The organism is Pseudomonas aylmerensis, assembly GCF_001702265.1.
Classification (GTDB): Bacteria; Pseudomonadota; Gammaproteobacteria; order Pseudomonadales; family Pseudomonadaceae; genus Aquipseudomonas; species Aquipseudomonas aylmerensis.
Window position 1 is genome coordinate 227866 of sequence record NZ_MAUE01000045.1, and the last position, 227508, is coordinate 455373.

Sequence of the window (227508 nt, forward strand, 5' to 3'; positions counted from 1 at the left end):
TGGCGAAGACGGCGGAACACCAGCTCCAGGTCCCAGGCTTCCAGCACTGTGCGGCGGTTGAGGTAGAGGCTGAATCCGCAGGCCACGTAGATGGGCTCCCAAAACACCAGGATCAAGGCGTAGAAGGCATTGCCCAGATGTGTCAGCCACAGCCCTTCCGAACTAGAGGCCAGTGCCAGGCGTTGCCAGTCCCACTGCATTTCGACGTCCTGGGGGATAAACAGGTAGAACAACGCCATGCAGCCGAACCACAGGCCGATTTCCAGATGCACCCCGACGATGGTCAGCCAGCGTGCGGCACCGGCGTTACGTTGCTGCAGTACACCCAGGCGTTTCTGGCGCGCCTGGCCATCCAGGCCTTCGAGTTGACTGACCGGCATGACGAAGCTGCGACTGAGGCTGAGCCGCCGCCAGGTCAGGCTGGCCAGCAGTTGGCCCTTGAGCAGCCGCGGCCATTGGCGAACGGCCTGCTTGAGGCTGGGCGTTTCACCAAACAGGGCCTTGGACAGGATATACAGCGGCAGGCGATCGAATGCGGGCTTGAACCACCAGAACAGGAATATGGCGGTAGACGGGTAGTTCCACAGCAGCGCGGTGAGCAGGGCGAACACAGGCAGGGTTATCAGCGCCCAACTGCTCATCAGTAGCAGGCGATGTTCGCGGGCCATCAATGCACCCAGGTCCATGGCTTCCCAGGCGGTGCGTGGGCGGATCACCACGCTGGCATCACTCAGGCGCATGATGGCTCCTTCCTGCAAGGCTCAGGTAAGCGATCACCAGCAGCCACAGGGCTGCGCCCACCAGGTACTTGACCCAAAGGGCTATCCCCGTGGTGGACGACCAGTAGGCCTCGATAAAGGCTGCGATCAGCAGGAACACCATGACCCCGCACATCATCTGCACGCTTTTATGGGCGGCGAGCCGCAAGGATTCGCCCCGGGTCAGGTACCCGGGGGCGATCAGTGCCCAGCCCAGTTGCAGCCCGGCAGCGCCGGCAAGGGCGATGGCGGTCAGTTCGAACGCACCATGACCGATGACGAAGGACCAGAAGGTCTGCCCGTAGCCAATTTCGGTCAGGTGTCCGGAGACTGCGCCGATGACCAGGCCGTTGAAAATCAGAAAGAACACGCTGCCCAGGCCGAACAGCAAACCGGCCGCGAACGTCTGGAACGCGATGCCGATGTTATGCATCACGTAGTAGCCGAACATCATCCAGTCTTCACTGGATGCACGTTCGGCGGCGCGACCCAGTCGGCTGGCGTCGGGGTCGTACATGCTTTGCATCTCGGCCACCTGCTGGGGGCTGACGATGCTGTAGATCAGGTCGGGAAACAGGAAGACCAGCAGGGCAATGCCCGCCAGGCTACCGAAGAACAGCAGGCTGGCAGTTAGTACGAAACGCCATTGCTCCCGCACCAGCCGCGGAAAGTCGGCGAGTACGAAACTCAGGATATTGGCCGCCAACTGGCTGCGATGCCGGTACAGCTGCTGATGTCCGCGCAGTGCCAGTTGTTGCAGTGGGTCCACCAGATAGCTGCTATAGCCACGCTCCTGGGCCAATGCCAGGTGCTGGCACAGACGCCGGTATTGATGGGGGAAGTCCGCCACGTCACTGGATTTTGCCTGGCCTTGTTCCAACTGTTTCAGTTGTTCGGCAAAGGCTTGCCACTGGGGCTGGTGACGGCTTTCGAACAGGCTCTGCTTCATGCGGGCCCCAACAGGCCACGGGCCACGCCATTGAGTTGTTCGACGGCGCGGGCCGGGGATACCTGCAAAGGCGTGGCGAGGATCGCGGCCAATTCGTGAACGCGCTCGGCGGAGAGTTCTCCCTGGCGTTCCGCAAAGGCAAGGATGGCCCGTTGCTCGCTCAGGTCCAGGGCAAAGGGCAAGCGCAATGCCGGCGCTTGAGGCACCCGGGGGCGGGCAAGTGGCTGTTCGCGGTAGATCACCAGCGTGCCGGCGGCCAGGTCGCCGAGGCGCTTGAAGTGAGGGTGCTGCAGGCAACTGATTGCGCCGAGAAAATAGCCAAACGGCAGCATGTCGACAAACCGCAGCAGGTTGCGGATCAGTGATGAGGACCAGCCGATCGGGGTGCCGTCGTCCTGGACGACGCGCAGGCCCATCACCTGTTTGCCCGGTGAGCAACCCTGGTTGAGCACCTCGAAGAGCACCATGTACCACCAACTGATCAGGAACAGCAGCAGTGAACCGAGGCCAATGCCGATGTTGCCCAGCAAGGCCAATGGCACCAGCAGGACGCCCATGACCACTCCTCGCAAGCCCAGGTCGAAGGCGAAGGCCAGCGCACGCGGCACCAGGCCGGCAGGGCGCAGGGGCAGGTCGATGCCCTCCGGGGTCTCGATCTGGTAGCGGGTGTCCAGTGGGGTTGATGGCATCGCGATCCTTGGCAGTGCAGAGTGGCTCAGAGACAGGGATGCTAGCAGCGTCGACGATGGAAGCAACCACTCAAGGTTTTGCTGGATGTTTGTACAGTGCAATGCGTGCTGGCCTCGAAGGCGGTTCAGCGCCTAGACTTTGCCGATCTTCAGTACAGGAATAGCCCGTGACCTCCATTTTCTGGTACGACTATGAAACCACCGGCATCAACCCGCGCAATGACCGCCCCCTTCAGGTAGCCGGTATCCGTACGGACCTGGACCTCAACGAAATCGGCGCGCCGGTCAATCTTTATTGCCAACCCAGCGACGATATCCTGCCACATCCCGCCGCGTGCGCGATTACTGGCATTACCCCGGCAATTCTCGCGGAAAAAGGCCTGGCCGAGGCGGACTTCATGACTCGTGTACACGCCGAACTGGCCGCCCCAGGGACCTGCGGTGCCGGTTACAACACCTTGCGGTTTGACGATGAAATGACGCGCTACAGCCTGTATCGCAATTTTTTCGACCCTTATGCGCGCGAGTGGCAGGGCGGTAACAGCCGCTGGGATTTGATCGACGTCGTTCGCACCGCTTACGCCCTGCGCCCCGAAGGTATCGAGTGGCCACAACAGGACGGGCGCGTCACGCTCAAGTTGGAGCGCCTGACGGCTGCCAACGGCATCGATCATGGCCAGGCGCACGACGCGTTGTCCGACGTGCGCGCCACGATTGCGCTGGCGCGGCTGGTGCGTGAAAAACAACCGAAGCTCTACGAATGGCTGTTCCAGTTGCGCAGTAAACAGCGGGTGATGGACCAGGTGCGCCTGTTACAACCCATGGTCCATATCTCCGGGCGCTTTTCCGCCGAGCGTCATTACCTGGGCGTTGTACTGCCGCTGGCCTGGCACCCGCGCAATCGCAATGCGTTGATCGTCTGTGACCTTGGGCTCGACCCCCAAGGGCTGCTGGACCTTGATGCCCAGGCCTTGCGCCAGCGCCTCTACACCCGGCGTGACGAGCTTGCCGAGGGCGAATTGCCGGTGCCGCTCAAGTTGGTGCATATCAATCGTTGCCCGGTGGTCGCCCCCCTGAATGTGCTGAGGGCTGAAGATCGAGAACGCCTGCACTTGGATATGACTGTTTATCAGGAACGGGCGCTGCGGCTAACTGACGCACAGGAACTTTGGCGCGATAAGTTGGCGCTCATTTATGCCGAGGAAGATTTTGCCCCGAGTGCCGACCCTGAACAGCAGCTTTATGACGGTTTTATCGGCGATCGTGATCGACGTTTATGTGAACAAGTCCGGGCAGCCGAGCCTGCGCAATTAGCACGCCAGCAGTGGCCTTTTGATGATCAGCGTTTGCCTGAATTATTATTTCGCTACCGTGCACGTAACTTCCCCGAGACCTTGAATAGCGAGGAGCAACAACGTTGGAAACTTTTTTGTCAGCAGCGTTTGTCCGACCCTGAATGCGGGGCTCCGAATACCCTCGAAGCATTTAAGCAGGCCCGGCAGGAGTTGGCTGTAAGTGCTACACCGTTTCAGTGTGAGGTGCTGGAGCTGTGGCAGCAATATGCCGATGATTTGGCCGCCCGGGTAAATGTGTAGTCCGTTTCATGGAGAACCTGCAGACAATAAAAAACGCCAGCAAGCTGGCGTTTTTAATGTGTCGCGGATCAGGCGCAAGCCTGGCGAAGCTTAGCCCAGCAGGGTAGCCCAGCCTTCAACCACGTCACCGCCCCACTTGGCTTTCCACTCTTTCAGGGTTTTGTGGTTGCCACCTTTGGTTTCAATCACTTCGCCGTTGTGCGGGTTTTTGTATTGTTTGACTTTGCGAGCACGCTTGGTACCGGTAGTTTTCACGGCGCCACGCGGTGCTTTAACTTTCGACTCTGGATCCAGCAGTGCGATGATGTCACGCAGGGATTTGGAGTATTCGCCCATCAGGGTGCGCAATTTGCCTTCGAATTCCAGCTCGGTTTGCAGTTTGTCGTCTTGGGACAGGTTCTTCAAACGGGCTTGCAGCTCTTTGATAGCTTCTTCGGTGGCACGGTATTCGTTGATCAGAGACATGTGGACTACCTTATGTAGAGCGCTGATTGACAGGGACAGTGACCTAATAATAGTCAGGCGGTTTGCCCAAGTAAACATTTAAGCGTGCATTTATGTGAATTGCGTTGAATGTTTTTAACAAACCTACGCAATCGAGTTAATTACTAGGTCGTAGACCTTAAGGTAATGGCCTGACAAACCGTGGAAGAATCCAAGGTGACGCAGTAGATTCATATTAAGGTGGTAAAACCTTAGGCGATTAAGGGGCAAGGGCCAGGCCGGCGATCAGAATAAGCGTTAACGAATACTGCAGTTTTCCTGCGCAATCGCTAGAATGGCGGCCTTTGCGAAGTTCTGGAGTTTTCCCCTAATGCGCACTTTTCGGCTGGTGATTGCTTGCCCGGACCGGGTCGGCATCGTTGCCAAAGTCAGTAACTTTCTGGCTTCCCACAATGGCTGGATTACCGAGGCGAGCCATCACTCGGATAATCTCAGCGGTTGGTTCTTCATGCGTCACGAAATCCGTGCCGACACGCTGCCGTTTGGTCTCGAGGCTTTTCGCGAGGCCTTTGCGCCGATCGCCGAAGAGTTTTCGATGACCTGGCGCATCACCGACACCGAGCAGAAAAAACGCGTGGTGCTGATGGCCAGTCGTGAGTCCCATTGCCTGGCGGACCTGCTGCACCGCTGGCACAGCGACGAGTTGGACTGTGATATTGCCTGCGTTATTTCCAACCATGACGACCTGCGCAGCATGGTCGAATGGCATGGCATCCCGTACTACCACGTGCCGGTCAACCCGCAGGACAAGGAGCCGGCGTTCGCCGAAGTGTCTCGCCTGGTCAAACAGCACGATGCCGATGTCGTGGTCCTGGCGCGCTACATGCAAATCCTGCCGCCGGAACTGTGCCGCGAATACGCTGGCAAGGTGATCAACATTCACCACAGTTTCCTGCCATCGTTCGTCGGTGCCAAGCCGTACCATCAGGCTTCCCTGCGTGGGGTCAAGCTGATCGGCGCAACCTGCCACTACGTCACCGAAGAGCTGGACGCCGGCCCGATCATCGAGCAGGACGTGGTGCGTGTCAGCCACAGCGACAGCATTGAAGACATGGTGCGCTTCGGCCGCGATGTCGAGAAGATGGTGCTGGCCCGAGGGCTGCGCTACCACCTGGAAGACCGCGTGCTGGTGCACGGCAACAAGACCGTCGTGTTCTGATTGACGCGTTGTGATTGAAGAATGAGGGGCCTGGGCGTTAAATCGTCCCAGGCCCTTTTTTTTTGCCTGCCGTTGAGGATTTTGACCATGAGCGATCCACTCGATAAAGCCACCTCCAAGGCGCCTGCTACCTTGGGCGAAGGCTGTCTGAGTCGCTATGACCCGGACGCGCTGGATGCGGAGGACGGTACCGACTTTCCTGGGGCCGCCCAGTTGTGGGAGCAGTTGCAGACCCCGGACGCGCCGCCTGGGCCCGCTGAAAAAGACGCTTGAGCAAAGGCTTGCCAACCATCAGTAGAAATACCGGCCCGCCGGCCAGCAGATAAAAGTAATACGTTACGGCCCGCCAGATCAGGATTGCCGCCGCTGCCGTGGATTTGCCGACCATGGGCGCCAGTAACGCTGCCGAGGTCAATTCCGCAGCCCCCGCCCCGCCAGGCAGCAGGCTGAATTGCCCGGCCGTCAATGAAAGCATCTGGATCAGAAAGCTCCAGGCCCATTGCACATCCCCGCCCAATCCGCGTAACGCCAGATAGAGCACGCTGTAGCGCAGGGTCCAGTGCGCGCTCGTGAGAAAAAATACGCTTATCAACGTAGACCAAGGCAATTTCAGCGTGTCGGTGAATGCCGCCAGGAAGCGCAACAGCCTGCGCGCCCAGCGTCGACGAACCTTTGGGCGCACCCGTAGTTGCTTGAGGACCGCGCCCGTCAGGCGGATGGCCTGGCGGTGAAAGCGCACCAGCAATACGCCACAGAACAGCCCACCCACCATCGACACAGCGCTGAGCTCCAGCAGCCATTCCAGTCGCGGGTTCAGGGTGTGGAAAAGGGCATACAGCGCAATGCCCGTCAGTGCGCATAAAAAGAACAGCAAATCGCTCAACTGGTCCATGGCAAACACCGCGCTGCCATGGGCTGGTCGTATGCCGTTGCGCGCGAGCAACGCCATCAAGGTCAGTGGGCCGCCACTGCCACCGGGGGTGGCGCACATGGCGAACTCGGTCGACATCACGACACCGAGGCTTTTCGCACGGCTGAGTTGGCCGATGTGCTCACCCAGCAGCAGGCGCAGGCGCAGGCTGTTGATCACCCAGCACACTACGATCATGGCGAACATGGCCAGTAACAGTTGCCAGGGGAATTGCACCAGGCGCGCCACGGTTTCACCGCCGCCCAGCCACACCGGAATGATCAGCGCGACGATCAGCGCCAGCAACAGCCAGAGCAAGCGGCTCATGGTTGGGAAGCCAGCCAGGCCACTTTGGTCATAGGCGTGCGACCCGCGTCCAGCAGGCGTTGCAGCGTTTCGAGCCAATAGCGGCGGGAAAAGTCATGGCGCATGTCCACAGGATGCAGGCCCAGGCGAATCACCGGGGCGTTTTGCCAGCGTTGCTCGCGGCGGTCGCTGAGGATTTTGGACACGCCCCGGCGCCAGCTGCTGCGCGCACTCCACACCATGCCGGGAGCCGCCACCGGGGTGAAATCCGGCAGCCGATACAGGTGTTGCGGATCACTGGTGTAGCTCAGGGGTAATTGGCGCAAGGCTTCACGGGTGCCTGGGCTCATCAACCAGGCCGGGGCGACGAAGCCGTGGAGGGGCCAGTGGTTTTCGCGAAATACCTCGATACCTTTATGCAGACGTTCCAGGGCTTGGGCTTCTGACAGCTGGTAAAACTCACCTTCGTGGGTATAGATGCGTCGCATGAACCAGTCTTTTGGCGTGCGTGGCGACGGTTGGTCGTCGCTATGGGAGTAGCCATGCAGTGCCAGTTCATCGCCCCTGGCGACGCGGCTGTCGAGCAGTCGCCGAAACTCGCCTGCGGCGGGCAAGGCATCCTGATGATGAAAGTCCGGCACCACCAGCCAAGTGATAGGCACCGCGCCCAGCGCGTCCACCGCTTCGACGAAGGGGCGGTAGTCGACCCAGTTGTGCGGCGCCACATCGTGCAATACCAGCAAGACCGAACGCTCAGCCATGGCAGAGCATCGGCTTGTGGGTACCGAGTACCGCGCAGTAATGGCCGAGCAGGCTGTCGACCACCGTATCCCACGCGTAATGGTGTTCTACATGCCGCCGGGCCTGCGCACCCAGGCGTTGGCTGTCGACGCTGAATAGTTCGCGCACCGCGTCGGCCATCGCCTTGGGATTGTTCGGCGTGCACAGCAGGCCACAGCGCTCGTCGACAATTTCATTGAAGGCCCCGGCGGCCACGGCGATTACCGGGATACCGCAGGCCATCGCTTCGAGGATGACCAGGCCAAAGGTTTCCTGATCGCCGCCATGCAGCAGCGCATCGGCGCTGGCCATCAAACGCGCGACATGTGCGGCCGGGCGGAAGCCGTCGATCACCGTAACGTTGTCCGGCACGCTCGCGGGCATGCCAGATCCGACCAATAGCAGGTGGTAGCCATCGCCCAGGCGCTTCATGCAGTTGAGCAGCACCGGCAGGTTTTTCTCCTTCGAACCGCGCCCGGCGAAGATCAGCAGGCGCGTGTCTTCACTGATCCCCAGTTCGGCGCGCAAGCCGGGATCGCGGACCTCGGGTGTGAAGGTTTGCAGGTCCACGCCCAACGGCTGAACGAAGACGTTCTTCACGCCAAGCCCGGTGAGTTTGTCGGCCATCACCTGGCTGGGAGCCAGTACCCGGTCAAAATTCCCATAGAGTTTGCTGACATAGGCTTCAACGTTCGGGGTAAACCACGGCCCCATGCGGTTGCTGACCAGCAACGGCAGATCGGAGTGATAAAAGCCGATGACCGGTACATCCAGCTGGCGCCGAGCATCCAGTGCGGCCCACGCGGTGAGATAGGGATCGCCGACTTCGATCAGATCGGGCTGTAAATCGTGCAGGACGTTTCGCCATGGCGCCAGGCGCAGCGGGAATCGATAGCCTTTGCCGAAGGGCAGGGCGGGGGCCGGTACCTGGTACACCCCATCCTGTTCGCTTAAGTGGGCGCCGGGGATCAACAGGCTGTGCCGAATGCCGGGCTTGAGCGTCAAGCGTCGGTGCTTGGCGTCCAGATAAGTCCGCACGCCGCCGCTGGCTGGGGCGTAGAACATGGTTATGTCAGCGATATGCACGATGAACATCCCTCCGATCCATTGCTCTCCTTAACGTGGACCTGAGGTAAGGATAGATGTTCGATCGGGATGAGTGTGTCGTCGCAGACAACGACCACGCAGGAGCGGGCAAGCCCGCTCCTGCAGGGGTTGGAGGATTTCTGTCAGATCCGGAAGCTGCCAACCAGTTGTTTCAGCCTGGCCGCCTGCTGTTCGAGGTCGGCACAGGCGCGCAGGGTCGAGTGCAGGTTTTCCACACCCTCCTGGTTCAGCGTGTTGATCTCGGTAATGTCCATATTGATCGACTCCACCACCGAGGTCTGTTCCTCGGTCGCAGTGGCCACCGACTGGTTCATGCCATCAATCTCGCCGATGCGCTGCGTCACGCTGTTCAAGCGCTCACCGGCCAGGTTGGCGATTTCCACGCTGTCATTACTGTGGCGCTGGCTTTGGCTCATGGTGCTGACCGAGTCGCGGGCCCCGACTTGAAGCTCCTCGATCATTTTTTGCACTTGCTGTGCCGATTCCTGGGTGCGATGCGCCAGGTTGCGCACTTCATCGGCCACCACCGCAAAACCACGGCCAGCCTCGCCTGCGCGGGCGGCTTCGATGGCCGCGTTGAGGGCCAGCAGGTTGGTTTGCTGGGAAATGCTGGTGATGACCTCGAGAATCTGGCCGATATTCACGGTCTTGCTGTTGAGCGCTTCGATGTTGCCGCTGGAGGCGCTGATCATCGCCGACAGCTCAGTCATCGCCTTGATATTGCGCTCCACCACCTGTTGGCCGTCCTCGGCCAGGTGCCTGGCGTCGCTGGCCTGGCTGGAGGCCTGTGCGGCATTGCGCGCGATTTCCTGGGCGGCGGCCCCGAGTTCATTGATGGCGGCGGCCACACTGTTGGTGCGGTTGGCCTGTTCATCGGAGTTGACCATCGAGGAGTTGGACGCGCTGACCACCCGCAATGCCACTTCATTGACCTGTTCGGTGGCCGAGGACACTTCGCGGATCGATGTGTGAATCCGCTCCACGAAGCGGTTGAACGCGTTACCCAGGGTGCCGAACTCGTCGTTGTTCTGGATCTCCAGGCGGCGGGTCAAGTCACCTTCGCCGTCGGCAATGTCCTGCATGGCGCGGGTCATCACGTGCAGCGGTTGCAGGAGTACGCGGATCAGCATGCCCAGCAGGGCGATGATGATCACCACCGCAATGATCGTCGCGATCACCGCCGAAGTGCGGAATTCGCTGAGCATGGCGAAGGATTTGTCTTTATCCACCGAAATACCCAGGTACCAGTTCACCGAGGGCAGGCCCTTGATCGGGATGAAGGTCACGATGTTGTCTTTGCCGTTGGCCTCGACTTCGCTGAAATCGCTGCTGATTTTCGGCGTGTTTTTTGGATACACATCGGCCAGGGTTTTCATCACCAGGTCTTTGTTCGGGTGCACCAGCACCTTGCCGTCGGCACTCACCAGGAACGCATAGCCTGTGCCGCCGAAGTTCAGCGCGCCAATGTTATCCACCAGGGTCTGCAGGCTCAGGTCGCCGCCGACCACGCCGATGCTCTGGCTGCCCCGGTTGCTTGGGGTGGCCACGGAAATGATCAACTTGCCGGTGGCGGCATCGATGTAGGGCTCGGTCAAGGTCGAGCCGTTGCTGCTCTGCGCACCTTTGTACCAAGGCCGCACGCGCGGATCGAAGCCGTCCGGCATCTTGGTGTCGGGGCGGATGGTGAACGCACCCTTGCTGTCGCCGACGTACGTTGCCATGAAGGCGCTTGTCAGTGCTTTCTGCTCCAGCAGGCTGGCGACCACAGATGGTTCGGGGTTGGTGGCGATGTTCTGTGCGGCGTTTTCCACCAGGGCGATGCGCCCGTTCAGCCAGGTCTGGATGTTGCTGGCAGTGACATTTCCCATCTCATGCAGGTAATTGTTGAGATTGTCGCGAATGGCGTTGCGCTGCAGGTAGTCGTTGTAGAGGGTAAACACCGCGAACGCGGCGATGACGATAAGGGAGGCTGCAAGCAGGATTTTGTGGCTGAAACGCAGATTTTTATTCATGGCTTGTAGGGTCCGCTAAGGTCTTAATATCCGAAGCGCGTCCTTATGGGAGGCGCAAAATGGCAGCGTCAAAAAAGGTGTGATACTTCTTGCGGTAGCGCTAAGGGTCCCTGTAGGAACTATCTGACCTATTTTTGGACTTTGTGGGTCTCACACTTGCCTGTATCGACCTGGCGACACTAAAGATTAACCATGGGTGACGAAATGCCTGACTCCTCGCAACTCCTCATTGGCGCAGACCTGTCTGGCCAGCCGATTGCCCAGGCCATGCGCCTGGCCAACCGTCACGGGCTGATCGCCGGCGCTACCGGCACGGGCAAGACCGTCACATTGCAACGCCTGGCTGAGGCTTTCAGTGACGCGGGCGTGGCGGTGTTTGCCGCGGATATCAAAGGCGACCTGTGTGGCCTGGGTGCGGCGGCGAACCCCCAGGGTAAGGTGGCTGAGCGGATCGCCGGGATGCCGTTCCTCCATTACACGGCCAAGGCCTATCCGGTGACGTTGTGGGATATCCACGGGCAGTCCGGTCATCCGTTGCGTACGACCATCAGCGAAATGGGGCCGTTGCTGCTCGGCAGTTTGCTGGAACTCACCGACAGCCAGCAGTCGGCGCTTTACGCGGCCTTTAAAGTGGCCGACCGCGAAGGCTTGTTGTTGCTGGACCTCAAGGACCTCAAGGCACTGCTCAACCACCTGCGTTATCACCCGGAACTGCTCGGCGAAGACGCAGCATTGATGACCACCGGTTCCAGCCAGGCCCTGTTGCGGCGCCTGGCGGTGCTGGAGCAGCAGGGCGCGGAGGCGTTGTTCGGCGAACCGGCGCTGCAGCTTGAAGATATCCTGCAGCCCACGGGCGACGGGCGCGGGCGCATTCATCTGCTGGATGCCAGCCGCCTGGTGCATGAGGCGCCGAAGGTGTACGCGACGTTCCTGTTGTGGCTGCTGGCGGAACTGTTCGAGCAACTGCCCGAACGCGGTGATGCGGACAAACCGCTGCTGGCGCTGTTTTTCGATGAGGCGCATTTACTCTTCGCCGATACGCCCAAGGCCTTGCAGGACCGCCTGGAGCAGGTCGTGCGACTGATTCGTTCCAAAGGCGTTGGCGTGTATTTTGTCACCCAGTCGCCGGGCGACCTGCCGGACAGCGTGCTGGCCCAGCTCGGCCTGCGCATCCAGCATGGCTTACGGGCGTTCACCACCAAAGAGCAGAAATCCCTGCGCGCCGTCGCGGAGGGTTTCCGGCCAAACCCGGCATTCGATGCCTTGGCGGTGTTGACGGAGTTGGGCACGGGTGAGGCCTTGGTGGGCACCTTGCAGGAAAAGGGCACGCCGGAAGTCGTCCAGCGTGTGCTGGTTGCGCCGCCGCAATCGCGGATCGGACCACTGAGCGAGGCCGAGCGCGCCGCGCTGGTCGCCAGTTCACCGCTGCTGGGGCGCTACGACAAGCCGATCGACCGTGAGTCTGCCTACGAAGTGTTGATGGCGCGCAAGGAGCTGGGGCCGACCGAAGAGGCCAAGCCCGCCGCCGAGGAGCCGAGCTTTACCGACAAGGCCGGCGCGTTCCTGGGGACCACGGCAGGCAAGGCGCTGAAATCGGCCATGCAGCAAGCCGCCAATCAGATGGGGCGGCAGCTGGTACGTGGGTTGTTGGGCTCGTTGCTGGGCGGCAGCAAGCGCAAATAACGGCTCAGGCCTTGGGCTTGGCGTGGGCGGCCAGGCGCTCAAGCGCAGCGCGCAGGCCCGGGTCGCTGATGCCGTCGGCCGTTGCCTGAATGGTTTCGGCGGCATTGGCCGACAAATCCATGGTATGCCCCACCGCGCCTTGCTGGACGGTGGGCGGTTGCACCTTGAACTGGATGCGCATCAGGCTGGCGAACTCATCAAACGCCATCAATTGACGCTGCAGGCGTTTTTGCTGATAGCGCAAACGGGTCGCCCAATGGCCGTCAGTGACGATTAAAAGCAAATTGCCTTCACGCCAGGACGCCACATGACAATGTTCACGTGCGGCCGGTTGCAGTTGGCTTTCGAGCAGGCGTTGCAAATGGCCCAAGCGTTGCGCGTGGCCAAAGATGGCTTTCAACGGCTTGGCTTCGCGAAGCAACACGCCGGGAGCGCGGGCTGTAAGAGGGCGAAATGCCATGATTAGACACCTTAAGTAACAGAGCCGCCATCTTAGCAGAAAGCGTCTGCACGCCCCAGGCAATGCATCGCCGGGGCCGTGCCCGGCAAATCAATAGGTAACTTCTGCATCCGATGGGTTGAAGTTCCGCCAAAAGCCCTTATTTTAAACAAGCCCTCTCACAGCCCCATGCCAGCATCGGGGAACAACGCCACTTTCCTCACCCACGAATCCGGGTAGAATGCGCGTTCGCATGCGGCCGTGAGGGCTGCTCGGGCCACTGACGGTGCGCCCTCCATCCCTATGTGTGGAAGAACCTGCCGATATGTTTGCGCCTTTGTTAAAGAAACTTTTTGGAAGCAAGAATGAGCGCGAAGTCAAACGCATGCTCAAGACGGTGCAGCTGGTCAATGCCTTCGAAGAGCAGATGGTTGCCCTTTCGGACGAGCAATTGCGCGCCAAGACCGAAGAGTTCAAGGCCCGCATAGCCAAAGGTGAAACCCTCGACAAGCTGCTTCCCGAAGCCTTTGCGGTCGCCCGTGAAGCCGGTAAGCGTGTCATGGGCATGCGCCACTTCGACGTCCAGTTGATCGGTGGCATGACCTTGCATGAAGGCATGATTGCCGAAATGCGTACCGGTGAAGGCAAGACCCTGGTGGCAACCCTGGGCGTTTACCTCAACGCACTGTCCGGCAAGGGCGTGCACGTTGTGACGGTGAACGACTACCTGGCTCGCCGGGACGCCAACTGGATGCGCCCGCTGTATGAATTCCTCGGCCTGACCGTCGGCGTGGTAACGCCGTTCCAGCCGCCGGAAGAGAAGCGCGCCGCCTACGCTGCCGACATCACCTACGGTACCAACAACGAATTCGGTTTCGACTACCTGCGCGACAACATGGCGTTCAGCATGGAAGAAAAATTCCAACGCGAACTCAACTTTGCCGTGATCGACGAAGTCGACTCCATCCTCATCGACGAAGCCCGTACCCCACTGATCATCTCCGGCCAGGCCGAAGACAGCTCGCGCCTGTACACCGAGATCAACAAGTTGATCCCGCGCCTGGAGCAGCACATCGAGGAAGTGGAAGGCGTGGTGACCAAAGAAGGTCACTTCAGCATCGACGAGAAGACCCGCCAGGTCGAACTCAACGAAGCCGGTCACCAGTTCGTCGAAGAGATGCTGACCCAGATCGGTGAGCTGGCCGAGGGTGAAAGCCTGTACTCGGCACACAACCTGGGCCTGTTGACCCACGTTTATGCCGGCCTGCGCGCCCACAAGCTGTTCCATCGCAACGTCGAGTACATCGTCCAGGACGGCCAGGTTGTGCTGGTCGACGAACACACCGGTCGTACCATGCCGGGTCGTCGCCTGTCCGAGGGCCTGCACCAGGCCATCGAAGCGAAGGAAAACCTCAACATCCAGGCCGAAAGCCAGACGTTGGCGTCCACCACCTTCCAGAACTACTTCCGTCTGTACAACAAACTGTCCGGCATGACCGGTACGGCTGACACCGAAGCGTTCGAGTTCCACCAGATCTACAACCTGGCCGTCATGGTCATTCCGCCGAACAAGCCTCTGGCGCGTAAAGACTTCAACGACCTGGTGTTCCTGACTGCCGAAGAGAAGTACGCGGCAATCATCAACGACATCAAGGACGGCATGGCCCAGGGCCGTCCGATCCTGGTGGGTACCGCCACCATCGAGACTTCCGAGCACGTGTCCAACCTGCTCAACAAGGAAGGCATCGAGCACAAGGTCCTCAACGCCAAGTTCCACGAAAAAGAAGCCGAGATCATCGCCCAGGCCGGTCGCCCAGGCGCACTGACCATCGCCACCAACATGGCCGGTCGCGGTACCGACATTCTGTTGGGCGGCAACTGGGAAGTGGAAGTGGCCTCGCTGGACAACCCGACCCCTGAGCAAATCGCCCAGATCAAGGCTGACTGGCAGAAACGTCACCAGGCCGTGCTGGAATCCGGTGGCTTGCAGGTGATCGCGTCCGAACGTCACGAATCGCGTCGTATCGACAACCAGCTGCGTGGTCGTGCCGGCCGTCAGGGTGACGCCGGTTCCAGCCGCTTCTACCTGTCCCTGGAAGACAGCCTGATGCGTATCTTCGCCTCGGACCGGGTGAAGAACTTCATGAAAGCCCTGGGCATGCAGTCCGGTGAAGCGATCGAGCACCGCATGGTGACCAACGCCATCGAGAAAGCCCAGCGCAAGGTTGAAGGCCGTAACTTCGACATTCGCAAGCAGCTGCTGGAGTTCGATGACGTCAACAACGAACAGCGTAAAGTGATCTATCACATGCGTAACACGTTGCTGGCCGCCGACAACATTGGCGAGACCATTGCCGATTTCCGCCAGGACGTGCTCAACGCCACCGTCAGCGCACACATCCCGCCACAATCGCTGCCTGAGCAGTGGGATGTCGCCGGCCTGGAAGCGGCGTTGAAGAGCGACTTCGGTGTCGACTTGCCGGTCCAGCAGTGGCTCGACGAAGACGATCATCTGTATGAAGAAACCCTGCGCGAAAAACTGATGGCCGAATTGCTGGCCGCGTACAACGAGAAAGAAGAGCAGGCGAGTGCCGAAGCACTGCGCACCTTCGAGAAGCAAATCGTTCTGCGCGTGCTGGACGACCTGTGGAAAGACCACCTGTCGACCATGGATCACCTGCGTCACGGTATCCACCTGCGTGGCTACGCCCAGAAGAACCCGAAGCAGGAGTACAAGCGCGAGTCGTTCACGCTGTTCTCCGAGCTGCTCGATTCGATCAAGCGCGATTCGATTCGCGTGCTGTCCCACGTTCAGGTGCGTCGCGAAGACCCGATCGAGGAAGAAGCTCGCCTGCGTCAGGAAGCCGAGGCACTGGCGGCGCGCATGCAGTTCCAGCACGACGAAGCGCCGGGCCTGGAAGCCCCTGAGGTGTTGGGCGAAGAGGTCGATGTGGCCCTGGCTCAAACCCCGGTGCGCAACGAGCAGAAGCTGGGCCGCAATGAGCTGTGCTGGTGCGGTTCGGGCAAGAAGTTCAAACACTGCCACGGCGAAATCAACTAAGATTTTTGCCTGACGCTGCAACACCTCGCGCCGCGACCGGCTTTTGCCGTCGCGGCGTTTTGCCATTAATTTCACCGTCGATCGCGACGGCACAGACATCACCTATTTTTAAGGAGCGCATTCATGGCTGTTGGTCTTGGTCCTTTGCCCACATTGCACCCGGTTGCCGGTTTTGAGCTTGGTATCGCTTCGGCCGGCATCAAGCGCCCAGGGCGCAAGGATGTAGTGGTGATGCGCTGTGCCGAAGGCTCGACTGTCGCGGGTGTATTCACCCTCAACGCCTTTTGCGCTGCACCGGTGATCCTGGCCAAGCAACGCGTTGCCGGCCCGATCCGTTACCTGCTGACCAACACCGGGAATGCCAACGCCGGTACCGGCGAGCCGGGCCTGGTGGCCGCTGCACGTACCTGCGCCAAGCTGGCCCAGTTGACCGGCGTGGATGCCAGCCAGGTGCTGCCGTACTCCACCGGTGTGATCGGCGAGCCGCTGCCGGTGGAAAAAATCGAAGCAGCCCTGCAAGCCGCGCTGGATGACCTGTCTGTGGATAACTGGGCCGCGGCGGCGACCGGCATCATGACCACCGACACCCTGCCAAAAGGCGCCAGTCGCCAGTTCGTGCACGATGGCGTGACCGTCACCGTGACCGGCATCAGCAAGGGTGCAGGCATGATCCGCCCGAACATGGCCACCATGCTCGGCTACATCGCCACCGACGCCAAAGTCTCCCGCGACGTGCTGCAGCGCCTGATGCTGGACGGCGCCAACAAGTCGTTCAACCGCATCACCATCGATGGCGATACCTCGACCAACGACTGCTGCATGCTGATTGCCACCGGCCAGGCCAACCTGCCGGAAATCACCTCTACCGAAGGCCCGCTGTTCGCTGCCCTGAAGCAGGCCGTGTTCGAAGTGTGCATGGACGTGGCCCAGGCCATCGTGCGCGACGGTGAAGGTGCGACCAAGTTCGTCACAGTTGAAGTCAACGGCGGTGGCAACCACCAGGAATGCCTGGATGTCGGCTACACCGTGGCCCACTCGCCGCTGATCAAGACTGCGCTGTTCGCTTCCGACCCGAACTGGGGCCGGATCCTCGCCGCCGTCGGCCGTGCCGGCGTGCCGGACCTGGACGTGAGCAAGATCGACGTGTTCCTCGGCGACGTGTGCATTGCCAGCCATGGCGCCCGCGCCGAAACCTACACCGAAGCCCAGGGCTCGGCGGTGATGCAGCAGGAAGAAATCACTATCCGTATCGAGTTGGGGCGCGGCGCGTGCAGCGAAACCATCTGGACCACTGACCTGTCCCACGAGTACGTGAAGATCAATGCGGAATACCGCACCTGATAGCAAAGAGGAAAGCGCGGTGAAACGAGTGCATGTAGCAGCAGCGGTGATCCGCGGTGTCGATGGCAGGATCCTGCTCGCGCGCCGTGCCGATACCCAGCATCAGGGCGGCCTCTGGGAGTTTCCCGGGGGCAAGGTGGAGGCCGATGAGTCGGTCGCCACCGCGCTGTCGCGCGAATTGCAGGAAGAGCTGGGTATCCAGGTCACCGCGGCGCGGCCGCTGATCAAGGTGCAGCACGACTACCCGGACAAGCAGGTGTTGCTGGATGTCTGGGATGTCTCGGCGTTTACCGGCGAGCCTCATGGTGCCGAAGGGCAACCGTTGGAGTGGGTGGCCCCGCGGGATTTGCTCAACTATGAGTTTCCCGCAGCGAACGCGCCCATCGTGACTGCTGCGCGCTTGCCGGCCGACTACCTGATCACCCCGGGCGAGCTGGAAACCCCGACGTTGCTGCGCGGCATCCAGAAAGCCATCGCTGGCGGCATCAAGCTGATCCAATTGCGTGCACCCAACGGCTACGACCCTAAATACCGTGATCTGGCGGTGGATGCGGTGGGCCTGTGTGCGGGCAAGGCGCAACTGATGCTCAAGGGGCCATTTGAATGGCTGGGGGATTTCCCAGCAGCCGGTTGGCACATGACTTCGGCGCAGCTGCGCAAGTACGCCAGTAAGGGGCGGCCACTGCCGAAGGATCGCTGGTTGGCAGCCTCGTGCCACAACGCCGAAGAGTTGGCGCTGGCAGAAATGATGGACGTGGATTTTGTCACGCTGTCGCCCGTGCAGCCGACTCAGACGCATCCTGATGCCCAGCCTTTGGGTTGGGAGCAGGCGGCAGAGTTGATCCGTGGGTTCAGCAAGCCGGTGTTTCTGCTGGGCGGGGTAGGGCCTGCGGAGCGGGAACAGGCTTGGGAAGCCGGGGCTCAGGGTGTGGCTGGAATTCGGGCGTTCTGGCCGCAGGTTTGATCCTGTTCTGACGGGCCTCTTCGCGAGCAAGCCCGCTCCCACATTCGATCGGATTCCAACGCTGGAGTGCATTCAAATGTGGGAGCGGGCTTGCCTGCGACAGGGCCAATCAGGCGCTAAATAATCATCAGTGTGGCTTCGCCGCAGCCTGCCACAGAATCTCGGCTACCCCCTGGCGCTTGGCGATTATCCTGGCTGCCACAAACAGCAAATCCGACAGCCGATTGATATACGCCAAACCCACCCCCTCCAGCGGCTCCATCGCATTCAGGTGCTGACACCGCCGCTCCGCGCTGCGCGCCAGGCTACGGCACACGTGGGCCTGAGCGATCAACGCCGAGCCACCGGGCAAGATAAAGTTTTCCAGCGGCCCGACTTCCTCGTTCCAGCGATCGATCGCTGCTTCCAGCCGATCCACCTCTGCTGCATTCAGCGCCTTGTAAACCGGCATGGCCAGTTCACCGCCCAGGTCAAACAGGCGATGTTGGCACGGGCTCAGCACCTCGATCACCTCCTTGAGCGCCGGGTGCTGGCCGCTCTGCTCTTCCAGGCTGGCGAGGAGCAAACCCAACTGGCTGTTGAGCGTATCGACTTCGCCAATCGCCTCCACGCGCGGGTGGTCCTTGGGCACGCGGCGGCCATCGCCGAGGCCGGTCTCGCCCTTGTCGCCAGTGCGGGTGTAGATCTTCGACAGGCGAAAGCCCATGGTCAGTGCTCCAGTTCGGTTAGTTCGTAAGGTGGCAGTTGGCTGCCGGCCAAAGGCAGGCGCAGGGTGAAACAGGTGCCTTGGCCGAGGGTGGAGTGCACTTCCATCTGGCCCTTGTGGTTGTTGGTGATGATGAAATATGACACTGACAGCCCGAGCCCGGTGCCCTGGCCGATTTCCTTGGTGGTGAAGAACGGCTCGAAGGTCCGTTTGCGCACGTTTTCGCTCATGCCGATGCCGTTGTCTTCGACCTGGATCTCCGCCCACGGCGGGTTGAGGCGCGTGCGCAGGATGATGCGCCCCGGCTCGCTGTCGTCTTCGCGCAGGTGAATGGCCTGGGCGGCGTTCTTCAGCAGGTTGAGCAGCACTTGTTCCAGCTCGTTGGCCGTGCCGGGTACCGGACCCAGTTGCGGGTCGAACTGGCGGATGATGGCCTGGCCCTTGAAGTCGAAGCCGATGGTCAGGTCGAAGTCGTTGCCGGCAATTTCCACCGCCTGGTCGATCAGCGCCGGTAGATCGCAAGGCGCCATCTGTCGGTTGCTGCGGCGGCTGAAGCTGAGCATGTGGGTGACGATCTTCGCCGCCCGCGCTCCGGCTTGCTGGATGCCGTCGAGCAGTTGCGGCACTTCGCGACTTTGCAGGTAGCGATTGACCCTCTCCAGCTCGATGCCCACCTGTTCGGCATGCTCGAGGTTCTTGGGGAGATCGGATGACAGCCGGCGGCGAATGTTCTGCACGTTGTGCAGGATTGCCCCCAGCGGATTGTTGATTTCGTGGGCCATGCCGGCAGCCAGGCCACCCACGGAAAGCATCTTCTCCGACTGCACCATCATTTCTTCCAGGGACAGGCGCTGGGTGATGTCGTCGATACGGATCACCACGCCGCGCCCGGCACCGCCGGTCAGCGGGTAAAAGGTCAGGGCGTAGTGCTTGGGCTCGTCGTCCTTGATCCAGGTGACGCGTTCGATGCGCTCCACCGTGTGTTGTTCGACCGTGGCCTTGATCTGCGGCAGGTACGGCTTGAGCGGTTGGAAGGCCAGGTAGATCGGCTGGTTCAAGGCTTCATCCAGGCGCGTGCCGGAGAGCGCGCTGGCTTCCTGGTTCCACTGCGTGACGTAGAGCTGCTCGTCCAGGGCGATCAGCGCCGACGGCATCGAGTCGATGATGCTGTTCAGATAATTCTGAAAGCCGGTGAGCTTTTTCTCGATCTTGCTGCGAACCTGGACTTCCAGTTCGAGCTTGCGGTTGGTGTGGCGCGTCTCTTCGGCCAGGCCCTGTGCCTGATCGTAGGCGGCCTGGGAGTCGTCGCGCGCGCGCTTGAGCTGTTGCTCGCGGGCTTCGATGCGCGACAGCATGGTGTTGAAGGCTTCGGCGAGGCTGCCGATTTCATCGTGGTTGCCGCGCCCGGCGCGCAGGGCGTAGTTCTCTTCGCGGGTGACCTGGCGTGAAAGTTCTTCCAGTTCATGGATTGGCCGGGTGATCAGGCGTTTGATTTGCCGGGCGATGACCAGCCACAGCAGCACACTGAAAATCAGGATGCCCAGGCTGGCCGTCAGCGTGCCGGTGTAGAAGGCCACCGGCAGTTCGCTGCTGGCCACCAGCAGCAGATGCCCTGATGGCTGGCCTGCGCGGGGCAGGGTGATGATCTGGTTACTGCGAAATTCAGTGACCCGCCAGGCCTCGATATGCCGGTAGTTGTCCGGCAGGTGCAGGCGGTCGCCGTGTTGCATCTGCGCCAGGCGGTTGCCCTCGCCGTCGTACAGCGCTGCGGCGCGCAACGGCGAATAGCTGGTCAGCTCATTCAGCAGCGCGTCGGCTTTAGCGGGGGATTCGAGGGCTTCGGCGGCGAGGGCCGGGTTGGACACCAGCCGGCCGATGGCCTGCAGGGCCTGGGGCGCCATGCTTTCCTGCGAGATCCAATAGGCGGCGCTGATAAAGGTCAGGTTGGCCACCAGCAATACGGTGGTCAGCAACACCAGCAAGGCGGCGAGCAGTTTCTGCCCGACCGGTAGGTTTTCTAGACGCTGGCGCAGCGGCATCAGGGTTTTCCCAGGTGATAGACAGGCGGGCAGGGTAGCGCGTGGCTCAGTCGCGGGGCAATCCGCGTGCAAGCAACTGGTCGACCAGGCGTACCTGCAGTTGTTGCACATGGGGCAGGTTCAACTGGTGACGTGTTGCCGCCTGGCAAGCATAGCCCAACAAAAAGCTGATTTCGGTACGGCGCCCGTTGGCCACATCCTGGTACATGGAGGAGTAATTCGCGGCGGTGGCCTGGATCACGCGCTCGACTTCGTGCTGCAGGTCCAGCGCGGCAGCCGGTTGGCCGCAGCATTCGAGCAGTTCGCCGAGTTCGGCGCACAAGGTTGCGACTTCACATTGATGGCTCTGCAGTTCGCCGTTGCGGCACTGGTACAGCACGGTCAGCGGGTTGATCGCGCAATTGAGCGCCAGTTTGCGCCACAGGCGCGTAAGAATGTCGGTGCTCCATTCGTGGGGGATGCCGGCAGCGTGCAGGTCATCCAGCCACAGCGGCGGGGTCGGCTGGCTCACGTCGCCCAGCCAGGTGTAGCCATGGCCGGCGAACACCACGCGCCAGTCGCCATCGCGGAACGCACCCTCGGTGCTGGAGGCAAAGATACAGCGAGCCTGGGGCAGTTGCGCGGCCACCGCGTCCTGGCTGCCGAGGCCGTTCTGCAACAGGATCAGCTCCGCGTCGGGTGCCAGTCGGTGCTGCAGCTGTGCGACGGCGCTCTGGGCGTCGTAGGCCTTGCACGCCACCAGCAGACGATGAATCGGCTCCGGACTGTGGGGCGTTTCTGCGCTGACCGGGTAGGTATGTGCTACGCCGTGTTCCACCAGGGTCAGCCCTTTGCTCGACTGATAGCTCGCCAGGCGTGCTTCATCACGCAGGATCAACCGCACGGGCACGCCGGCGCGCGCCAGTCGGGTGGCCCAGAGTGTGCCCAGGCTGCCGGCGCCGAGAATATGCCAGGTGGTCGACATCAGTTTTTGCTCCGTAGGATCGCTCACAGTGAACGGGACGAAAGAACCGCTATAATGCCCCGGCATTTTAGCTCGGGCGCGCTCCATCTCTACTGAGCCCGCCCCTTATATTGGAGATATGACATGCCTTCGTTCGACGTGGTATCCGAACTGGACAAACACGAAGTCACCAACGCCGTCGAGAACGCCGTCAAGGAACTGGACCGTCGCTATGACTTGAAAGGCAAGGGCAGCTTCGAATTCAAGGAAAAGGAACTGACCGTCAACCTGACCGCTGAAGCCGATTTCCAGCTGGAAGCGATGATCGAGATCCTCAAGCTGGCCCTGGTCAAGCGCAAGATCGACGTGCAGTGCCTTGAAGTCAAGGACGCCTACGCCTCCGGCAAGCTGATGAAGCAGGAAGCCGTGCTCAAGGAAGGCATCGACAAGGAGCTGGCGAAGAAGATCGTTGCGCATATCAAGGATGCCAAGCTCAAAGTCCAGGCCGCCATCCAGGGCGAGCAGGTACGCGTTACCGGCAAGAAGCGTGATGACTTGCAAGAGGCGATTGCTGCCTTGCGTGCGAAAACCTTCGATATGCCGCTGCAGTTCAATAACTTCCGCGACTGATGGCCCCTTGGGGAACCTGCGGGGGTTTTTGACGTCCCACGCCCCAGAACCTGCGCCTACTCTTGAGCCCTCCGGGGCTCAATTGCATTTTGGGCACTCACTACGCCGAACATCCGGTAACCAGGAGAATGTAGATGGATTTGAATGCTGAACTGGATCACTTGATCAAGACCTCGCAGTCTTGGATCCCGATGATTATGGAATACGGCAGCCGCGTGTTGCTGGCCGTGATCACCCTGGCCATCGGCTGGTGGCTGATCAACCGCCTGACCCACCGAGTGGGCCGCTTGCTGGCCATCCGTAACGCCGACCTGGCCTTGCAGCACTTCATCACCAGCCTGGCGAACATTGCGCTGAAGGTGATGCTGATTGTCAGCGTGGCTTCGATGATCGGCGTGGCGACCACCTCGTTCGTCGCCGCGATTGGTGCCGCTACCCTGGCTATCGGCCTGGCATTGCAAGGCAGCCTGGCGAACTTTGCCGGCGGCGTGCTGATCCTGTTGTTCCGCCCGTTCCGCATTGGTGACTGGATCGAAGCCCAAGGCACCTCGGGCACCGTCGACAGCATCCAGATCTTCCACACGGTGCTGCGGACCGGCGACAACAAGACGGTGATCGTCCCGAACGGCATCCTGTCCAACGGCATCATCACCAACACCAACCGTCAGCCAACCCGCAAGGTGGTGTTCGACGTGGGTGTGGACTATGACGCCGACCTGCAGAAAGCCCGCGAAGTGTTGCTGGAGCTGGCAAAAGATCCACGCGTACTGGCGGATCCGGCGGCGGCGGCCGTGGTGTCGACCCTGGGTGACAGCTCGATCACCGTGTCCCTGCGTTGCTGGACCAAGACCGCGGATTATTGGGACGTGGTGTTTATGCTTAATGAAATGGCACGCGACCGTTTGAAGGCGGCGAATATTGATATTCCGTTTCCACAGCGAGTTATTCGCGTGATGCAGGAAACGCCGACGAAGTAAGAGGGCGGGTTTAACTTGGCCGAAAGGTCAGGTTAAACGTGTCAGCGTAATCTCGTTAGTTAGCTTGCTAGTTATTTGGTCGCTGTAATTGAACTGAAATAAAAAAGCCGCTCCCTTGCAAAACAGGGGAGCGGCTTTTTTAGTTTAAGGCCGAAGCCTTAAGTCATCGTTGTAATTAAACCGACAATTACAAGATGTTCAGCGGGTATTGCGCGATCAGACGCAGTTCGTCGATCGAAGGCGAGCCGTAGTACACACCATCGCCGGAGCGATAAGTGGCTTGACGCAGACGCAAGCTCAGGTCTTTGGCTGGACCATTCTGGATCACGTATTTGGCTTCGATGTCGCGTTCCCACTCTTTGCCGTTCGAGGTGGTGGCGGTGTTGGCGCCGCTACCGGTTACGTAACGAGTCATGAAGCTCAGGCCAGGAATGCCGAAGGTTGCCATGTTGATGTCGTAACGCGCCTGGTAGGACTTCTCGCCTTCGGCGTTGAAGTCGGAACGAGCGATGGAGTTGGCCAGGAACACAGTACCGCCGCCATCTACGCCGTAGCCGTAGTCGCCGTCGCCGGTGACTTTCTGGGCTGCCAGGGTGAAGGTGTGTGCACCGATGGTGTACGCACCCTGCAGGCTGAACGCGCGGTTGTCGAGCTTGGTGCGTTCTGCGAACGGCAGGGCGCTGTCCTTGGAAGCACGTTGCAGGCCTTCGCCCTCGCTCTTGGTGTCGTAGATGTTGAAGTCCAAGGCGAACGATTGGTCGTTGCTCAGGGCGTGAGTCCAGTTCAGGTTGCTGTAGTACTTACGGAAGTAATCTTCGGTTTTCGCGTAGTACAGGCTACCGGTGAACTCAGGAGTGAAAGAGTACACGCCGCCGACGAAGTCGGTTTTGGTCAGGCCCAGGCTGTCATGGTAGGTCTGGTTCTGAGCGATGCTGGAAGTGAAGTGACCGCCTTCCAGCTTCAGGCCCTTGATTTCGTTGCTGGTGATCGAGATACCTTGTGGCAGCTCTGGCAGCAAGCGGCTGTCGTCAGACGCGAATACAGGGGCTGTGGTGTACTGGTCACCGATTTTCAGGACAGTATCGGAGATACGGAATTTAACCGCGCCGCCGCCTTTGGAGTAGTCGTCTTGCGAGCGACCATCGGAACCGGTTGGGAACAGACCAGTGCCTGCGCGGCCTTTGCCGCTGTCGAGCTTGACGCCCAACAGGCCAATCACGTCAACACCGACACCGATGGTGCCTTGGGTGAAGCCCGATTGGTACAGGGCATTGAAGCCCAGGCCGGATTCTTCAGCGCGGCTCTGGGAGCCTGGGCCCGACGGGTTGTTGCGGAAGTCACGGCTGAAATACAGCGCGCGAGTATTAATGCTGAAAGTGCTGTCTTCAACAAAACCCTTGGCGTCGTCCTGGGAAGAGGCCATTGCGAACTGCGAGGTGCCTGCTGAAACAGCCAGGGCGATCATGCTCCACTTCATCACGCGCATCGTGATTTGCTCCTTTGGTTTAGGAAGAGTACTGCCGTCCCACCTGTATTTTTATCTGGGCGGCTCTTTCTTTTTTGTGTCGGCGCAAAGTTATATCACGCAGACTCTATTGACGATACTTGCCCATCTATCCTTTCAGCTTCTTTACGAGGCTGTCGTAAATTGCTATCTCCGTGTCGCAAATTCACAGTCCACCTGTAACCGGACTGACAACTTCAATACTGTTTTCAAACCCGTTTCAAAGTTTGAAGTCTTCCTTGATGCGTATTGAAACGCTTGTGTTTTTATCGCGAAACACCTGCTTCCAAACGGGTGCCGTTGCCGACGATGTGGGTGTGAATGCAACAAGCGTGCACAAAGCGGTAACCGAATGTCATTTTTTCGTGAAAAACGTTACGGCCGTGTAAAAACCGCATAAGCACGGGCTTTTTACGTCGTTTTGTTTGGCCTTGACGCTTTGGTGTCACACCTGTGAGACGGCCCCAAAACACCCGGTCCGGGCAAAACGTTACCGGTTCACCCCCATGAGTGGGTAATCGGCGGATCCCTTTGATGCACAAGTGGGTCATTTTGGTGCATCCCGCTCAGGCCCGGATTAGCGTAGCTCAAATATCTGGCTGCCTCGAAAGGGTGCGTATTTTTCTCCACTTGCATCGCGGCTCGCCGCATTCGCCGTGAAGCCTTGAGCATTCGAAGGTATGCTGGGCGTCTGAAATCGACCTGCAAAAACGGAGTGCCCGCGTGTTCGCCTTAGATCAACGCCTGCAACAAGACACACTGGCCATTGGGGACTTCCCGCTCTGCCGCCTGCTGCTGTCCAATGATTCCAACTACCCGTGGTTCATCCTGGTGCCACGCATCAACGGTATCAGTGAAGTGTTTCAACTGGATGTCGCCGACCAGCAGCGTCTATGGCAGGAAACCACGGCGTTGGCGCAGTTGCTCAATGAGGGCTTGAACGCCGACAAGATGAACATCGGCGCCCTCGGCAATGTGGTCAGCCAGTTGCACGTGCATGTGATCGTGCGCAAACGCGATGATGCCGCCTGGCCTGCGCCGGTATGGGGCAAGCATCCGGCGCAGCCTTATACTGCAGAGCAGGTCGCTGCTATCCGCACCCGCCTGCGCGAGCTGTTGCCCGCCGACTTCATCTTTACCCAGGGCTGAACCATGGACCTGCAAGACCGCGTCACCGACCTGGAAAGCCGCCTGGCCTTCCAGGACGACACCATCGAGACCCTCAATGACATCCTCGTCACCCAGCAGCGGGCCGTCGAACGCCTGCAGTTGCAGATGACCGCGCTGCTCAAGCGCCAGGAAGAAATGGGCGGGCAGTTCGAAACCTCGGAAGAAGAAGCGCCGCCGCCTCACTACTAAATAGCCGGCAATAAAAAACCGCGATCCAGTCAACGCTGGATCGCGGTTTTTTTTGCTGCGAAGGCTGGAATCAGCGACGCGGCAGGGCAGCGATCACGTCTTCGGCTTGCAGGCCTTTATCGCGATTCATCACGGAGAACTCCACGCGCTGGCCTTCCACCAGGACGCGATGGCCTTCACCGCGAATAGCCCGGAAGTGGACGAAGATATCGTCGCCCGAATCGCGGGAAATAAAGCCGAAGCCTTTGGACGTGTTGAACCACTTGACGGTACCGGTATCCCGATTGGTCATGTCATAAGTTTGCGACGCGGCCGCCGGGGACGAACGGTAGAAGCTGATGGCCAGGTGAAGAACGATGGCGACCACAGCAATCACCAGGCTGAGCAGGATGGCCGGGTGGCCGCCCACTTCAGGCATAGGTGCCAGGAGGGTGAGGGTTTGTACGACAACGGTCAGAACCAGCAGCGCGCTGACCAGGTTTTGCAGTTGATGACGAGTGCCTTTGTTCCAGTAAGGGATCACCGGTGCCAGCGTCAGGTTAAGAAGGCCGAACAAGGCCAGGTACAGAGCGTCGTGTTGTTCCAGGTAGGGAGGGCTTCCCTGTTGCAAGCTCGGTATAAAGGACAGCAGCAAAGCTGCAACGCCCGTTAGCAGGTGGACGATTTTCAACATTTTGATTAACTCACGTTAAGACGGATCACAAGGAAGAGCTGACTGGCACGGTTCGCTTCTGAACAATGGGAGGCGTTGGGCACGTGCGCGGGTATCAGCCTATGCCGGCTGCCGCGGAAATTAACGGCAGCGACACGCCGCCTATTTAACAGCAAAGGCTGTGCCTACTCAAATCAAGCATTTCCGGGTGTTGCAAGGGGCACGGCATTTCTGCGTCAAACGCTTGTCCTAGACAGGTGCAGGGTTTTCGAGCGGCGTGCGGGGAAGTTTTCCCGATGCGTGCGAAGGCTTGCGCAGCACCGGCTGGCAGGTTACGCAGGGGCGATTTGCCGCACCTCACCTGGGCGTGTCGGGCTGCGCACCACCGGTACTCTTGCTAGAGTGGAGCTGCACCTGATCAATGAATGCATGTCAATTGAAGGGGATAAACATGGCAATCGATATCGGTATCAGTGAAGAAGATCGTAAATCCATCGTCGACGGGCTTTCGCGACTGCTTTCCGATACCTATGTACTGTACCTGAAGACCCACAACTTCCATTGGAACGTCACGGGGCCGATGTTCCGTACGCTGCACTTGATGTTCGAAGAGCAGTACAACGAGCTGGCGCTGGCGGTGGACTCCATTGCCGAGCGTATCCGTGCCCTGGGCTTCCCGGCGCCGGGCGCCTATTCGATCTACGCGCGCCTGTCTTCGATCAAGGAAGAAGAAGGTGTGCCCAGTGCCGAAGAGATGATCAAGCAGCTGGTGGCGGGTCAGGAAGCGGTCACGCGCACCGCGCGCGGTATCTTCCCGTTGCTGGACAAAGTCAGCGATGAACCGACTGCCGATCTGTTGACCCAGCGTATGCAGGTTCACGAAAAAACCGCGTGGATGCTGCGTTCCCTGCTCGAAAACCAATAAACACCGGCCTTGAGTGGCGCCGTACTGGCGCCGCTCGCTTGTTTCCGTGCATTTCCTGGCGTTGTCCTACGTCGATCAACTCCGCGTCTTCTGGCTGCCTGTCTCTGCCTGCTGTTTTATAGGGCCACTGCCCAATGGGAGAACCCGTGGGCTGCTGTTTGGCAATGGAGTGTCAGGTGTATGTCACGTGGAGTGGGTAACGGAGTAATGGAAACCGGTGGTTTTCACAGGATAACGGTCGACCCCTTTGCGAAGGGGTTTGATATGGGGCTGGCCAAGCCATTGTCCCGGTCGGTGCGCCTCAATGGGTTTTCCACTTGCCTGCGACTTGAGCAGGTGTATTGGAACATCCTGGCGGAAATAGCCAGGATCAACGCCTGCTCGGTCAGTGCGTTGCTGTCTTATGTCGATCGGGAAGTGCACTTGCGCCATGGCGGGGTGAAGAACTTCAGCGGGTTGGTCAGGGTGGTGTGTGTCGTTCACGCCTTGAAAGACCGGGTGAGTACGCCGAACCCTGAGTAATCGGCCGGCGCCGGGGCTGGCCTGCCGTCGAGGTGGGCAGGGCCCTGGTCAGAAAGCCGGCTGCGCTGCCTCGATTTACCAGATATAATCCCGCGCTTTGCTGCGCATGCCGGGGCTTTATCCCTGGGGCAGGCGTGGCGCAGTAACGTTCTGATCGCCGAGACATCTCCATGCCCATGTACGACTATCAATGTGCTTCCTGTGGTCATCAGTTGGAAGCCATTCAGAAGATCAGCGCCGCGCCGCTGGTCGATTGCCCGGCCTGCAAGGCGCCAGAGCTCAAGAAGATGTTGTCCATGCCGGGCTTCCGCCTGAGCGGCAGCGGCTGGTACGAGACTGATTTCAAGACCGGCTCGAAGAAGAATCTGGCCGGCGGCGACAAAGCAGACTGAGTTGAACTCCATGCGCAGGCTCCTGCATTATCCGTCCCCTGCTTAAATGTACGGTGACGAGGCAGGCCTCCACCGAATTTCGAATTACGAGAAGTGAAACCACTACCATGATGCGCAGCCACTATTGCGGCCAACTGAACGAGACCCTGGATGGTCAGGAAATCACCCTTTGCGGATGGGTTCACCGTCGCCGCGACCACGGCGGGGTGATCTTCCTCGATATCCGTGATCGTGATGGTCTGGCCCAGGTGGTGTTCGACCCGGACCGCGCCGAGAGCTTCGCCGCCGCCGACCGTGTGCGCAGCGAGTACGTCGTCAAGATCACTGGCAAGGTTCGCCTGCGTCCGGCCGGTGCCGTGAACGCGAACATGGCCTCCGGCGCAATCGAAGTGCTGGGTTACGAGCTGGAAGTGCTGAACGAGTCGGAAACCCCGCCGTTCCCACTCAACGAATACTCCGACGTCGGCGAAGAAACCCGCCTGCGCTACCGCTTCCTGGACCTGCGCCGTCCGGAAATGGCCGAGAAGCTGCGCCTGCGTTCGCGTATGACCACCAGCATCCGCCGCTTCCTCGACGAAAACGGCTTCCTTGACGTCGAAACGCCAATCCTGACCCGGGCTACCCCGGAAGGTGCGCGTGACTACCTGGTGCCGAGCCGTACCCACGCGGGTTCGTTCTTCGCCCTGCCGCAATCGCCACAGCTGTTCAAGCAACTGCTGATGGTCGCCGGCTTCGACCGCTACTACCAGATCGCCAAGTGCTTCCGTGACGAAGACCTGCGCGCCGACCGCCAGCCGGAATTCACCCAGATCGACATCGAGACCAGCTTCCTCGATGAAAAAGAGATCATGGACCTGACCGAGCAAATGATCCGCAACCTGTTCAAGGAAGTGCTGGACCTGGAGTTCGGCGAGTTCCCGCACATGACCTTCGAGGAAGCCATGCGCCGCTACGGTTCCGACAAGCCCGACCTGCGTATCCCGCTGGAGCTGGTGGACGTGGCCGACCAGCTCAAGGAAGTCGACTTCAAGGTGTTCAGCGGCCCGGCCAACGACCCTAAATGCCGTATCGCCGCCCTGCGCGTGCCTGGCGGCGCGAGCATGCCGCGCAAGCAGATCGACGACTACACCAAGTTCGTCGGCATCTACGGCGCCAAGGGCCTGGCTTACATCAAGGTCAACGAGCGCGCCAATGGCGTTGACGGCCTGCAATCGCCGATCGTGAAAAACATTCCACTGGACAACCTCAACGCGATCCTCGATCGCGTCGGCGCGGTCGACGGCGACATCGTGTTCTTCGGTGCCGACAAAGCCAAGATCGTCAGCGAAGCCCTGGGCGCGCTGCGGATCAAGCTGGGCCACGACCTGGACCTGCTGACCTGCAAGTGGGCACCGATGTGGGTTGTCGACTTCCCGATGTTCGAAGAGAACGACGACGGCAGCTTCAGCGCCTTGCACCACCCGTTCACTGCGCCGAAGTGCTCGCCTGAAGAGTTGGAGGCCAACCCGGCAGGCGCGTTGTCGCGCGCTTACGACATGGTGTTGAACGGCACCGAGCTGGGTGGCGGTTCGATCCGTATCCACCGCAAAGAGATGCAGCAAGCGGTGTTCCGCCTGTTGGGCATCAACGAAGCGGAACAGGAAGAGAAATTCGGCTTCCTGCTCGACGCCCTGAAATACGGCGCGCCGCCGCACGGTGGCCTGGCCTTCGGCCTGGACCGCCTGGTGATGCTGATGACCGGCGCCCAGTCGATCCGTGAAGTGATTGCCTTCCCGAAAACCCAGAGTGCTGCGGACGTCATGACACAGGCTCCAGGTGTGGTGGATGCCAAGGCTCTGCGCGAATTGCACATCCGTCTGCGTGAGACGCCGAAGGCTGAGTAAGGCCGCTGCGTGAAAGCGCACTGAGGTTTACGCAGTCTAAAAAGGCGCATCTTCGGATGCGCCTTTGCGTTACAAGGGTTGTATCCCACCTGGGGTGGGGTTGATAAGGTTTCTACAGAATTTCGGAGTTGTGTTATGGCTGGCCATTCCAAGTGGGCGAACATCAAGCACCGCAAAGAGCGTCAGGATGCCAAGAAAGGCAAGATCTTCACCAAGTGGATCCGCGAGCTGACCGTCGCTGCCCGCCAGGGCGGCGGTGACCCAGGTTCCAACCCGCGCCTGCGCCTGGCGCTGGACAAGGCGCTGGGCGCCAACATGAGCCGCGACATCATTGATCGTGCGGTGGCCCGTGGCGCCGGTGCAGCCGATACCGACGACATGGTCGAGCTGACATACGAAGGCTACGGCCCGGGCGGCGTGGCCGTCATGGTCGAGTGCATGACCGACAACCGCAACCGGACTGCTGCTGCCGTGCGCCATGCGTTCAGCAAGTGCGGCGGCAACCTGGGCACTGACGGCTCGGTGGCCTACCTGTTCGAGCGCAAGGGGCAGATCTCCTTCGCGCCAGGTGTGGACGAAGATGCGTTGATCGAGGCTGCCATGGAGGCGGATGCGGACGACGTGGTGAGCAACGAAGACGGCTCCATCGACGTGTTCACCTCCTTCGCTGGCTTCTATGCCGTGCGTAACGCGCTGGAAGCTGCTGGCTTCAAGGGCACCGACGCGGAAATCGTGATGTTGCCGACCACCAGCGCCGAGCTGGACCTGGACGGCGCGCAGAAAGTGTTGAAGCTGCTGGATATGCTCGAAGACCTGGATGACGTGCAGAACGTGTACTCCAACGCCGACATCCCTGAATCTGTAGCCGAACAGCTCTCTTAAGATCCATGGAAATCCAGTAGGCGCTGGCTTGCCTGCGAAAGCATCATCGCGGTGCCACTGACACACCGAGGCGCGCGCATCGCAGGCAAGCCAGCGCCCACAGGGTTCTATGCTGTTACACACGATGTGTGCCTGGCACATACCGCTGTAAATCCAACCCGCAGGCGTTATGACTTTAATCCTAGGTATCGACCCCGGCTCGCGCATCACCGGTTTTGGCGTGGTGCAGCAGACGCCACGTGGCTGCATCTACGTTGCATCGGGGTGCATTCGTACCGGTGCGGGCGAGCTGGCCGAGCGCTTGCAGATCGTCTATCGCGGCGTGCGTGAAGTGATCCAGACCTATGGGCCGGTGACCATGGGCATCGAAAAGGTCTTCATGGCCAAGAATGCCGACTCGGCCCTCAAGCTCGGCCAGGCCCGGGGCGCCGCCATCGTGGCCGGTGCGGAGGAGGGCATGGAAATCGCCGAATACACCGCGACCCAGGTCAAGCAGGCCGTGGTGGGGACCGGTGCAGCCAATAAAGAGCAGGTGCAGATGATGGTCATGCACATGCTCAAGCTCACCGCCAAGCCGCAGATCGACGCCTCGGACGCCCTGGCTATTGCGATTTGCCACGCGCATACCCGTTCCAGCCTGCTGCCCCACGGCCTCGGTACGGCACGCAGTCGTGGCGGGCGCCTGCGTCTCTGATAGCATCAGCGCAACCGTTGTTTCCGGTCAGGCCATGCTCTGACCCCAAGCTTTAAGGATCTGAACCGTGATTGGACGCTTGCGCGGCACCCTGGCTGAAAAACAGCCGCCGCACCTGATTCTGGATGTAAACGGGTTGGGGTATGAGCTGGAAGTGCCCATGACCACCCTGTATCGCCTACCGTCGGTCGGTGAGCCGCTGACGCTGCACACCCATCTGGTGGTGCGCGAAGACGCGCAACTACTCTATGGTTTCATCGGCAAGCGCGACCGCGATTTCTTCCGCGAGCTGATTCGCCTCAATGGCGTGGGGCCGAAACTGGCCCTGGCATTGATGTCGAGCCTGGAAGTGGATGAGCTGGTGCGTGCCGTTTCAGCCCAGGACACCTCGGCGCTGACCAAGGTCCCGGGGGTCGGCAAGAAGACGGCCGAGCGCCTGCTGGTAGAGCTCAAGGACCGCTTTAAAGCCTGGGAAGTGCTGCCGAGCATGTTTGCCCTGGTGCCGAACCAACCGGATATGCCGGCGGGCCAGGTCGCCAGCGCCGAAAGTGATGCGGTCAGCGCGCTGATTTCCCTGGGCTACAAGCCGCAGGAAGCCAGCAAGGCCGTATCGGCCATCAAGGACAAGAACCTGAGCAGTGAAGACATGATCCGCCGCGCCCTGAAGGGAATGATTTAAGTGATTGAAGCTGATCGTCTGATCGCGGCCACTGGCCCCCGTGACCGTGAAGAAATCCAGGACCGCGCCATCCGCCCCCTGAGCCTGGCCGACTATATCGGCCAGCCCACCGTGCGCGAGCAGATGGAGCTGTTCATCCAGGCTGCGCGCGGGCGCAGCGAGTCCCTGGACCACACCTTGATCTTCGGCCCGCCGGGGCTTGGCAAGACCACCCTGGCCAACATCATTGCCCAGGAAATGGGCGTGTCGATCAAGTCCACCTCCGGCCCGGTGCTGGAGCGCCCAGGCGACCTGGCGGCATTGCTGACCAATCTCGAGCCCCACGATGTGCTGTTCATCGACGAGATTCACCGGCTGTCGCCGATCGTCGAGGAAGTGCTGTACCCCGCGATGGAAGACTTCCAGCTCGACATCATGATCGGCGAAGGCCCGGCAGCTCGCTCGATCAAGCTCGACCTGCCGCCGTTCACACTGGTCGGCGCGACCACCCGTGCCGGGATGCTGACCAACCCGCTGCGAGACCGTTTCGGCATTGTTCAACGTCTGGAGTTCTATAGCACCGCAGACCTGGCGACCATTGTCAGTCGTTCGGCGAGCATTCTCGGCCTGCCGCTGGACCCGGAAGGCGCGTTTGAAATCGCCCGCAGGGCCCGCGGCACGCCACGGATCGCCAACCGCCTGCTGCGCCGCGTGCGTGACTTTGCCGAAGTGCGTGCCAAGGGGCATATCACCAAGGCCGTGGCCGACCTGGCCTTGAACCTGCTGGATGTGGACGAGCATGGCTTCGATCATCAGGACCGGCGTCTACTCTTGACCATGATCGAGAAGTTCGACGGTGGCCCGGTGGGGGTCGACAGCCTGGCGGCGGCCATCAGTGAAGAGCGCCACACCATCGAGGATGTGCTGGAGCCGTACCTGATCCAGCAGGGCTACATCATGCGTACGCCGAGGGGCCGGGTAGTGACGCGGCATGCGTATCTGCACTTCGGGTTAAACATTCCGTCACGATTGGGTGAGATGCCTGTGGTAGACGAATTCCTCGATGCAGTGGACGATTAAAAGCTTCACGCAAGTCGATTTATTCGATGTTTGTGCTGTCCTAGTGGCTGGCGTCGTCATTCAGTCACTGGAAATGTTTCGGTGGATGAAAAAACAGTTGCCCAGCCGGATTGGCAACCTGAGGAGTAAGCACTAGAGTATGCGCGCGCAAAACGGGGATCAGTCGTTCGCACATCGCTGTCGCGTTTATTACGAGGACACCGATGCTGGCGGCATCGTGTATTACGTCAATTACCTCAAGTTCATGGAGCGGGCTCGAACCGAGCGGCTACGGGAGCTGGGCTTTGCCCAATCCGAGCTGGCAGGGGAGGACCTGTTGTTCGTCGTGCATTCCAGCGAGGCGCGGTATCACGCGCCGGCGCGGTTGGACGATGAACTGCTGGTCAGCGCTGAAGTAATCGAATTGAACCGTGCCAGCCTGCGTTTCAAGCAACAGGTCAGGCGGGCAACGGATGCAACGCTGCTCTGTGAGGGGCAGTTCCTGGTGGCGTGTGTGCGCACCAACAGTTTGAAACCTCGGGCCATTCCCGAAACTCTACGTGCGGCCTTTGCCGCCGTGAGCGGCGCGGGTAAACAATCAAAGCAGGAGATTTAGCGTGGAACCTACCGTCGTCGACCATTCCTCCATGTGGAGCCTGGTCAGCAATGCCAGTGTTGTGGTTCAACTGGTCATGCTGACCCTGGTAGCCGCATCGGTTACCTCTTGGGTCATGATTTTTCAGCGCAGCAACCTGCTGCGCGCCGGTCGACGTGCCCTGGAGAGCTTCGAAGAGCGCTTCTGGTCGGGTATCGACCTGTCCAAGCTGTACCGCCAGGCCGGCAGCAACCCTGACCCGGATTCGGGCGTGGAGCAGATCTTCCGTGCCGGTTTCAAGGAGTTCTCGCGCCTGCGCCAGCAGCCGGGTGTTGATCCGGAAGCCGTGATGGAAGGCGTGGCACGTGCCATGCGCGTGGCCATCTCCCGTGAAGAAGAGAAGCTGGAGCAGAGCCTGCCGTTCCTCGCCACCGTTGGTTCGGTCAGCCCGTACATCGGCCTGTTCGGTACCGTGTGGGGGATCATGAACTCCTTCCGTGGCCTGGCCCAGGCCCAGCAAGCGACCCTGGCCACCGTGGCCCCAGGTATTGCCGAAGCCCTGATCGCCACCGCGATCGGCCTGTTCGCCGCTATCCCCGCAGTAATCGCCTACAACCGCTTTGCTGCCACCAGCGAAACGTTGATCGGCCGTTACTACACCTTCGCCGATGAATTCCAGGCGATCCTGCACCGTAAAGTGCACACCAGCGAAGAATAAGCAGGTAATTCCCAATGGCTTTAATCGCTCGAGCTCGCAAAAAGCGCAAGCCGGTCGCCGAGATGAACGTAGTGCCCTACATCGACGTGATGCTGGTGCTGCTGGTCATCTTCATGGTGACCGCGCCGATGCTCAACCAGGGCGTGAAGGTTGATCTGCCCAAGGTTTCCAGTGAAGCCTTGCCGCAAGACAACAACACACAGGTCCTGACCATTTCGATCAAGGCTGACAAGACCTATTACTGGAACCTTGGCAGCGAAGTCGACACTCAGAAACAGCAAGACAAGGCCTTGACCCTGCCGGCGATGACCGATGCGGTGACCAAGATCATTCGCTCCGGCAACGAAGGCGGCAAGCACACCCAGGTGTTCATCCGGGGTGACAAGTCGGTTGACTACGGCTCTGTCATGGGCGCCATGGGCGGGCTGCAGAAGGCCGGCGTCGGTAACGTTGGCTTGATTACCGAGGCGCCCTGATGCAGCAACAGCGAGAGCCGTCCGCCTCGGAAAGCTTCTTCTGGCCTAGCGTCTGGGCAATTGCCCTGCACGTCCTGGTGTTTGGCATGCTGTTCGTCAGCTTTGCCATGACCCCGGATCTGCCGCCAGCCAAGCCGATCGTGCAGGCGACCCTGTATCAGCTGAAATCGAAAAGCCAGGCCACCACCCAGACCAATCAGAAGATTGCGGGTGAGGCCCAGAAGTCGGCTGCGCGCCAGACTGAAGTCGAACAGATGGAACAGAAGAAGGTCGAGCAGGAAGCGGTGAAGGCTGCTGCGGAACAAAAGAAAGAAGAGGCGGCTCAAAAGGCCGAGGAATCGAAAAAGGCTGACGAAGCGAAGAAGGCCGACGAGGCGAAAAAGGCTGATGAAGCCAAGAAAGCCGAGAAAGCTGCCGACGCGAAAAAGGCCGAAGAGAAACAATTGGCTGATATAGCCAAGAAGAAAGCCGAAGACGAAGCGAAGAAAGCTGCCGAAGAAGAGGCCAAGAAAAAGGCCGCTGAAGACGCCAAGAAAAAGATAGTCGAAGACGCGAAGAAGAAAGCCGCCGAAGACGCCAAGAAAAAAGCTGAAGCAGACGAGGCGAAGAAGAAAATCGCCGACGACGCGAAGAAGAAAGCTGCCGCCGATGCCACCAAGAAAAAGGCCCAGGAAGCAGCGCGTAAATCCGCCGAAGAGAAAAAGGCCCAGGCCTTGGCAGATTTGCTCTCCGACACGCCGCAGCGTCAGCAAGCCTTGGCCGATGAGCGTGGCGATGAAGTCGCGGGCAGTTTCGACGACCTGATTCGGGCACGCGCAGCAGAAGGCTGGACCCGTCCACCTTCGGCACGCAAAGGCATGACAGTAGTGCTGCAGATCGGCATGTTGCCGGACGGTACGGTGACTTCGGTCAGCGTGGCCAAGTCCAGTGGTGACGGTTCGTTCGACAGTTCGGCGGTTGCCGCGGTCAAGAACATTGGCCGGTTGACCGAGATGCAGGGAATGAAACCAAGCGACTTCGCTCCCTATCGTTCATTCAAGATGACATTCACACCTGAGGATCTAGCCTTGTGAGAAACCTTCTTCGAGGAATGCTTGTCGTTATTTGCTGTATGGCAGGGATAGCGGCGGCGGATGAAAAGAACATCCTGGTCACCAGCGGTAGCGATCGGGCCACCCCGATCGCAGTTGTACCGTTCGGTTGGCAGGGCGGCAGCGTGCTGCCGGACGACATGGCCCAGATCGTCAGCGATGACCTGCGCAATTCCGGTTACTACGCGCCGATTCCTAAAGGCAACATGATCAGCCAGCCTACCCAGGCCAGCGAAGTCATCTTCCGTGACTGGAAAGCCGTCGGCGCCCAGTACCTGATGGTCGGCAACATCGTTCCGGCGGGTGGTCGCCTGCAGATCCAGTACACGTTGTTCAACGTGGCCACTGAGCAGCAGGTCTTGACCGGCAGCGTTTCGGGGACTGCCGAACAGCTGCGCGACATGGCCCACTACATCTCGGACCAGTCGTTTGAAAAACTCACCGGCATCAAGGGGGCGTTCTCGACGCGCCTGTTGTATGTCACGGCTGAGCGTTTCTCCGTAGACAACACTCGTTACACTTTGCAGCGCTCGGACTATGACGGTGCACGCGCCGTGACCCTGCTGCAATCGCGTGAGCCTATCCTGTCGCCGCGTTTCGCGCCGGATGGCAAGCGTATCGCCTACGTGTCTTTCGAGCAGAAGCGTCCGCGTATCTTCGTCCAGCACATTGATACTGGCCGTCGTGAGCAGATCACCAACTTCGAAGGCCTCAACGGTGCACCGGCCTGGTCGCCGGATGGTTCGCGCCTGGCGTTCGTGCTGTCCAAGGACGGCAACCCGGATATCTACGTGATGAACATGGCTTCGCGCCAGATCACTCGCGCAACCAGCGGCCCGGGTATCAATACCGAACCGTTCTGGGGCAAGGATGGTTCAACCATCTACTTCACCTCTGACCGCGGCGGCAAGCCACAGGTGTACAAGGCGAACGTGAATGGTGGTGGTGCAGAGCGTGTTACTTTTATCGGTAACTACAACGCCAATCCGAAGCTTTCGGCTGATGAAAAGACGTTGGTGATGATTCACCGTCAGGATGGTTTCACTAATTTCCGGGTTGCGGCCCAGGATTTGCAGCGTGGAACGGTAAAAATCCTCACGGATACCAACCTTGATGAGTCAGCTACTGTTGCGCCCAACGGCACCATGGTAATCTACGCCACCCGCCAGCAGGGCCGGGGAGTCTTGATGCTCGTGTCCATTAATGGACGCGTAAGGCTCCCGCTTCCTACCGCTCAAGGCGAAGTCAGAGAACCGTCCTGGTCCCCTTACCTGAACTGACGCGGCGCTACAAAAAGAAATACTTAACACACTGGGGTTCATTAGGAGTTTCACGATGGAAATGCTGAAGTTTGGTAAGTTTGCTGCTCTGGCTCTGGCTCTGTCCGTAGCCGTTGGTTGCTCGTCTAAAGGCGGCGACAATGCCGGTGAAGGCGCAGCTGTTGATCCAAACGCTGGTTACGGCGCTAACACTGGTGCAGTTGACGGCTCCCTGAGCGAAGAAGCTGCTCTGCGCGCTATCACCACTTTCTACTTCGAATACGACAGTTCGGACCTGAAGCCAGAAGCCATGCGCGCTCTGGACGTTCACGCGAAGGACCTGAAAGCTAACGGCGCTCGCGTTGTTCTGGAAGGTAACACCGACGAACGTGGTACTCGTGAGTACAACATGGCACTGGGCGAGCGTCGTGCGAAAGCCGTTCAGCGCTACCTGGTACTGCAAGGTGTTGCTCCAGGCCAACTGGAACTGGTTTCCTACGGTAAAGAGCGTCCAGTTGCTACTGGCCACGACGAGCAGTCCTGGGCTCAAAACCGTCGCGTCGAACTGCGTAAGTAATTCGTCATGCGAACGTGCCGTCGTGCTCTAACTGTATTGGCTCTCAGCCTCGCCCCGCTTGCGGTGTGGGCTGCGGTTCCTGTGGAAGATAGCAACTCTGGCTATAACAATAGCGGGAGCAGCTATCCGCCAGCAGGTTATGGCACGAACGGCGCCTATGCGGGGGGAGCGGCTACGTCCGCTCCCTCGGCACAGGGTGAACTGTTCAACCAGCTGCAACGCATGCAGGATCAATTGTCGCAGCAGCAAGGCACGATTGAAGTACTGCAAAATCAAGTGAACCAGCTGAAGCAAGAAGGCCTGGAGCGTTACCAGGATCTTGACCGACGTATAGGAGCCGGCGTTACACCTGCCGCTACTCCTGATAATTCTTCTACCGGTGGCGCGCCAAGCACTGCTGCCGGTGGTGCAGCAGCAGGGGCCGCGGCTGCCGCCCCTGCCGCCAGCAGCGAACCGGGTGATCCGGCCAAGGAAAAGCTGTATTACGATGCCGCTTTCGACCTGATCAAAGCCAAGGATTTCGATAAGGCCAGCCAGGCCTTTACCGCATTCCTGCGCAAGTATCCGAACAGCCAGTACGCGGGCAATGCCCAATACTGGTTGGGTGAGGTCAACCTGGCCAAGGGTGATCTGCAGGGCGCCGGCCAGGCATTTGCCAAGGTCAGCCAACTGTACCCCAAGCACGCCAAGGTGCCTGATTCGCTGTACAAACTCGCCGACGTAGAACGCCGCCTGGGTCATACCGACAAGGTCAAAGGCATTCTGCAGCAGGTTGTCGCCCAGTATCCGGGGACTTCCGCTGCCCAGTTGGCGCAACGGGATCTGCAACGCTTGTAAGCGATGCTGTCCGTTTAGAAGAAACCCGCGCCTGTCGCGGGTTTTTTCGTTAGAATCCACGCCCTTTTATGAAACACGCTTTTTGGGGTCTACGCGTTGGCGGGGTCCCTTGAAGTGCCTGACGGAGGCGGACAGCCTGTTTAGCTGTTACGCCCGTGGCGACTATGCAAGACACATTACGTATCACCGAAGTTTTTTACTCGTTGCAGGGTGAAACGCGCACCGCTGGCCTGCCCACAGTCTTTGTGCGGCTGACCGGTTGCCCGTTGCGTTGCCAATACTGTGACAGCGCCTACGCCTTCAGTGGCGGTACGGTGCGCACCCTCGAAGACATCCTTGAGCAGGTTGCCGGTTACCGGCCGCGCTACGTCTGCGTGACGGGCGGCGAGCCGCTGGCGCAACCCAATGCCATCCCGTTGCTCAAACACCTGTGTGATGCCGGTTACGAGGTGTCCCTGGAAACCAGTGGCGCCTTGGATATCTCTGCGGTGGACCCGCGCGTGAGCCGCGTGGTCGACCTGAAGACCCCAGGCTCCAAGGAAGCGCACCGCAACCGCTATGAGAACATCGACCTGCTGACGGCCAACGACCAGGTCAAGTTCGTCATCTGCTCCCGTGAAGATTACGACTGGGCGAACTCCAAGCTGATCCAGTATGGCCTGGACCGTCGCGCGGGCGAGGTGCTGTTCTCCCCCAGCCACCATGACTTGAATGCGCGTGACCTCGCCGATTGGGTGGTTGCGGACAATCTACCGGTGCGCCTGCAATTGCAGTTGCATAAATACCTTTGGAACGACGAGCCAGGACGCTGATATGACTGAACACACCATGGATCAAAAACGCGCGGTAATCCTGCTTTCCGGCGGCCTCGACTCCGCCACGGTGGTGGCAATGGCGCAGGCTGAAGGTTACACCTGCTACACCATGAGCTTTGACTACGGCCAGCGCCATCGCGCCGAGTTGAACGCCGCTGCGCGTGTCGCGCGGGACATGGGGGTTGCCGAGCACAAGGTGATCGGCCTGAACCTCAATGGCATCGGTGGCTCGGCCTTGACCGACAGCAGCATCGATGTGCCAGAAGCACCGAGCGAAGGCATCCCGGTGACTTATGTACCGGCACGCAATACCGTGTTCCTGTCCCTGGCCCTGGGTTGGGCTGAAGTGCTGAACGCCCGCGACATCTTTATCGGCGTCAACGCCGTGGATTATTCCGGCTACCCGGACTGTCGCCCAGAGTTCGTCGAGTCGTTCGAGCGCATGGCCAACCTGGCGACCAAAGCCGGGGTAGAAGGGCAGGGGTTCCGTATCCTCGCGCCGCTGCAAAACCTCAGCAAGGCCGATATTGTGAAGGCTGGTGTAGGACTTGGCGTCGATTATTCGCTGACTGTTTCCTGCTATCAGGCAGACGATGACGGCCGTGCTTGTGGGAAATGTGACAGCTGCCGACTGCGCGCAGAAGGCTTCCAAGCGGCCGGAATTGCGGACCCAACGCGTTATTTCTGATTTATTTCAAATAAGGTGTTGAATAATCCTTAGAAATCAGTATTATACGCGCCACCACACAGCGGGTCGTTAGCTCAGTTGGTAGAGCAGTTGGCTTTTAACCAATTGGTCGTAGGTTCGAATCCCACACGACCCACCATTTTTGGCGGTTTAGAAAATCCGGAAGGCCCACGCAAGTGAGGATTTCCGGGTTTTTTTTTGCCCGCAAGAAACCCATTCTCTCGCAGCCCACCTTATGAGCAGCCCTCGCCTGGCTATCAGGCGAGGGCCAACGCCTTAGAAGTTGTACTTCAGGCTGGTCATGACATTACGCGGCGCGCCATACATCCCTTCTGAATAAACGCGCGCGTAGTACTCGCGGTCGAACACGTTGTTCAGGTTGACGGTGGCACTGAGGTTTTTCGAGAGGTCGTAACGCGCCATCAGGTTGGCCACGGCGTAGCTGCCCTGCTGGTAATAGTGCAAATCTTCGCCGGTCTTGGTCTGCCAATTGAACCCGCCACCCACCGTCACTTTATCCAGCATGCCTGGCAAGCGATATGAGGTGAACGTCTTGAACATATGCCGAGGCAGGGTGGTGACGATGCGTTTGTCGTCCGCATCGGTGGTGACGCTGTAGGCATAGCCGGCAGATGCCTGCCAGCCTTCGGCCAATTCACCATTGATTTCCAACTCGACCCCTTGGGTCTTGGCGCTTTGCTCGATGCGGTAGGCCTGGGTATCCGATTGCCAGACAGCGAGGTTGTCCTGTTCGAGTTGGAACAGTGCCAGGCTGGCGTTCAACTGTTCGTCGTAGAAGCTGCCCTTGATCCCCACTTCATAGCCTTTGCCCTCCAGGGGCGGCAAGGCCTTGCGGTTGATGTCGCGCACGTAGGACGCCTGCGGATTGAAGATCTTGGTGTAGCTGGCATACAACGCCCAATTTTCATCCAGGTCGTAGACCACGCCGGCATAGGGAATGAACACACCTGTTTCGCGTTCCTTGACCGAGGAGGTGCCTTCGCCATACACGTTGGTGTCGGTGTCACGCTTCCAGTCGGTCAAGCGCCCACCGAGGATCAGGCTCAAGTCGTCAGTGATGTGCAGGCGTGAAGTCAGGTAGGCGGCATATTGCTTCTCGCGGATGCTGCCCTTGCCGAGTACCGGCGTCGCCGGCTTTGGCGAGTCGCCGTTCCAGGTGCGGTAGTCCGGCACCTGGAAGCCATAGTCGCGTAGCCAATCCCCGTAGTTGGGGGTGTGTTCTTCGTAATCCGTTGCGGTAATGCCGGTGATCAGCTCGTGTTCACGGCCGAATGCCGAGAACGGGCCGGTGAGGTAGGCGTCCAGGTTGTCCTGGCGTGGTGTGCCCGACCAACGTACTGGCAGCAGGGTGCCGCCCGAACCAGTGGCCTGGTCGAGGCTGCCGATGGTAAAGGAGAAAAATTCGTCGAACTTGTTCTCGGTGTGGCCGTACTCGATCTTGCCGCTCCAGCCGTTATCGAATTGATGCTCGATGGAGGTGAAGTAATTGGTCTGGTCGTGATCGTTGTAGGACCATTTCGGTGCGGTATTGAGCGAGCGTTGGGCATGGGTTTTCTCGCCGTTGCTGAACAGCGTCTGGTAGCCGCCGCGCAGGGGCGAATCAACTTGGGTCTTCTGGTAGCTGAAGCCTGCGGTCAACAGGGTTGAATCGCTGAGGTCGAACTCGGTGATGCCGTAGATCAATTGCGAGTCTTGCTTGAAGCGGTCGATCCAGGCCTGCTCGGTCTTGTAGTCCACCACCAGCCGGCCGCGAACAGTGCCGGTTTCAGTCAGTGGGCCGGAAACATCAACCCCCGTGCCATAGCGGTCCCAACTGCCGGCTTCTGCAGTGAGGCTGACCTGGGCTTGCGCTGTCGGGCGTTTACGGATCAGGTTGATCGTCGCCGAGGGGTTGCCCATCCCACTGATCAGGCCGGTAGCGCCGCGTACGATCTCTACCCGGTCGTACATCGCGGTGCTTTGGGTGTAATTGTCCATGCGCGTGGAGGTGGGCACGCCGTCAATCTCGAAGTTCTGGATCTGGAAACCCCGGGACCAGTAGCTGTCATTCTCGGTGCCCAGGCCCGCGCGAGTCACCGCGATGCCGGGGCTGGCTTCAAGCACGTCCGTCAGGTTGTTGAGTTTCTGGTCATCCAGGCGCTGGCGGGTCATCACTGTGACCGATTGCGGGGTTTGCTTCTGGGTCAGGTTAAGCCGGGTCGAGCTGCTGGAGGAGTAGGCGGTGTAGGAACCGGTGCCTTCAGTGGTCGAGCCGGGGGCCTTGCCGGAGATGGTCGTGCTGCTCAACTCAAGTCGTGAGGCCTCGCTGGGCGCTGCCTGCAATTGGTAGCGTTGGCCGCCCAACTGCACCGCAGTGAGGCCCGTGTTCAGCAGCAATATCTGCAAGGCCTGCTCGATGGAGTAGTTGCCGCTGAGGGCATGGCTGGTTTTTCCGGCCGTCAGTGCGGCATCGGCAGCCAGGTAAATACCAGCCTGGGCTGAGAGCAGGTTCAATTGGGTCGCCAATGGCCCGGCGGCGATTTCGTAATGTTGCTCCTCGGCCCAGGCGATGGGGCTGACGCTGGCCAGGGCGAGGGCGGCCGAGCAGGCGAAAAGATGCAGCGGAAGATGAGGGCTGAGTGACATCTTGAGGGTCCTTGTAGAGGTGGCTCGCGGCCATGTCACTAGCTAAATCGAATGAGAATTAAAATCAGGAAGTGGCGTCGGAAAAAATTAGCGAGGCTTCACCGTCGTCCAGCCCGCAAAGGTCTGTTCGATACGAACCGGCAACACGCCTTCGAGCATCGCCAGGGCCTGGTCGGTGTCGTGCAGGGGAAATGTGCCCATCACGCGTAACTGGGCGACACGCGGGTCGACGCCCAGGTGCCCACGGCGATAGTTGGCCAATTCGTGAATAAATTCCTCCAGCGGCATGTCTTCTGCCGGCAACACCCCGCGCGTCCAGGCTTGGCGTTCAAGCTGCGCCGGTGTTGTTTCGCTGATGCGCTGCGTATCGAACCACAGGCGTTCGCCAGCCGCGGCCACACGTACCTGGGGCGTGTCGATGCACCGCGCCTGCACCGCCCCTTCATACACATTGAGTTGAGTGCGTGATGCCTGCTCACGCACGCTGAATCGAGTGCCCAGTGGGGTAAGGCTGCCCTGGGCGGTCGTCACTACAAACGGGCGAGCGTCGGCCGCGGTCGCGATCATTACCTCACCCTGATATAAGCGGATGTTGCGTTGCCCTTTATTCATATCAACGTCCAGCGCGCTGGCGCTGTTGAGCCAGATACGCGAGCCATCGGCCAGGCGGCGTTCGAGGATTTGCCCGGTGACGGTGCGATAGCCGGCCTGCCAGGCCAGCAGTTGCTCGGTCAATGCGCCATGGCGCCAGGCCAGTCCTCCCAGCAGCAGCCCGCCGCTGATGATCGACAAGCTGCGCAGCACCTGGCGGCGGGACCGGGGCGAATGTTGCAGTGATTGCAAGGTGCGGCTGGCGGTATCGGCATCACCCTGCAGCGGCGCGAAGCGCTGGCTGACCCGCTCCACGTAGCGCCAGGCCTGCTGATGACTGTCACTGCGCGCCAACCAACGTTGCCAGGCTTCCAGCTGCGCAGCATCGTTGGGCGCGCTACTCAGCCGGGCGAACCAGTCGGCGGCTTCCTGCAGCGTGTGATGATCGGGCTTGGACACGGGCATGATTCAGCTCAGGGCCTCGTCCAGTTCTGCTTCGAGCAGCAGGCACTGGAACATGGCCTTGGCCATGTAATGGGTGACGGTCCGCGCGCTGACACCCAGTCGCTCACCGATGGCCTGGTAACTCAACCCCTGCAGTTGCGCGAGCAGGAATGCCTCGGCTACTTTCGGCGGCAAGCGTTCCAACATGGCCTGGACCTGTTGCAGGGCCTCGAGCACCATCGCACGGTGCTCTTCCGATGGCATGCAATGCTCCGGGCGACTGGACAGCACCTCCAGCCACGCGCGTTCAACCCGTTGGCGCCGCCAGAAGTCCACGCAGACATGCCGCGACATGGCGCTGAGGTAAGCACGTGCATGGCCTTCACTGTCAAACGCCTTGGGCTTGCTCAGCAATCGCACGAATACGTCATGCGCCAACTCGGCGGCATCACTCGAATTACCCAGCTTCTTGTTCAGCCAGGCGCGCACCCAACCATGATGCTCTTGGTAGAGCCAGCCGACATTGGAGAGATCTGGAGAGATGGGCATGACGCAAGCGCACTCCGTCGTCGGGTTCAGTACCCGAGCGGACTAATGGGAATTATTCTCAATATTAACCTTGGCGGCGCGCCTTCACAACCGCCAGGTACAAAGGCGCGCAGGCTCGCGCTGCACCCTCCGCGACTTCAGGGGCACGCTGTGGGTATCTGCTCGATAAAGTACTCGCAGATCAGCCGATCTTCGCGCAAGCACTGTTCTGTAGCCGGGCAGCCTGTCGCCTCGGAAAAGAAGCCCGCCATCGCCCGGCACACGCACTGCTCCTCGCGCACCACGCTGCCCACCGGGCAGGTGAAGTTGCGCACCATGAACCCACCGTCCTCGGCCGTGGCGTGGCGAAAGCTGATCCACGGTCCATGCAACCTATAAAAAGGCACACCCTGATGAGTTTGATACCGAACAATTCCCTGATCACCGCGACGCCTGAAGAAGGGCGCGAACTGGCCATCAAGATGTCCCGGCTGGTCATCAAGGCCACGCAGCCCGACGAGGCGGTACGTGGCCGCTTGCGCGATGTGTACGCCAATGACGCCGCCATGCTGATCAGCATTGGCCAGGTGGTAGCCACCGAATTTGCGACGATTGCGGCGGCGAACAGATACTGGAATCCATAAGGTTGCCGGGCAGCCAATGGCCCGCGTTGGCTGCTCGGAACCGGCGGGTCAGATTCGGGTCAGGAGGTCAGAAATAGACGCGAAAAATCGACCAAAGTCTTTGAAATACCTAGGATTGTCTGACAGTCCAGCAGATGAAAAACTCTTCATAAACCGCTCGCTCGAACGTTGGTAGCTTCCTCGTCGCTGCCCCATAATTCGAGTCCTAATAATGAATAACAAAACTCTTAAAGGCGCCTTGGCGCTCGCCGTTTCACTTGCCTCCACCCCGCTGTTCGCCGGTGGTTTCGCGCTCAACGAACAAAGCATCAGTTCAATGGGCACGGGCTACGCCGGTCGTTCCTCCTCTGCCGACGACGCCAGTACGGTGTTCGGCAACCCGGCCGGCATGTCCCGCCTCAAGCAGAATGAAGTGAGCATCGGGGCGACCTACCTCGATGCCAAGACGAACATCAAGGGTGCCAGCTCGACCCAAGGCGGTGCCGACAACCCGGGTACCAACAAAGGCGATATGGTCCCTGGGATTGCCGTGCCGATGGGCTATCTGGTCACGCCGATCGATGAACACTGGGCATTCGGCCTCGGGATCTACGCGCCGTTTGGCCTGGTAACCGATTACGAACACAGCTTCCAGGGCAACGCCTTCGGCAACAAGAGCAAGGTCCAGGTCATCACCGTACAGCCGACGGTCAGCTACGCATTCAATGACAAGGTCTCGGTGGGTTTCGGGCCGACCTTCAACAAAATCAACGGCGAACTCGACTCCAAAGTGCCAGCTTTTGGCCTGGGCACCGAGGCGGTCAAGATCAAGGGTGACGACACTGCGACAGGTTTCAACGCCGGTATCCTGGTGCAGGCGCTGGACTCTACCCGCGTTGGCGTGACCTACCACTCGCAAGTCGTCTACCACCTGAGTGGCCATACCAATGCCTCGGGCGTGCTCTCTGATCTGTTGGACGGCGGTTCGCAGCGTTATGACGCCAAGCTCAACGTCACCACACCGTCGTCCGTGGATTTCTCGGTCACTCATCAACTGACGGATGACTGGACCCTGTACGTGGGCAGCACCTACACCCGCTGGAGCCAGTTGAAGAAAATCACCGTCAATAATACCGGTGTATCGGACATCACCAGTGAGCTCGCCGGCCTGGACTCCATCACCGAACAGCAGCATTGGCACGACACCTGGTCCCATGCGATCGGCGCGGCGTATCGCGTCAACAAGCAACTGGTATTGCGCACCGGGTTCTCGGTTGACCAGACCCCGACCAACAACACCGACCGCTCCGTACGCATTCCTACAGGGGACCGCACGGTTTTCAGCCTGGGGGCCGGTTGGACGCCAGTCGACAACCTGACTTTCGATGTGGCGTATTCCTACTTGAAGGAAGAGCCGATCAAGGTTCGTCAGACCCAACCTGCACTGGGCCTGACCTACGACGCCAAGTATGAAAACAGCGCCAATGGGTTCGGCGGTTCAGTGACTTACCGCTTTTAATCCGCGCCAGACAGCAAAGAGCCAGATTAACGTCGTGGCTCTTTGCTACTAATTTCCCCGCTGTCCCTGTCAATCATCCTGCGTCTTTGCTTAAATCAGAGGGTAAACATTCGAAGACAGGGATCGTCATGAGTACGCTGTTACCTATCAGTTCCGCCAATTCGCTGCCTATTCGGCCAGTGGAACCGTCACCCGTCACGCCGCCGCAGAGCAGCGTTGTCAGCACACGGCCTTCGTCGGTGGTCAGCTTGGGCAACGTCGTGTCCGACACCCTTGCCGATACCTATTCCCGCCGCGGGCAATTGCCGGGCCAGGACATTGTGCGTGCCTGGGAAAGTGACAGCCAGGACACACTCAGCCGCGCGATCAATACCAACTTCAATTCGCCGTCCACTGCCAACCGTTTCAATGGCCTGGGCGCCAGCCTGGTTGAGCAGTTCGCCAAGAATGGCGCGGGCATTTCTCAGTCCGTGCTCTACGCGAGCGCCGATCGAGCGGACAGCGCCGGCGAGATCAAGACGGATCAAACTTTGCTGCATAGCAAAGCCGACAACCTGGTCAGCCTCAGCATCAAGACGGCCAGCGGCAAGACCGTGACCTTCAGCCTGTCCAGCCAGAAAGATGGCCTGGGTGTGCAGGCCAACGTCGAAGGCGGTGCTCTGAGCGCCGACGAACTCAAGGCGGTCGGCCAACTGGGCAGTGCCTTCCAGGCTGCGGTGGATGGGCTCACCGCTGTTCCGCCGAAACTCGACCTGGGCAACCTGACCCAATTTGACAGCAAAGTATTGGCGTCGGTGGACCTCAACACCACGCTCAAGACGCTGAACGGGCCTGACCTGAAACTGGCCTTTCACGCCGACAGCCAGAGCCGTACCACGCGCATGAGCAGCCTGAGCGGCGAGCTCAACCTGAGCGTCGACCTGAAAAACGCCTCGATCCTTGGCAATGCGCAGCAACAGGCCAAGGCGCTGAAAAGCTACCTGGCCCAGTTTGACCGTGCCCAGGAACGTGGCAGCGCCAAGGCCGAGCTGATGACCCAGTTCAAGGACGCCTTCAGCGCCCTGAACAGCAACTATCCACAGGGCGCGAGCCTCCCCGAGGCGCTGACCCGCAACCCGACGGACCAGGGCCTGTTGACGGGCCTGGCCGACTTCAAGGCGTCGATCAAACAGGCGGTCGATTCGTCTAACCCGATGCGCCCCTCTGAAGTCGACAGCTTCGCCTATGACGTGTCGCAGAAGACCCGCGTCGGCGGCAAAAGCGCGCTGGACCGCAGCGTGATCCAGGACCAGCAATCGAGTCTTTCCGCCAGCTTCCACAAGGGGCTCAAGGGGGGGAAGGCGCCTGAGCTGAGCGGCGATCCAAACTCGCAGAATTATCTCTATATACAGGTGGAGGATAAGGCCAGCAGCTCTGCCAACATCGGCTACAAGGATGGCCTGCTGACCAACGCCTCGGTCTCGCAAACGGCCAGCCAGAACACCCACACGCAGCAATACGTGATGGGCAAGCTCGTGGATGAGACCAACGTGCCGAAGGAAGCCGCTGTCCAGCGTGACTACCTGGTGCTGCTGGAGTACGCGGCCAAGGAAAGCAAAAAATCCAAGGACGCCCTGGAAGAGTCCACGTTAAAGGACGCCCTGCCCAACATGCAGGCGTCGGTTCTGCTGCAGAACGATCCTTCCGCCCTCGTTCGCTGATCCTTGTGCACGAGTCGGCTTGCCGGCTCGTGTGCTGGAGGTGAATCTCGTCGTCATTCCCGCCCCAGATTAGGCTTTTGAATCCATTCGATATTCTGTAGCCTTGCGCAGCTTCACCCGTGCTTGATGAACACAATCACTTCGTCCGGCGGCGCCCGTAGGGTTCCAGAGCCGGTGGTACACTCGACTTTCGCGCAACTGCGCCTGCAGGTCTTGCGAACATGACGCAAATTTCCGAACGCCTACTGGTTCAAGCCCACCTCGACGCCAAGCAGCCTAAAGCCCTCAGCGCCGATGAAGAGGCGAGCCTGCGTGCCGCCATCGCCGCCGAGCTCAAGGCTCAGGACGCGGTGCTGGTTGCCCACTTCTACTGCGACCCGGTGATTCAGGCCCTGGCCGAAGAAACCGGTGGCTGTGTCTCCGATTCCCTGGAAATGGCGCGCTTCGGCGCCGCTCACCCGGCCAAGACCGTATTGGTCGCCGGCGTGCGTTTCATGGGCGAGACCGCGAAAATCCTCACGCCGGAAAAACGCATCCTGATGCCGACCCTGGAAGCCACGTGCTCCCTGGACCTCGGTTGCCCGGTGGATGAGTTTTCGGCGTTCTGCGACCAGCACCCCGAGCGGACCGTGGTGGTGTATGCCAACACCTCGGCGGCGGTCAAGGCGCGTGCCGATTGGGTGGTGACGTCCAGCTGCGCGCTGGAAATCGTCGAGAGCCTGATGGACAACGGCGAAACCATTATCTGGGGCCCGGACAAACACCTGGGCACCTATATCCAGCGCCAGACCGGGGCCGACATGTTGCTGTGGGACGGTGCCTGCATCGTCCACGAAGAGTTCAAGTCCAAGCAATTGGAAGACATGAAGGCGCTGTACCCGGACGCAGCGATCCTGGTGCACCCGGAGTCGCCGACGTCGGTGATTGAGCTGGCTGATGCCGTGGGGTCCACCAGCCAGTTGATCGCGGCGGCCCAGCGTTTGCCGAACAAGACGTTTATCGTGGCGACCGATCGCGGCATCTTCTACAAGATGCAGCAGCTGTGCCCGGACAAGGTCTTTGTCGAAGCGCCAACCGCCGGTAATGGCGCGGCGTGCCGCAGCTGCGCGCACTGCCCCTGGATGGCGATGAACACGCTGGAGCGCACCCTGCAATGCCTGCGTGAGGGCAGTAACGAGATCTTCGTCGAGCCTTCGGTGATCCCCCACGCCGTGCGCCCGCTCAAGCGCATGCTGGACTTCACCCAGGCCGCGCGCCTCAAACTCGCCGGCAACGCCTGATCTTGAGCTGGCACGGTTAAAAATGTGGGAGCTGGCTTGCCTGCGATGCAAGCGCCTCGGTTTATCCAGCAGACCGAGGTGATGCTATCGCAGGCAAGCCAGCTCCCACCTTTGATTTTCGTCGTTGGGTATTACTTCTTTTTCTTCGGAATCTGCACCAGTTGGGTGTCGGAATAGATGTCATGCCAGCTGCGCTTGCGCTTGTCGAACAGCGACCAGATAAACCCCAGCCCCACGCACAACCACGACGCAATCGACACCACAAAGCGCAGCAGCGCCTGCCACAGGCTGATGCGTGAGCCGTCGGCGTTCTGCACGCGCACACCCCACACCTGCATGCCCAGCGTCTGCCCCGAATGGGTCCAGAACTTGGCAAAAAAACCGAACAGCACAAAAAACAGAATCGTCGACAGCAACGGATCCCCGTCCAGCGCGCCGGACTCGGTGAGGGTGCGCATCTTGGCTTCGCCGATAAACGCCATCCACACCAGCTTGTAGATGAACGCCGTGACGATCAGCAGCGCCGTGCACAACAGGAAGTCGTAGAACATCGCTGCCAGACGACGGCCCAGGCCAACGGCGGGGAATTCGCCTTGGGGGCTCAGCAAGGGTTTGGACATGGCAGGCTCTCTTGGGAAAAAAGCCATTTTACGAGCAAACGCACATAAAAAAGCCCCTGATGTCACCATCAGGGGCTTTTTGTCGCAGCAGGGATCAGGCTTCTGCTTGTACTTCGTCAGCCTGCATGCCTTTCTGGCCTTGCACGGCAACGAAGGTCACTTTCTGGCCTTCTTTCAGGCTCTTGAAGCCGTTGCCCTGAATAGCGCGGAAATGCACGAACAGATCCGGACCGCTTTCTGGAGTGATAAAACCAAACCCTTTCTCGTCGTTAAACCACTTGACGGTACCGCTCTGACGTTCAGCCATTTTCTTATTTCCTTGACGCTAAAAATTAATGACAGCCCCTTTCACATGAAAGAGTACTGGGCTGGGTTGCAGGAAAGTAAGAGACGTCGAACGGGTTGTAGCAAACTTTGGCTACTGCCCAGGTCCAGGTTCCAAGCGACCCATGCAAACACAGTGAACAAACTCTACGCCAACTACTGGAGAAAAAACAAGCCCCGGGCAAGCCCTTGGTTTTGCTTGGCTGTATGACACTTCGGTCAACATTTGGGATCTGACTTATTCGATAGAGTTGTTCACTTGTTATAGCCCGGTGCTGATAACGATGACTATCGTCAATGCACTGTTTTATGGCGGTTGCGTTACAGTTTAGTGCACGTTAACGCAACCGCGTTACTTATAGGAACAGTCAATCAGCCACGATAGTAACGCTGTGGCACAAATGGCATTTTGCTTACACGAAGTGGCACTTTTTTCCCACGCACCAGCGCGAATACTTGGGTGTCGAGTGCGACGAATGCACTGTCCAGGTAACCCATGGCCAGCGGGCCGCCCAGTGTCGGGCCAAAGCCACCGCTGCACACACTGCCAACCACGGTGCCGTGTTCGTCGACAATCTCGGCGCCTTCACGCACCGGTGTGCGCTCTTGTGGCAGCAGGCCAACGCGTTTGCGCGTCACTCCGGCCTGTTGCTGGCTGAAGATGCGGTCGGCGCCGGGGAAACCACCGGCACGCGGGCCGTCGGCACGACGGGCCTTGGAGATCGCCCACAGCAGGCTGGCTTCGATCGGCGTGGTCTCGGTGTTCATGTCGTGGCCGTAGAGGCACAGGCCGGCTTCCAGGCGCAGTGAGTCACGGGCGCCCAGGCCGATCGGCTGCACTTCGGTCTCGGCCAGCAGGCTGCGGGCCAGGCTTTCGGCGCTGGCGGCGGGCACGGAAATCTCGAAGCCGTCTTCACCGGTGTAGCCGGAGCGGCTGACGTAGCAGTCCACGCCCAACAAACGCAGGGAGGCGAACTGCATGAAGGTCATCCCGGTGACTTCCGGCGCCAGGCGCGCGAGCACCTTGACCGCCGCCGGGCCTTGCAGGGCGAGCAGGGCGCGCGCCTCGAACAGTGGCTCGATGCTGCACTGGTCGCCGATGTGCTGGCGCAGGTGGGCCAGATCCTGGTCCTTGCAGGCGGCGTTGACCACCAGGAACAGCTCGTCGTTACCCAGGTTGGCCACCATCAGGTCGTCGAGGATGCCGCCCTGCTCGTTGGTGAACATCGCGTAGCGCTGCATGCCCACCGGCAGGTCGATGATGTCGACTGGCACCAGGGTCTCCAGGGCCTTGGCGGCATTGGCGCCAGTAAGGCGGATCTGGCCCATGTGCGACACGTCGAACAGCCCGGCCTGGTCACGGGTGTGCAGGTGTTCCTTCATCACGCCGAGCGGGTATTGCACCGGCATGTCGTAGCCGGCGAACGGCACCATGCGGGCGCCCAGTTCGAGGTGCAGGGCATGCAACGGGGTTTTCAACAGGGTTTCGGTGGACATATTCAGCTCCTGAAAAACGTGCTGGCGCGCTTGTCGGCGTCAGCACTCGATAATGTTGACCGCCAAACCGCCACGGGCGGTTTCCTTGTATTTGCTTTTCATGTCGGCGCCGGTCTGGCGCATGGTGCGGATGACTTTGTCGAGGGAGACGAAGTGTTGCCCGTCACCGCGCAAGGCCATGCGCACCGCATTGATGGCCTTGACCGAGCCCATGGCGTTGCGTTCGATGCAGGGCACCTGCACCAGCCCGCCGATAGGGTCACAGGTCAGGCCGAGGTTGTGTTCCATGCCGATCTCGGCGGCGTTTTCGACTTGCGAGACGCTGCCGCCCAGCACTTCGCACAGCGCGCCGGCGGCCATCGAGCAGGCCACGCCGACTTCACCCTGGCAGCCGACTTCGGCGCCGGAGATCGAGGCGTTTTCCTTGTACAAAATGCCGATGGCGGCGGCGGTGAGCAGAAAGCGCACCACGCCATCCTCGTTCGCGCCGGGGATAAAGCGCATGTAGTAATGCAGCACCGCCGGCACGATCCCGGCCGCACCGTTGGTGGGCGCGGTGACCACACGCCCGCCGTTGGCGTTTTCTTCGTTGACTGCCAGGGCGTACAGGTTGACCCAGTCCAGCACCGACAACGGGTCGCGCAGCGCCGATTCAGGGTGCTTGCACAGTTGCCGATGCAGGGCCGCAGCGCGGCGCTTGACCTTCAAGCCGCCGGGCAGAATCCCCTCGTTGCGACAACCGGCGGCCACGCAGTCCTGCATCACTTGCCAGATCTTCAGCAAGCCGGCGCGGGTTTCCGCTTCCGGGCGCCAGGCGCTTTCATTGGTCAGCATCACCTGGCTGATGGACAACCCATAGGTGGTGCAATGGCCGAGCAAATCCTTGGCGTGCTTGAACGGGAAGGTCAGGGGGGTGGCGTCTTCGACGATCCGGTCGGCGCCGGCGGCGTCTTCATCCACGACAAAACCGCCGCCGACCGAATAGTACTCGCGGCTGCGAATCTGGATACCGGCCGCATCAAAGGCACGAAAGATCATGCCGTTGGGGTGGTAGGCCAGGGGTTTGCGAATCATCGCCAGGTGTTCTTTCTCGTTGAACGCGATGCTGTGTTCACCGAGCAGGTTCAAGCGACCGTCGCTGCGCATCTGCGCCAGGCGCGCGGCCACGGTTTCGGTATTCACAGTGTCCGGGTGTTCGCCTTCCAGGCCCAGCAACACGGCCTTGTCGCTGCCGTGGCCTTTGCCGGTGGCGCCGAGGGAGCCATAGAGTTCCACCTTGATGCCGGTGGTGGCGCCCAGCAGGTCGTCACGGCGCAGCCCTTCGACGAAACGGGCGGCGGCGCGCATCGGGCCGACGGTGTGGGAACTGGAGGGGCCGATGCCAATCTTGAACAGGTCGAACACGCTAAGGGACATGGTTGTTCTCCGGTTTCTTATTATTGATCGGATGTACGCGGCCCAATGTGGGAGCGGGCTTGCTCGCGAAAGCGGTGTGTCAGTCACCAGATGTATCAACTGACACTCCGCATTCGCGAGCAAGCCCGCTCCCACATTAGGTTACGCGTAGCTCTCGATCGACGGGCAAGCGCAGACCAGGTTGCGATCGCCAAACACGTTGTCAACGCGGCCAACCGGCGGCCAGTACTTGCCTTCGATCAGTGAAGCAACCGGGTACACCGCTTGTTCACGGCTGTATGGGTGGCTCCATTCGCCGACCAGTTCCGCTGCGGTGTGCGGGGCGTTTTTCAGCGGGTTGTCGTCCTTGTCCAGGGTGCCGTTTTCCACCGCGCGGATTTCTTCACGGATGGCGATCATCGCGTTGCAGAAGCGATCCAGTTCTTCCTTGGATTCGCTCTCGGTCGGCTCGATCATCAGCGTGCCGGCCACCGGGAACGACATGGTCGGTGCGTGGAAGCCGAAGTCGATCAGGCGCTTGGCCACGTCATCCACGCTGATGCCGCTGCTGTCCTTCAGTGGGCGCAGGTCGAGGATGCACTCGTGGGCCACCAGGCCATTGCTGCCGGTGTAGAGCACTGGGTAGTGCTCTTCGAGGCGACGGGAAATGTAGTTGGCATTCAGGATCGCCAGCTGCGAAGCGCGCTTGAGGCCCGCGCCGCCCATCATGCTGATGTACATCCAGGTGATCGGCAAAATGCTCGCGCTGCCGAACGGCGCCGCGCACACCGCGCCTTCCTTGCGTTCCATGGCCGCATGGCCAGGCAGGAATGGCGTGAGGTGCGACTTGACGCCAATCGGGCCGACGCCCGGGCCGCCACCGCCGTGTGGAATGCAGAAGGTCTTGTGCAGGTTCAGGTGGGACACGTCGCCACCGAACTTGCCCGGTGCGCACAGGCCGACCATTGCGTTCATGTTAGCGCCGTCGATGTACACCTGGCCGCCGTTGTCGTGAATGATCGCGCAGATTTCGCGGATGCCTTCTTCGAACACGCCGTGGGTCGACGGGTAGGTGATCATCAGCGCGGCGAGGTGCTCGCGGTGCTCGATGGCCTTGGCGCGCAGGTCTTCGATGTCGACGTTGCCACGTGCATCGCACGCGGTGACCACGACGCGCATACCGGCCATGTTGGCGGTAGCCGGGTTGGTGCCGTGGGCCGACGACGGGATCAGGCAGATGTCGCGACGTGCTTCGCCACGGCTCTGGTGATACGCACGAATCGCCAGCAGGCCGGCGTACTCGCCCTGGGAACCGGCGTTCGGTTGCAGCGAGATTGCGTCATAACCGGTGGCCGCGCAGAGCATGGCTTCCAGCTCGGACGTCAGCTGCAGGTAGCCGGCGCTTTGCGAGGCTGGGGCGAAGGGGTGCAGGGCACCGAACTCGGCCCAGGTCACCGGGATCATTTCGCTGGCGGCGTTGAGCTTCATGGTGCACGAGCCCAGCGGGATCATGGTGCGGTCCAGGGCCAGGTCCTTGTCGGCCAGCTTGCGCAGGTAGCGCATCAGCTCGGTTTCCGAGTGATAACGGTTGAACACCGGGTGGCTGAGGATTGGCGACTGGCGCAGTTGCGCGGCAGGCAGGCGGCTTTCCACCTTGGCGGCGAAGTCCGGCAGGGCCTTGCCATCGGCGAAGATCGACCACAGGGTCTCGATATCGGCCTGGGTGGTGGTTTCGTCGACCGACAGGCCGACACGCTCGGCATCCACCACCCGCAGGTTGATGCGCTGGGCGCGCGCCTTGTCGTGCAGGGCCGCGGTTTGGGCGCCGGTGTTGAGGGTCAGGGTGTCGAAGAAGTGTTCCTGCTCGACTTTCAGGCCCAGGGCGGTCAGGCCGCTGGCCAGGATCGCGGTGAGCTGGTGCACGCGCTGGGCAATCTGCGTCAGGCCTTTGGGGCCGTGGTACACGGCGTACATGCTGGCGATGTTGGCCAGCAGCACCTGGGCAGTACAGATGTTGCTCGTGGCCTTCTCGCGGCGGATATGTTGCTCGCGGGTCTGCATGGCCAGGCGCAGCGCCGGCTTGCCGAAACGGTCGACGGAGACACCGACCAGCCGGCCCGGCATGTCGCGCTTGAACGCATCCTTGGTGGAGAAGTACGCCGCGTGCGGGCCGCCGAAGCCCAGCGGCACGCCGAAGCGTTGTGCGCTGCCGATGGCCACGTCGGCACCGAACTCACCCGGCGGGGTCAGCAGGGTCAGGGCCAGCAGGTCGGCGGCCACCGCCACCAGGGCGTTGGCGGCGTGGAAGCGTTCGGTCAGCTCGCGGTAGTCGAACACGTCACCGTTGCTGGCCGGGTATTGCAGCAGGGCGCCAAAGAATGCGCTGACGTCGCTCAGTTCGCGCTCATCGCCGACCACCACGTCGATGCCCAGGGGCTCGGCACGGGTGCGCAGTACGTCGAGGGTCTGCGGGTGGCTGTGGATCGAGGCGAAGAAGGCATTGCTGCCCTTGTTCTTGCTCAGGCGCTTGCAGAAGGTCATGGCTTCGGCGGCGGCGGTGGCTTCGTCGAGCAACGACGCGTTGGCGATTGGCAGGCCGGTGAGGTCGCTGATCAGGGTCTGGAAGTTCAGCAGCGCTTCCAGGCGGCCCTGGGAAATCTCTGGCTGGTACGGGGTGTAGGCGGTGTACCAGGCCGGGTTTTCCAGCAGGTTGCGCAGGATCGGCGACGGCGTGTGGCAGTTGTAGTAGCCCTGGCCGATGTAGGTCTTGAACAGTTGGTTCTGGCCGGCGATGGTCTTGATCTTGGCCAGGGCCTCGGCTTCGCTGAGGCCGTCTTCCAGGCCGAGCACGCTGGTGCCCTTGATGCTTTCCGGGATCACGCTGGCGCTCAGGGCTTCCAGGGAGTCAAAGCCCAGGCTCGCCAGCATGAGCTGCTCGTCTTCCTGGCGCGGGCCGATGTGGCGGGCGATGAATTCGTTGGCGGTGCTCAAATTAACAGTCATGGCGCGCTCCTCAGGCTTGGGCGTTGGCTTTGATCAGACGGTCGTACGCGTCCTGATCCAACAGTTTAGCGACCGCCTCGGCATCGGCCGGTTTAAAGCGGAAGAACCAGCCTTCGCCCATCGGGTCTTCGTTGACCAATTCCGGGCTGGCGTCGAGCTTGTCGTTCACTTCGAGGACTTCACCGTCCAACGGCATGTACACGCCGCTGGCGGCCTTGACCGACTCAACGGTGGACGCTTCGGCGCCCTTGTCGTAGGACTGCAGCTCCGGCAGTTGCACGAAAACCACATCACCCAGCGCGTTCTGCGCAAAAGCGGTGATACCCACGGTGACGCTGCCATCGGCTTCGGCGCGCAGCCATTCGTGATCTTCAGTGAAACGCAACTCGCTCATGGAAACTCCTCGGGGCCAGATTCGTCTGGTGGACGGGATTGGAATAATGGGGAGTTGCTTAGCAATATCGCGGCCAACGTCATTAAGTCGTTATAAATCAATGAGTTAATAAAATTCATGATGACAATATAGAGATTGGCTGTAGCGATTTCGCTACAGTGCGACGCCAGAAAAAAAGCCTATGTGGATCAAAGCCTTGCATGGCGCGCAAAAAACAGGGTTGTAGCGATATCGTTACGCTGTAGCGCTTTCAGTACAGGTGGGAGTCGCTTTTGATATCAACGTTGGAATGCAATCAATGTGGGGCTTGCTTGCGATAGCGGTATTGACTGACCCCCCGCTATCGCAGGCAAGCCAGCTCCCATCGGTTGACCATGTTCAGTCAGGGCTTGTTGGGAATGCCGTACTTGCGCAGGCGATGGGCGATGGCGGTGTGCGAGGTTTGCAGGCGGCTGGCCAGCTGGCGCGTGGACGGATAGCTGGCATACAGCTTCTCCAGCAACCCGCGCTCGAAATCTTCCACCGCTTGCTCGAGGCTGTCGACCTCACCATCGTTCTGGCGCGCAACCGAGGTGCCGGCGATGTCCAGGTCGCCGATATCCACCAGGCTGCTTTCGCAGATGGCCGCGGCGCGGAAGATCACGTTCTGCAACTGGCGCACATTGCCCGGCCAGCGGTTGCCCAGCAGCGCGGGATAAGTGCCGGGTGCCAGGCGGCACACCGGGCGCTGGATCTGTGCGCAGGCCTGTTGCATGAAGTAGCGCGCCAGCAGCAGGATGTCCTGGCCGCGTTCGCGCAGCGGCGGCACTTCGACGTTGAGCACGTTGAGGCGGTAGAACAGGTCTTCGCGGAAGGTACCTTCGCTGACCATCTTTTCCAGGTCGCGGTGGGTCGCGCTGAGAATGCGCACATTGACCTTCACTTCGCGGTCGCCGCCGACCCGACGGAAGCTGCCGTCGTTGAGAAAACGCAGGAGCTTGGCCTGCAGGTATGGCGACATTTCGCCGATTTCATCCAGGAACACCGTGCCCTGGTTGGCCAGCTCCATCAGCCCCGGCTTGCCGCCGCGCTGCGCACCGGTGAACGCGCCGGGGGCGTAGCCGAACAGTTCACTCTCGGCGAGGTTCTCCGGCAGCGCCGCGCAGTTCAGCGCCAAAAACGGTGCACTGTGCCGCGCGCTGATGGCGTGGCAGGCCCGCGCCACCAGCTCCTTGCCGGTGCCGGTTTCGCCCTGGATCAGCAGCGGTGCATCCAGCGCCGCCACCCGCTGTGCGCGTGCCTTGAGCGTACGAATCACCGGGGACTCGCCCAGCAGAGCATCAAAGCCCTCGGCGTGGTCATGGTGCAGCGCCGACAGTTGTTCACCGATGCGGTTGGGCTGATAGAGGGTGAGCAGGGCGCCGGCGTCGGTGATCGGCGTGGCGTCGAGCAGCAAGGTCTGGCCGTTGACGCTGATCTCGCGCAGCGGCAGGCGGAAGCCGTGTTCCAGCAAGGTGTCGAGCAGCGGCGGGTCATTGAACAGCTCGGCGATGCTTTCCCCGGCCGGTTCGCGACCGTACAGCGCGATCAACGCCGGGTTGGCCAGCAGGATCTTGCCCGCGCTGTCCAGCGCCAGTACCGGGTCGGTCATGGCCGCCAGCAGGGCGTCGAGTTGCAAGTGGCGGCGTTGGCCGGGAAGGATGTCCACCACGGTCACTGCCTGCACGCCATGCACGCTGAATAGCGCGTCACGCAGCTCTTCGAGCACCTCGGCGCTGAGGGTCGGCGCATCGATGTACACGTTGGGCGGGACCATCTCCACGGCATCCAGGTTGAGGTTGCGCCCACCGAGCAAGGCCAGGACTTCCTGGGTGATACCGACGCGGTCGATGAAGCTGACGTGGATACGCATGGGGCGAATGTTGGTTCTGGCGTACTGAGGGTGGCCAGTATGCCTGACAGGTGATGGAGATCAAAAATGTGGGAGCGGGCTTGCTCGCGAATACGGTGCGTCAGTGAAAAAAATGCTGACTGATACACCGCATTCGCGAGCAAGCCCGCTCCCACATTTGAGTGTTGGTGCCGGGGGCGTCGGGTTATTCCAGGTGTTCAGGTTTGATCGGGTCCCCGGGCTTCACATCCAGCTGATGCCGCACGTCCTCGAACATCAAGTCGTACTGCTTGTGCATCGAGCCGTTCAACACCGCGATCTTCGGCATCCCGTATTTCTGCGCGATGTTCATCGCATGCCGGGCAAAATCAAACGCTTGATCCTTGGGCAGGAAGAACTCTTCCTTGAGGTCCTTGCCCTGCACCGAACCGTGCAGCTTGAAGAGCATTCCCTTGCCTTCCTTTGGGTCCTGGCTGACCTCGTAGTCGATGCACAGGTTGTAGCTGTAGTCGTCCTTGTTGAGCGCGTGGCGTTCGACATGCAAGTGACCGGGTTCAAAGGTGGCCATAGGCGTTTCTCCTCTACTTCACTGGTAGGTGATGCCAGGTGTTGCCGTGCTGATGCGCGTACCGGCGCTGCCCTGGACGATGGCTTCGATGTCCGAGAGTGAACCGATCACTGCGGTTTTGCCAGTCTGGCGGGCGAACTCGCAGGCGGCTTGCACCTTGGGTCCCATGGAGCCGGCGGCGAAGCCGAGCTTTTCCATGGCGTCAGGATGGGCCTGGCCGATGGCCTTCTGGCTGGGCTTGCCGAAGTCGATGAAGGCGGCGTTGACGTCGGTGGCGATCACCAGCAGATCGGCGTCCAGCTGCGAGGCCAGCAGTGAGGAACACAGGTCTTTGTCGATCACCGCTTCAATGCCGCGCAGCTTGCCGTCTTCGCCATACATCGTCGGGATACCGCCACCGCCGGCGCAGATCACGATGGCGCTTTTTTCCAGCAGCCACTTGATCGGGCGGATTTCAAAGATGCGTTTGGGGCGCGGGCTGGCGACCACGCGGCGGTATTTATCGCCGTCCGGGGCGATGGCCCAGCCTTTTTCGGCGGCCAGTTTTTCCGCTTCGGCCTTGGCGTATACCGGGCCGATGGGCTTGGTGGGGTTCTGGAAGGCCGGGTCCTTGGCGTCCACTTCGACCTGGGTGAGCAGAGTGGCGAACGGCACTTCGAAGTCCAGCAGGTTGCCCAGTTCCTGTTCGATGATGTAGCCGATCATGCCTTCAGTCTCGGCGCCCAGCACGTCCAGCGGGTACGGCGAAACGCTGGTGTAGGCGGCCGCCTGCAACGACAGCAGGCCGACCTGCGGGCCATTGCCGTGGGCGATCACCAGTTCGTTGCCGGGGTGGATCTTGGCGATCTGTTCGGTGGCGATGCGGATGTTGGCGCGTTGGTTGTCCGCCGTCATGGGTTCACCACGGCGGAGCAGGGCGTTGCCGCCCAGGGCTACGACGATGCGCATAAACAATGTCCTTCTAGAGTGCTATGTTGCGAACACAGGACCAAAGTGGGAGCGGGCTTGCTCGCGAAAGCGGTGGATCAGTGGATACATGTGCGGACTGACACACCGCATTCGCGAGCAAGCCCGCTCCCACAGTTTTGATCGCGTTTCAACAGTGGGAACGGTGTTGAGGGTTAGATATCCGCCAACGCCGACACCAGGATCGCCTTGATGGTGTGCATGCGGTTCTCCGCCTGCTCAAACGCGATGTTGGCCGGCGACTCGAACACTTCCTCGGTCACTTCCACGCCATTGGCCAGGTTCGGATAGCGCGCGGCGATGTCCTTGCCGACCTTGGTTTCGCTGTTGTGGAACGCCGGCAGGCAGTGCATGAACTTCACGCGCGGGTTGCCCGAGGCTTTCATCATCTTGGCATTGACCTGGTACGGCAACAGTTGCTCGATGCGCTCGTCCCACGCCTCCACCGGCTCACCCATCGACACCCAGATATCGGTGTGGATGAAGTCGACGCCCTTGACCGCCTCTTTCGGGTCTTCGGTGATGGTGATGCGCGCGCCGCTTTCCTCGGCGAATGCCTGGCACTGCTTGATGAAATCAGCGTGCGGCCACAGGGCTTTCGGCGCGCCAATGCGCACGTCCATGCCCAGCTTGGCGCCGATCATCAGCAGCGAGTTGCCCATGTTGTAGCGCGCGTCGCCCAGGTAGGCGTAGCTGATGTCATGCAGCGGCTTGTCGCTGTGCTCGCGCATGGTCAGGGTGTCGGCGATCATTTGGGTCGGGTGGAATTCGGCGGTCAGGCCGTTGAACACCGGCACACCGGCGAACTTGGCCAGCTCTTCGACGATTTCCTGTTCGAAGCCACGGTACTCGATGGCATCGAACATCCGCCCGAGCACGCGGGCGGTGTCCTTCATGCTTTCCTTGTGGCCGATCTGCGACGATACCGGGTCGATGTAGGTGACGTGCGCGCCCTGGTCATGGGCTGCGACTTCGAAGGCGCAACGGGTGCGCGTCGAGGTTTTCTCGAAGATCAGCGCGATGTTCTTGCCTTTCAGGTGCGGACGCTCGGTGCCGGTATATTTGGCGCGCTTGAGGTCGCGGGACAGGTCCAGCAGGTAGTGCAGCTCGCGGGTCGTGTGGTGCATCAGCGAGAGCAGGCTGCGGTTGCGCATATTAAAAGCCATGATGGATCTCCTTGGGTTTCGGTTATCCCCCTGGCCACTGCCGGATAAGCAGCGGCCAAGGCCAAAAATTAATAGTCGATAGGGTCGCGGATGATCGGGCAGGTCATGCAGTGGCCGCCGCCACGGCCACGGCCGAGTTCACCGGCGCTGATGGTGATGACTTCCACACCGGCCTTGCGCAGCAGGGTGTTGGTGTAGGTGTTGCGGTCGTAGCCGATCACCACGCCCGGCTCCACGGCCACCACGTTGTTGCCGTCGTCCCATTGCTCGCGCTCGGCGGCGAAGCTGTTGCCACCGGTCTCGACCACGCGCAGCGCCTTGAGATTGAGGGCCGCAGCGACGGTCTCGAGGAAGTTGGTTTTCTCGCGTTGGATATCGATACCGTGCGGCTTGCTTTCATCGGGACGCAGAGTGAACGGTACGATCTGGTTGACCACTTCAGGAAAGATGGTGACCAGGTCGCGGTCGCAGAAACTGAACACCGTGTCCAGGTGCATCGCCGCACGGGATTTCGGCAGGCCGGCAACGATCACGCGTTCCACGGCTTTGTTTTTGAACAGGTTGCGCGCCAGTTGGCCGATGGCCTGGTGGGACGAGCGCTCGCCCATGCCGATCAACACGACGCCGTTGCCAATCGGCATGACGTCGCCGCCTTCCAGGGTGGAGGCGCCGTGTTCCTGGTCGGGGTCACCGTACCAAATCTGGAAGTCGGCGTTGGTGAACTCCGGGTGGAATTTGTAGATAGCGCTGGCCAGCAGGGTTTCCTGGCGTCGCGCCGGCCAGTACATCGGGTTCAGCGTCACGCCGCCGTAGATCCAGCAGGTGGTGTCGCGGGTGAACTGGGTGTTGGGAAGCGGCGGCAGGATGAAGCTCGAGTGGCCGAGGAAGTCGCGGAACATTTCGATGGTCTTGCCGCCGAAGCTGCTCGGCAGGTCCTCGGCCGACACGCCACCGATCAGGAACTCACTGATTTTGCGCGGCTCCAGGCTGCGCAGCCACGAGCTGACTTCATCGACCAGGCCCAGGCCCACCGTATTGGCAGTGATCTTGCGCTCCAGGATCCAGTCCAGCGCTTCGGGGATGGCGACGATGTCGGTCAGCAGGTTGTGCATTTCCAGCACATCAATGTCGCGCTCGCGCATCTTGGTGACGAAGTCGAAATGGTCGCGCTTGGCCTGGGCAACCCACAGCACGTCATCGAACAGCAGTTCATCGCAGTTATTGGGGGTCAGCCGCTGGTGGGCCAAGCCTGGGGAGCACACCATGACTTTGCGCAGTTTGCCGGCTTCGGAATGTACGCCGTACTTCACTTTTTCCGTGGTCATTACAGATCCTCCAGTGAACAACAGTTACAGAGTCAGGAAGCCGTCGTAGAGGCCATAGGCAGCCACCAGGGCGCCAACGACTACCGCGGCGAAAATCAGCTTCTCGACATTGGTGAAAATCGGTTTGCCCAACTCATGCTTGGCCTTGGCGAACAGGATCACGCCGGGGGCATACAGCAGGGCGGACAGCAGCAGGTATTTGACGCCGCCGGCGTAGAGCAGCCAGACCGCGTAGATCAGCGCAACGGCACCGATGAACAGGTCTTTCTTGCGCTCGCGCAGGGCGTTTTCGTAGGTCTCGCCGCGCACCGCCAACAACAGCGCGTAGGCGGCCGACCACAGGTATGGCACCAGGATCATCGAGGTGGCGAGGTAGATCAGCGACAGGTAAGTGCTGGCGGAAAACAGCGTGATCACCAGGAAGATCTGGACCATGGCGTTGGTCAGCCACAGGGCGTTGGCCGGCACATGGTTGGCGTTTTCCTTACGCAGGAACTCCGGCATCGTGTGGTCCTTGGCGGCGGCGAACATGATCTCCGCACACAGCAGCACCCACGACAGCAGCGCGCCCAGCAGGGAAATGATCAAGCCGACGCTGATCAGCACGGCGCCCCAGTGGCCCACCACGTGTTCCAGCACGGCGGCCATCGACGGGTTTTGCAGCTTGGCCAGTTCCGGTTGGGTCATGATCCCCAGGGACAGCACATTCACCAGCATCAGGAACAGCAGCACGGTGATGAAACCAATCACCGTGGCCTTGCCGACGTCGGAGCGTTTTTCCGCACGGGACGAGAAGATGCTCGCGCCCTCGATGCCGATGAACACCCACACGGTGACCAGCATCATGTTGCGCACCTGGTTCATCACACTGCCGAGGTCAGGGTTTTTCACGCCCCAGATGTCAGCGGTGAAAATCTCCAGCTTGAACGCGAACAGCGCGATCAGCACAAACAGCAGCAGCGGCACCACCTTGGCAACGGTGGTCACCAGGTTGATGAACGCAGCTTCCTTGATCCCGCGCAGCACCAGGAAATGCACGGCCCACAACAGCACCGAGGCACCGATCACCGCTGCCGGGGTGTTGCCTTCGCCGAAGATCGGGAAGAAGTAACCCAGGGTGCTGAACAGCAACACGAAGTAACCGACGTTGCCCAGCCAGGCACTGATCCAATAACCCCAGGCCGACGAGAAACCCATGTAGTCGCCGAACCCGGCCTTGGCATAGGCGTACACGCCGCCGTCGAGGTCAGGTTTGCGGTTGGCGAGGGTCTGGAACACGAAGGCGAGGGTCAGCATGCCGATGGCGGTAATCACCCAACCGATCAACACCGCACCGACGTCGGCGCTGGCGGCCATGTTTTGCGGCAGTGAGAAGATCCCGCCGCCAATCATTGAGCCGACGACGAGTGCAACCAGTGCGCCCAATCGAAGTTTTCCGGGAGATTCAGACATTGCATGACTCCAATGCAGGAGAAGAGAGACCACAGAATAATTCCGTGCGCTAATCAAACAGCTGACTCAGATCACTTCATTGGCACATTCCATTGTGAATTAATGACTTAGGGGTAAAACGCCCGGGCAATACTTTTCCTCGCAAAGGCGCTTTCCAGAGCGGTCTCTGCGTTGTGGTTAATCATTTAGTCAGGGGTATGGACGTTTGAAGCTAGTCCGTATTCCTGAATGTGCAAACTTTTCCCGACGCGGGGCGAAGTAGCACGGCAAACGTTAAGTGCCAGCGGTATTTAAATTCTAAATAAGCCTGAACGTTATAAATTGTCATGCGATTGCGTTATGAGCGTGGCGGTTTTATCGCGGTCTTTAATAAACGCTACACTCGCTGAGATAATTAGTTGAGTGCACGGTTGTCAGCTCAATTTAATAATTATCCAGGAGTATTCATGTCTCAACCGGCCCAGAAACTTAGGCTTGGCGCCCTGATTGCCCTGGTGGTGGGCTCGATGATCGGCGGCGGGATTTTCTCCTTGCCGCAGAACATGGCCGCGCGCGCCGAGGTCGGCGCGATATTGATCGGTTGGGCGATCACCGCCGTCGGCATGCTGACCCTCGCCTTCGTGTTCCAGACCCTGGCCAACCGCAAGCCGGAGCTGGATTCCGGGGTGTACGCCTACGCCAAGGCCGGGTTCGGCGACTACATGGGGTTCTCGTCGGCCTGGGGATACTGGATCAGTGCGTGGATGGGCAACGTGGGTTACTTCGTGTTGCTCTTCAGCACGCTCGGCTACTTCTTCCCGGTGTTTGGCCATGGCAACACGCCGGTGGCCATCGGCTGCGCGTCCTTGCTGCTGTGGGCCTTGCATTTTCTGGTGATGCGCGGGATCAAGGAGGCGGCGTTCATCAACCAGATCACCACGGTGGCGAAGATCGTGCCGTTGCTGATGTTTATCGTGATCGCCGGCCTGGCGTTCAAGGCCGATATCTTCACCCGCGATATCTGGGGCCTGGGCAACCCGCAGTTCGGCAGCGTGGTCGACCAGGTGCGCAACATGATGCTGGTCACCGTGTTCGTGTTTATCGGCATCGAGGGCGCCAGCGTGTATTCGGCGCGGGCCGAGAAACGCGCGGACGTGGGCCGCGCCACGGTGATCGGCTTTCTCGGCGTGCTGGCACTGCTGGTGCTGGTGAATGTGTTGTCCCTGGGGATCATGAGCCAGCCGCAGTTGGCGCAATTGCAAAATCCGTCCCTGGCCGGTGTGCTGGAGCACATCGTCGGGCCCTGGGGTGCGATGGCCATCAGCATCGGCCTGGCCGTGTCGTTGCTCGGCGCCTTGCTGTCGTGGGCGCTGCTGTGCGCGGAAATCCTCTACGCCACCGCCCATGACAAGACCATGCCGGCCTTCCTGAAAAAGGAAAACGCCAACCAGGTGCCGGTCAATGCGCTGTGGCTGACCAACGTGATGATCCAGGTTTTCCTGGTCATCACGCTGTTTTCCCACAGCACCTACACCACCCTGATCTACCTGGCTTCCTCGATGATCCTGGTGCCGTACCTGTGGTCGGCGGCCTATGCGGTGTTGTTGAGCGGGCGCGGCGAAACCTATGAGGGCGCCCAGCGCCAGCGTTTCAAGGATTTGCTGGTGGGCCTGGTCGCCCTCGGCTACGCGGTGTGGCTGCTGTACGCCGGTGGCTTGAAATACCTGCTGCTGTCGGCGCTGCTGTACGCGCCCGGTGTGGTGCTGTTTGCACTGGCCAAGCGCGAGCAGGCCCAACCCTTGTTCACCCACGTGGAAAAAGGCATCTTCAGCTGCGTGATCGCCGGCGCCAGCCTGGCGGCGTACGGGCTGTACAGCGGGGTGTTGTCGTTGTGAAAATGGCGTATCAGCCGCCCTATGACTGGGCGGCAATGCTGGGTTTTTTGTCGGCGCGGGCGATCACCGGGCTCGAGACGGTGGTGGCTGGCGTGTACCGGCGCAGTATCAGCGTGGATGGGCGACACGGCTGGATCAGTGTCGCGCCGGGTGACGGCGATTGGCTGGAGGTGAGCGTCGATTTTCCCGAGCCGGCGGCGTTTCCCGAGATCGAGCGGCGCTTGCGCCGGATGTTTGACCTGGACGCCCAACCGGCCTTGATCAACCGGCAATTGGCGAAGGACCCGTTGATGGCGCAGTTGGTTGCCGCGCGGCCCGGGCTGCGGGTGCCGGGCACTTGGGATGGCCTGGAACTGGCGGTCCGTGCCGTGCTCGGTCAGCAGATCACAGTAGTCGCGGCGATCCGCCTCGCGGGCAAGTTGGTTGCACAATATGGCCAGCTCCTGGATACGCCGCACGTCGGCATCACCCACGCGTTCCCAACGCCGCAGGTGTTGGCGGCGGCGGACCTGGCTGCGCTGGGCATGCCCAAGGCGCGCGGTCGCACTTTGTCCGGCATGGCCCAGGCATTACTGGATGATCCGCAGGTGTTCGAGCCCAAGGCCAGCCTCAAGGACGGGGTGGCGCGGCTGGTCGCGCTGCCGGGGATTGGTGACTGGACGGCGCAGTACATTGCCATGCGCCAACTGCGCGAGGCGGATGCGTTTGCGTCGGGGGACATCGGCTTGATCAATGCGCTGGCGGCGCTGGAAGGCGGGCCGGTCTCGGCGCGGCAGCTGTTGGCGCGGGCCGAGGCGTGGCGACCGTTGAGGGCGTACGCGGCGCAGCATTTGTGGACGTCGCTGCAGCGGGCGGATTGAGGGGGCGGGCAGGGCCTCTTCGCAGGCAAGCCAGCACCCACATTTGAGGGGGCTACCACTCAAATTGTGCAAGCTGGCCTGTCTGCGATAACGCTCGAAAGGCTACCACTGCGGCCGATGTGAGCCCAATTCCCCGGCCGGCAAATCCCACTGCAACGGCGTACCGCTGATGGTCACCGGTGCCAGCAGCCGATGGGCCTGACCCCAGGCGGTCTGTTCCACCACCAGCCCTTGATCGCCGGGTTCCTCGGCCCGCAACGCCACCTGTTCCGGCACCTGACCGGCCTCCACCAGCAACTTGGCCGTACGCGCCAACGACAACTGCGCCGATCCGCCACGCCCGGATTTCAACCGCTCACTCAAGGCTTGAATCGCGCTGGCCGCCATCAGATAGCCGGTCGCATGGTCGAGCGCCTGCAACGGCAGTGGCACCGGTTTATCCGCGTGTTTCCAGGCCATGCCCGCGTCGGCAATCCCGCTGCTCATCTGCACCAGGCTGTCGAAGCCGCGTCGATTGCGCCACGGGCCGCTCCAGCCATAAGCGTTGAGGCTCACGTCGATCAGGCCGGGCGCGATGCTTTGCAGCTCGGCGGCGCTATAGCCCAGCTGTTCCAGGGCGTCGGCACGGTAACCGTGGAACAGGATGTCAGCGTCCTTGAGCAATGCTTCGAATACCTGCCGGCCTTCGGGCGCTTTCAAGTCAAGTCTCGCGCAGCGTTTGCCGAGGGTCATTTCCGGCACCACGCCCGGCTCGTTCCAGGTCGGTGAGTCGATGCGCAGTACATCGGCGCCCAGCCCGGCGAGAAAACGACTGGCGACGGGACCGGCCAATACGCGGGTCAGGTCCAGCACCTTGATACCCGCCAGCGGGCGCGCTACCGAGCCTGTCCAGGTTTTTGCGGTGGTGGTGGCGAAGGTCTGGCGCTGCACCAGCGGCTCGGCATTCACCGCCAGCCCCTGCGGATGTTGCTGCCAGGCTTGCCACGAACGCATCTGTGCCGCACAGCCGCCGGCGTCGACAATCGCCTGTTCCAGCTCGGCGGCGCTCCATGCGGCGACCTTGCTGGCCATTTCGGCGCGGTCGGCGACCTTGCCCAGCACTTGCTCGGCGGCGGCCCGGTGGTGGGGCGCATTGGTGTGCAGGCGAATCCAGCCGTCGGCACTGGCGTAGTCGCCGGCCACCGGGTCCCACAGCGGTGGCGTTTGCCAACCCACCGGACGCAGGGACGACGAGAACCAGAAGGAGGCGAGGCGTCGGTCCACGCTCACGGCGGGCAAGCGGCCGGTCATTGCCAGCACCAGTTGGGCCACGGCCTGGCCGGCGGCACCGATACTGGCACTGGCCAGGTCGGTGACGGCGAAGGTCGAGGGCAGGGCGCCGGCCTCGGTCACGGTCAATGGAGTAGGCGGTAGATCGAGTGCGGCTTGGATGGGGGTCAGCAGGTCAGTCATCAAAGGCCCTCCTTAAGAGAAGGGCCACTATAGAAGATCATCAGGCCGATGTGGCAACCCCGGGCTCCAATGGCAGGTCGATGCTGGCGATAAACCCGCCCTCAGGATGGTTGGCCAGGATCAGGCTGCCACCATGGCGTTCCGCCGCACGCCGCGCAATCGCCAGGCCCAGGCCGTGACCCTGGGCGGTCTGGCCGGGGGCGCGGTAGAACGGCTCGCCCAATTGGCTGAGGTGTTCAGCATCCACGCCGGGGCCGTGGTCGCGCACGCTGATAAGGATGTGCTCGCCGTGGAGATGGGCGTGCAATTCGATCGGCTGGCCCTTCGGGTTGAAGCGCTGCGCGTTGCGCAGCAGGTTGTCCACCGCGCGTTCGATCATGGTCGGCCAGCCTTTGAGGCGCAGGTCGGGTTGGGCGGTGAGTTCCACCACCTGCTCCGGCGCGCTGAGCTGGGCGTCTTTTTGCAGGGTCTTGAGCAGGCTGTTGAGGTCGACGTCTTCGGCGCTGGCGTTATCGGCATCGACGCGCGCCAGCACCAGGATTTCACTGATCAACGCTTCCAGGCGATCGCATTCGCGGGTCAGGCGCGGCCAGAGTTTTTCGCGTTCTTCGGGGCTGGCGCGTTCAGCCAGGGCCAGGGCGATGCGCAGGCGGGCCAGCGGCGAGCGCAGCTCGTGGGAGACGTCGCGCAGCAACTGGCGCTGGCTGCCGATCAGGCTTTGCAGGCGGGCGCCCATGCGGTTGAAGTCAGTGGCCAGCACGCCGAACTCATCGCGGCGGTTGGCCAGGCGCGCCAGGCTGTTCTGCTGGTACGTGGCCTGGCCGAGGTCATGCACCGCGCCACGTAGACGGCTGAGGGGGCGGGTGATGGACAGCGTCACCAGCAGGCTGAACAGGGTCAGCACCACCAGGGCGATGGCCAATGCGCTCAACGGCCACAGCAGGCTGCTGCGGTGCCAGGCGTCCAGCTCGGGATGGGGGATGCGATAGATCAGCAGGTAGGTGTCGCCGGTTTTTTCGCTGGTGTACTCGGCGGTCAGGCGTCGCCAGGGCAGGTGACCGTCCTGGCTGTCATTCTGGCGGGCTTCGAACGCGGCGGCGCGGCGCGGAAAGGTGCCCCGCACGACCGGCTCGCCGCTTTCGTTAAGCACTTGCACGTCGATGTGGTACTGGCGCTTGCGCTGCTGCAGCAAGTCCTGGGCGGCGTCCTCGCCTTGGGTCTCGTAGAGTTGAGTCCACTCTTCGGCGAGGTTATTGAGGCCGGGGTGGCGGCTGAGAATCCAGGCATCTTGATTGAGCATGTGCCCAAGCAGGATCGACAACCCGGCAACCAGGGCGATGGCCAGCCAGAAACTGGCCAGGATGCGCCAGAACAATGAACGCACAGGAAACCCTCAAACAGGAAAAGCCCAGCGGCGCGAGCCACTGGGCTGGGGGAGTGAAGCTAGAACATTATTGCGCTTTTTGCGGCTGTTGCGCTTTCCAGGCCTGGAATTCCTTCCACTCGGCGCGGCGCTCGGCTTGCTTCTTGACGATCTCGTCGAACTTCTTCTGCTGGTCAGGCTTGAGGACTGCACGGATATCCGCCTGGGTTTTCTGCTTGCCGGCGGCGATTTCATCCTGCATGGCTTTCTGGTCGGCCGCCGGGAGTTTGTCCAGGTACTTTTTGACCAGGTCTTTGCGAGCGTGCCATTGGTCGCCCATCAGCTTGCCGATCTGCTGGCGCTGTTCCTTGCTCAGGTCCAGTTGGCTGAAAGGGCCACCTTTGCCACGCGGACCGTGTTCACCGCCGTGGCCTGGGCCACCCATCATGTGGCCGGAAGGTTCACCCATCGGGCCTGGGCCGTCTGGCATGGCGGCCATGGCAACGGTCGGCAGGGCAGCGGCGAACATCAAAGCGATAAGGGTCTTGCGCATGGTGATTCTCCTGTCTCTATTCCGGTGAGTCCGGATGTGAGTAGATTACGGAGATCAAGGTCAGCGGCGGTCAGGTGTGGGTAAAGCTTGGGTAAAGAGGGTTTTGTTGCGAACTGACAAAACTGTGGGGGTTTGGGTATTCAAATGTGGGAGCGGGCTTGCTCGCGAATGCGGTGCGCCAGTCGATGCATGTGCTGACTGATACACCGCATTCGCGAGCAAGCCCGCTCCCACAGGAGAGTGCGTGAAACTCAGAGGCTGTAGTAATAGCCGCGGCTGCGCAACGCGACGATCCGTGGCCGGCCGTCCGGGTGCGGGCCGATCTTTTTGCGCAGGTTGCTGACGTGCATGTCCAGGCTGCGATCGTAAAGGGTCAGCTTGCGGCCCAGCGCGATCTGCGCCAGTTCCTGTTTGTCCAGTGGTTCGCCGGGCTGGCGCAGCAAGGCTTCGAGCAGGCGGCTTTCGGAAACGGTGAGGGCGAATTCCTGTTCGTCGATACTGACCACGCCGCGCACCGGGCTGAAGCACAGGTCGCCGAGTTCCAGCTGGGTGGACACGGCGGCCGGATGGCTGCGGCGCAGCACGGCGCGCAGGCGTGCGGTCAGCTCGCGCGGGTCGCAGGGCTTGGCCAGGTAGTCGTCGGCACCGAGTTCCAGGCCGAGGATGCGATCCAGCGGTTCGCCGCGGGCCGAGAGCATCAGCACCGGCAGCTCCGGGTGGTCGTTGCGCAGTTGCTTGAGCAGTTCCAGGCCGCTTCCGTCGGGCAGCATCACGTCCAGCACCACCGCTGCCGGGGCGCTGTCGGCCAAGGCTTTGCGGGCGCTCAAGCCATCGTGGCAGGCGCGCACCTGGAAACCTTCCTGGCTCAACCAACTGGTCAGCAGCTCGCAGAGCTCCTGGTCATCATCTATCAGTAACAGCTCGCTCATGACTCACTCAATTTAGCCATTGTCGACGGCGACGGTGCCCACCGCTGGCGAAGATCCCGCACAGCAAGGCGATCAGGGCGACGGCCCCGCCGGTGACAAACCATTGCTGTTGCTCGGTCAGCCATCGGGTCAAGGCACCGCCTTGTGTCTCTTTGAGTTGCTGGGCCAGGCGTTGGTTCTCTTGGCGAAGACGACTCAATTGGGCGCTTTCGCGCGTCGCATCCGCACCCTGCAGTTGCTTGCTCAGTTCTTCACGCAGCCGTTCGCTTTCTTTCAAGCGTTGCTGCAACTCGGTGATCTGGGCGCCGGCACTCAAGGACAGGGGCGTGGAACTGCCGGTGTTCGAGGTTTCTTCAGCGTGGGCCGTAGCCCCGATCATTACCACTGCCAACAGACACAACTGACGTAAGCGCATCGGAACTCCTGATTCCACACGAATATTCAGAACGTTGTCGGCAGGTTACCGAGAATAATGAGCAATTAGGAGTGTGCCGCACGTATTAGGTTCGACACACGCCTGGGTCAAGGCAGGACTTGCTTGAATGGCTTGATCACGACGTCGGCGTAGACGCCTGCCGCAACATACGGGTCAGCCTTGGCCCAGGCCTGTGCATCGGCCAGGGAGGCGAACTCGGCAACCACCAGGCTACCGGTGAAACCGGCGGCGCCCGGGTCGTTGCTGTCGACGGCCGGGTGCGGGCCGGCGAGTACCAGGCGACCTGCGGCTTGCAGCTCGTTCAGGCGCTCCAGGTGTGCCGGGCGCACGGACAGGCGTTTTTCCAGCGAGTTGGCAACATCGGTGGCAATGATGGCGTAGAGCATGTCAGTCCTCGGTTTTTGGCGTAGTAGGGTCGGTGTCATGCAGGTGGCGCGACAGGTAGATACCCTGGCCGATCAGGAACAGCACGGTCATGCCCAGGCTGCCGAAGACTTTGAAGTCGACCCAGTAGTCCTGGAAGGTAAAGGCCACGAACAGGTTGGCAGCGCCGCAGAACAGGAAGAACACGATCCAGGCCACGTTCAAACGTGTCCAGACCGGCTCCGGCAGGGTCAGTGCGTGGCCCATGATCCGCTTGATCAGCAGGCGATCGCCGATGAAGTGGCTGCCGATGAAGGCCAGGGCAAACAGCCAGTTCACCACCGGGGCTTTCCATTTGAGGAAGGTCTCGCTGTGGAAGGCCAGGGTCAGGCTGCCGAATACCAGGCAGGCGACCAGGGTCAGCCATTGGCTTTTTTCCAGTTTGCGCTGGGAGATGAAGAGGGCGCCGTAGACCACGATGGAGCTGATGATCAGCACGGCGGTGGCGCTGTAGATGCCCCCGACGGTCAGTTCATGGCCGGCAATATCGATGACCCTGGGGTCGAGTTTGTAAACGATGAAAAACAGCAACAGCGGGATGAAGTCGATGAATTGTTTCACAGTAAGAGCCAGAAGCTGGATGTGGCGGCATAATAACAAACATCCTTGGTAGCGAAAGCGCCAGCTGACTTGAGGTTACACACTCCCGTGAATGTTGATTTGCACTGCCACAGCACGGCCTCCGACGGCGCCCTGGCGCCCGCGGTACTGGTTGCGCGTGCGTTTGAAAAAGGCGTGCGAGTCCTGGCGTTGACCGACCACGACACCCTCGAAGGCCTGGATGAAGCCCGCGCAACCGCGCATGCCCTGGGCATGCAGCTGGTCAACGGGGTGGAATTATCCTGTACCTGGGGTGGCGCCACCATTCATGTGCTGGGCTATGGATTCGATCAAAACGCCCCGCCCCTGGTCGAGGCCATCGCCCAATTGCACGATGGCCGCTGGCTGCGGTCCGAAGAAATAAGCCGAAAACTTGCCCTCAAGGGCATGCCCAACGCGCTCGACGGCGCCCGCGCCATCCAGCAGGAACTGGGCGACAGCGGCAATGCACCGGCCCGTCCGCACTTTGCCGACTGGATGGTGCGCGAAGGTTTGGTCAAGGACCGCGCCGAAGCCTTTCGCAAATGGCTGGGCGCCGGCAAGTTGGGCGACGTCAAGCAACACTGGCCGACCCTGGAGGACACCGTCGAGACCCTGCGGGCATCCGGGGCCTGGGTCAGCCTGGCGCATCCCTGGCATTACGATTTCACCCGCAGCAAGCGCCGCAAGCTGATTGGCGACTATATTGGAGCGGGCGGCCACGCGATTGAGGTGGTCAACGGCTATCAACCCGCCGAACAGGTGGGCAGCTTGGCGATTCTTGCCCGCGAATTTGGTCTGCTGGTCAGTGCCGGCAGTGATTTTCATGGCCCAGGCGGCTGGTCCGAGATCGGCGAGTATCGACCCGTCCCGGAAGACTTGCCGCTCTTGTGGGGGCGATTCAAGCATGACCCCATTATTGCCACCGTCTGAACAGGTAGAACACGTGAGTCAATTCTTCCAGATTCATCCGGAAAACCCCCAGGCGCGCCTGATCAAACAGGCCGTGGAGATCATTCGCGCCGGTGGCGTGGTGATCTATCCCACCGATTCGTCCTACGCCATCGGTTGCCAGATCGGCGACAAAGGCGCGGTCGAGCGTGTAAGACGCCTGCGCCAACTGGATGACAAGCACAATTTCGCGCTGATCTGCAGCGACCTGTCCCAGCTGGGCCTGTTCGCCAAAGTCGACACCGGCACCTTCCGCCTGCTCAAGGCTCACACGCCGGGGCCCTACACCTTTATTCTCAACGCCACCCGCGAAGTGCCGCGCCTGTTGCTGCACCCGAAGAAACGCACCATCGGCCTGCGCGTGCCCGAGCATCCCATCGCCCTCGCGCTGTTGGCCGAGCTGGGCGAACCGCTGATGAGCGTGTCGCTGATCATGCCCGGCGACGCCGAGCCCCTGGAAGACCCGTACGAAATGCGCCAACTCCTGGAAAAACAGGTGGACCTGATCATCGACGGCGGCTTCGGCGGCGGCAAGGCCTCCACCGTGATCAACCTGGCGGACGGCGAACCCGAAGTGATCCGCGTGGGTTGCGGCGACCCGGCCCCCTTCATGGCCGAGGCCTGAATGTCGGCCGTGGAAACCGTCGACAGCCAGGCGGGCGCCCAGCAGGAACTGCCGTTTGCCATGGTGTATGGCCAGGCGGTCATGGAAATGCCGCTGGACCTGTACATCCCGCCGGACGCGCTGGAAGTCTTCCTTGAAGCCTTCGAAGGCCCGCTGGACTTGCTGCTGTACCTGATCCGCAAGCAAAACATCAACATCCTCGACATCCCGGTGGCGGAAATCACCCGTCAGTACATGGGGTATGTCGAGTTGATGCAGTCGGTGCGCCTGGAGTTGGCCGCCGAGTACCTGGTGATGGCCGCCATGCTGGCCGAGATCAAGTCGCGCATGCTGCTGCCGCGCTCGGAGACGATTGAGGCCGAAGAGGACGACCCGCGCGCCGAACTGATCCGCCGCCTGCAGGAATACGAGCGCTTCAAGGCCGCCGCCGAAGGCATAGACGGCTTGAGCCGCGTGGGCCGCGATGTGGTGGTGCCCAAGCTCGATGCCCCCGAGGCCCGGGCGCGCAAATTGTTGCCGGACGTGAGCCTGGAAGAATTGCTGATGTCCATGGCCGAGGTGCTGCGCCGTGGCGATATGTTTGAAAGCCACCAGGTCAGCCGCGAGGCCTTGTCGACCCGTGAACGCATGAGCGATGTACTCGAACGCCTCAAGGGCGGCGGGTTTGTGCCGTTTGTCGAGCTGTTCACTGCCGAAGAAGGGCGCCTGGGCGTCGTGGTGACCTTTATGGCGATCCTCGAACTGGTCAAGGAATCCTTGGTCGAGCTGGTCCAGAATGAGCCTTTTGCGGCTATCCACGTGCGGGCGCGAGCCGAATAAAGAGCTGAATCGATGAATCTGACTGAACCCCGCGAACTGGCGCCGCTGCTGGAAGCCTTTCTCCTGGCCTCGGGTAAACCGCAATCCCTGGAGCGCCTGTTCGAACTGTTCGAAGAAGCCGAGCGCCCGGAGCCGCCAGTCTTCAAGAAAGCCCTGGAGATCTTGCGCAAGTCCTGCGATGGCCGCGCCTTCGAGCTGCGCGAAGTGGCGTCGGGTTATCGCCTGCAGATTCGTGAGAAATTTTCCCCGTGGGTGGGCCGACTGTGGGAAGAGCGCCCGCAGCGTTATTCACGGGCGATGCTCGAGACGATGGCGCTGATCGCCTATCGCCAGCCGATCACCCGCGGCGAAATCGAGGATGTGCGTGGCGTGGCGGTCAACAGCCATATCGTCAAGACCTTGCTGGAGCGCGAGTGGATCCGCATCGTCGGCTACCGCGATGTGCCCGGCAAACCGGCGATGTTCGCTACCACCAAGGTGTTTCTCGACCACTTCAACCTGAAGAACCTCGACGACCTGCCGCCCCTGGCCGAGCTGCGCGAAATGGAAGCCGAGCCGGTGCTCGACTTCGACGACGCGCCGGTCCCGGCGAGCCTGCAGGAACTGGCCGACGCCAGCGCCGAGCCGGAAGAACCCAAGGACGAAACCAGTTTCCACACGCTGTTGCTGGAACTGGACGACATGGAGCAGGGCATCAAGACTGACTTCGACGACTTGCTGCGTGATGGTGCTGCCGAGCCGCAAGCCCAAGCGGACGTTGATGTAGAGGCTGAAGCCCAAGTGAACGTTGAAGTTGAGGCTGAAGTCGAAGCAGAAGCTGAGCCTGAACCCGAAGAAGACATCCTCGGTGTCGCCGAAGCTCGCGAGAAGCTCCTGGCCGCCGTCGCCGCCCTCGAGCAACCGTCGCTGAGCGACGAAGAAGCCGAAGCCCAGGCGCTGGCCGAAGCCATCGAAAACGAGCGCCGCCAATTCGAAGACTGACGCCGCTTCAAAATGTGGGAGCTGGCTTGCCTGCGATGCAGGCGACTCGGTCTTTCTGCTATGCGAGGTGATGCCATCGCAGGCAAGCCAGCTCCCACAGAAAACCAGTGCCTGGGAGGATTTCAATGAGTTCCACCAAAGACCCGTGCATCAGCATCTGCAAATTCAACGACGACATCTGTGTCGGCTGTGGTCGCAGCAAGCGCGAGATCCGTGCCTGGAAGAAACTCGACAAAGCCGACAAGCGCACGGTGGTTGCCGAAGCCGAGCTGCGCCTGCTGGCGCTGGGGGCCACCGGTCGGCGGAAAAGCAAATGATGGCGGCCCAATCGACTAGTCTCTGATGCGCAACGCGCGCCATGCGCGTATGATTCGCGACCCTTTGGCGCGCTATTGCCCCAAAGCCCCGCTTTCAACACTCTTCAGGCCACGCCTGAATCGACCCACCGGGAGGTGCTTAAGATGAACGACCAAGACCAGAACGACAGCCAGGAAATCGGCCCAGCAGGCGAAAAACTGCAAAAGGTGCTGGCGCGTATCGGCGTGGGCTCGCGCCGCGACGTCGAAGCCTGGATCACCCAGAAGCGCATCAAGGTCAACGGCGTCGAGGCCACCCTCGGCCAGCGCGTCGACCTGCACGATGCAATCACCATTGATGGCAAGGTCATCAAGCGTGAAGAGGCCGCCGAATCGGTGCGCCGCGTGATCATGTACAACAAGCCCGATGGCGAGATCTGCACCCGTGACGACCCGGAAGGCCGTCCGACCGTGTTCGACAAGATGCCCAAGCCCAAGGAAGGCCGCTGGATCAACATCGGTCGCCTGGACATCAACACCACCGGCTTGCTGATGTTCACCACCGACGGTGAACTGGCCAACCGCCTGATGCACCCGTCCTACGAGATGGACCGTGAATACGCCGTGCGTGTACGCGGCGAAGTCGACGACGAGATGATCGAACGCCTCAAGGCCGGCGTGGTGCTGGAAGACGGCCCGGCCAAGTTCACCGACATCAAGCAGGCACCGGGTGGCGAAGGTTTCAACCACTGGTACCACTGCGTGGTGATGGAAGGCCGTAACCGTGAAGTGCGTCGCCTGTGGGAATCCCAGGGCCTGGTGGTCAGCCGCCTGAAGCGCGTGCGTTTCGGTCCGGTGTTCCTCAACTCCGACCTGCCGATGGGCCGCTGGCGCGAAATGAGCCAGTACGAAGTCGACATCCTCAGCGCCGAGGTCGGCCTGACGCCGGTCGCGATGCCGCAGATGAACGCCAAGAGCAAAGACAAGCTTGAGCGTATGCAGCGTAAATCCTCGCGTCCTGTTGCGCGTACCGAGCGCGTGGCGCGCACCTTGCGCCCTGCGCTGAACGCGCCTGCCACCGGTGGGCGCATCTCGCGTGAGCCGCACATCGAAGGCGAGCGTCGCCCGACGGCGCCGTCGCGTCAGGAAGGCGAGCGTGCTCCACGTGCGCCGCGTCCGGCCCGTGGTGAAACGCCGAGCGGCGGTCGCAGCAACCGTGGTGAAACCGATCGCCCAGCGGATAACGCCAGCACCAAGCGTCCAGCCAAGCCGGCGGCAAACAAGCGCCCCGGGCCGAAACTGGTCGCGGACGAGCCGTCTGGCAAGCGCCGTGGCGCCCCGGCCGGTTCGGGTCAGCGTCCAGGTTTTGGTCGCAAGAAGCCGCAGTGATGCGCTAAGCGCTGCACACAAACGCCAACCCTAGGGTTGGCGTTTTTTTTTGGTCTGGATTTGCTGACCCGCTCCCACATTTGGTATGTATTTCAAGGTTGGATCCGAGTTGTACCGTCCGCTCAAATGCCGGTGCAGCACGCCGAATCCCAAGCCCAACAGCAATCAAAACTGTGGGAGCGGGCTTGCTCGCGAAGGCGGTGGGTCAATCAACCATGATTTAGCTGACCCACCGCCATCGCAGGCAAGCCAGCTCCCACACTGATTTGTGTCTGGACTGAATGCTGTGCCTGGCTCAACTCCCATATTTGGGGTGTATTTCAAGGTTGGAACCGAGTTGTACCGTCCGCTCAAATGCCGGTGCAGCACGCCGAAGCCCAAGCCCAACAGCAATCAAAACTGTGGGAGCGGGCTTGCCCGCGAAGCGGTGGGTCAGTCAACCATGATGTAGCTGATCCACCGCCATCGCAGGCAAGCCAGCTCCCACACTGATTGGTGTCTGGATTGAATGCTGTGCCTGGCTCAACTCCCACATTTGAATCTCCAGTGTGTCTGGATTTTGTGATCAGAACGCAAACCGTCCATCAAACACCGGCTTGTCATCCAGCGCCAAGACCCCGCTGGCGAAAATCAGGTCCAGGTGATGACTGCCTTTCTGCCCGCCGCCAAGGCCCAGGTGCAGCCCGCAATGGCGCTCTTCAAACCCGGCGTTGCGCGCGTACAGGTCCTTCACGCCTTCATTGGTGCCGATCCCCAACTCCTCCACCCGCCGGTTGGACGGGTTGGCGTTCAGGTACTTGTTGAAGTCATCCGCCAGCCCCGGCACGTCGCTGGCCACGCTACAGATGGTCGAGTTCTCGATCCACAGCTCCAGCGGCGACTGCAGCACGCCGTACTTGCGCGCAAATGGGATGGTGCTCAGGAAGGTGCCGACAAAGCGCACCTGGCCACTGATGGCCTCGCTGTGGGTGGCGATCTCGCCGGGTGCCAGGTCGTGGTTGCCGATGCCGTTGATATTGGTCCACTTCTTGATGCTGCTCAGCGGCGCCTGCAGGCGTGAGCCGTGCTTGTCGGTGAAACTTAGCACGTTGGCCTGGGACATGCGCCGGATCAGCGTGGCGTTGAGGTCGGCGATGCGCTGCGGCTCGACGCTGAAGGTGTCGTAGAAGTAGTCGCCGTAGTCCTTGAACAGCAGGGACTTCTGCCAGTGTTCGGCCATCACGCCGTGCAGTGCGCGGATAAAGTCCGGGCCTTCGGCGCGTGGGTTGGGCAGCGTGGAGGAATCGTAGAGGAACAGGTACAGGTCGCAGGCCTCAATGGCCTGGGCCAGGGTGTCACTGGCGGCCAGGTCGAGGCGCTGCACCTGGAAATTGAAACGGGCGGCGCTGCTGTGGGTGATCGCCTGGGCAATGGCGTCGTAGCGCTCGGTATGGCCCAGCAGCACGGTAGGCTGGCTCAGCCCGCCGAGGGCCGGGTGGTGGGCGAGGTAGTAGAGAAAGTGTTCGACGGCGCGGGCCTTGTCCATGACGGGTGTCCTTCTGTGCCTTGGGTAAGGGAGCAGGTGCCGTGCACAGCACCTGCCGGTTGCCTGCCGGGTGTCAGAATGGCCACATCGCCGTGCCGAAGGGTACGACGGCGTCGGCTTGCATCATCTCTACGGCGGCCTCGTGGGTCGGCGCTTCAAACCAATCGTCGAGTTGCAGTTCGGTTTCCAGGTCGTTTTCCAGTGCTTGCATGGTGTATCTCCTAGAGGACGTTGTTTGAGGACGGCTTGCCAACGGGCTTCGCTGGGCAAGTGGGATGAACCTAGGAAAGAGTGTTTCAGAACGCAAAATATTTATTGACACCGTTGCATTTGGATTTTTTCTTCTGTTTTTCCGGGCTGGTTTTTTCTTGAGCAAATACAAGCAGCTGGCGATGCTGATGATGGAGAATTTTCCTATCGACAATTTTTCTTCACCGAACAGCTGTAACGCGAATTTTCCATGCTGTAACGATTAATTTACGACAATGTCGCGGCATTATTGGACCCTTTCTCGCTGTAAGGATTACCTGACAGATCGTCGCACGCCGGCTGGAGGGGCGGCCCCAAGCGGTCGAGCGGTGTACAATGCGCCGCGTTTTACTGTGACCCCCCTTGCGTAACCACGCAAAAGGCCAAGACCTCGGGGTTTACCTACCCTGATCACTCCGCCTGGCCACGAGCCGGACGGGTTCGATTTCGTCACAGATAAAAACAAACAGGTGACGCATGACCGTTAGAAAGACGCTGTACTCCTGGTGCCTGCGCTGGGGTTTGAGCGGCGCTGCTTGAGTCGGTAATTCAAGGCAGCAACCTGCAATCAACATCATCAAACCTTGCGTGAGACCTTTTTCATGAGTGGACCCCATTCCTCTTCAGGCGAGCTGAAACGCGGCCTGAAAAATCGGCATATCCAGTTGATCGCCCTCGGTGGCGCCATCGGCACCGGCCTGTTCCTCGGCTCGGCCGGGGTGCTCAAGTCCGCCGGCCCGTCGATGATCCTCGGCTACGCCATTTGCGGCTTCATTGCCTTCATGATCATGCGCCAGCTCGGCGAAATGATCGTCGAAGAGCCGGTCGCCGGCTCCTTCAGCCACTTTGCCCACAAGTACTGGGGCGGTTTCGCCGGCTTCCTGTCGGGCTGGAACTGCTGGATCCTGTACATCCTGGTGGGCATGTCGGAGCTGACCGCCGTCGGCAAATACGTGCACTACTGGTGGCCGGAGATCCCGACCTGGGTCTCGGCAGCGGCGTTCTTCGTGCTGATCAACCTGATCAACCTGGCCAACGTCAAAGTCTTCGGTGAAGCCGAGTTCTGGTTCGCCATCATCAAGGTCGTGGCCATCGTCGGCATGATCGCCCTGGGCAGCTACCTGCTGGTCAGCGGCAGCGGCGGACCGCAAGCCTCGGTGAGCAACCTGTGGGACCACGGCGGGTTCTTCCCCCATGGTGTCAGCGGTTTGGTGATGGCCATGGCAATCATCATGTTCTCCTTCGGCGGCTTGGAAATGCTCGGCTTCACCGCCGCCGAAGCCGACCAGCCACGCACCGTGATCCCCAAGGCAATCAATCAGGTGATCTACCGCATCCTGATCTTCTACATCGGTGCGCTGGTCGTGCTGTTGTCGCTGACGCCATGGGACAGCCTGCTGGCGACCCTCAACGCCTCTGGCGATGCCTACAGCGGCAGCCCGTTCGTCCAGGTGTTCTCCATGCTGGGCAGCAACACTGCCGCGCACATCCTCAACTTCGTGGTGCTGACCGCTGCGCTGTCGGTGTACAACAGCGGCACCTACTGCAACAGCCGCATGCTGCTGGGCATGGCCGAGCAGGGCGATGCGCCGAAGGCATTGGCCAAGATCGACAAGCGCGGCGTGCCGGTGCGCTCGATCCTCGCATCGGCGGCGATCACCCTGGTGGCGGTGCTGATGAACTACCTGATCCCGCAGCATGCGCTGGAACTGCTGATGTCGCTGGTGGTGGCCACGCTGGTGATCAACTGGGCGATGATCAGCTTCTCGCACTTCAAGTTCCGCCAGCACATGAACCGCACCGGCCAGGTGCCGTTGTTCAAGGCGCTGTGGTACCCCTACGGCAACTACATTTGCCTGGCGTTCGTGGCGTTTATCCTGGTGATCATGCTGATGATTCCAGGGATCCAAGTGTCGGTGTACGCGATCCCGGTGTGGGTGGCGTTCATGGCGGTGTGCTACTGGATCAAGAACAAGCGCAGTGCCGAAGCGGCGCTGGGTACGGCGAGTGCGGCGTTGAAGTAAGCCGTCCCGCCCAAACGGAAAACCCGGCTGCGTGCCGGGTTTTTTGTGGGCGCCGACGGGGTAGACTCGCGCGTCGTGTTTAAACGTTCCAGGAGCGCAGACCCCATGCAACTCACTGATATCGACGGCGGCGCCTTGCAGCGTGACGCGCTGGAAGACCTGATCGACCAGCACGGCGGGCCTCTGCGCCTGATTGGCGTCGACCTGAGTGGCGCTGACCTCTCGCGCATGTCGCTGGATCACTGGGTATTCGAACGCTGCATCCTGGTCCAGACGTCTTTCCTTGGTGCGCGCCTGGAAGGCACGCAGTGGAAAAACTGCCGGGCCGGCCACGCGATTTTCGAGGCGGCAAACCTGTTGGAGGCGCAGTTCCACAGCTGTGACCTGAACAACACCCGCTGGCAGCGCAGCAAGCTGTCCCAGGCGAATTTTGAACACTGCAAATTGACCGGCGCCAACTTCACCCATTGCGCCTCCCTGGGGCTGAGCTTCAGTGAAACCCGCCTGAACAGCGCGTTTCTGTCCGGGTTATCGTTTGCGCGCACCGTGCTGAATAACCTGGACTTCTCCGACAGCGATTTGTCGGACGCTGATTTTCGCAAGGCCGAACTGATCGACTGCAGCCTCGCCCACGCCCGTATCCACGGCGCCAATTTTGCCGGTGCCGACTTGCGCGGTGCGGATTTGAGCGGGTTTCGCCTCAATGATGCCAAACTGTTCAAAGGCGCCGTGATTTCCAAAGCCCAGGCGTCGATGCTGTTATCCGAGTTGGGCTTGTCCGTTGCCTAAGGTTTTTGAGTGATGCTGGTAATTTCCAACAACGTGCACCTGCCCGATGCCGAAATCGAGCTGACCGCCATCCGCGCCCAGGGCGCCGGTGGGCAGAACGTCAACAAGGTGTCGAGCGCGGTGCATTTGCGCTTTGATATTCCGGCCTCGTCGCTGCCGGAGTTCTACAAGGAGCGGCTGCTGGCGCTGCGCGACAGCCGTATCACCAGCGAAGGCGTGTTGATTCTCAAGGCCCAGCAATACCGGACCCAGGAGCAGAATCGCGCGGATGCGCTGGAGCGTTTGGTGGAGCTGATCCTCAGTGCCACCAAAGTCGAGAAGAAGCGCCGCCCGACCAAGCCGACCCTCGGCTCGAAAAAGCGTCGACTCGAATCCAAGACCAAGCGCGGCAGTATCAAGGCCGGGCGTGGCAAGGTCGACTTCTAGGCGTCGCGCGCTTCGCGGGCCTTCGGCGCCTGGCGGTACAGGTACACGCTGAGCAGCAAGCCACCGAGGGCGGCGAGGGCGGCGAACAGGAAGATCGATGCAAAGCCGAAACCTGCCGCCACCGCCCCGGCCAGCGGCCCGGTGATGCCCAGCGACAGGTCGATGAACAGCGAGTAAGCCCCCACCGCCGACCCGCGGCTGGACGCCGGCACCAGATTGACCGCCTCGACTCCCAGCGCCGGAAACACCAGGGAAAAACCGAAGCCGCTCAACGCCGCGCCGGCCAGGGCCAAGTTCGCATCCGGTGCCAGCCACAGCAGCAGCAACCCGAGGATTTCCACCGACAGGCACGCAATCGCCACGCGAAAGCCGCCAATCCGGTTGATCAAGTTGCCGAACAGCAGGCGCGCACCGATAAAACTGGCGCCGAACAGGCTCAGGGCCCACACCGCGTTATCCCAATGCTGGGTGGTGTAATACAGGGTGATAAAGGTGGCGATGGTGCCAAAGCCGATCGAGCCCAAGGCCAGCGCGCAGCCGTGCGGCAGGACCCGGCCCAGCACATTCATGAACGGCAGGCGCACGCCGGCCACGATCGGCGCCGCTTCCTTGTTCCAGGCCAGCAGCAGGCCGATTACCGCCAGCAGGATGATACTGACGCCCATGCTCCACAGCCCCAGGTGGCTGACCAGCAGCACCCCCAGTGGTGCGCCAACCGCCAGTGCGCCGTAGCTGGCGATGCCGTTCCAGGAAATCACCTTGGCCGTGTTCGCCGCCCCCACGCGGCCGATGCCCCAGCCGATGGCGCCCGAGCCGACCAGGCTTTCCGCGCTGCCCAGCACCAGGCGGCCGATCAGCAGGCTGCCCAGGCTCACGGCCGGCAAGCTGGAGAACCACGCCGCGAGCAGCATGAACACGCCGCTCAGGCCGCAGCCCACCAGGCCGATCAGCACGGCGCGCTTGCTGCCCAGGTTGTCGATGATTTTGCCTGCGTACGGACGGCTCAGCAGCGTGGCCAGGTATTGCACACTGATCACCAGGCCGGCGATGACCGCGCCGTAGCCCAGCTCACTGTGGACATAGCCAGGCAATACGGCCAGCGGGATGCCGATATTCAGGTAGCCGATAAAGGTGAACAACACGATGGAAACGACTTGCAGCGTGACCGCCATGGGGCGCTGGGTATCTGGCATGGGAGAGGTCCACTGTCGCAGCAGGTAAAGATAGGCGGCTAATGATACCGGGCTTGGGCCGGCGCAGGGCGCTAAAACGCAAAAACGTCAGGTCGGCACTGCGTCAGGCTTGGGAAGGGGCCAGCAATTGCGTGGTGACCAGGGCCGCCAACGCGTTTTCCTGGGTGCCAAAACGCTTGAGCAGCTTGGCTTGCTTGTCCGCGCTGAGGCGGTTCCACACTTCGACCATCTGCAAGGCAGCGTCGAGTACGGCGGCGTCCGGGGTGTCGGGGAGGGTATCGGTCATGGCAGGTATCTCGGGTGATTCAGGCAGTGTGGAAAGCGCTCAAAGGTGCGCTTTCCACACGGTCTGGTACGGCGTCAGTCCTGGCTTTCGCTGTCGACTGGTGGTGCTTCTTTGGCCTCAGGCTGCTGGTCGCTGGCCTGCTGCGGTGTTGGCTGCTCAGTAGGGTGCAGGCTTGGGAAGGGGAGATTAGGTATCTCGTGCATCGTCGTCGCTCCTCGCAAAGTCTGTTTTTTCAATCGCAGGTGATTCCGCGCTCTCAAAAAGCCTTGGCAGGATACAGCACTGAAAATGACAAAAAGAATTTAATCTCGACCAATGAACGAACTTTCATTGTTTTACGCAAGTGACACGGGGTCACACCTCAGAAGGGCACCTTGCCGAGAATCATGTCGCGGTACATCACAAAATCCCCCAGCAAGCTGTAGAACGGGTGCTGGAAGGTCGCCGGGCGATTCTTTTCAAAGAAGAAGTGACCGACCCAGGCAAAGCTGTAGCCGGCAATCGGCACGGCCAGCAGCAAGCCCAACGAGCCTCTGCCGATGGCATACGCGAGGATGCCGATCACCAGGGTGGTGCCGATAAAGTGCAGGCGCCGGCAGGTGCTGTCGGCGTGCTCAGTCAGGTAATACGGGTAAAACTCGGCAAAGCTGTTGAATCGCTTGACGTTTTCCACGGTGACCGGCCCTTTGATTGTTGTGCCGCCCAACAGATGTTCGGCGGGGAGCTTATTTGAGTCTAGAGTGATCAGTGGTAACAGCCAGTGACAATGGATGCCACTTTAGTATCCTTGGCTTCCTGGCTGCCGTTTGAGCCTGCTTTATTAAGAAGACGCCATGAGCGAACGAACAACTTCTGCAAGCTGGGCGATGGGGATAGTCAAGGCGTTGGAAATCGACGGCCTGGATTGCCGCGCCTTGTTCAAGCAACTCGGCCTGGACTACGCCGCGCTCAGCGACCCCGATGCACGCTTCCCACAAGATTCCATGACCCGGCTGTGGCAGCGGGCGGTGGAGGTCTCGGGCAACCCGGCGATTGGCCTGAACATGGGCAAGGTGGTGCGTCCGGCATCGTTTCATGTGGCCGGGTATGCGTTGATGTCCAGCAACACCCTCGCCGAGGGGTTTATGCGCCTGGTGCGCTACCAGCGGATCATCGCCGAAAGCGCCGACCTCAGTTTCCGCCTGCTCCCCGAAGGTTACGCGCTGATCCTCACCGTGCATGGCGATCACCTGCCGCCCACCCGGCAAAGCGCCGAAGCCTCGCTGGCGAGTGCCCTGGCGCTGTGTGGCTGGCTGACCGGGCGCACCCTGCAACCGCGCAAGGTGCTGCTGCAAGGCGATCAACCGGTGGACCTGGCGCCCTACAAACAAGCGTTCCATGCCCCGCTGGAATTCAATGCGCCGTATGACGCGCTGATCTTCGAACGCGCCGACATGGACGCGCCGCTGCCCACGGCCAACGAGGCCATGGCGCTGCTGCACGATCGGTTTGCCGGTGAGTACCTGGCGCGTTTCTCGGAAAGCCGTGTGACGCACAAGGCGCGTCAGGTGCTGTGCCGCCTGTTGCCACAGGGCGAGCCCAAGCGTGAAGTGGTGGCCCAGACCCTGCACCTGTCCCAGCGCACGTTGCAGCGGCGCTTGCAGGAAGAGGGCACCAGTTTCCAGACCCTGCTCGATGACACCCGTCGCGAATTGGCCGAGCAGTACCTCGCACAGCCGAGCATGACCCTGCTGGAAATCGCCTACCTGCTGGGGTTTGCCGACCCGAGCAACTTCTTTCGCGCGTTTCGCCGCTGGTTCGATGCCACGCCCGGCGAATACCGGGCGCGGTTGCAGGATGCGTCGACGGTCAGTGACGCCAAAATGCCGGAATGCACAGAACAAAGACTGTAATGATCTCCAGTCGGCCCAGCAGCATGCCCAGCGACAGGATCCACTTGGCCGCATCCGGCAGGCTGGCGAAATTGCCCGCCGGCCCGATGGTCTCGCCCAGCCCCGGGCCGACGCCGGACACGGTGCTGGCCGCGCCGGTCAGCGCCGTCATCCAGTCCAGGCCCAGCAGCGACAAGGCCAGGGCGATGGCGCAGATGGTGATAGCGAAGAAAAACGAGAACGTCAGGATCGAACGCACGATTTCTTCGTCGAGGCGGTGGCCGTTGTACTTCTGCTTGATCACCGCCCGTGGGTGAATCAGCTGGTTCAAGTTGGCCTTGAGCAGGATGTAGGCGACCTGGAAGCGGAAGATCTTGATCCCGCCCGCCGTGGAGCCGGAGCAGCCGCCGACAAATCCCAGGTAGAAGAACAGCATCAGCGAGAAGTTGCCCCAAATGCTGTAGTCCCCCAGTGCAAAGCCGGTGGTGGTGACCACCGAGGTGACGTTCACCGCCACATGGCGCAGTGCATCAAGCCAATGCAAGTCGGTGGTCCACCAGTACCAGGTGCCGAGCACCAGCCAGGTCACCACCAGCAAACCGAGCAGGCCTTGCACCTGCTGGTCCTTGATCAACGCACGGCGGTTGCCGCGCAGGGTCGCCACGTACAGGGTGAACGGCAGGCTGCCGAGGATCATCACCACCACCGCGACCCAGTGCACCGCGGGCTGTTTCCAGTGGGCCAGGGATTCGTCGGAGGTGGAGAATCCACCGGTGGAAATCGCCGACATCGCATGGTTGATCGCGTCGAACAGGCCCATGCCGGCCCACCAGAACGCCAGGCTGCCAAGGATGGTGATGCCCACATACGCCGCCACGATCAGCCGCGCCACCATGTGCGAGCGGGGCATGACTTTTTCCGAGCGGTCCGAGGATTCGGTCTGGAACAGGCGCATGCCGCCGATACGCAGCAGCGGCAGGATCGCCACCGCCATGCCGATAAAGCCGATGCCGCCGAGCCAGTGCAGCAGTGAGCGCCACATCAGGATGCCCGGTGACATGGTGTCCAGCCCGCTCAGCACGGTGGAACCGGTGGCGGTGATGCCGGACATGCTTTCGAAGAACGAGTCGGTGTAGCTGATGTGCTGGGTCAGCAGAAACGGCAGCGCGGCGAACACGCACACCACCACCCAACTGCTGACCGTGAGCAAGTACATGTCGCGCGGGCGCAGGTGCACATGTTCGGGGCGGCCGGGAATCACCAGGGCCAAACCGGCAATAAAGGTGATCAGGCTGGCCCAGAGGAACGAGGGCAGGTCACTGGTGCGTTCGAAGATCACCAGGGTGGCCATTGGCACGACCATGGCGATCGCGAGGGTGATCAGGAAGATGCCGATGATGAAACCGATGATGCGTAGGGTCGGCAACGCCATGAAGTTCGCTCGGGGGTTGAGGGTGGCGCCATTCTACCTGCGGTGCAGTGCATGTAAACCGGGGTACGCGCCGCAACGCGGTTCAGCGGTGGGCGCTGGCTTGCCTGCGATAGTGGTGTATCAGTTGATAAGGTAGGACTGATCCACCGCTATCGCAGGCAAGCCAGCTCCCACACGGGTATAAAAAAGGCGACCCGAAGGTCGCCTTTTTCACCGCCGCACTGATCAGAACTCGTGATCAGCGTTATCCGGGTTCAGGTCGCTGATACCCAGCTTGCCTGCGGCTGCTTCAATCGAACCGGTCTGCTTGACCAGTGCGGCGATCGCTTCACGCACGATCTTGTTGCCGGCTTCGTTGCCAGCGGCGATCAGTTGGTCGTAGTGCTCGCCGTTTTTGGCGTGGTCAACCATGACCTGGATCTTCGCTTCGGTCGCCGCCAGGTCAGCCTTCAGGGCGGTGTCGGCAGCTGGATCAGCCTTGGCCACCAGGGACGACAGGCTGGCGCCGGTCAGCTTGGTGCCATCGACGCGGGTGTACTCGCCCAGGTAGACGTTGCGGATGCCCTTGGCGTCGTAGAAATGCGAGTTGTGGGTGTTATCGCTGAAGCAATCTTGCTCGTCTTCCGGCGAGTTGGCTTCCAGCGAAACCTTCATGCGTTCACCGGCCAGCTCGCCCAGGGACAGGCTGCCCATGCCGAACAACATTTTGCGCAGGCCGTCGGTGGCAGGTTCTGCCTCCAGGGTGGCGCGGTAGTTGTCTTCGATGTTGGGTTTCCAGTTGCCGACCATTTCTTCCAGGTCGCTCACCAGCAGTTGGGTCACGGCGCTCAGGTAGGCGCGGCGACGCTCGTTGTGGCCGCCGGTGGCGCCGTCACCTGTCAGGTAGTCCGAGGCAGGACGGTTGCCGGCGCCAGGGCCGGTGCCGTTCAGGTCCTGTCCCCAGAGCAGGAATTCGATGGCGTGGTAGCCGGTGGCGACGTTGGCTTCGGAACCGCCCAGCTCATTGAGGCTGGCGAGTTTTTCCGGAGTGATGTCCTTCACGTCGACCTTGTCTTCGCCGACCTGGATCTCGGTGTTGGCGATGATGTTGGCAGTCGCACCCGGGTTACCCAGGGCGTGTTCGTAGGATTTGTCGACGTAGTCGATCAGGCCTTCGTCCAGCGGCCATGCGTTCACCTGGCCTTCCCAGTCATCAATGATGGTGTTGCCGAAGCGGAACACTTCGCTCTGCAGGTACGGCACGCGGGCGGCGATCCAGGCGTCGCGCGCGGCTTTCAGCGTGTCGGCGTTCGGCTTGGCGAGGAAGGCGTCGATGGCGGTTTGCAGGGTTTTCGCAGTGGACTCGGCATCGCTGTAGACCGCGAACACCATGTCTGCGTAATGCGCGACCACGGCCTTGGCGGCCGCTTCATCGACCTGGCCGGCAGGGGTGGCAGCCGCTGGAGCGGTAGTGCTGGCAGCCGGGGTCGGCGCCTGGGGCGCTGCGGCCTTGTCTTTACCTTCGCCGCAACCGGCGAGAGAAATGGCAATGGCCAGCAGACTGGCGGTGGCCAGGGGCATACGAATCATGGCGAACATCCTGCTTCGGTTGTTGATAGGGCGCGCGGGGGAGCGCAAAAAAGCTGCGACATAATGCGAAAGATTTGCATTTTGTGTAAAGGGTTATACGAGGGAAATATTTAGTATCGATTCGAGCGCTCAGAGAATCACTTCGCTATTACGCTCGGACTGCTTCAAAAAAGCCGCCAACTCCCGGGCCTGCAAGGGTTTGCTGTAGTGATAGCCCTGACCTTCATGACAGCCTTCGGAGATGATGTAGGCCTCCTGCTCAGCGGTTTCCACGCCTTCGGCGATCACTTGCATGCCCAGGCTTTTGCCCAACTGGATGATGGCCCGCACGATGGTGGCATCGTCGTCATCGTCCAGCAGGTCCTGGACGAAGCTCTTGTCGATCTTGATTTTATCCAGCGGCAGGCTCTTGAGGTAGCTCAGGGATGAATAGCCGGTGCCGAAGTCATCGATCGCAATCAACGCCCCGGAACGGCGCAGGCTCAGCAAGTGCTGGGCGGCAGTGCTGATGTCTTCCATCAGGCCGGTCTCGGTGACTTCCAGTTCCAGGCTGCGCGGCGGAAGGCGGTAGATCTGCATCAGGTTGTTGACCACCCGTGGCAGCTCGGCGTGGTGCAACTGCACGGTGGACAGGTTGACCGCCATGCGCAGGCCGACAAAGCCCAGGTCGTGCCATTCGCGCAACTGGCGGCAGGCCTGGTCCAGCACCCATTCACCAATCGGGATGATGGTGCCGTTCTGCTCCGCCAGCGGGATAAACAGGTCGGGCGGGACCAGGCCGTGTTCCGGGTGTTGCCAGCGGATCAGTGCTTCCACGCCGACCACGCGGTGGTCGCGGTAGCTGATCTGCGGCTGGTACACCAGGTGAAACTGGTCGCGACTGAGGGCGTCGCGCAGGTCTTTCTCCAGCTCGCGGCGGCGGCGCATTTCACTGTCGACGCTGGCGATATAGAACTGATAGCGGTTGCGCGAACGGCTCTTGGCCAGGGTCATGGTCTGTTCGGCTTTCTGCAGTAACTTCTCGGTGCTGTCGCCATCTTCCGGGAACAACGTGATACCGATGGTGGCGCGCAGGCGGATTTCCTCGTGATCGAGGGCGAATTCCGCCTCCAGGTCATCGAGGATACTTTGCGCCAGCTCCGCGGCTTCGTAGGGCTGGTCGATATCGGCCTGCACCAGTGCGAACTGGTCGCCACCCAGGCGGGCCAGGGCACCGAGTCGGCCGCTGTGGGCGCGCAGGCGGTCGGCCAGGGCCAGCAGCAATTTGTCGCCGGCCTGATAGGTGAACTGTTCGTTGATGCTTTTGAAGTCATCGAGGCCCACGCACAACACCGCCACGCGGCGTTGGCGACGACCGGCGTCGATCAGGATTTTGTCCAGTTGCTCCTGCAGTTTCTGGCGATTCGGCAGGCCGGTGAGGAAGTCGTACTGGGCCATGCGCAGCAGGCTGCTTTCCGCTTCATGGCGCAGGTGGGTATTGCGTTCGATGGATTCGAGCAATTGGTTGGCGGTATTGATCCACAGCCCCAGTTCGTTGCGCTCATGGCCCTTGAGCTGGGGGATCTTGTGCTCGCTGGGCCGGTCGGGGTTGATCGAGGTCAGGTGTTCGATAATCCGCGACAACGGCTTGGTCAGCAGCCAGTGATAGACCAGGTACAGCACCAGGCCCATGGCCAGGGCGCGCAGCACCCCGGAAATGAAGATGATCACCGAGTTGACGATAAACCCCTGGCCATAGGTGGCGGTGTCGAGGGTGATACTGAGGTCGCCGTAATACTCGCTGTAGGGGCCTTTGCCGACCAGGGGCGTGGTGAAGGTGCGTTCCTGGCCCAGGATCAGGTCGGTCAGCCAGCGGCTGGGGGCCTGCTGCAGGGCGCGGCTCTTTTCCGCCAGCATGGTTTCGTTGGGGTGGCCGATGGAGGCCATGCGCACCGCGTCGTCCTGGAACAGCCCCTCGATGACCTGCATGCCCATCTCGCGGTCCAGGCTGTAGACGGCCTGCGTCGAGGGGTCGCGAAACATGTCGAGGATGCGCTGGGCATCGCCGGCCACGGCCTGGCGCGTCTTGTAGGCATCGAAAACGATCTGCGCCACGCTCAGCGCCACGCCCACGATCAATGCCGACAGCAGCACAACCCGTAGCAACTTCACCGACAAGCTGTTCTTGAGTTCCAGCTTCAAAGGGTCATTCCTTGTTCCATGCGGGTGGCCTCAATATGCCATGAGTATTGGCAATCCCGTGAGGGCAGTCAAAGGGACATTGCGGCTGACGGTACTTTGCGGCGTTGAGGGAGCCAGGGGCGGGGGATGTTGGCGGGTGCGAGGGGAAATGGAAGGCGGTCAATCAGGCGAGTGACGGGGACGGGGAGGGGCTGCGTTTTTCGCCTCCCTGGAAGCCCAGGGAAGCGAGCGCTGCGGCCTTTACCCGGCTGGTACCTGGTTTGGGTTGTCTCTCTGGGCGTTTGACATGGATTGAGACAGCGACGCGATTACGCTCGTTGCCACTCCTATAGCTTGCATCCCACCTCCTATCACCACCGGGGCGAGGGTTGTGGCCAGGGGGATAACTGCAGCTGCTGCACCTACTCCTGCGATTGCCATGATTACACTCTCCAACATCAATCAAGAGGGACATTCCTCCTGCCGCCTGGGTGGTCACTGCGTGTCGTTGAGTTCCATGGAGCTTTGCCTGCCCTTGCGCTTGAACCAACGGCCACAAAAAAGCCCGGCACAGGGCCGGGCTTTTTCTACTGCAAGGGTTGCTTAGGCAGTGAAGGTCTTGCCTTCGAACTGCTCAGCCACGAACTTCCAGTTGACCAGGTTCCAGAACGCTTCCACATACTTTGGACGCACGTTGCGGTAGTCGATGTAGTAGGCGTGTTCCCAGACGTCGCAGGTCAGCAGCGGGGTGTCGCCGTTGGTCAGCGGGTTGCCGGCGCCGATGGTGCTGGCCAGGGCCAGGGAACCGTCAGCCTTTTTCACCAGCCAGCCCCAACCGGAACCGAAGGTGCCGACGGACGTCTTGGTGAACTCTTCCTTGAACTTGTCGAACGAACCGAAGGCTGCGTTGATGGCTTCAGCCAGTGCGCCGGTCGGTTGGCCACCGGCGTTTGGCGCCAGGCAGTTCCAGTAGAAGGTGTGGTTCCAGACCTGAGCGGCGTTGTTGAAGATGCCGCCCGAAGAGGATTTGACGATCTCTTCCAGGGTCTTGCCTTCGAACTCGGTGCCAGGCACCAGGTTGTTCAGGTTCACGACATAGGTGTTGTGGTGCTTGTCGTGGTGGTATTCCAAGGTTTCCTTGGAGATGTGCGGCTGCAGGGCATCGTGTGCGTAGGGCAGCGGCGGCAATTCGAAAGCCATGATGATTCTCCTAATCAGGTCAGTTGCGGTGAGCGCAAGGCCGATCACGGGCGGCCAAACAAGCGCCGGGGAGTTTGTACTCTTTGCGGCGCAGGGTCCGGATCATAGCACCGGGGGTGCGGCAAAACCACGCAACAACTGTGTGGGATAGAGGTTCCAGAGCGTTTTGGAATATTCCTCAAGCGCTGATCAATTGGTAGGCCACGCTGAACATCATCACCGCCACCAACAGGTCCAGCAGACGCCACGTCGCCGGGCGTGCCAGCCATGGCGCCAACCAGGCCGCGCCGAGTGCCAGCGTGGCGAACCACAGGAATGAAGCACTGGCGGCGCCGGCCACGTAGGCGCCCGGTTCGGTTTGTTGAGCGCCCAATGAGCCGATCAGCAGCACCGTGTCCAGGTACACGTGGGGGTTGAGCAATGTCACGGCCAGGGCGCTGAGCAATACCGCGCGTAACGAGCGCATCTTGACGTGATTGCCTTGCTCCAGGCTTTGCCTGGAAAACGCCCGACGCAGCGCCAATGTGCCGTACCACAACAGGAATGCCGCGCCGCCCCAGCGGGCGATGGCCAGCAGCAGCGGGTTTTGCGCGAGCACCGTGGCCAGGCCGAAGACACCGGCCGCAACCAGGATGGCATCGCACACGATGCAGAGCGCTGCTACGGGCAGGTGATGTTCGCGGCGCAGGCTTTGCGCGAGGACAAAGGCGTTCTGCGTCCCGATCGCCATGATCAGGCCGAGCGCCACCAACAGGCCATTCAGATAGCTTTGCCACATACGCTTTACTCCGCGTCCGTCGCCAACTGGCGCAGTACATTCATGGCGCGCTCGGCATCCGCGCGGCCGACAAACAGGTGATCGTGGTAGTAGCCGGCGATCACGTTGCAACTGATCCCGGCCTTGCCCAGGGCGCTGGCAAACGCGGCAGTCAGGCCCACGGCTTCGAGCGCCGAGTGCACATTCAAGGTGATCCACGCCGCCACATAGTCGAAGGCCAATCCAGCCGTTTCGGCCTGCTGGCGTTCCAGGATCAGCGTCAGGCCTTCCTGCTCGCGGAAGCTGCCGATCACCTCGCAACCCGCGGGGATGCGGTGATCGGGCAAGGTGCAGAACACGTAGTCACCCTCGTTCAGGTGCGGGCTCATGCTGCGCAACAGTGTTGCCAGGGCGGTTTCGCCGGCCATGGGAGGTTTCCTTATAAAGAGGGAAGCGATGCTGGCTATTCTCATGGCGCAGGCTGTATAAGAAAAACCAATATTGCTGATCGCTCATTAGAGAAACTGATGTTCGACTATAAATTGCTCTCCGCCCTGGCGGCGGTGGTGGAACAGGCCGGCTTCGAGCGCGGCGCACAAGTGCTGGGGCTGTCGCAGTCAGCGATTTCCCAGCGGATCAAATTGCTTGAGGCACGCATCGGCCAGCCGGTGCTGGTACGGGCCACGCCGCCGACGCCCACGGATGTCGGGCGGCGGCTGCTCAACCATGTGCAGCAGGTGCGGCTGCTGGAGCGCGATCTGCAGAGCCAGGTGCCGGCGCTGGACGAGGAGGGCATGCCCGAACGTCTGCGCATCGCGCTGAATGCCGACAGCCTGGCGACCTGGTGGGCCGAGGCGGTCAGCGGGTTTTGTGCCGAGCAGCACTTGTTGCTGGACCTGGTGGTGGAAGACCAGACCGTCGGCCTCAAGCGCATGCGTGCCGGCGAAGTGGCCGCCTGCATCTGCGCCAGCGAGCGCCCGGTGGCCGGTGCGCGCAGCCTGTTGCTCGGTGCCATGCGCTATCGGGCGTTGGCCAGCCCGGCATTTATTGCGCGGCATTTTCCTGCGGGCGTACGCGCCGACCAGTTGGCGCGCACGCCCGCGCTGGTGTTTGGCCCGGATGATTTTTTGCAGCATCGCTACCTGGCGTCCCTCGGTGTGGACGGCGGTTTCGAACACCATTTATGCCCCTCGTCCGAAGGCTTTATCCGCCTCACTGAAGCCGGGCTTGGCTGGGGCCTGGTGCCGGAATTGCAGGTGCGCGACCAGTTGGAACGGGGCGTGCTGGTGGAGTTATTGCCAGATAAGCCCATTGATGTGCCGTTGTACTGGCATCATTGGCGCAGTGGCGGGCAGCTGTTGGGCCTGCTGACTGACCATCTGGCCCAGGCATGTGGGCAATGGTTGGTGCCCTATCAGCAGTAGCTGGCGTCAAGTTGCAAGCTGCAAGAGAAAAGCTTGCAGATCGTATTTAATTTGCAACTGATAGCTTGAAGCTTGCAGTTGCATCCGTAGGAGGCTCCATGAAAGTTCTGGTCACCGGCGCAAGCGGCTTCATCGGCGGGCGCTTTGCGCGTTTCGCCCTGGAGCAGGGCCTGGACGTGCGGGTCAACGGGCGACGCGCCGAGGGTGTGGAACACCTGGTCAGGCGCGGCGCCGAGTTTATCCAGGGTGATTTGAATGATGCCGACCTGGTGCGCGACCTGTGCCGCGATGTCGAAGCCGTGGTGCATTGCGCCGGCGCCGTCGGGCTGTGGGGCAAATATCAGGATTTTCACCAGGGCAATGTGCTGGTCACGGAAAACGTGGTCGAGGCGTGCCTCAAGCAACAGGTCGGGCGCCTGGTGCACCTGTCCTCGCCGTCGATCTACTTCGATGGGCGCGACCATCTCGGGCTGACCGAAGAGCAAGTGCCCAAGCGCTTCAAGCATCCGTATGCCGCGACCAAATACCTGGCGGAGCAAAAAGTCTTCGGTGCCCAAGAATTCGGCCTCGAAGTCATCGCGCTGCGCCCGCGTTTTGTGACCGGCGCCGGCGACATGAGCATTTTCCCGCGCCTGCTGAAAATGCAGCGCAAGAACCGCCTGGCCATCGTCGGCGACGGCCTCAACAAGGTCGATTTCACCAGCGTACACAACCTCAACGAAGCGCTGCTTGGCAGTTTGCTCGCGCCCGGTTCGGCGTTGGGCAGGGCCTACAACATCAGCAACGGCACTCCGGTGCCGGTGTGGGATGTGGTGAATTACGTCATGCGCCAAATGCAGTTGCCCCAAGTGACGCGTTATCGCTCCTACGGCCTGTCCTACAGCGTCGCCGCGCTCAATGAAGCCTTCTGCGCGATGTGGCCGGGTCGACCGGAACCGGCGTTGTCGCGCTTGGGCATGCAGGTCATGAACAAAGATTTCACCCTCGACATCAGCCGCGCCAGGCATTATCTGGACTACGAGCCCAAGGTCAGCCTGTGGACTGCCCTCGACGAGTTCTGCAGCTGGTGGAAGGCCCAGGAACCGGGGTTGAAGTAAGCTCACAACCAGCAACACATCGGGAACCGAATTCGTGGTTCCGGGTCGATCAGTGCGGCGGGCCTGCGGTTTATACTCCCCACGCTCGGCTCCCCCGCTAGCCACCTCACCGATTCAGGGTTGATTCATGCGCAACGATGCCAACGACGACTTCGACAACGTTCCCAGCCTGCGGGCCGATCACGGGGATGACGATGATTTCGAACCGACTCCCGCCACTTCGGTGCGCTCGCGCAACACGCCCGTGGTCAAGGTCAAGAGCGCCAGCACCGGCCCGTTGTGGGCATTGATCGGCGCCCTGCTGATCGCCTTCGCCGGCCTGGCGTGGTGGAGCTTCCAGCAGATCTCATTGATGGGCCAGCAACTGGTAGCCACCCAGGAAAGCTTTGCGCGCATCAGCGAAGAAGCCGCAGGGCGGCTGCAGGATATTTCCGGCAAGGTCGTGGCCAGCGAGGCCAGCGTGAACAACGGCAGCGAAGCGCTCAAATTGCAGATCAAGCAGCTGGAAACCCAGTTGCTGGAGCAGGGCAAGCAGCAAGTGGGCGTGGCCGGCCAGGCCACCGAGCTGGACAAACGCCTGGCACAGATGACCGCGAGCACCACCGACCTGTCCAACGCCAACACCCGGCTGCAAGGCCAGGTGCAAGCGCTGACCGACGCAGTGGCGACGCTCAAGGCGGCGCAGGGCGATGCCGGCAAGCGTGATGCCGAAATCAAGGAGCTCGCTGCGGACGTCGCGGCGCTGAAAAAGCAGGGCAACCCGAGCGCCGCCATCGCGCGTATCGAGCAGGACCTGGTGGTGCTCAAGAGTGCCCAGGACAATCAGCCGGCCAACAGCGATGCGCCGACCAATAAAGAGTTCGACGTGTTCCGCATCCAGACCACGCGCAACATCACCACCCTGCAGAGCCAGGTGCAGAACCTGAACCAGCGCCTCAACGCGCCGGCGACTGCCACACCGCTCGGCCAGTAAAGACCACCAGGGCTGGTCGGTTGTGAAGCGGTTAAAACTGTAGGAACGGGCTTGCCAGCGATGGCGGTGCACCAGGGACCCGCCACCCTGCAGGCTACCCGGTCCCCACCGTCCATGCATGGGCTGATGGCTACCTCCGTAAATGTCACCACTTGGTGACATTTCCCTTCCCCTTCGTTACTTGCCCGTCCTTCACCCTTGTTTAGACTCCGGTCATCCCACAAAAAACAATAAGGGCCACCCATGACCACGCAACCACTGCCTGCCAGCAGTTGGCTGAATGCACCTGCCCATCACGCCTGGCTTGCCGCTGAAGGCCAGCGCCTGCTGACATTCGCCAAGGCCTCTCGCCTGCCCGAGGGTTTTGGCAACCTGGACGACAACGGCCAACTGCCGGCCAACGCCCACGCCGAAACCATGAACACCGCGCGCATGACCCACAGCTTCGCCATGGCCCATGCCCAGGGCCTGCCGGGCTATGCCGAACTCGTCGAGCACGGTGTCGCGGCCCTGAGCGGCCCGCTGCGCGACAGCGAGCACGGTGGCTGGTTCGCAGCGCCCGGTGCCCTCGATGGCAACCGTGGCAAGGCCGCCTACCTGCATGCGTTTGTCGCCCTGGCCGCCAGCTCGGCGGTGGTGGCCGGTGCTCCGGGTGCACAGACCTTGTTGAACGACGCGATCCACATCATCGAGCAGTTTTTCTGGAGCGAAGAAGAGGGCGTGATGCTCGAGTCCTTCGCCCAGGACTGGAGCGGTGTCGAAGCCTACCGCGGCGCCAACAGCAACATGCACGCCACCGAGGCCTTTCTCGCCCTGGCCGATGTCACCGGCGACACCCGCTGGCTTGACCGCGCCTTGCGCATCGTCGAGCGGGTTATCCACACCCACGCCGCCGGCAACCAGTTCATGGTCATCGAGCATTTCGACGCGCATTGGCAAGCGTTGCTCGGCTACAACGAAGACAACCCCGCCGATGGCTTCCGCCCCTACGGCATCACTCCCGGCCATGGTTTTGAATGGGCGCGGCTGGTGCTGCACCTGGAAGCTGCACGCCTGTTGGCCGGGCTGGCCACGCCGGACTGGCTGGTGAGCGATGCCAGGGGGCTGTTCGCCAGCGCCTGCGAATATGCCTGGGCCGTGGATGGCGCGCCGGGCATCGTCTACACCCTGGACTGGAACCTGCGCCCGGTGGTGCGCGAACGCCTGCACTGGACCCACGCCGAAGCCAGCGCGGCCGCCCAGGCCTTGCTCAAGCGCACGGGCGAACTGCATTTCGAAATCTGGTACCGACGTTTCTGGGAATTTTGCGAAACCCACTTCATCGACCGTGTCCACGGCAGTTGGCACCACGAACTCAACCCGCATAACCAACCCAGCAGCACGATCTGGGGCGGCAAGCCGGACCTGTACCATGCCTGGCAAGCGGTATTGCTGCCTGCGCTCCCGTTGGCGCCAAGCATGGCCAGTGCCATCGGGGCTGGGCGCTATGTCACCAAGTGGTGACATTTGTCCATCCCTTTGTTACCTGCGTTTAAAACATCCATGTTTAAACTCCGTGCAGCGCAAGCTCTAGACTTGCATGCATAACAACAAGAAAAGGTACTCAGATGAACGCGATTAATCGCCTCGCCGTAGCTATTTCCGTTGCCTCGTTGTTTCCCCTCAGTGCTTTTGCCGCCGACTCGAAAGGGACGGTTGAAGTTGTGCATTGGTGGACCTCGGGCGGTGAGAAAGCGGCTGTAGATGTCCTGAAGGCCCAAGTCGAGAAAGACGGTTTCACCTGGAAAGACGGTGCCGTTGCAGGTGGCGGTGGCGCCACGGCCATGACCGTGCTGAAAAGCCGCGCGGTTGCCGGCAACCCTCCAGGCGTCGCCCAGATCAAAGGTCCGGATATCCAGGAATGGGCCTCCACCGGTCTGCTCGACACCGACGTGCTCAAAGACGTCGCCAAAGAAGAGAAGTGGGACTCGCTGCTCGACAAGAAAGTCTCGGATACCGTGAAGTACGAAGGTGACTACGTCGCCGTCCCGGTCAACATCCACCGCGTGAACTGGCTGTGGATCAACCCGGAAGTCTTCAAGAAAGCCGGTATCACCAAAAACCCGACCACCCTCGAAGAATTCTATGCCGCCGGCGACAAGCTGAAGAAAGCCGGCTTCATTCCGCTCGCCCACGGTGGCCAACCGTGGCAGGACAGCACCGTGTTCGAAGCGGTAGTCCTGTCGGTGATGGGCGCCGATGGCTACAAGAAAGCCCTGGTTGACCTCGACAACGGCGCCCTGACCGGCCCGGAAATGGTCAAGGCCCTGACCGAGCTGAAGAAAGTCGCGACCTACATGGACGTCGACGGCAAAGGCCAGGACTGGAACCTGGAGGCGGGCAAGGTCATCAACGGCAAGGCCGGCATGCAGATCATGGGTGACTGGGCCAAGTCCGAATGGACCGCGGCCAAGAAAGTCGCCGGCAAGGACTATGAGTGCGTAGCCTTCCCAGGCACCGACAAGGCCTTCACCTACAACATCGACTCCCTGGCGGTGTTCAAGCAGAAAGACAAAGGCACTGCTGCCGGCCAGCAGGACATCGCCAAAGTCGTGCTGGGTGAAAACTTCCAGAAAGTCTTCAGCATCAACAAGGGCTCGATCCCTGTTCGTACCGACATGCTCAATGAAATGGACAAGCTCGGCTTCGACTCCTGCGCCCAGACCGCTGCCAAGGACTTCCTGGCAGACGCCAAGACCGGCGGCCTGCAGCCAAGCATGGCGCACAACATGGCCACTACCCTGGCCGTGCAAGGCGCGTTCTTTGATGTCGTGACCAACTACATCAACGACCCGAAAGCCGACCCGGCCGACACCGCCAAGAAGTTGGGTGCTGCGATCAAGTCAGCCAAGTAAGGCCTGGGAGCGGTTTTGTGGGAGTCGGGCTTGCCCGCGATGCAGGCAACTCGGTGTATCGGTTACACCGAGGTGATGCTATCGCAGGCAAGCCAGCTCCCACACAAACCGCGCTCGACAAGAGACTCACCCTGTAGTCCTTTTTCCCTGTATTGGATTTCCCCATGAGTTCTGTTGCTGTGTTCAGCAAAGCCTCGCCGTTCGATGCACTGCAGCGCTGGCTACCCAAACTGGTGCTGGCGCCCAGCATGTTCATCGTGCTGGTGGGCTTCTACGGCTACATCCTGTGGACGTTTGTACTCTCGTTCACCAATTCCACGTTCCTGCCGAGCTACAAATGGGCGGGCCTTGCGCAGTACGCGCGGTTGTTCGACAACGACCGCTGGTGGGTAGCGAGCAAGAACCTGGCTGTTTTCGGCGGGATGTTTATCGGCATCACCCTGGTGATCGGCGTGACCCTGGCGATTTTCCTCGACCAGAAGATCCGTCGCGAAGGCTTTATCCGCACCATCTACCTGTACCCGATGGCGCTCTCGATGATCGTCACCGGTACCGCCTGGAAATGGCTGCTCAACCCGGGCATGGGCCTGGACAAACTCCTGCGTGACTGGGGCTGGGAAGGTTTCCGCCTGGACTGGCTGATCGACCCGGACCGCGTGGTCTATTGCCTGGTCATCGCGGCCGTGTGGCAAGCCTCCGGTTTCATCATGGCGATGTTCCTCGCCGGCCTGCGCGGCGTTGATCAATCGATCATCCGTGCCGCGCAGATCGACGGCGCGAGCCTGCCGCGCATCTACTGGAGCGTGGTGCTGCCCAGCCTGCGTCCGGTGTTCTTCAGTGCGGTGATGATCCTGGCGCACATTGCGATCAAGAGCTTCGACCTGGTGGCGGCCATGACGGCCGGCGGCCCGGGCTACTCGTCCGACCTGCCGGCGATGTTCATGTACTCGTTCACCTTCAGCCGCGGCCAGATGGGCATGGGCTCGGCCAGTGCAATCCTGATGCTCGGTGCGATCCTCGCGATCATCGTGCCTTACCTCTACTCCGAGCTGAGGACCAAGCGTAATGACTAGTCTCGCTTCCAAACCTGCCATCAGCCTGAGCCGCATCGCGATCTACGCGGTGCTGATCTTCGCCGTGCTGCTGTACCTGGTACCGCTGGTGGTGATGCTGCTGACCAGCTTCAAGACCCCGGAAGACATCAGCACCGGCAACCTGCTGAGCTGGCCGACCGTGGTCACCGGTATCGGCTGGGTCAAGGCCTGGGCCACGGTGGACGGTTACTTCTGGAACTCGATCAAGATCACCGTGCCTGCCGTGCTGATCTCCACCGCCATCGGTGCGTTGAACGGCTACGTGCTGTCCTTCTGGCGGTTCAAGGGGTCGCAGCTGTTCTTCGGCCTGCTGTTGTTCGGCTGCTTCCTGCCGTTCCAGACCGTGCTGCTGCCGGCGTCGTTCACCCTCGGCAAGATGGGCCTGGCCAGCACCACCACCGGCCTGGTGTTTGTCCACGTGGTCTACGGATTGGCGTTTACTACACTGTTCTTCCGTAACTACTACGTGAGCATTCCGGATGCGCTGATCAAGGCCGCACGCCTGGATGGTGCGGGATTCTTCACCATCTTCCGTCAGATCATTCTGCCGATGTCGACCCCGATCATCATGGTCTGCCTGATCTGGCAGTTCACCCAGATCTGGAACGACTTCCTGTTCGGTGTGGTGTTCTCCAGCGGCGACTCCCAGCCCATCACGGTGGCGCTGAACAACCTGGTCAACACCAGCACCGGGGCCAAGGAATATAACGTGGATATGGCGGCGGCGATGATCGCCGGGCTGCCGACCCTGCTGGTCTATGTGATCGCAGGCAAGTATTTCGTGCGCGGCCTCACGGCCGGCGCGGTCAAGGGGTAATCATGGCTACGCTTGAACTTCGCAATGTAAACAAGACCTATGGCGCCGGCCTGCCCGACACCTTGAAGAACATCGAACTGTCGATCAAGGAAGGCGAATTCCTGATCCTGGTCGGCCCTTCGGGTTGCGGCAAATCCACGCTGATGAACTGCATCGCCGGCCTTGAGACCATCACCGGCGGCGCGATCATGATCGGCGACCAGGATGTGAGTGGCATGAGCCCCAAGGATCGCGACATCGCCATGGTGTTCCAGTCCTACGCGCTGTACCCGACCATGAGCGTGCGCGAGAACATCGAGTTCGGCCTGAAAATCCGCAAGATGCCCCAGGCGGATATCGACGCTGAAGTGGCGCGCGTGGCCAAGCTGCTGCAGATCGAACACTTGCTCAACCGCAAGCCGGGCCAACTGTCCGGCGGCCAGCAACAGCGCGTGGCGATGGGCCGTGCCCTGGCGCGTCGGCCGAAGATCTACCTGTTCGACGAACCGCTGTCCAACCTCGACGCCAAGCTGCGCGTCGAGATGCGCACCGAAATGAAACTGATGCACCAGCGCCTCAAGACCACCACGGTCTACGTGACCCACGACCAGATCGAAGCAATGACCCTGGGCGACAAGGTCGCGGTGATGAAGGACGGCATCATCCAGCAGTTCGGCACGCCGAAAGAGATCTACAACAACCCGGCCAACCAGTTCGTGGCGAGCTTCATCGGTTCACCGCCGATGAACTTCGTGCCCCTGCGCCTGCAACGCAAGGACGGTCGCCTGGTAGCCCTGCTCGACAGCGGCCAGGCCCGTTGCGAGCTGGCGCTCAACGTGACGGATGCCGGCCTGGAAGACCGCGACGTGATCCTGGGCTTGCGTCCGGAGCAGATCATGTTGGCGGCGGGCGAGGGCGACGCTGCCTCGAGCATTCGTGCCGAAGTCCAGGTGACCGAGCCGACCGGCCCGGACACCCTGGTGTTCGTGCAACTCAATGACACCAAGGTCTGCTGCCGCCTGGCGCCCGACGTGGCGCCGCAGGTGGGCGAGACCCTGACCCTGCAATTCGATCCGGCCAAGGTATTGCTGTTCGATGCCAAGACGGGCGAGCGCCTGGGCACTGCTGCTGCGTTGCCAGCACAGGGGCATGCCGACAACGTGGCCCAGTTCAAGGGTCGATGAAAAATATAAGTTGTTGTTTTTGTTAAAAAAAGTAAACCGCGTTAGATAAAAACAGTTTAATAACAATAAAGACGAGGATGTAGGGATGAAAAAGCAGCACAACAACACTCGGCTGATCTGCCAACTGTCAGCAGCAGCAGCCCTTGTATTGTCCGCCAATGCGATGGCGGCCGATGCATTCAGCGCCGATTCCAAGTGGATGACCGGTGATTGGGGCGGTGAACGTACCAAGCTGATCGAGCAAGGTATCGACATCAAGGCGGATTACGTAGGGGAAGTCGGTGGCAACCTGCACGGTGGCTACAACAACGACAAAACTGCCCGTTACGCTGACCAGTTCGGTCTGGGCGTAGCACTGGATCTGCAAAAGCTGTGGGGCTGGGATAACACCCAGGCCAAGATCCAACTGACCAATCGTAATGGCTACAACATCTCCAATGACCGCATTGGCGATCCGCGTGCCGGCACCTTGAGTTCGTCTCAAGAAGTGTATGGCCGTGGCCACATGGTGCGTCTGACCCAGTTCTGGATCCAGCACCAGATGTTCGACAACAAGCTGGATGTGAAGCTCGGTTACTTCGGTGAAGGCGAAGACTTCAACACCTTCCCATGCGACTTCCAGAACCTGTCGTTCTGTGGCTCCCAGGTCGGTAACTATGTGAACACCTGGTACAACTGGCCCGTCAGCCAGGCTGCGATCCGCGTGAAGTACAACATCACGCCTGAGCTGTATGCACAAATCGGTGCCTACAACCAGAACCCATCGCAGCTGGACCACGGCAACGGCTTCAAACTCAGCGGCAGCGGCACCAAGGGCACCGTGATTCCGGTGGAATTGGTCTGGTCGCCTAAGGTCAATAACCTGCCGGGCGAATACCGTGTGGGTTACTACAAAAGCGCCGCCGATGCGCCGGATGTCCGTGAAGACATCAATGGCAACGACGCTGCAACTACTGGCCAGCCGTACCGTACCCGCAGCAGCAAGAAAGGCTACTGGTTCGTTGCGCAACAGCAACTCACCACCCATAACGGCGACGCCTCCCGTGGCCTGAACATCGCGGCCAACGCGACCTTCCACGACAAGGAAACCAACCTGGTCGATAACTACCAGTCGATCATGCTGGTGTACAAGGGCCCATTCGACGCGCGTCCAAAAGATGACGTCGGCATTGGCGCTGCGCGTCTGCACGTCAACAGTGACGTGAAGAAAAACGCCGAGCTGCTGAACGAAGACGGTGGTTTCACCGACTACAGCCAGGCCGGTTACTCGCCACTGCGGACCACCGAGTACAACTACGAAATCAACTACGGCTTCCACGTGACCAACTGGCTGACCGTGCGTCCCAACCTGCAATACGTTGCCCACCCGGGTGGCGTGGACAAAGTCGACAACGCGTTGGTAGCCGGCCTGAAAATCCAGTCTACGTTCTAACGCTGTTGCGATAAGCTCCTTCTCTCTGTGCGCATTTTGCGGGTAGCCATGGCTATCCGCTTTTTTTTGGGAGATGGCACCTGTAGGCGCCGGCAAGCCAGCGCCTACAGGCAAGGGCGCATTTCAGACATGATTTTCAGGACCGTGGCACATGCATGAGCATCCGCTGCAACGTTTTTTCAAATCCCTGCGCGAACGTCCGGTGTTCGCCTGGGAGCGCTTTCAGATGCGCGACGTGTTGGTGATCGACCATCCGCTGTGCCAGGCGGTGTTCAGTCGCCAGGGCGCGCAGCTGTTGCATTTTCAGCCGCGCGGGCAGAAGCCCTGGCTGTGGTGCGCGGCCAAGTGGCCGCAAGTCGGTGCCATCCGTGGTGGTGTGCCGGTGTGCTGGCCCTGGTATGGCCGGCATCCCAGTGAGAACGCGTGGCCGTCCCATGGCTGGGCGCGGTTGATCGACTGGAAACTGCTCGACAGCAGCACCGACGACGACGGCGTGCGCCTGCACTGGCAATTGCAGTTGTGCGACTGGCAGGTCGACCTGCACGCGCACCTGGGCGACACCCTGGAACTGCGCCTGAGCACCGAGCATCAGGACGAACTGCCGTGCCAGCTGAGCCATGCTTTGCATGCTTACTGGCGTATTGGTCACGTCGACGAGATAGCGCTGTCTGGGCTCGACGGTGCGCACGGTTACGACCAACTCAATCGCCAGGTGTGCCAGCAGGAGGGCGAGTTGCGCGTGGAGGGCGGATGCCAACGGGTGTTTCAGCACGAGGGCGAATTGCACCTCAAGGACCACGCCTGGCAGCGCGAACTGTGCATCGACACCGGCGACAGCGCCGACACCGTGGTCTGGCACCCAGGCAGCCGGCCGCTGCTGGGGGTGAGCTTCAATGAGGCGGCGGGGTTTGTGTGTGTGGAGTCGGCAATGGCCGGGGCCAGCCTGGCGCCGGGGGAGCGGGCGCATTTGAGCCTGCAGGCCAGGGCTGGGGCCTGAAGTGAGTGCGGGTGTGTTTGTGGTGAGCTGACTAATTGTGGTGAACAGGTTTTTTAAGGTGAGCGTGCCTGTAGTGGTGAACAGGCTTCTTGTGGTGAGCGCGCTTGTTGTGGTGAGCGGGCTTGCACCCGCGTTGGGGCGCGAAGCGGCCCTAAAACCTGAGAACCTGATCTACCTGAAGGATCGCGGTGGTCTTGCTGGGGCTGCTGCGCAGCCCAACGCGGGGCAAGCCCGCTCGCCACAAGGAGCCCACATGCCACAGCAGTCCCACATGCCACAAGAAGCTCACATGCCACAGCAGTCCCACATGGCACAAGAAGCTCACATGCCACAGCGGTCCCACATGGCACAAGAAGCCCGCATGCCACAACAATCCCGCTGGTGCAGGCCTTAGTTGAACTCATCCCCCACCGGATACCGGCTGTCATTCAAGCTTTCTTTGATCTTGCGCAGGTGCGGTTGGAAATCCACCCCGCGACGCAAGGTCATGCCAGTAGCCAGCACATCCAGCACGGTCAACTGAATGATGCGCGACGTCATCGGCATGTAGATGTCGGTGTCTTCCGGCAGGGGAATGTTCAGGCTCACCGTACTGGCCTTGGCCAGGGGCGAGTTCTCGGCCGTCACGCCCAGCACCGAAGCGCCGTTTTCGCGGGCGATACGCGCCACTTCCACCAGCTCGCGGGTGCGCCCGGTGTAGGAAATGATCACGAACAGCTCGCCTGTGTGCGCCACCGAGGCGATCATGCGTTGCATCAGCACGTCGGCATGGGCGGTAACGGCCAGGTTGAAGCGGAAAAACTTGTGCAGCGCATCCATGGCCACCGGCGCCGAAGCGCCCAGGCCGAAGAAGTGGATCTGCCGCGCCTGGATCAACAAATCCACGGCCTTGCTGATCAGGGCCGGGTCCAGCGCCTGGCAGGCGCTGTCCAGGGACGCAATGGCACTGCCAAAGATCTTCTGGGTGTAGGCCTCAGGGTTATCATCGGCCTCCACGGCGCGGCTGACGTAGGCCGCGCCGCTGGCCAGGCTTTGCGCCAGTTGCAATTTAAGTTCAGGGTAACCACTGACGCCGAATGAACGGCAGAAGCGGTTGACCGTCGGTTCACTGACCGAGGCGGCCTGGGCGAGGGCTGCGATCGAGAAGCGGGTGGCCTGCTGCGGGTTGAGCAGGATGACTTCAGCGACTTTACGCTCGGCCTTGTTCAATTCTTCGAGGCGGTTCCGGATCTGTTCCAGAAGATTTCGCACGCGGTCCATTCAGTCTTTCCTTCGGGCGACGATGCAAATAAAGGGTGGCAACCAATCGACGAGTGGCCCTTTGCGGTGGCCTATCCTACTGAGGGTAGCTGAACACCACCACTCGGAATGCGTATTTCGGGAAAATGTTGTGGTTATTACTACATTTTTCCTTGAGTGATGCCTTGAAAAAAGGTATTTGTAGCTTAACTTGATAAAAGAACAAACATCATGCCTTCGATAACCGTAGAACCCTGCACCTTTGCCCTGTTTGGCGCCTTGGGTGATCTGGCGCTGCGCAAGTTATTTCCTGCCCTCTATCAACTCGATGGCGCCGCGCTCCTGCACGACGATACGCGCATCCTGGCCCTGGCCCGTGAAGCCGGTTCCGAGCAGCAGCACCTGGCCCACATCGAAAAAGAATTGCGTAAATATGTCGGCAAGGAACTGGACGAGAGCATCGCCCAGCGTTTCCTGGCGCGCCTGACCTATGTCCACGTCGACTTCATGAAGGCCGACGACTACGTGGCCCTGGCTGAAATCGCCGGCACCGAGCAGCGCCTGATTGCCTACTTCGCCACCCCGGCAGCGGTGTATGGCGCGATCTGCGAGAACCTGTCCAAGGTCGGCCTGGCGGAAAACACCCGCGTGGTGCTGGAAAAGCCGATCGGGTCGGACCTGGAGTCTTCGCGCAAGGTCAACGATGCCGTGGCGCAGTTTTTCCCGGAAAACCGCACCTATCGCATCGACCATTACCTGGGCAAGGAAACCGTCCAGAACCTGATCGCCCTGCGTTTCGCCAACAGCCTGTTCGAAACCCAGTGGAACCAGAACTACATCTCCCACGTGGAAATCACCGTGGCCGAGCAGGTCGGTATCGAAGGCCGTTGGGGTTACTTCGACAAGGCCGGCCAGCTGCGTGACATGATCCAGAACCACTTGCTGCAGCTGCTGTGCCTGATCGCCATGGATCCGCCGGCCGACCTGTCTGCCGACAGCATCCGTGACGAGAAGGTCAAGGTGCTCAAGGCCCTCGCGCCGATCAGCCCGGATGGCCTGACGACTCAGGTGGTACGTGGCCAGTACATCGCCGGCTACAGCGCGGGCAAAGCAGTGCCGGGTTACCTGGAAGAAGAGAATTCCAACACCCAGAGCGACACCGAGACCTTCGTCGCCCTGCGTGCCGATATACGCAACTGGCGTTGGGCCGGCGTGCCGTTCTACCTGCGCACCGGCAAACGCATGCCGCAGAAGCTGTCGCAGATCGTCATCCACTTCAAGGAACCGTCCCACTACATCTTCGCCCCCGAGCAGCGCCTGCAGATCAGCAACAAACTGATCATCCGCCTGCAGCCGGACGAAGGTATTTCCTTGCGTGTGATGACCAAGGAGCAGGGCCTGGACAAGGGCATGCAACTGCGCAGCGGCCCGCTGCAATTGAATTTTTCCGACACCTATCGCAGCGCCCGGATTCCGGATGCCTACGAGCGGTTGTTGCTGGAAGTGATGCGCGGCAATCAGAACCTGTTTGTCCGCAAAGATGAAATCGAAGCCGCGTGGAAGTGGTGTGACCAGTTGATCGCCGGGTGGAAAAAATCCGGCGATGCGCCCAAGCCGTACGCGGCTGGGTCCTGGGGGCCGATGAGCTCGATTGCACTGATCACGCGGGACGGGAGGTCGTGGTATGGCGATATCTGAATTGAAACTGCCTCAGGGCGTGACACCCCATGAGTTCCGCACCCCAGTGCTGCTGGCCGAAGGCCTGGCGCTGGACGTGGCCGAGCAACTGCGCGCGGCCATCAGTGCACGTGGCGCGGCGACCCTGGTGGTCTCCGGTGGCCGCAGCCCGGTGGCATTTTTCCAGTACCTGGCCAAGCAGGGACTGGACTGGTCCAAGGTCACCATCACCCTCGCCGATGAGCGCTGGGTGCCGGTGGAGCACGCCGACAGCAATGCCGGCCTGTTGAAGCAGCACCTGCTGCAAGGCCCGGCGGCCAAGGCCAGGTTCCTCAGCCTGTACAGCGCCGCCGCCAACCTCGAAGACGCTGCCGAGCAGGCCGATCGCCTGCTGGCCGAATTGCCAGCGATTGATGTGCTGGTACTGGGCATGGGCGATGACGGCCACACCGCATCGCTGTTTCCCAACAGCCCGAACCTCAGCGAGGCCCTGCAGGCCAACGGTACCCGCCGTTGCTGGCCGATGCTCGCGCCGACCGTGCCGCACCAGCGCCTGACCATGAGTCGCGCGTTGCTGGCCACGGCCCACTACACCGTACTGTCGATTTCCGGCAGTTCGAAATTGACCACCTTGAGCGCCGCGCTGGCCAGTGACGACGTTGCTGCCATGCCGATTCGCGCGTTTTTGCAACCTACATTAGAGATTTACTGGTGCCCATGAGCCAAGGATCAGCCGCTATGAAAAGCCCTCAACCGACCGTGTCCATGGCGGATAAAGTTGCCCTGATCGACAGTCTCTGCGCCAAGGCGCGGATCCTGCCGGTGATCACCATCGCCCGCGAACAGGACATCCTCCCGCTGGCCGATGCCTTGGCAGCCGGTGGTTTGACCGCATTGGAAGTGACCCTGCGTTCCGAGTTCGGCCTCAAGGCCATCCAGGTACTGCGCGAGCAACGTCCTGAGTTGTGCACCGGTGCTGGCACCGTGCTCGACCGCCATATGCTCGAAGCGGCCGAAGTGGCCGGCTCGCAATTCATCGTCACTCCCGGCATCACCCGTGACCTGCTGGAAGCCTCGGTGCACAGCCCGATCCCGCTGCTGCCGGGCATCAGCAATGCCTCCGGGATCATGGAAGGCTATGGCCTGGGCTATCGCCGCTTCAAGCTGTTCCCGGCCGAAGTGAGCGGCGGTGTGGCTGCCATCAAGGCCTTGGGCGGCCCGTTCGGCGAAGTGAAATTCTGCCCGACCGGCGGCGTCGGCCCGGCCAACATCAAAAACTACATGGCGTTGAAAAACGTGATGTGCGTGGGCGGTAGCTGGATGCTCGACCCGGAGTGGGTCAAGAACGGCGACTGGGCGCGTATCCAGGAAGTCACCGCGCAGGCGCTGGCGCTGCTGGATTGATCTGATTCATCGAATCGTTGTTGCTGTGCTTAACGGCATTTTTGCGGTGCACTTGGTCGGTGTACCGCTTTTTTTTGCCTGCAGATTGGCTCCTACAGTGTGTCCAGCTCGGTAATGGCGTTGACCAGCACATTGATGTCCGCCGCCGACGTCACCAGCCCCGGCGTGACCCGGATGCAGGTACCAAACGCCGCGCCCGTGCGAGTGGTGGTAAACAGGCCGTAGTCCTGGAGCAATCGATCCGCCATCACCTGCTGGTCCCGCCCGACAAACTTGAAGGCCGTGATCCCGCAATACAGCCGTGGATCATCCGGTGTCAGCACCTCGATTCCCGGCAATGGCCGCACCTGGCTCACCCATAAATCCCGCAGGTAATTGACCCGCGCGCCCTTGGCCGCCGAGCCGCCGAGGGCCTGATGTTCCTGCAGCACCAGCGGCAGGGTCATCAGCGCCGGAAAGTTCGGCGTGCTGTAGGGCGTACGCGCGCGAATGTCGGTGGCGGGGTAGTGGAATTCGCCCATGTCCGGGTCGATATCGGCCAGGCGCTCGGGGGCGATGTAGAGGAAGCCCAGCGTCAGTGGCGCACCGATCCATTTATGCAGGTTGAAGCCGGCGAACTGGATGCCCAGTTGGGCGAGGTTGAACTCGATCTGGCCCAGGGCATGGGCGCCATCGAGGATCACATCGACCGCATGCTCGCGCGCCGCCTTGGCAATGGCTTCGACCGGCATCACCAGGCCGGTGCGGTGGGTGACGTGGGTGAGCGCCATCAGTTTGAGGCGCGGATACTGCTCGAACGCTTGGCGATACGTCTGCAGCAGACTGTCGAAACTGGCCGGATGGGTGTGGGAAAGCTCGATTACCTCCACGCCGCGGTAGCCGGCCAACCAGCGCATCGCGCCTTTGACCGTGTCGTACTCCAGGTCACTGATCAGGACCTGGTCGCCCGGTTGCAGGCGGTTGTAGTTGCGGATCAACGACTGCAAGGCTTCGGTGGCGTTGCGGGTGAAGGCGATTGCCTCCGGGGCGGCGTCAATCAACCCGGCCAGTTGGCGCCGGATCTCGTCGTTCTCACCGCGCTCGAAGCGTTGGCGCACATGCAGCGAATTGCTGCGATTGATAAACGCCACGTGCTCCAGGTACTGCCCCCGCACCTCGCGGCTCATGCGCCCGAAGTAGCCGTTTTCCAGGTTGATCGGACCGGGCTCCAGCTCGTAGCGCTGGGCGATGGTGTGCCAATGGTGTTCGTTGTCGGCATTCCTTGGCATGGCGAGGCTCTTAGTGGCGAGGGGCGGGTTTGCCGTGTTTGGCGCGCAGCGGTTCGAGCAATTCGGACAGGCCGTTGTGGTCGATTTCCTGCATCAAGGCCAGCAGCCCGCCCAGTTCGCCGTGGGGAAAGCCTTCACGGGCGAACCAATTCAGGTAGGGGCCTGGCAGGTCGGCGATGATCCGGCCCTTGTATTTGCCGAAGGGCATTTCGCGGGTGATCAGCAGTTCGAGTTTTTCGGGATTCATGGGATCGGCGCGGCGTAAGTCGAGACCTTGGAAAATACAGGCATTCTGCATGAAGGCCAAATGACAGATCATGCAAATAACGTACATACAGATGGTTCAATAATTTTCAACTTATTGAAAATAAAGGGAAAAGTTATTTTTCATAACCTGGCACGGGCGCTGCAATCATTTATGCAACCTTCTTAAACCCGCACAAGGAAATGGAAAATGACTGACATCAATAAAGAATCGATCTCCGTACTCAACGACCTGATCGAGACCAGCAAAGACGGCCAGAAAGGTTTCGCAACTTGTGCCGAAGACATCAAGCACCCAGAACTCAAAGCGCTGTTCGTCAAGCGCTCCGCTGATTGCGCTGCTGCTGCTGCAGAACTGCAGACTGCAGTGAAAGCCCTGGGCGGCGATCCGGAAAAATCCGGCAGCGTTGCCGGCGCCCTGCACCGTGGCTGGGTCGACGTGAAGTCGCTGGTCACCGGCAAAGACGAAGAAGCCGTGCTGAACGAAGCCGAGCGCGGTGAAGACCACGCACTGAAGGCTTACAAGGAAGCGATCGAGAAGATCAACAAGCACAACCTGCTGGGTATTCGTGACCTGGTAGAGCGTCAGTTCCACGGCGCACAGCGCAACCACGACCAGGTGAAAGCCCTGCGTAACCAGGCTCGCGCTCAGTCGTAAGCCCTGCGCTGTACAGGCTGTAAAAAAATGTGGGAGGGGGCTTTTGCCCCCTCCCACATTTGCATTGTGTCGACGTTGTAACGGCTATCAGCCAATGCTGATCGGCGGCAACTCAGTCAAGGTCACGACCTGCTGCTTGCGTGGCGCGAGGATCTCCGCCTCACCGTCCACCACCAACTCATCGCGCTGGTTGAACACACGGGTGGCGATGCGCACGCGAAACTTTGGCAGCTTCTCGAGAATTTCCAGACGCACGGTCAGGGTGTCGCCGATTTTCACCGGCTTCTGAAAGCTCATCTGCTGGCCGATGTAGATCGTGCCGGGCCCAGGCAGCTCGCAGGCCACCGCCGCGCTGATCAGCGCGCCACTGAACATACCGTGGGCAATGCGCTCCTTGAACATGGTCGCCTTGGCGTACTCGGCATCCAGGTGCACCGGGTTGTGGTCGCCGGACATCGCGGCGAACAGCTGGATATCGCGCTCTTCGACGGTCTTGCTGTAGCTGGCGGTCTGGCCGACTTCGAGGGCTTCGTACGGGGTGTTGGTTACCTGGGTCATCTAAAGGTGCATCCTGTGGCTAATCGGTAATTTAACTTTCTGATTTTAAACGAAAAATTATTCGCAGCGGGTCGGTCGACGCAAGGTCAGGGCCTGGTCGAGCCACGTCAGCACATCCGCGGTGACTTGGTCGCGGTTGGTTTCGTTGAACACTTCGTGTCGCGCCTGCGGGTAAATGATCAGGTGCAGGTTCTGGCTGCCGGCCTCTCGCAGGGCTTGGGCCAGGCTGTTGAGACGCTTGCCCTCACTCACCGGATCACATTCGCCGCCGATCACCAGGATCGGCAGGCCCGGATCGATCTGCGCGAGATTGGACGCTTTGCTGATTTGCTGCAAGCCGCCGAGCAGGTCGATCCACAGCTGGTTGGTGCAGCGGAAGCCGCAGAGCGGGTCGTTGATGTAGAGGTCGACTTCAGCCGGGTCGCGGCTGAGCCAGTCAAATGCAGTGCGATTGGGTTTGAACGCCTTGTTGAACGATCCAAACGAGAGGAAATCGATCAGCGCACTGCGACCGCGCAACCCCTGGCGCAGGCGTTCGATGCGGGCGATCACCCGGGCGGCGCGGTACAGCGCCACCGGTTGGAAATTTGAACCGCTGAGAATCACCCCATTCAGGCTGGCGCTGTGATGCAGCAAGTAGGCCTGGGCGATGTAGCTGCCCATGCTGTGGCCCAGCAGGAGGATCGGCAGCCCCGGCTGCTGCTGGCCGATGTGCTGGTTGAGGCTGGCCAGGTCGCCGACCACTTTGTTCCAGCCATCGCGCTCGGCGAACAGCCCCAGGGTGCCTGCGTCGGCGGTGCGGCCGTGGCCACGCTGGTCCAGCGCATACAGGCCGTAGCCGGCGGCGCACAAGGCTGCGGCCAGGCGCGCATAACGACCGCTGTGCTCGGCCATGCCATGGGACAGCATCACCAGGGCCTTGGGCGGGCCTTCGGGCATCCATTGATTGACGTACAGGCGGCTGCGGTCATTCGCGGTCAGCCAGAAGGTGCTGTGGTTCATGGCGATTCCTTTGCTCAGGGTCGTTGCAGTGTATAGCTCATCCTCGAGGTTGCGTCTGATCAGTGCAGGCCCTTGTAGGAAGATTCACGCAATTAATGACGCTCTTTCCCTTATTTGCCTGTTTAGCCATAGCTGCTAACGTCCCCAAAGCTCCGCTTTCTATCGCAACACGAAAGTGGCCGGACACACTCAGGTAAGAGGACAAGAATAATGCAACCTGATTTCTGGAATGACAAACGCGCGGCGGGCGTCCCCAATGACATCGACCTGACGGCCTACAAGTCGGTGATCGAAGTCTTCGAGCGTTCCTGCAAGGCCTTTGCCGACCGTCCGGCATTCAGCAACATGGGCATCACCCTGACCTACGCCGAGCTTGAGCGCCAGAGTGCGGCGTTCGCCGGCTACCTGCAACAGCACACCGATCTCAAGCCGGGCGAGCGCATCGCGGTACAGATGCCCAACGTGCTGCATTATCCGATTGCCGTGTTCGGTGCGTTGCGCGCCGGGCTGATCGTGGTCAACACCAACCCGCTGTATACCCCGCGCGAGATGCGCCACCAGTTCAAGGACGCCGGCGTGCGCGCGCTGGTCTACCTCAACCTGTTCGGTTCGCGCGTGCAGGAAGTGTGCAGCGACACCGAGATCGACTACCTGATCGAAGCCCGGATGGGCGACTTCATGCCCGCCGCCAAGGGCTGGCTGGTCAACACCGTGGTCGACAAGGTGAAGAAGATGGTCCCGGCCTACAGCCTGCCACGCGCGGTGTCGTTCAAGCGCGCGTTGCGCCTGGGTGCCGGCCTGGGGGTGACCCGGCATCCGGTGACCCTCGATGACATCGCCGTGCTGCAGTACACCGGTGGCACCACCGGGTTGGCCAAGGGCGCGATGCTCACCCATGGCAACCTGGTGGCGAACATGCAGCAGGTGCGCGCCTGCATGTCGCAGACCGGCGAGGACGGCCATCCGCTGATCAAGGAAGGGCAGGAGGTGATGATCGCGCCGCTGCCGCTGTACCACATCTATGCCTTCACCGCGAATTGCATGTGCATGATGGTGTCGGGCAACCATAACGTGCTGATCACCAACCCGCGCGACATCGGCGGCTTTATCAAGGAACTGAAGAACTGGCGCTTTACCGGGCTGCTGGGGCTGAACACGCTGTTCGTGGCGTTGATGGACCACCCGGACTTCAAGAGCCTGGACTTTTCCCATCTCAAGCTCACCAACTCCGGCGGCACCGCGTTGATCAAGGCGACGGCCGAGCGCTGGCAGCAGCTCACCGGTTGCGCCATCGGCGAGGGCTACGGGCTCACGGAAACCTCACCGGTGGCCAGCACCAACCCGTATGGCAATAAATCCCGCCTGGGCACCGTGGGCATCCCGGTGCCGGCCACGGCAATGAAAGTGATCGATGACCAGGGCGTCGAATTGCCGCTGGGCGAGCGCGGCGAGCTGTGCATCAAGGGCCCGCAGGTGATGAAGGGCTATTGGCAGCAACCGGCCGCCACCGCCGAGGCGCTGGACGCCGAGGGTTGGCTCAAGACCGGCGACATTGCGGTGATCGATGACGACGGCTTTGTGCGCATTGTCGATCGCAAGAAAGACCTGATCATCGTCTCGGGTTTCAACGTGTACCCCAACGAGATCGAAGACGTGGTCATGGCCCACCCGGCGGTGGCCAACTGTGCCGTGATCGGCGTGCCGGACGAACGCACGGGCGAGGCGGTGAAGCTGTTCGTGGTGGCGCGTGCCGAAGGGGTGAGCCTCGAGGAGTTGAAGGCGTACTGCAAGACCAACTTCACCGGCTACAAGGTGCCCAAGCACATTGTGCTGCGGGAGTCGTTGCCGATGACGCCGGTGGGCAAGATCCTGCGGCGGGAGCTGCGCGACATCGCCTGACGATGAATTGAAATGCAATCAAAAATGTGGGAGCGGGCTTGCTCGCGAAAGCGGTGTAACAGTCGAAGTATCAAGTGACTGTAACACCGCTTTCGCGAGCAAGCCCGCTCCCACATTTGCAGTGTATTGTTCTGAAAGCCTTATTCCAGAGCCTTTGGCGCGATAGTTTTAGCTTCGTTTAAACCGTGACCAATTATTGTAGGACAGTCGTGATTATGACCGCGGGGCCCTCTTTTGGCTCTAGGCGGCCCTTGGCAAAGCTGCTACTCTCGGCGCGCTTTGTGACGTCTAGGCCTGCTTGAAAGCGCCAGATTCACCTAAAAAAACATACACCAATAATAATCGCATCAAATGCGATGATGAATTCGCGTCGCTGAGGAGTGGGCTTCCATGAACGAAGACTTTTGGAAGGATAAGTACCCCGCCGGGATTGCTGCAGAAATCAATCCAGACGAGTATCCGAATATTCAGGCGGTATTGAAGCAGTCCTGCCAGCGCTTCGCCAACAAACCGGCTTTCAGCAACCTGGGCAAGACAATCACCTACGGTGAACTGTACGAATTGTCCGGCGCCTTCGCCGCGTACCTGCAACAGCATACCGACTTGAAGCCGGGCGATCGAATCGCCGTGCAACTGCCCAACGTCCTGCAATACCCGGTCGCCGTGTTCGGCGCCATCCGTGCTGGCCTGATCGTGGTCAACACCAACCCGCTGTACACCGCGCGGGAAATGGAACACCAATTCAACGACTCCGGCGCCAAGGCGCTGGTCTGCCTGGCCAACATGGCCCACCTGGCGGAAAAGGTCGTGCCCAAGACCGCCGTCAGGCATGTCATCGTCACTGAAGTCGCCGACCTGCTGCCGCCACTCAAGCGCCTGCTGATCAACAGCGTCATCAAGTACGTGAAGAAAATGGTCCCGGCCTATCACTTGCCCAAGGCGATCAAGTTCAACGACGTGCTGGCCAAGGGGCACGGCCAACCGGTCAGCGACGCCAGCCCGGACAGTGGCGATGTGGCCGTGCTGCAATACACCGGCGGCACCACCGGCGTGGCCAAGGGCGCGATGCTCACCCACCGCAACCTGGTGGCCAACATGCTGCAGTGCAAGGCCCTGATGGGCTCCAACCTCAATGAAGGTTGCGAGATCCTGATCACGCCGCTGCCGCTGTACCACATCTACGCGTTCACCTTTCATTGCATGGCGATGATGCTGATCGGCAACCACAACATCCTGATCAGCAACCCGCGCGACTTGCCGGCGATGGTCAAGGAGCTGTCGAAGTGGAAGTTCAGCGGCTTTGTCGGCCTCAACACCCTGTTCGTGGCGCTGTGCAACAACGAGGCGTTCCGCAAGCTGGATTTCTCCGCGTTGAAAGTCACCCTGTCGGGCGGCATGGCCCTGCAACTGGCCGCTGCCGAGCGCTGGAAGGCCGTGACCGGCTGTGGCATCTGTGAAGGCTACGGCATGACCGAGACCAGCCCGGTGGCCACGGTGAACCCGATCCAGCATATCCAGATCGGTACCATCGGCATTCCGGTGCCGTCCACCGTGTGCAAGGTCATTGCCGATGACGGCACCGAGCTGGCGCTGGGCGAGACTGGTGAGCTGTGCGTCAAGGGCCCGCAAGTGATGAAAGGCTACTGGCAGCGCGAAGACGCCACTGCCGAGATGCTCGACAGCGAAGGCTGGCTGAAGACCGGTGACATCGCGATCATCCAGCCTGACGGCTATATGCGCATTGTCGACCGCAAGAAGGACATGATCCTGGTTTCCGGTTTCAACGTGTATCCCAACGAGCTGGAAGACGTGCTGGCAGGCCTGCCGGGCGTGTTGCAGTGCGCGGCCATCGGTGTGCCGGATGAAAAGTCCGGGGAGCACATCAAGCTCTTTATCGTGGTCAAGCCGGGCGCGACCCTGACCAAGGAGCAGGTGATGGAGCATATGCGCGCCAACGTCACCGGCTACAAAGTGCCCAAGGCCGTGGAATTCCGTGACGCGTTGCCGACTACCAACGTGGGCAAGATCCTGCGCCGTGAACTGCGCGATGAAGAGCTGAAGAAGCTAGGCCTGAAAAAGTAACCCTAAAAAACCCCGCGAATGCGGGGTTTTTTAATGCTTGCTGATTAGCAGGGGTGAAATGCAATCCAAAGTGTGGGAGCGATCTTGCTCGCGAATGCGGTGTATCAGCGACTGATCATGCGACTGACACTCTGCATTCGCGAGCAAGCCCGCTCCCACATTTTAAAGCGGATTCCTACAGTGCGAATTGCGCAAAGCTGACGCCGGCCCCGGCTGGACGTACATCCTTGAGGAACGAATCCTTGTCCGCGCTCAGCTCCAGGGTGATCTCCGGCTTGCGCTTGCCGGCATTGCGCACCACCAGCCCTTCGAGTTTTTCACGCAGGAACACCGTTGGCACCTTCAGGTGCAGCAACTGGTCGGTGTCGGCGTTATGCATCAACAGGTGAATCCACTCGTACTGGCCCACGGCAATCCGACCCACTGGCAGGTCGAACCACCAGATGTTGCGTTTGCGGTCCAGGTCAGTGAAGTGGCAGTTGTTGACGCCGAGTACGGCACCGCCCAGTTCCTGGTTTCTGCGGGCGATGGCCTGTGCTTTATTGAGTTTCATAACCTTCCTACGGGATCTGTTATTCAGCGTTATAGCCTGAATGTGCCGGGCATTCTCGTGGGTTGGCCGCAAAACATAAAGCCAAACCTGCGGCTGGCGATGAAATGCTCGCGCAAAAATAATTGAAACTCTGCCGAACCGCCTCGGGTCAATCTTTACGTAATGACCAAAACCCTTTGATTGTTCTTTCGGAGAAATACCATGGGCAGCACAGCGGATAAGGCAAAAGGTTTGAAAGACGAAGCCGTCGGCAACATCAAGCAAGGCGTCGGCAAAGTCACCGGCAACGACAAACTGCGCGCTGAAGGCGTGGTGCAGGAAAAGAAAGGCCAAGTCGAGAAAGCCGTCGGCGACACCAAGGACGCAGTCAAGAAAGCGACCAAGTAATACGGCGCTCGCGCAGCCTGACGGCCATCCACGGATGGCCGTTTTTATGTCACACCCCGTGATTAAAGTTTCGAAATTGTTTCGAGGTCGCCAAATAGGCTACCTTGATGTAGAAAACGGCCCCTGAGTCGCCCACGAACTCAACCTTTTGCGGCGAAAGGAGACGCTATGATTTTTCCGGTACTGCAAGGCCTCAAGCTTCATAAAGTGCTGGTGCGCACCGTCAAGGAATTCGTTGATGACGAGATGCCCACCTACGCCTCGGCACTGGCCTACCAGATGCTGTTTTCGTTGTTTCCCTTCCTGCTGTTCCTCATTGCCCTGATCGGTTTCCTGCACCTGCCGGACTTTTTCACCTGGCTGCGCATGCAGTCGGAGCTGGTGTTGCCGCCCCAGGCGCTGGAGCAGGTCAACCCGGTGATCGACCAGTTGCAGCAATCCAAGGGTGGCCTGCTCTCGGTGGGTATCGTGATCGCGCTGTGGACGGCTTCCGCCGGCGTGCGCCTGATGATGAGCGCGATGAATGCCGCCTACGACGTGGTCGAAGGCCGTCCGATCTGGAAGCGCTTCCCGCTGTCGATTTTCTACACTGTCGGCATTGCCGGCATGCTCCTGGCCGCCGCCGCGCTGATGGTGCTCGGCCCGCAGGTGATGGAGTGGCTGGCCGGGCAGATCGGCATGCAGGAATTCGTGGTCACCCTGTGGACCATCCTGCGCTGGCCGTTGATTGTGATCTTGCTGATGTTCGCCGTGGCCCTCATGTACTACGTGATGCCTGACGTCGAGCAGAAATTCCGCTTCATCACACCTGGCTCGGTGCTGGCGGTGGTGGTGTGGATCGTCGCCTCACTGGGGTTTGGCTACTACGTCAAAACCTTCGCCGACTACAACGCCATGTATGGCAGCATCGGTGCGATCATTGTGCTGCTCCTCTACTTCTACATTTCCGCCGCCGTGCTGTTGCTGGGTGCGGAGATGAATGCGGTGATCGAGCACATGTCCGCCGAAGGCAAGGACCCAGGCGAAAAGGAGTTCGACGAAGCGGGCGCCACCGATGAAAAACAGCATGTCTCCGGCCTTGGCCGGGACCACTCCAAGCCCACTAACGACGAAGTCTGATCGATGATCCGTGAAATCCTGAAAATGGGCGACGAGCGCCTGCTGCGTATCGCGCCCCCGGTGCCGCCGGAAATGTTCGACAGCCCCGAGCTGTGGCAGTTGATCGATGACATGTTCCAGACCATGGAGCATGTGGGAGGCGTCGGCCTGGCCGCGCCGCAGATTGGCGTCGACCTGCAACTGGTGATCTTCGGGTTCGAGGCCAGTGAGCGCTATCCCGACGCGCCGCCAGTGCCGCAGACCATTCTGATCAATCCGTTGATCACACCGCTGAGCCCGGTGCTGGAAGAGGGCTATGAGGGCTGCCTGTCCGTGCCCGGCCTGCGCGGCGCCGTGGACCGTTACCAGCAGATTCGCTACGAAGGTTTCGATCCCAAGGGCGAGCCGATCGTGCGTTTTGCCGATGGCTTCCATGCGCGCGTGGTGCAGCATGAGTGCGATCACCTGATCGGCCGGCTGTACCCGTCGCGGATTACGGATTTCAGCAAGTTCGGGTTTATCGAAGTGATGTTCCCGGACATGGATCCTGCGGCTGACGAGTAAACCCCTGACACAACCCATCAAAACGGTGGGAGCGGGCTTGCTCGCGAAGGCAGTGTATCAGTCACGCATGTATCGACTGATAAAACGCATTCGCGAGCAAGCCCGCTCCCACAGGTTGATGGCATTTCACGTCAGGTTATTGCGCGGGTTTGACGAACCGCAGGGTCATCCGATCCGACTCGCCAATCGCCACGTACCTGGCCTTATCCTGTTCTCCCAGCTTCAACGTCGGCGGCAAGGTCCACACTCCGCCGGGATAGTCCTTGGTGTCCTTCGCATTGGCATTCACCTCACTTTGTCCCGCCAGCTTGAAGCCTGCATCGGTCGCCAGCTTCACCACTTGCGCAGTGGTCAGGTAACCGCTGTCCTTGATCGCTTCCAGGTCCGCGCCATCCTTGGCCCGGTGATCTTCCACGCCCAGCACGCCGCCCGGTTTCAGCACCGTGTAGAACGCACGGAAAGTGGCGTTGGCAGTGTCGGCCGCCACCCAGTTATGCACATTGCGGAAGGTCAGCACGGCGTCGGCTGAACCGGGTTTGCCCAACACCGGCGCCTTGGGGTCGAACTCGACCACTTCAGCCTTGGCATAGCGCGCCGGGTCGGCGGCGAATTTCTTCTTCAGGTTCTCTTCCGAGGTCCGCGCATAGGCACTGCTGCTCGCCGCCTGCACGGCGGCAATGTAATGCCCGTGATCCTTGAGCAGCGGCGCCAGCAGTTCGCTGTACCAACCGCCACCCGGGGTGATTTCGATCACGGTTTGCCTGGCGCCCAGGCCAAAGAACTCCAGCGTCTGCTGCGGATGACGATAGCCGTCACGCGCACTGTTGGCAGGGTCGCGCCAACTGCCGGCGAGTACACTGGCGTACTGCTTGGCGCTGATGGGTGCGTCGGCGGCCTGGCTGAAGGTGGGGGCGAGGAGGGCGGTGAGGGACAGCGCTGCAAGCGTCGTTTTCATGATCATCCTGTAGAGGGCTAGGGTGCCCCCGAGGCTAGCATGGGCCCTCTGCCGGCCGATCACACATTATCTGCGGTGAACCGCACCAAAGGTTCTAAGCACCGATGTTCAAGCCCATGGCGATCATCGGCTTGTTGCGTTTGTACCGCACCAGTCGTTCGCTGAGGGACTGCGGCAGCCGCGTGTCCTGGGTGAAGCCGATGCGCTGATACAGCCCTTCCAGGTCCGGATGGCACAGCAACCAGACCGTGCCGTCCACATCTGCCACGGCCTGCTCAATCAAGCGCGCCGCCAGCCCCTGGCCGCGATACGCCGGGTCGACAAACACCCCCGTCAGCCACTGCCCGCCGACCACCGGCGTGAGGCACAGGCCGGCGACAATCTCGCCATCGCGCGCCACCCACAAACGCCCGCCCTTGAGCGCCTTCATCGACGAATCGTGGCGGCGGTAAAACTTGTTCAGCAGCGGCCACAGCGGCTCTGCCAGCGGTTCGAGGTGCAGTTCGGGCATGGTGTTCGCGCAACATAATCCAGGGCCGGAGATTATAAGCGCCTTCTGTGGGGCAATAGGTGGTATACCCAGTGTTACATCCCCTGTAAGTGGAGCATGCATCATGGCCAAAGGTATGGATTCAAAGAAAGCCGCGAAGAAAAAACCGGCAAAGACCGCCGATGAAAAACGCGCTGACAAGAAAGCCAAGAAGTCCGAGACCGGCCTGTTCGGTCACTGAGTTACAAGCTTAGAACCAAACGATCTGCAAGATTTTTGCGCCTCATTGCACAGAGCAGGAAACACCTGCTCTGAGCTGCCGATGGCCAACTACCTTGATGAGACCCAACGCCGGGAAATCGAAGCCCTGGCGAACAGTTTTACCGCCCGCACCGAATGGCCGACCTGGCTGTTGTTGATCGGCGTCTACGCCGGCTGGTTCGCCGTGGTCCTCGCCAGCCACTGGCTGGGTGTGGGGCTGAGTACCGTACTGCTGATTCCCATCGTGACGCTGTGGCTGTCCGTGCAACACGAACTGCTGCATGGCCATCCCACCCGCTCGCGCCGGCTCAACAAACTCCTCGGTTATGCCCCGTTCGCCGTGTGGTACCCCTACACGCTGTACCGCGACAGCCATCTGCTGCACCACAATGATGACGACCTGACCCTGCCCGGCATCGACCCGGAAAGCCGCTACCTCAACCAGCAGCAATGGGACAACAGCTCACTGTTCGAACGTGGCGTGCATTGGCTGACCAAAACCGTGCTCGGTCGTTTTCTGCTGGCCGCGCCCTTGGCGATCACCCGCCTGGCGCGCCATGAATGGCAGCGCCTGCCACAGGTCTGGCTGATGTGGCTGGCCCACGGCGCGGTGACGCTGCTGATGTTGAGTTTCATCGCCCACTACAGCGCACTTTCAGTCGTGCAGTACCTGCTGCTGGTCAGCGTGCCGGCCTTGTCGCTGGCGTCGATCCGTTCCTACTATGAGCACCGTCCGCATCCGCAACCGGAGCAGCGCACGGTGCTCAACGAGGCATCGTGGCCGTGGACCTGGCTGTTTTTGAACAACAACCTGCACCTGGTGCACCACGACTTGCCGCAATTGCCCTGGTATTTGCTGCCCACCGTCTACCGCGCCCGTCGCGAGCAGTGGGTGGCGCGCAGCGGCGGGTTCCTGGTGCAGGGCTACGGCCAGTTGATCAGCCGCCACGGGCTCAAGGCCATCGACAGCCCGCGCCATCCCTTTGCCTGAGAGACCCGCATGAGTGATCACTACGCCGAGCTGCTGATGTATGTCGCGCCGGACCCCATCCAACAGGCCAACCAACAGTGGTTGACGCGAATCCTGGAGCGCCTGGGCCTGGGCCGGCGCGACGCCGCGCATCTGGACCTGCTCGGCTTGTGGCTGGCCCCTGAACTACTCGTTACCCAGACCTGCGGCTACCCGCTGATGACCCAGCTGCGCGGTCAGGTGCGCGTCATCGGCCGGCCACGTTATGAGTTGCCGCACAGCAGCAACGGCGCCCATCGCAGCCTGCTGCTGGCCCGCGCGGACAACCCGCACACCGACCTGGCGCAGTTCTACCAAAGCCGTGGCGTGATCAATGGCCACGACTCCAACAGCGGCATGAACCTGCTGCGCGAACGCTTGGCGCCGTTGCAGCAGGACGGTCGGTTTTTTTCCAGCGTCGGCATCAGTGGTGCCCATCGCGAGAGCCTGCGCTGGTTGCGCGAGGACCGTGCCGACCTGGCCGCCATCGACAGCGTCACTTACGACTACCTGGCCCGTTTCGCCCCGCAGGAAGTCGCGGGGCTGCGCGTGGTGAGCCACAGCGCGCCGAGCCCGACCTTGCCCTACATCGGCCCGCACAGCTTGAGTGAGGCGCAGGTTGCAACGATTCGTGCGGCCATGAACCTGGCGTTGCAGGACTTGCCGCACGTGGTTGAAACCCTCGGCTTGCATGCAGTGCTGCCGGCCAGCGAAGACGACTATCAGGTACTCCTCGACTACCAGCAGCACGCCGCCAGCCTTGGCTACCCGGTGCTTGAATAAGGTTATATAAAAATACCTTTTAAATATTATTAAAGAATAAGCAGCCTTGCTAGGATCGCCCCACCGGAACACCGGACATAACGCGCAACCTACTCAGATGGAGCCACTATGTCCGGCGCCGACACTTCTCACAGCGATTACGTGGGCGGATTATTCCGCAGTCATTACGACTGGCTGTGCGGCCGTTTGCACCGCCACCTCGATTCGCGCGCGCACGCCGAAGACATCGCCGCCGACACCTTCGTCCAGCTCCTGAGTTCGCCGTCGGTGGAGCCGATCCGCCAGCCCCGCGCCTTGCTCACCACCATCGCCCAGCGTCTGATGTACCAGCTGTGGCGCCGTCGTGACCTGGAGCGCGCCTACCTCGACGCCCTCGATACCGACGACACCTGCACCGCGCCGTCGCCCGAAGACCTGGCGCAAATGCTCGAAGCCCTGCAAGCCATCGACCAGTTGCTCGACGGCTTGCCGGCGAAGGTCAAGGCGACCTTTCTGCTGTCGCAACTCAATGGCCTGACCTACCCGCAAATCGCCGCCGAGCTGGGCATTTCCCAGCGTTCGGTCAGCGACTACATGACCCGCGCCTTCAATCGATGCCTGCGGCTGTGCCTGGAATGAACGACGAACTGATCGACAGCGCCACGCAGTGGTACGTACTGCTGCGCTCCGGCCAGGCCACGACGCAGGATTGGCAGCGTTATCACCAATGGCGCGCGGCCGACCCCCGCCATGATGCCTTGTGCCGGCAGTTGGAAACCCGCCTCGGGGTGTTCCAGGTGCCGCAGGCGCAAGGCGTCAGCGGCAAAGTCGTGCAGCAGGCGTTGGAGGCGCCGTCCAGTCGCCGCCAGGTATTGCAGATCGCCCTGGCCGGCGCCGGCGTGGCCGTCGGCGCCGTGCTGCTGGCCAAACCCATGGGGCTGTCGGAACTCACGGCGGATGTGCGCACCGGCACCGGCGAGCGGCGCACCGTGACCCTGGATGACGGCAGCGAATTGCTGCTCAACGCCCAGAGCGCGGCCGACATTCAGTTCGACCCGCAACGGCGCCTGGTGCGCCTGCGCGAAGGTGAGCTGCTGGCCAAGGTCGCCAGTGATCGCCTGCGGCCGTTTCTGATCCAGACCGACCAGGCGTGCCTGCGCGCCTACGGCAACCGCTTTCTGGTGCGTGAGCGTGAAGGGCAGGGCCAGGTCGTCGCGCTCAACGGCGCCGTCGAAATCGATGGGCAGAACGGCGAGCGCCTGCAACTGGCCGCCGGCCATGAAGTGCATTACGACCGCACGGGCTTCGGCCCGATGCAGGCCAGTTCTTCCGGCGCCACTGCCTGGGTGGACGGCTTCCTGCAAGTGCGCGACCGCCCGCTGGCTGAGGTCATCGACGCGCTGCGCCCCTACCACCAGGGCGTGCTGCGCCTGGATCCGGCCGTGGCCGAGTTGCGCGTGAGCGGCCTCTACCGCCTGGACAACCCCCAGCAGATCCTCGACACCCTGGCGCGCACTTTGCCGATCCACATCACCCGCCGCACCGGCCTGTGGGTGACCGTTAGTGCGGCCTGATTTGCTGTGGGCGTTGGCTTGCTTGCGATGCCTGCCCGTTACATCGCGTCGATGCCATCGCAGGCACGCCAGCGCCTACAGGGTTTGCGCTTCGAAAGTGGGTTCTAAGGACATAACCAAACGATCTGCAAGTTTTCCCGCGGCCGTCCCACATCACTCCCGTAAGCGCTGCGGGGAGCAGCGTTCTCGAGTTTCCTTGGGGGGAGCCAAAGTGAATCAGTTCAACCGTGTGCCGCTGCGAACCTTTGCCCTGGTGCCGTTGGCCAGTCTGTTTTTTTCGTTTGCCGCCAGTGCCGAAGAGGTGCGCCAGGTCTACCACATCGCGCCCGGCCCGCTGGATGAGGTGCTGCTGGACATCAGTCGCCAAAGCGGCCAGGTAATTTCGTTTACGCCGCAACTGGGCAATTATTCCTCGGCCCGTGTCGACGGTTCGCTGTCGGCGCAACAGGCGGTCGACGCCGCGCTCAAGGGCACCGGCCTGCACGTGCAGGTCAGCCCGGACGGCGCCTTTGTGATCAAGGAAGGCGCGGCCAAAAGTGCCCAGGCCACCAGCAGCGTCAAGGCCCAGACCAGCGCCGCCCAGGCACCGACCCTGGACCGCGTGGTGGCCATCGGCACCCGCCGCAGCGACGCCACCGCCCTGACCAGCGCGGCCCCGGTGGACGTGATCAACGCCGCAGAACTCAAGCAAACCGGCGCGACCAGCCTTAACCAGGCACTGTTCCAGTTGCTGCCCTCGTTCAACTTTCCGCAGAACAACAGCGCCACGCGCGGGCAGGATCCCAAGGGGGCCTCGCTGCGTGGCCTGTCACCCGACCAGACCCTGGTGCTGATCAACGGCAAGCGCCGGCACACCTCGGCGGTGGTGAATATCTCCGGTGGCGTGCCGTTCATTGGCGCGCAGCCGGTGGACCTGGACATGATCCCCATCAGCGCCATCGACCATGTCGAAGTGCTGCGTGATGGCGCCTCGGCGCAGTACGGCTCGGATGCGGTGGCCGGGGTGGTCAACATCGTGCTCAAGGAGCGTGACAGCGGCGGTGGCATCAACACGCAATTGGGCAAGTACGCCCAGGGCGATGGCTTCAGCAAGACCACCGACGGCTGGTACGGCATCGGTTTGCCGGGGGATGGTTTCCTCACGCTGAGCTTCAACACCCTGAACAACAAGCCCGACGATATCGGCGACAAGTACGTCGCCGACGGCCAGTTGCAAGACCCGCGTTGGGGCGGGGCCGGGCGCGACAAATACAACCTGGCGGCGAATGCCGAGATTGGCCTGAACGATCAATGGCGGCTCTACAGCTTCGCCACCTTCGGCCAGGACACCTCGGTCAACAACACGCCGCCGCTGTTGGCCAGCAGCCCGAACAACGTCGCGTCGATCTACCCCGGCGGCACGATTCCCAAGTACCGCTACCGCTATGAAGACGGCGCCGTCACCGTGGGCACGCGCTATGAAGACGAATCCATCGGCCGCTTCGACCTGAGCGCGACGTATGGCCGTGACGAGCACGACGAGTTGGCGTTCAACACCGTCAACCCGAGCTATGGCGCCAACAGCCCGACCAAATTCAACGTCGCGACGCTGGTCAACGATCAGACCAACATCACCCTCGACTATGCCAAGGACCTCGACGTGAACTGGTCCAGCCATCCGCTGACCGTCTCCGCTGGCGTGGCCTACCGGCACGAGCAATATCGCCTCGAGGCCGGGGACTACGACTCCTACTCCTACGGCGGTATCGACAACGTGCAGGTGGGCGCGGTGCAAGCGTCGGGCTTGACCCCGGACGATGCCGGCACCTTCAAGCGCGATGTCGGCGGCGTGTATTTCGGCCTGGAAAACCAGGTCACCGACAAGCTGCAAGTCGGCGTCGCCGGGCGCACCGAGCACTACTCGGACTTCGGTTCCGCCACCACCGGCAAGCTCTCGGCGCGCTATGACTTCACCCCGCAAGTGGGGCTGCGCGGCACGATCAACAATGCCTATCACGCGCCAAGCCTGGGCCAGATCGGCACGTCCTGGACCACCACCACCAACCTCGATGCCAATGGCAACCCGGTGCTGACCCGCATGCTGCCGGCCGACAACCCGGCAGCGCGGGCCCTCGGCGCACAGCCGCTCAAGCCGGAGAAGTCCACCAACTACTCGCTGGGATTGGTACTGCGTCCTACCGAGCATGCCTCGCTGACCATCGACGCCTACCAGATTTCGATTCGCGATCGCTTGTTGTTCAGCGGCGGTATCTCGGGACCGTTGGCTGAGCAGATCCTCACCAATGCCGGCTACGGCCAGTACTCCTGGGCGCAGTTCATGACCAACGCCGCCGACACCCGCACCCGGGGCGTCGACATCGTCGGCAAGTACAACCTGGACCTGGCGCAGTTCGGTGACCTGAACCTGTCGGCCGGCTATACCAAGGCGCGCACCACCATCGAGAAAGTCCACGAGAACCCCAACGGTTTCGAGGTGCTGACCCGCGAAGCCCGGGGCTTTATCGAGCACGGCTACCCCGAAGACAAGCTGGTGTTCGGCGCGGTGCACACACTCAACCAATGGACCATTGCCCTCAACCAGACCCGCTACGGCAAGTACCGCAAATACGCGGCCGCCGAAGCCAACGCCCAGTACGACCAGGTGTTCAGTGCGCAATGGACCACTGACCTGGACGTGAACTACGCGTTCACCAAGCAGCTGCGGGTGTCGGTCGGTGTGAACAACCTGTTCGACAGCAAGCCCGATGACTTCAACAGCCGCCTGCGTCAGACGCCGGGGCAGCAATACAGCTACCTGTCGCCGACCGCGCCGGAAGGGGCGTTCTACTACACGCGGCTCAGTTATGACTTTTAAACCCTGATCTTGAAGGGGGTGGAGATCAACTGTGGGAGCTGGCTTGCCGGCGATTGCATCACCTCGGTCTTCCTGAAAAACCGAGGTGTCTGCATCGCAGGCAAGCAAGCTCCCACACTGCCCACTCTGGATCTGTTTTGAATCTCCAAGAGGCTACTCATGAGAACACTAAAAAACCTGCTCGGTGGCTCGCTGCTGGCGCTGGCCGTCCTGGCCCAGCAAGCGCCTGCCGCCGAAGCCGTCAAACCCATCCACTTCGGTGACATCACCTGGGAAAGCGGCAGCCTGATCACCGAGGTCCTGCGCCTGATTGTCGAGAAAGGCTACGGCCTGCCCACCGACACCTTGCCCGGCAGCACCGTGAGCCTGGAAGCGGCCCTGGCCAAGGACGATATCCAGGTGATTGGCGAAGAGTGGGCCGGGCGCAGTCCGGCGTGGGTCAAGGCCGAAAGCGAAGGCAAAGTGTTCGGCCTGGGCGACACGGTCAAGGGCGCGACCGAAGGGTGGTGGGTGCCGGAATACGTGATCAAGGGCGACGCGGCACGCGGCATCAAACCGTTGGCGCCGGACCTCAAGTCGGTGGCCGACCTGGCGCGCTACAAGGATGTGTTCCGCGATCCCGAAGACCCGACGCGTGGGCGTTTCCTCAACAGCCCAACCGGCTGGACCTCGGAGATCGTCAACAGCCAGAAACTCAAGGCCTACAAGCTTACTGACAGCTTCGTCAACTTCCGCACCGGCTCCGGCGCGGCGCTGGATGCCGAGGTGGCGTCGTCGATCCGGCGTGGCAAGCCGGTGTTGTTCTACTACTGGTCGCCGACCCCGCTGCTGGGGCGTTTCAAGCTGATCAAGCTGGAAGAACCGCCGTTCAGCGCCGAAGCCTGGAAGACGTTGTCCGACGCGAAAAACCCCAACCCGATCGGCACCCGTTCGATGCCGGCGCGCCTGGCGATTGGCGTGTCCGCGCCGTTCAAGGCGCAGTACCCGCAACTGGTGAGCGTGTTTGAGAAGGTCGACCTGCCGATTGATCTGCTCAACGGCATCCTCGGGGACATGAGTGAGAAACGCACCCCGCCCCGCCAGGTGGCTGAAGCCTTCCTCAAGGACCATCCGCAGGTCTGGCAGCAGTGGGTTCCGGCGGATGTCGCCGCCAAGGTCAAGGAGGCGCTGTGATGCTGAAGATGTTTGCTGGCGTCGTCCTCTCGTTGATCGCCGGCCAGGTGTTGGCCGCCGAACCCGCCACCTTGCGCATCGGCTACCAGAAAAGCTCGGTGAGCATGGTCCTCGCCCGTGAGCACAAACTCTTCGAAGCGGCGTTGCCCGGCACCCAGGTGCAGTGGATTGAATTCCTCGGCGGCCCGCCGCTGATCGAAGCCCTCAACGGCGGCAGCCTGGACATCGGCAATATCGGCGACATCCCGCCGATCTTCGCCCAGGCCGCCGGCATCGAGTTGCAGTACTTTGCCGTCGAGCCCAACGAGGGCAAATCCGAAGCCGTGCTGGTGCCCAAGAACAGCAACGTGCAAAGCGTGGCCGAACTCAAGGGCAAGCGCGTGGCGTTGCTCAAGGGCTCCAGCGCGCACAACCTGTTCCTCAAGAGCCTGCTGCGCGCCGGCTTGCAATGGAAGGACGTCGACGTGGTGTACCTGTCGCCCTCGGATGGGCGCGCCGCCTTTGAACAGGGCAAGGTCGACGCCTGGGTGGTGTGGGATCCGTACTATCCGGCGGCGGTGGTCGACGGCTCCGCCCGCGTGCTCGGCGATGGCCAGGGCCTCAATCCTGCGGGCACGTTCTTCGTCGCCAGCAGCGCGTTTGTGCAACAGCACCCGCAAGCCATCGGCCCGATTATCCAGACCCTGGCCAAGGCGCAGCGCCTGTCCCTCGACCAGCCCGAGGAAAGCATCGCGCTGATGGCCAAGACCCTCGGCCTGCCACCGGCGGTGGTCAAGAGCTACTTCGAACACCGTTCGTCGACCGCGATCCGCCCGCTGCAAGCCAGCGACATCGCCACTCAGCAACGCACCGCCGACCTGTTCTTCGCCAACGGCCTGATCCCGAAAAAGGTCGATGTGCAGCAAGTCGTCTTCAAGGCCCCATGACCTTGCAGGGGCCCGGAAAGCCAGGCTCCTACGCAGGCGGGCAGGCGCTATTCCATTATCAGTGAGCAGACCATGCAACCGATCTACATCGACTTTCTCAACGGCCTCGACATCGACGAGCTGCGCCTCACTAACGATGAAATCCTCGCCGCCATCGAAGCCAGCCTGGGTATCCAGGGCCGGGGCGAGGCGGTGATCGAGCCGCGTACCCACCTGATTCCCGGCGGCGGTATCAACGGCCACTTCAACGTACTGCGCGGTGTACTCGGCGGTGATATCGGCTACGCCGGCGTCAAGGTGGTAGGCGATTTTGTCGACAACTACCGCAAGGGCCTGCCCTCGGAATTGGCGATTCTCAACCTGCTGGACCCGGCCACGGGCATCCCCAGGGCGATCCTCGACGCTTCGGCGATCACCGACATGCGCACCGGCGCAGTCACCGCCATTGGCGCCAAATACCTGGCCCGGCCCGACAGCAAAGTGCTGGCGCATATCGGCGCGCGCGGCACCGCGTACTGGAACGTGCGGCTGCTCGATCACCTGTTCGACTTCGAGGAAATCCGCGTGCATTCGCGCCGCAGCGAAAGCCGCGAAGCCTTCGCCGAGCGCCTGCGCCGCGACCTCGGCAAACCGGTGATTGTCACCGACGACTGGGAGTCCACCGTGCGCGGCGCCGACATCGTGGTCGAAGCTTCGCGCCTGGAGCAACCCGAGCCGTTGCTGCGCACCGACTGGATCAAGCCCGGCGCCTTTGTCGTGCCCTACGGCACCATGAGCGCGGTGGAACTGTCGCTCACCGACATCATGAGCAAGCTGGTGGTGGATGATTGGGGCCAGTGCAAGGGCGGCATGTTTGGCGCGTTGCGTGCGCATGTGGACGCCGGAAAACTCAGCGCCGAGACCTTGTACGCCGAGTTGGGGCAGATCGTCGCCGGCTTGAAAAGCGGCCGTGACAACCCCGAGGAAACCATCCTGTTCTGGCACCGCGGCTTGAGCCTCAGCGACATCGCCCTGGGCCATGCGTTGCTGGAAAAAGCCAAGCGCCTGGGGATTGGCCAGCGGCTGCGCTGGGCATGATTCACTTCGATCCCCAAGGGTTGGTGCTCGCCGATTTGCTGGCGATTGCCCGGCAGGATGCCCCGGCGGATTTCACCGTCCAGGCGCGACAACGTATCGACGCAGGCCATCGGTTGCTGCTCGAGTTGGCGGCCGCAGGCACACCGATCTATGGCGTGACCACCGGCCTCGGTGCGGCCGTGGATACGCAGGTGGCACCGCTGCAGGCGAACATTCCCCTGGGGCGTGCGGTGGGCGTCGGGCGCCTGGCCAATCGACAGGAAGTGCGCGCGATCACGGCGGCGCGCCTGGCTGGGTTGGCCCAGGGCCGCGCGGGGATTTCACCGGCGGCAGCGGACGCCTTGCTGGCGTTGCTCAACTCGGGTGTCGAGCCCGAAGTGCCACTGCTCGGATCGCTGGGCGAAAGCGACCTGGCGCCCCTGGCACACTTGAGCCTGGCGCTGGACGTGCCGTTGACCGGCAAGGATGGCCTGGCGCTGGTGTCGGCGAATGCGGCGAGTGTCGGGCTGGGCGCCTTGCTGGTCTTCGAGGCGCGGCAGGCGTTGGAGGCCTTGATGGCGGCGCTGGCGTTGGCGTGCGAAGGCTACCGCGCCAACCTCAGCCCGTTCCAGTCGTGGGCGTCACGCCTGCGCCCGGCGCCGGGGCAGACTGAACAGTCGGCCGCGTTGTTGCAGTTGCTGGCCGGCGGCGAGCTGGCAGACCAGCCCCGCCGCCTGCAGGACCCGCTGAGCTTTCGCTGTGCCACGGTGGTCCAGGGCGCGGCGCAGCAGGCGTTGCAGCAACTGCATGCACTGGTCGAACTGGAACTGCGCAGTGGTGCGGATAACCCGGCGTTGATCAGCGAAGACGCGTTGGTCTTGGCCACCGCCAATTTCGACAGCACTCATCTGGCGCTGGCCGCCGAAGGCTTGGGCCTGGCGCTGAGTCGCGTCGCCGCGTGCAGCGCCGAACGGATTGCCAAGCTGCTTTCGCCGACGTCCAGCGATTTACCGCGTTTTCTGATCACCCAGCCAGGGCATGTGGGGATGGCGGCGTTGCAGCGCACCAGCTCGGCACTGGTCGCCGAGATCGGGCATTTGGCCAATCCGTTGCCCGCTGTGAGCGTGCCGGTGGCGGACCGCGTGGAAGACTACGCCGGGCAGGCGCTGGCTGTGGTCGACAAGACCCGCCGCCTGACCGAGCGCGTGTTGTGGCTGGCAAGTATCGAGCTGATCGTGGCGGCACAGGCGGTGGACCTGCGCGGCCCCATGCAACTGGGGCAGGGCGTGCGGCAGATTCATGCCGCGGTGCGCAGCCGTGTGGCGCACCTGGATCAGGATCGCTCGGGCTCGGTGGATGTACTGGCGCTTGCCACCTTCCTCGAATCCAGCCCCTTCCCCCTGTAGGCGCCGGCAAGCCGGCTGCTACAGGGGTCGTGTGTGTTTATGGATTCTCGGCGGCCAGGGCGGCAATCACCGCTGGCCGCTCACCCACGCGCTGTTGAAACGCCGCCAACGCCGGCCATTCGCCCAGGTCGATAGCGTGAAATGCCGCCCAACGCAGCACGACGAACAGGTACGCATCCGCCACCGAGTACTCGCCCAGCAGGTAATCCTTGTGCTCCAAGGTCTTTACCAGCACCGCGAAACGCTTGAACAGGGTGGCCTGGAACAGGCTACGCACCTCGCCCTGGATCGCGCTGTTGAAAAACACCGCCAGCCCGCCATGAATTTCGGTGGCGATAAAATTCAGCCATTCCTGCAGACGCACACGCTCCCAGCTGCCGTTGGCGGGGGCGAGGTGGGCGGCGGGCTTCAGGTCGGCCAGGTACTGCAGGATCGCGCTGGCTTCGGTCAGTACCTGGCCGTTGTCCAACTGCAGCGCGGCGACGTAGCCCTTGGGGTTGATCTGCAGGAAACCCTCGCCGTCGGCGGTGGTTTTGGCCTGGTTGTCGACCTGCACCAGCTCGAACGGCAGCGCCAATTCGCGCAACACGATATGCGGGGCGAGTGAACAGGCGTTGGGGAAGAAATACAGTTTCATCTGCGGCAGCTCCGTTGAATTTGCGCCAGTCTCACGGGCATGGCACCGTGCGTAAAATTAAACCTTCAGACCCCTGCCATAAGGACAGCTACTGCCATGATGAACCTGATGCACTGGCGCCTGCTGGTGGCCGTGGCTGATCGCGGCAGCATCACCGCCGCCGCCGAAGCGGTGGGCATGACGCAATCGGCCGCCAGCCAGGCCATGGCCAGCATGGAGGCGACCCTGGGTGCGCAGCTGTTTACCCGTGAACCGCGCAAGACTTTGCCCACTGCCTTGGGCCTGAGTGTGATCGAGCAGGCGCGGGTGATGCTCGGCGCCTTGCAGACGATTCGCAGCACCGTGGATGAAGCACGCCCGATGCTGCGTGGGACGATTCGCATCGCCAGTTTCCCGATGGTGCTCGCGACCTTTCTGACACCGCTGCTGCAACGCTTCGCGCAGTTGTACCCGGGCATCGAGGTCACCACCCTGGATGTCACCGACAACGAAGTGCTGACCCTGCTCGATGCCAACCTGATCGACCTTGGCGTGGTGCTCAACCCCAAGCCCGAGCGCAATGCCACGGTGCTGGGGCGCGATTTGTGGATGGCGGTGCTGCCGGTCAACCATGCACTGGCGCAGCGCCCGGCCGACGCCAGCGTGTCGCTGGCGGAGCTGCTCGAACAACCGTTCGTGCTCGCCACCGGCGGTTGCACCGCCAACGCCCGCAGCCTGGGTGCCGCCGCGGGGCTGACGGTCAGCGATATCCGCGTGGAAGTGCGCGAATGGAACAGTGCCTTCAGCCTGGTGCGTGAAGGCGTCGGTGTGACGCTGGTGCCGGAAATGGCCCTGCCGGCCCAGCGCACCGGCCTGCGCGTCATGCCGCTGACGGTGCCGCTGCACCGCGAATTCGCGTTGGTGGGTTCCTCTGCCCGCGTGCCTTCGGCCGCTACCAGCGCATTGTTGAAAATGCTTGCTGACTAGTGGCCTTGCATAGCGCCAAGCCCTGTCTATGCTCACCCAGAACCGTTGATGACGCTTGGCATATAAAGCGTTTCGGATGGTTATTTCCCCATGAAGGTGTGGCTGCACTGTCCAACAAATGAATGGAATGCGCCTTCGAGGCGCCGGGAATCCAGGGTGATCTGACCATGTTCAACCGCCATCACAAATCCGACCTGCTTGAAATCCAGCGTTTCTCCTGCGCACTCACCGAATCCAACGCCAAACTCGCCGCCATCAGCCGCTCCATGGCGATGATCGAGTTCGACCGCGACGGTGTGATCCTCGATGCCAACGACAACTTCTGCAAAACCATGGGCTACAGCGCCGAGGAAATACGCGGCAAACATCACCGCATCTTTTGCGACGAGGCCTACACCCACACCGACGCGTACGCCAAGCTGTGGCGCGACCTGGCGCGGGGCGAGGCCCTCAGTGGCACCTTCATGCGCTTGAACAAGCATGGCCAGGAGGTGTGGCTGGAAGCCAGCTATATGCCGGTGCTGGGCCCGGACAACCACGTACAGAGCGTGATCAAAGTCGCGTCGGATATCTCCGCTCGGGTGCACCACGAGCATGAAAACCAGAGCCTGATCGACGCCATCGGCCGCTCGATGGCGGTGATCGAGTTCACCCCGCAGGGGCAGATCATCAATGCCAATGAAAACTTCCTGAAGACGGTGCAGTACTCCCTGGATGAGATCGTCGGCCAGCACCACAGCATGTTCTGCCATCGCAGCGAGGTGGAGTCGCCGGCCTACAAGGCGTTCTGGGCTTCGCTCAATCGCGGCGAATACCACTCGCACCGCTTCGAGCGCAGGAATAAATACGGCAAGACGCTGTTCCTGGAGGCGTCCTACAACCCGATCTTCGACGCCAGCGGGCGGCTGTACAAAGTGGTCAAGTTTGCCAGCGACATCACCGACCAGGTCACCACCCTGCGCACCGCCGCCGACTCGGCCCACGCCACTTCGGTACAGAACGACGCCTGCGCACGCAAGGGCTCGGAGGTGGTGCAGCAGACCGTGCAGATCATCGAGGAGATTTCCCACGACCTGAACCAGGCGGCGCAGAGCATCGACGCGGTGAGCAAACAGTCGGACATCATCGGCGCCATCGTGCAGACCATCCGCAGCATTGCCGAGCAGACCAATATGCTCGCGCTGAACGCGGCCATCGAAGCGGCGCGGGCCGGCGAGCATGGGCGCGGTTTTGCGGTGGTGGCCGACGAGGTGCGCAGCCTTGCGGCGCGGACCAGCCAGGCGACGGTGGAGATTGTCGAGGTGGTGCGCAAAAACCACGACCTGTCGCTGAGCGCGGTGTCGAGCATGCAGTCGAGCTTGAGCCGCACAGGGCTGGGGGTGGAATTGGCGAACGAGGCGGGGCAGGTGATCCTGGAGATTCAGGAAGGCTCACGGCATGTGGTGGATGCGATCAGTCAGTTCAATTCGACGCTGCAACTGCAATAACGCATGAAGGAGCTGGCTTGCCGGCGATAGCATCACCTCGGTCTGGATTCACCGAGGCGCCTGCATCGCCGGCAAGCCGGCGCCTACCGTTGATCAGGGTGGCCTGTTAGATGGCGGCCAGGGTTTCTTTCACCGCCTGTGCCTGCGGGTCAGCGGTTTTCGCCGCTACCTGCTGCTCTTGCTGCTGCTTCAGGCGCTCGGCCACTTGCTTGGAAATGGCGTCCTGCTTTTCCTGCGACATGTTCTGCACATCCGCCTCGGTCAATCCTTGCTCCTTGAGCAGTTGCTCACGGATGCGTTCGGCCGGGGATTTGCTCATGTAGTCAGTGAAATCGGCCCGCGCGGTGCTGGTGCTGCTGCCCGCTGCCGGCACATCGGTGGTTGCGGTGGTCGCCGCCGTGGTGGCCTGCAACTGCACGCGGGTCTTGGCAAAGGCTTCGTCGATGCGATCGTTGGCCTTGTCCAGTTCCTTCTGCGCGGCCGGTACGGTCACGCTTTGCTGCGCCGCTTGCACGGCACCGCTGTACAGCGCGCTGGCGGCAGCATTGGCGGGGTCCATGTCGGGCCGCTTGATCTGTTGAATGGTCGACACCGCTTGGGTGTTGTTGTTAACCAGCATGATCGGTCACCTGGGAAAATGGTCGGTGCCAGTGCTGGAGCAATTAGCATGCCGGGTCGCATCACCCCGGTTTTATTGGGGATGGCCTGGCCGCCGCGGCAAACATTGTCCCGCCGGCGGCCAACCGTTGCCGTCAGTGGGCGATGTTTTCCAACGCCAGGTTGCGCGTGCGCGGGCCGAACCAACTGATGGTGATCATCACGATCAGCATACTGCTGGCAATAAACGCGAGGACGCCCGGCGTGCCCAGGTGCTCGAGGATAAACCCGATCAACAGGCTGCTGAACACCGTGGACAAGCGGCTGAACGAGTAGCAGAACCCCACCGCCCGCGCGCGGATGTTGGTGGGGAACAGTTCGCTCTGGTACGAGTGATAACTGAAACTCAGCCAGGCGTTGCAGAAGGTGATCATCACCCCGCAGATCACCAGCCCCACCGCCGTGGTCTGCAGGGCGAACAGGCTGCCGAAGATCATCGCGCCCATGGCTGAGCCGACGATCTGCCACTTGTTTTCAAAGCGGTTGGCCACCTTCACAAACAGCAACGGCCCCAACGGGTAGGCGAGCGTGATGATAAAGGCGTACAGCAAGCTGTGGGTCACGCTCACGCCCTGGCCCGACAACAGCGCCGGCAACCAATTGCCGAAGCCGAAAAAGCCGATGGCCTGGAACACGTGGAACACAATCAGCATCAACGCGCGGCGCCGGTACGGCGGTTGCCAGATATCCGCAAATCGGCCGTTGCCCTGCACGCTGACGGCTTCGGGTTCCGGTGCATCCAGCGGTTTGCCGTGATCCTTCTGGCAGCGCGCCTCCAGGCTGTCCATGATCTGGCCGGCTTCATCAAAGCGGCCTTTTTGCGCGAGCCAGCGCGGTGACTCCGGCAAGCGCTTGCGCAGTTGCCAGATAAACAGCGCAAACACTGCACTGCTCAGCACCACCCAACGCCAGCCCGAGACCCCGAACGGCGCCTGGGGCACCAGCCACCACGACATCAGCGCCACTGCTGGCACCGACAGGAACTGAATAAAAAACGCAAAGGCGAACGCCGAGCTGCGCATGCGCTTGGGCACCAGTTCCGAGAGGTAGGCGTCGATCGTCACCAGCTCGATGCCCAGGCCGATGCCGACCAGAAAGCGCATGCAGATGATGCCCAGGGCTGAGGTCTGGATGCCCATGAGCACGGTGGCCACGGTGTACCAGATCAACGCAAAGGTGAAGATCGCCCGGCGCCCGAAACGGTCGGCGATGGGGCTGAGCAGGCTGGCGCCCAGGAACAGCCCGAGGAAGGTCGCCGAGGCGAACGCCGCCTGATCCGAGAAGCCAAACACGCCCTCGCTGCCGATGTGGAAAATCCCGTCCGTGATCAGGCCGGGGCTGATGTAGGCGGTCTGGAACAGGTCATACAGCTCGAAAAAGCCGCCGATAGACAGCAACGCCACCAGGCGCCAGACGGTGGCGACGGCGGGCAGGCGGTCAATGCGCGCGCTGATGTGGGCGGCGCGGACTGGGTCGATGCCGTCTGTAGCGGGGAGTGCAGGCATGGTGCGGGAAACTCAGTAAGTGATCGGAATCTCGAAGTTTTCCTGGAAGGCATCATCGACCGGATGGTAACCCAACACCCGCGTGGTTTCGCTCAGGTCCAGGCGCTTGAAACGGTTATTGGAGATGCCGTGGGCGATCAGGTGCTTGACGCCCTCGGCCTCCACCGACCGTTGCAGCAGTTGCACCGCGTCACGTGGGCTGAGCCAGGCGCTGAGGTCGCGCGCGTTGTTCAGGTCGTGGGTCGCGGGGAACTCGAAGGCGCCGATGCGCAGGGCAATCGTCGACAGGGGCGTCTTGGCCGCGTAATAGCCACAGAGTGCCTCGCCGTAGCATTTGCTCACGCCGTACAGGTTGGCGGGCATGACTTGCATGCCGGGCGTGATCTGGCGATCCACCGGGTAGCCTTCGATGGTTTGCGCGCTGCTGGCAAACACCAGGCGCTGCACACCGGCGGCCACGGCGGCTTCGAACAGGTGGGTGGTGGCGAGGATGTTGTTGGGCAGCAGTTCGTCGAACGTGGCGCTGGCATGGGGGATGCCGGAAAGGTGCACGATCACGTCGATGCCGTCGAGCAGGGCGGCGAGGCTGGATTTGTCGCTGAGGTCGGCCTGCACGAAGCGGTGCTCGCCGAGGTTGAAGTCCGGGGCGATGCGGTCAGTGAGGGTGAAGCGGTAGCGGTCTTTCGAGGCTTCGAAAAACGTTTTGCCGATGCGACCGCAGGCGCCGGTGAGCAGTACATTGATTCCTTTCACGTGCAATTCCTTAGTTGTGACCGGCAAGGGCAAAGGTCTGGAAGCCCTGATGCTGGCCGAGGCGTTGATAGTAAGCGGCAATGGCGGGGTAGGGCGGCCGCGTCATGGGGGTCATCTGCCAGCGGTGCACCGAGAGGCCGATGAGGATATCGGCGAGGGTGAACTCATCCCCGGCCACGTAGGCATTGGTGCGAGCAAGTTGTTGTTCGAGGAGGCCCATCTTGTCGTTCCAGCGCTGCACGGCGGCGGCAATCTGCGCTGCGTCGAGGCCGTCCGGGTTGTTGCGCACCAGCGCGGTGAAGGCATCGCCCCAGGCGCGGTTGAGTTCGATGGCTTGCCAGTCGATCCACTGCTCGACACGCGCCCGCGGCGCAGGCTCGGCGGGCAGCAGGTCGGTGCGTTGGTAGAGGCTGACGAGGTAACGGCAGATGGTGTTGGATTCCCACAACACACCGTGATCGTCAATCAGCACCGGCACCTGGGCGTTGGGGTTCAGCTCAAGGAATTCGGCGGACTGGGTCGGCTTGAAGCCGATGCCCCAGTCTTCGCGCACGTAGTCGATGCCCAGTTCCTGGCAGGTCCACAGTACTTTTCGCACGTTGATGGAAGACGTGCGACCCAAGATTTTCAGTGAGTGTCCCATGGTGCTTCCCTGGCAGTGGAGAGCAGCCAATCTAGCAGGCGACGCCGAGGACAGCGAGTGCCTGGCGCGACCACCGATGATTTCGGGCTCAGGTACTCTCGCGCACCTGCAGCTCAAACCCCATGTCCACCACGGGTTTGGCGATCTTGTTGCCGGCCATGATCGTCAACAAATGCTCCGCCGCCCGCCGGCCGATGGCTTCACGCGGGGTGCTGATGCTGCTCAGGCGCGGCACCATGAAGGAGGAGGCCGGCAAGTCGTTGAAGCCCAGCACCGCGACGCGCTCGGGTACTTTGATGCCATGGCGCATGGCCTCCAGCAGCGCGCCCTGGGCCAGGTCGTCGTTGCCGAAGAAGATCGCGTCCACCTCCGGATGGGCCGCCAGCAATTGCAGGAACAGCTCCCCACCCAGGCCGACCGAGGACGGGCGTGGCGTCAGCAGTTCCAGCGCGGGGTCGTACATCCCCGCCTGTTGCAGCGCACGGCGGAAACCTTCGCCGCGCAGCAACGTGCGTTGGTCCAGTTGCGCGCCGATATAGGCCAGGCGCTTGCGTCCACGGGACAGCAAGTGCGCGGCAGCGGTTTCTCCGGCCGCCACCTGCGAGAAGCCCACGCAGTTCACGCCGGCGTTGGGGTCCAGGTCCATCATGTAGACGCACGGCACGTTGCTGGCCTCGACCATCCGTCGGGCACTTTCGGTGCGGTCGAAGCCGGTCAGCAGCAAACCCCGCGGCTGGTAAGCCATGTAGTTGCGCAGCAGGTTTTCTTCTTCATCGCGCGAATAATGCGAGTTGCCGATCAGCACTTCAAAGCCCTTGGGCCGCAGCACCTGGTGGATGGCCTCGAGGGTTTCGATAAATAAAAGGTTGGACAGCGACGGCACCAGCACCACCACCGAATGGCTCTGCGCAGAGGCCAGCGCACGGGCGGCAGGGTTGACCACGTAGTTGAGTTCGGCGGCGGCGTGCTGCACTTTTTCCACCAGTTCGGTGGCAACGGTGCTGATGCCACGCAGGGCGCGGGACGCGGTAATGGGGCTGACGCCGGCCAGGCGTGCGACTTCGTTGAGGGTAGGGCGGCCCGTCGTGCGGGTATTTTTATCGTTCTTGGAGGTCATCAGGCGGCTTGCCAAACAAAAATCGAGGCACTAAGGTAGCGCTGTCTCCAAAGGCCTGCAAATTCTTGAAGAAAGGGTTGCCTGATCCTGTTCAAAACCATTGGAGCGGATGCACGCGTCACTCCATAAAAAAAGACAAGACGGCGCGGGAAAAGCCTGTTTTTGCACTAGCCTTAGAGCGTGCAAAGGTAGCGCTATCTGCGTCCTGAGGTGTTTCATGAGTCAACCTGTTACCGCCCTGGTCATCATGGGTGTTTCCGGCTGTGGCAAGTCCAGCGTCAGCGAGGCCCTGTGCCGCCTGAACGGTGCCACCGCCATCGAAGGCGACAGCTTTCACCCCGCCGCGAACATCGAGAAGATGAGCGCCGGCCACCCCCTCAACGACGACGACCGTGCCGGCTGGCTCGACATCCTGTGCGATGAGCTGCGCCGTTCGCTCAAGGCCGGTGAGCATCCGGTGCTGACGTGTTCGGCGCTGAAAAAGAAATACCGCGACCACCTGCGCGAAGCCGCGCCGGGCCTGGGGTTTGTCTTCCTGGAGCTGACCCGTGCCGTGGCCGCCGACCGCGTGTCCCATCGCCCCGGCCATTTCATGCCGGCCAGCCTGATCGACAGCCAGTTCGCCACCCTTGAATCGCCCGTCGGCGAACCGCTGACCCTGGCCCTCAATGCCAGCGAAGACAGCGTCGAGGCATTGGCCGAACAAACCAATGCCTGGTGGCTGAAACACGGTTTTGAACCATCCAAATAATTTTTTGCCGGAAAAGATAGCGCTATCCCCGGCGACAAATTGAATACCGGCTTTAATAACAACAACAAACAGGAGAGACCCCCCATGTTTGGCATGTCCCACGAGTCCTACCTGCTGCTTGATGCAGTGGTCACTATCATCGGTCTGATCTTTCTGATCACCAAGTTCAAGGTGCACCCGTTCATTGCACTGATCATCGCGGCCGGCTTCCTTGGCCTGACCTCGGGCATGCCCGTGGACAAGATCATCAAGGCATTCCAGGACGGCTTCGGCGGGGTGCTCGGCTTTGTCGGCATCATCCTTGCGCTGGGCACCATGCTCGGCAAGATGATGGCCGAATCCGGCGGCGCCGATCAGATCGCCCAGACCCTGATCCGCGCCTTCGGCAAGGAAAAGGTCCAGTGGGCGATGATGTTCGCCGCGTTCCTGGTGGGCATCCCGCTGTTCTTCGAGATTGGTTTTGTATTGCTGATCCCGCTGGTGTTCATCGTCGCGCGCCGCACCGGCGTGTCGCTGATCAAGATCGGCATCCCGCTGCTGGCCGGCCTCTCGGCGGTGCACGGGCTGGTGCCACCGCACCCGGGCCCGCTGCTGGCCATCGGCGTGTTTGGCGCGGACATCGGCAAGACCATCCTGTATGGCCTGATCGTCGCACTGCCGACCGCCATCATTGCCGGTCCGATCTTCGGTACGTTTATCGCCAAGTACATCCCGGGCAATCCGTCCCAGGAGTTGGTGGATCAACTGGCCCGCGAACCTGAGTCGAAAACCCTGCCGAGCTTCAGCATCACCCTGATCACTGTGCTGCTGCCGGTGTTCCTGATGCTGCTGAAAACCTTCGCTGACATCGCCCTGGTCGAAGGCCACGTGGTGCGCAACTGGATGGACATGATCGGCCACCCGATCACTGCGCTGCTGCTGGCGTTGCTGCTGTCGCTGTACACCTTTGGCCATCGCCAGGGCATCCATTCCAAGCAGATCCTCAAGCTGCTCGACGCCAGCCTTGCGCCGACCGCCGCGATCATCCTGATCATCGGCGCCGGTGGCGGTTTCAAGCAGATGCTGGTGACCAGCGGCGTGGGTGACGTGATCGGCCACATGGCGGTGAACGCGCAGATCAACCCGATCCTGCTGGCCTGGCTGGTGGCGGCGGTGATTCGTGTGGCAACCGGTTCGGCGACCGTGGCGACCATTACCGGCGCCGGCATCGTGGTACCGGTGGTGGGCATGATTCCAGGGGTCAACCGTGAGTTGCTGGTGTTGGCGACGGGCGCAGGTTCGTTGATCCTGTCGCACGTCAATGATGCGGGGTTCTGGCTGGTGAAGCAGTACTTCAACATGACCGTGGCCGAGACCTTCAAGACCTGGACGGCGATGGAGACCATCCTGTCGGTGGTGGCGCTGATCTTTATCATGCTGCTGTCGTTGGTGGTCTGACAGGCAGGCCAGGATGCCGGGGTGAAAACCCCCTCCAAATGTGGGAGCGGGCTTGCTCGCGAGTGCGGTAGATCAGTCGCCAGATACATGACTGATACTGCGCATTCGCGAGCAAGCCCGCTCCCACATGTGTGACCGCGTTGCGGGATCAGGCCTTGGTGATCAAGCCATCCGCCCGGAACATCCCGCGAATGCCGCGCACCGCCTGGCGAATCCGGTCCTGGTTTTCGATCAGCGCAAAGCGCACATGATCGTCGCCGTACTCACCAAAGCCGATCCCCGGTGATACACACACCTTGGCTTCGAGCAGCAGCTTCTTGGCAAATTCCAGCGAGCCCATGGCGGCATACGCCTCGGGAATCTTCGCCCAGACGTACATCGACGCCTTCGGGTTTTCCACCATCCAGCCCAACTCATGCAGACCCTTGACCAGCACATTGCGGCGCTGGCGGTACTGTTCGGCGATGTCTTTGACGCACTGTTGGTCGCCTTCCAGCGCAGCGATCGCCGCCACCTGCAGCGGGGTGAAGGTGCCGTAGTCGTGGTAGCTCTTGATACGGGCCAGGGCGTTGACCAGTTCCGGGTTGCCGACCATGAAGCCGATGCGCCAGCCGGCCATGTTGTAGCTTTTGGACAGGGTGAAAAACTCCACCGCAATGTCCTTGGCGCCCGGCACCTGCATGATCGACGGGGCTTTCCAGCCGTCGTAGACGATGTCGGCGTAGGCCAGGTCATGCACCACCAGTACGTCGTACTGCTTGGCCAACGCAATCACGCGCTCGAAGAAGTCCAGCTCCACGCACTGCGCGGTCGGGTTGGACGGGAAACCGAGGATCATCATCTTCGGCTTGGGAATCGAGCCGCGAATCGCGCGTTCCAGCTCGGCGAAGAAGTCCACGCCAGGCACCAGCGGTACCGAACGCACCTGGGCGCCGGCAATCACGGCACCGTAGATGTGAATCGGGTAGCTGGGGTTCGGCACCAGCACGGTATCGCCCTGGTCCAGGGTGGCCAGCATCAAGTGCGCCAGGCCTTCCTTGGAGCCGATGGTCACGATGGCTTCCGACTCGGGGTCGATGTCCACTTCATAGCGGTCCTTGTACCAGCGCGAAATGGCGCGGCGCAGGCGCGGAATGCCCTTGGAAGTGGAGTAGCCGTGGGTGTCTTCGCGCTGGGCGACGGTGACCATCTTCTCCACGATATGTGGTGGCGTGGCGCCGTCAGGGTTACCCATGCTCAAGTCGATGATGTCTTCGCCGCGCCGACGCGCAGCCATCTTCAGCTCGGCAGTGATATTGAAAACATACGGGGGGAGTCGATCAATGCGCGCAAAGCGGCGCGGCGAACCTTGGTCTGCCATTGTTGCCTCGAGAGTACGTAAGCGCCCGGAACCGTCCGAGCGACGTCGGCCACTGCGGTGGCCTGCGGGGCAGACAATACGGTCGATGATGGCCAGTTGTCCAGATGCGTAGGAAAATTTTCTGCATGGAGTCCAGCGCGGATATGCCCCTATACTCGATGCGGGTTTGTTCCCTCATAAGAAGGAGACTGTTCGTATGGATCAGCAGACAAGACAACCGTTGGAGCCACGCATGGAAGCCGGTAAAGCCCTGGTGATCGCCGGGGTGCAAGGGCGTTATTCGAAGGCCACCGTGGGCGATATCCCCAAGCTGTGGGAGTTGTTCGACACCTGCGTCAAGGACATCAAGAAGCGCGTTGGCGGCGTGACCTATGGGGTGTGCCACAACCCCAGACATGACGAATTCGACTACATGGCCGGGGTTGAAGTCCCCACCAAGGGCGACGTACCGAGCAACTTCGAGTCCATCGAAATTCCACCGCTCAACTACGCCGTGTTCCCGCACTACGGTCCGGTGCAGGCGCTGGAGCAGACCTACGAACGCATCATGTTCGAATGGTTGCCGCACTCGGGCTACAAGGTGATGGGCGCGGATTTCGAGCGTTACAGCGCGGATTTTGATGCGCGCAAGGGCATCGGGACGGTGGAGATCTGGCTGCCGGTTCAAGCCAAGGCCTGATGCAACGCGATTGAGCTGCCTGGGCAGCTCAATCGATACCGTCACTCGCTGAGCAGGCGCCCGATGAAGGACTGGCGACCCGCGTGAATGCCGCTGCTTTGCAGTGTGCTGTTGAACGTTACCCACTCCACCAGGCTGATTTGGCCGTGCTCGGGACGTCCGTTGGGGTCTCGCCATGCATTGGCGATGCCGTCCACACCAAAGGTGGCGTCCGGTTGACTGTCCGGGTTGAACCGGAGCAACTGGATGACGCTGCCATTGCCATTGCGGGCCAGTGCCACGATTTTCTGATCAGGCTGGACCACCACGCTGGTATAACGGAAACCGTCGGCGTTTTTTTCCAGCGGCTTGCCGGCATTAAAGGCGGGATCGGGTTGGCCGTTGGCCAGCAGGATGGCCACGAAGTTCTTGTCCCCCGGGGTGGTATAGCTACTTCCGGCAATCGCTATTCTGCCTTCCGGGCCCTTGGCCAGTGCAGTGACTTGTCTGTTTTGCTTATTGTCGAAGGGCAACGCGGCGACGCCATTTGTACCGAAGCTACGGTCAGTTTCACCTTTATCCGTCAGGCCGACGATGTAGGCCTCGCGTCTGTCTTCCAGTTTGGTCGTACCGGCAATTACGAAACCTTCCTGGGTAATCAGCACACTGTCGAGTTGGGAATTACGCCAAATATTCGGTTCGTTGTTTCCGAAGTTGAGGACCTCGCCGTTGACACCGAGTTGGTAGATAAAGGTGTCACTGCCGTCACTGAATACGGCGACAATCTTGTTGTCGGCCTGCACGGCTAAACCGCCTTTGATGCTCACGGGAAAGACCGCTTTATCCAGTTCCCTTATGCCGTTTACGCCAAACTGCAGGTCCGCGTTGCCATCCTCCGCATTGAATCGAGTAATAAATGCGCGATGCGCATTTCCCAGTGCAGCCAGCAAAACGGGCTTTCCATCAGGTTGAATGATCAGGTCCGTGAGGACGGCGGATTCTGCAAGGCGCGTGTATCCGGTCCCGAATTGGGTGTCGAGCTCACCTGCAGGCGTATGTTTGGTGACGGCTAATCGATTTGTGTCGCCTTCTCTCGTCAATCCCACCGTCAGGGTGGAACCGTCACTGAGCACGCGTGACAGGCCTGCGGAGGATGAGGCGATGACCGTGCCGTCCTTTGGGGATTGGTTCCCGAAGGACAGGTCCGGGCCGCCGGCGGTGTTTGCCGTAGTGTGATTCGACGGAATACTCATGAGTGTTCTCCGGATGGGACGTTGAGAGTTTCCACGCCTGCTCGTTCCAAACCTTGAGCGACAACTTCGGGCATTCCAGTACAAAGCATAGGGCGACCGCTGTATAGCTGTGAAATCTGACAGTAGACACGACCGTTCAGAGGGGCCGGTCAAACACCCAGCTCAAACGGCGCTCATACCCAATGCGGCCCCTGTACGCCTCCCCGCTGTCCACCCAGCCGGCGCTCAGGTACATCGTCATCGCCGCCACATTGTCCGCGTCCACGGACAACTCCAGGCCCTTGATCTGCGGCCACGCCTGCAGTGCCGCTGCGGGCAGCGCCTGTAGACACGCCTTGCCGAACCCGCGCCCTTGCTGCTGGCGATCCACCTGCAGCGCGTGCAGCGTCGCGCTGTGCTCGTCGGCCCAGTGGGGCAGGCAGGGTGGGCGTTTGAGCAACAGGAAAGCCACGGGATGCTCGTCGGCAAGCAGGGCGAAGCCCTTGATCGCAGCGGGGTTGGGATTGACCAGCAGGCTGTTCAGCGCGCAATCGATATCGCCGGAATACGCCAGTTGCTCGGGATGCACTTGCAGGGTGTTGAGCTGCTGTTTCTGCACAAGGCTCAGCGTCTCATAGGGGACGAGGCGGGTTTCCATCAGGGACGCATCCGAATTCCTACAAAGAGCCGTGGATTCTAGCGGGTTTGCCGGGGGTGAAATTATTTTTCAAGCGGCTGTCGATTCGGCGTCGGCGCGTTCGACTAAGGGTGTCTTCCGTGAATCACACCCCGCAGGAGTATCGCCATGAGCACCACCATCAATCGCCTCATCGATGCCTGGAAACACGCCGTCGTCGCCCGGGATATCGACAAGATTGTCAGCTTTTACGCCGACGATATCGTCGCGTTCGACGCCGTGACCGCGTTGCAATTCAAGGGCAAGGCCGCTTATCGCGCGCACTGGGAGGAATGCATGAAGCACTGCCCCGGCCCGGGGATTTTCGAGTTCCACGAACTGCGCATCGTCGAGTCCCAGGACAGCGCATTTGCCCACTGGCTGGCCCATTGCGGCGGCGCCGGGCCGGACGGCGAGGTCAAGGCCTGCTGGATGCGCGTGACTGCCGGCTATCAACAGATCAATGGTCAATGGCGCGTGGTGCATGAGCACTGGTCGGCGCCGTTCGACATGGACAGCGGCACCGCACTGTTCGACCTGAAACCTTGAGCGCCGCGAACTATAGTCAGTAGTCCGAAAACGGAGACGCACATGAAATACCTCTGCCTGATCTACAGCAACGAACAGGTCCTGCACACCTCGCCCGACAGTCCCGCAGACCCGGAGTGTCTTGCCTATGCGCAGTCCATCGAGGCCAGCGGCCGCATGCTCGCTGCCGAACCGCTGGAATCGGTAAGCACCGCCACCACTGTGCGCATGCGCAACGGCAAGCTGTCGATCACCGACGGGCCGTTTGCCGAAACCAAAGAGCAGCTCGCCGGGTTTTACCTGATCGAGGCACGCGACTTGAATGAGGCGATCCAGGTGGCCGGTGGCATTCCGGCCGCCCGGGTCGGCAGTGTGGAAGTGCGCCCCGTGCGCGAGTTGAATCTCTGAACACAACAATCACAAGACTTGAGGAGGTTTACCATGACAACCCAACCCGCCGAATTCGAACTGTCCATCAGCCGCTTGATCGACGCGCCGCGCAGCAAAGTCTTTCGCGCCTGGACCACGCCCGTCCTGTTGCAACAATGGTGGGGCCCCCACGGCATGACCACCCCCGTGTGCGAAATGGACCTGTGGGTCGGTGGCCTGTTTCGCACCCTGATGCGTGCGCCGGATGGCAGCGAGTACCCGACCCAGGGCGTGTTCCTGGAGATTGAGGCGCCCAGTCGCCTGGTGTTTACCGACGCCTTCAAGCCGGGTTGGATCCCCTCGGGAAAACCGTTCATGAGCGCCGAAGTGACCTTCGAAGATGTCGACGGTAAGACCCGCTACACCGCCCGCGCCATGCACTGGAGCGCTGAAGACAAACAGGCCCACGAAGCCATGGGCTTTCACGACGGCTGGGGCCAGAGCCTGGACCGGCTGGTGACATTGGTGACCCAGGGCATGCCCGATTGACGCCGGCGATCGAGGCGATCTACCGCAGCGAATCGCGGCGCGTCCTCGCTACCCTGATCCGCTTGCTGGGGGATTTCGACCTCGCCGAAGAAGCCTTGCACGAGGCGTTCTTCGTCGCGGTCGAGCGCTGGCCGCAGGACGGTGTGCCACAAAATCCCAGGGCGTGGCTGGTCTCCACCGGTCGCTTCAAAGCCATCGACCGCTTGCGCCGCCAGGCGCGGTTCACCCCGTTGCTGCAGGCTCAGGCCGACGCGCTGCAAGCGCAGGACTGGAGCGAGGAAGACGTGGAAGATGACCGCCTGCGCCTGATTTTTACCTGCTGTCACCCGGCACTGGCACCTGACGCACAGGCGGCGCTGACCCTGCGTGAGATCTGTGACCTCACCACCGAGGAAATCGCCCGCGCCTTCCTGGCCACGCCGACCACCATTGCCCAGCGCATCGTGCGCGCCAAGGGCAAGATCCGCGAAGCGAAAATCCCTTATCAGGTGCCGTCGCTGGCCGAACTGCCCGAGCGCCTCGACAGCGTGCTGCGCGTGGTTTACCTGGTGTTCAACGAAGGCTATTCGGCCTCCATGGGCGCCGACCTCACCCGGGAGGAGCTGACCCGCGAAGCCATTCGTCTCGGTCGCCTGTTGCTGGAATTGCTGCCGGAGCCGGAAGTGATGGGCTTGCTGGCGCTGATGCTGTTGCACGAATCCCGCCGTGCAGCACGGACCTCGGCCAGTGGCGAACTGGTGCTGTTGAATGAACAGGACCGTGCGCTGTGGGATGCGTCCTTGATGGCTGAAGGCTGCGCCTTGGTGGAACGCGCACTGGCCTTGCGCGGCTACGGGCCCTATTGCCTGCAGGCGGCGATAGCCGCGGTGCATGCCGAAGCACTGGACGCGGGGCAAACCGACTGGCTGCAGATCGTCGGGCTCTACGATGTATTGCTCAGGCAGGTGCCATCGCCGGTGATCGAGCTGAACCGCGCCGTGGCGGTGGCCATGTGGCAAGGCCCGCTGGCGGGCCTTGATCTGGTGGAAGGCATTTTGCAACGAGGCGACTTGCTCGATTACCACTTGGCGTATTCAGCGCGCGGGGAGTTTTGCCGGCAATTGGGGCGGGTAGAAGCGGCTCGTACAGCTTATGAAAAAGCCCTGTCGCTGACCCAGCAAGCGCCTGAAAAGCGCTTCCTCGAGCAGCGCCTGGCCGAACTCAAGCACTAGGAGCTGGCTCCTGAAAGGGGCCGCTCAGGGCTGCTGGCGAGTCGCGGCCAACACGATCTCGCGGATGCACACATGCTGCGGTTGCTGGTAGGCATAGGCAATCGCCGAGGCCACATCGTCGGCACTCAGCACGGTGCCGCCCATGTCCTGTTTCCAGGCTTGGTAGCCGCTCTTGATCGCCTCATCGGTGGTGTGGCTGAGCAATTCGGTTTCCACTGCGCCCGGAGCGATGGTGATCACGCGGACATTGCTCGGCGACAATTCCTCGCGCAGGTTCTCTGAAATCCCATGCACGGCAAACTTGGTGCCGACGTACGCCACGTGGTTCGGGAAGGTCTTGCGCCCGGCCACCGAGCTGACGTTGATGATCGTGCCGCGCTTGCGCGCGACCATGCTCGCGGCCACCGCGTGAATGCCATTGAGCAGGCCCTTCACGTTGACGTCGAGCATCTGCTCCCACTGCGCCGGGTCTTGCTCGCTGACTGCGCCCAGCAGCATCACGCCGGCATTGTTGATCAACGCATCGGCCGGGCCGAATTGCGCTTCAGCTTCCTTCACGGCAGCGACGAGGGCGGCGCGGTCGGTGATGTCGACCCCACGGTTCAGGGTGTTCGGCAGGTTGAGGTCGTTGAGGCGATCAATACGGCGTGCCAGCAGCAACAGCGGGTGACCGGCGGCGGACAATCGGCGGGCGGTAGCTTCGCCGATACCCGAACTGGCGCCTGTGATGATGATCAGTGGCTGGCTCATGTGTGCACTCCTGGAATAAGAAAAATCGATAACTGAAACGTGCGCGCAGTATATTTACCCGGTTAAAGGCTGAAAAATGCCTTATTCCTCTGTCTGTCATCGGATCTGGCTATGGATGTACGTCACCTCAAGGCGTTTCTCGCGGTGTTTGAAGAACGCAATATCACCGCTGCAGCGCAGCGTTTATTCATCAGTCAGCCGACGTTGTCGGTGACCATCAAGCAGTTGGAAGATGAGCTGGGCGTGGCGCTGTTCGTGCGTCAGCCTCGCGGGGTCGAGGTCAGTGCCGAAGCACGGGTGCTGTATCCCCAGGCGCGGCGCATGGTGGCCGAAGCGGAGGCGCTGAGCCGGTTGTTTCGCGGCCGCGAGAATCGCATTGCGCTGGAGTTGGGGGTCGAGGGCGATATTGCCGACAGCCAGATCGAAACCTTCCTGCGCATGGCACACCAAGGTCTGCCCGGTTTGCTGCTGACCCTGCAGGAAGGCTGTGAAGGGGAAGGGCGCCTTGCGGTGGAGGAAATGTGCTGCGAGGACGAACTGTTCCTGCCGATTTGGGAAGAGTCCTACGTGATGGCGTTACCGGCCGCACATCCCATGGCGCAGGCTGGCACAGAGCAGGCCTGGGCGCCAATCGAGGACTGGATCACCTGCCCGCAACACGATTCCCATCAGCGCCTGATGGCCTTGTATGGGCGCTCGCCGCAGGCGGTGGCCGGGCATGCCGGCTCATTGACCCAGGCCCTGCATATGGTGGCCGCCGGTGTAGGCGTGGCGATGTTGCCGCAGTCGCTGGCGGCCGAGCGCGCCGGGGTGGTGAGCCGTGAATGGCACCTGCCGGCGCCGACGCGGCGGGTCGGGCTGTGCTTCGCCGCGCAAGCGTTGGAATCACCCGCGCTGCGCGCCCTGCACGAATATTTCCAGAACAACCGACCGCCGCAACGCTAGGCGTCAATCGACCATCAGCCCCAGCATCCAACTCCCCGCCGGGCCTGGCGGGTATTGCCGCGACCACAGCGCATCCACGGCCACCGAGCGCGGCCAACTGCGTACCTTGAGTTCGACCAGCCCGGCATTGCCGAAGCGTTCCACCAGCCAGCGAGGCAGCTCGGCCCAGCCGAAACCGAGCTGGGCCATTTCCATCAGCATCAGAAAACTCGGCGCCGACCACACACGGCCCGTGGGGCGTGTTTCATTCGGGTTGATGATGCTCGCCAGGCGCAGTTCACGGTGTTGCTGCAGGGCTTGCAGGTCGATGGTGTCCAGGCTCGCCAAGGGATGATCCGGGGCGACGAACAGCGCGATTTCCGTGTGTTCCTCCACCGGGGCGCGGCTCAGGTCGGGCGGATACACCGCCTGGGCCTCGACGAACGCAATCTGCGCCCGGCCGCTTTGCACCAGGGCGATCAGGTCTTCGCACTCGGCGATCAGCCATTCCAGTTCCAGGTCCGGGTAACGTTGCTCGAAAGCCTTGAGCGCCAGTTCGAAGCGCTCCGACTGGTAGGTGTCGGACATGGCGATGGTCACTTTCGGCTCCAGGCCCTGGGCCAACTGGCTCGCCGCCAGCTCCAGGCGGCTGCTGGCTTCCAGCACCTGTTCGGCACGTTGCAGCAACACGTGGCCGGCCGGTGTGAGCGTCGGCTTGCGGCTGCTGCGATCGAACAGCACCACGTCGAGATCAATCTCCAGGCTGGCCACCGCTGCGCTGACGGTGGACTGGCTCTTGCCCAGCTTGCGTGCCGCCGCCGAAAACGAACCCTGGGTGGCGGCCTGGACAAACGCCTGCAGCACTTCATGAGAGGCCATGACTATCGCCTTGGTCGATGGTTATTAGTTATGAAGTATCGACTTGAAGGGTAATGATAGCAACCATCGTCACTCACGGAGCCGGGTCATGCACCCTACCAAGTCGATTACTGAACGCGTTTGCCAAGCCCTGGGTTTTGAAGGCCTGGCCTTATTGATCTGTACCCCGTTGCTGGTCTGGATCACTGGCCGGCCGGCCCTGGAGATGGGCGCGGTAACCCTGGGCCTCAGCGTGCTGGCGCTGACCTGGAACATCATTTTCAACAGCCTGTTCGACCGCCTCAAGGTGCGCCTGCAACTCGCCGGTGGCGTGTGGACGCGCATGCTGCATGCCGTGCTGTTCGAGGGAGGGCTGATCATCGTGGCTGTCCCGCTGATTGCCGCGTGGCTGAAGATCAGCCTGGTGCAGGCGTTTTGGCTGGACATTGGCGTGCTGCTGTTTTTCCTGCCGTACACCTATGTGTATCACTGGGGGTATGACGTATTGCGGGAAAGATTCGTACGCCAGCGCGTGCCTAGTCGGGCTTGAGCGTCGCGACAAAATCCAGGAACGCCCGCACCTTGGCCGCCGGCAAATGCCGCGAGGGGTAGTAGGCGTACAGCGGAAAACGCTCGTCCGGCCAGTCCGGGAACAACTCCACCAGGCTGCCGGCCTTGAGCGCTGGCGCCAGGCCTAGGTCGAGCATCTGCGCCACCGCATGGCCGTGCTCGCACACGCTGTACAGGGTGCTGGCATCGTTGACCACCAGGCGGCCGTCGGTGCGCACGATCAATTGCTCACCGGGGCGGTGAAATTCCCAGGCAAACGGGCGACCGGTTTGCGAGTCGCGAAAATCCAGGCACATGTGCCCGTTTTCCAGATCCTGCGGGGTGGCCGGTCGGCCATGGCGTTCCAGGTAGGCGGGGGAGGCCAGGGTGAGCACGCGCACTTGCATCAACTTGCGCGCGATCAGTGAAGAGGATTGCGGGATGCCAAAGCGGATCGCCAGGTCGAAGCCATCGGCGACCAGGTCGCCCAGTTGGTCGCGGGTGTGCAGGTCCAACTGCAATTGCGGGTAGCGGCGCATGAAATCGCCCAGCACCGGGCCGAGGACCAGCCGCGAGAAGTACGGGTCGATATTCACCCGCAGGCGCCCGCGTACGGTGTGAGCGCTGTCGGCCGCCGAGTTGGCCGCCTCTTCGAGACCGGCCAGCAGCGGGGCAATTTCCTGATAGAAACGCCGACCCTCGTCGGTCAGTTGCACCGAGCGCGTGGTGCGGTCGAACAGGCGAATCCCCAAGCGTTTTTCCAGGCGTGAAATCGCCCGGCTGACGCCCGAAGGCGTCATCTCCAGGCTGACGGCGGCGCGGGCAAAACTGCCGCTGTCGACCACGGCCGCCAATACTCCCATGCCGCCGGCCAAGCCTGGATCAAAACTCATCGGTGATTGCCTGTCAGTGATCTGAGGGCATTGATGCTAGCGCAGAACGTCTACAGAAACATGCCGCCCGAGGCCTCGATGCGCTGCCCGGTGATCCAGTGGCTGCCGTCGGCCAGCAGCGTCGAGATCGCCCCGCCGATATCTTCCGGCAATCCTGCGCGGCCTAGGGCTGTGTTGTTGGCGACCATCGCGTTCACGTTGGGGTTATCGCGCACCGCGCCGCCGCTGAAGTCGGTGGCTATCGCGCCGGGGGCCAGGGTGTTCACACTGATACCGCGCGGGCCCAGCTCCTTGGCCTGATAGCGCGACAACACTTCCACCGCACCTTTCATCGACGCATACGCCGAGTACCCCGGCAGGCTGAACCGCGCCAGGCCGCTGGAGATGTTAATGATGCGCCCGCCATCGCTGATCAGCGACAGCAGTTTTTGCGTGAGGAAAAACGGCGCCTTGAAGTGGATTGCCACCAGGCGGTCGAACTGCTCTTCAGTGGTTTCGGCAAACGTGGCGTTGACGCCAATGCCGGCGTTGTTGATCAGGAAATTGAACTGCTGCTGGGCGAAAACCTCCTTGAGCACACCGCCGACCTGGCCGACGAAGTCGTTGAAGGACGCGCTCTGGCTCACATCCAGTTGCAGCATGGCGGCGCGGCCACCCAGGGCCTCTATCTGTGCCACCACCGCCTGGGCTTCGTCGGCGGCGCTGTGGTAGGTGCCGATGATGTCGACGCCCTGTGCCGCCAAGTGCAGCGCGGTGCTTTTGCCCAGGCCGCGGCTGGCGCCGGTGATCAGTGCGATTTTACGGGTCATGGTGCAGTCCTCTCAGGTGATCAGTGGGACTGAGTGTATTTGTCCGGCTGTAACGTGATAAACAGGGGTATATCGGAATCACTGGTCGGATAAGGCGAACAATCCCATGAATAAGCTGGAACTGCTGCGCACCTTTGTGCGGGTCACCGAACTGTCGAGTTTCACCGGCGCCGGCGAGAGCCTGGGCCTGCCGCGCTCCAGCGTGTCCGAGCATGTCCAGGCGCTGGAAGAGCTGCTCGGCACACGCCTGCTGCAGCGCACCACGCGCAAGGTGCAGGCGACCCAGGACGGGCGTGTGCTGTATGAGCGCAGCAAGGATCTGCTGGCCCACATGGACGAACTCGAAGGCCTGTTTCGCCAGGATGAGGCGCAACTCAGCGGGCGTATCCGCGTGGACTTGCCCAACGTGATGGCGCGGGACCTGATCCTGCCGCGCCTGCCCGAGTTCATGGACGCCCACCCATTGATCGAGCTGGAAATCAGCACCACCGACCGCCAGGTCGACCTGCTGGCCGAAGGGTTCGACTGTGTGCTGCGGGTCGGCGCACAGCCCGACCAGACGGTGGTCGCGCGGTGGTTGTGCAGCATGCCGATGATCAACTGTGTCAGTGCCGGCTACCGCCAGCGCCATGGCGTACCCGAGACCCTCGAGGACCTGGCGCACCATCAACTGGTGCATTACGTGCGCCCCTTGGGGTCACGTTCGACGGGGTTCGAATACCAGCAGGGCGATAAAGTGCACCGCGTGCCGATGGCCGGGAGGGTTACGGTCAACAGCACCGACGCGTACAAATCCGCCTGCCTGGGCGGCTTCGGCATCACTCAGGTGCCGGTCCTGGGCATCCGCGATCTACTCGCCAGTGGCGAACTGGTCGCCGTGCTGCCCGACTATCCGGCACCGGCGCTCGATGTGTCGCTGCTCTACGCCGGGCAACGGCATTTGCCGCAGCGTGTGCGGGTGTTCATGGACTGGCTGGCCGCGACGCTGCAAGCCCGACTCTAACGGCGAGCCGACAACTGCTGCGGCGCCAGGAAGGCGTCATGGAAATAATCGCGCACGGCCTGCATCGCCGGGGTAAACGCACGCTCGCGATGCCAGGCCAGCCCGACACTCATGGGCGTGACCGGGTCGGTCACGGTGAGGGTTTCGATGCGCTTGCCTTCCAGTGACCAGGGCCGATGCACCAGGTCCGACAGGATCGCCACGCCGCTGCCATTGGCGACCATGCTGCGTACTGCTTCCACCGAGCTGGTGCGCAGCCGCACCTGGGGCGTTTGCCCGGCCTGTTCCCAATAGCGCATGGCGCTGTGTTCGGCTTCATCGACGGTGAGCAGGATGTACGGTTCGCGGGCCACATCCGCCAGGCTCACGGCGCCGCGTTCGCACAACGGGTGATGGCTGGGCAGCCACAGGCGGCGTTCGGAGTTGAACAGGATTTCGGAGACGATATCCGCATGAGTCAGGTTAGCGGTGAGCACCACTGCCATGTCGAATTGGCCGTCGAGCAGGCCTTGCTCGATGGCCTGGCGCTCCTGCTCGAACACCTCGATGGTCACATCCGGGTGCCAGTGTTCCATGCGCTGCAAGTGGTGCGGCAGGAAGTAACCGAGCACCGTGTAGCTGGCGGCCAGGCGCAGCACGCCACTGGCGCGGTAGTCCGGCAATGGGCTGTTGAGGGCGTCGTCGACGCTGCGCACAATCACATAGGCACGGTTGAGAAAATGCCGGCCGGCGTCGGTCAGGTTCATGCCCTGGGCCGAACGCACGAACAACTGCACGCCGAGCATCGCCTCAAGTTCCTTGATCGCCGTGGTCACCGCCGACTGGGAAATGTTGAGGTGGATGGCGGCCTGGGAAATCTGGCCGATTTCGGCGGTGGCGACGAAATAACGCACTTGGCGCAAGGTCAATGACACGCTGCATTCCTCGTAGGGCCCGGCCTATCTGATTTTCAGAAGATGGGCTATCTGATAATAGATCTTCCCAAGGGGTCAAGACGCGGCCTACTTTTCCGCCATCACCTTTGCGGAGCGACCTCGATGCAGGCAGTGGATTTCAACTCGGACATGGGCGAAGGCTTCGGCCCCTGGACCATCGGCGATGGCGTCGACGCGCAGCTGATGGCCTATATCAGCTCGGCCAACATCGCCACCGGCTTCCACGCCGGCGACCCCGGCACCATGCGCCGCACCGTCGAGCGCGCCAAACAACTGGGAGTGGCCATCGGTGCACATCCGGGGTTTCGCGACTTGGTCGGCTTCGGGCGTCGGCATATCAACGCCCCGGCCCAGGAGCTGGTCGACGACATTCTCTACCAGCTCGGCGCCCTGCGCGAAATCGCCCGCGCCCAAGGCGTGACGCTGCAACATATCAAGCCCCACGGCGCGCTCTACATGCACTTGGCCCGCGACGAAGAAGCCGCGCGGCTGCTGGTGCAGAACCTGCAGGTCATCGAACCGACACTGCTGTTGTACTGCATGCCCAACTCGGTGATCTGGCGCGTGGCCAAGGAACTCGGGCAACCGGTGGTGCGCGAGTTCTACGCCGACCGTGAGTACGATCTGAGCGGCTCCATCGTGTTTACCCGCACAGTGCGCGCGCTGGATCCTGCCACCGTAGCGGCGCGAGTCCTACGCGCCTGTCAGACCGGGTTGGTGCGCACGGTGGAAGGCGAAGACCTGTTTATCGAATTCGATTCCATCTGCCTGCACAGCGACACCCCCGGCGCCCTGGAATTGGTGGAAGCCACCCGCGAAGCCCTCGACCAGGCAGGAATCGTGGTGGCCAATGGGCTGCCTGCGGCCAACGGGGCTTGATGTGGTGAGCGGGCGTTATGTGGCAAGCAGGATTCCTGTGGTGAGCGCGCTTGCCCCGCGTTGGGGCGCGTAGCGGCCCTAAAATCAGACGGCCGAGTTCTACCTGGAAGTACACAGGGGGCTTTACTGGGGCTGCTGCGCAGCCCAACGCGGGGCAAGCCCGCTCACCACATAAAGCCCGCTAGCCACAGGACGCCCGCTCACCACAAAAAGACCGCCCAGCACAATAAATCCACTCACCCCTATTCATTTTTTGCCTGCCTTTCTATAACGATTCCAAGAGGAACAGACATGGCTCAAACACCCCCCATCCGCTACAGCTTCGGCGGTGATGAACACCTGTTTGCCGAGGTCAGCGAGAGCATGTCGCTGGAGGCCTTTTTCACGGGCATGGCCGTGACCCGGGCCGTGGAGCGCCTGGCCCTGGAAGGTGTGCTGGATGTGTGCCTGGCCAATGCGTCGTTCCAGATTCGCTTCGACCCCGACCGCATCGCGCCACACGTGCTGCTCGACGCGGTGCAGACCGCCGAAGCCCAGGCCGTGGCCGAACGCACCCTGCACACGCGCATCATCGAAATCCCGGTGCTCTACAACGACCCCTGGACCCATGAAACGCTGATGCGTTTTCGCGACCGCCACCAGGACCCCAGCGCGACCGACCTGGAATACGCCGCGCGCATCAACGGCCTGGCCGATGTCGACGCGTTTATCGCCGCCCACAGTGGCGCGCCGTGGTTTGTGTCGATGGTCGGCTTTGTCGCGGGCCTGCCGTTCATGTTCCAGATGGTCGAGCGCGAGCGGCAGTTGCAGGTGCCCAAGTACCTGCGCCCGCGTACCGACACCCCCAAGTTGACCCTCGGCCATGGCGGCTGCTTCGGCTGCATCTACTCGGTGCGCGGGGCCGGCGGTTACCAGATGTTCGGCGTGACCCCGGCGCCGATCTACGACCCGGCGCAGCAATTGGCCTACCTCAAGGAACACATGGTGTTCTTCCGGCCCGGTGACATCGTGCAATTCAAACCCATCGACCGCGACGCCTACGACCAGGCCGTTGCCGAAGTGGACGCAGGACGTTTCGACTTGCGCATCCGTACGGTGGAATTTTCCCTCGATGCGTTTCTCGCCGACCCCATCGGCTACCCGAAAACCCTGCAGGAGGCGCTGGCATGATCAAGGTCCTCAAACCCGGCCTCGCCACCTCCGTGCAAGACCTTGGCCGCGAAGGCTATTACCACCTGGGCATTCCGCCCTCGGGGGCGTTGGACCAGTACGCCTTGAGCGCGGCCAACCACCTGGTGGGCAATCCCATTGGCGCAGCGGGCCTGGAATGCACGTTGATTGGCCCCGAGCTGGCGTTTCAACAGGACGCCCTGGTAGCCCTCAGCGGCGCGTTGATGTCACCGCGCCTGGACGGTGAAGTGGTGCACCAGGACACCGCCTTCCACGTGCGTGCCGGGCAGGTGCTGCGCTTCGAGTTTCCCAAGGCGGGCGCGCGCACTTATCTTGCGGTCGCCGGTGGCATCGACGTGCCTTTGGTGCTCGGCAGTCGTTCCACTTACACCCTCGGTGCGCTCGGTGGTTTTCACGGGCGACGCTTGCAGGCGGGGGATGAGCTGCCCATCGGTACCGCCAGCGGACAGGGGCGCGCGGGCAACAGCCTGCCGATGGCGCTGCGCCGATCGGTCGGTGGCGATGTGACGTTGCGCGTGGTGCCGGGGCTGTACTACGAGCGCTTGACGGCCGGTGCGAAGAGCAGCTTTTTTGCCGAGCCCTGGACCGTCGGCTCCGAGGCCGACCGCATCGGCTATCGCTTCAAGGGCGGCAGCGCGCTGAGCTTCCAGCCACGCGAGCAGCCGTTCGGCGCGGGCTCGGATCCGTCGAATATCGTCGACAGTTGCTACCCCATCGGTTCGATCCAGGTCCCGGCCGGGCTGGAGCCTATCGTGCTGCATCGGGATGCGGTGTCGGGCGGCGGCTACGCGATGATTGGCACGGTGATCAGCGCCGACCTGGACCTGATCGGGCAGATGCAGCCGAACCAGCGCGCGGGGTTTGTGGCGGTGACGCTGGAAGAGGCGCTGGAGGCGCGGCGGGTGTACAAAAAACGCCTGAAAATAATGGGCGGGTTATTCAGTAGCTGAAAACCCATAAAGCCACTGTAGAGCGGGCTTGCTCACGCCTGCGGTGTGTCAGTCGCCAGGTATCCTGACTGACAGACGGCTTTCGCGCGCAAGCCCGCTCCCTCACGGTTAAACGGTGCTGTTTCAGAACAATTGGGTGAACAGCCAGTAGAGGCTGCCTGACAGCAGAATCGCCGCCGGCAGCGTCAGCACCCAGGCCATCAGCAGATTGCGGATGGTCTTCATCTGCAAGCCACCGCCATTGGCCACCATGGTCCCCGCCACACCCGACGACAACACATGGGTGGTCGACACCGGCAAGCCATACATATCCGCCGCGCCGATGGTCAGCATGGCCACCATTTCGGCCGATGCGCCCTGGGCGTAAGTCAGGTGGGTCTTGCCGATCTTCTCGCCGACGGTCACCACGATGCGTTTCCAGCCGACCATGGTCCCGAGGCCCAAGGCGATGGCCACGGCGATCTTCACCCACAGCGGGATAAAGCGCGTGGAGTTGTCGATCTGATCCTTGAACAGCTTGAGCTTGCCCTGGGTGTCGGCGTCGAAATTGCCGACCTTGCCCTTGTCCATCAGGCGAATGGTTTCGCTGGTCAGGTACATGTCGTTACGCACGTTGCCTACGGCTTCGGCGGGGACTTTGGCCAGCGAGCCGTAGCCTTTGACTTCATCACCGATCTGGCCGGCGAGGGCGGCAAGCGCCGGTACCAGTTCCGGCGTGGCTTCCTTGGTGCGCACATAGGTCGACAGGATCGGCCGCGGGTCGCCCGTCAGCGCCTGCGGTGCGCTTTTCACCAGGGCCACCTGGGTCACTTCAGCCACGGCGGCGAACTGCAGCGATTGCTCGGCCGGCATGGTGCGGTTCAGCGCGTAGGCCATCGGCAGGGTGCCCACCAGGATCAGCATGATCAGACCCATGCCCTTCTGGCCATCGTTGGAACCGTGGGCAAACGACACGCCGGTGCAGGTGGCGATCAGCATGCCGCGAATCCACCACGGCGGCGGGGTGTCGCCCTTGGGCGCCTTGTACAGCGCGCGGTTTTTGACAAAGGCGCGCAGGGCCAGCAATAGCAGGGCGGCAAAGGCGAAGCCGATCAATGGCGACAGCAACAGCGCATAGCCGATCTTGAGCGCCTGGCTCCAATCCACCCCGCTGGTGCCGTCACGCCCGTGCATCAGCGCATTGGCCACGCCGACGCCGATGATCGAACCAATCAGCGTGTGCGAAGAAGACGCCGGCAACCCCAGCCACCAGGTGCCTAGGTTCCACAGGATCGCAGCGATCAGCAGGGCGAAGATCATCGCGAAACCGGCCGAGGAACCGACCTGCAAAATCAGCTCGACCGGCAGCAGGGCAATGATGCCGAACGCCACGGCACCGCTGGAAAGCAGCACCCCGAGGAAGTTGAAAAACCCCGACCACACCACCGCAAAATGCGGCGGCAGCGAGTTGGTGTAGATCACCGTCGCGACCGCGTTGGCGGTGTCGTGGAAGCCGTTGACGAACTCGAAACCCAGGGCGATCAATAGCGCCACGCCCAGCAGCAGGAACGGCGTCCAGGTGGTGACCACCGCGCCCATTTCGTGCATGTCGTGCATCAGGCTGTAGGCGGTGAACAACAGGCCCATGGCGAGCACGGCGAAGAAAATGATCACCGTCACCAGGCCGGGTTTCTTGTCCAGCCTGGGTTTGGGCTCGCTGTGCGAGGAGCGGGTGGAGGCAGTCAGGGAAGGGGTGGCCATGCCGGAGCATCCAGTGTGGGGAGGATGGCATCCATATTCATTGCAGAATGTTACAGAGATACTGCGGCAGGTCAGTGTTTAATCAATCGGCCATGCCGCCGGTCTATAACTCCCCCCTGGTAGGCGCCGGCAAGCCGGCTCCCACCGTCGAGGGCATTTCAGTAATCCTTGCGCTTGCGAAAGGCCCAGCGCCCGGCAATCAAGGTGAACGTCGCCACCAACGCCACCAGGATCCAGAAGCCTTCCGGGTCCTGGGAAAGCGGTACACCGCCCACGTTCATGCCGAAGAAGCCGGCAATGATATTGATCGGCAGTGCCAGCACCGTCACCACGGTGAGGGTGAACAGCGTGCGGTTGCTTTGCTCGTTGAGGTTGGCGGCGATTTCTTCCTGTAACAACTTGATCCGCTCACCGAGGGCCATCAGGTCATTGATGATCAGCGCAAACTCTTCGGTGGATTTGCGCAGCTCCTTCACGTCTTCCTTCTGCAGCCATTGCGGCGGGCGGTTGAGCAGACGCAGCAGCGAGCCGGGTTCCAGCGCGAGCAGGCGTTGCAGGCGCACCAGCACCCGGCGCGCCGCCCCTAGTTCCGCCCGGTTGGTGGACAGGCGCGAGGACAGCAGCTGGTCTTCGATATGGTCGACGCTGATGCTGGTCTTGCGCACGATCTGGGTCAGGACTTCGCCCTGGTCGCGCAGCAGGTGCACCAGCAGCTCCAGCGGCGAGCGAAAGGTTTCACCGGCTTTCACCGACGAGCGCAGCTTGTCCACCGAGTGCAGCGGTTGCAGGCGCGCGCTGATCAGCAAGCGGCTGCGCGCACACACCCACAGCGTGGAAATATCCGACGAAACCATGCTGCTGAAGTTGAACACCACGTCGTTGACCACCGCGAGCAAGGCCGAGTCGACATGTTCGATGCGCGTGGAGCGCGAGCCTTCATGCAGGGCCTCGAAGAATTCCTCGGGCAAATCCAGGTGCGCCTGCATCCAGCGCTCGCACGCGGCGTGGGCCAGGTTCAGGTGCAGCCAGAGGAATTCTTCGGGGTCGCCGGGTTGCTGCAAGGCCTGCAGGGCGGTGGCCGAGTCAATCTGCTCAGCCTTTTCACCAGGGCGAAAACGGAAACCGTAAAGCAAGCCGAACAGGTCGGAATCCTGATGGCTGTAGTCGAGGCTGTGGTTCATGGAGGCTCGCAGAGAAAGCGCCTGTAGGACGTTTCACAGGTTCGCGTGAGCGATCATTGCAAGGGAATTTGACAGTTTTGTGACCGTTCGCGACTTATTGCGTTGCGATGACACTTTATTGACCGCCTGTCAGCAACCGTTCAAGAAGCCTCTCTCACCAGGCATCAAGAACCGCTGCTGACAGGGACGCTTTGGCCCCTGATCAGGGGGTGGGCAGGCTGAACGTGAACACGGTGCCGTGCTCGGCGGTGGTCGACACGTTCAGCTCGCCGCCATGCGCTTCGGCGATCTGCTTGACGATATACAACCCCAGACCCAGGCCGGCCTGGGGGGTATCGGTGGTCGGACGCGAATAGGGCTGGAACAACCGGGGCAAGGCTTGCGCACTGATCTGCCCGGGGTTCTTGACGGTCAGGTTGAAATGGCCTTGCTCGATCTTTGCCGTGACCTCCACCGGTCCCTCGTGGCTGCCATGGTGAATGGCATTGGCCACCAGGTTGGAGAGCAGCTGCGCGAGGCGATCGCGGTCGCCACTCACGCCTTGCAGGTCGTCGATATCGGCCTGGATCACGCGCTGCGGGTGCACGCTCTGCACTTCCGACACCACATGCTGCAGCGCCTCCTGCAGACCCTGGCAATCGCCGATGTTCAACGGAATGCCATTGCCCAGGCGGCCACGGGCGAAGTCCAGCACGTCTTCGACCAACTGCGCGGCGCGGCGGCCGCTGGTGAGGATATGTCGCAGCAACGTGTCCGTGGCCGGATCCGGGTGCTTGCGCAGCAGCCGTTCAGCAGCGAAGTTGATCGCGAACAGCGGGTTGCGCAGATCATGGCCAAGCACGGCGATGAATTGCTCACGCAGTTCGGCGGTATCGCGTTCTTCCTGCAATTGCGCGTGGGTGAACTGCGCGGCTTCTTCAGCTTCGATTTGCAGCGACAGCACCCGGGCGAATGACTCCATGGTCGACTGGATCGTGCTGCTGCGCAGCTCTGCAGGGTTAGGGTCGAGGGCGCAGATGGTGCCGAAGAAGTGCCCGTCGGTGCGAAACACCGGCACTGAGATGTAGCTTTCGAAGTGGTACAGGCGCGGCGTGTGGTGGTCGTGGTAGAGCGGGTCTTCGCTGGCTTTGTCGATGACCACGGACACGTGGGAGCCGCGAATCTCGTGGCAAATCGTGGTCGTCAGGTCCAGTTCGCCGCCGACGCCAAGGCCGAAGTCCAACTGATCGAGCACGGCGCACGCGGTCCAGGTGTCATCGGTCACCCGCGCGACCGCTGCGAAGCGCAGGCCGGTCATGTCGCTGATGACTTTGAGCATCGCGGGGACGGCACTGATGCGGCCAATGGTGGCGATGTCGGCGGCTTTTTGCCCCATGCAGCAATCTCTATCCCAACGTGCTGAGCGTTATGCCCCGGCCAATGGGTGGGATTTTAGCGACCTTGTGCCATGTGGGTGTAATTTCATTCGCAAAATCGAGGATTTTCTTACGCCCGCTGACGCGCGGGCATAAAAAAACCGCGCCACCCGGAGGTGGCGCGGTTGCTTGAGGGGGCGACTCAAGTGTCTTGCTTGTTTTCCAGCACGGCGCCGGTCTTGGCGTCGAGCTTCACTTCAAAGCGTTTGCCGGCTGTGTCGGTCAGGTCGACTTCGTAGACCAGCACGCCGTTTTTGTGGTCCAGCTCGGTGTCGGTGATGCTGGCACCGGCGTGGGTGGCTACGGCAGCGGCGTTGAGTTTGTCGAACTGCATCACGGCGCCGGACTTGACCAGGCCTTCAATGTGATCCGGGCGAACATCGGCCTGGGCCAGGCCGGCAGTCAGGGTCAGGGCGGTGGCGGCGAACAGTGCGGTCAGGGTTTTCATGGTGTGTGTCCTTCTTCGGTGAGCTGTTTGAGTGGGATCAGGTTATCCAGCGCAACTTAATTCACGCTTAATTATTTCAAGCGGTTGCGCAGTTTGTTCAATCCGCCAAGGGCGCGGGATTTCATGCTGAGGGCTCACTTAAAGGGAGACTCGGATGAAACGGTTGGTCAGTTGGCTTTATGCGCCTGTCTTTTTTGCAGGGTTTATCGGGTGGGCACTCGCGTATGTGCAGGCCAGGCAACCGCAAGGGTTGCTGCTGGTGTTTGCAAGCGCGGTGGCGGTGTCATTTCTGGTCGAGCAATGGCTGCCCTATGAGCGGCAATGGAACCGCAGCCTGGGTGATCGTCGACGCGACACCTTGCATGCGTTGGTCAATGAAAGCCTGAATGCCGCGGGGTTGCTGATCCTGCCCGGACTGACCGCGCTGTTGGCGTTCGAAGGCCTCTGGCCACGAGGCTGGCCGTTGTGGGAGCAATTGTTGCTGGCCATTGTCGTGGCCGACGCCGGGATTACCTTGATGCATTACGCCAGCCACCGTGTTGCGCCGTTGTGGCGCCTGCATGCGGTGCATCACAGCGTGCAGCGGCTCTATGGCTTCAATGGCTTAATGAAGCACCCCTTGCACCAGATGCTCGAAGCGACGGCAGGCCTGCTGCCGCTGATCCTTTTGGGCATACCGCTGGACGTGGCGCAGTTGCTGGCATTGGCCATCGCCGTTCAATTGCTACTGCAGCACTCGAATGTGGCCATGCGCCTGGGGCCGTTGCGCTGGGTGTTCGCCTGGGCGCCGGTGCATCGGTTTCACCACATGAAATACGGGCGTGCGGGGGATGTGAATTTCGGGCTGTTTTTCAATCTGTGGGACTGGCTGCTGGGCACTGCGTTTGATCGCCCGCGCTATCGCATGGGGCCGGGGGACCTGGGGATTGGCAGCCGGCCGGATTTTCCGCGGGACTATGTGGCGCAGTTGCGTGACCCGTTCGCGACGGTGAAGTCGGGCAAGGAGCCGCCGTTGCCGCAGGATTTACGTTAGGAACTGCACCTCGAGCTGGCGCAGGGACGCCCCGGCGGTGACGCCAAACAATTGCTTCATGGTCCGCGAGAAATGCGCCGAATCGGCAAAGCCCGCGCCGTGGGCGGCCTCGGTCAGCGTGCCGCCCGCGAGGGCCAGTTGCAGGGCCACACGCAACCGTCGCCACAGCACCAGGCGGCGCACCGGCACACCGAGCTGATCACTGAACAGGCGCTCCAGTTGGCTGAGTGAAAGGTGCGCCGCCTCGGCCAGGGCCAGGGCCGACACTTTGCCGCCCAGATGTTGATCGAGGCTGGCGAGTGCGCGCTCGATGCGTGGATCGTCGAGGCGCCGCCGGGGCAACTGGTGCAGCGTCTCGATAAACCCTGCGCCGCCCAGCAGCAGGGCCTGCAACGGCTCGGCAGCAAAGACGATGGGTTCGGCATACAGCACCTGCACCTCACCCTCGGTCTGGAGGATGGCGTGGAGGTGTCGCGAAGGAATGAACAGGCGATCGGCCGTGATCACGCGGCCTTCAAGGCTGACCGTGATGGGCCGGCCTGGGGAGAACATCAATTGATGGGCGTAGTGCGCATGGGGCGCGGTGCGCCCCAGCTCGCCGTGGATCAGGCCGTAATCACGGCCCAACCACAGGCGACCCGACCATTCGGGTTTCACTCAGTACTTATAGTCGTTCAGCAGGTCCTGCACGCTGGACGACGGCCAGCGCTTGTAGAACTTCAGCAGTTCGGCGGCACGGTTGGTGAAGATGCCGTCGACACCGGCCTTCATCACCTTGTCGAAATCCACCGGCTCATCGACGGTATAGACGTGCACCAGCAGGCCTTTGTCGTGGGTCAGTTGGTTCATTTCCGGCTTCACCAGGTCGGTGTAGCTCTGGTCGCCATGGGCGGTCAGCTCGGCCGAAGGGCCGGTGCCGATGGCGCCGAGGCTCTTGGCTTCGTCGACCCATTTTTCGAACTCGGCGGCGTCTTTCGGCTCTTGCTTGGCGTAGTAGGCGGCCTTGGTGGTTTCGCCGGACTCAGCGAAGGTCTGTGTCGATTTCGGCTCGATGCTGCCAGGGCCGACCCACAGCAGCAGGATCTTCGGCGTGTTCGGCATTTCTTTCTGCAGTTCTTTCAGGCTGGCCGTCTCGAAGGTTTGCAGGACCACGCGCCCCTTGCCCTGGCCGACACCGGTGTTGCTCTTGCCCAGCTTGGAGCCGGCGGAGCTCAGCCAGCCTTTATCCAGCAACTTGTTTTTCAGGTCGGCTTCGATGCCCGGGAATTGCTTGGGCTCCTTGGTCTCGATGTACAGGCCGGGTTTGTGCTGCGGATTGCCTTCGGCGATCTTGATGATGTCGTCCAGGCTCTGGATTTTCAGGCCGACGAAGCCCGGACGTGCGCGGTCGGGGTAGGCTGCGTTGAACCAGCTGCCGGCGTCGAGGGTTTGCAGTTCTTTCCAGGTGAATTCGTTGGCCGGGGCGTCCTTGCGCTCGGGGAACTTGGTGGCCACGTCGGTGGTGCGCTGCAGGTTGTTGTCGTGGAGGGCGAACAGTACGCCGTCCTTGCTGCGCTGCAGGTCCATCTCCAGGTAGTCGGCACCCAGGTCGCGGGCGACCTTGTAGGCGGCGGCGGTGGATTCCGGGGCATCGTAGGACGCGCCACGGTGAGCGATCACGGCAGGGTAGGGAATGCCTTCGTTTGTCGCCAATTCAGCCGGGCTGATCGGGTCGGCAGCCTGTGCCTGGCCGAGGCCAAGCGCCAGGGCGAGCAGCAGGGCGCTCTTGGAAAACGTGACAGGCATATGCGAAGTCCTTTCGTGGAGGTAGCTTTGAGAAGGCCTCCTTTTTAACAATTGATTGCGAAAGGCGCTATCACCAAACCGACATTAACGTGCGTACCCGCCAATTTTCTCGGTTTTTTTGCCGTGCATTGCAGTACTCTTGCCCGAAGCTGCTCCGTTAGAGGGCAGTACTTTCTGCCACGCGTGTAAACCATCTTTCCAGTCCCTGTGGGACTTTTCAGTGAGGTTTACCATGCGCATCACTTCCGAGCTTATCTGCCAGGCCGCCGACCAACTCCGTGGTTTTGTCGGCCTCAACCGCAAGACCGGCCAGTACATCGTGCGTTTCAGCGAAGACTCCTTCGGCATGGACGTGGCTGATGACGGCATCATTCCCACCGCCGAATTCGTCTGGCTGCCCGCCGCCGAGCAGACCATGACCCTGTCGCGCGAACGAATCCAACTGCTGCTCGACCAGAACATCGACGACCGCATCAACATCACCGAGCCATTGCGGGCGTACATGCGCCGGGTGGAGATTCCGCAGATCAGTGCGTTGCGTAGCCTGGTGAGCTAGGTCGGCAGGTTTTCAGTCTTATGAAGAGCAACATGTGGAAGCTGTGCCTGGCACAGGATCAAGGCCTACTACTGATAAATGTGGGAGCTGGCTTGCCTGCGAAGGCGGTGGGTCAGTTGGCTTAGCTTTTACTGATACACCGCCTTCGCGGGCAAGCCCGCACACACATTGGAGCTGTGTTGGGCTCGGGATTCAGGGCTGTCACAAACAAGATTGGGAGCTGTGTCGGGCACAGGATTCAGGCCTGGCACCAGTAAGATTGGGAGCTGTGTCGGGCTCGGGATTCAGGCCTGGCACCAATAAGATTGGGAGCTGTGCCTGGCACAGGATCAAGGCCTACCACATGATAAATGTGGGAGCTGGCTTGCCTGCGAAGGCGGTGGGTCAGTTGGCTTAGCTTTTACTGATACACCGCTTTCGCGAGCAAGCCCGCTCCCACATTGGAGCTGTGTTGGGCTCGGGATTCAGGGCTGGCATAAATAAGATTGGGAGCTGTGTTGGGCACAGGATTCAGGCCAGGCACAAATAAGGTTGGGAGCTGTGTCGGGCTCGGGATTCAGGCCAGGCACAAATAAGATTGGGAGCTGTGCCTGGCACAGGATCAAGGCCTACCACTGATAAATGTGGGAGCTGGCTTGCCTGCGAAGGCGGTGGGTCAGCCACTGCATGAATTGGCTGAAAAAATGCCATCGCAGGCAAGCCAGCCCCCACCGTCACACCGCTCCAAAGGCGTAGGCGCGCTCCACCTTGCACACCCGCGCCTGAAACGCCGAGTACCAGGTGGAGCGCCCTTGCTCACGTACCGCGCGATGTTCTGCCTGCTGCTTCCACGCCAGGATCGCCGCCTCGCTGCTCCAGTACGAGACGGTAATCCCCAGGCCATTTTCACGCGCCGATTCCACGCCGAGAAACCCCGGCTGTTCGCGTGCCAGTTCCAGCATGCGGTTGGCGGCCTCGCCGTAGCCGTGATCACCTTCGGTGCGCAGTGAGCTGAAAATCACTGCGTAATACGGCGGGGGCGGTGTGGTCGCGATCATGCCACTGTCTCCTGGCATGCCTTGAGCAGGGCGATCGCCAACGGTGGCGTGATCCCCCTGAGGGCGGCGCGTTCTGGCTGAAACAACGTAGCGACAAAGAACGGATGGTCGAGCAACTCCACGGCGCGCAGGTCGCCCGCCGAGTCGTGCCCGCTGGGAATCAACTCGCGTTCCAGCAACGCCTGGGCAAATTCGGGGTTCATGCCGTAGCGGCAGCGATAGCCTTCCTCGATGTCGAGGGTGCCATAAGCGTCGGCGATGCGCGTGTAGGGGGTCAAACGCACGGTGTCAGCGGCCTCTACCAGCGAGCAGCTCAGCGGTGTGATCACCGCGCGTTGGGCCTGTGGCGCCAGTTCACCATGTTCCGCGTCGGCCCAGCCCAGTGCGTTGCGGGCATATTCCAGCACCGCATGTTGAAAGCCGCCGCAGGTGCCGAGGAAAGGTCGCCGTTGTTCGCGGGCAAACCGGATGGCGCGCAGGGCACCGTCAGTGTCGCGGTAAGGGCTGGCAGGCACGCACCAGAAACCATCGAAACCGTGCAATGGGGTGGCGGGCGTGAGCGTGTCGGTGTCGATCCATTGCAGGTGAACCTTCAGCCCAAGGCTGTCGGCGGCCAGCTGCAACGCAACGGGAATGGCCTGGTGCGCGGGGACATCGGGGTTGTGGTCGCCGATCAGGGCGAGGTGCAGAGCAGTAGCTTTCATCGTGTGCGTCCCATGGCTTGTGGTGTCCTGGTGCGCACTATAGATTGGCGTTCACGCAATCAATATTGGCGTTTATCCACATGCTCATTGCAGCCACGCACTATCAAATTGACTACGCCGACTTGTCATTGATCCTCGCCCTGGTGCGCGGCGGCAGTCTGGCCCGGGCGGCGGCGTTGTTGCGGGTGGATGTGTCCACGGTATTTCGCGCGGTGCGCCGGCTGGAGGCCGCGTTAGGCCAGACGCTGTTTGAAAAGAGCCGCGCCGGTTACTTGCCCACCAGCTTGGCGAGCAACCTTGCGCAACAGGCCGAGCGCGCCGAGCAAGCGCTGGAGGCAGCGCGGGTTGGCGTGGAGCAGGGCGGTGAAGTGATCAGTGGCACGGTGCGCCTCACCTGCACTGACTCGGTGCTGCAAGGCCTGTTGCTGCCGGCGCTGGCGCAGTTCATGCCGCAGTTCCCGGCGCTGACCCTGGAGCTGAGTACCTCGAATGACTTTGCCAACCTCAGTCGCCGCGATGCCGACATCGCCCTGCGCCTGACCAGGACGCCACCTGAGCATCTGGTTGGTCGATGCCTGGGCTCCGTGGCTTATCAGGTGTGTGCCAGTGCAGCCTACGCGCGCCAGCATCAAGGTCGGGCGCTGGCCGATCTGGCATGGATCGCGCCGGATGATTTCCTGCCCGACCATCCCACCGTGGTCTGGCGTCGCGAACATTTGCCGGGTGTACGCCCCAGTTATCGCTGCAACAGCATGTTGTCGGTCACCGAGCTGGTACGCGCGGGGCTGGGTGTGGCGGCGTTGCCGGATTTCCTTCTTGATGATGCCCTGCATCCGCTGGGCCCGGCATTGGCAGGGCACGACACGGCGCTATGGCTGCTGACGCGTCCCGATTGCCGCGCCTTGCGCTCAGTGGTGACGCTGTTTGATGAGTTGGGCCGACACGTGCAGGTCAAGCCGTCCCACACTGCATAGGCGCGGTTACTTGGGTTTTCGCACAAACTGCTCATGCATTTCGCACGTCAGTGTTTCGATTCGCTCAGTCAGCTGTTTGGTCATTTCTGTCAGCCGGGTGTTCTGCTCCAGCAGTTCCAGCAACTGCTTGGTGGTCTGCGCGGCCTGGGCCTGGCGTTCGGTATTGGCCACGGCCAGCGCTTCACGGTGCTGCGCATCGGCGTCCGACTGGGCTTTGTCGCGGGCGGCCTGGCGTGTCTGGGCCAGCAGGATCAACGGCGCGGCGTAGGCAGACTGCAAGCTGAAGGCCAGGTTGAGCAGGATGAACGGGTACACGTCGAAGTGGGTGATGCCGGTGATGTTCAGCACCACCCACAGGATCACGATCGCGGTTTGCGCGCCGAGAAAGGTCGGCGTACCGAAGAAGCGCGCAAACGCCTCGGCCTTGAGCGCGAAGGTGTCGTTGCCGAAGGTCGGCGCCAGGTGGGCGTGGACACGATGGAAACGCAGGTGGTCGACGGGGGCGGTTGCAGGCTTGTCTGGGGTCATGGCGGGCTCGAATCTTCTGCTTGGAGACAATCAAGCACTATAGACCGAGCCCTCGGCCGCACACATGAAGATCGGGTCAGCCGTTGCCACGCTCATTGGCAAACGCACTGACAGCCTGCACCGCCTCGCTGGTGCCTTCACGAATCTGCAGGATCACCGTGCCGGCCTGATTGGCCAATTCCACGCCCTGGGCGGCGCGGTCGCGGGTGGCGTCCATGCTGTCGATGGCCTGGCGGGTTTCTGCCTGAATCATCGCGATCATGCTGGATATTTCCGTGGTCGAGCCGCTGGTGCGCGCCGCCAGCTGGCGCACTTCATCGGCCACCACGGCAAACCCCCGGCCCTGTTCACCGGCGCGCGCGGCTTCGATGGCGGCGTTGAGGGCGAGCAGGTTGGTCTGGTCGGCGATGCCACGGATGGTGTTGACGATGGTGGTGATCTGCTGCGAGCGCTCACCGAGCTTGGCGATCAGTTGCGACGAATCGTCGATATCTGCAGAAATATCACGCATGCCAGAGGCAGTTTTCTGAATCACTTCAGCGCCTTTTTCTGCCATGTCCTGGGTATGCAGGGACAGGTGATAGGCCTGGGCCGCACTCTGTGCATCGGCAGCATGTTGCTGCACGCGTGCGGTGACATCCGAAGCGAACTTCACCACTTTGCACAGGCGCCCGCTGGCGTCGTACACCGGGTTGTAGTTGGCTTCAAGCCAGACGGGCTGGCCATTTCTATCCACGCGCTCGAACTGGCCGCTGAACATTTCACCCTGGTTCAGGCGTCGCCAGAAATCACTGTATTGCGAGCTGGCGGCGGTCTGGGGTGTGCAAAACAGGCGGTGATGCTTGCCCTGGATCTGCGCCAGGCTGTAGCCCATGCGCTGCAGGAAATTGGCATTGGCGGTGAGGATGGTGCCGTCGAGGTTGAACTCGATCACGGCCATCGCCCGGCCGATGGCGTCCAGCTTGGCATTGGCTTCACTTTCAGCCTGCAGGCGCGGGGTGACGTCCATGGCGTACTTGACCACGCGAACCACTTGGCCGGCGTCATCGCGCACGGGGTTGTAGCTGGCCTCCAGCCACACCGACTGACCGTTGCCGGCTACCCGTTCGAAGGTGCCGGACTGGAATTGACCACTGCGCAGGTTCGACCACCACTGGCCATACTCGGCGCTGCGGGCGAAGCCGGGGGTGCAGAACATGCGGTGGGGCTGGCCCGCGACCTGCTCGGCGCGGTAGCCCATGGTCTTGAGGAAATTGTCATTGGCACGCAGCACGTTGCCGTGCAGGTCGAATTCGATCACGGCCATGGAGCGCTCGATGGCGTCCAGCAGGCTGGCTTGGTGGGTGACGGTGTGCTGCAGGGCACTGATGGTTTTCTTGTGGGCGTTGAATAGCATGTTCGGGGGCTCGGGCAAGCAAGCTGCAGGGAGTATCCATGTATATGCGCCTGCCCCCGTAAGGCCTATGCCGTACGGTTGACGTGCTCATTGTCAGCCTCCTTGTGCTGACAGCGGGGGTGGAACAACGGGTTAAGAGTGACCAGCCTGGCAAGAAGTTCGCCCGATGGGCAGGACCTTTCTTGGGTAGTCGACGAGTGGTGGCATTATGATTTCATTCGCGCTGTTACGCGGAAGATTCAGACGAGGTGTTGTAGGACAAACTCAGGCGGAATGGGCGATCTTTTCCTCGCTGATGTTGACGCGGTTGCGCCCGGTGTCCTTGGCGGCATACAGCGCCCGGTCCGCGGCATTCAGCCACATGGCTGCATCGGTGAAGTACGGCTGGAAATCCGCCAGGCCGATACTCAGGCTCACACGCAGTTCGGGGATTTGCGGGTTGCGGTAATTACTGAAGGTTTCGCGCATGCGTTCCATCAGTTGCGCGGCTTGTTCCAAGGGCATTTGCGGAAGAATCACACAGAACTCATCGCCCCCGTAACGTCCGGCCAGATCGTTTTCCCGCAGGTTACGCCGCAGCTCGACGCTCAGTTGGCGCAATACTGCATCGCCGATGATATGGCCGTGGCTGTCGTTGATCTGCTTGAAGTGGTCGATATCGATCAAGGCGATGGTGGCGTGGCTTTGTTGTTGCTGGCACTTGTGGAACTTGAGTTGGAGCAGGTCTTTCCAGGAACCGTGATTGAGCAGGCCGGTGAGACTGTCGGTGCGGCTCAGGGCACTGAGGGCGCGTTTGTGTTCCGACAGCTTGATTGCCAACTGGTAGCAGACCATGCCGATGGCCATCGGGTAGAGGGTCAGCATGGGCAGGCAGGTATAGACCTGCAGCAGGCTGACGTCAGGATTGAACTGGAAGCCGAACAGCGTGCCTGCCACGCCGATCCCGAGGGCTTGTGCGAGCAGGCCGCGCAGGAACAGGCGCTTGCCGCCGGCGGCGACGTTGTTCATGGTCATCATCGACAGGATGGTCACGGCCGTCAGCGGGGTGAACTGCGTGGCGGCGGCCCAGAAACCGCCGAACAACGAGTCGTACAGCAGGTTGCGCTGCTCGGCCTTGTAGGGATACTGCGAGCGAGTCGACAGCTGATACGCCACGTGCGCCCAGGCGAACCCATTGAACAACAGCAACGCCCAGACCCAGCCGGGCATCGCGAGCGGGTAGAGGGCACCGATGACACTGATGCAGCCAATGCCCAGGCCGATGATCCTTGGCTTGTAGATACGTTTGGCAAATGAAAGCCCTTTGCCTTGTCTGTTTTCCATAAATTCCCGGATCAACTCTGTTGCAGATACGACGACACACGTTCGCAGGATTAACCGTTGATCGGATAATGCCTGTGAATATTGTCAGTTATTCCCGTGGGAATAATCAGTGTCCTTCCAGGCCATTTGCGCAAAACAGAGGGCTAATACGTCAAAAACGACCTGGAATGTCGCACACGCAACAGGTTTTACGGCTGGCGGGGCGCAGTGACTTCATAGCCGGCCAGGAACAGATCAATGGCGGACTCGATGACGCTGGCCTGGTTGGCCGCATCCAGGGTGGGTTGGCCGAGGGTGATCTGTGGCCAGAAGGCGAAGGCCTTGAGCAGGCTCTGGATCTGGTGGGCGGCAAAGGCCGGGTCGCTGCAATTGAGCCGTCCATCTTCCTGCGCGGCGCGTACCCATTGGGTAAAGCCTTCTTCACGCTTGCTCAGACGGTTGACCATGTCTTGCGCGCGTTCCGGCGAATGAATGGTGGCGGCGATGGCCACGCGGGCCAGGTCGAGGAAGTTGACGTCCGACATCATTTTCATCTTCGCCTCCAGCAACCCACGCAATTGTTCACGCAATGGGCGGTCACTGGTATAGCTGACGTCGAGTTGGGCGACGCTGCTGGCCCAGAGTTGGTGGAGAATTTCGGCGAACAGCTCTTCCTTGCTGGGGAAGTGGTTGTACACCGTGCGCTTGGATACGCCGGCGGTGGCGGCGATCTTGTCCATGCTGGTGACCTCGAAACCGTTGGCGCGAAACTCGGCAATAGCCGCAGCCACGATGGCTTCGCGTTTACGGTCAGTGAGGCGTAGAGGGGCAGTCATGGGCGGCGCTCGGCTCGTCAGGGTAAATTACACTCAGTAGTTTACTTGCTCGGGGTTTTGTTGCAATCTAGAAACTACACTGTGCAGTGTAATTTTATGCGCGATCGGTAGGAGTCACTCAGTTATGGCCACGATTTCAAGCCGTCTCAAGCCTTCGCCTGCGGCGCCCAAGCCTGCCGAGCAGGACCAGGGGCATTTCAGCAACGACGCCCCGGTGCAGCACGGCGGCTTTGGCAAAACCTTGCGTATCTTTTGGAACATGCTGTTCAACAAACCGCGCAGCACGCGGCCGGTGGGGCAGATCCCGGTGCAGCCGCTGACTCGCGAGCAGTTGCTGGCGGCGCCGGATCACAGTGTGTACCGCCTGGGGCATTCAACGGTGCTGCTGAAAATGCGCGGCAAATTCTGGCTGACCGACCCGGTGTTCGCCGAGCGTGCCTCGCCGTTCAGTTGGGCCGGCCCCAAGCGTTTTCATCAGCCGCCCATCAGTCTTGAAGAGTTGCCGCCGCTTGAGGCAGTGATTCTTTCCCACAACCACTACGACCACCTTGATCACAAGGCTGTCATCCAATTGGCCGACAAGACCCGGCACTTTCTTGCGCCGCTGGGCGTGGGCGATCTGCTGATCAAGTGGGGCGTGGATGCCAGCAAGGTGCGGCAACTGGATTGGTGGCAAGGCACTGAGGTGGATGGCCTGCGTTTTGTCGCCACGCCGGCGCAGCACTTTTCCGGACGCGGCCTGTTCGATGCCAACCAGACTTTGTGGTGTTCCTGGGTGATGATCGACGGCGCACGGCGGATCTTTTTCAGCGGTGACACCGGCTACTTCGATGGCTTCAAGCGCATCGGCGAGCAGTACGGTCCGTTTGACCTGACCTTGATGGAAACCGGCGCTTACAACGTCGACTGGCCGCACGTGCATATGCAGCCGGAGCAAACCCTGCAAGCGCATATCGACCTCAAGGGCCGCTGGTTGCTGCCGATCCACAACGGCACCTTCGACCTGGCATTCCATGCCTGGCACGAACCGTTCGATCGCATCATGGCCCTGGCCTGGGAACGCAATGTCTCGATTACAACGCCGGCGATGGGGCAGGCGTTCAGTTTGAACCAGCCGGAACGTGGCATCGTGTGGTGGCTGGACGTGGAAACCCAAGGTGCCAAGGAGCGCCTGTTGAGCTGAGCTGTGGGAAAAGGAGTTTTCAAGCTGTTTCAGGGCTGCGACAGACGCCAGCCAAGGGTGCGATGATCCCCGGAAGTCGGTTTTTCGGGGGTACTTCTTATGGAAGGCAAAGGTAGGACATCTTGGCATGGGGGCACGTGCCCGACCGGGCACGCGGTGTCAGCGCTACTCGAGTCGGCAGTCTCGGCGCCCCTCCTCAAACAGCTGCTGAACGAACCTGGGAGTGCGCACGGTATCGCTTTTGGCAGCGACCCGCAGTCTCATGCCCACCCTGAAGGTCGCATTCCGATCCCTGGCTACACCTCTCCGGCTCTTCCGCTGAAACCGGTGCGTGATCCGTCGTTATCGTTGATTGCCTTGAGTGGCGTTGACCCTTCGGGGCCAGTCATGGTGGAGGTGCCCCTGGTGCAGAACAACAACGTCTTGGCGGTCAGCCAGGCATTGGCGGGCAGGCGCATCGGCTTCGCCGAGCGGTTTGTACAGGGCGAGCCGCTGGAGCACACCGCCGCCTTCCTGAACGCGCTGGACGTGCTTCGCCGGGCCGGGGCGCAACTGGTGCCAGTGCTTGCACAGCGTAGCGATGACAGCCTGCTGTTCGACCTGCAGACCCGCAACGAAATCGACGCGCATGTGAGTGAAAATCGACTGGACGCTTTGGTGTCGGACAGCCGCAGCGCGGCGTTTCATGCGGCCTGCTGGACCGGCTACCCGGTGCATGGCGAGCCGCTCGAAGAGGGCGCGACGGTGTGGTTCTACGGTGCGCGTTGGTCGAAGGATGCGCTGCAGGCGCTGGTTCAGGAATACCGCAGCGCGCAAGGCCTGATGCCGGCACCGGTGCAATTACAGTGACCGGTTGTGTTGACTAATCCTACGCCGTGAACGCCTTGGGTCGGGCTGCCTGGGGCGCGAGGCCTTCTTAGACTGGTGATGGATCAACGTCGATCCCTCGTCATTTCTTAATCCTGAAGAGGTCTTATGATCGGTCTTGTATACGGTGTAGGGGCTGTCGTTCGGCAAGTCGCGCAGTCCTGGGTTGTCGACCCTGTGCCCGCAGTTTCAAAATCCGTAGCCCCAGGTACCGAGTACCTCAGTGTCAGCGAGCTCGGCGCGCACATGGCCAGGCCCGGCGGACTCACATCGGTGAGCCTGGTCAACTACCTGCAACAGCGCATTCTCAAGCTCGATCCGCAATTGAACGCCGTGATTGAGCTTAATCCGGATGCGCTGCGCACTGCTCGCGAGTTGGATCAGGAGCGCGCCAGTGGCAAGGTGCGCGGGCCGCTGCATGGTATTCCCATCCTGCTCAAGGACACCCTCGAAACCACCGGCATGCAAACCAGTGCGGGAGCATTCGGCCTGGTGGGTGAGGCCGTCGGCAAGAACGCCCCGCTGGTGGATAACCTGATCAAGCAGGGCGTGGTGATCCTGGGGAAAACCAATATGACGGAGCTGGCGGGCTTTCGTGGCGCGCCCGATGGCTGGAGCAGCCGGGGCGGGCAAACTCTTAACCCGCATCAGGCAGATGCTGACGTGGGGGGCTCCAGTTCCGGTTCGGCGGCCGCGCTCGCCGCCGGGCTGGCCCCCTTGGCAGTCGGGGCGGAGACGAATGGTTCGATCATCGTACCGGCGGCACTCAACGGCGTGGTCGGGCTCAAGCCCAGTGTCGGTTTGCTGGACCGTAACGGCATCATTCCGGCCAGCCGGCGACAGGACACGCCGGGCCCGATGGCACGCTCGGTGTATGACGTGGCGCTGATGCTCAATGCCATGTCAGGCCGCGACCCTGATGACCCGCATAGCGTGGGCGCTCCCGAGGGCGTGGACTACACGCGGTTGCTGGTACCCGGCGCGTTGACGGGCAAGCGCATTGGTTATCCGACGACGTTCAGTGCAAACGGCGAAATCCTGCCTGTGGTCAACAGTGCGTCATTTACGCGGACACTTGAGGTGCTGCGTGATCAAGGCGCGGTCCTTGTGCCCGTCGACATGCGCCTGGCCGACGCATCACGCTATGAGGAGTTGCTGCTCTCGGATGTGAAGGAGGAAATGAATGCTTACCTGGCCAAACGCCGCGGATTGCCAGTCAAGTCGTTGACGGAGCTGATCAAGTTCAATGAAGACCGCGACGGCACCGAGACCGATCACCAGCCGATGCTCAAGGAAATCGCTGCCTCCACTTTGACGCCGGACCAACGAGAACCGCTGTGGGACGAACTGATCGAGGATTTTCGCAGCACCGTGGATGATCCGATCAAGGCAGAAAACCTTGATGCCATGGCGACCGACTTCGAGACCAACGCTTATTTCGGCGTGGCCGCGGCGGGTTACCCGGGGATCACGGTGCCTTCCGGATCGAACGAGGACGGCCTGCCCACCAGTGCCTACTTTTTCGGCACCCGCTGGGCTGAACCGACCTTGCTGGCGGTGGCCCATGGGTATGAGCAGGCGGCCCAGGCGATGGTCAACCCCAGGCTCTGAAGCTACACACCGCCGCGCGCGGCCGGGTTGTGGTGGTCCGGCTGGACCCTACGCGCCATTCGGTTGGGGCGTGGCTGAGTCAATGGATGCCGCAGTTGGGCCCATCAGCCGCGAAAGGATGGTGGGTGCGGCGGGCTCGGTCGGGTGGGTATCGAACCTGCGCACGCTCATGCCCCATCCCGGCGCAAACCCCGGGAAAAACACCAGCCCTTCGGCCTCCAGGCGGAACGCCACGGCCAGGCGGGTTTCATCACCCACGTCGCCCAGGCTTTCGAATTGTTGGATGGCCTCTACCGTCACGTCGGCCTGGCGCGCCAGGTCTTCGCGGCTCCAGCCCAGCATCGCGCGGGCCTGTACGCTGTGTTTGGCGGTGAATTGATGCAGGACGATCTGCTGATCGACGAAAGAGCGCATTGCCAGAGAGGACATGGAATTTCTCCAGGGTTCGACGGGGAGGACAAACTATACTGTGTTTTTGTACAGTTGTTTTGACCGCTCATCAACTGGATTTTGTTGATGGCTTTCAGCCCCCGGTTATTCCAGCCCCGACGCCTCGCGAATAAGCAGGTGATCGAGGTTTTCGATATTCGCGCTGAACACCCCGAAGGTCTGCTCGGGGTTTTTCTTGCTCGGTACCTGTTTCAGCTCCGGCGTCACGCCGTAGAAGAAGCAGTACAACGCCCGGTCACTGTCTGCCGCCGCCCTGATCTGCTCCAGGAACACTGAGCGCTTGCGGTAGTTCTCGATGAGCTTTTTGCTCAGGTAGACGTTGACCGAGTAGGGCTTCTTGTCGAGCCACACCTTCTTGTCGAAGTCGATGCGAAAGCTGCTGGTGTAGTCCTTGATCGCCTTGATCTTGCCCCAGTAGATCAGGCCCTTGTTGTCCTGCAGGTATTCGATCTTCTTGAAGAACGTCGAGTAGGTCGCGGTGTGGTCGCCGATCTTCAGCGGCATGCTTTTGAGCTTGTCCTTGTCGTCGATATTCGACACGAAGCATTCCACCGGGTGGGCAAACACGCTGGTTTTGTCCGGGGTGGTGTCGTGGGAACTGCCGGACGGGCTGGTGCGGCTTGACGGCGTTTTCTCAGGACCCTGTGGGAGTTGTCCTTGAGGGCTGGTAACCGGGGTTTTAGGCGCGTACGTACGCCGTGTCAGGACAAATTCGGATGGGAAGTTTTCCTCGCGCTCGTCGTCATTTTCGCCGGTCGCGGTCTTGTGGGTACTGGCGTAACGGCAGCCGTCGATATGCCGGGTGCTCGGGGTGTTCTTGAAGTGCGGGGTGCGCAGGTAGTTGACGTTCTTTGCGTTGAACGTGCTCAACACATTGCCTGCCTCGAAGGCTGCACGGCAGTCATCGTTGGGGCAGAGGAAACTGTCCTGGTCGGAATCGAAGGCGACGGTTTCGTCGAAATTCAGGTCACGTACGTCGTAGATCGACAGCTTGTCATCGAGACTCAGGCTGTAGGCCGTGTCGAATTTCATGGGGCTCGGGTCCGTGAGAAGTTTCGCTATTAATAGCCGGATCCTGCGTAAATATCAGCAAGGAACTGCGACCCGCCGCCCGCTCAAGAAGCACAGCGTGCCGCCCATGGCCGTCAGTGCTCCCAGCGCATAAAACATGCTGGTCGGCGCTGCATTGATCAGCAGGTAGCCGCAAATCACCGGGCTCATCGCGCCGCCAAATGCCGCCAGGTTCTGCGCGCCGTAGTAACTGCCGCGCAGTGCATCCGGGGCGATGGTGTCGATGAACAGGAACTCCGACGGGTAGATGATCATTTCGCCCAGGGTGAACACAAACATCGCCAGGCACCAGGTGAGCAGGCTGTCGGCCAGGCTGAAACCGATCAACCCGAGGATGAACAGCAAGGTGCCGAGCACGATCCAGTAGCGCAGTTGTTCACGCTTGAGAAAACGCCCGATCTGGTACTGCATCAAAATCACGGTAATGGCGTTGCAGGCCAGCACCGCCGACAAAATCTTCAGCGCCTCGGCAGGTTTGTAGGCAACCAGCAGAAATTGCGACAGATAAAGCGTATAGCGCCCGTGGACAATGGTGCTCAGCAGGCTGCCGCTGGTAAACAGGATCAACGTGCGATCACTGCGCAAGGTGCGCAGGGTGCTGAGGAAACTCAGGGGTTTGTTGCTGTCGTCGCGCTGGGTCGGCGGGATGCCGATCATCAGGAATACGCTGCCAAACGCGATGGCGCTGGCGATCAGGAACGGCGCCAGCTGCATGTGTCCGGCGATCACCACGCCGACCATCGGGCCGGTGGCGTAGCCGACGTTGGTCAGGGTGTAGCGCAGGGAAAACACCTTGGCGCGGTCGCCCACCGGCAGGTTCTCGCTGATGATCGCCTTGGAGCCGATCAGGAACAGCGCCGACGCGGCTTCGGTGATCACCAGGGTCAGGGTGGTGAGGTAGAGGTTGCTGGCAAAGGTCAGCAACAGAAAACCGATGGCGCTGGAGAGCATGGCCAGGATCAGCAGCTTGCGCTTTTCCAGGCGGTCGATGATGTAGCCGCCATATAGGCCCAGCAGGGTCGCGATGAAGACGGCAATACCCATCAGCAGGCCGATGTCCTGTTGGTTGAGGCCCAGGCGGGTGCTCAGCAGCAGGGCCAGCAAAGGGCTGGTCATGGCGCGGCTGACCACGATGGTCACCGAGCAGATCATCAGGCGGCGGATTACCAGGGAGTAGGTGGCCACGGTGGGGCGGATGTCCTTGTTATAAATACGCGGCCGAGCCGAGCACTGTTCTGAATCCAATGAAAATCAACTGTGGGAGCCGGGCTTGCCCGCGATGGCGGTGTGTCAGGCAATGCCGATGCAAGCTGGCCCGCCGCTATCGCAGGCAAGCCAGCTCCCACAAGGCCTTGCTGTTTTTACTGGCCGGAATTGATAGTGATCTTCTCGACCGCACCTTGCTCCAGATCCCACTTCTTGAGGATCTTGCCGTAGGTCCCATCATCGAGCATGCCCTGCAACGCCTCACTGATCGCGCTGACCAACTCGGTATTGCTCTTCTCGATCCCCAGCCCAGTGAATTGCTTGGAAATCGCCAGGCCTACCGGCTTGTACTTGCCCTTGTCCAACGACATCAAATAAGGAATCGTCTCGCTGCCCTGCATCGCCGCATCCAAACGGTTTTGCTGCAACTGGGCACGCGCGTCCGCCGAGCCTTCAGTGCCGATCACCACGATCGCGGGCTTACCTGCTGCTTCGCAGTTTTCCTTGCTCCACGCGGCAATTTCCGACGGCCAGGTCGTACGGCGGCTGGTGCCGACTTTTTTACCGCACAGGTCAGTCAATTCCTTGAGGTCTTCGCGCTTGGCCAGGGTGTACAGCTGTGGGCCACTGGTGAAGTAGTCGATAAACGTCACGGCTTTCTGGCGCTCGGCGGTGTCGCTCATGCCGGACAGCACGATGTCGACGCGCTTGGTGGTCAGCCCGCTGAGCATCTGCTCGAAGCCGGTTTCCTGCCATTTGATCTTCACGCCCAGGCGCTCGGCGAGGGCGTTGCCCAAGTCGAAGTCCAGGCCCGTGAGCTTGTTGGTGGCGGTGTCCTTGAAGTCCATCGGCGGGTAGTTCGGCACGATGGCCGCGCTGATCTCACCCTTGTCCTTGATTGCCGCCGGCAATGCCGCGAATACACACGAGGAGGCCATCAGGCCTGCGAGCAACGTTGGGATAAACAATGTTTTCATGGGGGCGTTCTCGTTAGTTTTCTAGTTAAGTGCGAACGGCAGAAATAAAGCTTTGGGTACGCGGGTTTTGTGGGCTTATTAGAATTTCTTCCGGGCTGCCGGCTTCCACAATCTGGCCGGCGTCCATAAACACCATGCGGTTGGAGACTTCACGGGCGAAGCCCAACTCATGGGTGACCACGATCATGGTCATGCCGGTGGTGGCCAAATCGCGCATCACCGACAGCACTTCTCCTACCAGCTCCGGGTCGAGGGCTGACGTGGGTTCGTCAAACAACATCAGCTTGGGGCGCATCGCCAGCGCGCGGGCAATCGCCACACGCTGTTGCTGGCCACCGGACAATTCCACCGGGTAGGCATTGCGCTTGTCCGCCAGGCCGACGCGGGCCAGCAATTCCAGCGCGTCCTCGGTGGCCTCCTTGGGCGAGCGTTTGAGCACCTGGCACGGGCCTTCGATGATGTTCTGCAGCACGGTCATGTGCGGGAACAAATTGAAGCGCTGGAACACCATGCCGGTGGCCAGGCGCTGGCGCGCGATCTGCGCTTCATTCATCTCGTGCAACTTGTTGCCGACGACGCGGTAACCCACCAGTTCGCCGTCGACCCAGAGGCCGCCCTTGTCGATTTTTTCCAGCTGGTTGACGCAGCGCAGCAGCGTGCTTTTACCCGAGCCGGACGGGCCGATGATGCACATGACTTCGCCTTGCTCGACCTCGATATTGATGTCGCGCAGCGCGTGATACTGGTCGTAATACTTGTTCAGGTTGACGGCCTTGACGATGCTTCTCATGGGGCAAATCTCCTCAACCCAGACTTACGAACGCTTGCCGGCGCCGCGGGCAAAACGACGCTCGAGGCGGCTTTGACCAAATGAAAGAACAGTCACCACCGCCAGGTACCAGATGCCGGCAACAATCAGCAGCTCCATGACCCGCGCGTTGGCGTAGTAGATGTTTTGCGCGTTGTGCAGCAGCTCCGAATACTGGATCACGCTGGCCAGGCTGGTCATTTTCACCATGCTGATGAACTCGTTGCCTACAGGCGGAATGATCACTCGCATCGCCTGCGGCAGAATTACCCTACGCAGCGCTTGCAGGCTCGGCATGCCGATGGACTTGGCGGCTTCGTACTGGCCGGTGTCCACCGACAGCAGGCCGGCGCGCACCACTTCAGCGGTGTAGGCGCCCTGGTTGATACTCAGGCCAAGCAAGGCGGCTACGAATGGCGTCATCAGGTCGACGGTGTCGATGCTGAACAGGCCGGGGATCGCGATCACCGGGAAAATCAGCGCCAGGTTGAACCACAGCAGCAGCTGCAGAATCAGCGGCGTGCCGCGAAACAGCCAGGTATAGGTGATGGCCACGTAACGCAGGATCGGGTTGGCCGACATGCGCATGATCGCCGTGATGACCCCGATCACCACCCCCAGCGCCATTGCCAGGATCGACATGACGATGGTGTTGACCAGGCCCCAGAGGATGGCTTCAGACGTGAGGAACTGGCCGATGTAGGACCATTCGATCTGGCCATTGGCGAAGGCGCGCAACAGCGCGGCCAGTGCGATCACGATCAACGTGGCAAAAAACATCCGTCCGTAATAACGACGCGGCACGTGCTCGTACTGCGTGATATCGAACTGGTTCTCGGACAACTTGCGCTCGGCTTCCAAGCGCTCCGCCGGGGTTTGGTTCATGGTGCTACTCCACTGCTGTACTCGATCCAACGGTTAAAACACGGTCCAAATGTGGGAGCTGGCTTGCCTGCGAAGCGCCAGCAAACTCACCACAAAGGCCCAGGTTTAAATCCGAAACCCCTGATAACTTTCAGCCCACTGCTGCTGAGCCGCCAACGCCACCTTCAACCGCCCAATCTGCTCCCGAACCCGCTCCGGCGCCGTCCCGCCCCAGCCACTGCGCGCCGCAATCGCCGCCTCCAGGGTCAAGCAGTCGCGCACTTCCGGCAGCAACCGAGCATCCACCTCCGCCAACATCGCCGGCGAGGCTTCCCACAATTCAATCTCATGCTTCTCACAGGCCTGCACCAAGGCGCCGGTAATCTCATGCGCCTCCTTGAACGGCACACTGCGCGTTGCCAACCAATCCGCCACCTCAGTCGCCAGGGTGAAGCCCATCGGCGCCTGACGCCGCAGCTCTTGCACCTGCACTTTCATGGTCGCAACCATCCCGGCCATCGCCGGCAGCACCAGCAGCAAGGTGTCCACGCTGTCCAGCACGCTGTGCTTGTCTTCACTCAAATCGCGGTTGTACGACAGCGGCAGCGACTTGAGCGTCGACATCAGCCCGGTCAGGTTACCGATCAAGCGCCCAGCCTTGCCCCGGGCCAATTCGGCAATGTCCGGGTTCTTCTTCTGCGGCATGATCGAGCTGCCGGTGGCGTAGGCATCGTCCAGCACCACCCAGCGAAATTGGCGCGAAGACCACAGGCAAAACTCTTCCGACAGGCGCGAAATATTCACCCCGAGCATGCCGGCCACGAACAGGAATTCCGCCACATGGTCACGGCTGGCGACCGCATCAATGGAGTTTTCGCACGGTCCGGTGTAGCCCATTTCCTTGGCCGAATGCTCCGGCTGGCGCGCAATCGCCGACCCGGCCATGGCGGCCGCGCCCAACGGCGACAACGCCGTACGCGCATCCCAATCGACCAGACGCTGCACATCGCGCAGCATCGACTGGGCATGCGCCAACAGGTGATGGGCAAACACAATCGGTTGCGCTTGCTGCAAGTGGGTAAAGCCCGGGCAGATGCTCTCCACATGCTGCTCAGCCTGCTCCACCAACGCCTGCTGCAACGCGAGTACCTCGGTGGTGATGGTGCGTGCATGGTCGCGTAGGAAAAGGCGCAGGTCGTTGGCCGTCTGGTCGTTACGCGAACGCCCGGCGCGCAACTTGCCGCCCAGGGCGCCCAGCCGCTCGGTCAATACGCGTTCGATGAAGGTGTGCACATCCTCGTCATCCAGCGTCGGATGCAGGCGGCCGGCGGCGAAGTCCTCGCCGATCCGGTCCAGTGCCTCCAGGGTGCGCAGGGTCTCCGACTCATCCAGCAAACCGGCGCGCTGCAACTCACGGGCATGGGCACGGGAGCCGGCCAGGTCGTAGGGCGTCAGGCGGAAATAGCGCTCAGGGCAACGTGACAACGCGGCCAATGCTGCAGACGGACCGGTCTTGAAACGAGCGCCCCAAAGGCGGTCGGTGGGCTGGGACATGGGTATTCCTCACGCTTGTTTTTAGAAGAGTCGGAGGCAGTAAAAATAAGTTTTCAACTAGACTGAATCAGCGTCTGACGCGCCGTATTCAAGGTTGCCAAGGGCGGATGTTTATGTTCATTATCGCCGCCTGGCTGTGTTCAAGGACTGGGTCAAAGCCTGTTGAATATGGCACTTGAGGTCAACGCGTATTATGGAAACTCCACTTTCCACTTCTGGAAACCTGCCACCCAAACCCGGCACAAGACCGCCCCTGCAATTGAGCGGACTGGACTTCAAATTGCTCCGGGTATTTATGGCTGTGGTCGAGGCTGGCGGCTTCAGCGCTGCACAAAACGAGCTGAACGTGGGCCTGGCAGCGATCAGCAAGCAGATCTCCGACCTCGAAATCCGCATCGGTATGCGCCTGTGTACGCGGGGCCGGGAGGGCTTTGGACTGACCGAAGAAGGCAAGTTGGTGTATCAGGCGTCCATCGAGTTATTTACCTCGGTCGACAGTTTTCGCGACAAGCTTAGTTCGGCGCAAAATGAACTGATCGGCGACCTTAGTGTGGGCGTTATTGATACTACCGTCTCCGATATCAACTCGCCGCTCATTGCCGCGTTGAGGAAGTTGCACAGCGAATCGCCAAAAATAAGATTGCGCCTACAGGCCTCGCAACTTGACGAAGTTGAGCGTGGCGTCGTGGAAGGGCGGCTGATCGTCGGCATCGTGCCGGTGTACCAGCGCCGTGAGGAATTCGACTATTTCCCGCTGTATGAAGAAAAAGCCCACGCTTACTGCGCCGTAGGACATCCACTGTTCAATGCGAGCGACATCACACCGGAGGTGTTGCGCCAATACGAAGTGGTCAACCACCGGTACGCGATTCACCGCGACAAGGCCAACTTCGTCACCTACGACAGCCAGTCCGCCTCGGCCTCACAAGTCGAAGCCGTCGCCATCCTGATCCTGACCGGCCGCTTCCTGGGCTTCCTGCCAGAACACTACGCTGCGCCGCTGGTAAGGGAAGGGCGCCTACGCGCACTGTGCCCGGACCACGTGCACCTGAGCACCGCCGTCAACCTGATCCTGCGCCACAACGCCCCGCGCAGCCCCATGGTAAAAGCCTTCGCCACCGCCCTGGGCGTAGACCTCAAGGCCGCAACATAACGCTAACGCCAAGCGCCGATCCCAGCACGACATCAATCAACTGTGGGAGTTGTCGAGCCCCAGCGAGGCTACGAAGGGATCACCTCGGTCTACCTGCCGCTCCGCCCCATCTGCATCGACCCCAGCACCTCATGCGAGTGCTCCACCCAGCCCAGCACCGATCAAAATGTGGGAACCCTCGAGCCCCGGCGAGGCAGCGATGGGATCGCCTCGGTCACCCGCCGACCCCACCCACCCGCATCACCGCTGCAACTTGCCCTGCTTCTTCTTCGAATGAAAATGCCGAAAATGCGCATCCTGCGCCGCCGCCAGCAACTCCCGATCCCCGCGCGTATCGCCCCAGGCCCGCAGCCGATACTCCCCCAGGTCCCCATACACCGCTTCAAGGCGCAGCACCTTATTCTCACAGCGGCAGTTATTCCCGGTGAGCTTGCCGGTCAACACCCCATCCACCACTTCAAGCTCAGTCCCAATCAATTTGATCCCGAGCCGATCAGCAAACGGCTGCAACACCAACGCCGGCGACGCCGAACACAGCGTCACCACCGCCCCCGAGCCCAACTCCTGCTCCACTGACAGCACGCCCGCCGGGCGCATCAACCGCGCCCAATTGCGCTGGCAATACTCCTCGGCCTTCTGCTGCACCCACGACTTCTCGACCCCGGTCATAAAGGTGCGAATCAACTGCGCTTTCAACTCATCCCGGCTGATCAGCCGCAGCAAAAAACGCAGCCCAGGCACCGCCAGCTTGACCATCCGGCCATAGAACTCGCCAGGGCCAAAGGCAAACTTGAGGAACGGCACAAAACTGTCGTGATGGGTCAGGGTGCCGTCGAAGTCAAAGACGGAAAGTACTTTGGCATCCACAGGGCCGGCTTCGAGCATGTCTGGGTTCACGGGTTGGCCTCGGTCCTATCTAGTGTTTTTTGAGTGTGCATCAGGTGTGACAGCAGGAGTTTACTCCCGTGCCAATCTTCCAACTTTGCTGTAAAGCGCTGCAGTGAAAGCGTTCCGATCACTCGACCGGTGACAACGCTGATGGCAATTGGGGCACAAGGCTACAGCATTGGTGATGCGATCCGAACCCTTCTGGGCGAGGTGGCCGGCCTGATGTGCTTCAAGAAGTAGCAATTCACTGGGCATAAAAAAGCCCTGAACATGTCAGGGCTTCATGGGGTTGCTTGGCTAAGGAATCAATCCCAGCTCAACGCACCACCAGTTTGATACTCAATCACACGGGTCTCAAAGAAGTTCTTCTCTTTCTTCAAGTCCATGATCTCGCTCATCCACGGGAACGGGTTGGTCGTGCCTGGATACTCTTCCTTCAAGCCAATCTGCGACAGGCGACGGTTGGCGATGAACTTGAGGTAGTCCTCCATCATCGCCGCGTTCATGCCCAACACGCCGCGCGGCATGGTGTCACGCGCGTATTCGATTTCCAGCTGAGTCCCCTGCAGGATCATCTGGGTCGCTTCTTCTTTCATCTCGGCATCCCACAAGTGTGGGTTTTCGATTTTGATCTGGTTGATCACGTCGATACCGAAGTTCAGGTGCATCGACTCGTCGCGCAGGATGTACTGGAACTGCTCGGCGACGCCGGTCATTTTGTTGCGGCGGCCCATCGACAGGATTTGGGTGAAGCCGCAGTAGAAGAAGATGCCTTCCAGGACGCAGTAGTAGGCGACCAGGTTGCGCAGCAATTCTTTATCAGTCTCGACGGTGCCGGTTTCGAATTTCGGATCGGAGATCGAGCGGGTGTACTTCAGGCCCCAGGCGGCCTTTTTGGCGACCGATGGAATCTCGTGGTACATGTTGAAGATCTCGCCCTCATCCATGGCCAGCGATTCGATGCAGTACTGGTAGGCGTGGGTGTGGATCGCTTCTTCGAAGGCCTGGCGCAGGATGTACTGGCGGCACTCCGGGTTGGTGATCAGACGGTACACGGCCAGCACCAGGTTGTTGGCAACCAGCGAGTCGGCGGTGGAGAAGAAGCCGAGGTTGCGCATGACGATGCGACGTTCGTCGTCGGTCAGGCCTTCAGGGTTTTTCCACAGCGCGATGTCGGCGGTCATGTTGACCTCTTGCGGCATCCAGTGGTTGGCGCAGCCGTCGAGGTACTTCTGCCAGGCCCAGTCGTACTTGAAGGGCACGAGTTGGTTGAGGTCGGCGCGGCAGTTGATCATGCGCTTTTCGTCAACGGCGACGCGGGCGGCGGAGCCTTCCAGCTCGGCGAGGCCTTCGGCGACGTCGAGTTTGTCGAGGGCGGCCTTGGCGCGCACGATGGCGGCGGAGTCACTGGCGGTGACGGCGCGCGCTTCGATGGCGGCAGCGGCGCCTGCGCCATCGAGGCGGTCCATGTTGGCTTCGGTGGCGTGGCCGGCGTTGGCGCCTTTAGCGGCTACTTCGCCTTCTTCTTCTTTGTCGAATTCGTCCCAGCTCAGCATGACGTGTCGTCTCCTGCGTGAGGGCGCAAAGGGGCCCGTGTGAAACCGGATGGTTGGGTGTTCACACGGCCCTGAGGCCGCGGTGGATCTTAAGGAATCGTTTGTTGCAGCTAGCGCACGCATTAAACGGAATAGGCTAACGGGTGCTCTGCGTGAGGCTTGAGGGGCGGAGCGACAGGTACATGCTCCAGCGCAGGCTCAAGGTCTGGCTCTTCATCCCGGTGTAAAGGGATATTGCAGGCCCGATTTACCCGCGCATTATAGGGAAAAATTCGGCTTTGTGTTGCGGCGGATGGCCTCAGCGGTCGGCCAAAATGCGTGGGGTTACGGCCAGAGTGTTGGTTTGTAAGGGTTTGCTGCTTGAGGATTTTTTTAGCGGCGAGTGGTGGTGTCCAATCGTCGGGAAATCGCCTTGTGGCTTGTATGCGGCTGTTGTGGCGAGCGGGCTTGACGGTTGTTTAGATNCAAGGCGCTGAGGTTTTCCTGAGAGAACTCAGCGCCTGATTTTGGGGCCGCTTCGCTGCCCGACGCGGGGCAAGCCCGCTCGCCACGGGGGAGTGTGGCGGCCTTGACGGTTGTTTAGATCGCGGATTACTGGGCCGCCGCTTTAATGCTGGCAAACATCTGCTTACCCGCCTTGGCCGGGTCCGCATCTTTATTGCTCATGAAGTTGCTCACCACATCAAACACCGCGCCCTGCACGGCTTGGGACGTTGACATGTTGAACGCCATGCTCGGCGCCAGCGTGCCGGCCTTTTCCGCCTCGGCGAAATCCTTGGCGGAAGCTTGGGCGCAGCTGTCGAATGGGCTCATGTCGAGGCCCTTGATGACCGGGATCGAGCCTTTGTTCTGGTTGAACACCGTTTGGAATTGCGGCTCCAGGGCGATCTTGGCCAGGTCGTCGCGGGCGGCGTTGTTACCGGGCGTGTCGTTTTTGCTCGACAGCTTGAACATCGCCAGTGAGTCGATGGTGTAGCTATAGATGCCTTGAGTGCCGGGGAAGGGCGCGCATTCATAGTCGACGCCGGCCTTTTTGCCGACGGCGCTCCATTCGCTCTTGGCCCAGTCGCCCATGAGTTGCATGCCAGCCTGGCCGTTGATGACCTTGGCGGTTTCCATGTTCCAGTCCTGGCCGGCGCCGTTGGGGTCCATGTAGGTCTTCAGTTTGCGCAGGGCGACGAACACTTCGGTCATTTTCGGACCGGTGAAGGTGGCTTCGTCGTTGTCGATAAAGGCCTTTTTGAAGCCATCGGCGCCGAGGATGCTCAGTACCAGGCCTTCGAATACGGTGGTGTCCTGCCATGGCTGGCCGCCGTGGGCGATCGCGATAAAACCGGCGGCCTTGAGCTTGTCGCCGGCGGCGTAGAGTTCTTCCAGAGTGGTCGGGGCATGGGCGACCCCGGCTTTGCGCAGCACGTCGGGGTTGGTCCAGAGCCAGTTGATGCGGTGGATATTCAGCGGCACGGCAACGTAGTGGCCGTCGAATTTCATCAGCTCGGCAATGCTCGGCGGCAGCAGGGTGTCCCAGTGGTTGGCCTGGGCGACGTTGTCGATGCTGGTCAGCAGGCCCAGCTTGCCCCATTCCTGGATGTCCGGCCCTTTGATTTGCGCGGCGGAGGGTGGGTTGCCGGACACTGCGCGAGTCTTGAGCACGGTCATGGCCGCCGCGCCACCGCCACCGGCGACGGCGCTGTTTTGCCAGGTGAAGCCGTCTTTTTCGATCAGTTGCTTGAGCACGTCGGCTGATTTGGCTTCGCCGCCCGACGTCCAGTAGTGGACGACTTCGACACTGCCTTTACTCTCAGCCGCCTGGGCGGTGAGCGTACAGAGGCTGGCGAAAGAGACTGCAAGGGCAAGGCGATTGACGAGGTTCATAGGGGATACCTTTTTTTGTTGTTATGGACAGCGGTGTTTATTCCAATCCCAGGCCTTTGCGGCCCAGGCTGTTGAGTTGTCGAGGGGTGAAGCGGTCTTGCCACTGTTGCTCGTAGTCTTCCCGGGGGAAGTCGTCCGGCGAGACACCTTGCTCGAATGCCCTGAACACGTCCTTGGCGTAACGCAGATTTTTCGGACACATGGGCGCGGCGGGGACGTACATCACATTGCCCCAGCCCTGCTGGTTTTCCACCGGGGCGACGCTGTGGATTACGTCGCAGTGCCACCACACCGAATCGCCGGCGTGCACGTCCGGAATGGGTGTCATGCCCTGTACCAGCAACGGATGCCATTTCTCTGAGATGGGCAGCACTTTGCCGGGCGCCACGCCGCACAATTCATCCTCGGGCACGTCGTCCAGCAGCGGGCGCAGCAGCATATAAGCCATGGCCTTGGGGATCGGCAGCGTATGCAGCACACCCTGGTCGGCACGCATATCGCACAGTGCCGTCCAGCCCTGGAAGGTGCGGAAGGCCGAGCATTTCACCGTGTCCTTGTAGGCATATTCGTCGACCTCGGTGCGATGCGCGGCATCCCATGGGTCGTACGCCTGGAAGTCATTGCGGTAGATCTTGTCGAAGACCTTCAGGTAGGCCGGATGCAGCCAGCGTTCCAGCGCCCCGGAGTCGGTATGCGGGCCAAGGCCTTTGGATGTGGTGCCCGGTGGGCGCCGGCGGACGCGGTCCGGGTACAGCGCGTTGATGTCCGGATCGAACCATTGCTGGCCTTGGGAATGGGTGGTCCACAACCGGTTGAGGAAGGATTGCGCAGCGCCCATGCGCGGGTGCTGACGCACTTGCATCTGGGCGTCTGACCAGTAGATCGGAAATATCTCCGGGCGGGAGGCGTCGAGGTTGCCGAAAAAGGTGTCAGCCGGGCCGCGATATACCGTGTCGAAATGGTTGTTGTCGAGGTAGTCCAGCAGGCTCTTGTCCCACCCCAGCACTTGCTCACGCGCGAAGTGATTGCGGATCACCAGGCAGCCCCTGCGCTTGATCAGGGCGCGTTGCGCGTCCGTCACCTGGCCGTTGGCGATCGTGTCGAAATCCAGTTCCGGCCAAGCCGAACCGCTCAGCGCCTGCTGGGCTTTGATCGAGGCGATTTCATCGGCAATGAACGCGCTGACCTCGGCAAACAAAGCGTTCACATCGCCGATCTGCGCGCGCAGGGTTTTCTTCATGTTGACGATGTTGCGCCGGTAGTCGTCCGGCAACTCGGGACTTTCGAAGGCGTGATAATTACTCATGGGGTGACCTGTATTGTTGTTATGCATACAGGTATGGAATCACCGGGACTGCCTGGGCAGCAGTCCGGTTAGACGCGTTGAGCAGTACGATTGTGGCGTTTGTTGCATCGAGAATGGAAGAATCGGCTTGGTTACTGGAAGTGATGCCCGTGCTGCGCGCGAAATTGCGAAGGCGTGAGGCCTTTTAGCGCTTTGAACTGGCGATTGAACAACGCCTGGGAGACATAGCCGACCTGCTCGGCGATGGCACTGACCGCCAGGTTGCCCTGCATCAGCAGTGCACAGGCATGTCCGATGCGCAGGCGCACGATGTAGTCCAACGCCGTGCAGCGTGTGTGTTTGCGAAACATGCGATGGAGGGCCGACACGCTGACGCATGCCATCTGCGCCAATTGCGGAATGCCCACGGGCTGGGCGTAGTGGGCATGCAGATAATCCAGCACGCGACGTATGCGCGGGTCTTCGATTACCTGAGGCGCGGCGTTTTCCACCGCAATACGCTGCGCGGCGACGTCTCGCGACAACAGGTTGAGCACGGTCAGCAAAGAGATCAGCCGCTGCGATGCATCCTGCTCGACCATGGCTTCGATCACCGGGCGCAGGACCCTTGAGGTGCTGTCACTGAAACTCAGCGCCTGCTGGGCTGCGGCCAGCAACGCGCGGGTCGGGGCCATTTCGGGAAACAGGCGCACCAGCGATTCCGCCCAGGCTTCGGAAAACCAGATGACCAGGGCGACGTGCGGTTGGGTCGGGTCAATGCGTTCGGCGGACGACCAGCTGTGTGGCACGTTCGGACCCACCAGAACCAGGTCGCCGTCGTCGTAGAGCGCCACATCGTTGCTGATATAGCGATGCCCGCGGCTATTGAGGGTGAGGGTCAGTTCGTATTCGGGATGGTGATGCCACTCAAACGGGATCGCCTCCGGCAACCTGCGGTTCAGCAGGGTCCAGGAGGTATTGGCCTCGGTGGGGATCTTCTCGAAACTGGCTCGCATGAATGCATCCTGCCGTACAGGGAAGGCGGCGACGCCACAATCGTAGCATTCGATTCAAGCGAGGGGGGAGGGGGCCTCGCCGCAAGAACGATTTCTTGCGGCAAATAAGATCACGCGCAGATCACACTAACTAAGTTGTTATCCGTTCGAACAACCATTGCCCATTACATGGTAGTTAAGAATATGACGCTGACCTTGTGAGTCTTCATATTCCATCTTGACCGGCACAACTTCGCAAACTTCCGGGATTGTGCTCATGGACAATACTTTGGCCACATCCAGCTTGGTGCTATAGGTGTAGTCTTCGACAATCGGGGCGTTCTGGCCGGCCAGCTCGGTCGGGGCCTCATCGGCCAGGGCGGCGGTGGCGCACAAGCTGCTGAGGGCCATAACTACGAGAGCTTTCATTTGTACAATTACCTTCTTTAGGTCGAATGGGGTCACGGGGCCCTTGTGAGGCCACGTGTGTAACTTAAGAGTTGGGAAGTTCGGATTAACGTTGCCTTCGTGGGGGCTGTTACGGTGTTAATCACAGTGCCGTGTTGGCGGAGTTGATTTTAGGCCTGCGCGTTATATTCATATACCCGTACTTTTGATAAACACTATTGGCGGTTTTTGTAACAATCGTGTGGTAAAGGTTTTTTCATACAGCTGCAAAGCCCCGCAGGCCACGGGCCAGAGCGGCAAACGGGGATAGCAGGGCAATTTGTAGGGGCTTGTTACTACCATCGTCGAATGGTTCTATGGGGCAGCCCCGGCTACAACAGGGGCCATACAACAACAACTATGTCACCGAGGTAAGAAAGATGAGTGCGGCTTCCCTGTACCCCGTTCGCCCCGAAGTAGCAGCCAACACGCTGACCGACGAGGCGACCTACAAGGCCATGTACCAGCAGTCGGTGGTCAACCCCGATGGCTTCTGGCGCGAGCAAGCCAAGCGCCTCGACTGGATCAAGCCTTTCACCACGGTGAAGCAGACCTCGTTCGACGATCACCATGTCGACATCAAGTGGTTCGCCGATGGCACCCTGAACGTTTCCTACAACTGCCTGGACCGTCACCTCGCCGAGCGCGGTGACCAGGCGGCGATCATCTGGGAGGGCGATGACCCTGCCGAGAGCCGCACCATCACCTACCGCGAGCTGCATGAAGAAGTCTGCAAGTTCGCCAACGCCCTGCGTGGCCAGGACGTACACCGCGGCGACGTGGTGACTATCTATATGCCGATGATCCCCGAAGCCGTGGTCGCCATGCTGGCGTGTACCCGCATCGGTGCGATTCACTCGGTGGTGTTTGGCGGTTTTTCCCCGGAAGCCCTGGCCGGTCGCATCATCGACTGTAAGTCGAAGGTAGTGATCACCGCCGACGAAGGCATCCGTGCCGGTAAGAAAATTCCGTTGAAGGCCAACGTCGACGACGCCCTGACCAACCCGGAAACCAGCAGCATCCAGAAAGTCATTGTGTGCAAGCGCACCAATGGCAACATCAAGTGGAACCAGCATCGCGACATCTGGTACGAAGACCTGATGAAAGTGGCGGGCACCGTGTGTGCGCCAAAAGAGATGGGCGCCGAAGAGGCGCTGTTTATCCTCTACACCTCCGGTTCCACCGGCAAGCCCAAGGGCGTGCAGCACACCACCGGCGGCTACCTGTTGTACGCGGCCCTGACCCATGAGCGCGTGTTCGATTACCGCCCGGGTGAAATCTACTGGTGCACCGCCGACGTCGGCTGGGTCACCGGCCACACCTATATCGTCTATGGCCCGCTGGCTAACGGCGCCACCACCTTGCTGTTCGAAGGCGTGCCGAACTACCCGGACATCACGCGGGTGGCGAAGATCGTCGACAAGCACAAGGTCAATATCCTCTACACCGCACCGACCGCGATCCGCGCGATGATGGCCTCGGGCACCGCCGCCTGCGAAGGTGCCGATGGCAGCAGCCTGCGCCTGCTCGGTTCGGTGGGCGAGCCGATCAACCCGGAAGCCTGGGATTGGTACTACAAGAACGTCGGCCAATCGCGTTGCCCGATTGTCGACACCTGGTGGCAGACCGAAACCGGCGGCAACATGATGAGCCCGCTGCCGGGCGCCCATGCGCTCAAGCCGGGTTCGGCGGCACGCCCGTTCTTTGGCGTGGTGCCGGCGCTGGTGGATAACCTCGGCAACCTGATCGAGGGGGCTGCCGAAGGCAACCTGGTGATCCTTGATTCGTGGCCGGGCCAGGCGCGCACGCTGTACGGCGACCATGACCGTTTCGTCGACACCTACTTCAAGACCTTCCGTGGCATGTACTTCACCGGTGACGGTGCGCGTCGTGACGAGGACGGCTACTACTGGATCACCGGTCGCGTGGACGACGTGCTGAACGTGTCCGGCCACCGCATGGGCACCGCCGAGATTGAAAGCGCCATGGTCGCCCACCCGAAAGTCGCCGAAGCGGCGGTGGTCGGTGTACCGCATGACATCAAGGGCCAGGGCATCTATGTCTACGTGACGCTGAAGAACGGCGAGGAGCCGAACGAAGCGCTGCGCCTGGAACTGAAAAACTGGGTGCGCAAGGAGATCGGGCCGATCGCTTCGCCGGACGTGATCCAGTGGGCGCCAGGCTTGCCGAAGACGCGTTCGGGCAAGATCATGCGGCGTATCCTGCGCAAGATTGCCACGGCTGAGTATGACGGGCTGGGGGATATCTCCACCCTGGCGGACCCGGGTGTGGTGGCGCATTTGATCGAGACGCACAAGACCATGAACGTCGCGTAAGGCGGGGTAGGTGGGACAGGGCCCCATTTGGCGTGAGCTGGATGGGGCTTTTTTGTTGACTGGCTATTACTGGCGAAACCAGCTCCCACATTTGGAATGTATTTCATGCCGGGAGTGCTGATCGTTCCCACGCTCCGCGTGGGAATGCCGCCCTGGACGCTCCGCGTCTGCTCTTGAGGCGTGACGCAGAGCGTCACAGGGTGTATTCCCACGCAGAGCGTGGGAACGATCTATGCGCAGGCCAATAAATATCGACTTCGTGCGTAGGACGTTTCTGAATGTTACCGAGAGCCCTAAATGTGTAACCCATCGCCCAAACCTGAGGCAAAGTGCTACAACATTGCCCCGAAAAAGCGCGTTTTAGACACCCCAAGAAATAAGATTAAACGCCAGACTTGCCGTGCTAGAAGGGTTTGCGAATAATAGGCCCGCAATTTGCAGCATCAACAGGTTTAATATCTTTTGTCTCTGCATAAAATTCAGAGGCTGTCAATGTGCTGGAACGGCTTTCTCGGTGCTTCTGTAAATTGTTGTCGCATTGAGGAAATATCGGCTTCCGGCCTGTCGTTAGAATGCCGATCACTCGCTCGTCGTCGCAGGTCGTTACCTGCGTAGGACGCAGCACCGCAATTCGGTTTCCCTTAAGTCGCATCGTGGGCCATGGCTCATACTGCTGTTTTGCCCTATACCGATGGAGTCCCAAGATGAAGAAACTCGTGCTGTTGGGCGCCCTGGCGCTGTCCGTGCTGTCCATGCAGGCTTTCGCTGAAGGCAAGCCACTGAAGATTGGTATCGAAGCGGCTTACCCTCCGTTTGCCTCCAAAGCTCCCGATGGCAGCATCGTCGGTTTTGACTACGACATCGGCAACGCCCTGTGCAAGCAGATGGACGTCAAGTGCACGTGGGTCGAGCAGGAGTTCGATGGCCTGATCCCGGCGCTCAAAGTGCGCAAGATCGACGCGATCCTTTCGTCGATGTCCATCACTGAAGACCGCAAGAAGTCCGTGGACTTCACCAACCGCTACTACCTGAGCCCAGCGCAGCTGGTGATGAAGGAAGGCACCAAGGTCAGCGACAGCCTGGATGAATTGAAAGGCAAGAAAATCGGCGTGCAGCGCGGTTCGATCCACGATCGCTTCGCCAAGGAAGTCCTGGCCCCTAAAGGCGCCACGGTTGTGCCTTACAGCTCGCAGAACGAAATCTACCTGGACGTGGAAGCCGGTCGCCTCGATGGCACCGTGGCTGACGCTACCCTGCTGCAGGACGGTTTCCTGAAGACTCCAGCCGGCAAAGGCTACGCGTTCGTCGGCCCACAGTTCACCGACGCCAAATACTTCGGCGACGGCATCGGCATTGCCGTCCGTAAAGGCGACAAGGAAAACCTGGACCGCATCAACGCTGCCATTGCCGCGATCCGTGCCAACGGCGAATACAAGAAAATCCAGGACAAGTATTTCGACTTCGATATTTACGGCGCTGACCCTAAGTAACTCGTCGCAGCTGTCTGTCCAGAATGGCGCAAGCAACAGAATTCCTGAGGTTTGCGCCATTTTTTCATCCCCCTTTTCGAGGACCTGAATCATGTTGAAAGGCTACGGGGCCGTCATCCTCGATGGCGCATGGTTGACGCTTCAGCTCGCCTTGTCGTCCATGGCCTTGGCCATTGTTCTGGGTCTGATCGGGGTCGCGTTACGCCTGTCGCCGGTGCGCTGGTTGGCCTGGCTGGGTGACTTGTACTCCACGGTGATCCGCGGGATCCCCGACCTGGTGCTGATCCTGCTGATTTTCTACGGCGGCCAGGACCTGCTGAACCGCGTCGCGCCGATGCTCGGCTATGACGACTATATCGACTTGAACCCCTTGGCCGCCGGTATCGGCACCCTGGGTTTCATCTTTGGCGCCTACCTCTCGGAGACATTCCGGGGCGCCTTCATGGCCATTCCCAAGGGCCAGGCCGAGGCCGGCCTTGCGTATGGCATGAGCAGTTTCCAAGTGTTTTTCCGGGTGATGGTGCCGCAGATGATTCGGCTGGCGATCCCCGGGTTCACCAACAACTGGCTGGTACTGACCAAGGCCACCGCGCTGATTTCGGTGGTGGGCCTGCAAGACATGATGTTCAAGGCCAAGCAGGCGGCAGATGCCACCCGCGAGCCTTTTACCTTCTTCCTCGCAGTGGCGGCGATGTACCTGGTGATCACCAGCGTCTCGTTGCTGGCCTTGCGTTATCTTGAGAAGCGCTACTCGGTAGGCGTAAGGGCGGCTGATCTATGATCTTCGACTACAACGTCATCTGGGATGCCATGCCGCTGTACCTCGGCGGCTTGGTGACCACCTTGAAACTGCTGGCCTTTTCGCTGTTCTTCGGCCTGCTTGCCGCCTTGCCCCTGGGCTTGATGCGCGTGTCCAAGCAGCCGATCGTCAATGGCGCAGCCTGGCTCTACACCTACGTGATCCGTGGCACGCCGATGCTGGTGCAGCTGTTCCTGATCTACTACGGCCTGGCCCAGTTCGATGCGGTGCGCGAGAGCTTCCTGTGGCCGCTGCTGTCCAGCGCCACGTTCTGTGCGTGCCTGGCCTTTGCGATCAACACCAGTGCCTACACCGCTGAAATCATTGCCGGCAGCCTCAAGGCCACCCCCAATGGCGAGATCGAAGCGGCCAAGGCCATGGGCATGTCGCGCTACAAGCTGTATCGCCGCATCCTGCTGCCGTCGGCCCTGCGCCGCGCGCTGCCGCAGTACAGCAACGAAGTGATCATGATGCTGCAGACCACCAGCCTGGCGTCCATTGTCACCCTGATCGACATCACCGGTGCCGCACGCACGGTGAACGCCCAGTTCTACCTGCCGTTCGAAGCCTATATCACCGCCGGCGCGTTCTACCTGTGCCTGACCTTCATCCTGGTGCGCCTGTTCAAGTTGGCCGAGCGCCGCTGGCTGAGCTACCTGGCTCCACGGAAGCACTGATATGGAACGTATTGATCACCGGCTGCCCTGGGGTCACCTGGGGTGCGAGCGGCAGTTGAGCGTGTTCCGATTCGGCAAAGGCGAGCGCAAGGCCTATATCCAGGCCAGCCTGCACGCCGACGAATTGCCCGGCATGCGCGCCGCCTGGGAGCTGAAGAAACGTCTCACCGAGCTGGAACAGCAAGGCGCGCTCAATGGCGTGATCGAGCTGGTGCCGGTGGCCAACCCGATGGGCCTGGGCCAACTGCTGCAAGGCAGTCACCAGGGGCGATTCGAAATCGGCAGCGGCAAGAACTTCAACCGCGATTTCGTCGAGTTGAGCGCGCCGGTGGCCGAGTTGCTCCAGGGCAAGTTGGGTGATGACCCTCACGCCAACGTGCGCATGATCCGCCAGGCGATGACCGATACGCTGAACGCACTGCCGGCGCCGAGCAGCCAGTTGCAAGGCATGCAGCGCCTGTTGCTGAGCCATGCCTGCACTGCCGACATCGTCCTCGATCTGCATTGCGATGCCGAGGCCGCGTTGCATATGTACGCGCTGCCCCAGCACTGGCCGCAGTGGCGCTCATTGTCGGCGCACTTGAATGTGAAAGTCGGCCTGCTGGCGGAAGACTCCGGCGGCAGCTCGTTCGATGAAGCCTGTTCATTGCCATGGTTGCGCTTGTCCCAGGCGTTCCCCGAGGCCCAGGTGCCGCTGGCATGCCTGGCGACCACCCTGGAACTGGGCGGCCAGGCCGACACCGGCCGCGACGAGGCGATCTTCCACGCCGAAGGCATCCTCGCGTTTCTGGCCGAGCAGGGCCTGATCAAGGGCGAATGGCCGGCGCCGCAGTACGAGCCGTGTGAAGGCCTGCCTTTTGAAGGCACCGAATTGCTCTTCGCGCCCCACGCCGGGGTGATCAGTTACCTGCGTAAGGCCGGTGACTGGGTCGAGAAGGGCGAACCGATTTTTGAAGTGATTGACCCCCTGGAAGACCGCGTCAGCACGCTTTGCGCGGGCACCTCGGGGGTGCTGTTTGCCGTTGAACGGCTACGTTATGCCCAAGCGGGTTTCTGGCTGGCCAAGGTGGCGGGGCGCGAAGCGCTGCGTCACGGGCGCTTGCTCAACGACTGACCACCTGTTTTTGTGAGAACCGACCGCATGTACAAACTTGAAGTCCAAGACCTGCATAAACGCTATGGCAGTCATGAAGTGCTCAAAGGTGTGTCCCTGGCCGCCGCGGCCGGTGATGTGATCAGCATCATCGGCTCCAGTGGTTCGGGCAAAAGTACCTTCTTGCGCTGCATCAACCTGCTCGAGCAACCCCACGCCGGCAAGATTCTGCTCAACAACGAAGAGCTGAAACTGGTGGCCAACAAGGACGGCGCCATGAAGGCCGCCGACCCTAAACAGCTGCAGCGCATGCGCTCGCGCCTGTCGATGGTGTTCCAGCATTTCAACCTGTGGTCGCACATGACCGCGATTGAAAACGTGATGGAAGCGCCGGTGCATGTGCTGGGCGTGTCGAAGAAAGAAGCGCGTGAAAAGGCCGAGCACTACCTGGCCAAGGTCGGCGTGGGCCATCGCAAGGATGCGTTCCCCGGCCATATGTCCGGTGGCGAGCAGCAGCGCGTGGCGATTGCCCGTGCCCTGGCGATGGAGCCTGAGGTGATGCTGTTCGACGAGCCGACCTCGGCGCTGGACCCGGAGCTGGTCGGCGAAGTGCTCAAGGTCATGCAGGACCTGGCCCAGGAAGGCCGCACCATGGTGGTGGTGACCCACGAAATGGGCTTTGCCCGTGAAGTGTCGAACCAGTTGGTGTTCTTGCACAAAGGCATTGTCGAAGAGCGCGGCAACCCGCGCGAAGTGCTGGTGAACCCGCAATCGGAACGGTTGCAGCAGTTCCTCTCCGGTAGCTTGAAATAGTCAAGACTGCTTTTGTGCACCGGTTTAGTGCATGCTTCGCAGTCTTAAGTGAGTCCCCATCTAGTGTGGGAGCGGGCTTGCTCGCGAAAGCGGTGGGTCAGTGAGTAGATGTGTATCTGACCCACCGCATTCGCGAGCAAGCCCGCTCCCACATTTAGATCTTCACCCGCTTTTGAGATTTGTGTTGGTTTCCGGGCTAGCATTGGCCCTTGTCTTCATTACTGTTACTCGCTTCGGATAGCCCTCCATGACCGCCCATCGAATTGGTTTCCTGATTTGGCCCAGCACGAAAGCACTGACGCTTGCGCTGGCTGAGGAGGCCTTGCGCGTTGCTCAGCGGGTGCATCCGGATGTGGTGTATGAGCTGTCGTTCCTGCTCGCCGAGCCTGCGACCGATGGCGCCTGGCAGCTGCCGGGCGAGCCGTGGGCGGGCAAGCTCGAAGGCTTCCAGAAGCTGTTCCTGCTGGCGGACGAACCGCCGACCGTGATCGCCTCCCAACTGAGCACCGCGCTCAAGCAACTGGTGCGCGCCGGGTGTGTGATCGGTGGCCTGTCGGCGGGTGTCTACCCGTTGGCCCAGCTCGGCCTGCTCGACGGCTACCGCGCCGCCGTGCACTGGCGCTGGCAGGATGATTTTGCCGAGCGCTTCCCCAAGGTCATCGCTACCAGCCACCTGTTCGACTGGGACCGTGATCGCCTGACCGCCTGCGGTGGCATGTCGGTGCTCGACCTGCTGCTGGCGGTACTGGCCCGTGACCACGGCGCCGAACTGGCCGGTGCAGTCTCCGAGGAACTGGTGGTGGAGCGCATCCGCGAAGGCGGCGAGCGCCAGCGTATTCCTTTGCAAAACCGCCTGGGTTCCAGCCATCCGAAGCTGACCCAGGCGGTGTTGCTGATGGAGGCCAACATCGAAGAGCCGTTGACCACCGACGAAATCGCCCAGCACGTGTGCGTGTCGCGGCGACAGCTCGAAAGGATCTTCAAGCAATACCTCAACCGCGTTCCCAGCCAGTACTACCTCGAGTTGCGCCTGAACAAGGCGCGCCAGATGCTCATGCAAACCAGCAAGTCGATCATCCAGATCGGCCTGTCCTGCGGCTTCTCCTCGGGGCCGCACTTCTCCAGCGCCTACCGCAACTTCTTTGGCGCCACCCCGCGCGAAGACCGCAACCAGCGGCGCAGCAGCAGCCCGTTCGAGCTGTCGTCGGTACCGTCCGAACGCGGCTGAGGGTTACTCCTCCATGTCTACCGGTGTGTCAGGTGGCGCCAGCGGGAACCCCTGTTCGTCCTCCATGGCTTCTTCCACGCCCAGTTCGTAGCCCGTCTGTTGATAATAGCGGCGCAACAACGCAAGGCTCTGCGCCGACAGCGGGTTGTCACTCAGGTCGGAGTCGTCGTTGAGTGGCAGGGGCATTTCCAGCAAATCACTGGGCAGGTGCTGGATCAGGTTGCTGCTCAGGTCGAGCGCTTGCAGGCGCCCCAGCCCGAAAACGCTCTCGGGCACTTCACTCAGCCCGCAGTTATGCAGGTACAGCGCCTTCAAGCGCGACAGGTTGCGCACATCCGGCGTCATGCCGAGCATGTTATCGCTCATGTCCAGATGCTCGAGTCCCCCCATGCCCGCCAGTAGCGCCTTGCTGCGAGGGGTCAGTTGTATGCGGTTGTCGGAGAGCGAGAGTTGGCGCAGGTGCTGCAGGCTGAAGATGGGCTCGGGAATATCCCCCAGGGCATAACGCTCGACGGTCAGGTGCGTGAGGTTGGGCAGGCACCTCAGCAGCTCGTCAATGCTCTGGTTGGACCGCTCGCCGATCAGCTCCAGCAGTGTAACGTGAGGAAGCTGCGCATTCAGTTGCGGCAGATCCCCCAGCAGCTGGGCATGAAAGACCAGCTTGTAGCTGTGTCGAGGCGGGAGTTCGCCGCCTTCGTCCAGCTCGGTTTCCCGGCGCCAGCAACGTTCCAGCAGGTCCTTGAAGTGGGCGCGTCGCAACTGCTCCTCGGCGCGGGTGCCCATGTCCAGCACGGTATCCAGAATCGGGTCACGCTCGGGGACATTGAGCACCCATTCCTGAAGCCGGGTGCTCATCTGGTGGTATTCGGCCTTCAGTCGTGCCATGGCCGGTAGCGCCGCGTCGATATCGCCTGGCAGTTGAAAGAAGATGCGCCCCAGCTCGGTATCCGTGAGGCTGGGGTAAAGCGTCTTGAGCTGACGCAATACGGTGTAGGGCGGGCTGATTTTCCAGGCGTTATCGGTGCCCTGGAAGTGGATTTTGACCTGTTGCAGGGTTTGGGCTGACAACGGGTTGTTGGACAGGTCGAAGGCGGCCGACAGGTCGGCGCGCAACGTGAACAGCTGTGCCGGCACTTGGGTGATCTGGTTGTGGCTCAAGTCGATAGCCGTCCTCGGCGTGGCGGGCGATAGCAGGCTCGCCGGGATGTGGGTCAGCCCCGTGTTGCTCAAGGATACCTGGCCGAGCCTGTTCAAGCGGCGCACATCCGGCACCTCGCCGAGTGGGTTGTGGCTCAAGTCGAGGGATTCCAGCTGGCTCATCGCAGCCAGTGCATTGGCGGTGGTGGGTGACAGCCGTAGGCCGTTGCGGCGCAGGCGCAGGTACGTGAGCTGGCGCAGTGACGCGATGCCGAGGGGAAACTCTGCCAGCGCATATCGATCGAGGGTCAGGCGTTTCAGGCCTGGAAATGCCTGCAGGAATGACCCCGGTTGCAGGGGCGCGCCACTGCCCTCCAGCACCAGCGCCGTCACATGTGGAAGTGTGATGCGCAGCGTTGCAAGTGTGCCGCTGACGGGCATGGCGAGGGTCAATGCATAACCGGGGGCAATCCCGTGATGCTGGGGATCCAGCGGCACTTCCCGACGCCACCCCGCTTCAATGGCCTCGATGAAGCGCGCGCGGTTGATGCGTTCTGCATGACTGGCCAGGGGGTCGTTTGCCCAGGGCGTCATATCGGTGCGAATGGCCTGGTATTCGATTTGGAAGCGCATCAAGGCGAGCCTGCCGGCCTCCAGGTCACCTGGCAGGGCAAACACGAAATGATTGATTTCGTCGTTGCTGAAGCTTGGGTAGAGCTGTTTAGCCAGCGCGAGGTCGGCCAGGGGCGCGTCGATTTCCCAGCGTTTGCCAGTGCGATGGTAATAGGCTTTGACGCGCTCCATCGATGCCTGTGTCAGCGGATTCGCAGACAGGTCGAATTTATCGCTGCTGGCGGCCGGCAGGTTGAACAGCGCGTCTGGCAGTTCGCGGAGCTGATTCTGCGAGAGCAGGGCCAGCTCCAGGCTCGGACGGTTGAGGAGGCCGCGCGGCAGTGCGCTGATGCCGGTCCTGCTCAGGTCCAGGTAGCGCAGATCCGGCATGCGCTCGACGCTGGGGACCTGATTCAAGGGGTTTTTGTACAGGTCCAGCGTAACCAGGCGGTTCATGGCGCTAAGTGCCGTCTGCTGTTCGGCGGTCAGGGTCAGCTGGCAGTCGCTGAGGATCAGCTCGTTCAAGTGGGGCATCGAAAACACGGGGGCGGGAAGCTGCTCCAGCCCGACGTGGCGGATCGTCAAGTGACGCAGCCTGGGGAACAAACGCAGAAAACCTTCGACCTGCTGCGTGGTGTGGTTGCCTTGCAACTCCAGCAGAGAAACATGGCTGAAGCGCGCGCGCAGTTGCGGCAGCGGGCCCTGCAGCGGGACCGGCAGGCTGAGCCGATGGCCATTGCGCGCGGGCGTTTCGAAGTGATCGTCGATCTCGGTTTCGCGGCGCCAGGCCCGCTGGATTTCGTGGGCCCACAGACGGCGATCACGTCGTGCGTAGTCGTACTCCTCGGCACTCAGCGGGGCGCCTGTCTGTGGGTGCAGACGAGGTGTACTTCCTACCCAGCGCGCCAGGTCGTGGGTCATCCTCAGGTATTCGGTTTGCAGCGAAAGCAGGGTGGCCAACGCGCCACCGGGTTGGCTTTCGAGGCTTTGCACCAGCTCGCGGATCTGCGCGGTGGACAGCGCCGGCAGCAGGTCATGGGCAAGCTCTTCAGCGGACACCACGCGGTTTTCGTCCAGCCCCAGAGGGGCGACCGCGCGGTAACCCGCATCGCCGCCACGCAGGCGCATGAACTTTGGGTCGTATTCAGGTTTTTGCGCGGGGTCGGTGTCGAGTAGTCGACGCAGGGCGTCGCGCCCCAATGCATGTTCGGCGAGTGTCTGTTTGAGCCGCTCGCCTTGGCCGATATGGAGGTTCAGTGCAGTGCGCCGGCTGTCTGGCAGGGCCTGGAGAATCGCGGTGTAAACGTCGCTTTGGCCAAACAGTTCGGTCTGGTCCGCATACGGGATGTATTGGCCGTCCGCCGTGACGACCAAGGTCCGGCTGATTTGCGCGTCAGGCGGGCCGATGGCGTCCAGCAAGGCGCCATCGATCCGGTATTGGCGGACTTCAAGGCGCGTGCCCGGCTGCCATCCCGGTAGATTTTCCAGTGAGTGCAGGGCCAGCGTGGCGGTGTCCGGGCTTTCGACGGTCTCCAGGTACAAACCTTCATACGCGCGGGTGGTCCTGACTTCCTGTTGGCCCCAATGCGCCAGGTCGCGCAGGCGCTTGGGGAGTGTTCCGGCATCGATTGCCCGCAGTTCCTCGCCACTGGCACTGGCAAGGATTTCTTCGCCGACGCTGGTAGGCAGCCCGGCCTCGGGCGCCGCGTCGAGGATCTTTTGCACGCGGGCATGGCGGGCGCGGTCTTCACCGCGATAGCGCGAATCGAACAGCGAGAAGCGCTTTTCGTAAGCCAGGCGCGCGAGCTTTTTGCGTAACACCTTTGCCCGGGTTTGCGCCGAGGCGGGCGGTGTGCCGAAAGGCTCTTCCAGCAGGGTCTTGCGCTCCTGTTCATCCAGGCTTTCCAGAAGGATCTGCAGCAGGTCGCCGTTTTTCATCTGGGCCTGATGGACTTGCACCACGCTGGCCCCGTCGGCCCTGGCGAATTCCCAAAGTGTGTGGCCCTGGGCGTCGAGGAAACGCAGGGTTTTGGTCTGCGGCCATAACCCATAGCTGACCAGCAGTTGCAGCTGGGTTTGCGCGTCGGCCTGGTGAGAAATGGCCGGGTCGTCGCTGTTCATCTGCGTAATGAAATCCTGCAGGTCCTGGTCGATCCTGAAACGCTTGAGGGTGTCGGCCAGCAGCGGTGGCGCCGGCTGCTGGTTGAGGTGCAGGTGGCGCAAGCCGTTGTCGTGGGTGTCGCTGACCCGGCGCGCCTGTTGCAGGCGGCTGTCGCTGAGGCCTTCGGTCCGGTAGCCGAGGCGGCGCATCAGGGTGGGGCTGTCCCAGCTCAATGGGCGTTCAAGCTCCGTTACCCAGGCGCCTTCGCCGTTGGTCATGACCTGTGGGCGGTAGGCGCTGGCGCGCTCGGGGTGCTTGAGGGTGTAGCGGGCAGATTCGGCCTCATGGTGCACTGCATAGTGCTCCTCGCCCAGGCGCAGGATCGATTCGCCGTGGTGCTGATACAGCCCCTGCTCATCGGGCCGCGCGCCCTTGGGCAGTTTTATTGCCCTGCGATAGGGGGCAAGATCCGGCTGCCACAGGCGCGTTGAGCCATCGGGCCGTGTCACGGGTTTCAGGCGCTCGAAAAATCTGCTCAGTTCGGCAGGTAGCGCGGCGCGCAGCAGGTCCTGGGCAATGGGTATGCCGATGGCAAACATCCCCAGTTGCACCAGTTGCTCAACCAGCGCCAAGGTATGCCCCAGGGCTTCGCGCTGCAGGCCTTCGACCCAGTCGAAGGCACCTTCGAAGGCATCGTCCAGCACCTGGTAGGCGGTGTAGCCGAGCATCAGCGCGCCCAGTGGCGGCACGAACGGCACGGCGATAAAGGCGATGATCTGCAACAGCGTGCTGCCGACTTTTTCAATCAAGGCCCAGCGTTCCCAGCGGGCTTTGCGGTCGGTGCTGGCAGTGGAGATGGCGCGGCTGCGGGCGTCATCGAGCAGTTTGCTGAGTTTCATCTGGTAGAGGTGTTCAAACAGGTCGCGCTCGATCTTTGCCGCGCGAAATTGCAGGTTGGGTCCGGCTACCGGGGTCTGGCGCCAGCTGGGCAGCGGGTCGCCGGGGATATGGGCATGCCAGGTCACCTGGGTGAGGCGCTGATTGAGGTCGGCGAAAAACAGGCTCAGGTCTGCGGCGCCGATAAAACGACTGAAGAAGCGCTGGTAGTCGGGCGTGCGCAGCTTTTCGCAGAGGGCGAGCATCAAGGCGCGGGTGCTGGGGTACTGCTTGATCGGGTGTTCAGGGTCGTCGGGGATCCAGGCGATGACTGGCACCACCTGCGGGCTGGCGTCCAGGTCTTCGGCAAACAGCACGATGCCGGTGAGGCGCGTCGACATGATCATCAACTCGTAACACAGCAGGGGCTTGCAGCCGTTGGCACTGCTCGGCTGGCCCTGCAGCAGGCCCATGAGTGTGTCGTGGCTGGCCTGGGGCAGGTCTTGTTTAAGCACGGCCATGTACAGCGCCAGTTCGAGGCTCGCCAGGTGGCTGCGCTTGATCGTGTGCTGCAGGCTGGCCTGGGCTACCGGGTTGTCCAGCCCGAGGTAGTCGCTGAGATAGCGCTGGTAGCGCTCGCCGATGTCCAATGTCCTGCAGAGGGTGGTGAACTGCGCAATCGAGAGCTTCGCGCCGATGGCCGGCAGTGGCTGGAACTGCCCGCCAGCGCCAGGACGCGTGGTGAAGCCGGAGTTGGCGTCATAGCCGTCGACCGCGGTTTCGGACTCTTCGAAGTTATGCAGGGCGGCATCCAGCAGCGACACGCTCCAGGTGCGCGCGGCCCCGGGTTTGAGCGTAAACCCGGCGAGCGTCAGGGGAATGTAGAGCTGCAGGTAGGTGTTGCGCACGTCTGGATCGAGGCCGTACTGATCCTTGAGTGCCGTTTGCAGGATTTCGGCGGCAAAAACCTCGGGGCTTTTGAGGCGCTCCATGGCCTGGTCCACACGGTTTTGTGCGCTCCAGGCCTGGCTGTTGAGGCGTTTAAGTGCCTGGTGCTGTTGCTCACTGGCATTTTTTAAGCCGGCGGCGAGGATCAACGCCGGCTGGGCCAGGGCATTGCGTTTAAGGGCCGAGGCGGCGCCCAGCCAGTCGGGCAGGGCATGTTTGAGGATTTCGTAATGCGGTACGGTGCTGCTGGGCTGTTCGGCCATGGGTCGTTCCTTGACGATCGCTGGGAGGTTGCAGCAAAACAGCTGGCAGGGTGGGCAGGGTGGTAGACAGTTAGCGCCGCAGGGATTTGCACGCATCCACCGATCAGCCTGCCCACGGAGGGCGTGCACGGTTTAAACTGCGCCATTGCGACGCTATTTGTCGCATTGGCGTAAACCCGCGTAAAACCGGGGTTGGCGCTATAAGAAGTTGTCGCTTGGCGACAAGGTCGCGCTGAAAACTGTCCTTACAATCCCTGCATCGCCCGCCAGTTCCAGGCAGGCGTTCCTCTTCAGGAGACTCCGATGTCCGTTGAGCAAGCCCCGGTGCAACGTGCCGATTTCGACCAGGTCATGGTTCCCAACTATGCACCTGCTGCCTTTATTCCCGTGCGTGGCGAAGGCTCCCGCGTCTGGGACCAGGCGGGTCGCGAGCTGATCGATTTTGCCGGCGGCATCGCGGTCAACGTATTGGGCCACGCCCACCCGGCGCTGGTCGGTGCACTGACCGAACAGGCCAGCAAGTTGTGGCATGTCTCCAACGTCTTCACCAACGAGCCGGCCCTGCGCCTGGCCCACAAGCTGATCGACGCCACCTTTGCCGAGCGCGTGTTCTTCTGCAACTCCGGCGCCGAAGCCAACGAGGCCGCCTTCAAGCTGGCCCGTCGCGTCGCGTTCGACCGTTTCGGCACCGAGAAGTACGAGATCATCGCCGCACTGAACAGCTTCCACGGCCGTACCCTGTTTACCGTCAACGTCGGTGGCCAGTCGAAGTATTCCGATGGGTTCGGTCCGAAAATCACCGGCATCACCCACGTGCCTTACAACGACCTGGACGCGCTGAAAGCCGCTGTCTCGGACAAGACCTGCGCCGTGGTGCTGGAACCGATCCAGGGCGAAGGCGGCGTACTGCCGGCCGAACTGGCCTACCTGCAAGGCGCCCGCGAGTTGTGCGACGCCAGCAATGCGCTGCTGGTGTTCGACGAAGTGCAAACCGGCATGGGCCGCAGCGGCCACCTGTTCGCCTACCAGCACTACGGTGTGGTGCCGGACATCCTCACCAGCGCCAAGAGCCTGGGCGGCGGCTTCCCGATTGCGGCGATGCTCACCCGTGAAGACCTCGCCAAGCACCTGGTGGTCGGCACCCACGGCACCACCTACGGCGGCAACCCGCTGGCCTGCGCGGTCGCCGAGGCGGTGATCGATGTGATCAACACGCCCGAGGTGCTGGCCGGTGTCAACGCCAAGCACGACCTGTTCAAGGCGCGCCTGGAGCAGATCGGCAAGCAGTACGGCATCTTCACCGAAGTGCGCGGCATGGGCCTGCTGATCGGTTGTGTGCTGAGCGATGCCTTCAAAGGCAAGGCCAAGGACGTGTTCAACGCCGCCGAGAAAGAAAACCTGATGATCCTGCAAGCCGGCCCCGACGTGGTGCGTTTCGCCCCGAGCCTGGTGGTGGAAGACGCGGACATCCAGGAAGGCCTGGACCGTTTTGAACGTGCCGTGAAGACGCTGACACACGCTTGATGGACCGTTCGGTGCCCAAACGATTGGGCATCGAACCTAAATTTTTGTGCCGGGCCTCTTAATTGGAGCGGTGTAGATCCAATGTGGGAGCGGGCAAGCCCGCTCCCACACTTGACCTCACTGGTTTCAAGGCCGTGCCTGGCATTTTTTCCTGTGAGTTTTTCGAGTTAAGGAGTGACACCATGCTGGTGATGCGCCCCGCGCAAATGGCTGATCTGGGCGAGGTACAGCGTCTGGCTGCGGACAGCCCGATTGGTGTCACCTCCTTGCCGGATGATGTCGAACGCCTCAGCGACAAGATCGCCGCCAGCGAAGCGTCCTTCGCTGCCGAGGTGAGTTTCAACGGTGAAGAAAGCTATTTCTTCGTGCTCGAAGACACCGAGACCGGCAAGCTCGCTGGCTGCTCGGCCATCGTCGCCTCGGCCGGTTACTCGGAGCCGTTCTACAGCTTCCGTAACGAAACCTTCGTGCACGCTTCCCGCGAGTTGAAGATCCACAACAAGATCCACGTGCTTTCCCAATGCCACGACCTCACCGGCAACAGCCTGCTCACCAGTTTCTACGTGGTGCCGGAACTGGTCGGTTCGCCGTGGTCGGAACTCAATTCCCGTGGCCGCCTGTTGTTCGTCGCCAGCCACCCCGAGCGCTTTGCCGATTCGGTGGTGACCGAGATTGTCGGCTACAGCGACGAGAACGGTGATTCGCCGTTCTGGGACGCCATCGGCCGCAACTTCTTCGACCTCAACTACGCCGCCGCCGAGCGCCTGTGCGGGCTGAAAAGCCGCACCTTCCTCGCCGAGCTGATGCCGCATTACCCGATCTATGTGCCGCTGTTGCCGGACGAAGCCCAGGAAGCCATGGGCCAGGTCCACCCGCGAGCGCAGATCACCTTCGACATCCTGATGCGCGAAGGCTTCGAGACCGACCACTACATCGACATCTTCGACGGCGGCCCGACGCTGCACGCGCGGGTGTCGGGGATTCGCTCGATTGCCCAGAGCCGCGTGGTGCCGGTGAAGATCGGTGAGATGGTCAAGGGCGTCGGTCGCCAGTATCTGGTGAGCAACGCGCAATTGCAGGATTACCGCGCGGTGATGCTGGAGCTGGACTACGCGCCCGGCAAACCGGTGACCCTGGACTTGGCAGCGGCCGAAGCCCTGGGCGTCGGCGAAGGCGCGAGTGTGCGCCTGGTAGCGGTTTAAATAGAGTTTCGCGGGTGGCTGACAACAGCGGCCCGTTCGAGGAGATAGCATGATCGTTCGTCCCGTACGCAGCAGCGATTTACCGGCCCTGATTGATCTGGCGCGCAGCACCGGCACCGGCCTCACCACCTTGCCGGCCAACGAAGAGCGCCTGACCCACCGGGTTGGCTGGGCGGAAAAAACCTTTCGCGGCGACGCCGGGCGCGGCGATGCCGACTACCTGTTCGTGCTCGAAAACGACGAAGGCCGCGTGGTGGGTATTTCCGCCATCGCCGGCGCGGTCGGCCTGCGCGAGCCCTGGTACAACTTCCGGGTCGGCCTGACCGTCAGTGCATCCCAGGAACTGAATATCTACCGTGAGATTCCGACGCTGTTTCTGGCCAACGACCTCACCGGCAACTCCGAGCTGTGCTCGTTGTTCCTGCACGCCGATTACCGCAACGGCCTCAACGGCCGCATGCTGGCCAAGGCGCGCCTGCTGTTTATCGCCGAATTCCCACAGCTGTTCGGCAACAAGATCATTGCCGAGATGCGCGGCGTGTCCAACGATGCCGGGCGTTCGCCGTTCTGGGAGAGTCTGGGCCGGCACTTCTTCAAGATGGAGTTCAGCCAGGCCGACTACCTTACCGGTGTGGGCAACAAGGCCTTTATCGCCGAGCTGATGCCGAAGTTTCCGCTGTACAGCTGCTTCCTTTCCGAGGACGCACGCAATGTGATCGGTAAGGTTCACCCCGATACCGAACCGGCGTTGAGCATGCTCAAGAGCGAGGGCTTCAGCTACCAGGGCTATGTCGATATCTTCGACGCCGGCCCGGCGGTGGAGTGTGAGACCACCAAGATCCGTGCCGTGCGCGACAGCCAGTCGCTGGTGTTGGCCATCGGCACGCCAGGTGACGACGCTACGCCGTTCCTGATTCATAACCGCAAGCGCGAGGAGTGCCGCATCACCGCCGCTCCAGCCCGTCTGGCGGCAGGTACGCTGGTGGTCGATCCGCAGACCGCCAAGCGCCTGCAACTGGTGGTGGGTGATCAAGTGCGTGCTGTTCCGTTGTCTGCTGCCCGGGAGTCCAAGTAATGAATTCGCTGTATATCGCAGGTAGCTGGCTGGCCGGCCAGGGTGAACTGTTTGAATCGCGCAACCCGGTGACCCAGCAAGTGCTGTGGGCCGGCAATGGCGCCACCGCCGAGCAGGTCGAGTCTGCCGTGCAGGCTGCGCGCCAGGCATTTCCGGGCTGGGCCCGGCGTCCGCTGGAAGAACGCATCAGCGTGCTCGAGGCCTTCGCCGCGACCCTGAAAAGCCGCGCCGACGAAATCGCCCGCTGTATCGGTGAGGAAACCGGCAAGCCGTTGTGGGAATCGGCCACTGAAGTCACCAGCATGGCCAACAAGATCGCGATCTCGGTGCAAAGCTACCGCGAGCGTACCGGCGAGAAGAGCGGCCCGCTGGGCGACGCCACCGCTGTGCTGCGACACAAGCCGCATGGCGTGGTGGCGGTGTTTGGCCCCTACAACTTCCCGGGGCACTTGCCGAACGGGCATATCGTCCCGGCGCTGCTGGCGGGCAATACCGTGCTGTTCAAGCCGAGCGAGCTGACCCCGAAAGTCGCCGAGCTGACGGTGCAATGCTGGATCGACGCCGGCCTGCCGGCAGGCGTATTGAACCTGCTGCAGGGCGCACGCGAAACCGGGATCGCCTTGGCGGCCAACCCGGGGATCGACGGCCTGTTCTTTACCGGTTCCAGCCGCACCGGCAATCACCTGCACCAGCAGTTCTCCGGGCGCCCGGACAAGATCTTGGCGCTGGAAATGGGCGGCAACAACCCGCTGGTGGTCGACGAAGTGGCCGACGTCGATGCGGCGGTCTACACCATTATCCAGTCGGCGTTCATCTCGGCCGGCCAGCGCTGCACCTGTGCGCGTCGCCTGCTGGTGCCGGAAGGTGCCTGGGGCGATGCCCTGTTGGCACGGTTGGTGGCCGTCAGCTCGACGATTGCGGTCGGCGCGTTCGACCAGCAGCCGGCGCCGTTCATGGGCTCGGTCATCTCCCTGGGCGCGGCGAAAGCCTTGATGGACGCCCAGGAACTGATGTTGGCCAATGGCGCCGTGGCGCTGCTGGAGATGACTCAGCCCCAGGATCAGGCTGCACTGCTGACGCCGGGCATCATCGACGTGACAGGCGTGACCGAACGCGAGGATGAAGAACTGTTCGGCCCGCTGTTGCAGGTGATCCGCTACGCTGATTTTGCTGGCGCGATCGCCGAGGCCAACAACACCCAGTACGGCCTGGCCGCTGGTCTGTTGTCGGATTCCGAAGCGCGCTACCAGCAGTTCTGGCTGGAAAGCCGCGCCGGTATCGTCAACTGGAACAAACAACTGACCGGCGCCGCCAGCACCGCGCCGTTCGGCGGGGTAGGGGCGTCGGGCAACCACCGCGCGAGTGCGTATTACGCGGCAGATTATTGCGCGTATCCGGTGGCCTCCCTTGAGACCCCGAGCCTGGTGTTGCCTGCGTCGCTGACCCCAGGCGTAACGCTTAAGTGAAAGTGACACCGATCTAATGTGGGAGCTGGCTTGCCTGCGAAGGCATCACCTCGGTGTATCTGCATGACCGAGTTGCCCGCATCGCAGGCAAGCCAGCTCCGACACTTGATCGGGTTAACAGATACAGATCTGCACTTGATGCCTATAAAAATACAGATGTTCGTGGAGCCTCGCCGATGAAATCCTATGAAGTCAATTTTGACGGTCTAGTGGGGCCGACCCATAACTACGGCGGTTTGTCCTACGGCAACGTCGCGTCCCAGAGCAACAGCCAGCAGTCTTCGAACCCGAAGGAAGCGGCGTTGCAGGGCCTGCAGAAAATGAAGGCCCTGATGGACATGGGCTTTGTGCAAGGGGTGCTGGCGCCGCAGGAACGTCCTGACGTGGCCGCCTTGCGCAACCTGGGGTTCAGCGGTACCGACGCCCAGGTTATCCAGCAGGCCGCCAAGCACGCGATGCCGCTGCTGGTCGCCAGTTGCTCGGCGTCGAGCATGTGGGTGGCCAACGCCGCCACCGTCAGCCCGAGCGCCGACACGGCGGATGGCCGCGTGCATTTCACCGCCGCCAACCTCAACTGCAAGTACCACCGCAGCATCGAACACCCGACCACCAGCCGCGTGCTGGGGGCGATGTTTGCCGATGCGCAACACTTCGCCCATCACGCCGCGCTGCCGGCGGTGGCGCAGTTCGGCGACGAAGGCGCGGCCAACCACACGCGTTTCTGCCGTGAGTATGGCGAAGCCGGCGTGGAGTTCTTCGTGTTCGGCCGCAGTGCGTTCGACACCCGTTACCCGGCCCCGCAGAAGTACCCGGCGCGCCAGACCCTCGAAGCCTCCCAGGCGGTTGCACGCCTGCACGGCCTGAAGGATGAAGGCGTGGTCTACGCCCAGCAGAACCCGGCGGTGATCGATGCCGGCGTGTTCCACAACGACGTGATCGCGGTGGGTAACGGCGAGGTGCTGTTCTATCACGAGGATGCCTTCCTCAATACCGAGCAGATGCTTGGCGAACTGCAAGGCAAGTTGGGCAAATTGGGCGGCAACTTCCAGTCGGTCTGCGTGCCGCGCGCCCAGGTCAGCGTCGAGGACGCGGTGCGTTCCTACCTGTTCAACAGCCAGTTGCTGACCCGCGCCGACGGTTCGATGCTGCTGATCGTGCCGGAAGAGTGCCGTGCCAACGAACGCGTGTGGCAGTACCTGCAAAACCTCACGGCGTCAGGCGGGCTGATCCGCGAAGTGAAGGTCTTCGACCTCAAGCAGAGCATGCAGAACGGCGGTGGCCCGGCCTGCCTGCGCTTGCGCGTGGCGTTGAACGAAACCGAGCTGGCGGCGGTGAACCCAGGCGTTATCATGACCGCGCCGTTGTACGACACCCTGACCCAATGGGTGAACAAGCACTACCGCGACAGCCTGCGCGAAACCGACCTGGCTGACCCGCAATTGTTGCTGGAGTGCCGGACGGCATTGGATGAACTGACGCAAATCCTTAAACTGGGCGCGGTTTATCCTTTCCAGATCAATTAACGCCACCTTCTTTTACGCCCAATGCCGAGAGCTACTTTATGACCACCGACACCCTGAAACTGATTCTTGAAGACACCGACGGCACCCAGCTGGAAACCTCCTGCACCCGCGTCGCCGTGGTCTGGCAGGGCAAGGAAATCTGGATCCAGCACGACGGCCGTGGCCAACTGCTGATCGGTGTGGACGTGGAAGAAGGCGACGCCGAGTACGCCAACCTGCTGATGCGTCCGCTGGCCACCAACCTGATGAGCCTGCAACTGGAAATGGAACCGGCCGACGTTGAAGGTGATGACGACGATCACGTCCACGGTCCTGGCTGCAACCACTAAGGAAGCTGCGTATGCTCGCCCTCGGCAAACTGCTTGAACTGACCCTCGCCGGTCGTGAACCGGCGCAAAAAATTCAACTGACTGTCGACGGCGTGCAGATGCGCTGGCTCAGCGAGGGCGCGCTCGAAGTGCGCCCACCGCAAGCGAAGGACAACGGCAGCGACCTGCTGCTGTCGTCCGGCATCCATGGCAACGAAACCGCGCCGATCGAACTGCTCGACCGCCTGTTGCATGGCATAGCCCGTGGGGAGATCAAGCCCCGCACCCGTATTCTGTTCCTGTTCGGCAACCCCGAGGCCATGCGTCGCGGTGAGCGTTACCTCGAACTGGACGTCAACCGGCTGTTCAACGGCCGCCATGAGCAAAACATCGGCCCGGAAGCCATGCGTGCTGCCGAGCTTGAGCAACTGGCCCGCAGCTTCTTCAACCAGCCCGGTCGTTCGCGCCTGCATTACGACCTGCACACCGCCATTCGCGGCTCGAAGATCGAGCAGTTTGCCCTGTACCCGTGGAAGGACGGGCGCCAGCATTCACGTCACGAGCTGGCGCGCCTCAACGCTGCCGGCATGCAGGCGGTGCTGCTGCAGAACAAGACTTCGATCACTTTCACTGCATTTACCTACGAGCAGCTGGACGCCGAAGCCTTCACCCTGGAATTGGGCAAGGCGCGGCCGTTCGGGCAGAACCAGGGCGTGGACGTGTCCCGCCTGGAGACGCGCCTGAAGCAGATCATCGAGGGCAATGAGCCCGAGACCGACAGCCTCGACGGCCTGCAGCTGTTCGCGGTGTCGCGCGAAGTGATCAAGCACAGCGATGCCTTCCTGCTGCACTTGCCGGCGGACGTGGAGAACTTTTCGCCGTTGGCGAAGGGGTATCTGCTGGCCGAGGACGTGGCCAAGACTCGTTGGGTCATCGAGGAGGAGGGCGCGCGTATCATCTTCCCCAATCCGAAGGTGAAGAATGGTTTGCGGGCAGGGATATTGATTGTGCCGACCACGGATGCGGGCCTGGCCTGAAGCCCGAGGCTTGCCGGGATCCAATTGTAGGAGCTGGCTTGCCTGCGATCGGGTTAACTGGGTCCAACTGTTAGACCGAGTTGATCCTATCGCAGGCAAGCCAGCTCCCACACAAGCCAGCTCCTACACAAGCCCAGCGCTGAGGCTGGGCTGGGGTGTGACTTAGACGGCTACAGCACGCGGCTCGCTGCGACGGATCGCGCGTACTTTGTGCAGGGTGTCGGCGCAGGTACGTGCAGCTTCCTGGCCCTTGTGCACGAAGTGCTCGTAGAAGAAGGTGTGGTGCTCGCTGCCCGCGTGGAAGTGGTGCGGGGTCAGGGAGACCGAGAACACCGGCACTTCGGTTTCCAGCTGCACTTGCATCAGGCCGCTGACCACTGACTGGGCGACGAACTCGTGACGGTAGATGCCGCCGTCCACCACCAGCGCAGCGGCAACGATACCGGCGTATCGGCCGGTCTTGGCCAGCAGCTTGGCGTGCAGGGGCATTTCAAAGGCGCCGCCGACTTCGAAGAAATCGATATCCGATTCCTGGTAGCCCTGGGCGATCATTTCGGCGAGGAAGCCTTTGCGCGATTGGTCGACAATATCCTTGTGCCAGCAGGCCTGGATAAACGCGACGCGCTCGCCGTGATGGTTTTTGCTTTTGCTGTCGATTGCGGTGGGTTGCATGTTCTGACTCCTGTTTAAGAAAAAAACAGGGCGTTATGAATCGAATGGGATTTAAGGGTACTCACGGCTGTGGCATGCAAGCATGCGGTCAGCGTTCGGCCCTCAGGTGCCAATCCCGTTCTCTCTTCATCCGGACTATGACCGTCGGCCCCGGGATCACACCGGGTCTGCTGACCTTGTCGCCGTCCTGCGTGAGCAGTTCGAGGCGCCAAGCGCTCGCGGGCTATGCACATTGCGTGCAATTACCGCCGGTGGGGAATTGCACCCCGCCCTGAGAACGTTGCCGCCAGAACCCTGGCGGCGGAGAGTTTTTAACATGGTTTTTCAGAAACTGCACGATTGCCGTGTCGATAAGCTATATCGGTTTGTTTGGTTGGTATTCGATTGAAGATGCATGGGGCTTGATATTCCGCGGCTTTGCCCGCAGTAATCATCCACAAAAGGAACTTACTCAACCCTTGAGAGGCGTGCTTCATGTCTGTGATCGACCTGCGCAGCGACACCGTGACCCAACCCACCCCCGGCATGCTCGACGCGATGGCCCATGCCGTCAGTGGCGACGACGTCTACGGTGAAGACCCCAGCGTCAATCGCCTGGAAGCCGAACTGGCCAAGCGCCTGGGGTTTTCCGCGGCGTTGTTCGTGCCCACCGGCACCATGAGCAACCTGCTGGCGTTGATGGCCCACTGTGAACGCGGCGAGGAATACATCGTCGGTCAGCAGGCTCACACCTACAAATACGAGGGCGGTGGCGCCGCCGTGCTCGGTTCGATCCAGCCACAGCCGCTGGAAGTGCAGGCGGACGGCTCGCTGGACCTTGCCCAGGTGCTGGAAGCGATCAAGCCCGACGATTTCCACTTCGCGCGCACCCGGCTGTTGGCCTTGGAAAACACCATGCAAGGCAAGGTGCTGCCGCTGGCGTACCTGGCGAAGGCGCGGGCGTTTACCCGCGAACACGGCCTGGCGCTGCATCTGGACGGCGCGCGCCTGTACAACGCGGCCGTCAAGCTTGGGGTGGATGCGCGCGAGATCGCCCAGCATTTCGATTCGGTGTCGGTGTGCCTGTCCAAGGGCCTTGGCGCGCCGATCGGCTCGGTGTTGTGCGGTTCCACGGCGCTGATCGCCAAGGCCCGGCGCCTGCGCAAGATGGTCGGCGGCGGCATGCGCCAGGCCGGCTCACTGGCGGCGGCAGGGCTGTATGCCCTGGATCACCAGGTCGCGCGCCTGGCCGACGACCACGCCAATGCCGAGTGGCTGGGAGAGGCGTTGCGCAACGCCGGTTACGCAGTGGAGCCGGTGCAGACCAACATGGTCTACGTGCAGATCGGCGATCGCGCCCAGGCCTTGAAGGCGTTTGCCGCCGAGCGCGGGATCAAATTGAGCGCCGCACCGCGCTTGCGCATGGTCACGCACCTGGACGTCAGCCGGGCGCAGATCGAGCAAGTGCTGGAGACATTCGTCGAATTCTCACGCAAATGACCGTGCAGACCGTCTAATTGAGCCGCTCTATCGCATAAACACGCTGTACCACCGGCAAAGGGCCGATATAATGCGGCCCTTTGCCGTCGCTTCGTCTGATGATGTTGCGCACTGGCCTTTGGCCGCAGCCTCCGTGGAAGAACCTAATGAAAAGCGCAGAAATCCGTGAAGCCTTCCTTCGCTTCTTCGAAGAGCAAGGTCACACCCGTGTCGCCTCCAGCTCCTTGATCCCAGGCAATGACCCCACCCTGCTGTTCACTAACGCGGGGATGAACCAGTTCAAGGACTGCTTCCTGGGCCAGGAAAAGCGCGCCTACACCCGCGCCGTCAGCAGCCAGAAGTGCGTGCGCGCCGGTGGTAAGCACAACGACCTGGAAAACGTCGGCTATACCGCCCGTCACCACACCTTTTTCGAAATGCTCGGCAACTTCAGCTTTGGCGATTATTTCAAGCAAGACGCGATCAACTTCGCCTGGACCTTCCTCACCGGCGTGCTGAAACTGCCGAAGGAAAAGCTCTGGGTCACCGTCTACGCCAGCGATGACGAAGCCTACGACATCTGGACCAAGGAAGTCGGCGTGCCGCCCGAGCGCATGGTGCGTATCGGCGACAACAAAGGCGCACCGTACGCCTCCGACAACTTCTGGACCATGGGCGATACCGGCCCGTGCGGCCCCTGCACCGAGATCTTCTACGACCACGGCGCCGACATCTGGGGTGGCCCACCGGGCTCGCCAGAAGAAGATGGCGACCGTTACATCGAGATCTGGAACAACGTGTTCATGCAGTTCAACCGCACCGCCGACGGCGTGTTGCATCCGCTGCCAGCGCCGTCGGTAGACACCGGCATGGGCCTGGAGCGGATCAGTGCGGTGATGCAGCACGTTCATTCCAACTACGAAATCGACCTGTTCCAGAGCCTGCTGGCGGCTGCCGCCAAGGCGATCGGTTGCGCCAATGAAGAGCAGGCATCGCTCAAAGTGGTGGCTGACCATATCCGTTCCTGCGGCTTCCTGATTGCCGACGGCGTGCTGCCGTCCAACGAAGGCCGTGGCTACGTGCTGCGTCGCATCATTCGTCGCGCCTGCCGTCACGGCAACAAGTTGGGCGCCAGCGGCAGCTTCTTCTATCAGATCGTCGCGGCCCTGGTCGCCGAGATGGGCGATGCGTTCCCGGAACTCAAGCAGAACCAGGCGCACATCGAGCGCGTGCTCAAGGCCGAAGAAGAGCAATTCGCCAAGACCCTGGAGCAGGGCCTGAAAATCCTCGAGCAAGACCTCGCCAACCTGCAGGGCAGCGTGGTGCCGGGCGACGTGGTGTTCAAGCTCTACGACACCTACGGTTTCCCGATGGACCTGACCGGCGACATCGCCCGTGAGCGCAACCTGACCCTCGACGAGGCAGGTTTCGAGCGCGAGATGGAAGCCCAGCGTGTGCGTGCACGTTCCGCCAGCTCGTTCGGCATGGACTACAACAGCCTGGTCAAGGTTGACGTGGCCACCGAATTCACCGGCTACAAGGCCACCAGTGGCGCGGCCAAAGTGGTTGCCCTGTATAAGGAAGGCCAGTCGGTCGACGTGTTGAATGAAGGTGACGAGGGCGTGGTCGTGCTCGACCAGACGCCGTTCTACGCCGAATCCGGCGGCCAGATTGGCGACTGCGGTTTCCTCAATGCGGCGAACGGCCGTTTTGACGTGCGTGACACCACCAAGACTGGCGGTGCCTTCCTGCACCACGGTGTGCTGGCCTCGGGCAACCTGACCGTCGGTGCGCCAGTGGAAGCCCAGGTGGACGCCGACGTGCGCCACGCGACTTCGTTGAACCACTCGGCGACCCACCTGCTGCACGCCGCGCTGCGCCAGGTATTGGGCGAGCACGTTCAGCAGAAGGGTTCGCTGGTCGACAGTCAGCGCCTGCGCTTCGACTTCAGCCACTTTGAAGCGATCAAGCCTGAGCAGATCAAGGCCCTGGAAGACATCGTCAACGCCGAGATTCGCAAGAACAGCCCGGTGGAAACCGAAGAAACCGACATCGAGACCGCCAAGGCCAAGGGCGCCATGGCGCTGTTTGGCGAGAAGTACGGCGACAACGTGCGCGTGCTGAGCATGGGCGGCAGTTTCTCGGTGGAACTGTGTGGCGGTATCCACGCCAACCGTACCGGCGACATCGGCCTGCTGAAAATCATCAGCGAAGGCGGCGTGGCCTCGGGCGTGCGCCGCATCGAGGCGGTAACCGGTGCTGCGGCCCTGGCCTACCTCAATGCGGCTGAAGAACAACTCAAGGAAGCGGCCACCCTGGTCAAGGGCAGCCGCGACAACCTGATCGACAAGCTGTCCGCCGTGCTGGAGCGCAACCGTGCGCTGGAGAAACAGCTGGAGCAGTTGCAGGCCAAGGCCGCCAGTGCTGCGGGCGACGATCTGTCGGCCGCTGCCGTGGACGTCAAGGATGTGAAAGTGCTGGCCGCACGCCTGGACGGTCAGGACGGCAAGGCGCTGTTGGCGCTGGTCGATCAGTTGAAGAACAAGCTCGGCCGCGCAGTGATCCTACTCGGCAGTGTCCATGAGGATAAGGTCGTTCTGGTTGCCGGTGTAACCAAGGACCTGACTGGCCAACTCAAGGCCGGTGATTTGATGAAGCAAGCCGCCGCGGCAGTGGGCGGGAAGGGCGGTGGTCGTCCGGACATGGCGCAAGGCGGTGGTGTAGACGCCGGTGCCCTGGACGCGGCCCTGGCCTTGACCGTGCCGTTTGTCGAGGCAGGTATTTAAGGCGCTGTTAACCCGCCCGTGGTCTAGTCGCGGGCGGGTGCAGTGCGGATGGATTGGATAATAGGCGCCCCTTTACGGGCTGAGGCGGCTTGGAAATGGCTTTGATCGTACAGAAATTTGGAGGCACCTCGGTCGGCTCTGTCGAAAGAATCGAGCAGGTGGCCGACAAGGTTAAGAAATTCCGCGACGCCGGCGATGACCTGGTGGTGGTGCTGTCGGCCATGAGCGGCGAGACCAATCGCCTGATCGATCTGGCCAAGGCAATCAGCGGCGACCAGCAACCGCTGCCGCGTGAGCTGGATGTGATCGTGTCCACCGGCGAGCAGGTGACCATTGCCCTGTTGGCCATGGCGCTGAACAAGCGTGGCGTGCCAGCGGTGTCCTACACGGGCAGCCAGGTGCGCATCCTCACCGACAGCGCGCACACCAAGGCGCGCATCCTGCAGATTGACGATCAGAAAATCCGCAGTGATCTGAAAGCCGGCCGCGTGGTAGTTGTAGCGGGCTTCCAGGGTGTGGACGAGCAGGGCAACATCACCACCCTCGGGCGTGGCGGTTCGGACACCACCGGCGTGGCGCTGGCAGCGGCCCTGAAGGCCGATGAGTGCCAGATCTACACCGATGTGGACGGCGTCTATACCACCGACCCGCGTGTGGTGTCCGTGGCCCAGCGCCTGGACAAGATTACCTTCGAAGAGATGCTGGAAATGGCCAGCCTCGGTTCCAAGGTGCTGCAGATCCGTGCGGTGGAATTCGCCGGCAAGTACAACGTTCCGCTGCGCGTATTGCACAGCTTCAAAGAGGGTCCGGGCACCCTCATTACTATTGATGAAGAGGAATCCATGGAACAGCCGATCATTTCCGGCATCGCTTTCAACCGCGATGAAGCCAAGCTGACGATCCGTGGCGTGCCAGACACCCCGGGCGTGGCATTCAAGATCCTGGGCCCTATCAGCGGCGCGAACATTGAAGTCGACATGATCGTGCAGAACGTTTCGCACGATAACACCACCGATTTCACGTTCACCGTGCACCGCAACGAGTACGATGCGGCGGAGCGGATCCTGCAGAACACGGCCAAAGAGATTGGCGCTCGCGAAGTGGTTGGCGATACCAAGATTGCCAAGGTGTCGATCGTGGGCGTGGGCATGCGTTCCCATGCCGGCGTTGCCAGCCGCATGTTCGAGGCCCTGGCCAAGGAAAGCATCAACATCCAGATGATCTCCACCTCGGAAATCAAAGTCTCGGTGGTGATCGAAGAGAAGTACCTGGAACTGGCTGTACGCGCGCTGCACACCGCTTTTGAGCTGGATGCTCCGGCCCGACAGGGCGAGTGATGCAATGCCAGGAAGGCGCGGTTACCGCGCCTTTCATTTTTTTGTAGGGCGCATGGTCTTTTGTGTGCGCTCGACAATACTTAGGTCGTTAGGGCTATGACTGTCAGGTCGTAGGTCGAACGCCTTTTTTTTGCAGACTGTTGTTCCTGAACTGAAATGCGTGAGGAGAAAGGTATGCTGATTCTGACTCGTCGGTGCGCAGAAAGCCTGATTATCGGTGATGGCGAAATCACCGTGACCGTGCTCGGCGTCAAAGGCAATCAAGTGCGTATCGGGGTTAACGCTCCGAAAGAGGTAGCGGTACACCGCGAGGAAATTTACCTGCGGATCAAGAAAGAGAAGGACGAAGAACCAAGCCTTTAATTTTTATCGTTTTTTATGTTTGCAAACGGGGATGAACGTGGTTAATATACGCCCCGTGTTGCGGAGAGCTGGCCGAGTGGCCGAAGGCGCTCCCCTGCTAAGGGAGTACACCTCAAAAGGGTGTCGGGGGTTCGAATCCCCCGTTCTCCGCCATTATTTGCTTAGTACGTTGCAATCTGGTTTTTTCGCTAAGTTGTTGAAACTAAACGAAAAAATAGCTTTACATAGAGATTGAACGGCCTATAATGCGCGGCAACAAATGCACTCGTAGCTCAGCTGGATAGAGTACTCGGCTACGAACCGAGCGGTCACAGGTTCGAATCCTGTCGAGTGCACCATTTAAGAGTTAGTTGCAGCAATGCAGGTAGCTCGGCTTCAACCAGTTGTGATCTGGTCTAAAAACACAATCTGCACTCGTAGCTCAGCTGGATAGAGTACTCGGCTACGAACCGAGCGGTCACAGGTTCGAATCCTGTCGAGTGCACCATACAAACAAAAAGCCCGCCTAGTGCGGGCTTTTTGCCGTCTGGGATTTGTGTCGGATTTTATCTTTTTCTGCTGCTTCCTGTGTTTTCCTTCCGGGCTGCGTCGTCGCAGTTCATAGATGCGGACAATGCTCAGCTTTGGCTCGCAAGCGCTTGTTCTTTCCAGTTTTTTAACGTTAAAAGCGAGCGCACGGTGTATCATTGCGCCCGTCAGCCCCGCCGGGGCTTGTGGAATACCTCCATGGACTTACCCAGTAGTTACTCAGTACCCCGTTTTACCAATCATGAATTGACTGATTGATCCTTCCGGCGTGCCCCGCTGCTGGGAGTGGAGTTCGCCTATGACCGAAGTAGAAGTAAAGAAAACTCAAGAAAGCCTGCAGGATCGCCTGGCTCAAGTCATCGAGCTGCTGCAGCGCCAGCGTGTGGTCGAAGAACTCACGCACCGCCAGGATGGCCCGAATCACGACCGCGTTGAAAACCTGGTCCACCGGCAAAACCTCGTCGAGCTGCAACGCAAGCTCGATGACCTGCACTCCGCCGACGTCGCCTATATTCTCGAAGCCTTGCCGCTGGATGATCGACTGACCCTCTGGCAGTTGGTCAAGGCCGACCGCGACGGCGACATCCTGCTTGAAGTCTCCGACTCGGTCCGTGAAACCCTGATCGCCGACATGGACGATCACGAGCTCCTGGCTGCGGCCAAGGAGATGGACGCTGATGAGTTGGCCGACCTGGCCCCTGAGCTGCCCCGTGATGTTGTCCATGAGCTGATGGAAGCCCTCGATGGCCAGCAGCGTGAGCGTGTGCGCTCCGCGTTGTCCTATGACGAGGATCAGGTCGGCGCCCTGATGGACTTCGAGATGGTCACCATCCGCGAAGACGTCAGCCTGGAAGTGGTCCTGCGCTACCTGCGCCGGTTGAAAGAGTTGCCTGGCCATACCGACAAATTGTTTGTGGTCGACTACGAAGGCATCCTCAAGGGCGTGTTGCCGATCAAGCGCCTGCTGGTCAACGACCCCGAGAAGAAAGTTGCCGATGTGATGGCCAGCGACCCGGTGAGCTTTCACCCGGACGAAGACGCCTATGACGCCGCGCAGGCGTTCGAGCGTTATGACTTGATCTCCGCTCCAGTGGTCGACAAGAACGGCAAGCTGATCGGCCGTCTGACCATCGATGAAATGGTCGACCTGATTCGTGAAGAGAGCGAAACCGAAGTCCTCAACATGGCGGGTCTGCGTGAAGAGGAAGATATTTTTGCGTCAGTCTGGCGTTCATTGCGCAACCGCTGGGCCTGGCTGGCTGTCAACCTGATCACGGCCTTCATCGCGTCGCGGGTGATCGGGCTGTTTGAGGGCTCTATCGAGAAGCTGGTGGCTTTGGCGGCATTGATGCCGATCGTGGCGGGGATTGGTGGCAACTCCGGCAACCAGACCATCACCATGATCGTACGCGCCATGGCGCTCGACCAGGTCAATACCGGTAACACCTCGCGGCTGATGCGCAAGGAGCTGGCCGTGGCGCTGATCAACGGCGTGGTGTGGGGCGGCGTGATCGGTATCGTCGCTTACTTGCTGTATGGCAGTTGGTCACTGGGCGTGGTGATGACTGCTGCCATGACTCTCAACCTGCTGCTGGCTGCGTTGATGGGGGTGTTGATCCCCATGACCCTGGCGCGCCTGGGGCGCGACCCTGCGATGGGTGCCAGCGTGATGATTACCGCCATGACTGACAGTGGTGGCTTCTTCATCTTCCTGGGCCTGGCAACCATCTTCCTGCTCTGATCCTCCAAGGCAAGCCAGTTCCTCTTTAGGAGCTGACTTGCCAGCGTTGCCTTCACAGGCCGCCTCGCCTGGATCGCCACCAAGCGGGCTCCTGCACAAATTCCAGGCAAAAAAAAGCCAGCACATGGCTGGCTTCGGCTTTCATTTGTAACTTAATTGGCTTCTGCGGCCGCCTCAACGTCGTGCGCGATAAGCGAGACGAGAGCATTTTGCTGGCGGTGGGAGAGCTGACGAAAACGCTGCAGCAGTTCGCGTTCGTGCAGCGACAGCTCGGGGCTGTCCAGGCGCATGCTCAACTCGTCGCCCAACGCACCTTCCTGAATGAGGCTCTGTTCCAGGCGCGCGATGATTTCGGAGTTCATGCTGCGGTGATGATTGCGAGCCACCTCGGCAATGCGTTCCCGCATTCCGTCTGGCAGACGTACGACGAACTTGTCAGCCGTACGGCTGGAATAAATTGCCTGTTTCAATGGGCGCATATATTTAACCGGTTAGTTCAGGGGAGCGGTTTTTGGAATTGGCCGCAAGATGAGTGTTAAGACAAGACTCACGACCAAAGTTCAACCCTAATTGCAAAGAGGCCGCATCATGCCTCAGATTTGACATTTCCTTGGCGTCAATTCTGTGACAAATATTGAACTGCCTAAAGGCTTTATGCCAGCACTCATTTGCATTTTTGCGGACTGGTTGGAAAACTTCTGCACGAGTGATCCCGCCAGGGAACTTCCCGTAAGTCCAGGCCACCACAGGGTTTAAGGCCGCACATCGTATAGCAAAGTGGCCTTTTGCCCTTATCTTTAAGGCTAGTGGCAATTTGCCGATTTACTAGGACGAGGCGACATAAGGTAGGCGGGGGGTGATGCGAGAGGGGGTCAGCGTAGCACCGGGTCAAACTTGATTTTGCGGCCGACGATGAGCGTCAGCAGCAGCAGGCTTGCGCAGATGCCAGCCGCAATAAAGGCGGTGGTTTGCCCGTCCTGGGACTCGGCACCCAGACCCAGGATGCCAGTGGCGACGGTCAAGCACAGGAACAGCCAGGCAGATTTGGTCATCAGTTGTTTCCTCAGAAAACCCAGTGTTCGGAGGCGGGCGCCGCTTGGGTGCCTTGGGTCAGGCGCACTGGCGATTGCGCGTTGGGTGTCATCACCGCCAATTGCGGACGTTGCTGCAGATGGTGTGGCACCGCCTGGCTGATCTGGGCCGGGTCGTTGCTGCCGGTCGATTGAAAATGAAACATCACCAGTGCAGCCAGGGCTACGGTGTTGAGGGCTAACAGAAGGGCACTGTTCATGGTCATGTTCTCCGCTTAACGCCGTGGCTGAAGGGGGTTGTAGGAGAAGTATTGCAGGTCTCGTGCCAATCTATTATTTCAATAAAATCAATGGCTTGAGTCTACTTTAAAACGCTGAAAGGTTGCAATTTGCAATGCTGGCATTTTGAGGGAGTGCATTTTGCACGATGGCGCCCAAGTGCCCGTGTTTACGGGCCGAAACTGCATTGCGCCAGGCAAGGATTGGCCTACATTCAAAAAGCCAACGGACGACATGACAAAACCTACCTCGGCCGTTAACATGCACGCCGTCCGTCGCAGCGCCCCTGGCCCGATGGATGTCATTGGTCCCAGTAGCTCAATTGGATAGAGCATCCCCCTCCTAAGGGGAAGGTTGGCCGTTCGAACCGGCCCTGGGACACCAGATTCGCAGTTCACAAACAAGCCCCGTACAGCACCTGCTGGCGGGGCTTTTTTGTGCGCGCCGGGGCTTTTCACACTTGAGTCGAACCTTGCCGCCGATCGAGGTTCACAGCAGGTGCCGCCGGCTATTTTTCGCAACGCTGTACCTTGCATACCCTCCGGCAGCGTCTGAACCGTGAAGCAAAATAATCCCCGGAAACAGCGCCTTTCGCCTGTCCGGAACCTGCAACCCCGGACTATCATGCCGATAGCCCTGTCTCTTACCGCAAGGAGCCGCTCGGAACGCCGATGCGCCAGATCTGGAAATCTTTTCGAGCCCTTTATTTCGCCTCCTTGATGATGCTGATCGGCTCCGGCCTGCTCAGTACTTACCTGGCCCTGCGCCTGGCGGCCGACCATGTCGACAGCCTGTGGGTGGGTGCGTTGATGGCAGCCAACTACTTTGGCCTGGTGCTGGGCGGCAAGATCGGGCATCGCCTGATTGGCCGGGTCGGGCATATCCGTGCCTATGCCACCTGTGCCGGGATCGTCGGGGCGGCGGTGCTGGGCCATGGCCTGATCGATTGGCTGCCGGCCTGGATCGTGCTGCGTACGATCGTGGGCCTGGGGATGATGTGCCAGTACATGGTCATCGAGAGCTGGCTCAACGAGCAGGCGGACGCCAAGCAGCGTGGCGTGGTGTTCAGCGGCTATATGATTGCGTCCTACCTGGGGCTGGTCCTCGGTCAACTGATCCTGGTCATGCACCCCCAGCTCGGCCTCGAGTTGCTGATGCTGGTCGCGCTGTGTTTTGCCTTGTGCCTGGTGCCGGTGGCCATGACTCGCCGCATTCACCCGGCGCCCCTGCATCCGGCGCCGATGGAGCCGCGCTTCTTTATCAAGCGCGTGCCGCAGTCGCTGAGTACCGTGCTCGGCGCCGGGTTGATCGTCGGTTCGTTCTACGGCCTGGCACCGCTCTATGCCTCTCAGCAAGGGCTGACGACAGAGCAGGTGGGCCTGTTCATGGGTAGCTGCATTTTTGCCGGCCTGGTGGTGCAGTGGCCGCTGGGTTGGCTGTCGGACCGCTACGACCGCGCGCTGTTGATCCGTTGCTTTGCGTTGTGCCTGGCGGTGGCGGCGTTGCCCTTGGCGGTAATGACCCAGGTGCCGCTGGAAGTGCTGTTCGTGGCAGGCTTCGTGTGTTCCCTGGTGCAGTTCTGCCTGTACCCGCTGGCCGTGGCGTTCTCCAATGACCATGTGGAAGGCGATCGTCGCGTATCGCTCACCGCCATGTTGCTGGTGACCTACGGCGTCGGCGCCAGTGTCGGGCCGCTGCTGGCGGGTGTGGTGATGAAGATGTTCGGCAGCCAC

General features: G+C 61.3%; 212 protein-coding genes, 5 tRNA genes, 5 pseudogenes and 1 riboswitch (2 of these 223 cut by a window edge). Of the genes and pseudogenes, 119 read left to right on the plus strand and 103 right to left on the minus strand.

The features are described 5' to 3' along the window. The 3 genes in view from BBG20_RS26790 to BBG20_RS26800 are tightly spaced (each overlapping or abutting the next) and all read right to left on the minus strand, a layout consistent with a single transcriptional unit that may run on beyond the window. Positions 1-740 carry the start of a DUF4129 domain-containing protein gene (locus BBG20_RS26790; protein ID WP_065908791.1) on the minus strand. Its footprint begins 790 nt before the window's first position, so the window shows 740 of its 1530 coding nt (coding positions 1-740); it begins with the start codon at positions 738-740; the stop codon falls past the left edge of the window. Beyond that, a complete protein-coding gene (locus BBG20_RS26795; RefSeq protein WP_065908792.1) occupies positions 727-1707 on the minus strand; it encodes a stage II sporulation protein M in 981 nt (326 codons plus the stop codon). The genes BBG20_RS26790 and BBG20_RS26795 overlap by 14 nt, the downstream gene beginning before the upstream one ends. After that, positions 1704-2396, minus strand: a complete 693-nt coding sequence (locus BBG20_RS26800; protein ID WP_065908793.1) for an RDD family protein — start codon at positions 2394-2396, stop codon at positions 1704-1706. Before BBG20_RS26800 ends, BBG20_RS26795 begins: the two co-directional genes overlap by 4 nt. A gap of 167 nt (positions 2397-2563) precedes the next feature. Between BBG20_RS26800 and sbcB the strand changes: the two genes are divergently transcribed. Continuing rightward, positions 2564-3991, plus strand: coding sequence for an exodeoxyribonuclease I (gene sbcB / locus BBG20_RS26805; RefSeq protein WP_065908794.1), 1428 nt, complete (start codon positions 2564-2566; stop codon positions 3989-3991). A gap of 90 nt (positions 3992-4081) precedes the next feature. Here the strand turns inward: sbcB and mvaT are convergent, their stop codons facing one another. Then, positions 4082-4456 (minus strand): histone-like nucleoid-structuring protein MvaT, encoded by a 375-nt coding sequence (mvaT, locus tag BBG20_RS26810; RefSeq protein ID WP_005790963.1) that lies wholly within the window; start codon positions 4454-4456, stop codon positions 4082-4084. Between the two features lie 349 nt (positions 4457-4805). On the opposite strand from mvaT, the gene purU reads away from it, so the two are divergent. Then, positions 4806-5654: a formyltetrahydrofolate deformylase gene (gene purU, locus BBG20_RS26815; RefSeq protein ID WP_065908795.1), complete on the plus strand. Its 849-nt coding sequence runs from the start codon at positions 4806-4808 to the stop codon at positions 5652-5654. Between the two features lie 127 nt (positions 5655-5781). Here purU and BBG20_RS26820 read toward each other — a convergent pair whose 3' ends face one another. From BBG20_RS26820 to BBG20_RS33605, 5 genes and pseudogenes are all read right to left on the minus strand, one after another. Further along, positions 5782-6891 carry a lysylphosphatidylglycerol synthase transmembrane domain-containing protein gene (locus tag BBG20_RS26820; protein ID WP_065908797.1) on the minus strand — a complete coding sequence of 370 codons (1110 nt, stop codon included), beginning with the start codon at positions 6889-6891 and terminating at the stop codon, positions 5782-5784. After that, on the minus strand, positions 6888-7631 hold the full coding sequence (locus BBG20_RS26825) for a DUF2334 domain-containing protein (protein WP_065908798.1): 744 nt from the start codon (positions 7629-7631) through the stop codon (positions 6888-6890). Before BBG20_RS26825 ends, BBG20_RS26820 begins: the two co-directional genes overlap by 4 nt. Then, a complete protein-coding gene (locus BBG20_RS26830; protein ID WP_065908800.1) occupies positions 7624-8745 on the minus strand; it encodes a glycosyltransferase family 4 protein in 1122 nt (373 codons plus the stop codon). The genes BBG20_RS26825 and BBG20_RS26830 overlap by 8 nt, the downstream gene beginning before the upstream one ends. 134 nt (positions 8746-8879) lie before the next feature. Beyond that, positions 8880-9644, minus strand: coding sequence for a methyl-accepting chemotaxis protein (locus BBG20_RS33600; protein WP_404940356.1), 765 nt, complete (start codon positions 9642-9644; stop codon positions 8880-8882). Between the two features lie 93 nt (positions 9645-9737). Beyond that, positions 9738-10769: pseudogene (locus tag BBG20_RS33605) on the minus strand (HAMP domain-containing protein); the annotation flags it as partial. A 204-nt stretch (positions 10770-10973) separates the two neighbouring features. Between BBG20_RS33605 and BBG20_RS26840 the strand changes: the two are divergent. Continuing rightward, the gene (locus tag BBG20_RS26840) at positions 10974-12452 is read left to right on the plus strand and encodes a helicase HerA-like domain-containing protein (protein ID WP_065909853.1); all 1479 of its coding nucleotides are present in this window, start codon (positions 10974-10976) and stop codon (positions 12450-12452) included. Between the two features lie 4 nt (positions 12453-12456). Here the strand turns inward: BBG20_RS26840 and BBG20_RS26845 are convergent, their stop codons facing one another. After that, positions 12457-12912: a DUF721 domain-containing protein gene (locus BBG20_RS26845; RefSeq protein ID WP_065908804.1), complete on the minus strand. Its 456-nt coding sequence runs from the start codon at positions 12910-12912 to the stop codon at positions 12457-12459. Positions 12913-13216: 304 nt separating this feature from the next. On the opposite strand from BBG20_RS26845, the gene secA reads away from it, so the two are divergent. The 3 genes from secA to BBG20_RS26860 all read left to right on the plus strand — a co-directional run bounded on the left by secA (position 13217) and on the right by BBG20_RS26860 (position 18257). Next, on the plus strand, positions 13217-15952 hold the full coding sequence (secA, locus tag BBG20_RS26850; protein ID WP_065908805.1) for a preprotein translocase subunit SecA: 2736 nt from the start codon (positions 13217-13219) through the stop codon (positions 15950-15952). Positions 15953-16075: 123 nt separating this feature from the next. Further along, positions 16076-17293 carry a bifunctional glutamate N-acetyltransferase/amino-acid acetyltransferase ArgJ gene (argJ, locus tag BBG20_RS26855; protein WP_065908808.1) on the plus strand — a complete coding sequence of 406 codons (1218 nt, stop codon included), beginning with the start codon at positions 16076-16078 and terminating at the stop codon, positions 17291-17293. Between the two features lie 19 nt (positions 17294-17312). Then, complete coding sequence (locus BBG20_RS26860; RefSeq protein ID WP_065908810.1) at positions 17313-18257, plus strand: Nudix family hydrolase; 945 nt, start codon at positions 17313-17315, stop codon at positions 18255-18257. A gap of 127 nt (positions 18258-18384) precedes the next feature. On the opposite strand, the gene BBG20_RS26865 is transcribed toward BBG20_RS26860, so the two are convergent. From BBG20_RS26865 to BBG20_RS26875, 3 genes are read right to left on the minus strand one after another with little or no spacing between them, the layout of a single operon-like run. After that, a complete protein-coding gene (locus tag BBG20_RS26865) occupies positions 18385-18963 on the minus strand; it encodes a cob(I)yrinic acid a,c-diamide adenosyltransferase (protein WP_065908812.1) in 579 nt (192 codons plus the stop codon). Between the two features lie 2 nt (positions 18964-18965). Then, positions 18966-21002 (minus strand): sensor histidine kinase, encoded by a 2037-nt coding sequence (locus BBG20_RS26870; protein ID WP_065908815.1) that lies wholly within the window; start codon positions 21000-21002, stop codon positions 18966-18968. A gap of 46 nt (positions 21003-21048) precedes the next feature. After that, positions 21049-21966 carry a putative 2-dehydropantoate 2-reductase gene (locus tag BBG20_RS26875; RefSeq protein WP_065908818.1) on the minus strand — a complete coding sequence of 306 codons (918 nt, stop codon included), beginning with the start codon at positions 21964-21966 and terminating at the stop codon, positions 21049-21051. A 123-nt stretch (positions 21967-22089) separates the two neighbouring features. Between BBG20_RS26875 and BBG20_RS26880 the strand changes: the two genes are divergently transcribed. After that, positions 22090-22575, plus strand: coding sequence for a YajQ family cyclic di-GMP-binding protein (locus BBG20_RS26880; protein WP_003193880.1), 486 nt, complete (start codon positions 22090-22092; stop codon positions 22573-22575). 134 nt (positions 22576-22709) lie between these two features. Beyond that, positions 22710-23552: a mechanosensitive ion channel family protein gene (locus BBG20_RS26885; protein ID WP_065908820.1), complete on the plus strand. Its 843-nt coding sequence runs from the start codon at positions 22710-22712 to the stop codon at positions 23550-23552. Positions 23553-23739: 187 nt separating this feature from the next. Here BBG20_RS26885 and BBG20_RS26890 read toward each other — a convergent pair whose 3' ends face one another. Beyond that, positions 23740-25038 (minus strand): OprD family porin, encoded by a 1299-nt coding sequence (locus tag BBG20_RS26890; protein WP_065908822.1) that lies wholly within the window; start codon positions 25036-25038, stop codon positions 23740-23742. Positions 25039-25779: 741 nt separating this feature from the next. Here BBG20_RS26890 and BBG20_RS26895 point away from each other — a divergent pair. Together BBG20_RS26895 and BBG20_RS26900 are read left to right on the plus strand one after the other, a co-directional pair. Next, a complete protein-coding gene (locus tag BBG20_RS26895; RefSeq protein ID WP_065908824.1) occupies positions 25780-26205 on the plus strand; it encodes an HIT domain-containing protein in 426 nt (141 codons plus the stop codon). Between the two features lie 3 nt (positions 26206-26208). Next, a complete protein-coding gene (locus BBG20_RS26900) occupies positions 26209-26415 on the plus strand; it encodes a SlyX family protein (protein WP_015885618.1) in 207 nt (68 codons plus the stop codon). A 70-nt stretch (positions 26416-26485) separates the two neighbouring features. On the opposite strand, the gene BBG20_RS33410 is transcribed toward BBG20_RS26900, so the two are convergent. Continuing rightward, positions 26486-27088, minus strand: coding sequence for a cold-shock protein (locus BBG20_RS33410; RefSeq protein ID WP_065908829.1), 603 nt, complete (start codon positions 27086-27088; stop codon positions 26486-26488). A 430-nt stretch (positions 27089-27518) separates the two neighbouring features. On the opposite strand from BBG20_RS33410, the gene BBG20_RS26910 reads away from it, so the two are divergent. From BBG20_RS26910 to BBG20_RS26995, 18 genes are all read left to right on the plus strand, one after another. Continuing rightward, on the plus strand, positions 27519-27992 hold the full coding sequence (locus BBG20_RS26910; RefSeq protein ID WP_003193874.1) for a Dps family protein: 474 nt from the start codon (positions 27519-27521) through the stop codon (positions 27990-27992). 180 nt (positions 27993-28172) lie between these two features. After that, positions 28173-28514, plus strand: coding sequence for a ribbon-helix-helix domain-containing protein (locus BBG20_RS26915; RefSeq protein ID WP_065908831.1), 342 nt, complete (start codon positions 28173-28175; stop codon positions 28512-28514). 170 nt (positions 28515-28684) lie between these two features. Then, positions 28685-28906, plus strand: a complete 222-nt coding sequence (locus tag BBG20_RS26920; RefSeq protein WP_048727052.1) for an FmdB family zinc ribbon protein — start codon at positions 28685-28687, stop codon at positions 28904-28906. 107 nt (positions 28907-29013) lie between these two features. Further along, positions 29014-30789, plus strand: coding sequence for an aspartate--tRNA ligase (aspS, locus tag BBG20_RS26925; RefSeq protein ID WP_065908834.1), 1776 nt, complete (start codon positions 29014-29016; stop codon positions 30787-30789). A gap of 135 nt (positions 30790-30924) precedes the next feature. Beyond that, positions 30925-31671 (plus strand): YebC/PmpR family DNA-binding transcriptional regulator, encoded by a 747-nt coding sequence (locus BBG20_RS26930; RefSeq protein WP_065908837.1) that lies wholly within the window; start codon positions 30925-30927, stop codon positions 31669-31671. Between the two features lie 169 nt (positions 31672-31840). Next, on the plus strand, positions 31841-32365 hold the full coding sequence (ruvC, locus tag BBG20_RS26935) for a crossover junction endodeoxyribonuclease RuvC (protein ID WP_065908840.1): 525 nt from the start codon (positions 31841-31843) through the stop codon (positions 32363-32365). A 67-nt stretch (positions 32366-32432) separates the two neighbouring features. Further along, on the plus strand, positions 32433-33044 hold the full coding sequence (gene ruvA, locus BBG20_RS26940) for a Holliday junction branch migration protein RuvA (protein WP_065908843.1): 612 nt from the start codon (positions 32433-32435) through the stop codon (positions 33042-33044). Next, on the plus strand, positions 33045-34103 hold the full coding sequence (gene ruvB / locus BBG20_RS26945; RefSeq protein WP_065908846.1) for a Holliday junction branch migration DNA helicase RuvB: 1059 nt from the start codon (positions 33045-33047) through the stop codon (positions 34101-34103). It abuts the gene before it with no gap. 139 nt (positions 34104-34242) lie between these two features. Beyond that, entirely contained in the window at positions 34243-34698 is a 456-nt protein-coding gene (gene ybgC, locus BBG20_RS26950; RefSeq protein WP_065908849.1) for a tol-pal system-associated acyl-CoA thioesterase, read from the plus strand. 1 nt (position 34699) lies between these two features. Next, positions 34700-35395, plus strand: coding sequence for a protein TolQ (tolQ, locus tag BBG20_RS26955; RefSeq protein WP_015885609.1), 696 nt, complete (start codon positions 34700-34702; stop codon positions 35393-35395). A 23-nt stretch (positions 35396-35418) separates the two neighbouring features. Further along, positions 35419-35871, plus strand: a complete 453-nt coding sequence (tolR, locus tag BBG20_RS26960; protein WP_161793227.1) for a protein TolR — start codon at positions 35419-35421, stop codon at positions 35869-35871. Next, on the plus strand, positions 35871-36944 hold the full coding sequence (gene tolA, locus BBG20_RS26965; protein ID WP_065908851.1) for a cell envelope integrity protein TolA: 1074 nt from the start codon (positions 35871-35873) through the stop codon (positions 36942-36944). Before tolR ends, tolA begins: the two co-directional genes overlap by 1 nt. Positions 36945-36961: 17 nt before the next feature. Next, positions 36962-38242, plus strand: coding sequence for a Tol-Pal system beta propeller repeat protein TolB (gene tolB, locus BBG20_RS26970; RefSeq protein WP_065908853.1), 1281 nt, complete (start codon positions 36962-36964; stop codon positions 38240-38242). Positions 38243-38297: 55 nt separating this feature from the next. Then, positions 38298-38798: a peptidoglycan-associated lipoprotein Pal gene (gene pal / locus BBG20_RS32125; protein ID WP_003209827.1), complete on the plus strand. Its 501-nt coding sequence runs from the start codon at positions 38298-38300 to the stop codon at positions 38796-38798. A 6-nt stretch (positions 38799-38804) separates the two neighbouring features. Beyond that, positions 38805-39635 (plus strand): tol-pal system protein YbgF, encoded by an 831-nt coding sequence (gene ybgF, locus BBG20_RS26980; protein ID WP_065908859.1) that lies wholly within the window; start codon positions 38805-38807, stop codon positions 39633-39635. A gap of 164 nt (positions 39636-39799) precedes the next feature. After that, positions 39800-40447 (plus strand): 7-carboxy-7-deazaguanine synthase QueE, encoded by a 648-nt coding sequence (gene queE / locus BBG20_RS26985; protein WP_065908863.1) that lies wholly within the window; start codon positions 39800-39802, stop codon positions 40445-40447. Positions 40448-40463: 16 nt separating this feature from the next. Next, positions 40464-41138, plus strand: coding sequence for a 7-cyano-7-deazaguanine synthase QueC (queC, locus tag BBG20_RS26990; protein WP_162946163.1), 675 nt, complete (start codon positions 40464-40466; stop codon positions 41136-41138). 63 nt (positions 41139-41201) lie between these two features. Beyond that, positions 41202-41277 (plus strand) — tRNA-Lys (locus BBG20_RS26995). A gap of 137 nt (positions 41278-41414) precedes the next feature. Here the strand turns inward: BBG20_RS26995 and BBG20_RS27000 are convergent. The 4 genes from BBG20_RS27000 to BBG20_RS27015 form a co-directional block, all read right to left on the minus strand. Next, positions 41415-43784, minus strand: coding sequence for a TonB-dependent siderophore receptor (locus tag BBG20_RS27000; RefSeq protein WP_065908868.1), 2370 nt, complete (start codon positions 43782-43784; stop codon positions 41415-41417). A gap of 87 nt (positions 43785-43871) precedes the next feature. Next, entirely contained in the window at positions 43872-44840 is a 969-nt protein-coding gene (locus BBG20_RS27005; RefSeq protein WP_177343967.1) for a FecR domain-containing protein, read from the minus strand. 3 nt (positions 44841-44843) lie between these two features. Beyond that, complete coding sequence (locus BBG20_RS27010; protein ID WP_065908874.1) at positions 44844-45368, minus strand: sigma-70 family RNA polymerase sigma factor; 525 nt, start codon at positions 45366-45368, stop codon at positions 44844-44846. Positions 45369-45505: 137 nt separating this feature from the next. Beyond that, positions 45506-45685 carry a helix-turn-helix domain-containing protein gene (locus BBG20_RS27015; protein ID WP_065908876.1) on the minus strand — a complete coding sequence of 60 codons (180 nt, stop codon included), beginning with the start codon at positions 45683-45685 and terminating at the stop codon, positions 45506-45508. Positions 45686-45760: 75 nt separating this feature from the next. Between BBG20_RS27015 and BBG20_RS27020 the strand changes: the two genes are divergently transcribed. From BBG20_RS27020 to nadA, 4 genes are all read left to right on the plus strand, one after another. After that, positions 45761-45991 carry a hexameric tyrosine-coordinated heme protein gene (locus BBG20_RS27020; RefSeq protein WP_065908878.1) on the plus strand — a complete coding sequence of 77 codons (231 nt, stop codon included), beginning with the start codon at positions 45761-45763 and terminating at the stop codon, positions 45989-45991. Between the two features lie 211 nt (positions 45992-46202). After that, positions 46203-47489 carry an OmpP1/FadL family transporter gene (locus BBG20_RS27025; RefSeq protein WP_065908880.1) on the plus strand — a complete coding sequence of 429 codons (1287 nt, stop codon included), beginning with the start codon at positions 46203-46205 and terminating at the stop codon, positions 47487-47489. 128 nt (positions 47490-47617) lie between these two features. After that, positions 47618-49189 carry a lactate dehydrogenase gene (locus BBG20_RS27030; protein ID WP_226939933.1) on the plus strand — a complete coding sequence of 524 codons (1572 nt, stop codon included), beginning with the start codon at positions 47618-47620 and terminating at the stop codon, positions 49187-49189. Between the two features lie 221 nt (positions 49190-49410). Continuing rightward, on the plus strand, positions 49411-50469 hold the full coding sequence (nadA, locus tag BBG20_RS27035; protein ID WP_016973251.1) for a quinolinate synthase NadA: 1059 nt from the start codon (positions 49411-49413) through the stop codon (positions 50467-50469). Between the two features lie 131 nt (positions 50470-50600). Here nadA and BBG20_RS27040 read toward each other — a convergent pair whose 3' ends face one another. The 12 genes from BBG20_RS27040 to arcD (BBG20_RS27095) form a co-directional block, all read right to left on the minus strand. Further along, the gene (locus BBG20_RS27040; protein ID WP_065908882.1) at positions 50601-51089 is read right to left on the minus strand and encodes an RDD family protein; all 489 of its coding nucleotides are present in this window, start codon (positions 51087-51089) and stop codon (positions 50601-50603) included. Between the two features lie 94 nt (positions 51090-51183). Then, positions 51184-51396 carry a cold-shock protein gene (locus BBG20_RS27045; RefSeq protein WP_027902257.1) on the minus strand — a complete coding sequence of 71 codons (213 nt, stop codon included), beginning with the start codon at positions 51394-51396 and terminating at the stop codon, positions 51184-51186. Positions 51397-51785: 389 nt separating this feature from the next. Further along, positions 51786-52910: a glycine cleavage system aminomethyltransferase GcvT gene (gene gcvT / locus BBG20_RS27050; protein ID WP_065908883.1), complete on the minus strand. Its 1125-nt coding sequence runs from the start codon at positions 52908-52910 to the stop codon at positions 51786-51788. Between the two features lie 39 nt (positions 52911-52949). Then, complete coding sequence (locus tag BBG20_RS27055; RefSeq protein ID WP_065908886.1) at positions 52950-54326, minus strand: L-serine ammonia-lyase; 1377 nt, start codon at positions 54324-54326, stop codon at positions 52950-52952. A gap of 141 nt (positions 54327-54467) precedes the next feature. Continuing rightward, entirely contained in the window at positions 54468-57308 is a 2841-nt protein-coding gene (gcvP, locus tag BBG20_RS27060) for an aminomethyl-transferring glycine dehydrogenase (RefSeq protein WP_065908888.1), read from the minus strand. 10 nt (positions 57309-57318) lie between these two features. Continuing rightward, entirely contained in the window at positions 57319-57702 is a 384-nt protein-coding gene (gcvH, locus tag BBG20_RS27065; protein ID WP_065908891.1) for a glycine cleavage system protein GcvH, read from the minus strand. Between the two features lie 382 nt (positions 57703-58084). Next, on the minus strand, positions 58085-59593 hold the full coding sequence (locus tag BBG20_RS27070) for a sigma-54-dependent transcriptional regulator (protein WP_065908893.1): 1509 nt from the start codon (positions 59591-59593) through the stop codon (positions 58085-58087). Between the two features lie 184 nt (positions 59594-59777). Next, on the minus strand, positions 59778-60140 hold the full coding sequence (locus BBG20_RS27075; protein ID WP_065908895.1) for a DUF5064 family protein: 363 nt from the start codon (positions 60138-60140) through the stop codon (positions 59778-59780). Between the two features lie 18 nt (positions 60141-60158). Further along, positions 60159-61088 (minus strand): carbamate kinase, encoded by a 930-nt coding sequence (gene arcC, locus BBG20_RS27080; protein ID WP_065908898.1) that lies wholly within the window; start codon positions 61086-61088, stop codon positions 60159-60161. 173 nt (positions 61089-61261) lie between these two features. After that, a complete protein-coding gene (locus BBG20_RS27085) occupies positions 61262-62272 on the minus strand; it encodes an ornithine carbamoyltransferase (RefSeq protein WP_003220053.1) in 1011 nt (336 codons plus the stop codon). A gap of 68 nt (positions 62273-62340) precedes the next feature. Beyond that, entirely contained in the window at positions 62341-63597 is a 1257-nt protein-coding gene (gene arcA, locus BBG20_RS27090; RefSeq protein WP_065908901.1) for an arginine deiminase, read from the minus strand. 24 nt (positions 63598-63621) lie between these two features. Then, positions 63622-65049: an arginine-ornithine antiporter gene (gene arcD, locus BBG20_RS27095; RefSeq protein ID WP_065908905.1), complete on the minus strand. Its 1428-nt coding sequence runs from the start codon at positions 65047-65049 to the stop codon at positions 63622-63624. 446 nt (positions 65050-65495) lie between these two features. Between arcD (BBG20_RS27095) and arcD (BBG20_RS27100) the strand changes: the two genes are divergently transcribed. Next, positions 65496-66923, plus strand: coding sequence for an arginine-ornithine antiporter (gene arcD / locus BBG20_RS27100; RefSeq protein WP_065908908.1), 1428 nt, complete (start codon positions 65496-65498; stop codon positions 66921-66923). Beyond that, entirely contained in the window at positions 66920-67783 is an 864-nt protein-coding gene (locus BBG20_RS27105) for a DNA-3-methyladenine glycosylase family protein (RefSeq protein ID WP_065908911.1), read from the plus strand. Before arcD (BBG20_RS27100) ends, BBG20_RS27105 begins: the two co-directional genes overlap by 4 nt. A gap of 102 nt (positions 67784-67885) precedes the next feature. On the opposite strand, the gene BBG20_RS27110 is transcribed toward BBG20_RS27105, so the two are convergent. The 7 genes from BBG20_RS27110 to BBG20_RS27140 form a co-directional block, all read right to left on the minus strand. After that, positions 67886-69235, minus strand: coding sequence for a CoA transferase (locus BBG20_RS27110; RefSeq protein WP_065908913.1), 1350 nt, complete (start codon positions 69233-69235; stop codon positions 67886-67888). Positions 69236-69275: 40 nt separating this feature from the next. After that, complete coding sequence (locus BBG20_RS27115) at positions 69276-70619, minus strand: sensor histidine kinase (RefSeq protein ID WP_065908915.1); 1344 nt, start codon at positions 70617-70619, stop codon at positions 69276-69278. 67 nt (positions 70620-70686) lie between these two features. Next, the gene (locus tag BBG20_RS27120) at positions 70687-71151 is read right to left on the minus strand and encodes a Spy/CpxP family protein refolding chaperone (RefSeq protein WP_065908918.1); all 465 of its coding nucleotides are present in this window, start codon (positions 71149-71151) and stop codon (positions 70687-70689) included. A gap of 251 nt (positions 71152-71402) precedes the next feature. Continuing rightward, positions 71403-72080, minus strand: coding sequence for a response regulator transcription factor (locus BBG20_RS27125; RefSeq protein WP_003193803.1), 678 nt, complete (start codon positions 72078-72080; stop codon positions 71403-71405). A gap of 7 nt (positions 72081-72087) precedes the next feature. Continuing rightward, positions 72088-72495: a translation initiation factor 2 gene (locus BBG20_RS27130; protein ID WP_065908920.1), complete on the minus strand. Its 408-nt coding sequence runs from the start codon at positions 72493-72495 to the stop codon at positions 72088-72090. A 107-nt stretch (positions 72496-72602) separates the two neighbouring features. Then, the gene (locus BBG20_RS27135; RefSeq protein ID WP_065908922.1) at positions 72603-72902 is read right to left on the minus strand and encodes a YciI family protein; all 300 of its coding nucleotides are present in this window, start codon (positions 72900-72902) and stop codon (positions 72603-72605) included. A gap of 1 nt (position 72903) precedes the next feature. Next, complete coding sequence (locus tag BBG20_RS27140; protein ID WP_065908925.1) at positions 72904-73500, minus strand: septation protein A; 597 nt, start codon at positions 73498-73500, stop codon at positions 72904-72906. An 87-nt stretch (positions 73501-73587) separates the two neighbouring features. Between BBG20_RS27140 and BBG20_RS27145 the strand changes: the two genes are divergently transcribed. The 6 genes from BBG20_RS27145 (at position 73588) to rluB (ending at position 78579) form a co-directional block, all read left to right on the plus strand. Further along, positions 73588-74451, plus strand: coding sequence for a PHP domain-containing protein (locus tag BBG20_RS27145; protein WP_065908927.1), 864 nt, complete (start codon positions 73588-73590; stop codon positions 74449-74451). 13 nt (positions 74452-74464) lie between these two features. Next, entirely contained in the window at positions 74465-75094 is a 630-nt protein-coding gene (locus BBG20_RS27150) for an L-threonylcarbamoyladenylate synthase (protein ID WP_065908929.1), read from the plus strand. Between the two features lie 120 nt (positions 75095-75214). After that, positions 75215-75913, plus strand: a complete 699-nt coding sequence (locus tag BBG20_RS27155; RefSeq protein ID WP_169851199.1) for a segregation and condensation protein A — start codon at positions 75215-75217, stop codon at positions 75911-75913. A gap of 12 nt (positions 75914-75925) precedes the next feature. After that, positions 75926-76894: an SMC-Scp complex subunit ScpB gene (scpB, locus tag BBG20_RS27160; protein ID WP_065908931.1), complete on the plus strand. Its 969-nt coding sequence runs from the start codon at positions 75926-75928 to the stop codon at positions 76892-76894. Between the two features lie 125 nt (positions 76895-77019). After that, positions 77020-77211 (plus strand): DUF1289 domain-containing protein, encoded by a 192-nt coding sequence (locus BBG20_RS27165; protein ID WP_065908933.1) that lies wholly within the window; start codon positions 77020-77022, stop codon positions 77209-77211. 144 nt (positions 77212-77355) lie between these two features. Beyond that, positions 77356-78579: a 23S rRNA pseudouridine(2605) synthase RluB gene (gene rluB, locus BBG20_RS27170; RefSeq protein ID WP_065908936.1), complete on the plus strand. Its 1224-nt coding sequence runs from the start codon at positions 77356-77358 to the stop codon at positions 78577-78579. A 565-nt stretch (positions 78580-79144) separates the two neighbouring features. Here the strand turns inward: rluB and BBG20_RS27175 are convergent. Next, entirely contained in the window at positions 79145-80104 is a 960-nt protein-coding gene (locus tag BBG20_RS27175; protein WP_065908939.1) for a M29 family metallopeptidase, read from the minus strand. Positions 80105-80177: 73 nt separating this feature from the next. Next, positions 80178-80315 carry a hypothetical protein gene (locus tag BBG20_RS32990; protein WP_003175756.1) on the minus strand — a complete coding sequence of 46 codons (138 nt, stop codon included), beginning with the start codon at positions 80313-80315 and terminating at the stop codon, positions 80178-80180. Between the two features lie 640 nt (positions 80316-80955). Between BBG20_RS32990 and BBG20_RS27185 the strand changes: the two genes are divergently transcribed. The 3 genes from BBG20_RS27185 (at position 80956) to arfB (ending at position 83592) form a co-directional block, all read left to right on the plus strand. Next, a complete protein-coding gene (locus tag BBG20_RS27185) occupies positions 80956-82377 on the plus strand; it encodes an amino acid permease (RefSeq protein WP_065908943.1) in 1422 nt (473 codons plus the stop codon). Between the two features lie 105 nt (positions 82378-82482). Next, on the plus strand, positions 82483-83166 hold the full coding sequence (locus BBG20_RS27190; protein WP_065908946.1) for a pentapeptide repeat-containing protein: 684 nt from the start codon (positions 82483-82485) through the stop codon (positions 83164-83166). Positions 83167-83178: 12 nt separating this feature from the next. Then, positions 83179-83592 carry an alternative ribosome rescue aminoacyl-tRNA hydrolase ArfB gene (gene arfB / locus BBG20_RS27195; protein ID WP_065908949.1) on the plus strand — a complete coding sequence of 138 codons (414 nt, stop codon included), beginning with the start codon at positions 83179-83181 and terminating at the stop codon, positions 83590-83592. Here arfB and BBG20_RS27200 read toward each other — a convergent pair. The 3 genes from BBG20_RS27200 to BBG20_RS27210 form a co-directional block, all read right to left on the minus strand. After that, complete coding sequence (locus tag BBG20_RS27200; RefSeq protein WP_065908952.1) at positions 83589-84785, minus strand: MFS transporter; 1197 nt, start codon at positions 84783-84785, stop codon at positions 83589-83591. The two genes, arfB and BBG20_RS27200, sit on opposite strands and share 4 nt — an antisense overlap. Before the next feature lie 103 nt (positions 84786-84888). Beyond that, entirely contained in the window at positions 84889-85071 is a 183-nt protein-coding gene (locus BBG20_RS27205; RefSeq protein ID WP_065908954.1) for a hypothetical protein, read from the minus strand. Positions 85072-85432: 361 nt separating this feature from the next. Next, positions 85433-85744: a DUF962 domain-containing protein gene (locus BBG20_RS27210; protein WP_065909861.1), complete on the minus strand. Its 312-nt coding sequence runs from the start codon at positions 85742-85744 to the stop codon at positions 85433-85435. A gap of 160 nt (positions 85745-85904) precedes the next feature. Here BBG20_RS27210 and BBG20_RS27215 point away from each other — a divergent pair, with 160 nt between their 5' ends. Continuing rightward, positions 85905-86963 carry an AraC family transcriptional regulator gene (locus tag BBG20_RS27215; RefSeq protein WP_065908956.1) on the plus strand — a complete coding sequence of 353 codons (1059 nt, stop codon included), beginning with the start codon at positions 85905-85907 and terminating at the stop codon, positions 86961-86963. Here the strand turns inward: BBG20_RS27215 and BBG20_RS27220 are convergent. The 6 genes from BBG20_RS27220 to BBG20_RS27245 form a co-directional block, all read right to left on the minus strand. Continuing rightward, entirely contained in the window at positions 86920-88374 is a 1455-nt protein-coding gene (locus BBG20_RS27220) for a TrkH family potassium uptake protein (RefSeq protein WP_065908958.1), read from the minus strand. The genes BBG20_RS27215 and BBG20_RS27220 overlap by 44 nt on opposite strands. 225 nt (positions 88375-88599) lie before the next feature. Then, positions 88600-89943 (minus strand): imelysin family protein, encoded by a 1344-nt coding sequence (locus tag BBG20_RS27225; protein ID WP_065908960.1) that lies wholly within the window; start codon positions 89941-89943, stop codon positions 88600-88602. 129 nt (positions 89944-90072) lie between these two features. Continuing rightward, complete coding sequence (locus BBG20_RS27230; RefSeq protein ID WP_065908963.1) at positions 90073-92124, minus strand: putative bifunctional diguanylate cyclase/phosphodiesterase; 2052 nt, start codon at positions 92122-92124, stop codon at positions 90073-90075. A gap of 582 nt (positions 92125-92706) precedes the next feature. Then, the gene (locus BBG20_RS27235; protein ID WP_003175739.1) at positions 92707-93303 is read right to left on the minus strand and encodes a superoxide dismutase; all 597 of its coding nucleotides are present in this window, start codon (positions 93301-93303) and stop codon (positions 92707-92709) included. Between the two features lie 178 nt (positions 93304-93481). Continuing rightward, positions 93482-94081 carry a LysE/ArgO family amino acid transporter gene (locus BBG20_RS27240; protein WP_065908966.1) on the minus strand — a complete coding sequence of 200 codons (600 nt, stop codon included), beginning with the start codon at positions 94079-94081 and terminating at the stop codon, positions 93482-93484. 5 nt (positions 94082-94086) lie between these two features. Then, complete coding sequence (locus tag BBG20_RS27245; protein ID WP_065908968.1) at positions 94087-94488, minus strand: ACT domain-containing protein; 402 nt, start codon at positions 94486-94488, stop codon at positions 94087-94089. A gap of 99 nt (positions 94489-94587) precedes the next feature. Between BBG20_RS27245 and BBG20_RS27250 the strand changes: the two genes are divergently transcribed. From BBG20_RS27250 to BBG20_RS27295, 10 genes are all read left to right on the plus strand, one after another. Further along, positions 94588-95484: a LysR family transcriptional regulator ArgP gene (locus tag BBG20_RS27250; protein ID WP_065908971.1), complete on the plus strand. Its 897-nt coding sequence runs from the start codon at positions 94588-94590 to the stop codon at positions 95482-95484. A 98-nt stretch (positions 95485-95582) separates the two neighbouring features. Further along, positions 95583-96581 carry an NAD-dependent epimerase/dehydratase family protein gene (locus BBG20_RS27255; protein WP_065908975.1) on the plus strand — a complete coding sequence of 333 codons (999 nt, stop codon included), beginning with the start codon at positions 95583-95585 and terminating at the stop codon, positions 96579-96581. Positions 96582-96708: 127 nt separating this feature from the next. Next, positions 96709-97554 (plus strand): ATPase, encoded by an 846-nt coding sequence (locus BBG20_RS27260; RefSeq protein WP_065908979.1) that lies wholly within the window; start codon positions 96709-96711, stop codon positions 97552-97554. 243 nt (positions 97555-97797) lie between these two features. Beyond that, positions 97798-99057 (plus strand): D-mannose isomerase, encoded by a 1260-nt coding sequence (locus tag BBG20_RS27265; RefSeq protein ID WP_065908982.1) that lies wholly within the window; start codon positions 97798-97800, stop codon positions 99055-99057. A gap of 104 nt (positions 99058-99161) precedes the next feature. Next, complete coding sequence (locus tag BBG20_RS27270) at positions 99162-100448, plus strand: ABC transporter substrate-binding protein (RefSeq protein WP_065908985.1); 1287 nt, start codon at positions 99162-99164, stop codon at positions 100446-100448. A gap of 164 nt (positions 100449-100612) precedes the next feature. After that, a complete protein-coding gene (locus BBG20_RS27275) occupies positions 100613-101521 on the plus strand; it encodes a carbohydrate ABC transporter permease (RefSeq protein WP_017253695.1) in 909 nt (302 codons plus the stop codon). Next, on the plus strand, positions 101514-102359 hold the full coding sequence (locus BBG20_RS27280; protein WP_065908987.1) for a carbohydrate ABC transporter permease: 846 nt from the start codon (positions 101514-101516) through the stop codon (positions 102357-102359). The genes BBG20_RS27275 and BBG20_RS27280 overlap by 8 nt, the downstream gene beginning before the upstream one ends. Positions 102360-102361: 2 nt before the next feature. Further along, positions 102362-103522 (plus strand): ABC transporter ATP-binding protein, encoded by a 1161-nt coding sequence (locus BBG20_RS27285; RefSeq protein WP_065908991.1) that lies wholly within the window; start codon positions 102362-102364, stop codon positions 103520-103522. 85 nt (positions 103523-103607) lie between these two features. Next, positions 103608-104954: a carbohydrate porin gene (locus BBG20_RS27290; RefSeq protein WP_065909006.1), complete on the plus strand. Its 1347-nt coding sequence runs from the start codon at positions 103608-103610 to the stop codon at positions 104952-104954. A 151-nt stretch (positions 104955-105105) separates the two neighbouring features. Continuing rightward, entirely contained in the window at positions 105106-105951 is an 846-nt protein-coding gene (locus BBG20_RS27295; RefSeq protein ID WP_065909008.1) for a D-hexose-6-phosphate mutarotase, read from the plus strand. Between the two features lie 390 nt (positions 105952-106341). Here the strand turns inward: BBG20_RS27295 and BBG20_RS27300 are convergent, their stop codons facing one another. Next, a complete protein-coding gene (locus BBG20_RS27300; RefSeq protein ID WP_169856377.1) occupies positions 106342-107202 on the minus strand; it encodes a MurR/RpiR family transcriptional regulator in 861 nt (286 codons plus the stop codon). A gap of 219 nt (positions 107203-107421) precedes the next feature. Here BBG20_RS27300 and zwf point away from each other — a divergent pair, with 219 nt between their 5' ends. The 3 genes from zwf to BBG20_RS27315 are packed head-to-tail and all read left to right on the plus strand — an operon-like array spanning position 107422 to position 110271. Continuing rightward, positions 107422-108888 (plus strand): glucose-6-phosphate dehydrogenase, encoded by a 1467-nt coding sequence (gene zwf, locus BBG20_RS27305; RefSeq protein ID WP_065909010.1) that lies wholly within the window; start codon positions 107422-107424, stop codon positions 108886-108888. Next, positions 108875-109588, plus strand: a complete 714-nt coding sequence (pgl, locus tag BBG20_RS27310) for a 6-phosphogluconolactonase (protein WP_065909011.1) — start codon at positions 108875-108877, stop codon at positions 109586-109588. The genes zwf and pgl overlap by 14 nt, the downstream gene beginning before the upstream one ends. A gap of 17 nt (positions 109589-109605) precedes the next feature. After that, positions 109606-110271: a bifunctional 4-hydroxy-2-oxoglutarate aldolase/2-dehydro-3-deoxy-phosphogluconate aldolase gene (locus BBG20_RS27315; protein WP_026013852.1), complete on the plus strand. Its 666-nt coding sequence runs from the start codon at positions 109606-109608 to the stop codon at positions 110269-110271. 92 nt (positions 110272-110363) lie between these two features. Here BBG20_RS27315 and BBG20_RS27320 read toward each other — a convergent pair whose 3' ends face one another. Both BBG20_RS27320 and BBG20_RS27325 read right to left on the minus strand, forming a co-directional pair. Next, positions 110364-111539 (minus strand): aminotransferase class V-fold PLP-dependent enzyme, encoded by a 1176-nt coding sequence (locus BBG20_RS27320; protein ID WP_065909013.1) that lies wholly within the window; start codon positions 111537-111539, stop codon positions 110364-110366. 10 nt (positions 111540-111549) lie between these two features. Then, entirely contained in the window at positions 111550-111786 is a 237-nt protein-coding gene (locus BBG20_RS27325) for a DUF3820 family protein (protein WP_003213031.1), read from the minus strand. Positions 111787-111993: 207 nt separating this feature from the next. On the opposite strand from BBG20_RS27325, the gene BBG20_RS27330 reads away from it, so the two are divergent. After that, complete coding sequence (locus tag BBG20_RS27330) at positions 111994-112461, plus strand: ferritin-like domain-containing protein (protein ID WP_065909014.1); 468 nt, start codon at positions 111994-111996, stop codon at positions 112459-112461. 87 nt (positions 112462-112548) lie between these two features. On the opposite strand, the gene BBG20_RS27335 is transcribed toward BBG20_RS27330, so the two are convergent. Further along, positions 112549-113019, minus strand: a complete 471-nt coding sequence (locus BBG20_RS27335; RefSeq protein WP_003175719.1) for a MaoC family dehydratase — start codon at positions 113017-113019, stop codon at positions 112549-112551. A 57-nt stretch (positions 113020-113076) separates the two neighbouring features. Further along, positions 113077-114021: an alpha/beta hydrolase gene (locus BBG20_RS27340; protein ID WP_065909017.1), complete on the minus strand. Its 945-nt coding sequence runs from the start codon at positions 114019-114021 to the stop codon at positions 113077-113079. A 210-nt stretch (positions 114022-114231) separates the two neighbouring features. On the opposite strand from BBG20_RS27340, the gene fadD2 reads away from it, so the two are divergent. Together fadD2 and fadD1 are read left to right on the plus strand one after the other, a co-directional pair. Next, entirely contained in the window at positions 114232-115920 is a 1689-nt protein-coding gene (gene fadD2, locus BBG20_RS27345; protein WP_065909020.1) for a long-chain-fatty-acid--CoA ligase FadD2, read from the plus strand. A 390-nt stretch (positions 115921-116310) separates the two neighbouring features. After that, entirely contained in the window at positions 116311-118002 is a 1692-nt protein-coding gene (gene fadD1 / locus BBG20_RS27350) for a long-chain-fatty-acid--CoA ligase FadD1 (RefSeq protein WP_065909023.1), read from the plus strand. A 175-nt stretch (positions 118003-118177) separates the two neighbouring features. On the opposite strand, the gene BBG20_RS27355 is transcribed toward fadD1, so the two are convergent. Then, positions 118178-118555 (minus strand): hypothetical protein, encoded by a 378-nt coding sequence (locus BBG20_RS27355; protein WP_003193739.1) that lies wholly within the window; start codon positions 118553-118555, stop codon positions 118178-118180. A 201-nt stretch (positions 118556-118756) separates the two neighbouring features. Between BBG20_RS27355 and BBG20_RS27360 the strand changes: the two genes are divergently transcribed. The 3 genes from BBG20_RS27360 to def all read left to right on the plus strand — a co-directional run bounded on the left by BBG20_RS27360 (position 118757) and on the right by def (position 120604). Then, complete coding sequence (locus tag BBG20_RS27360; RefSeq protein WP_016973106.1) at positions 118757-118942, plus strand: CsbD family protein; 186 nt, start codon at positions 118757-118759, stop codon at positions 118940-118942. Positions 118943-119110: 168 nt separating this feature from the next. Then, positions 119111-120061 (plus strand): YihY/virulence factor BrkB family protein, encoded by a 951-nt coding sequence (locus tag BBG20_RS27365; RefSeq protein ID WP_065909026.1) that lies wholly within the window; start codon positions 119111-119113, stop codon positions 120059-120061. A 3-nt stretch (positions 120062-120064) separates the two neighbouring features. Further along, positions 120065-120604 carry a peptide deformylase gene (gene def, locus BBG20_RS27370; protein ID WP_065909029.1) on the plus strand — a complete coding sequence of 180 codons (540 nt, stop codon included), beginning with the start codon at positions 120065-120067 and terminating at the stop codon, positions 120602-120604. Positions 120605-120740: 136 nt separating this feature from the next. On the opposite strand, the gene BBG20_RS27375 is transcribed toward def, so the two are convergent. Then, on the minus strand, positions 120741-121559 hold the full coding sequence (locus BBG20_RS27375) for a class I SAM-dependent methyltransferase (RefSeq protein ID WP_065909032.1): 819 nt from the start codon (positions 121557-121559) through the stop codon (positions 120741-120743). A gap of 94 nt (positions 121560-121653) precedes the next feature. Continuing rightward, complete coding sequence (locus BBG20_RS27380) at positions 121654-122070, minus strand: GNAT family N-acetyltransferase (protein WP_065909035.1); 417 nt, start codon at positions 122068-122070, stop codon at positions 121654-121656. Between the two features lie 301 nt (positions 122071-122371). On the opposite strand from BBG20_RS27380, the gene BBG20_RS27385 reads away from it, so the two are divergent. The 9 genes from BBG20_RS27385 (at position 122372) to BBG20_RS27425 (ending at position 133070) form a co-directional block, all read left to right on the plus strand. After that, positions 122372-123301, plus strand: a complete 930-nt coding sequence (locus tag BBG20_RS27385) for a fatty acid desaturase (protein ID WP_065909038.1) — start codon at positions 122372-122374, stop codon at positions 123299-123301. Positions 123302-123310: 9 nt separating this feature from the next. Further along, complete coding sequence (locus BBG20_RS27390) at positions 123311-124102, plus strand: phosphate/phosphite/phosphonate ABC transporter substrate-binding protein (RefSeq protein ID WP_065909041.1); 792 nt, start codon at positions 123311-123313, stop codon at positions 124100-124102. 108 nt (positions 124103-124210) lie between these two features. After that, positions 124211-124720, plus strand: a complete 510-nt coding sequence (locus BBG20_RS27395) for a sigma-70 family RNA polymerase sigma factor (RefSeq protein ID WP_065909044.1) — start codon at positions 124211-124213, stop codon at positions 124718-124720. Then, on the plus strand, positions 124717-125655 hold the full coding sequence (locus tag BBG20_RS27400; RefSeq protein WP_065909047.1) for a FecR domain-containing protein: 939 nt from the start codon (positions 124717-124719) through the stop codon (positions 125653-125655). Before BBG20_RS27395 ends, BBG20_RS27400 begins: the two co-directional genes overlap by 4 nt. A gap of 211 nt (positions 125656-125866) precedes the next feature. Beyond that, positions 125867-128509 carry a TonB-dependent receptor gene (locus BBG20_RS27405; protein WP_065909050.1) on the plus strand — a complete coding sequence of 881 codons (2643 nt, stop codon included), beginning with the start codon at positions 125867-125869 and terminating at the stop codon, positions 128507-128509. A 159-nt stretch (positions 128510-128668) separates the two neighbouring features. Further along, a complete protein-coding gene (locus tag BBG20_RS27410; RefSeq protein WP_065909052.1) occupies positions 128669-129682 on the plus strand; it encodes an ABC transporter substrate-binding protein in 1014 nt (337 codons plus the stop codon). After that, entirely contained in the window at positions 129682-130608 is a 927-nt protein-coding gene (locus BBG20_RS27415; RefSeq protein WP_065909055.1) for an aliphatic sulfonate ABC transporter substrate-binding protein, read from the plus strand. The genes BBG20_RS27410 and BBG20_RS27415 overlap by 1 nt, the downstream gene beginning before the upstream one ends. Before the next feature lie 72 nt (positions 130609-130680). Beyond that, positions 130681-131685 (plus strand): ornithine cyclodeaminase family protein, encoded by a 1005-nt coding sequence (locus BBG20_RS27420; protein ID WP_065909057.1) that lies wholly within the window; start codon positions 130681-130683, stop codon positions 131683-131685. Beyond that, positions 131682-133070, plus strand: coding sequence for an aromatic amino acid lyase (locus BBG20_RS27425; protein WP_065909059.1), 1389 nt, complete (start codon positions 131682-131684; stop codon positions 133068-133070). The genes BBG20_RS27420 and BBG20_RS27425 overlap by 4 nt, the downstream gene beginning before the upstream one ends. 37 nt (positions 133071-133107) lie before the next feature. On the opposite strand, the gene gstA is transcribed toward BBG20_RS27425, so the two are convergent. Beyond that, positions 133108-133707, minus strand: coding sequence for a glutathione transferase GstA (gene gstA, locus BBG20_RS27430; RefSeq protein WP_065909062.1), 600 nt, complete (start codon positions 133705-133707; stop codon positions 133108-133110). 96 nt (positions 133708-133803) lie between these two features. Here gstA and BBG20_RS27435 point away from each other — a divergent pair, with 96 nt between their 5' ends. The 3 genes and pseudogenes from BBG20_RS27435 to BBG20_RS33615 all read left to right on the plus strand — a co-directional run. Then, complete coding sequence (locus BBG20_RS27435; protein ID WP_065909063.1) at positions 133804-134673, plus strand: LysR family transcriptional regulator; 870 nt, start codon at positions 133804-133806, stop codon at positions 134671-134673. 167 nt (positions 134674-134840) lie between these two features. Continuing rightward, positions 134841-135617 (plus strand): annotated as a pseudogene (locus tag BBG20_RS33610) (PAS domain-containing protein); the annotation flags it as partial. 126 nt (positions 135618-135743) lie between these two features. Then, positions 135744-136160, plus strand: a pseudogene (locus tag BBG20_RS33615) (methyl-accepting chemotaxis protein); the annotation flags it as partial. Positions 136161-136266: 106 nt separating this feature from the next. On the opposite strand, the gene BBG20_RS27445 reads toward BBG20_RS33615, so the two are convergent. The 5 genes from BBG20_RS27445 to BBG20_RS27465 all read right to left on the minus strand — a co-directional run bounded on the left by BBG20_RS27445 (position 136267) and on the right by BBG20_RS27465 (position 140838). After that, positions 136267-136779, minus strand: a complete 513-nt coding sequence (locus BBG20_RS27445; RefSeq protein WP_065909064.1) for a hypothetical protein — start codon at positions 136777-136779, stop codon at positions 136267-136269. Between the two features lie 133 nt (positions 136780-136912). Next, positions 136913-138322 carry an MFS transporter gene (locus tag BBG20_RS27450; RefSeq protein ID WP_065909065.1) on the minus strand — a complete coding sequence of 470 codons (1410 nt, stop codon included), beginning with the start codon at positions 138320-138322 and terminating at the stop codon, positions 136913-136915. Between the two features lie 12 nt (positions 138323-138334). After that, complete coding sequence (locus tag BBG20_RS27455) at positions 138335-139075, minus strand: NAD-dependent epimerase/dehydratase family protein (protein ID WP_065909068.1); 741 nt, start codon at positions 139073-139075, stop codon at positions 138335-138337. 10 nt (positions 139076-139085) lie between these two features. Then, complete coding sequence (locus BBG20_RS27460; RefSeq protein ID WP_065909071.1) at positions 139086-139718, minus strand: glutathione S-transferase family protein; 633 nt, start codon at positions 139716-139718, stop codon at positions 139086-139088. An 88-nt stretch (positions 139719-139806) separates the two neighbouring features. Beyond that, on the minus strand, positions 139807-140838 hold the full coding sequence (locus BBG20_RS27465) for an HTH-type transcriptional regulator GntR (RefSeq protein WP_162946162.1): 1032 nt from the start codon (positions 140836-140838) through the stop codon (positions 139807-139809). A 214-nt stretch (positions 140839-141052) separates the two neighbouring features. On the opposite strand from BBG20_RS27465, the gene BBG20_RS27470 reads away from it, so the two are divergent. Continuing rightward, positions 141053-141586 carry a gluconokinase gene (locus tag BBG20_RS27470; protein WP_065909076.1) on the plus strand — a complete coding sequence of 178 codons (534 nt, stop codon included), beginning with the start codon at positions 141053-141055 and terminating at the stop codon, positions 141584-141586. A gap of 84 nt (positions 141587-141670) precedes the next feature. Further along, complete coding sequence (locus BBG20_RS27475; protein WP_065909078.1) at positions 141671-143023, plus strand: GntP family permease; 1353 nt, start codon at positions 141671-141673, stop codon at positions 143021-143023. A 148-nt stretch (positions 143024-143171) separates the two neighbouring features. Here the strand turns inward: BBG20_RS27475 and alaC are convergent, their stop codons facing one another. Further along, positions 143172-144383, minus strand: a complete 1212-nt coding sequence (gene alaC / locus BBG20_RS27480; protein ID WP_065909081.1) for an alanine transaminase — start codon at positions 144381-144383, stop codon at positions 143172-143174. Positions 144384-144579: 196 nt separating this feature from the next. Here alaC and BBG20_RS27485 point away from each other — a divergent pair, with 196 nt between their 5' ends. Then, the gene (locus BBG20_RS27485) at positions 144580-145062 is read left to right on the plus strand and encodes a GyrI-like domain-containing protein (protein WP_065909084.1); all 483 of its coding nucleotides are present in this window, start codon (positions 144580-144582) and stop codon (positions 145060-145062) included. Between the two features lie 41 nt (positions 145063-145103). Here BBG20_RS27485 and BBG20_RS27490 read toward each other — a convergent pair whose 3' ends face one another. After that, entirely contained in the window at positions 145104-146294 is a 1191-nt protein-coding gene (locus BBG20_RS27490; RefSeq protein WP_083221494.1) for an NHL repeat-containing protein, read from the minus strand. Positions 146295-146430: 136 nt separating this feature from the next. Then, positions 146431-146931, minus strand: coding sequence for a GNAT family N-acetyltransferase (locus tag BBG20_RS27495; protein WP_065909090.1), 501 nt, complete (start codon positions 146929-146931; stop codon positions 146431-146433). Between the two features lie 147 nt (positions 146932-147078). Here BBG20_RS27495 and BBG20_RS27500 point away from each other — a divergent pair, with 147 nt between their 5' ends. From BBG20_RS27500 to BBG20_RS27515, 4 genes are read left to right on the plus strand one after another with little or no spacing between them, the layout of a single operon-like run. Continuing rightward, entirely contained in the window at positions 147079-147498 is a 420-nt protein-coding gene (locus BBG20_RS27500; protein ID WP_065909093.1) for a YybH family protein, read from the plus strand. Positions 147499-147540: 42 nt separating this feature from the next. Beyond that, entirely contained in the window at positions 147541-147885 is a 345-nt protein-coding gene (locus BBG20_RS27505) for a YciI family protein (RefSeq protein ID WP_065909096.1), read from the plus strand. 33 nt (positions 147886-147918) lie between these two features. Beyond that, positions 147919-148395 (plus strand): SRPBCC family protein, encoded by a 477-nt coding sequence (locus tag BBG20_RS27510; protein WP_065909099.1) that lies wholly within the window; start codon positions 147919-147921, stop codon positions 148393-148395. Beyond that, positions 148392-149606, plus strand: coding sequence for an RNA polymerase sigma factor (locus BBG20_RS27515; RefSeq protein WP_065909102.1), 1215 nt, complete (start codon positions 148392-148394; stop codon positions 149604-149606). The genes BBG20_RS27510 and BBG20_RS27515 overlap by 4 nt, the downstream gene beginning before the upstream one ends. Before the next feature lie 24 nt (positions 149607-149630). Here BBG20_RS27515 and BBG20_RS27520 read toward each other — a convergent pair whose 3' ends face one another. Further along, complete coding sequence (locus BBG20_RS27520; RefSeq protein ID WP_065909105.1) at positions 149631-150356, minus strand: SDR family oxidoreductase; 726 nt, start codon at positions 150354-150356, stop codon at positions 149631-149633. Positions 150357-150467: 111 nt separating this feature from the next. Between BBG20_RS27520 and BBG20_RS27525 the strand changes: the two genes are divergently transcribed. Next, a complete protein-coding gene (locus BBG20_RS27525; RefSeq protein WP_065909107.1) occupies positions 150468-151301 on the plus strand; it encodes a LysR family transcriptional regulator in 834 nt (277 codons plus the stop codon). A 3-nt stretch (positions 151302-151304) separates the two neighbouring features. On the opposite strand, the gene BBG20_RS27530 is transcribed toward BBG20_RS27525, so the two are convergent. Then, positions 151305-152159 (minus strand): LysR family transcriptional regulator, encoded by an 855-nt coding sequence (locus BBG20_RS27530; protein ID WP_065909118.1) that lies wholly within the window; start codon positions 152157-152159, stop codon positions 151305-151307. Positions 152160-152247: 88 nt separating this feature from the next. On the opposite strand from BBG20_RS27530, the gene BBG20_RS27535 reads away from it, so the two are divergent. After that, positions 152248-152688, plus strand: coding sequence for a multidrug/biocide efflux PACE transporter (locus BBG20_RS27535; RefSeq protein WP_065909121.1), 441 nt, complete (start codon positions 152248-152250; stop codon positions 152686-152688). On the opposite strand, the gene BBG20_RS27540 is transcribed toward BBG20_RS27535, so the two are convergent. Both BBG20_RS27540 and BBG20_RS27545 read right to left on the minus strand, forming a co-directional pair. Further along, positions 152675-153580 (minus strand): LysR family transcriptional regulator, encoded by a 906-nt coding sequence (locus BBG20_RS27540; protein WP_065909124.1) that lies wholly within the window; start codon positions 153578-153580, stop codon positions 152675-152677. The two genes, BBG20_RS27535 and BBG20_RS27540, sit on opposite strands and share 14 nt — an antisense overlap. Before the next feature lie 50 nt (positions 153581-153630). Then, positions 153631-154389 (minus strand): SDR family NAD(P)-dependent oxidoreductase, encoded by a 759-nt coding sequence (locus tag BBG20_RS27545; RefSeq protein ID WP_065909127.1) that lies wholly within the window; start codon positions 154387-154389, stop codon positions 153631-153633. Positions 154390-154495: 106 nt separating this feature from the next. Between BBG20_RS27545 and BBG20_RS27550 the strand changes: the two genes are divergently transcribed. Beyond that, the gene (locus BBG20_RS27550) at positions 154496-155392 is read left to right on the plus strand and encodes a LysR family transcriptional regulator (protein ID WP_065909129.1); all 897 of its coding nucleotides are present in this window, start codon (positions 154496-154498) and stop codon (positions 155390-155392) included. Here the strand turns inward: BBG20_RS27550 and BBG20_RS27555 are convergent. Continuing rightward, positions 155389-156306: a LysR family transcriptional regulator gene (locus tag BBG20_RS27555; RefSeq protein ID WP_065909132.1), complete on the minus strand. Its 918-nt coding sequence runs from the start codon at positions 156304-156306 to the stop codon at positions 155389-155391. The two genes, BBG20_RS27550 and BBG20_RS27555, sit on opposite strands and share 4 nt — an antisense overlap. Positions 156307-156429: 123 nt before the next feature. Here BBG20_RS27555 and BBG20_RS27560 point away from each other — a divergent pair, with 123 nt between their 5' ends. The 3 genes from BBG20_RS27560 to BBG20_RS27570 all read left to right on the plus strand — a co-directional run bounded on the left by BBG20_RS27560 (position 156430) and on the right by BBG20_RS27570 (position 159347). Next, on the plus strand, positions 156430-157206 hold the full coding sequence (locus BBG20_RS27560; RefSeq protein ID WP_065909134.1) for a 5-oxoprolinase subunit PxpA: 777 nt from the start codon (positions 156430-156432) through the stop codon (positions 157204-157206). 291 nt (positions 157207-157497) lie between these two features. Beyond that, positions 157498-158376, plus strand: coding sequence for a 5-oxoprolinase subunit B family protein (locus BBG20_RS27565; protein WP_065909136.1), 879 nt, complete (start codon positions 157498-157500; stop codon positions 158374-158376). Beyond that, positions 158373-159347, plus strand: a complete 975-nt coding sequence (locus tag BBG20_RS27570) for a 5-oxoprolinase subunit C family protein (protein ID WP_065909138.1) — start codon at positions 158373-158375, stop codon at positions 159345-159347. Before BBG20_RS27565 ends, BBG20_RS27570 begins: the two co-directional genes overlap by 4 nt. Positions 159348-159470: 123 nt before the next feature. Here the strand turns inward: BBG20_RS27570 and BBG20_RS27575 are convergent, their stop codons facing one another. The 4 genes from BBG20_RS27575 to BBG20_RS27590 all read right to left on the minus strand — a co-directional run bounded on the left by BBG20_RS27575 (position 159471) and on the right by BBG20_RS27590 (position 164131). Next, positions 159471-161087 carry an inorganic phosphate transporter gene (locus BBG20_RS27575; RefSeq protein WP_065909140.1) on the minus strand — a complete coding sequence of 539 codons (1617 nt, stop codon included), beginning with the start codon at positions 161085-161087 and terminating at the stop codon, positions 159471-159473. Positions 161088-161245: 158 nt separating this feature from the next. Next, positions 161246-162268, minus strand: coding sequence for a transporter (locus BBG20_RS27580; RefSeq protein ID WP_065909143.1), 1023 nt, complete (start codon positions 162266-162268; stop codon positions 161246-161248). Positions 162269-162470: 202 nt separating this feature from the next. Then, positions 162471-163643 (minus strand): GAF domain-containing sensor histidine kinase, encoded by a 1173-nt coding sequence (locus tag BBG20_RS27585; RefSeq protein ID WP_065909145.1) that lies wholly within the window; start codon positions 163641-163643, stop codon positions 162471-162473. Between the two features lie 182 nt (positions 163644-163825). After that, a complete protein-coding gene (locus BBG20_RS27590; RefSeq protein WP_065909147.1) occupies positions 163826-164131 on the minus strand; it encodes a PepSY domain-containing protein in 306 nt (101 codons plus the stop codon). A 154-nt stretch (positions 164132-164285) separates the two neighbouring features. On the opposite strand from BBG20_RS27590, the gene BBG20_RS27595 reads away from it, so the two are divergent. Next, positions 164286-165164: a sterol desaturase family protein gene (locus tag BBG20_RS27595; RefSeq protein WP_065909149.1), complete on the plus strand. Its 879-nt coding sequence runs from the start codon at positions 164286-164288 to the stop codon at positions 165162-165164. Here the strand turns inward: BBG20_RS27595 and BBG20_RS27600 are convergent. After that, positions 165156-165821, minus strand: coding sequence for a helix-turn-helix domain-containing protein (locus BBG20_RS27600; protein WP_065909150.1), 666 nt, complete (start codon positions 165819-165821; stop codon positions 165156-165158). The two genes, BBG20_RS27595 and BBG20_RS27600, sit on opposite strands and share 9 nt — an antisense overlap. Beyond that, entirely contained in the window at positions 165822-166949 is a 1128-nt protein-coding gene (locus tag BBG20_RS27605; protein ID WP_065909153.1) for a glycerophosphodiester phosphodiesterase family protein, read from the minus strand. Positions 166950-167181: 232 nt separating this feature from the next. On the opposite strand from BBG20_RS27605, the gene BBG20_RS27610 reads away from it, so the two are divergent. Further along, positions 167182-167505, plus strand: a complete 324-nt coding sequence (locus BBG20_RS27610; protein WP_065909156.1) for a DUF2025 family protein — start codon at positions 167182-167184, stop codon at positions 167503-167505. Between the two features lie 713 nt (positions 167506-168218). On the opposite strand, the gene BBG20_RS27615 is transcribed toward BBG20_RS27610, so the two are convergent. Beyond that, entirely contained in the window at positions 168219-168542 is a 324-nt protein-coding gene (locus BBG20_RS27615) for an antibiotic biosynthesis monooxygenase family protein (protein WP_065909158.1), read from the minus strand. After that, on the minus strand, positions 168539-169246 hold the full coding sequence (locus BBG20_RS27620) for a CTP synthase C-terminal region-related (seleno)protein (protein WP_065909160.1): 708 nt from the start codon (positions 169244-169246) through the stop codon (positions 168539-168541). The genes BBG20_RS27615 and BBG20_RS27620 overlap by 4 nt, the downstream gene beginning before the upstream one ends. Before the next feature lie 80 nt (positions 169247-169326). Here BBG20_RS27620 and BBG20_RS27625 point away from each other — a divergent pair, with 80 nt between their 5' ends. After that, entirely contained in the window at positions 169327-170220 is an 894-nt protein-coding gene (locus BBG20_RS27625) for a LysR family transcriptional regulator (RefSeq protein WP_065909161.1), read from the plus strand. Positions 170221-170226: 6 nt separating this feature from the next. Here the strand turns inward: BBG20_RS27625 and BBG20_RS27630 are convergent, their stop codons facing one another. The 5 genes and pseudogenes from BBG20_RS27630 to BBG20_RS27645 form a co-directional block, all read right to left on the minus strand. Continuing rightward, positions 170227-170748, minus strand: coding sequence for a DUF1003 domain-containing protein (locus BBG20_RS27630; RefSeq protein WP_065909162.1), 522 nt, complete (start codon positions 170746-170748; stop codon positions 170227-170229). Positions 170749-170824: 76 nt separating this feature from the next. Beyond that, the gene (locus BBG20_RS33620; protein ID WP_404940357.1) at positions 170825-171304 is read right to left on the minus strand and encodes a methyl-accepting chemotaxis protein; all 480 of its coding nucleotides are present in this window, start codon (positions 171302-171304) and stop codon (positions 170825-170827) included. Positions 171305-171373: 69 nt separating this feature from the next. Then, positions 171374-172144: pseudogene (locus tag BBG20_RS33625) on the minus strand (PAS domain-containing protein); the annotation flags it as partial. A gap of 264 nt (positions 172145-172408) precedes the next feature. After that, complete coding sequence (locus tag BBG20_RS27640) at positions 172409-173467, minus strand: diguanylate cyclase (RefSeq protein ID WP_065909165.1); 1059 nt, start codon at positions 173465-173467, stop codon at positions 172409-172411. A 188-nt stretch (positions 173468-173655) separates the two neighbouring features. Beyond that, entirely contained in the window at positions 173656-174282 is a 627-nt protein-coding gene (locus BBG20_RS27645) for a TetR/AcrR family transcriptional regulator (protein WP_065909167.1), read from the minus strand. A gap of 124 nt (positions 174283-174406) precedes the next feature. Here BBG20_RS27645 and BBG20_RS27650 point away from each other — a divergent pair, with 124 nt between their 5' ends. The 3 genes from BBG20_RS27650 (at position 174407) to BBG20_RS27660 (ending at position 177943) form a co-directional block, all read left to right on the plus strand. Beyond that, complete coding sequence (locus BBG20_RS27650; RefSeq protein WP_065909170.1) at positions 174407-175465, plus strand: MBL fold metallo-hydrolase; 1059 nt, start codon at positions 174407-174409, stop codon at positions 175463-175465. Between the two features lie 387 nt (positions 175466-175852). After that, positions 175853-176314: a hypothetical protein gene (locus tag BBG20_RS27655; RefSeq protein ID WP_065909171.1), complete on the plus strand. Its 462-nt coding sequence runs from the start codon at positions 175853-175855 to the stop codon at positions 176312-176314. A 126-nt stretch (positions 176315-176440) separates the two neighbouring features. Continuing rightward, entirely contained in the window at positions 176441-177943 is a 1503-nt protein-coding gene (locus tag BBG20_RS27660) for an amidase family protein (protein ID WP_065909172.1), read from the plus strand. Positions 177944-177991: 48 nt separating this feature from the next. Here BBG20_RS27660 and BBG20_RS27665 read toward each other — a convergent pair whose 3' ends face one another. From BBG20_RS27665 to argH, 7 genes are all read right to left on the minus strand, one after another. Beyond that, positions 177992-178372 carry a helix-turn-helix domain-containing protein gene (locus BBG20_RS27665; RefSeq protein ID WP_065909173.1) on the minus strand — a complete coding sequence of 127 codons (381 nt, stop codon included), beginning with the start codon at positions 178370-178372 and terminating at the stop codon, positions 177992-177994. A gap of 105 nt (positions 178373-178477) precedes the next feature. Beyond that, positions 178478-179425: a hypothetical protein gene (locus BBG20_RS27670; RefSeq protein ID WP_065909174.1), complete on the minus strand. Its 948-nt coding sequence runs from the start codon at positions 179423-179425 to the stop codon at positions 178478-178480. A gap of 54 nt (positions 179426-179479) precedes the next feature. Continuing rightward, entirely contained in the window at positions 179480-180649 is a 1170-nt protein-coding gene (locus tag BBG20_RS27675) for an MFS transporter (protein WP_065909176.1), read from the minus strand. 176 nt (positions 180650-180825) lie between these two features. After that, the gene (locus BBG20_RS27680) at positions 180826-181647 is read right to left on the minus strand and encodes an ABC transporter substrate-binding protein (RefSeq protein WP_065909178.1); all 822 of its coding nucleotides are present in this window, start codon (positions 181645-181647) and stop codon (positions 180826-180828) included. Between the two features lie 25 nt (positions 181648-181672). Beyond that, positions 181673-182437, minus strand: coding sequence for an amino acid ABC transporter ATP-binding protein (locus BBG20_RS27685; protein ID WP_065909180.1), 765 nt, complete (start codon positions 182435-182437; stop codon positions 181673-181675). 24 nt (positions 182438-182461) lie between these two features. Then, positions 182462-183340, minus strand: a complete 879-nt coding sequence (locus BBG20_RS27690; RefSeq protein WP_017134649.1) for an amino acid ABC transporter permease — start codon at positions 183338-183340, stop codon at positions 182462-182464. A 105-nt stretch (positions 183341-183445) separates the two neighbouring features. After that, the gene (gene argH, locus BBG20_RS27695) at positions 183446-184873 is read right to left on the minus strand and encodes an argininosuccinate lyase (protein WP_065909187.1); all 1428 of its coding nucleotides are present in this window, start codon (positions 184871-184873) and stop codon (positions 183446-183448) included. 193 nt (positions 184874-185066) lie between these two features. Between argH and BBG20_RS27700 the strand changes: the two genes are divergently transcribed. Next, the gene (locus tag BBG20_RS27700; protein WP_065909189.1) at positions 185067-186026 is read left to right on the plus strand and encodes a LysR family transcriptional regulator; all 960 of its coding nucleotides are present in this window, start codon (positions 185067-185069) and stop codon (positions 186024-186026) included. Positions 186027-186266: 240 nt separating this feature from the next. Here BBG20_RS27700 and BBG20_RS27705 read toward each other — a convergent pair whose 3' ends face one another. The 7 genes and pseudogenes from BBG20_RS27705 to BBG20_RS27730 all read right to left on the minus strand — a co-directional run bounded on the left by BBG20_RS27705 (position 186267) and on the right by BBG20_RS27730 (position 193054). Continuing rightward, complete coding sequence (locus tag BBG20_RS27705) at positions 186267-186911, minus strand: HAD-IB family hydrolase (protein ID WP_065909191.1); 645 nt, start codon at positions 186909-186911, stop codon at positions 186267-186269. Between the two features lie 72 nt (positions 186912-186983). Then, a pseudogene (locus BBG20_RS32130) lies at positions 186984-187157 on the minus strand (HNH endonuclease); the annotation flags it as partial. Positions 187158-187219: 62 nt separating this feature from the next. Continuing rightward, complete coding sequence (locus tag BBG20_RS27710; protein ID WP_032879817.1) at positions 187220-188470, minus strand: ribonucleotide-diphosphate reductase subunit beta; 1251 nt, start codon at positions 188468-188470, stop codon at positions 187220-187222. A 591-nt stretch (positions 188471-189061) separates the two neighbouring features. Next, positions 189062-190345, minus strand: coding sequence for an ABC transporter substrate-binding protein (locus tag BBG20_RS27715; protein ID WP_065909193.1), 1284 nt, complete (start codon positions 190343-190345; stop codon positions 189062-189064). Between the two features lie 37 nt (positions 190346-190382). Continuing rightward, the gene (locus BBG20_RS27720; protein WP_065909195.1) at positions 190383-191651 is read right to left on the minus strand and encodes a DUF1479 domain-containing protein; all 1269 of its coding nucleotides are present in this window, start codon (positions 191649-191651) and stop codon (positions 190383-190385) included. 131 nt (positions 191652-191782) lie between these two features. Continuing rightward, a complete protein-coding gene (locus BBG20_RS27725) occupies positions 191783-192646 on the minus strand; it encodes a helix-turn-helix domain-containing protein (RefSeq protein WP_065909199.1) in 864 nt (287 codons plus the stop codon). A 138-nt stretch (positions 192647-192784) separates the two neighbouring features. Beyond that, a complete protein-coding gene (locus BBG20_RS27730) occupies positions 192785-193054 on the minus strand; it encodes a DUF2790 domain-containing protein (protein ID WP_027607759.1) in 270 nt (89 codons plus the stop codon). Between the two features lie 398 nt (positions 193055-193452). Between BBG20_RS27730 and acs the strand changes: the two genes are divergently transcribed. The 7 genes from acs to argR all read left to right on the plus strand — a co-directional run bounded on the left by acs (position 193453) and on the right by argR (position 201508). Then, positions 193453-195408 carry an acetate--CoA ligase gene (gene acs / locus BBG20_RS27735; RefSeq protein ID WP_065909200.1) on the plus strand — a complete coding sequence of 652 codons (1956 nt, stop codon included), beginning with the start codon at positions 193453-193455 and terminating at the stop codon, positions 195406-195408. A 704-nt stretch (positions 195409-196112) separates the two neighbouring features. Continuing rightward, positions 196113-196898: an ABC transporter substrate-binding protein gene (locus BBG20_RS27740; RefSeq protein ID WP_065909201.1), complete on the plus strand. Its 786-nt coding sequence runs from the start codon at positions 196113-196115 to the stop codon at positions 196896-196898. Positions 196899-196989: 91 nt separating this feature from the next. Beyond that, positions 196990-197679: an ABC transporter permease gene (locus BBG20_RS27745; RefSeq protein ID WP_032886746.1), complete on the plus strand. Its 690-nt coding sequence runs from the start codon at positions 196990-196992 to the stop codon at positions 197677-197679. Beyond that, on the plus strand, positions 197676-198374 hold the full coding sequence (locus BBG20_RS27750; RefSeq protein ID WP_065909203.1) for an ABC transporter permease: 699 nt from the start codon (positions 197676-197678) through the stop codon (positions 198372-198374). Before BBG20_RS27745 ends, BBG20_RS27750 begins: the two co-directional genes overlap by 4 nt. 1 nt (position 198375) lies before the next feature. After that, positions 198376-199488, plus strand: a complete 1113-nt coding sequence (locus BBG20_RS27755) for a succinylglutamate desuccinylase/aspartoacylase family protein (protein ID WP_065909205.1) — start codon at positions 198376-198378, stop codon at positions 199486-199488. Positions 199489-199515: 27 nt separating this feature from the next. Then, entirely contained in the window at positions 199516-200280 is a 765-nt protein-coding gene (locus BBG20_RS27760) for an ABC transporter ATP-binding protein (protein WP_010208310.1), read from the plus strand. A 247-nt stretch (positions 200281-200527) separates the two neighbouring features. Further along, the gene (gene argR, locus BBG20_RS27765; protein WP_065909207.1) at positions 200528-201508 is read left to right on the plus strand and encodes a transcriptional regulator ArgR; all 981 of its coding nucleotides are present in this window, start codon (positions 200528-200530) and stop codon (positions 201506-201508) included. Positions 201509-201511: 3 nt separating this feature from the next. On the opposite strand, the gene BBG20_RS27770 is transcribed toward argR, so the two are convergent. Further along, on the minus strand, positions 201512-207445 hold the full coding sequence (locus BBG20_RS27770) for a dermonecrotic toxin domain-containing protein (protein WP_065909209.1): 5934 nt from the start codon (positions 207443-207445) through the stop codon (positions 201512-201514). 303 nt (positions 207446-207748) lie between these two features. Between BBG20_RS27770 and BBG20_RS27775 the strand changes: the two genes are divergently transcribed. From BBG20_RS27775 to astE, 7 genes are all read left to right on the plus strand, one after another. Next, positions 207749-208969, plus strand: coding sequence for an aspartate aminotransferase family protein (locus BBG20_RS27775; RefSeq protein ID WP_065909212.1), 1221 nt, complete (start codon positions 207749-207751; stop codon positions 208967-208969). 182 nt (positions 208970-209151) lie between these two features. Beyond that, on the plus strand, positions 209152-210171 hold the full coding sequence (gene aruF, locus BBG20_RS27780; protein WP_003175655.1) for an arginine/ornithine succinyltransferase subunit alpha: 1020 nt from the start codon (positions 209152-209154) through the stop codon (positions 210169-210171). A gap of 49 nt (positions 210172-210220) precedes the next feature. Continuing rightward, complete coding sequence (astA, locus tag BBG20_RS27785) at positions 210221-211246, plus strand: arginine N-succinyltransferase (RefSeq protein WP_065909213.1); 1026 nt, start codon at positions 210221-210223, stop codon at positions 211244-211246. After that, the gene (gene astD / locus BBG20_RS27790) at positions 211246-212712 is read left to right on the plus strand and encodes a succinylglutamate-semialdehyde dehydrogenase (protein WP_065909214.1); all 1467 of its coding nucleotides are present in this window, start codon (positions 211246-211248) and stop codon (positions 212710-212712) included. Before astA ends, astD begins: the two co-directional genes overlap by 1 nt. 176 nt (positions 212713-212888) lie before the next feature. Then, the gene (gene astB, locus BBG20_RS27795; RefSeq protein WP_065909216.1) at positions 212889-214235 is read left to right on the plus strand and encodes an N-succinylarginine dihydrolase; all 1347 of its coding nucleotides are present in this window, start codon (positions 212889-212891) and stop codon (positions 214233-214235) included. Positions 214236-214273: 38 nt separating this feature from the next. Then, positions 214274-214564, plus strand: a complete 291-nt coding sequence (locus BBG20_RS27800) for a hypothetical protein (RefSeq protein ID WP_003214319.1) — start codon at positions 214274-214276, stop codon at positions 214562-214564. A gap of 11 nt (positions 214565-214575) precedes the next feature. Then, entirely contained in the window at positions 214576-215580 is a 1005-nt protein-coding gene (astE, locus tag BBG20_RS27805; RefSeq protein ID WP_065909218.1) for a succinylglutamate desuccinylase, read from the plus strand. A 162-nt stretch (positions 215581-215742) separates the two neighbouring features. Here astE and BBG20_RS27810 read toward each other — a convergent pair whose 3' ends face one another. Next, the gene (locus BBG20_RS27810; RefSeq protein ID WP_003233516.1) at positions 215743-216252 is read right to left on the minus strand and encodes a 6,7-dimethyl-8-ribityllumazine synthase; all 510 of its coding nucleotides are present in this window, start codon (positions 216250-216252) and stop codon (positions 215743-215745) included. Positions 216253-216365: 113 nt separating this feature from the next. Then, a riboswitch (FMN riboswitch) is annotated at positions 216366-216535 on the minus strand. A gap of 191 nt (positions 216536-216726) precedes the next feature. Here BBG20_RS27810 and ltaE point away from each other — a divergent pair. From ltaE to mgtE, 8 genes are all read left to right on the plus strand, one after another. Next, positions 216727-217731, plus strand: coding sequence for a low-specificity L-threonine aldolase (gene ltaE, locus BBG20_RS27815; RefSeq protein ID WP_065909220.1), 1005 nt, complete (start codon positions 216727-216729; stop codon positions 217729-217731). Positions 217732-217877: 146 nt separating this feature from the next. Next, positions 217878-220496, plus strand: a complete 2619-nt coding sequence (gene alaS / locus BBG20_RS27820; RefSeq protein WP_065909221.1) for an alanine--tRNA ligase — start codon at positions 217878-217880, stop codon at positions 220494-220496. Positions 220497-220591: 95 nt separating this feature from the next. Then, entirely contained in the window at positions 220592-221833 is a 1242-nt protein-coding gene (locus BBG20_RS27825) for an aspartate kinase (protein ID WP_065909223.1), read from the plus strand. A 174-nt stretch (positions 221834-222007) separates the two neighbouring features. Beyond that, a complete protein-coding gene (csrA, locus tag BBG20_RS27830; RefSeq protein ID WP_003175645.1) occupies positions 222008-222196 on the plus strand; it encodes a carbon storage regulator CsrA in 189 nt (62 codons plus the stop codon). A gap of 62 nt (positions 222197-222258) precedes the next feature. Beyond that, a tRNA-Ser gene (locus BBG20_RS27835) sits at positions 222259-222349 on the plus strand. Positions 222350-222457: 108 nt separating this feature from the next. Continuing rightward, positions 222458-222534, plus strand: a tRNA-Arg gene (locus BBG20_RS27840). 72 nt (positions 222535-222606) lie between these two features. Continuing rightward, positions 222607-222683: transfer RNA gene (locus BBG20_RS27845), tRNA-Arg, on the plus strand. 339 nt (positions 222684-223022) lie between these two features. Next, positions 223023-224465: a magnesium transporter gene (gene mgtE, locus BBG20_RS27850; protein ID WP_065909225.1), complete on the plus strand. Its 1443-nt coding sequence runs from the start codon at positions 223023-223025 to the stop codon at positions 224463-224465. Between the two features lie 152 nt (positions 224466-224617). Here the strand turns inward: mgtE and BBG20_RS27855 are convergent, their stop codons facing one another. The 3 genes from BBG20_RS27855 to BBG20_RS27865 all read right to left on the minus strand — a co-directional run bounded on the left by BBG20_RS27855 (position 224618) and on the right by BBG20_RS27865 (position 225756). Then, positions 224618-224944 carry an Arc family DNA-binding protein gene (locus BBG20_RS27855; RefSeq protein WP_003175643.1) on the minus strand — a complete coding sequence of 109 codons (327 nt, stop codon included), beginning with the start codon at positions 224942-224944 and terminating at the stop codon, positions 224618-224620. Between the two features lie 393 nt (positions 224945-225337). Then, the gene (locus BBG20_RS27860; RefSeq protein ID WP_065909228.1) at positions 225338-225517 is read right to left on the minus strand and encodes a PA3371 family protein; all 180 of its coding nucleotides are present in this window, start codon (positions 225515-225517) and stop codon (positions 225338-225340) included. An 11-nt stretch (positions 225518-225528) separates the two neighbouring features. After that, the gene (locus BBG20_RS27865; RefSeq protein ID WP_065909230.1) at positions 225529-225756 is read right to left on the minus strand and encodes a hypothetical protein; all 228 of its coding nucleotides are present in this window, start codon (positions 225754-225756) and stop codon (positions 225529-225531) included. Positions 225757-226082: 326 nt separating this feature from the next. Here BBG20_RS27865 and BBG20_RS27870 point away from each other — a divergent pair. Then, positions 226083-226159 (plus strand) — tRNA-Arg (locus BBG20_RS27870). 287 nt (positions 226160-226446) lie between these two features. After that, positions 226447-227508, plus strand: partial view of an MFS transporter gene (locus BBG20_RS27875; RefSeq protein WP_065909232.1) — the 5' portion only. 324 nt of this gene lie beyond the right edge of the window; only the first 1062 of its 1386 coding nucleotides appear in the window; the start codon lies at positions 226447-226449; its stop codon lies beyond the right edge, outside the window.

Coding starts and splice junctions, on each gene's coding strand:
- BBG20_RS26795 (WP_065908792.1), bottom strand. CDS start 1,707: ATGAAGCAGAGCCTGTTCGAAAGCCGTCACCAGCCCCAGTGGCAAGCC.
- BBG20_RS26800 (WP_065908793.1), bottom strand. CDS start 2,396: ATGCCATCAACCCCACTGGACACCCGCTACCAGATCGAGACCCCGGAG.
- mvaT (WP_005790963.1), bottom strand. CDS start 4,456: ATGTCTCTGATCAACGAATACCGTGCCACCGAAGAAGCTATCAAAGAG.
- purU (WP_065908795.1), top strand. CDS start 4,806: ATGCGCACTTTTCGGCTGGTGATTGCTTGCCCGGACCGGGTCGGCATC.
- BBG20_RS26820 (WP_065908797.1), bottom strand. CDS start 6,891: ATGAGCCGCTTGCTCTGGCTGTTGCTGGCGCTGATCGTCGCGCTGATC.
- BBG20_RS26825 (WP_065908798.1), bottom strand. CDS start 7,631: ATGGCTGAGCGTTCGGTCTTGCTGGTATTGCACGATGTGGCGCCGCAC.
- BBG20_RS26830 (WP_065908800.1), bottom strand. CDS start 8,745: ATGTTCATCGTGCATATCGCTGACATAACCATGTTCTACGCCCCAGCC.
- BBG20_RS33600 (WP_404940356.1), bottom strand. CDS start 9,644: ATGGTCAACTCCGATGAACAGGCCAACCGCACCAACAGTGTGGCCGCC.
- BBG20_RS26840 (WP_065909853.1), top strand. CDS start 10,974: ATGCCTGACTCCTCGCAACTCCTCATTGGCGCAGACCTGTCTGGCCAG.
- BBG20_RS26845 (WP_065908804.1), bottom strand. CDS start 12,912: ATGGCATTTCGCCCTCTTACAGCCCGCGCTCCCGGCGTGTTGCTTCGC.
- secA (WP_065908805.1), top strand. CDS start 13,217: ATGTTTGCGCCTTTGTTAAAGAAACTTTTTGGAAGCAAGAATGAGCGC.
- argJ (WP_065908808.1), top strand. CDS start 16,076: ATGGCTGTTGGTCTTGGTCCTTTGCCCACATTGCACCCGGTTGCCGGT.
- BBG20_RS26865 (WP_065908812.1), bottom strand. CDS start 18,963: ATGGGCTTTCGCCTGTCGAAGATCTACACCCGCACTGGCGACAAGGGC.
- BBG20_RS26870 (WP_065908815.1), bottom strand. CDS start 21,002: ATGCCGCTGCGCCAGCGTCTAGAAAACCTACCGGTCGGGCAGAAACTG.
- BBG20_RS26875 (WP_065908818.1), bottom strand. CDS start 21,966: ATGTCGACCACCTGGCATATTCTCGGCGCCGGCAGCCTGGGCACACTC.
- BBG20_RS26880 (WP_003193880.1), top strand. CDS start 22,090: ATGCCTTCGTTCGACGTGGTATCCGAACTGGACAAACACGAAGTCACC.
- BBG20_RS26885 (WP_065908820.1), top strand. CDS start 22,710: ATGGATTTGAATGCTGAACTGGATCACTTGATCAAGACCTCGCAGTCT.
- BBG20_RS26890 (WP_065908822.1), bottom strand. CDS start 25,038: ATGCGCGTGATGAAGTGGAGCATGATCGCCCTGGCTGTTTCAGCAGGC.
- BBG20_RS26900 (WP_015885618.1), top strand. CDS start 26,209: ATGGACCTGCAAGACCGCGTCACCGACCTGGAAAGCCGCCTGGCCTTC.
- BBG20_RS33410 (WP_065908829.1), bottom strand. CDS start 27,088: ATGTTGAAAATCGTCCACCTGCTAACGGGCGTTGCAGCTTTGCTGCTG.
- BBG20_RS26910 (WP_003193874.1), top strand. CDS start 27,519: ATGGCAATCGATATCGGTATCAGTGAAGAAGATCGTAAATCCATCGTC.
- BBG20_RS26915 (WP_065908831.1), top strand. CDS start 28,173: ATGTCACGTGGAGTGGGTAACGGAGTAATGGAAACCGGTGGTTTTCAC.
- BBG20_RS26920 (WP_048727052.1), top strand. CDS start 28,685: ATGCCCATGTACGACTATCAATGTGCTTCCTGTGGTCATCAGTTGGAA.
- aspS (WP_065908834.1), top strand. CDS start 29,014: ATGATGCGCAGCCACTATTGCGGCCAACTGAACGAGACCCTGGATGGT.
- BBG20_RS26930 (WP_065908837.1), top strand. CDS start 30,925: ATGGCTGGCCATTCCAAGTGGGCGAACATCAAGCACCGCAAAGAGCGT.
- ruvC (WP_065908840.1), top strand. CDS start 31,841: ATGACTTTAATCCTAGGTATCGACCCCGGCTCGCGCATCACCGGTTTT.
- ybgC (WP_065908849.1), top strand. CDS start 34,243: ATGCGCGCGCAAAACGGGGATCAGTCGTTCGCACATCGCTGTCGCGTT.
- tolA (WP_065908851.1), top strand. CDS start 35,871: ATGCAGCAACAGCGAGAGCCGTCCGCCTCGGAAAGCTTCTTCTGGCCT.
- tolB (WP_065908853.1), top strand. CDS start 36,962: ATGCTTGTCGTTATTTGCTGTATGGCAGGGATAGCGGCGGCGGATGAA.
- pal (WP_003209827.1), top strand. CDS start 38,298: ATGGAAATGCTGAAGTTTGGTAAGTTTGCTGCTCTGGCTCTGGCTCTG.
- ybgF (WP_065908859.1), top strand. CDS start 38,805: ATGCGAACGTGCCGTCGTGCTCTAACTGTATTGGCTCTCAGCCTCGCC.
- queE (WP_065908863.1), top strand. CDS start 39,800: ATGCAAGACACATTACGTATCACCGAAGTTTTTTACTCGTTGCAGGGT.
- queC (WP_162946163.1), top strand. CDS start 40,464: ATGGATCAAAAACGCGCGGTAATCCTGCTTTCCGGCGGCCTCGACTCC.
- BBG20_RS27000 (WP_065908868.1), bottom strand. CDS start 43,784: ATGTCACTCAGCCCTCATCTTCCGCTGCATCTTTTCGCCTGCTCGGCC.
- BBG20_RS27005 (WP_177343967.1), bottom strand. CDS start 44,840: ATGCCCGTGTCCAAGCCCGATCATCACACGCTGCAGGAAGCCGCCGAC.
- BBG20_RS27010 (WP_065908874.1), bottom strand. CDS start 45,368: ATGCCCATCTCTCCAGATCTCTCCAATGTCGGCTGGCTCTACCAAGAG.
- BBG20_RS27015 (WP_065908876.1), bottom strand. CDS start 45,685: ATGGTGCGCAACTTCACCTGCCCGGTGGGCAGCGTGGTGCGCGAGGAG.
- BBG20_RS27020 (WP_065908878.1), top strand. CDS start 45,761: ATGAGTTTGATACCGAACAATTCCCTGATCACCGCGACGCCTGAAGAA.
- BBG20_RS27025 (WP_065908880.1), top strand. CDS start 46,203: ATGAATAACAAAACTCTTAAAGGCGCCTTGGCGCTCGCCGTTTCACTT.
- BBG20_RS27030 (WP_226939933.1), top strand. CDS start 47,618: ATGAGTACGCTGTTACCTATCAGTTCCGCCAATTCGCTGCCTATTCGG.
- nadA (WP_016973251.1), top strand. CDS start 49,411: ATGACGCAAATTTCCGAACGCCTACTGGTTCAAGCCCACCTCGACGCC.
- BBG20_RS27040 (WP_065908882.1), bottom strand. CDS start 51,089: ATGTCCAAACCCTTGCTGAGCCCCCAAGGCGAATTCCCCGCCGTTGGC.
- BBG20_RS27045 (WP_027902257.1), bottom strand. CDS start 51,396: ATGGCTGAACGTCAGAGCGGTACCGTCAAGTGGTTTAACGACGAGAAA.
- gcvT (WP_065908883.1), bottom strand. CDS start 52,910: ATGTCCACCGAAACCCTGTTGAAAACCCCGTTGCATGCCCTGCACCTC.
- BBG20_RS27055 (WP_065908886.1), bottom strand. CDS start 54,326: ATGTCCCTTAGCGTGTTCGACCTGTTCAAGATTGGCATCGGCCCCTCC.
- gcvP (WP_065908888.1), bottom strand. CDS start 57,308: ATGACTGTTAATTTGAGCACCGCCAACGAATTCATCGCCCGCCACATC.
- gcvH (WP_065908891.1), bottom strand. CDS start 57,702: ATGAGCGAGTTGCGTTTCACTGAAGATCACGAATGGCTGCGCGCCGAA.
- BBG20_RS27070 (WP_065908893.1), bottom strand. CDS start 59,593: ATGCGTATCCACGTCAGCTTCATCGACCGCGTCGGTATCACCCAGGAA.
- BBG20_RS27075 (WP_065908895.1), bottom strand. CDS start 60,140: ATGGCCACCTTTGAACCCGGTCACTTGCATGTCGAACGCCACGCGCTC.
- arcC (WP_065908898.1), bottom strand. CDS start 61,088: ATGCGCATCGTCGTAGCCCTGGGCGGCAACGCCCTGCTCCGCCGTGGT.
- BBG20_RS27085 (WP_003220053.1), bottom strand. CDS start 62,272: ATGGCTTTTAATATGCGCAACCGCAGCCTGCTCTCGCTGATGCACCAC.
- arcA (WP_065908901.1), bottom strand. CDS start 63,597: ATGACCACGGAAAAAGTGAAGTACGGCGTACATTCCGAAGCCGGCAAA.
- arcD (WP_065908905.1), bottom strand. CDS start 65,049: ATGTCTGAATCTCCCGGAAAACTTCGATTGGGCGCACTGGTTGCACTC.
- arcD (WP_065908908.1), top strand. CDS start 65,496: ATGTCTCAACCGGCCCAGAAACTTAGGCTTGGCGCCCTGATTGCCCTG.
- BBG20_RS27110 (WP_065908913.1), bottom strand. CDS start 69,235: ATGACTGACCTGCTGACCCCCATCCAAGCCGCACTCGATCTACCGCCT.
- BBG20_RS27120 (WP_065908918.1), bottom strand. CDS start 71,151: ATGCGCAAGACCCTTATCGCTTTGATGTTCGCCGCTGCCCTGCCGACC.
- BBG20_RS27125 (WP_003193803.1), bottom strand. CDS start 72,080: ATGAGCGAGCTGTTACTGATAGATGATGACCAGGAGCTCTGCGAGCTG.
- BBG20_RS27130 (WP_065908920.1), bottom strand. CDS start 72,495: ATGCGCTTACGTCAGTTGTGTCTGTTGGCAGTGGTAATGATCGGGGCT.
- BBG20_RS27135 (WP_065908922.1), bottom strand. CDS start 72,902: ATGCTCTACGCCATCATTGCCACCGATGTTGCCAACTCGCTGGAAAAA.
- scpB (WP_065908931.1), top strand. CDS start 75,926: ATGAATCTGACTGAACCCCGCGAACTGGCGCCGCTGCTGGAAGCCTTT.
- BBG20_RS27165 (WP_065908933.1), top strand. CDS start 77,020: ATGAGTTCCACCAAAGACCCGTGCATCAGCATCTGCAAATTCAACGAC.
- rluB (WP_065908936.1), top strand. CDS start 77,356: ATGAACGACCAAGACCAGAACGACAGCCAGGAAATCGGCCCAGCAGGC.
- BBG20_RS27175 (WP_065908939.1), bottom strand. CDS start 80,104: ATGGACAAGGCCCGCGCCGTCGAACACTTTCTCTACTACCTCGCCCAC.
- BBG20_RS32990 (WP_003175756.1), bottom strand. CDS start 80,315: ATGCAAGCACTGGAAAACGACCTGGAAACCGAACTGCAACTCGACGAT.
- BBG20_RS27185 (WP_065908943.1), top strand. CDS start 80,956: ATGAGTGGACCCCATTCCTCTTCAGGCGAGCTGAAACGCGGCCTGAAA.
- BBG20_RS27190 (WP_065908946.1), top strand. CDS start 82,483: ATGCAACTCACTGATATCGACGGCGGCGCCTTGCAGCGTGACGCGCTG.
- arfB (WP_065908949.1), top strand. CDS start 83,179: ATGCTGGTAATTTCCAACAACGTGCACCTGCCCGATGCCGAAATCGAG.
- BBG20_RS27200 (WP_065908952.1), bottom strand. CDS start 84,785: ATGCCAGATACCCAGCGCCCCATGGCGGTCACGCTGCAAGTCGTTTCC.
- BBG20_RS27205 (WP_065908954.1), bottom strand. CDS start 85,071: ATGACCGATACCCTCCCCGACACCCCGGACGCCGCCGTACTCGACGCT.
- BBG20_RS27215 (WP_065908956.1), top strand. CDS start 85,905: ATGAGCGAACGAACAACTTCTGCAAGCTGGGCGATGGGGATAGTCAAG.
- BBG20_RS27220 (WP_065908958.1), bottom strand. CDS start 88,374: ATGGCGTTGCCGACCCTACGCATCATCGGTTTCATCATCGGCATCTTC.
- BBG20_RS27225 (WP_065908960.1), bottom strand. CDS start 89,943: ATGATTCGTATGCCCCTGGCCACCGCCAGTCTGCTGGCCATTGCCATT.
- BBG20_RS27235 (WP_003175739.1), bottom strand. CDS start 93,303: ATGGCTTTCGAATTGCCGCCGCTGCCCTACGCACACGATGCCCTGCAG.
- BBG20_RS27240 (WP_065908966.1), bottom strand. CDS start 94,081: ATGTGGCAAAGCTATCTGAATGGCCTGTTGGTGGCGCTCGGCCTGATC.
- BBG20_RS27245 (WP_065908968.1), bottom strand. CDS start 94,488: ATGGCCGGCGAAACCGCCCTGGCAACACTGTTGCGCAGCATGAGCCCG.
- BBG20_RS27250 (WP_065908971.1), top strand. CDS start 94,588: ATGTTCGACTATAAATTGCTCTCCGCCCTGGCGGCGGTGGTGGAACAG.
- BBG20_RS27255 (WP_065908975.1), top strand. CDS start 95,583: ATGAAAGTTCTGGTCACCGGCGCAAGCGGCTTCATCGGCGGGCGCTTT.
- BBG20_RS27260 (WP_065908979.1), top strand. CDS start 96,709: ATGCGCAACGATGCCAACGACGACTTCGACAACGTTCCCAGCCTGCGG.
- BBG20_RS27265 (WP_065908982.1), top strand. CDS start 97,798: ATGACCACGCAACCACTGCCTGCCAGCAGTTGGCTGAATGCACCTGCC.
- BBG20_RS27270 (WP_065908985.1), top strand. CDS start 99,162: ATGAACGCGATTAATCGCCTCGCCGTAGCTATTTCCGTTGCCTCGTTG.
- BBG20_RS27275 (WP_017253695.1), top strand. CDS start 100,613: ATGAGTTCTGTTGCTGTGTTCAGCAAAGCCTCGCCGTTCGATGCACTG.
- BBG20_RS27280 (WP_065908987.1), top strand. CDS start 101,514: ATGACTAGTCTCGCTTCCAAACCTGCCATCAGCCTGAGCCGCATCGCG.
- BBG20_RS27285 (WP_065908991.1), top strand. CDS start 102,362: ATGGCTACGCTTGAACTTCGCAATGTAAACAAGACCTATGGCGCCGGC.
- BBG20_RS27290 (WP_065909006.1), top strand. CDS start 103,608: ATGAAAAAGCAGCACAACAACACTCGGCTGATCTGCCAACTGTCAGCA.
- BBG20_RS27295 (WP_065909008.1), top strand. CDS start 105,106: ATGCATGAGCATCCGCTGCAACGTTTTTTCAAATCCCTGCGCGAACGT.
- zwf (WP_065909010.1), top strand. CDS start 107,422: ATGCCTTCGATAACCGTAGAACCCTGCACCTTTGCCCTGTTTGGCGCC.
- pgl (WP_065909011.1), top strand. CDS start 108,875: ATGGCGATATCTGAATTGAAACTGCCTCAGGGCGTGACACCCCATGAG.
- BBG20_RS27315 (WP_026013852.1), top strand. CDS start 109,606: ATGAAAAGCCCTCAACCGACCGTGTCCATGGCGGATAAAGTTGCCCTG.
- BBG20_RS27320 (WP_065909013.1), bottom strand. CDS start 111,539: ATGCCAAGGAATGCCGACAACGAACACCATTGGCACACCATCGCCCAG.
- BBG20_RS27325 (WP_003213031.1), bottom strand. CDS start 111,786: ATGAATCCCGAAAAACTCGAACTGCTGATCACCCGCGAAATGCCCTTC.
- BBG20_RS27330 (WP_065909014.1), top strand. CDS start 111,994: ATGACTGACATCAATAAAGAATCGATCTCCGTACTCAACGACCTGATC.
- BBG20_RS27335 (WP_003175719.1), bottom strand. CDS start 113,019: ATGACCCAGGTAACCAACACCCCGTACGAAGCCCTCGAAGTCGGCCAG.
- BBG20_RS27340 (WP_065909017.1), bottom strand. CDS start 114,021: ATGAACCACAGCACCTTCTGGCTGACCGCGAATGACCGCAGCCGCCTG.
- fadD2 (WP_065909020.1), top strand. CDS start 114,232: ATGCAACCTGATTTCTGGAATGACAAACGCGCGGCGGGCGTCCCCAAT.
- fadD1 (WP_065909023.1), top strand. CDS start 116,311: ATGAACGAAGACTTTTGGAAGGATAAGTACCCCGCCGGGATTGCTGCA.
- BBG20_RS27355 (WP_003193739.1), bottom strand. CDS start 118,555: ATGAAACTCAATAAAGCACAGGCCATCGCCCGCAGAAACCAGGAACTG.
- BBG20_RS27360 (WP_016973106.1), top strand. CDS start 118,757: ATGGGCAGCACAGCGGATAAGGCAAAAGGTTTGAAAGACGAAGCCGTC.
- BBG20_RS27365 (WP_065909026.1), top strand. CDS start 119,111: ATGATTTTTCCGGTACTGCAAGGCCTCAAGCTTCATAAAGTGCTGGTG.
- def (WP_065909029.1), top strand. CDS start 120,065: ATGATCCGTGAAATCCTGAAAATGGGCGACGAGCGCCTGCTGCGTATC.
- BBG20_RS27375 (WP_065909032.1), bottom strand. CDS start 121,559: ATGAAAACGACGCTTGCAGCGCTGTCCCTCACCGCCCTCCTCGCCCCC.
- BBG20_RS27380 (WP_065909035.1), bottom strand. CDS start 122,070: ATGCCCGAACTGCACCTCGAACCGCTGGCAGAGCCGCTGTGGCCGCTG.
- BBG20_RS27385 (WP_065909038.1), top strand. CDS start 122,372: ATGGCCAACTACCTTGATGAGACCCAACGCCGGGAAATCGAAGCCCTG.
- BBG20_RS27390 (WP_065909041.1), top strand. CDS start 123,311: ATGAGTGATCACTACGCCGAGCTGCTGATGTATGTCGCGCCGGACCCC.
- BBG20_RS27395 (WP_065909044.1), top strand. CDS start 124,211: ATGTCCGGCGCCGACACTTCTCACAGCGATTACGTGGGCGGATTATTC.
- BBG20_RS27400 (WP_065909047.1), top strand. CDS start 124,717: ATGAACGACGAACTGATCGACAGCGCCACGCAGTGGTACGTACTGCTG.
- BBG20_RS27410 (WP_065909052.1), top strand. CDS start 128,669: ATGAGAACACTAAAAAACCTGCTCGGTGGCTCGCTGCTGGCGCTGGCC.
- BBG20_RS27415 (WP_065909055.1), top strand. CDS start 129,682: ATGCTGAAGATGTTTGCTGGCGTCGTCCTCTCGTTGATCGCCGGCCAG.
- BBG20_RS27420 (WP_065909057.1), top strand. CDS start 130,681: ATGCAACCGATCTACATCGACTTTCTCAACGGCCTCGACATCGACGAG.
- BBG20_RS27425 (WP_065909059.1), top strand. CDS start 131,682: ATGATTCACTTCGATCCCCAAGGGTTGGTGCTCGCCGATTTGCTGGCG.
- gstA (WP_065909062.1), bottom strand. CDS start 133,707: ATGAAACTGTATTTCTTCCCCAACGCCTGTTCACTCGCCCCGCATATC.
- BBG20_RS27435 (WP_065909063.1), top strand. CDS start 133,804: ATGATGAACCTGATGCACTGGCGCCTGCTGGTGGCCGTGGCTGATCGC.
- BBG20_RS27445 (WP_065909064.1), bottom strand. CDS start 136,779: ATGCTGGTTAACAACAACACCCAAGCGGTGTCGACCATTCAACAGATC.
- BBG20_RS27450 (WP_065909065.1), bottom strand. CDS start 138,322: ATGCCTGCACTCCCCGCTACAGACGGCATCGACCCAGTCCGCGCCGCC.
- BBG20_RS27460 (WP_065909071.1), bottom strand. CDS start 139,718: ATGGGACACTCACTGAAAATCTTGGGTCGCACGTCTTCCATCAACGTG.
- BBG20_RS27470 (WP_065909076.1), top strand. CDS start 141,053: ATGAGTCAACCTGTTACCGCCCTGGTCATCATGGGTGTTTCCGGCTGT.
- BBG20_RS27475 (WP_065909078.1), top strand. CDS start 141,671: ATGTTTGGCATGTCCCACGAGTCCTACCTGCTGCTTGATGCAGTGGTC.
- alaC (WP_065909081.1), bottom strand. CDS start 144,383: ATGGCAGACCAAGGTTCGCCGCGCCGCTTTGCGCGCATTGATCGACTC.
- BBG20_RS27485 (WP_065909084.1), top strand. CDS start 144,580: ATGGATCAGCAGACAAGACAACCGTTGGAGCCACGCATGGAAGCCGGT.
- BBG20_RS27490 (WP_083221494.1), bottom strand. CDS start 146,294: ATGAGTATTCCGTCGAATCACACTACGGCAAACACCGCCGGCGGCCCG.
- BBG20_RS27495 (WP_065909090.1), bottom strand. CDS start 146,931: ATGGAAACCCGCCTCGTCCCCTATGAGACGCTGAGCCTTGTGCAGAAA.
- BBG20_RS27500 (WP_065909093.1), top strand. CDS start 147,079: ATGAGCACCACCATCAATCGCCTCATCGATGCCTGGAAACACGCCGTC.
- BBG20_RS27505 (WP_065909096.1), top strand. CDS start 147,541: ATGAAATACCTCTGCCTGATCTACAGCAACGAACAGGTCCTGCACACC.
- BBG20_RS27510 (WP_065909099.1), top strand. CDS start 147,919: ATGACAACCCAACCCGCCGAATTCGAACTGTCCATCAGCCGCTTGATC.
- BBG20_RS27520 (WP_065909105.1), bottom strand. CDS start 150,356: ATGAGCCAGCCACTGATCATCATCACAGGCGCCAGTTCGGGTATCGGC.
- BBG20_RS27525 (WP_065909107.1), top strand. CDS start 150,468: ATGGATGTACGTCACCTCAAGGCGTTTCTCGCGGTGTTTGAAGAACGC.
- BBG20_RS27530 (WP_065909118.1), bottom strand. CDS start 152,159: ATGGCCTCTCATGAAGTGCTGCAGGCGTTTGTCCAGGCCGCCACCCAG.
- BBG20_RS27535 (WP_065909121.1), top strand. CDS start 152,248: ATGCACCCTACCAAGTCGATTACTGAACGCGTTTGCCAAGCCCTGGGT.
- BBG20_RS27540 (WP_065909124.1), bottom strand. CDS start 153,580: ATGAGTTTTGATCCAGGCTTGGCCGGCGGCATGGGAGTATTGGCGGCC.
- BBG20_RS27545 (WP_065909127.1), bottom strand. CDS start 154,389: ATGACCCGTAAAATCGCACTGATCACCGGCGCCAGCCGCGGCCTGGGC.
- BBG20_RS27550 (WP_065909129.1), top strand. CDS start 154,496: ATGAATAAGCTGGAACTGCTGCGCACCTTTGTGCGGGTCACCGAACTG.
- BBG20_RS27560 (WP_065909134.1), top strand. CDS start 156,430: ATGCAGGCAGTGGATTTCAACTCGGACATGGGCGAAGGCTTCGGCCCC.
- BBG20_RS27565 (WP_065909136.1), top strand. CDS start 157,498: ATGGCTCAAACACCCCCCATCCGCTACAGCTTCGGCGGTGATGAACAC.
- BBG20_RS27570 (WP_065909138.1), top strand. CDS start 158,373: ATGATCAAGGTCCTCAAACCCGGCCTCGCCACCTCCGTGCAAGACCTT.
- BBG20_RS27575 (WP_065909140.1), bottom strand. CDS start 161,087: ATGGCCACCCCTTCCCTGACTGCCTCCACCCGCTCCTCGCACAGCGAG.
- BBG20_RS27580 (WP_065909143.1), bottom strand. CDS start 162,268: ATGAACCACAGCCTCGACTACAGCCATCAGGATTCCGACCTGTTCGGC.
- BBG20_RS27585 (WP_065909145.1), bottom strand. CDS start 163,643: ATGGGGCAAAAAGCCGCCGACATCGCCACCATTGGCCGCATCAGTGCC.
- BBG20_RS27590 (WP_065909147.1), bottom strand. CDS start 164,131: ATGAAAACCCTGACCGCACTGTTCGCCGCCACCGCCCTGACCCTGACT.
- BBG20_RS27595 (WP_065909149.1), top strand. CDS start 164,286: ATGAAACGGTTGGTCAGTTGGCTTTATGCGCCTGTCTTTTTTGCAGGG.
- BBG20_RS27605 (WP_065909153.1), bottom strand. CDS start 166,949: ATGCCTGTCACGTTTTCCAAGAGCGCCCTGCTGCTCGCCCTGGCGCTT.
- BBG20_RS27610 (WP_065909156.1), top strand. CDS start 167,182: ATGCGCATCACTTCCGAGCTTATCTGCCAGGCCGCCGACCAACTCCGT.
- BBG20_RS27615 (WP_065909158.1), bottom strand. CDS start 168,542: ATGATCGCGACCACACCGCCCCCGCCGTATTACGCAGTGATTTTCAGC.
- BBG20_RS27620 (WP_065909160.1), bottom strand. CDS start 169,246: ATGAAAGCTACTGCTCTGCACCTCGCCCTGATCGGCGACCACAACCCC.
- BBG20_RS27625 (WP_065909161.1), top strand. CDS start 169,327: ATGCTCATTGCAGCCACGCACTATCAAATTGACTACGCCGACTTGTCA.
- BBG20_RS27630 (WP_065909162.1), bottom strand. CDS start 170,748: ATGACCCCAGACAAGCCTGCAACCGCCCCCGTCGACCACCTGCGTTTC.
- BBG20_RS33620 (WP_404940357.1), bottom strand. CDS start 171,304: ATGGCAGAAAAAGGCGCTGAAGTGATTCAGAAAACTGCCTCTGGCATG.
- BBG20_RS27640 (WP_065909165.1), bottom strand. CDS start 173,467: ATGGAAAACAGACAAGGCAAAGGGCTTTCATTTGCCAAACGTATCTAC.
- BBG20_RS27645 (WP_065909167.1), bottom strand. CDS start 174,282: ATGACTGCCCCTCTACGCCTCACTGACCGTAAACGCGAAGCCATCGTG.
- BBG20_RS27650 (WP_065909170.1), top strand. CDS start 174,407: ATGGCCACGATTTCAAGCCGTCTCAAGCCTTCGCCTGCGGCGCCCAAG.
- BBG20_RS27655 (WP_065909171.1), top strand. CDS start 175,853: ATGGTGGAGGTGCCCCTGGTGCAGAACAACAACGTCTTGGCGGTCAGC.
- BBG20_RS27660 (WP_065909172.1), top strand. CDS start 176,441: ATGATCGGTCTTGTATACGGTGTAGGGGCTGTCGTTCGGCAAGTCGCG.
- BBG20_RS27665 (WP_065909173.1), bottom strand. CDS start 178,372: ATGTCCTCTCTGGCAATGCGCTCTTTCGTCGATCAGCAGATCGTCCTG.
- BBG20_RS27670 (WP_065909174.1), bottom strand. CDS start 179,425: ATGAAATTCGACACGGCCTACAGCCTGAGTCTCGATGACAAGCTGTCG.
- BBG20_RS27680 (WP_065909178.1), bottom strand. CDS start 181,647: ATGAAAACATTGTTTATCCCAACGTTGCTCGCAGGCCTGATGGCCTCC.
- BBG20_RS27685 (WP_065909180.1), bottom strand. CDS start 182,437: ATGAGAAGCATCGTCAAGGCCGTCAACCTGAACAAGTATTACGACCAG.
- BBG20_RS27690 (WP_017134649.1), bottom strand. CDS start 183,340: ATGAACCAAACCCCGGCGGAGCGCTTGGAAGCCGAGCGCAAGTTGTCC.
- argH (WP_065909187.1), bottom strand. CDS start 184,873: ATGTCCCAGCCCACCGACCGCCTTTGGGGCGCTCGTTTCAAGACCGGT.
- BBG20_RS27700 (WP_065909189.1), top strand. CDS start 185,067: ATGGAAACTCCACTTTCCACTTCTGGAAACCTGCCACCCAAACCCGGC.
- BBG20_RS27705 (WP_065909191.1), bottom strand. CDS start 186,911: ATGCTCGAAGCCGGCCCTGTGGATGCCAAAGTACTTTCCGTCTTTGAC.
- BBG20_RS27710 (WP_032879817.1), bottom strand. CDS start 188,470: ATGCTGAGCTGGGACGAATTCGACAAAGAAGAAGAAGGCGAAGTAGCC.
- BBG20_RS27715 (WP_065909193.1), bottom strand. CDS start 190,345: ATGAACCTCGTCAATCGCCTTGCCCTTGCAGTCTCTTTCGCCAGCCTC.
- BBG20_RS27720 (WP_065909195.1), bottom strand. CDS start 191,651: ATGAGTAATTATCACGCCTTCGAAAGTCCCGAGTTGCCGGACGACTAC.
- BBG20_RS27725 (WP_065909199.1), bottom strand. CDS start 192,646: ATGCGAGCCAGTTTCGAGAAGATCCCCACCGAGGCCAATACCTCCTGG.
- BBG20_RS27730 (WP_027607759.1), bottom strand. CDS start 193,054: ATGAAAGCTCTCGTAGTTATGGCCCTCAGCAGCTTGTGCGCCACCGCC.
- acs (WP_065909200.1), top strand. CDS start 193,453: ATGAGTGCGGCTTCCCTGTACCCCGTTCGCCCCGAAGTAGCAGCCAAC.
- BBG20_RS27740 (WP_065909201.1), top strand. CDS start 196,113: ATGAAGAAACTCGTGCTGTTGGGCGCCCTGGCGCTGTCCGTGCTGTCC.
- BBG20_RS27745 (WP_032886746.1), top strand. CDS start 196,990: ATGTTGAAAGGCTACGGGGCCGTCATCCTCGATGGCGCATGGTTGACG.
- BBG20_RS27750 (WP_065909203.1), top strand. CDS start 197,676: ATGATCTTCGACTACAACGTCATCTGGGATGCCATGCCGCTGTACCTC.
- BBG20_RS27755 (WP_065909205.1), top strand. CDS start 198,376: ATGGAACGTATTGATCACCGGCTGCCCTGGGGTCACCTGGGGTGCGAG.
- BBG20_RS27760 (WP_010208310.1), top strand. CDS start 199,516: ATGTACAAACTTGAAGTCCAAGACCTGCATAAACGCTATGGCAGTCAT.
- argR (WP_065909207.1), top strand. CDS start 200,528: ATGACCGCCCATCGAATTGGTTTCCTGATTTGGCCCAGCACGAAAGCA.
- BBG20_RS27770 (WP_065909209.1), bottom strand. CDS start 207,445: ATGGCCGAACAGCCCAGCAGCACCGTACCGCATTACGAAATCCTCAAA.
- BBG20_RS27775 (WP_065909212.1), top strand. CDS start 207,749: ATGTCCGTTGAGCAAGCCCCGGTGCAACGTGCCGATTTCGACCAGGTC.
- aruF (WP_003175655.1), top strand. CDS start 209,152: ATGCTGGTGATGCGCCCCGCGCAAATGGCTGATCTGGGCGAGGTACAG.
- astA (WP_065909213.1), top strand. CDS start 210,221: ATGATCGTTCGTCCCGTACGCAGCAGCGATTTACCGGCCCTGATTGAT.
- astD (WP_065909214.1), top strand. CDS start 211,246: ATGAATTCGCTGTATATCGCAGGTAGCTGGCTGGCCGGCCAGGGTGAA.
- astB (WP_065909216.1), top strand. CDS start 212,889: ATGAAATCCTATGAAGTCAATTTTGACGGTCTAGTGGGGCCGACCCAT.
- BBG20_RS27800 (WP_003214319.1), top strand. CDS start 214,274: ATGACCACCGACACCCTGAAACTGATTCTTGAAGACACCGACGGCACC.
- astE (WP_065909218.1), top strand. CDS start 214,576: ATGCTCGCCCTCGGCAAACTGCTTGAACTGACCCTCGCCGGTCGTGAA.
- BBG20_RS27810 (WP_003233516.1), bottom strand. CDS start 216,252: ATGCAACCCACCGCAATCGACAGCAAAAGCAAAAACCATCACGGCGAG.
- ltaE (WP_065909220.1), top strand. CDS start 216,727: ATGTCTGTGATCGACCTGCGCAGCGACACCGTGACCCAACCCACCCCC.
- alaS (WP_065909221.1), top strand. CDS start 217,878: ATGAAAAGCGCAGAAATCCGTGAAGCCTTCCTTCGCTTCTTCGAAGAG.
- BBG20_RS27825 (WP_065909223.1), top strand. CDS start 220,592: ATGGCTTTGATCGTACAGAAATTTGGAGGCACCTCGGTCGGCTCTGTC.
- csrA (WP_003175645.1), top strand. CDS start 222,008: ATGCTGATTCTGACTCGTCGGTGCGCAGAAAGCCTGATTATCGGTGAT.
- mgtE (WP_065909225.1), top strand. CDS start 223,023: ATGACCGAAGTAGAAGTAAAGAAAACTCAAGAAAGCCTGCAGGATCGC.
- BBG20_RS27855 (WP_003175643.1), bottom strand. CDS start 224,944: ATGCGCCCATTGAAACAGGCAATTTATTCCAGCCGTACGGCTGACAAG.
- BBG20_RS27860 (WP_065909228.1), bottom strand. CDS start 225,517: ATGACCAAATCTGCCTGGCTGTTCCTGTGCTTGACCGTCGCCACTGGC.
- BBG20_RS27865 (WP_065909230.1), bottom strand. CDS start 225,756: ATGAACAGTGCCCTTCTGTTAGCCCTCAACACCGTAGCCCTGGCTGCA.